The organism is Rheinheimera sp. B2H12, assembly GCF_059620065.1.
On record NZ_CM184363.1, the window covers coordinates 4,725,535 to 4,956,220 of the forward strand.

The following is a 230,686-nucleotide window of genomic DNA, read 5'->3' on the forward strand; positions in this document are numbered from 1 at the left end:
GATCGCCGGTCCGCTGACCGGTTTACTGGTCCAGCCGATCGTCGGTTATTTCAGTGACCGCACCTGGAATAAATTAGGCCGCCGTCGGCCCTATTTCTTTTATGGCGCCGTCTTAACCACTATGGCGCTGTTTTTTATGCCAAATTCGCCCAGTCTTTGGATGGCTGCCGGCATGCTGTGGATTTTAGATGCGTCCATTAATATCACCATGGAACCGTTCCGCGCTTTTGTCGGTGACAATCTGAACCAGCAACAACGGCCGCTGGGTTTTTCGATGCAAAGCTTTTTTATTGGCATCGGCGCCGTCGTCGCCTCAGCCCTGCCATACATTCTGAATAACTGGTTTGATGTTGCCAACACTGCAGCTGCCGGCGAAATTCCGCCAGCGGTGAAATATTCGTTTTATGCCGGTGGTGTGGTGCTGTTTGCCAGCGTGCTCTGGACAGTGATGCGCTCCACCGAGTACAGCCCGGCACAACTGGCCGCCTTTGAAGCTGCCGAGCAGCAGCACAGCAGCACTGAACCGCTGAATCAGCGTTTTTACTGGCAAACTGGTACTGTGTTTGCGGTATTGGGCCTGGCAGCGCTGGTGCTGGTTTATCAGTTCAGTCTTGATCAGCAGTTGTATGTGTTAGGGGGGTGTTTACTGGCTTTTGGTCTGTTGCAGTATCTGGCCAGCCAGCTGAAAAAGCAGCACTTGTGCAGCAATACAACGGCCAGCCAAACGAACTCTGGCATGCTGGTGCAGATTGTGGATGATTTGTTCAGTATGCCGCGGCGGATGAAACAGCTGGCGGTGGTGCAATTCTTCTCCTGGTTTGCATTATTCGCGATGTGGATCTACACCACAGCGGCAGTAACCTCAGTGCACTATGGCAGTTCAGATCCAACCAGCGCCGCTTATAACGATGGCGCTGACTGGGTGGGTCTGCTGTTTGCGATTTACAACGGTTTTGCCGCCATCGCTGCCATTCTGATCCCTTGGGTGGTGAAACGCAGCTCGCTACAAATCAGCCACAGCCTGAACCTGATCTGTGGCGCTTTGGGCCTGATGTCGTTTTTGTGGATCAAAGATCCTTCCTTGTTATGGCTGTCGATGATTGGCGTCGGTATCGCCTGGGCATCGATCCTGTCCCTGCCCTATGCCTTGCTGGCAGATTCACTGCCCAGCCACAAAATGGGCGTCTATATGGGCATGTTTAACTTTTTCATCGTGTTACCACAGTTACTTGCGGCGGCTGTGCTTGGCAGCTTACTGAAAGTATTTTTCCACGGTGAAGCTATTTACGCACTGGCATTAGGGGCTGGCAGTCTGCTGCTGGCGGCCTTGTACGTACTGACGATTAAAAGTGATCACCATTGATAAAACTGACCTGTGCTGCTGACAGGTGTTTGAGGACCTTAAGATGAAATCTGTGTTTACCCTGACGCTGCTCAGCAGCGCTTTGCTGCTCACCGCCTGTCAGCCCGCGTCGCAGCAAGCTCAAACAGAGCCAAGCGCTCTGACGGCACCCGGAGCGCCAGGGGCGGCTTCAACCTGGTCTTATGCTGGTAAAACCGGTATTGGCACCTCCTATGAGCAATATTTGCAAGGTCAGTACAGCGATCAGGCTGCGACCGGGACTGTGTCCAAAGTCTGGTTCTCGCTGGCGCAGGGCATTGTGACCGAAACCATGTGGGGCCTGATCCATCAGGCACAATTACGTGAGTTACAGTTTGTGGTCAAAGGGGATGGTTTTGTTGATGAAGAAAAAACGGCCACCAGTAGCAACATCGACTACCTGCACAAAGATGCCGCCGGCCGGCCGCTGTCGCTGGCTTATAAAGTGGTGAATAAGGCCCGCAACGGTCAGTACGAAATTGAAAAACATATCTATACAGATCCGGACAGTCAGTCTCTGGTGATCCGCAGTTATTTCCGGGCGCTGGCAGACAATCTGCAAGTCTATGTCTATCTGGATCCAGCCCTTGGCAATACTGGCAGCAATGACAGTGCCAGTGTCAGCCAGCAACAAATTCACGCCAGCGAAGCGGGTCATCATCTGACACTGCAAAGCCAACCCGCCTTTATCCAGGCCAACGTTGGTTTTGTTGGCAACTCAGATGGCCTGACCGGGCTGAAACAGCAAGGTCAGCTGCAACACTGGTATCAGAGTACTGGCGCTACCGCTGGAAATGTCGCTGCCCTGGCGCAACTGCCAGCAGTCGCCAAGGGACAAACCGCACAGTGGGATCTGGTGCTGGGCTTTGGTCAGAACCAGCAACAAAGCCAACAAAGTGTCAGCAGTACCTATAGCCGTGGGCTGGATACAGTGCTGGCGAATTACCTTGGCACAGGCGATGCCATCGGCTGGCAGGATTATCTGGCGAGCTTGCCACAGTTAAGCAGCATGCAGCAAAACAGTATGGATCAAGGGAAATTACTGTACACCAGCGCTATGGTGCTTAAAGCGCAGGAAGATAAAACCCATGCCGGCGCCTTAATTGCGTCCTTGTCCAATCCATGGGGCGAAGTGAAATCGGCCGAAAACAGCCAAACCGGCTATAAGGCGGTCTGGCCACGGGATTTTTATCAGGTCGCGATGGCGATGCTGGCGCTGGGTGATACCCAAAGCCCAAAAGTGGCGTTTGAATATCTGCAAAAAGTTCAGGTCAGTAGCAGCACACCAGGCTATCAGGGCACCCCAGGCTGGTTTTTACAAAAAACCCATGTCGATGGCACCCTGGAATGGGTGGGTATTCAGTTAGATCAAACGGCGATGCCGATTATGCTGGGCTGGAATTTATGGCAGGCAGGCTTATTGGATCAAGCAGAACTTGATCAATGGTACCAACAGATGCTAAAACCGGCAGCAGACTTTCTGGCCAGGGGCGGCAAGGCCAAGCTGGACTGGAATGAGATTACACTGACGCCACCTTACACCCAGCAAGAGCGCTGGGAAGAACAAGGCGGTTATTCACCTTCTACCATAGCGGCCATCATCAGTGGTTTGGTGACAGCGGCTGATATTGCCAAAGCCTGCGGCGATCACAGCAATGCTGATGTCTATCTGACCAAGGCCGATCAATACTCGGCTGAATTAGAACAGCTGACGTTTACCAAAAATGGCAATCTGCAACAAGCACCAAGCGATGGCCAGTATTATCTGCGGATCAACAGCAATAAAGATGTGGCTGATAAAAGTCTGCTGGAAGATCGCAATGGTCAGGGCCAAATCAATGAAAGCGATGTCATCGATGGCGGCTTCCTGGAACTGGTCAGGTATGGTGTGCGCCGCGCCGATCACCCGGCAGTGCTGGCGACTTTAGGCGAACTGGACGATCAAAGCTTGCCGGATGCACTGCGGGTCAAGTATGAATTTAGTTTTGCCGGCGTCGAAGGCAAACTGCCAGGCTGGCGTCGTTATGGTCTGGATGGTTATGGCGAAGATATCGTGACTGGGCTGGGTTATGCCACAGGCGCTGGCGATAGCAATACCGCCGGTCAGCGTGGCCGGGTCTGGCCAATTTTCTCCGGCGAACGCGGCCATTATCAACTGGCGTTGTTACTGCAGCAAAAAACCGACCCGCAGCAACAGCTAACTGCAGCCCAACTGCAGCCACTGCGACAGAATTATGTGCAAGCAATGGAAAAATTTGCCAATGCCGGCATGATGTTGCCAGAGCAGGTTTGGGATAATGTCGGTGCCAATCAGCATTATCAATATCAGTCGGGTCAGGGCACCAATGGCGCTACACCACTGGCCTGGAGCCATGCTGAATATATCAAGTTACTGCGCTCAATCCAGGATCAGCGGGTCTGGGATCAATATCAGCCAGTGCAACAACGTTTTATGGCAACCCCCTAATATTCGTCATGCTCAGGACCAAGCGCTAACATTATTATCAATCCGGAGGCATCAGATCCGCGACCTTGCAACTGATGCTTCCTTGCCACAACAAGGGTCTGATCTCAGTTACGATCAAATATTGCCAATTTTTCCTCTCTTAACCCCACAATACTCCATTCAACATTACGAATGTAATGGTTATGTGTAGAAAGTGAAACTTCCACAACCTGTCACATTTTGTGTCACCCGATTTTATGTTCGATTCATAGTAAGTTAAATTCAAGCTTAAGACATGTGTTGTCATTGTTTGCTGCGAATTTATGAAAATATCCTTTAAAATTAACATTTTAACATAGATCCCAGCTATGCGTATCACTTCAAGTTCAAGTATTTTAGTTTTCAAATAATTGATATTTTCGTGATATTTGTTTTTTTGCTTCCATTTTTTATTTTAATCAAATTACACTAAAGTCACCAATGAATGACTAAGCATTTTCAATTTACGTCATTTTTATTTACAGAAATAAAAACGAGGCTACCGCAACAGATGAGTGTATCTGTCATAAAAGCGAAAATACGGATGTGTATTGATGAGGATGCCTTAACTAAGGCTATTTATTCTGAAGTCAATCATGGAAAATTTATCAAGCGTAGCAACATAGGCGGATGGCACTCAACATATAAATTACATGAAATTGAAAATGAACACTTTAACCAGCTGTCTGTTCAAATACTAGATTTCTGTAACCACTTACTGCTTACGAATTGTTCTTCAAAGCATTCGAAGAATTTTGTGCTTTCACAGTTTTGGTTTAATTTAAATAAATCGGGTCATTGGAATGCACCTCATAAACATTTGAATGAAAACACATCTGATGATTCTTTAAATTCTTGTGACTGGTCGGGAGTGTATTATTTTAAAAACGGGATCGATGACTGCTCTCAAAGCTATGGTGGCGAATTGATTGTTTTCCACTCTGATAAATTAGGCATGGTTAATCATTTGGTAATAAAACCGGAAAAAGATCTTCTAATTTTGTTTCCTTCATATGTTCTACATATGGTTGCACCTCTTCATAGTAATTTAGATAGAATTTCTTTTGCCTTCAATATATCAGATAGGTCTTAGCATAATGAATAAATTATCGATTGATATAATTCTAAATTATGAAAATAAAAATGTAGTCGAATCTTTCTCTAAAAAATACAAAATAAATTTCAATGACAGTAAAAAAATATTCGAAGACATGCTCCGTTTTTTATATCTCGGCCATTACTGCAACAAAAATGGAATTGAAATAAAATTGTTTATCGACCACTCAATTGCGATCATAGATGAAATGTGGCACTTATTCATTCTCCACACACATGATTATCATTCATTTTGTGAAAAATATTTCGGTTGCTTTATACATCATACACCGACATCGGTTTCAGAAAAAATATACTTTTCTGATTTAACTTCAAAAATGAGTAAAGAGGATGTAATTGCTCTTCTTCAAGAAAAGAAAAGACCTTTTTATTATCTTGTTTACGAATTTTTTGGAGAAGAAGTATTTAAGCGTTGGTTTGTCTATTACAAAAAGTACTCATTTATTTAATTTAACAAAGGAAATGTTATGTCCAATCAAAAAATTGAAGATAAAATTGAAATGGTTGAGGAAGTTATTTTAGGGGTAATCGAACACTCCTTACTCGAACACGTCAGCGGTGGTGCGGAAATGTGTCAATATTCGTGTAGTTTACTTCAGGGGCAGGAAAAGTGTCAGATTGACTTCCCAGTTTTACCACCTAATCTTGAAGCTTAATTAGAGTGGATACGCTTCTCTTATAAAATGGTTGATGGATTGCCATATGCAGTCTATCAACTTTTTATAGTTCCTGTTGTTGGAGATATGTGAGAAATTAAATTTTTTCTAGGCATCAACAGCAGCGCTCTGATTTTATTTGATGGTATGATCTCGAGCGTTTATCGGCTAATGCTGATATTTATATAGGAACTATCAGCTAAATATTCCCATGTGATCTTTCTCTTTAATTATGAATAATATGTTAGATTCAAAAGCACCTACAGATGCATCGTTCCAGAATGCGCCATATTTCAATAACTTTGCTTATCCAGTCACGACAGCCTTCGTTGGCCGTGAATTCTCATTAGAATACAACATTAACTTCTGATAAAGCGGGCTGGAACAGCCCGTCTTTATGTCAGATTGTTTCAGAGAAGACCTTGGTCTTCTCTTTCTTTTTTGAACGACCAGGCTTTTAGACGCCGTTTAATCCATATCAATGCCTGATTTACCAGCGATGTTGCCGCCACAGTTGTTGCTGGGCTGGCGTCAGAAAGCTCCAGCAGATAAACCGGCTTTGTTTATTGCCCTGCGCCATCTCTACCAGCCGCGATTCTGTCACGCCCAGCGCACGCAATTGCTGCTGTATCGCTGGTAAATGCTGTTTTTTCGCCACCAGACAACTAAACCAATACACCTGATGACCAATCGACTGACTTTGTTGGATCATCCGGCGAATAAATTCAGCTTCCCCACCCGGACACCAAAGTTCATGCGATTGTCCGGCAAAATTCAGCGCCGCAGCATCAGCGGCTAAGCCAAGATTTTGCCTTTTACGGGCGCTGCCCAAAGCAGCTTCTGTAGCTGAACTATGAAAAGGCGGATTACATAAAGTGACATCAACATAATCACCGGGCTTGAGCAAGCCATCGAAAATGGCCTGGCTGTCCGGTTGCGCCCTGAGTTCAATTTGCGCTTGCAACTGATGTTGTGTAATCAACTGCCGGGCATGGGCCAGTGCCGTGCTGTCAATATCACTGGCAATAGCCCGCCAGCCAAGCGCCCGCACTGCTAATAGCGGATAAATCAGATTGGCACCACAGCCAATATCCAACACCGTCAGATGGCGGCGTTTCGGCAACTTGCCCTGATGACTCTGTTGCAGCAGGTCTTGTAAATGCAGCAGATAATCCAGCCGCCCCGGCACTGCTGGGCATAAATAACCTTCGGGTAAATCCCAGTGACTGAGCTGATAAAAATGTACTAATAGTGCCTGATTCAGCGCTTTGACCGCTTTAGGATCGGCAAAGTTAATGCTGGTTTCGCCGGCGGGGGTTGTGAGCAAAAATGCCGATAAAGCCGGTACTGACTGACATAAAGCGGCAAAATCATAACGTTGATGCGGATTGGTCGGGTGCAGCGTCGCGGCAGCAACTGGGACTAAAGTTGGTTTCATAGAACAATACCAGCAGAATTAAACGGGATTGGCGCCACAAGACTGGCGAACAATAATTTTCGGTTCGATTTCGGTCTGGGCTATACCTTGCTGGTTAATCAGCCGTAATAAGTTGACCACCAGCATTTCACCGGCCAGCGTGGTATTTTGTTGAATAGTCGTCAGCGCCGGCGACGAGAAGGATGCCACCGGAATATCGTCAAAACCGACCACGGCAACATCTGTCGGTACATGCAGGCCTTGCTGTTGCAGCGCTCGCATCACGCCGATGGCAATTAAATCACTGGCGGCAAAAATAGCATCCGGCTTAAAACCACTGGCCAGCAAGGCCAGCGTGGCACTAAAACCAGCTTGTTCAGTCGAAATAGCAGCGTAATGGGGCACCTGCGCCGGATCTATGCCCTGCTCGGCGAGTGCCTGAATATAGCCTTGATAACGTTCAAAAAATTCCGGACTACCTTCAGAAGCATTACCAATAAACGCATATTTTTTTCGCCCCAGCCGCCACAGATGTTCGCCAGCTAATCGGCCGCCCTGCTGGTTGTTACTGCGGATGGTAAATTCGGGATGTCCTTCAACTTTGGCGCCCCAGCAGACAAAATGAGTTTGTTGTGCCAGTAACTGATGGAGTTTTTCTTCGTAATCCATATAGTCACCGTAACCAAGCAAAATAATACCATCGGCTTTTTTGCTGTCTTCATAATCGGCATGCCAATCGTTGCTGAGTTGCTGGAACGAAATTAATAAATCATGGCCTCGTTTGGTGCAAGCCCTGGTGATGCTGCCCAGCATCGACAGAAAAAACGGATTAATTTGCGACTCATCGACGGTTGGATCTTCAAATAACAACAAGGCCAGGGTTCCACTGCGCTGCTTGCGCAGATTACTGGCATTTTTATCCACTTTATAATTGAGTTGTTTGGCAATGGCAAAAATTCGATCTTTGGTTTCCTGATTCACCGCCGGACTGTCGCGCAAAGCTCTGGATACCGTGGATTGTGACACCCCGGCCTGGTAAGCAATATCAAATGACGTGGCTTTTCCTTTCATGAATAAAGCTCCATCAGCAGAGGGCAGGAACAGATGAGACAATAATACGGACTGAAAGACACTGCAGTTACCTTAGACCAAAGCCAAAAACCGTGCACAACGACAAGTTGTTACACAGCAGCTAAGGTGCCATAACCAGGCACAAAAAGGCAAGCAAAGTACTAAATATGCTGGGAAGGGGTCGTTCGCTGCACTGTAGTTGTGGGCTTAATGCTAGGTGTTGGCTTAACCGCAGCAGTCAGTTTAACGACAGGCTGAGTGGTTGCCAGAGGCCGGACTTCTGGTAAATGTGAACATGAACCCAAAACATGCAACAGCGTAAATGCCAGTACTTGATTTCTGATCACCACAACAGGATGTGGCAAAGATTTAAGCTGTGTCAAAAGAGCCTCCTGGCGGACAAAAAACGTAGATTCAGTGTAGAAGCAAAATCCAGAGCGGAGTGTAACAAATAAAGTGGCATTTTGTGAAATATTGTTATTATGACTGAAGATATTTCTGCTCAATGCTAAAGTAGCAGCATGATTGATCAACAAGAGCCTGAAGTATGCGCCTGTTGCTAATTTTTTTGCTTTTTCCGGTACTGGCTTTGGCCGATTGCCGCGAAACTGCCGTTGCTAATCCGAACTGTATCGATACTGACAAACTCTATATCCGACTCGGCATGGGCTTAGGTCACAGATCAAATCCAGTGGCAGGTGGACGGAATTTACCTTACTGGTTATTACCGGATCTGAGTTATTACAGCAAACACTGGTTTTTCGACAACAGCACTCTCGGTTATAGCTTTGAGTTAACACCAGCCTGGCAGCTGAGTATGGTCACTCGACTGAATGAAGAAAAAGGCTATTTTCAGCGCGCGCATGCCAGTAATCTGTTGAATCGTTTTATGGTCAGCAATGCAGAAATGGTGGGCCCGACGCTGAGAAATAAGCAGTTGCAGCCGCTTAGCATCAATGATGTCAAAACCAGACCTACAGCGCTGGATGCAGGTCTGCAACTGGACTGGTTTTTACCGCAACTGCAACTACGGGCGAATTGGTGGCATGATGTTTCAGGGAATTACCAGGGACAACATGCCAGCCTGACCCTGCAAAAGGGTTGGCAGCAAGGCCAGCTTCACTGGCAATTCAGTTCGGCTTTATACTGGAAAAGTGCCGAGTTGATGCAAACCTATTATGGCGTGGATGAAGTTGGTTATGAAATGTCATATTATCGGCCCAGCGATAGCTGGCAACCCGAATTAAAGCTGATGGTCAGTTATCCATTATCAAAACAGTGGATAGGCCTGGTGTTTTATCGTTATCGCTGGCTGGATAATGCGATGACGGACAGCCCGCTGGTGCAGGAAAACAATATACGTGGCTGGTTTGTTGGCTTAAGTTATCAGTTTTTTTGACATGGAAGTAACCTAGTAGTGATGCCGTATCTGAGTCTGTTGGTCCTGACCTTAACTGCAGCAGCCCCCGTTGCTGCAACTGCATTGCCTGTACAGACTACGCCACAGACGGCTGCTGCAGCTTGTCCGGATCCTTTATGCTGGCAGGTCACACCACAAGTCTGTTTGGTCGACCAACAACAGCAATTGTGCCAGTTGGAGTTGTCATTATCCTGGCAGAGCCAACAACAACTTTCCTTATGTGTTTATCTGGATCAGCAGCAACTTTCCTGCTGGTCTGCGCAGCGGCAAGGTCAGCTGAAATCAGCAGTCGGTCTGACAGGACCTGCCATACTGCAATTACGTGATCCAAAACAGCAAGTGCTGCTCAGCCAGCAATTAAATGTATTAAGCCGTCAACCTGAGCGCCGACGCCGGCTGGTGGCCCCCTGGAGTGTATTCTGATGCAGAGAATTTTAGTGGTGGAAGATGATCAACGGCTGGCATCCCTGATGCAGACCTTTTTGCAGCAAAATGGTTTTCAGGTCCGGCTGGAAGGCAATGGTCTGCAGGCCGAAGCCAGCTGTCGCGAGTTTCAACCCGATATCATGGTGCTCGATTTGATGTTACCCGGCATGGATGGTTTTGCCATCTGCCGTGCGGTGCGGCCATGGTTCAAAGCGCCGATCCTGATGCTCACGGCTAAACAAAGTGATATTGATCAAGTGCTTGGTTTAGAGTTAGGGGCAGATGATTATGTGATTAAGCCGGTGGAGCCCCGAGTGTTATTAGCCAGGATCCATGCCTTACTCAGACGCAGCCAACCAGCCGTCAGTCCGGATGAGTCCTTATTGAACTTCGGCAAGCTGCAGTTAAATCAGGCGTCACGGGAAGCTTATTTTGCCGGCCAACTGGTGGAACTGACCAGTTATGAATTTGATTTACTGTGGATGCTGGCCAGTAATGCCGGTCAGACTGTGCGCCGGGAAGCGATCCATAAACAAATTATTGGCCGGGAGTATGACGGCCTGGACCGGACAGTCGACGTACGGGTGTCCCATCTGCGCAGAAAACTTGGTGATAATGCCGATACCCCTTTTAGGATTAAAACAGTCTGGGGCAAAGGTTACTTGTTCGTCGCTGACGCCTGGCACTGACATGCGGCGGTTGTTCCTGCATTTTTACCTGTTCATGTTGCTGGTGCTGGTGGGTATTGGCAGCAGTGTTGACCGGCTGTGGCAACAAAGTCAGCTGCAGGAAACGCCAGCTTGGGTAACGATGTTAGGACAAAGCCTGGCCTATCAACTGACCCAACCTGAGGTCACCCCACAAGCGGTTGCCAGCCAGCTTGAACTGCCACTGAGCAGTCTGGCGCCAGATGCGATTGGCTGGTCGCCCTCTGAACAGCAAGCACTGGAACGCGGCCAACTGGTGCCTTTATTCAGTGACAGTCAGCTATTTTTTTACCAGTTGCAAGCTGAACCGGAACTACTCTGGCAATTTGGCCCTATTGCGCTGGATGCGCCAGCCCAATATGGTCATTGGTTTACCGCATTATTTTTTGTGTTACTCGCTATTGCTGTGGCTTTATGGTTATGGCCGTTAGCCAGGGATATCCAGCGTTTACAACTGCAGTTACAGCAATTTGGCCAAGGCATGCAACTGCCGGAGCAACCACTGCCCCCCCATTCATTGCTGGCGCCTATCGCCCATAGCGCGCAGCAAATGGCTGAACAAATCCGGCGCCTGATCAGTCTGCAACGGGAGATGACCCACGCCGTGTCTCATGAATTACGCACACCATTGGCCAGACTGAGTTTTGCGCTGGAAATGCAGCCGATGCCCGAAGCTGACAAACAAGCCATGCAACAGGATTTACAGGAGCTTGATCAACTGGTGGATGAAATGCTCGATTACGCCCGTATGGAAACACAAGTGGTGACCCTGCAGTTTGAGCAGGTCAATCTGACTGAATTACTGCAGAATTTACTGGAAAAACTGGCATTGATCCCAGGACCGCAGATCCAGTTGATCGCGCCGGTGGCGGTCAGTTGTTATTGTGACGGCCACTATCTGGAACGGGCTTTACAAAATTTGCTGGTTAATGCCAAAAGATACGGCCGTCAAACTGTGTTGTTGTCATTAAACACTGCACAACAACAGTTGCAGATCCGGGTCGAGGATGATGGTCCTGGTATTCCGCCTGAACAGCGTGAGCATATCATTCAGCCTTTTGTCCGGCTCGATCAGAGCCGCAGTAAAGGCCACGGCGGCTTTGGTTTAGGTCTGGCGATTGTCAGCCGGATTATTGACTGGCATCGCGGCAGTTTGCAGATCAGTGATTCAGCCTTGGGTGGCGCCTGTTTTACCCTGCAACTCAACAAAAGCGCAACCGCAGCTGCGCCAGTGACCCCTGTTATAAACCGAGGTTAGACAAGAAATCGTCATCCACCATATCGGCAGCGGCAGCCGCCTGATCACCTTCTGCTTTGGCCTGATTGGCATTGGCCAGAATATCATCGACATTTTCATGCGCTGCTTTTTCAAAATCATGCAGCTGAATAAACTCAGTTTTATCCATCGCCAGCTCCATGTAGAAAATATTATGCAGCGGCGTGCTAAAGGTCACCCGACGGGCTTGGGGTTGATCCAATTGGGTATTGATCAGGATCTGGACCTGTTTGTTGATCGCCATCATTTTCGGCTGACTTTGGTTAATCGAGGTATGTAAATCCAGCCGCACTCTGTTGGTGAAATCACCCACGATCTGGTTCATCAGTTCACCCATCACGTTACCCACTTCGTCCGAAGTGTGGAACTGTGCCAGTTCTGATTCAGGCATCCCCATACTCATCATATACTTACGGTAAATTTCCAGCGCGGCTTCGGCGGTGAAATTGATAATCACCAAACCTGAGAAACCGCCGTCAAATAACACAAAACAACCCAAGTCCGGTCGCAAACAGGTTTTCTGAATCTTCTGTACCATCGGCGAGTATGCAACCTGAGCATTGCCAGCAGCACCCAGCACCTGGGTCACCGAAGAACAAAGGGTGATTAAAATTTCATCTGTGGTAATGACTGTATTCTTTCTCATGGAGGCTCCTGACTGGCCCGGGCAAATAAGGCTGCTGACTGCTTATAGCCTGGGCATATTGCCCGGTATAAACACACATATAAACGACAATTGCCCGCACCTGCCACGGTTTGACGGCAATGAAAACAAAGATGCGAACGGCTTACAGGAACAGATCAATTGTCGGTATGCATCAAATACTAAGCCAGCCTGTGCCAGCATGCAACTTTGTCGCCAAATTGTCTGCAAAGCCCCCTTTGCGAACAGCGCCTGTTGCGCTATCGTGGCGGTGCGCTTTGGGCTCAGCAAGGAGAAGTTTCAGTGCCGTCTGTGGGTGATCGTAAAGCCAGTCATTCTTATGTTCGCCAGTTACAACAACTGATCGATGATTTATTGGCCAGTGGTAAATTCCAGCAGTCTGTTTATCAGAGTGCAGCGCAATATTTCAGTGCCGACCCACAACAAAAACAACAACTGAACGCACAGGAACAACTCTGGCAGCAATCACAGGCCGATTTATCACACGCCACCGCTAAAACAGAAGCCACGCTCATCGCCAAAGTACAGCAACAACGCGAGCTGTATCAGAAAGCTTGTCAGCAGTACCAACTGCAGTTGCAACAGCGCTATGAACAACTGGAGCTGTTGTGCCACAAAATTTTACGACTCAGTGAAGGGAACAGTCAGGAAGAAACTATCAGCCGGTCCTCCCGCCTGCTGGGCTGTCTGCAGTTAATGGCGCCCAGCAATGGTGACTTTATTGCCACGGTACAGCAAAAATATAAGCCTTTTTATAAAGCGGTATTAAGCTTGCGCTTGCTTGATCATGCCCTGCAGTACCAGTTGATCGCCGACCCTTATCTGCAACAACAAGCCAGTTTGCGCCATAGCGGCGCTGATCCGGAACAATGCCCGTTCCGGCAAAATGTGCAGATCCCGTTATTAATGGCACTGTTACTGCAGGATATTGGGTTGTGTCTGCCTGAAATCCGGCAATTGTTTCAGGGGCCCGCCGGTGAACCGTTACAACAGCGCGAATTCAGTCAACTGGAGCGGCAGCAATATTTGCAACTCAGTCTGGATACCGCTTTACAGTACCTGCAGCATGGCATGTCGCAAGGCCCATATCGTGGTCATAGCAAAACAGAAAGAGCAGACTACCAAGCCGCTTACCAGCAACGGATCCTGTTCAGTTGCCGTTTATTACAAGCCGCGGCGTTACCGGGCGATGGCCTTGGCAACCTGCTGAAAATTCCACAAGTCTATGCCTCGGCCGTGTTGCCAGGTCGCAACAGATTTAACTATCAGGCCTTGCCCAAAGTGGCGTTGATCCTAAAAAATGGCGCCAGACAAGGTCAATACGATGATCAACTGGTCAATGCACTGTTGACCATCACCGGTATCTTTCCGCAAGGTTACGGGATTGTATTTCTGCCCAAGGATGCCGACGGTGTATCACCGGATCGCTACGAATTTGCCATCGTCAATTCATTGTACCCGGCTAAACCTGAAGTACCGGTTTGTCGGGTAGTCAGCCGGAAATTGCAGTTTCGCAGTAACGGCATCAACTGTACGGTCAGCGTGGCGCAAAATCTGTATTTTAAACCCGCACGCCAGCAACTGGCGGTGATGGCGCCAGCCCGACTGAAAGAAATACTGCAGAAATTATCTGCCAGTGCTGACACTGAACCGGCACGCTATCAGTTACCCAGATTCTGGCACCCAGACTTGTATTTTGCCGATCCAAAACATCAGAATTTATGGAATAAAGCAGAGCTGCTGGAGAACTAGCGTCAACAGGAACTGCGGATAGCAGCAGCGCCGCCAAATTATAAAATCGAAAAATAACTGCTGTTAATCAGCGAAAATATGCGATTTTTTGCATTTTCTGTTTCAGCTACACTAGCCGCCTGTTTGTTAGATAAAGTAATCCAGCATGAACCGTCCGTCCCCTTCTTTGCCTCTGATGATGTTATTTGCCGCTGTCATTGCCACGACACCGCTGGCCATAGATATGTATCTGCCGGCCATGCCACAACTGGCGCAAAGCCTGCAAACTGACAGTGTGATGGTACAACAGTCACTGAGCATTTTTCTGGCCTTTTATGGCATTGGTATGCTGCTGTTTGGACCCTTAGCCGATGCTATTGGCCGCCGCCCGCTCGCACTATGGGGTCTGGCCGGCTTTACGCTGGCCAGCCTGCTGCTGAGTCAGACCAGCCAAATCGAATGGTTCCTCGGCTGGCGAGCGTTGCAGGCACTAGCTGGCAGCGCTGCCACTGTGGTGATCCCCGGCATCATTCGGGCTATTTATCAGGAGCAAACGGCTAAAGGCATGTCTTATGTCTCCATGATGATGATGTTAGCCCCGCTGGTGGCACCTGCTATCGGTAGTATGGTGCTGTTGATTACCAGTTGGCACTGGATTTTTGTGGTGCTGGCCTTGTACGCGGTGATCACAGGTTTGCTGGCCTACCGTTATCTGCCGGAAATCAGCCAGCAACATGAACGCAACAGCATCGATTTTTTTGCCTCTTACAAAGTGGTGTTTTCACATCGCAGCGCCAGGCCGATGATCGCGATTTCAATGTTCGCATCTTTTAGTTTTTTCTGTTTTTTAACCGCGGTACCTTTTGTCTATATTGAGTTTTACCACGTCAATGAACAGACTTTCAGTGCGTTATTTGGCTTGAATGTGGTGATGCTGATCCTGGCTAATCTGCTGAACAGCCGGCTGGTGAGCCGCTTTAGCAGTCAGCAGATGCTCAGTGCTGGCTGGTACAGCGCCTGCTTGTTTGCCGCAGGTTTACTGCTGGTCAGTCTGCTGAATTTACCGCTGTGGTGGACAGTGGCGATGATCGCCCCCTTGATGGGAAGTCTGGGTTTAATTGCCACCAATGCTGACGCACTGATCCTGATGGCTTTCCCGCAACACAGTGGCACCGCCACAGCCGTGATTGGCACCTTGCGATTTGGGGTAGGTGCATTGGCTGGGCCATTACTGGCGCTGACCGCCAATGGCACTATCGTACCTTTTGCGGCGCTGATGTGCAGTGGCGTGCTGGCAATTGCCGTCGCACGCCGTTATATCAGTCTGCCACATACTGCCGCCTGATTCAGCGCGGCAGCCACTGTTCCTGCACGTTCAGGCCACGGTGCCACACCAGTTGCCATTGGCCGCCAGTCGGTAACGCCTGACTATCGCGACAAAGCTGGCCTGAAGTTTCCTTCAGCGCCAGCGCTGTGATCTGATCAGACTGATGATGGATCAGACTCAGGCTCAGACCTTGCCGGGCAGGCCAACTGACACAGACTTCATTGCTGCGTTCCTGCACATCTGCGACTGGCACTGTGCCCGCAAGCGATTGAGCCTGGGCACTGACATCTAACTGGCTAACCAACTGCTCAGCGCGCCATAACTCAATCCGGCTGATGTCCTGCAGTGGTATCTCAAAGCGAAACGGCTGAGCCCGCGCAGCCGTGGCCGGCACTGCTGCCGGATGGCCGTACTCTGGCAACCAGGGGTCCACCTGCAGTTGCTGGCCTGCACTATTGAACAGTCTGAACTGCCAGGCAGAAGCCGGATACTGCACCGGCGCCCGACTGACCGGCAATACAGTGCGAATGCTCAGTTGTCCATCGACACCGATACTGCCACTGATGTACAAGGCGCGTTCGGCCATGGCGGCAGCAGACACTGTGTTATCCGCTGCCGGACTGGCAAAGGCGGCCTCCGGTCGGGTCAGCAGAAAATCCTGTGCTTTCTCAAAATGATAATCAGAGACATGCTTGGGTGAACAATAACTCATCACATCACGGTAACTGTTGGGCTGGCGCAGTTCGGTCAAAGCACTGTTAATACCAACACTGCCAATACTATTGCCGTTATAGGGATAACGCAAATCCGCATTCGGCGGCGCGCCACAATCAATATGCTGCAAATTCAGATTGTGCCCAAGCTCATGCGCCATCGTATTCCCATTACTGTCGCTATCCAGCCCGACCGCTTCGTAGCCAGGCCGGAAGCCCAAGCCACCACAGCAACCATCGCCCATGGCGCTTTTGAAATAACCGTAATAATAGACTTTGCCATTTTCGGCCGCGCGCAAATCACTCAGCTCATCCAGCATGGTGTAAGCCGTCGTAGCACCAGCAGCCGATGTCAGCACATAAGGCGCTCTGGTGCGGACATCCACCTCAGCCAGCGGCCAGAACGATTTAATTTGTGCTGCCAGGGTAGTAGGTTCCGGCAGCTCTGCCGTGCTGGTGTTACTGTCTTTGACCTGACTAAAAGGCACCAGCAGCACCGCCAGTTTGTTCTGACTGGCAAAGCTTGGTGTGAGCGTGCGCAAAATATCCCCATTCACCCGCACCTTCAGTTGTAAGCCAGCCTGCAGCAAACTGGCAGGTAATTTCAACTGATAACTGTTGCTCAGGCTTTGGTAATTGACGGCCACCGGCACCTGCGCCGGCGCGGTCGCTGTCAGGGTCTGCGCTGCGCCAACGCCGGACGCTTCCACCGTCACCACCGGCAGTTGTGCTGGCGCTGTTGCGGCAATCAAATGCAGCCGCAACAGGGCATCCCGCCCGGGAACCAGCAAGGGGTTACTTTTCATCACCACCTGGCCAAAATCGACGCCAGCCAGCACTGGCGCTGCACCTGTCGGCGAACTGAGTGGCAATCGCACCAGCTTTTCGCCACCCAAACCATTATCAAACAACAAGCTAAGCTGATAACTGTTTTGCCGGGTAGATAAACCCAGTAATTGCTGGCCGTTCAGACTGCAATCGCTGATTTTTTGCAGCGGCAAGCGGGCTACATCCGTTTGTAAATCCAGATGCACTTCACAAGCCCAAGCGCCGCTGTCCGGGGTATTGCTTAACTGCCAGCGTACACCGATGTTGTCATTTTCCTGATAAGTACTGGCAGTGATTGCAGTATTGCCCAGCGTATCCGGACAATCACTGCGCGGGATATTGCTGGCCTGCACGGTCGCGCCTGCCTTTTTGAGTTGTTCAAGCACTAAGGTCGCACGGGAAAACCCTTTCAGATCAATACAACCCGTTACGCCGACATCAGTGCCTTGGCTCGCCAGGCCAGACGTTAACAGCGGCTCCAATTTGCTGACCAAGGTATCAAATAGGAACAACACCCGTAGCTGAGTGGCGTTTTGTAACATCGAAATATCTGCCACCTCGGAATAGCTGGCAGATAAATACCGCAATTGACTGACATTTTGTAAGCCTGTCAGGCTGCTCACTGCTGTGTTACTGACATCCAGATGGGTCAGTGTCATATTGGTCAGCGCGTTGAGCTCAGCAATATCAGTGTCATACAGATACAGCGCTTTTAATGGCAGCGCTGACAGTGGCGTTAAGTCCGTCAGCGGATTGCTGTTTAATTGCAGTTGGGTCAGCCTGGATAAAGCACTGAGCTCCGTCAGATCGCTGATATTGTTATTGTTGGCTGATAAACTAAGCAAACCACTGGCAAAGCGCAAGCCACGTAATTGGCTCACACCCGTTCCGTTCAATTGCAATGTCGAGAGCCCGGCCAGCCTGCTTTTTAACACCGGCTCGCTGCTATTGAGTCCAAGCGCCTGCCTGACGGCAGTATTGAGCGCCGGATCGGGGAACACGACTTCAGTGTCTTTATTGAAACTAGCCGTGACGGCACAATCTGTCGTCAGGGCGGCAGTCGTAAAAATAGATCCAGTCAGCACACCACCACAGCCACTGACATTGGAGATTTCAAAACCGGCATCGGGCGTGAGCGTAAATGACTGCACCGAGCCAGCGGGGACTTTGCTACTGCCTGGGCTGATCCGGCCACCTGCGCCAGCAGTGACGGTCAGATTAACTGCACTTTTACTGAAAGTCGCAGTGAGGTTACAGGCGGCAGTCACTGCATTGATTTGATAGCTATTACCGCTGAGAGTGCCGTCACAACCCGTCACCTGCGCCACCACATAATCGGTATCTGGGATCAGGCTGAAGCTGGCCGGCTGGCCATGCGCGACCTGCACGCTGGCCGGACTGATGCCCCCCCCCGGGCCTGCGGTTGCGGTCAGGTTATACTGCAGCGGGGTAAAAGTGGCACTGATGGTGCAGGCTGCGGTCACAGCGGCAGTCTGATAACTTTGACCGGTTAAAGTGCCGCCGCAACCACTGACAGTGCCGATGCTAAATCCGGTGGCGGGCGTCAACACAAAACTACGGCTCTGGCCTGAGCTGACGTTGGCGCTGACCGGACTGAAACTGCCAGTTCCTGCCGTCACAGTGGTCGAGACCAAAAATCCGCTTGGCGCAGTTGTCGTGCCACCACTGTCACCCCCTCCGCCACCACAAGCGCAGAGCAGCAATGACAACAGAGCGAGACCAGCAGAATAAGATGTTTTCATTGAATGTACCTGCCTTGCTAACAGCTTTAATCAGGGCGTCGCCGCAAACTTTGCGCCCAGCGATGTCAAATGCGCCGGTGTAAACCAGTTTTTACTTTGCACTATAACCTTAGTGCCAATCACAGCTATGACCTATGCTGGCCGCGCCAGTTCCGCTTGCAACAGCTGTAAGATGTCGGCACTGCGTCTGAGCAAACGTAACTGGCTGAACAATTGTTCGGCTTGCGGATACTGTAGCCGCAGATAACTGAACCACTGTTTAATCCGGTTGGAATAATACAGACCTTTATCACCCGCGATTTCAAACTCAGAATAGCGCATCAGTAATAAAAGCACCTCAGGCCAGGACAGGGCACTGCCACCTTGTTTGATCCGGGCAGCTAAATTGGGTTGCGCCAGTGCGCCCCGACCCAGCATCAGATCAATACTGCCGGATTGCTCCCGACATAATACGGCATCTGCCGGTTGCCAGATCTCGCCATTCGCGACCACAGGGATGTCAATTTCTGCGCGGATGCGGGCAATCCAGGGCCAATACGCAGGCGGCCGATAGCCATCGGTTTTGGTTCTGGCATGGACGGTCAACTCAGTGGCCCCTGCCGCAGCCAGCGCTCTGGCATTATCCAGCGTCAGACTGGTGTCTTCATAACCCAACCGCATTTTGGCGGTCACCGGGAATTGCGCTGGCACAGCTGCCCGCACCGCTTGCACTATGCGATAGAGTTGTTCGGTTTCCCGTAGCAACACAGCGCCGCCTTTGCTTTTATTGACGGCTTTAGCCGGACAGCCAAAATTCAGGTCAATGCCGGGCGAGCCCAGCTCAACAGCCCGGGCCGCATTTTCGGCCAGCCAGTTGGGTTCCTGCCCCAACAACTGGACCCGCACCGGAGTACCGGCCCGGGTTTGTCCACCCTGCAATAATTCCGGGCACAACCGGGTAAAAACCCGTTTTGGTAACAGTTGATCGACCACCCGGACAAACTCCGTGATGCACAGATCAAAACCACCAATCTCTGTTAACATTTCACGCATCAGATGGTCGACCACACCTTCCATCGGAGCCAGAATAATCCGCATTTGTCCTGCCCTCTTCAAACGGCCGCCAGTGTAATGACTCTGCGCTTGAAAAGCCATGACAGCCTCGACTTGAGTTTTCACTGCAGCCACTGCACTATAAGGCCACTTGTCCGGCAAGCAGCCAGAAGATAGTACGATGGAACGATGGTGTTATTTGTTATTGTGGTGCGCCAGCAGCCTGGCTGTCGCCGATCCTATTTGTCCTGAACCACTGCGGGTGCATTTGGATTTGCATGCCCCTTCGGCCTACCTCGGTGCGCAGGGTGAACTGCAGGGCATGGACACCGAACAAGTGAAGTTGATCCTGCAACAGGCGGGTTGCAGCTGGCGTTTTTCCACCACGCCGATGACAGGAGCGCGCATCCTGAAAAGCCTGCAGCAAGGCGATATTGATGTGATGATCCGGGCCACAGTCACTCTCGAACGCCAACAATATGCCTGGTTTTCAATTCCTTACCGGCAAGAACTGGTGGCTTTATTTAGCCGGCGCCAGCAACTGCTGCCTGTCCCTTTCAGTTATGCCGCCGCCCTGCGCCAACGTTTGACCATGATTGGCCCGGCCAGTGGCCAGTATGATGCTGAATTTGAACGCTACCGGCCATTATTTAAAGCGCAAAACCTATATACGCCTTATCCGGATGCCTTTGTCGGCACAGAGTTATTATTTGCCACGCCGGGACGGGGTGACTTGTTACTGGCCGATGCCGATATTTTTTACCATCAACTAGGCACGGCCAGACTGGAACAAATCCAACTGGTGGCTGGCAGCCTGGCCATCACCCCAGCTCATTTGATGTTCAGCCAGAAAACCGTGTCGGCCAGTACAGTGACTGCCATCAACCGTGCTATCCAGATCCTGCGCCGCGACGGCCGGCTGGCCAGCATTGAACAGTCGTACCGGCCACCCCAGTTACAAGCGCTATTGGCTGCTCAGGCTGCTCAATAGCAGGCTGGGACAGACTGGCTGGGACAGACTGGCTGGGACAGACTAGCTGGGACAGACTACTTATTTTTGTGGTTTGGGTTTAAACTAACGGCTATCTGACAAAAGCGGAAAGTCCCATGAGTTCTATCAAAGCGTTAAAGAAAAAAATCAGTAAAAGAGCCAAACAAAAAAAGAATATTCAGGTAAAAAACTCGATTCGACTGAAGCAGGCCAAACTGGCTGATTTGAATACCCCAGCAGACACCACAGTGAGCACTGACATCGCAGCTGACACAGCCGTAGCCAGCACGGCACCAGAGCAGCAGTAACCTGAACCCAGCGCCTAGGCTCAGCCCTTGAGGCCCAGCCCCTGAGGCCCAGCCCCTGAGGCCCAGCCCCTGAGGCCCAGCCCCTGAGCTCAGCGCTGCGTTGTCAGCCTGAGCCGGACCGATACCATCGCATGATCACTGCTGTAACCATCGAGCGCAAAATCGGGTTGGCGCAAATGCTGATCCTGCACTTCAACAGCCATTACTTCAGCCAGTGCGTGCGACTGGGTACAGTCAAATTCTTCTGACAGTAAAATATAATCCAGCACCGAACCGCGGGCACCGTAATAATGACTGGCTGGCCGCTGCTGCGGTGCTGCCAGCCACAACTGCCAGCTATCTTGTAAACGAAAACGTCCTCGCTTCAACTGTTGCGGCTGCTGTAACAACTGCAGCACAGGCGCACTCAGTTCATCATTCAGATCCCCCAGCAGCAACACTGGATAGCCATCCCGTTGCCGTTGTTGCAGGATGGCTTCCAGCAGCAGCGCAGTTTCATGACCACGCTGTACTGTCGCGACCCAAGCTGGCAGATGCTGACCTGTCATGACTGTCGCCGCCGGCAGTTCCACCGCACGGCGCGATTTCAGATGGACGACATAACACTGGCAAGGACCCAGACCAGGCAATTGCACCAAGGCCCGCAGTGGCGACCGGCTGAATTGAAAATCTGCCAGGCCTAGTTCGGCAGCAACTGCGGGAACCTCCACCGCAGCCACCTCTAATAACGGATAACGGCTGGCTAATGCCACCACAGGCCGGCGGAAAAAATGCTGCTCCACCAGCTCAGGTGTTCCCACACTGACCACGTAGTCAAAACCTGCGCTGCGCAGTAACTGGCTGAGCTCCGCCAGACTGAACACTTCCTGCAACGCCAGAATATCGGGTTGGACTTGCTTTAACAGCCGGCGTAGCCAGCTGGTTTTTTGCCGCCACTGTGCTTGACTGTAGATATTGTCAAACTCATAACTGGCAAAAGGCGGAGCGGTAAAATTCTGCAAATTCAACGTACTGAAGGTCAGTACCTTCGTCATCACTGCTCCTTGTGCACAGGCGGCTGGACCCGCCCGGCCAGTTCAGAGCGCAGCAACTGCAATTCTTGCCGGATAGCCGTTAATTCGAGGTGTAACTGTTGCTGTCCGGCCTGCTCTGCCAGCTTGTCCTGCTGCCGCTCCAGCGCCTGCTCTTCTTCACTGAAGGTTTGCATGGTATTGACGATGATGGCAATAAACAGGTTCAGCATGGTGAAAGTCGCCACTAAAATAAAGGGCACAAAAAATAACCAGGCATAGGGGAATTGCTCCATCACCGGTCTGGAAATGCCCATCGACCAGCTTTCCAGCGTCATCACCTGGAATAAGGTATAAAAAGACGCCCCGATCGAGCCAAACCATTCCGGAAAGGCCGCGCTGAACAACTTAGTGGCAATCACGGCAAAAACGTAATAAATCAGCAGCAGCACCATGGCGATGGAGGCTAAGCCCGGTAACGAGCCCAACAGTGCTGACACCACCCGTTTCATCGATGGCACCATCGACAATACCCGTAATACCCGCAATACCCGTAACGAGCGCAACACCGCCAACGGTCCGGAAGCAGGGATCAGCGCAATCGCCACCACGGCAAAATCAAACAAACTCCATGGATCTTTAAAAAATGCCAGCCGGTGCACAAAAATACGTAACAACAATTCCAGCACAAAGATGGCCAACATGATTTTATCCAGCATTAACAGCAAGGGCCCATACTGCGCCATCAAAGTCGCCGATGTTTCCATACCGAGAATCACTGCATTGAGCAGAATCAATGTCAGAATAAAACGATTAAACCAGGATTGGTCAATCAGCCGGTGCAGCGCAGCACGCAGGCCGGTAGGTACAGTCGAAGTCATCATTACAAGCTCCTGTTAAGCAAATTGCCGCGATTGTAACGACAGTCGGATCTATTGCCCAGCGCTGTTTCGTGCTGCGGCTGAATTTGCCAGCCTGCACCCTCTTTATGCTATAACCAGTACTGTATGTTCTTTTGAAAGGGTGACAGCAACCCCATGCGTCTGTTATTACCACTGTTGGTATGCATATTGACTGGCTGGCTGTTTGTGGTTAGCTGGCCACAGCCTCAGTCCATCCACCCGCAACCTGGTGCCGATGCAGTTGCGGCGAGCGACCATTGCCAGTGGCCGCTCGCCTGGCGGCTGGGAGAACTGGACCCGGCGTTTCAGCTATCCCGCCAGGAAGCGCTGTTTTACATTGAACAGGCCAGTCAGCGCTGGCAACAGGCCACCGGCAAAACCTTGTTTGTGCAGGATCAACAGCAGGGTTTTGTCATTGATTTTCGCTTTGATGCCCGTCAGCAGCGGTTGTTGCAACAGCAACTGTTACAACGCAATCTACAAAGATACGATCAGGCCATTACGCCGAGCTTACAGCAATTACCGGCCAGAGCTGCGCTATTACAACAGCAAATTGACGAATTTAACCAACAGCAACAGCAGTTGCAACAGCAGCTCGAACAATGGCAGCCACAACAAGCTGATGCCGCCGCGCGCCGCCAACAGTTGTTGCAACAACAGCAGCAATTGGCACAACAAGCCGACTGGCTGGCACAACAACGACTGCAATTACTGCGGGATCAGGACTATTTAAATGAAACCATCCGGCAACGGAATGAACTGCTGCCCAGCGACCGGCATCAGCAAGCCGACAGCTTTGAAGTAGGCCGTTTTGAAGTAGGCAGCATGGCCAAGCATGGCCAGCAACGTCAGATGACCATCTTTGCTTTTGCTTCACCACAACAGTTAGTCAGCACCCTGGTGCATGAATTCGGCCATGCCATCGGCATCGGCCATACCGCAGATCCAGCGTCAATGATGTATCCCAGCCAACAGCCAGAACAGCAACAGTTAACAGCCACTGATCTGGCGGCATTGGCAGCCGTTTGCGGCAAGTTTTAGTGAGCGGGTCTGCGTACAGACTGCGCAGTGATTAAGGCCAACAGGCGGTCCAGATTGAGTCTGGTATAAGGCATGCTACGCACTGGCTTACCTTGCCGGCTGATACTGATATCCTGCTCAGAAAAATGTAGTGTGGCATTGGCCGTGATGATCTGGTGGCCTTCAACGCGGAAATGACAATGAGCAAGCTGCAGAAATTGGACAATTCGTTGACGCGCTTGATTCATCATGGGTTTTACACCTCTTGTGAATAGAGGCACTGATATCAGATCAGCACCGGGTTCAGAGTTAGCGCGTTTCACCTTCACAACCAACCACCAGAACAGGCACAGCTAACCGGCACCCCCTTTGGCCAGAAATTATGCCTTCTCCCCTTTGGCGATCAGCCAGTCGCAGGCTGTTCCGGTGAAATCGCACTGGGTCAGACCCGTCACAGCCACTGAAGTTCCGCCAATCTGGTCTGACCTTTACTCAGGCTGAACAACGGATGGCAACCAGGTGCCAGCAACGAGCAAGACCGCATTACGCACGTAGACCAGCGGCCGAGGCCATTTGTTGCAGATATTGTCGATGATCCGGGAAGTTCAGCGCACAACGGCGGATAAACTGCTGGAGCATCGCCACATCATGTTTCAGTGCTTCACTGTTACCCGGCTTTAACTGGCCGGCATCCGGGTAAATCCCGTAGCCTGCTAACAAACAATGCCAGGACATCGAGGGGTAATAGTGGTCAATCTGCTGCCGCGCCAGCTCATCACTCAGATTCTGGCCACTGAGCCAGGTTTGCAGGATCTGGTACAAAGATAGCGGAATGCGCTGATTGTTGGCGTTGGCCCGCCAATATTCGGTATCCTGCCGTGAATTCAGCCGGTAATGACCGACAATATAACTGCGGATCGCTTCAAATCGCAGGTTAATACTGGTGTTAAACTCAGCAGCTCTGACATTACTGAATTGCCCCGCCTGATAATGCTCAATAAAAGCCTGCACTGTTTCTTGTACCAGATGTAACGCGGTCGCTTCCAGCGGTTCAATAAAACCCTGCGACAAACCAACAGCCACACAATTTTTCTGCCAGTGACTGGCTAACCGGCCGACCTTCATCTGCAAATGGCGACACTGCACGTCCGCATCCAGCAATCCCAGGCTTTGCCGAAACTCAGTTTCTGCCTGATCAGCACTACAAAATGCTGACGAATAAACATAACCATTGCCATTGCGCTGCGTCAGCGGAATAGTCCAGCGCCAGCCGTGTTGCATGGCAGTGGAAATGGTCTGACAGTCGAGCGCCTGTTGCCCCGGCGTTTGCACCACTACAGCCGCATCATTAAATAAGTTTTCAGCATAGGACAGCAGCGGTACTTGTAATTGTTGCTGGATCAATAAACCACGGAAACCACTGCAATCAATAAACAGATCCGCACTGATACGCTGACCGTCAGCAGTCACCACAGCAGCAATATCACCGGCTGGCGTCAGCTCAGTCGCAGCTATAGTGCCTTGCAAATGTTTGACCCCGAGCTTGCGGGCATGTCCAGCCAGATACTGACCTAACAAAGATGAGTCAAAGTGATAACCATAATTGATTTCAAAAGGAAAACTTTCACCAGCTATCGGTGCCAACTGCTGTCGCGCCAGATAAGTGGCTAAAAAAAATGGATCCGGATGGCCCTCAACTGCAATTCCCTGGCGCCGGACATAGCTGTTATAAAAAAACGCCGGTGCCGTGTAATCATCCGGCTGCGCGGCAAAAGGGTGAAAATACGACTGAAAACCTGGTTTGCTGCTCCAGCCGTTAAAACGGATACCGGTTTTGTAAGTGGCATTACAAGCTGGCATCCAGTCGGCTTCGGCGATACCAAGAAAATCCAGCAAGCCTTTTAATTGCGGCGTTGAGCCTTCGCCAACCCCGATAATACCAATCTCTGGCGATTCAATTAAACTAATGCGGATGGGCTGATCCTGCCAGCTTTTGGCCATCAGATTGGCCGCAATCCAGCCCGCGGTCCCACCACCTACGATCAAAATATGTTTTTGTTGCATCTGCGCCTGCGACTCCTGTAAAAAGCCTGCGACTATGCTGCAGCCTGCAGCATGGCCTATAAACAAAAAAGCCCGCAGTCAATCCGGCGGGCTTTTCATCAAACGAACAAACAGGGCGTTATCAGAAACTGAAATTCACGCCAACATACATCTGACGGCCGAACTCTGAGTATTCACCATTCAGCATCTGATTGCCATAGTGACCGATATTGGCTTCATCCGTCAGGTTGTTGACCTGAGCGACGCCGACCAGACCGTTTTCAAAGTCGTACGAGACCTGCCAGTCCACCACGATATATTCATCCGCCCATTGGAAGGATGTACCGCCTGGCGTAGCACCAGCGTAGACATATTCATCACGGTAACGGGTATTGATATGGGTACTGAATGGACCATATTCCCAGAATAAAGTCGCACTCCAGACGTTTTTCGACAGACCCGGCAAGGGTAACTGCACTGAACCAAAGTTGGCACCGCCATCGACTGAAGTTTCACTTTCAGTGTAAGAATAACTGGCGTTCAGACCTAAGGTAGACAGGATACCCGGCAACTCACTGAATACAGTGGTGTATGCCAGCTCGGCCCCCCGGATATAACCACCTTTATCATTGTTACGCACTGTCTGGTATTGTCCTTCGACGGTGCCGGCTGGTGCCGTCAGGCCAATTTCAGACCAGGCGATATCACCTTCATTAAAGGTGACACTCTCAATCAGTGATTCAATATCTTTCCAGAATAATGCTGCGGTGAAGGCACCATTTTTACCCATATAACGCTCATAGGATAAGTCCAGTTGCGTCGCGCGGAACGGGTCCAGATTCGGGTTACCTTTTGACCAGACGTTATATCTTTTGCTGACACCATCATTGGCAGTGTCAATCCAGGAACCTGCACCACCACGCAGTTGATACACAGGCGGCCGGCCAATCACTTTGGAGGCAGCGAAACGCAGCTGTTCTTCTTCGTTGATGGCAAAGTTCAGGTTCAGTGACGGTAAAACATCTGTATATTCAGGTCCATATTTGATGTTTTTGTAGTCGGTACGCGCGACACCATTGTCATCAACAATAGTGTCCCCTTCACCTTCACGCACTTGCTGAATACCAATTGACTTGGTATCGGTCCGGACATAACGAACCCCAACGTTACCGGTCAGCTTGTGATCAAACAGTTCAGTATCCAGGTTCGCCATCAGATAAGCGGCATTAACTTTTTCTTCGACGCTGCCGCTTTCAATCAAGGTCCAGTTATGATCCCAGGTTTGCTGTGCATCAAACTTACCAGCGCCAAACACGGACTCAGCCACGCCGAGCAGGTCCAGATCAAGATAATTCAGCCCCTTGTTGTTTTTGACTGAAACAAAATTACCCAATTCGCCAGGCATACAAGCATGGCCATATTTGTTAAATTCGCAGTCTTCGTTGGTGACAACTTTACCATCCGGTAAACGATAGCCGTTTTGACCTTCACGGCGACCCCAGCGGAAAGTGCCGCGTTTGTCAGTAAAAGTACGATCGGATAAGCGGACACCTGTTTCCAACGATGATACGACATCACCTTCAAGTTCATATTTGAAATCAACTTTGGCGCTGTCGATTTTGTCAGAATACTGGTGTGGGAACTGTTCCCAAATACCCAAACGCATGGCGTTCAGATCGGTCAAATCAGTATTGATTTTGATGTCAGGGAAACCACCCGCCTGATTCATATAACTGAAGCCTTGGCCTGGTTTTTCGTTCCAGGTTTGCACGACTGTACCGTCTGTTAAAGTGCGGGTACCGTATTGGTAAGCATGCATAGATGCAATGCGGTCTAACCGGGTTTTATTACCTTCACTGCGGGCGATATCGGCATTCAGCGTCCAGCGTTCCTGTTTCCACTGTAAACCCAGGCCGGCACTTTCGGTGTCAGATTCAGTCGACTGATCTTCAGTCCGCATTTCCAGCCAAGGGCCAGTTAAGCCAGTCAGTTCAACAGTACCACCCGTGACATAACCATCCTGCACCGTCGGATTGCTGATCTTGTAAGTGTTGGCATCGCGGTTCATCCCTTCAATATTGATACCATTCTTTTTGTCTTCTGAATCAAAATCAGATTTGAAATAATCAAATTTAGCGCTGAAATTATCATTTGGCTGATACACCAGCGCGCCTAACAAGCCAAGGCGGGTATCACTGCCTTTGGAAAAGCGGGTTTGAAAACCATCAGTGATTTTTTCAGTTTTGCCATCGCCATTGACATCACGGGCGGCGGCGTAAGCCCGGGTCGACACCTGATAAGAACTGTTGGGCTGCTCCAGGTGGGCCGCGCCTAACGCCAGACCCAAAGTGTCATCCATAAATTTGCCCTGATAAGCAAAAGACACCCGCTCACCATTTGGATCCGCATCTACATCTGACGCTGCATCGTTATGCGAGAAGCGGACACTGCCGGAGAAGTTATGCTGGTCTTTTGCTTCCAGTGGATTGGCGGTGCGCATTTCGACGGTACCAGCCACACCACCTTCCACTAACGAAGCTTTAGGTGACTTGTACAAAGCGGCCTGATTAATCAGCTCAGACGGATACTGGTCAAAGGCAATCCAGCGGGTACCGGCAGTATAACCACTGGTACTGGCTTGCTCGCGGCCATTTAACGTCGTTTGGATAAAGTCACCGTTCATCCCGCGGATGTTCAGTTGCGATGATTGACCGCTATCACGCACTGTGGTCACGCCAGGTAAACGACCTAAAGCGTCGGCAATAGAGACATCTGGCAGCGAACCTAAATCGCCGGCATCCACTACTTCACTGACGGTATCATTAAAACGTTTCTCATCCAGTGAGCCTAATAAACTACGGCGGATCCCTTTGATTTCGATGACTTCAATGTCTTCTTTCACTTGTGTGTTGCTGTCGGCAGTTTGCTGATCAGCATAACTGTATGCACTGAAGCCTGCCGTCGCGAGCGCGATGGTCAGTAAATTTAGTTGATAGTGTTTCATTGCCCTTCATCCCCGGTGTGCTGTTTCTGGTTGTATGTTGTTCTCTTCACACCCGATCAGCATGAAGCACGACAACCCGCTATTTCTAAGTCTATTACCCGGCTGACACAACATGAATACGTATTCATATCCATGCATTTGTGCAACTCTGGTGCGAAAGCGAAGTTCTGTGCACAACAACAGCGCAGCAATCTGGCTTGCTATCCACAGATGCTGCACAAAAACGCGCTTTTTGGCCCGAGATATTCTTAGTTCATCGCGTAAATCCAACTAGTTCTCATTGCGCCAAAATGACGCAGCCCAGCGAAAATCAGCATCGCTTCTGTCAAAAGTAGCCGACATTTGGCACTTGTGGTAACGGGAAAGCGATTTTTTAGTGAATAAAAAATGAATTTTTATTCGTATTGCTTGAGGCATTATGAAACGCGATCACAAGATGATTGATTTGACTGGTTTTATGCTGAAAAAAACAACGGCGCTATCAAGCAGTTGCCCGATAGCGCCATTGTTCAATCAGAGAGCGGTTGAGAGCTGCTGACTTGTTACCAGATTTTCACTCGCTCAGCATCTGGCCGGTACATACCATCACCCGGTTTAACGTCATAAGCCTGATAAAACTCCGGCATATTCGACAACACCCCCAGCACTCGATACATGCCTGGAGAATGTGGCCCGGTGATCACTTGCTGCCGCAAGGCTTCATCACGGAACTTGGTCCGCCAGACCTGCGACCAGCCGATAAAGAAGCGCTTTTCACCGGTAAAACCGTCAATCACAGGCGCTGGCTGGCCTTGCAGTGAATTCTGATAAGCACGATAAGCCACGGTTAAACCACCAAGATCAGCAATGTTTTCGCCTAACCCCAGTGCGCCCTGTAACCGCAGATCATCAATCGGATTAAAGGCGCTGTATTGATCGATCATCAACTGAGCCCGGGTTTTAAACTGCTCGGCATCCGCCGGCGTCCACCAATCCCGTAAATTACCATGACCGTCGGAATGGCGGCCCTGATCATCAAAACCATGGGTAATTTCATGCCCAATCACACCACCGATAGCACCGTAGTTGACGGCATCATCGGCATCTACATTAAAAAATGGCGGTTGTAAAATGGCGGCCGGGAACACAATTTCATTCATGGTCGAACTATAATAAGCATTCACAGTTTGAGGGGTCATACCCCACTCCGCCCGATCCACCGGCTTACCTAACCGGCCAATCATCCGCTGGTATTCGCAGGCATTACTGCGCTGCATATTACCAAACAGATCATCTGCACTGATGGTCAGGCAGTTATAATCACGCCAGACGTCCGGATAACCAATTTTGGCATTAAACTTTTTCAGTTTTTCTTGCGCTTGCACCTTAGTTTCAGCGCTCATCCAGACCAGATCATTAATCGACTGTTCAAAAGCGACCCGCAGATTCTTGATCAGTTGATCCATCCGCTCTTTGGCTTCAGGTTTGAAGTATTTTTCCACATACAACTTACCCACCATAAAGCCCAGATTATCGTTGATGGCCGTCACCGCCCGTTCTTCACGCGGTTTTTGTTCCTGCAGACCACTGAGCACCCGACCATAAAAATCAAAGCTGGCTTGTTCAAAGCCACTGCTTAACAGGCTGGCATTGCTGCGGATCAAATGAAACTTCAGGTAAGTTTGCCAATCCGCCAGCGCGACTTCTTGCTGGATCTTGGCGAAAGCGGTGAAGTAACCAGGTTGACGCACCACCAGCTCGGTGGCACCTGCCAGACCGGCATTGCTTAGCAGGGCGGCCCAATCAAAACCAGGGGCCAGCTCAGTCAGCTGTGACACTGTCATTTTATTGTAGGTGGCAGTGCGATCCCGGTTTTGTACCCGGCTCCACTGCGCTGCGGCTAATTTGCTTTCGATAGCAAACACCACTTCGGCCGCTTTGGTGCCATCCGGCCACCCCGCCAATTCCCAGTATTTGGCAATCATCCACTGGTATTGCTTTTTGATTTGCTCAGATTTTTCGTCTGTTTTCAGATAATAATCCCGATCTGGCAAACCGAGGCCTGCCTGGCTGGCACCGGTAATATACTGATCGGAATTTTTCTGATCCTGGCTAACATAGAGTGACACCGGCGTACCATAACGTGACTGTTGTAATTGGCCCCACAATGCAGCCAGTTGCGCCGAATTTTTCAGCGCATCAATAGCCGCCAGATCACTGGCCAGGGGTGCAATGCCTAAGGCTTCAATTTTGGCGGTATCCAGATAAGAGCGGTACAAATCACCGATTTTCTGCGTATCAGAACCAGCTTCAGCCGTTTTGGCAGCTGCCGCTTTAATCAGCGTCAGCACATGTTGATCAGCGCTATCGCGTAATTCATTAAAACTACCCCAGCTAGACTTATCGGCTGGAATTTCAGTTTTTGCCAGCCAGTTGCCGTTCACATAACGGAAGAAATCTTGTTGTGGTTTGACCTGGGTATCCAGATTGGTCAGTTCGATACCGGATTTTAACGTCGCAGTGACGGCCACTTCAGCAACGGGTTTGGCCTGATTTGCTACAGGTTCAGGCGCTTTGCCGCAAGCGACAAGTCCCAGCGCCAGACTGACACTCAGCGCTAAAATTGTTTTATTCATCATCGGCGTAGATCCTCGAAACAGCGATTAGTTTGATTGATGCCGAGTGTAGTGATTCAGGTCTGAAAGTCCAGTAGCGGTACGTTTGAACGCAGAGTTCTGCGATAAAAGGCGATAATGAGCAGAATTCAGGGCATAACTACTGCGAAAGTAAGGCCAGTATCAGCACACTGGCCCATCCCTTCAAACCTGATAAGCGGAAGTCTGTGTCCGTAGCTGTGCAGCCAGTTCGGCCAGTGAGCTGCTGGTGCTGGCGCTGTGTTGGGCACTGCGTACCATGTCGGCAATACTCTGACTGAATTCGCTGATGTTTTTATTGATGTCCTCAGCGACCACGGTTTGTTGCTCAGTGGCAGCAGAGATTTGTACATTCATATCGACAATAGTCCCCACCGAACTGCGAATTTCTGCCAGCACAGCACCAGCCTGGCGAGCATGTTCCACACTGCTGTTGGCATGTTGCTGCGACACTGTCATCACGCTGACAGCTTCTTTGGCAGCACCTTGTAAAGTCTCTATCATTTTACGAATCGATTCAGTCGCTTGCTGTGTATTGGTTGCCAGCGTCCGCACTTCATCCGCCACCACGGCAAAACCTCGCCCGGCTTCGCCAGCTCGGGCCGCTTCAATCGCCGCATTGAGTGCCAGCAGATTGGTTTGGGCGGCGATATTCTGGATCACGGCCAGCACCTGACTGATTTTATCGGTTTCACCGTGCAGTTGCTGGATCACCTGACTGGCGGCATTGATGGAGCCGGATAATTCATCAATAGCAGCAATATTTTGCGTGACTTTGGTATAACCATTTTGAGTTTTGCTATCCGCATCCCCAGCCTGATCCGAAGTTAACTGGGCGCTGGATGCCACTTCCTGAATCGCGGCCGACATCTGATTAATGGCAGTGGCAATTGAATTGACCTGCTGTTCCTGACTGAAACTGGTGGTACTGACCTGCTGGCTGAGATTGTTCATCTGGCCGGACGCATTGGCCAATAGCTGCACTGCTTGTTTAAGCTCTGCAAAAAACTGTTGCACCCGACTGATGGTCTGATTAAAGGAATCGGCAGCCTCGGCAATTTCATCTTTACCAGTCACCTGCACCCGTAACCGTAAATCTGAATTTTGTCCAACCGCATTAATGGTCTGCCGCAATGCAGCCAGAGGTCGCTGTATTGAGCGATAAATCGCCACGGCAATACTAATGAGCAACACAATAAAAATCCCCACCACCAAACCAAACAACCACATCATCTGCTGAAAATTCTGCGCTGCATCTCTGGTAAACACATCGGCTTCGCTCAGTTGCAACTGGATCAGCTTATCCAGCGCCTGACTGAGTGGATCCGCCAATTGGTAAAGCTGCTGATTAAAGCTTTCTGCACTGGCCTGCGTCAGTTGCTGTTGCTGGATGTCCTGCCGGTACAACGCTATCTGTTGCTGCCATTTGCCAATCAATAAATCAGCGGCCTGCATCAGTTGTTGTTCCTCGGCTGTCAAACGGGTGCCCTGATAAGCACGCCAGGCCGTCGCGGCCTGGCTGCTCGCCTGATCAAGCTGGCTACTGGCCTGGGATACATCCAATAAACCGGCACGGTGTTTGTGTAAGGTATCCACAATAGTGACTGCATAAGCATCAGACACTATTTTAATTTGTTGCAGCGGTTTTACTCTGTCCTGGTACAGGCTGTCGACCCCTTGCGATAACTGCTTCATATCGTAAAGCGACACCAGACTCATCAGGATCAGGATTAGTAATGGAATTGCAGCCAAGCCTATTAACCTGTTTTTGACAGTAAATTGATTCAACATTTGATTACCTCTAAAAACCTCTATGCAACAATGCGTTGGCTAAAAGTGCACAACAAACATAAGCCTAGCCCAGTTGGCTGGATTTGCTGCATTCTTTGCTGTTTCTGGCGGGTTGATTGCCTTTTGCTTTTAAATTCTGGATGATAGTGGCAGATTTTTCATTTAGCCCAAGGGATCCGCTATGTCTGAGACACTGCTTGCTTCAATTGCCGGTTTGCCGGAGTTTTTAAGTTTCTTTTTTCTTGCCATCTTGTTGTTAGTGCTGTTTGCCCGCATTTACAGTTGGTTGACACCGCATGATGAAGTGGCGTTGATTAAGGCAAATAATCCGGCAGCAGCCGTTGCTTTTGGCGGCGCTTTGATTGGTTTCGCCCTGCCACTCTCCAGTGCCATCACCCACTCCATTTCGTTGGCAGACTGCGCCATTTGGGGGGCAATTGCGCTGGTGATCCAGAGTCTGACTTTTGTGGTGGTAAGATTGATCGTGCGGCGTTTACCAGAGCGTATTAACAACGGTGAAATTGCCGCCGGTATTTTCTCGGCTTGTTGTTCGGTCGCCGCGGGCCTGATTAACTCAGCCAGCATGACTTTTTAAGGAGCACGGTATGTCTGACAGCCTGAAACAGAAAACTTTTAAACGCAGTAAAAAAGCGGCGCTGATGCTGATGGTACCAACGGCAACCTTGTTATTGGCCGGTTGTGGCAGTGAAGAGCCAGTGCAAACCGCGGTCTACCAGAATGCCGAAGAATGTGCGGCTTTTTATAATCCGCCGGAAGAATGTAAAGCTGAATTTGCCAAAGCTCAGCAGTTACACAGTCAGGTCGCGCCTAAATATCAGGATAAAACCGCCTGTGAGGCTGACTTTGGCGTTGGGAACTGTGAAACGCCGGCCACAGCAGATCCAACGGCGCAGGCACCGCAACAACAAGCCAGCTCCAGCTTTTTTATGCCGATGATGATGGGCTTTTTAGCCGGTCAGATGATGGGGAAAATGGGCGCTGGCGCAGCACAAAAACCGGTGCCAACCCAACCTTTGTATAAATCCAAAGATGATATGGGCACTTTCCGCACCGCCAGCAATACGCCGGTCGCGCGTCAGTCCGGTCCTGCCACTGTGATGCCGTCACAAATGCAACCTAAGCCCGGCATGATGGCACAACGCGGTGGTTTTGGTGCCCAGGCGCAACAGCGCCAGTCGATGAGCAGTGGTGGTTAAGCCGCAATGAAAAAAATCGCGATAGAACAAAGACCGGGCTGGCGTGATTACGCCGAGAGTGTCGGTTTTGATTTTCATACCTTTGACGGTGAACCTTATTGGGACGAAAGTGCCTATTACCAATTCAGCCTGCAGCAAATAGAGCAGGATCTGGAAGCGCCCACCGAAGAATTGCACCAGATGGCGCTGTCGCTGATCCCGGATATTCTGGCTGATGAGCAAAAATTGATTGCGCTGGATGTACCGCGGCAATACTGGGACTGGCTGGCCGAGTCATGGCGCAGTCAGCAGCCGCATTTATATGGCCGACTCGATTTAGCCTATAACGGCACTGGGCCAGCAAAATTGCTGGAACTGAACTATGACACCCCCACTTCATTGTTTGAAACCGGTTTTTTCCAATGGGTCTGGCTGGAAGATCAACAAATGCGCGGCCGGTTGCCAGCGGGCGCCGATCAGTTTAATTCGCTGCAAGATCAACTGGAACAGCGTTTTGCCAGCATGCCGTTACAGCAACCCTGCTACTTTGCCAGTGTCGATGGCAATATCGAAGACAAAGGTACCGTTAATTATCTGCTGGATATTGCCAGTCAGGCTGGTGTCGCGGGTCGGTATCTGGCAATGGAGCAATTAGGGGTCATTGATGGTCAGTTTGTTGATCAGGACAATTATCCCATCCAGGCCTTGTTCAAGCTCTACCCCTGGGAATTTATGCTGCGGGAAGATTTTGGCGCTCATTTGCTGACCAGCCGCACGCAGTGGCTGGAACCGGCCTGGAAGATGCTGCTGTCCAATAAAGGTATTTTACCGCTGTTATGGCAAAAGTTTGCCAACCATCCCAATTTGCTGCCGGCATTTTTTGAAGATGCCAACAACCAGCCACTGAGCGCAGGCTGGGTGCGTAAACCGCTGTATTCGCGCGAAGGCGCCAATATTGAACTGGTCGATCATCAGGGTCAGCGTTTGCAGGTCGATGGACCTTATAACGACACCGCTTTTATCCGCCAGGCTTTTACGCCGTTACCCAAGTTTGATCAAAGTTACACCTTGATTGGTTCCTGGGTGGTTGGTGATAGTGCTGCCGGTATCGGTATTCGGGAAGATAACAGTTTAATTACCAAAGATAGTTCCAGATTTTTGCCACACATCATCCTGGACTAAGTAGCGCTGAAAAAAATTGCTGGACCTGTGACAGTTTTTTTACTGTATGAGGTCCAGCATTGTTGATAAAGTAACCAGATAAAACCCCTGTCAAATCACTTCTCTGCCGTTATATCAGTAAACATTCAAAAAAATATCACACGAATATCATCAAAATAACATCAAATCGGTTTTGACAACGCTGTCATTTGTTCCATGTTAGTGCAACCACCTTTGCGCTGAAACAATGGACTGTTTGTGGTCGGTGGTGGAAAAACAATCAAAAACAATAACCACCAGCAGGACAAAAAAGTGATGAATCAAAGCAAATCCCCATTCCGGGCCAACTCTTGGCTTTTGGCCGCCGGATTACTCAGTATCAGCCAGCTTGCTATGGCTGCACCACCAGCCCCAGCCAAGCCAACACTGGCCTGGCAGGAAACCAACCTGACGCTGACCAATGGCAGCGTCAATGTGCCGCTCAACTGGAATATGTGGTGGGGCACCAACGGTAACCAGTGGCAAATCAGTCAGAATGGCGTGGTAGTGCATACGGCAGCTCTGACCGCCAACGGCCAGAATGCCCAGAGCGGCAGCAAAGCTCTGACGCTGACCACGGCCGGCAGTTACGACTATATCGTCAGCCTGTGTAACGTGGTCGGTACTGAGCGCACTTGTACCAACAGCGATAAACGCACCATCAAAGTCAGCGGCGGCGGCGATCCGGGCACACCAGGCGGTTTTGATCCCTGGACGGATCTTAATTTCGCCGGCTGGCCTAAAGCATTGAATCAACAGAATAAACCTTATCAGAATACCAGCAACAAAATGGTTGGTGCCTATTTTGTCGAATGGGGTATCTATGGTCGTAACTACCATGCTTATGATATCCCAGCGAAAAATCTGACCCACATTTTCTATGGTTTTATTCCGGTCTGCGGCCCAAACGCTTCTTTGCAACGGGATAATCCACAGGGTTACAGCGCCCTGGTTAGTCAGTGCCGCGGCAAACCAGATTACACAGTGGTGGTACATGACAAATTTGCCGCGCTGGAAAAAGGCTATGCCAATGACAAGTGGGATCAACCGGTCCGCGGTTTGTTTGCCGAGATGTACCGGCTGAAAAAAACCAATCCGCATATCAAAATTTTGCCTTCAGTCGGCGGCTGGACCTTGTCTGATCCGTTGTATGCTATCGGCACTAATCCGACCCATAGGGCCACTTTTGTCGCCTCAATGGTCAATTTCATTAAAACCTACGATTTCTTCGACGGTATTGATATCGACTGGGAATTTCCGGGCGGTGGCGGTGCCAATGAGGCTCTGGGTTCTGCCCAGGATGGTGCCGGTTTTGTGCTGCTGATGCGTGACTTGCGACTGGCACTGAATGCGCTCAGCCAGCAAACCGGTCGCACTTACCAGTTGACCGCAGCGATGAGCGGCGGTGTACCAAAACTGAGCCAGGTCGACTGGGAAAGTGCACATCAGTACATGGATTACATCAATCTGATGACCTATGACTACTACGGCGCCTGGAACGGTACCCTGGGTCACATGGCAGGCTTACACCCAAATACCAACTCACCACTGCCAGGCTTCAGTGCCGAAGAAGCCGTTACGCATCTGCTGAACCGCCAGGTGCCGGCTGGCAAAATCACCATCGGTGCTGCCATGTACGGCCGTGGCTGGAAAAACGTCAATAACGTCAGCGGCAACAACCCGTTCAGCGGAACTGGTGGTGAAGGGATCACGGGCAGTTGGGAAAAAGGCATCGAAGACTATAAGAAAATTGAAAGCACTATGATGGGTGGCGTCAATGGCACTGGCAGCAACGGCTTTATCGTCGGCTACGACGAACAAGCTCAGGCCGCTTATGTCTGGAATCCGACCAGTAAAACTCTGGTTAGCTTCGATACCCAGCGCTCAGTGCGCGCTAAAGGCCAGTTTATCCGACAACACAACCTGGGCGGAATCTTTGCCTGGGAGTTGGATGGCGACAACGGGCAGATCCTCAATGCCATGCATGAAGGTCTGGGGCATCCTCAGCAGTAACAGCTGAGGGTTCAACCGGCCGCAGCGCATGCTGCTGCAGAAATCAGCTCCGATAGCTATGTGCTGCCGGGGCTGACTGTGACAGGCGCTGCAATTCTGTAGTCGCGGAATACATTCCGCTCTTCTGGCAGCAACAACGATGAAAACTTTACTCTATTCAGCTTTGCAACTGGCGATAACAGGCACTGCCCTCCCCGCCGTTGCCGCAGCGACTCAGGTCAATCCCTGGCAAGCCAGCCAGGTTTATCAGGGTGGCCAGCTCAGCCATTTTGAACAAAAAATTTACCGGGCCAAATGGTGGACCCAGCACACCAGTCCTACCGCCAGCAACAGCCCCTGGGCGCAGGTCGGTCCTTGTGATAGCAGTTGCACTGGTGGCAATAATGGCGGTACACCGCCACCGGCCACTGGCCCGCAACCCTTGCCGGGCGGTGGCTACAGCATGACGCTGACAGAGTTACAGGCCACGGAACAAAGCCTGACCAACAGCCCGCTGTTCAGCCTGACCCGCGCCAATATCGCGACTCGCGCCAATGCCGAAGTGGAAGCTATTGTACCGGGCCGCAGCGCCAATCCGGAAAACGTCCGCCGGGTCGAACGGCTGCTGCCAGCCAGCCAATGGCAGCAGCATTTTGCCGCCAGTAACCTGGCTTACAGCTATGGCAAATTTCTGCAAGCCGTCGGCAAATTCTCCGGCTTCTGCCGTGACTTTACCGATGGTCGTCAGCCAGATGAGATTTGCCGAAAAGCACTGGCCACCATGTTTGCCCATTTTACTCAGGAAACGGGTGCTCACGACCCTTACTCCAGCTTCGAACAGTGGCGGCAGGGGCTGTATTTTGTCCGTGAAGCCGGTTGCAGCGACAACGACAGCAGTTGCGGTTACAACAGTGAGTGCGCCAGCAGCAACTGGCAGACCGAAATCTGGCCCTGCGGCAAAGATGCCAGTGGTAAATTCCGCAAATATTATGGTCGCGGTGCCAAACAGCTGAGTTATCACTACAACTACGGGCCTTTCAGTCAGGCGATGTACGGTGACGCCAAAGTGCTGCTGAACAATCCCGAACTGGTGGCAGATACCTGGCTGAACCTGGCCTCAGCAGTGTTTTTTATGATGTACCCGGCCTCACCCAAACCCAGTATGTGGTCGGTACTGGATGGCAGTTGGGTGCCCAATAGCGCTGACCAAAGCCGTGGCATCAGTCCGGGTTTTGGTGCCACAACCAACATCATCAATGGCGGGATCGAATGCGGCCATGGTTATGAAAAACCACAGAGCCAGAACCGCATCAGTTATTACCGTGACCATGCCGCCGCGCTTGGCGTGCCGGTGCCAGCCACTGAACAGCTGGGTTGCGCCAATCAGCAATCTTTTAATACCAGCGGCGCGGGAGCCCTGAATATCTACTGGGATCAGGACTGGGGTTATTACCCGGACCGGCCAGAAGGGAAAAGCTTTGCCTGCAAACTGGTTGGCTATCAGACGGCTTACAGCGCCTTACAGAGCGGTGATTATCAGCGCTGCCTGCAGCGTTATTTTAACGTCTCGCTGGTGCCTTAACAGGTTCGGATAAAGCAGAAACAGAAGCAACGATATTTTCGCAACTAAAACCATAACCAGAGAACATACTATGCAACAGATCCATAAAATCTACCTGCTGGGGCTTTGTAGTCTCAGTAGTTTCAGCAGTCTGGCGATAGACTGTAGCAATTTACCAACCTGGGACAGCAGCAAAGCATACAGCAGCAATCAACAGGTGCAATTAAATCAGCAAGCTTACAAAGCTAACTGGTGGAATCAGAACCGTAGCCCGGCGCAATATGCCAACCCCTACCAGGAATGGAGCAAACTGGGCGCCTGTGACGGTGTGCTGCCAAATCAGCCACCCCAGGCCAGTATCACAGCCCCCACCGCCAATGCAGAATTTGCCGCCGGCACTGCAATCGCTTTTGCCGCCAACGCCAGTGACGCCGATGGCAGTGTCAGCAAAGTAGAGTTTTACTTAAATGGCAGCCTGCACAGTAGCGACAGCAGCGCGCCTTACCAGGCGAACTGGACGGCGGTTGCTGGCAACCAGCAGCTGTATATCATTGCTTATGATGATAAAAATGCCACAACCCAAACGCCGGCTGTCAGCTTTAAAGTCAATGCTGTCAGCAACAACCAGCCACCGGTGGTGAATATCAGTGCCCCCGCCAACGGCAGTCAGTACCGGGTCGGTGAAACCGTGTTATTCAGCGCTACCGCCACCGACAGCGATGGCAGCATTGCCAAAGTCCAATTTTTGCTGGATGGCACTTTGCTCAGCGAAAAAACTGCAGCGCCCTTTAGCACCAGCTGGACCGCCAGCGCCGGTGCCCATCAGTTGATCGTCAAAGCCATTGACAATCAAGGGGCCAGCAGCGAAAGCCGCGTCAGCTTCAGTGCCCAGAGTGATCAGACCGGCCACGATGCCTGCCGGCCGGACGGTTTATATCAGACTGCCGGGCTGAACGTGCCTTATTGCACTATTTATGATGCCAATGGCCGGGAAAAAATGGGGGCGGATCATCCGCGTCGCATCATCGGTTATTTCACCAGTTGGCGTCATGGCAAAAATGGCAATCCGGCGTACCTGGTCAATCAAATTCCATGGCAGAAAATCAGCCATATCAATTACGCTTTTGCCCATGTCGATGCCAGCAATAAAGTGTCGATTGGCAACCCGGCCGATGTGGGAAACTCTGCGACCGGCATGGAATGGCCAAATGTAGCAGGGGCGGAGATGGATCCGGCGTTTAGCTACAAAGGTCATTTTAACCTGCTGAATAAATATAAAAAGCAGCACCCGCATGTCAAAACACTGATCTCGATTGGTGGCTGGGCCGAAACCGGTGGTTTCTTTAACGCCAACGGCGATCGGGTGGCCAGTGGTGGTTTTTACAGCATGACCACCAACAGCGACAATAGCGTCAACGTGCAGGGTATCAATACCTTTGCCGATTCAGTGGTCACTTTCCTGCGCACTTATGGCTTTGATGGGGCTGATATCGACTACGAATATCCGGCCAGCATGAAAGATTCCGGCAATCCGGATGATTTTGCGATTTCCAATCCACGCCGTGCCGGTTTAATGGCATCTTATCAGGTGTTGATGAAAACGCTGCGGGAAAAACTGGATGCCGCGTCGGTGGCCGATGGCAAACATTATCTGCTGACCATCGCATCCCCTTCATCCGGCTATCTGCTACGCGGCATGGAAGCCTTCCCGGTCACGCAGTATCTGGATTACGTCAACATTATGAGTTACGACCTGCATGGCGCCTGGAACGATCATGTCGGGCCGAATGCCGCCTTGTTTGATGATGGTCAGGACAGTGAACTGATCGCCTGGAACTATTACAACAGTACGCAATATCAGCGCATTGGTTATCTGAATACCGACTGGGCTTACCATTATTTCCGCGGCGCAATGCAGGCAGGCCGGATCAATATTGGCGTGCCTTATTACAGCCGTGGCTGGCAGAATGTTCAGGGCGGCAGCGCCGGTCTGTGGGGCAAAGCAGCCCAGGCTGATCAGACCAAATGTCCGCCGGGCACCGGTGGCTCACCGCAAAACCGTTGTGGCGCCGGTGCCGTTGGCATCGATAACCTGTGGCATGACCTTGGCAGAAACGGCGAAGAAGTGCCGGCTGGTTCCAACCCGCTGTGGCATACCCGCAACCTGCAGGCCGGTAAACTCGGCAGTTATCTCAATGCCTATGGCTTAGATCCAGTGAATGATCCGCTGGATAAGCTGACCGGGGTGTACCAGTTTAACTACAACAGTACGCTGGTGGCGTCCTGGTTGTGGAACAACACGAAAAAAGTGTTCCTGTCGATTGAAGACGAAGAAAGTATCCAGCAAAAAGCCAACTATATTGCCAGCCGCAATATCGGCGGCGTGATGTTCTGGGAACTGGCCGGTGATTACAGCTACGACAGCAGTAAAGGCGAGTACTTTATGGGCGACGATCTGACCAGTATTTTCTACAACACCTTTAAAGCTGCCGCACCTTATGGTCAGCTGCGGGATCCAAAACCACTGCCTGCCACCAGCTTAGATCTGCAATACCAACTCAGTGGTTTTAAACTGGGCGATGCCAACTATCCGATCAATCCAACCCTGACACTGACCAATAAATCCGGCCAGACCATCCCGGGGGGTGCCAAAATCAGCTTTGATGTACCAACGGCCACTGGCGATAACGTCACCGATCAAAGCGGTTATGGTGCGAAAGTGGTGACAAGCGGCAGTAATACGGGCGGTAACAATATCGGTGGGCTGCAACAAGATTTCCACCGGGTTGAACTGACCATTCCGGGCCACAGCCCGCTGGCTGCCAATGCTTCGGTGGCACTGACGCTGAACTATTTCCTGCCGATCCCGACACCGTCAAACTGGCGCGTCACTGTCGGCGCTCAGAGTTTTGCACTGAAACAGGATTATCCGCAATTGCCGGCCGGAACTATCAGTGGCGGTGATACCGGCGGTCCTGGGGCCTGTACCGGCGTGCCCGGCACAGTACCGGCTTATCCAAACTGGCCACGTGGCAGCCATGCCGCTGCCGGTGACCATATGAGTTATCAGGGCAAAATTTATCGAGCCAAATGGTGGACCACCTCAATACCGGGGTCTGACAGCAGCTGGCAGTTTGTCTGTAATCAGCCTGCCTGATCCGCCATCTTCTCCCGGCAGCAATGCTGCCGGTTCTTTTACACGGAGCTATTGATGAACAAATTACTTTGCTTGCTCACGGCCAGCCTACTGCTGCAGTGCATCAGCCAGCAGGCAACCGCCCATGGTTATGTCGAATATCCCAAAGCCAGACAACAAATTTGTAAAGATGATGGCGGCTACTGGTGGCCAGCGGATGGCTCTGGCATTGCCAATCTGGCCTGCCGGGCTGCCTATCAGCAATCCGGTGGTTATGCCCTGACCCAACATCATGAATATTCAACCAATGTTGCTGACTATCGCAATATGACAGCCGTCAAAGCGGGCATCAAAGACGGCCTGCTCTGTGCGGGTGGCGATCAGCGTAAAGCCGGTATGGACACCATCTCGCCACACTGGCAAAGCACCCAGCTTGATTTGGCAACGACGCCAACACTGCGGTTGAAGTTTCGCGCCACCACGCCGCATAACCCCAGCTTCTGGCAGATTTACCTGTCCAAGCCTGGTTTTGACGCCGGCACAACGGCACTGAGCTGGGATCAACTGACCTTGATCCATCAGCAAAATGATGTGCCGGCACAGGCCGGTTATTATGAACTGGACGTGCCATTACCGACCAACCGCAGTGGTAAAGCTGTGCTCTATACCCGCTGGCAGCGGGTCGATGTGGTTGGTGAGGGCTTTTATAACTGTTCCGACTTAACCTTTGTTAACGGCGACAGTACGCCAGGTCAGTGGTTTGACAAAGGCGCTTATCTGACCGCAGGTCAGCTTGGCAAAGCGGGTGAAACGGCATTGTTACGGGTGTTTGATGCACAAGGCCAGGAACTGCTACAACACAGCCTGCAACTGAAAGCCGACCAGATTGCCAATCAGGCCTGGGCGCTGGAACTGGCGCGACAAGTAAATGGCTTATACAGCCAGCAACTGCAAATTGGCGTGCTTAGCAATGGCAGTATCAATTTACAACCAATTGCCAGCCAGAATAAGTTTTATCTGGCACAAACGGGCTGGTACGTGAATCTGGATTTAAAACCAGCCACTGGTGGCCCCGGTTGTGGTGGGGTGGATCCAGCGAAAATCTTTGCCTGGCCGAATTGGCCACGTAAAGACAGCGCCGGTAACCCCAGCCATGCTCAGACCGGTGATTATTTGTCGGATCAAGGCAAAGTCTATCAGGCGAAATGGTGGACCCAAAGTCGACCAGGCAGCGACAGCAGCTGGCAACTGATCTGCAGTTTAGCGCAATAAGCCAGACTGGCAGGCAGCCAAAGTTGCCTGCCAGTCTGCGCCTGCCACGATCAGCGCTTGCGTCCGCTCACCAGCAATAACAAGGCGCCAACAGCAACGGCACCAATACCCGCCCAGATTGGCACATTAATAGTATGTGTTTCTGCCACAGACAACTCGACACTCCCCAATTTGACAGCAGTGTTGTCTTCGGTATAACTGAAACCACCATAGGCCAGTGCAAAAGTACCAGCAGCCAGCAGCAAAAACGCGATTATTCTCATTAGATTCATCAGAATTTACCTATGCATAACCGCACTGCGATGACTGCGCCGATGACACAGCAAGAATGCGATGTCCAGTGAAACACAATGCCGCCGCCGAAGCCAGCACTCTGGTGAACTGAGGAGGGGGGAGCTGACAGCACATATGCAATAAAGCAGCATATTAATTCACAAATAAAGAATAACCCATCTGTTTCAAGCCATTGCATGAGATTGCGACAGCTCTTAGAGCCATCAACAGTTGCCTTGCAGTCTCTGCCGCAGTTATAGAATTTTTTTTGTTGGATATTTATCCACTTTTACTTTAAAGTACGCGCCATTCGCTATGCCAGACTGCTACGGATATTTCCGGCGCTGTACTGGTGATTTCACGATACTCAATTCATGCTGTTGTCATCGCAAAAGCGTATGACTTAACCAGCTCTCAGCCAATGCCTTGATCAAGTTAATAAGAAGGAACCAAACAGAGCGTGCGTACTACTGAAATTGTTGATGGCTTCCGCCAGTCTGCCCCCTATGTCAACGCCCACCGCGGCAAAACCTTCGTGGTGATGCTGGGTGGCGAAGCGATGATCCAGCCAGGTTTTCGCAGCATTATCAATGATATAGCCTTGCTTAACAGCTTAGGGATTAAAATTGTGCTGGTGTACGGTGCCAGACCACAAATTAATCAGGCGCTGGAACAGCATGGCCTGGCGGCACAGTACCACAACAGGATCCGGGTGACGGACGATGATTCTTTCCGTTTGATCAAACAAGTGGCTGGCGCTTTACAACTGGATATCACAGCACGGCTGTCGATGAGTTTATCCAATACCCCGATGCATAACGCCCAAATCAACGTGGTCAGTGGCAACTTTGTCATCGCCCAGCCGTTGGGTGTGGATGAAGGTATTGATTACCATCACAGTGGCCGGGTGCGCCGGATTGATGTCGCCGGCATCCGCCGCCAGCTCGATCAAAACTGCATTGTACTGATGGGGCCGGTGGCAGCCTCGGTCACCGGCGAAAGCTTTAACCTGACCGCCGAAGAAATTGCCACTCAGGTGGCGATTAAACTGCGGGCCGATAAAATGATCGGTTTCACCGATATTGGTGGCATCGTCGATGAACTCGGGGAAATTATCGCCGAACTGATGCCAAATGATGCCGAAGTGATGATGAATAATATGGAACAGCAACCAGGCGCCTGTACCGCCACCCTGGCATTTTTGCACGCTGCCATCAGCGCCAGCCGCGCTGGCATCCCGCGTTGTCACCTGGTCAGTAACAGCATCAATGGCGCTTTGCTGCAGGAGTTGTTTTCACGCGATGGCATTGGCACCCAAATTGTCACTGAAGCCGCCGAACGACTGCGTGCCGCCACTATTAACGACATTGGCGGTATTCTGGATTTGATCCGGCCGCTGGAGCAACAGGGTTTATTGGTCAGACGCTCGCGTGAACAACTGGAAATGGAAATTGATCAGTTTGTGGTGATTGAACGTGATGGTCTGGTGATTGGTTGTGCCGCGCTTTATCCATTCCCGGAAGACAATGTCGGTGAATTCGCCTGCCTGGCGGTGCATCCGAATTACCGGGATGCCGACCGTGGCACTTTATTGCTGAAAAATATTATTCAGCTGGCGCGGCAACGCAAGTATTACACCTTGTTTGCGCTGACCACTCGTAGTATTCACTGGTTCCTGGAGCATGGTTTTGAGCTGAAAAACGTGGAAGATTTACCGGCAAAAAAACAGCAGCTGTACAACTACCAGCGTCGCTCGAAAATTCTGGCACTGGATTTAACCTAAGCTTTGCCAGACTATAGCCGGTGCTCAATCCACGGATTGTTGCACCTGCTGCACCACTTGTTTTGCCAGCGCCCGCGCTGTTGTCCACTTGCCGCCACTGACGGTTAATAACTGCTGTTGCCAGTGCATGGCATATTCCCGGCTGGCACTGCTGGCATCAGCACTGCCCGCCAGTAATGGCCGCACACCGGCAAATTCGCGCTGGATATCCGTGCTGCTGCGCGGGCTGACAAAATAATGGTTATAAACATCCAGCAGATACTGCCGCTCGGCAGCACTGCATTGCACCGGCTGCTCAATGCTTTGCCGCACCTCAGTGGTGCCCAGCAACGTTTGGCCCTGATACGGCAGGACAAATACAATACGTTGCTCGCCAGGCACCTCCAGCATATGACCGTAGCGGCACAGCGGCGGCAATAACAAATGACTGCCGCGGACTAAATCCAGCCCTTGCTGCACTGGTAAACCGGATTGCTGTAACAGCTGATTGCTCCAGGGGCCGGCGATATTAATCACCCGATCAAACGGCCGCCACTGTGCTTCATCAAGCAATAATACAGCCCCATCCGGCCGGACTGCCGTCACCGGGCTGTGCTGATGAATTTGGACCCCCTGCTTTTCTGCCTGGGTTGCGACCCAAAGCCCTAACTGCTGATCATCCATCTGACCATCAAAAAACAGATAAGCACCAAGCAAACCAGCGGGCTGTAAATCCGGACTGCAACGCAGCGCCTGTGCAGCCGTCAACCAGCGATGCCGGCCAATACCTTGCCGGCCTGACAGCAAGTCATACAGCCACAAGCCAATTTTTAATTGCCAGCGCGGCCGGCGACCCGCCTGATACATTGGATATAAAATCGGTAAACGCCGGGTCAACTGCGGCGCTTTTTTTAACCACCAACGCCTTTCCTGCAAAGCCTCATGCACCAGCCGGAATTCAGCTTGCTCCAGATAGCGCAAACCACCATGCAACAATTTGCTGGAGGCGGCGCTGGTTGCCTGCATCAACGCATCCCGTTCAAATAACTCCACCTGATGACCTGCCAGCGCCAATTGCCAGGCCGCGGCCAGCCCGTTGATGCCGCCCCCAATCACTGCCAGTCGCATGGGTTTATCCTTTTGCTGTTAACAAACTGGTTAAAATCGCTAAGCTGTGGTCAGAGCAAAGCAAAAATTTTTAGCTTTGTCGACTGAATCTGCAGCAATCGTTCAGCCATGGCACAGATTTATCAACTGCCCCGCTGACAGCAGTAGCAAAAGCAGCTACAGTTGGCAGCTATCAAATCCAACTTCGGATCAACACCGCCCTGACGCGGTATCGCATCTTTTGCAGGACCTGAATGGATGAACCAATCGTTGTTTGGCAGCACCATTGCTACTAAAAATATCAAAGAACTGCTCAGCAGAATTTATGACGTCAGTGCCCGCAAAGATTCGTTATTTGAACGGGCGCACAGCTTTTTCAGTGGTGTTGATCAGGCTGAACTGACGCAATTGCAGCAACAAATCGAGGCGCTGGAACAAAAACTGCTGGCCGCAGGCAAAGCAGCCCAGAGCAAAGTAGAAGCCAGACTGCTCGAGTGCCGGCAACAACAAAAAGACAAACAGCGGCAGTTGGAAGAACTCAGAGTTGATCGGATTCGACAACTGAAACAGCTGGCCCGCATGCTGTTGACGCAAAGCCTTGGCGATACACCACAGGAAAGCCAACTGTTGGCCGCCAGAGCATTGGGGACGATTCAATTGCTCTCACCCAGCAGCGGCAAACAGGTAGCAAGCATCAACCAGCGGCATAAGCATGCTTACAAAGCCATTTTGGCCTTGTTGTTACTCGATCGCCTGCTGGCACTGAAGCTGATTAAAAACCGTTATGTGCTGCAAAAATGGCATGACAGTCAGCAGGCGAAACAAAACCAAACCGCCAGCGATTACGATCCTTTTCTGGAAGAAGTGCAGTTACCGCTGGTGATGGCTTTGTTATTACAGGACATCGGCCTGCAACATCCGGCAGCCCAACTGATCCTCAAAGGCGAAGATGGCAGCCTGGATGAATTCCGTATTCTGCAACCGGCCGAGCGACAGGCGCTGCTGCACATCAGCTATCAACAAAGCCAGGATTATCTGGCGCTGGGGCTGGGTGCTGACAGTTACATAGGTAACTCCAAAGTTGAACGCGCTTTGTTCCAGGAGATGGAGCAAGATCGGCTGAATTTCATCAGTCACTTGCTCAAATCCGCCATTACGCCGGAAGAGGGTATTGGCAACTTGCTGAAGATCCCACAAGTCTATGTATCAGTGGTGCTGCCCTGTAAACAAAACTATAAATACGAGCAACTGCCCAAAGTCAGCGCTATTTTAAAAGCCGGTGTTGGCAAAGGTTGGTATCCGGCAACGATCGTCGATGCTTTGCTGGATATCACCGGCGCTTTTCCGCAAGGCTATGGCGTGACTTACATTCCAAAAGATTCAGATAACAAAGATTTAGACAGATACGAATACGCTATTGTCAACGGCTTGTATCCGGCACAAATCGAGCAGCCGATCTGCCGTACGGCCACCCGCAATCTGACCTATCACAGCTCAGGCGTGAATCTGGTGATCAGCACTGACAATAATCTGTATTTCAGCCCGGCACAGCAAAAGCTGGAAAAAATGAGTGAAGAGCGGCTGCTGGAAATTTTAAGTAAACTGGCTTCTAACTTTACCGAACGCAGCCAGCTGGATTTAATTCCAAAATGCTGGCATCCGGATGAGTTTTTCACTTATTTAAAAAATCAGAATTTATGGAATAAAGCCGATACCTATCGTAACTGAGCGCGGGCGGCTTGCACTTAGCCCAGTCGCCAGACGATGGCAGCGCCGGTCAACACACCGCTGCCAGACAGCAGAAAGTTCAGGATTTTGGCGGCGGTGGCGTTTTAAGCTGCCGTTTAAATTTGACGATTTGATAAATCACCAGCAGGTAACTGAGTAAAAACAGCAAATTAAAACTGCCTGTTGTCGTCGTGGAAAATGCCTGCGCTGAGGGCAATAACACCATTTTCACCATCGGCAATAAAATGCTGGCAAAGATCACCGCCAACACTGATGGACTTTGGACAAACTTCACCAGATAAGCCAAACCCAGACTGGCCAGCGCATATTGTAAATGCCACTGCCCCTGATACAGCGTTTGACTGTCCACTGCCACATACAACAACGTCAGCAGATAACTGCTGGCAAACAGATAAGCCAACACCCGAACAGCTTTTTGCATCTTTGATTCTCCTGCCATAAACTGCGGCAGTATGCCCGAGCACTGGGCTGCCGCCAAACGAAATTGAACAAGCCAAAGGAGACTTCGCTATCGATACCCTACTGCAGCAGGCCGTCGCCGCGCTGTTTTTTTTATTGATAGTGGTGCTTGGCTGCAGCATGATTTTAGCGCCAACCATCATCATGTGGCTCAGTTTGCAACGACTGTGGCCAACGCTGTTTCCAGTCAAAGTCTGGCAAATGACGCTGCTGTCTGTGCTGTTGTCCAGCATCAGCTACTGCTGGCTTGCACCAGATGCAGACTTGCTGGCGCAGTCGGCGCTGGCATTGCAGCTGACTTTTGGCTGGAGTCTGGCTCTGCTGCCGTTACAGGCTGGCTGGCAGTTATGGCAACGTCGCCGACACTGCGGCAGCCGTGGCTGAACGCCTGCGAATGTTCAGCAGAAACTGCTGCCAGACTGTGCTTAACTGCTGTTATCATCTGCACTGACTATTTTGCCGAGATCTTATCATGTCAACAGCATCAGGCGCCCTGGCCTATCAAAAACAGGAACAAGGTTATCGCGATAAAGCGCTGAAAATGTACCCTTGGGTTTGCGGCCGTTGTGCCCGCGAGTTTGTTTATTCCAATTTACGCGAGCTGACGGTACATCACAAAGATCATGACCACAGCAATAACCCGGCGGATGGCAGTAACTGGGAACTGTTGTGTATCTATTGCCATGACAATGAACACAACAGATATTCTGAGCATGTGATCTATGGGGCAACGACAGCGCAACCACAGCAGGTGGCGACCCATAATCCTTTTGCCAATCTGAAAGCCCTGCTGAATAAGGAATAACGGATGAGCGCTGCCCGTGCCCTGCAAATCCCGGCCAGTACCAGACTGCAGTACCGTTTATTAGACGCCCATGACAGCGAGCTGTTATTTGAACTGGATCAGGACGAAGCCGTGATGCAGTTTATTAATGGCGGTCGCAAAACCAGCCGCGCAGAAATTGCACAGCGGCTACTGCCAAGGATGTTGTCGTACCGGGATCCGCTCAAGGGTTATGGTCTGTGGCAAGTGTGCAGCAAAGCGGACAACCAACAGCTGCCCGCCGCCTATCTGGGCTGGATACTGGTCAGGCCAATGGGCTTTTTCAGCGACCAGCCCTGCAGCGATAACCTGGAACTGGGCTGGCGTTTTAAACAGCACGCCTGGGGCCAGGGTTTTGCCACAGAAGCCGCCACTGCTGTAATGGCGGCGCTGGCGCAGCAAGGGACAGTACGCTATTTTTCCGCTCTCGCCGATCCCGATAACAGCGGATCCATTGCAGTGATGAAAAAATTAGGCATGCAGTTTATTCGCCAGCAACAGGTGCAGGATCCGCTTGGCGCACATCTGGCAGTGATTTACCAAACAGCAGTGTGCGAACACCCATTGCAACACGATAATTTTTCTTCTTTAGATACAACAACATAAAATTTAAAACCTTGACACAGCAGACCTGTTTGGCGTGCCTGACAGTGCTATAGTGTCAACTTCTATACCCAAACAACTTGAAGATGCTTTTTTTGCGGGTGATAAAAGTGTTTGAGACAAGGCGGCGGTTGGAAGCTTTGGTCATTCCAAAGCGACAAGCACTAACGCGGTATCAGACGCTTTGAGCCCCGTCCGAAGGCAGCATTTTCGATTCGGTGAAATGCTTTTAGCAGAGCTCAAAACGAGTAGCTTCAGGTTGTTTGGGTATATATATCTCTTTGCAGCCGGAGTCTTTATGCAGCAATTTGCCAGCACTTATCCTATTGGTCAGCCAGGTATGCCCTGGGGTGACGCCGAAAAAGCCCAGTGGCTGGCCCGGCAACAACGCCAGCGCAGTTATCAGCAAGAGGTGGTGCAGCCATTACAACAACTGTGCCAGCAAAAACCTGAGCTGCAAGCCAGCGCCGAGTTAGTGCACTATGGTGAACTGGATTATCGTGCACTTGGGTTTGACTGTTATCCGTTATGGGCTGTGCGCAGTAAAAACTGGCAAGCCGGTCGGGCGACAGTCCTGATCACGGGCGGCGTGCATGGCTATGAAAGCAGTGGTGTACATGGTGCTTTATTATTTATCGCCGAGCAATTTAGCCAGTCCAGCCAGCAGTTTAATCTGCTGGTATTGCCTTGCATCAGCCCTTGGGGTTATGAAACCATCAATCGCTGGAACCCGGCGGCTGTTGACCCAAATCGCTCTTTTAGTGCCCAGAGTCAATCCGCCGAAGCCAGCGCTGTAATGACATTGCTCGAAACTATCGAAGATCCGATAGTGCTGCATGTCGATTTGCATGAAACCACAGATTCAGACAACAGTGAATTTCGCCCGGCCAAGGCCGCCCGCGATGGCACCGTCAATACCAACTGGAACATTCCGGACGGCTTTTATCTGGTCGATGACAGTGAGAAATCACAGCCGGAATTTCAGCGCGCTATTATTCAGGCTGTAAGCGCTGTGACGCATATAGCTGCAGCGGATGCGGATGGCTGTCTGATTGGCGAAAAATTACAACAAGCAGGTGTGATCCATTATCCAAAACGAGCCTTAGGATTATGCGGTGGTGTCACTGCTGCACCTTATGTCACCACCACTGAAGTGTATCCGGACAGCCAGTTCGCCAGCCCGGCACAATGTAATCAGGCTCAGCTTTGTACCATAGTGGCAGCCATCGCCTTTGTGGCATCGAGTGACGCCCAGTACGGTTGAGTAAAAAGTGTGTTTTGTCATCACACTGGCATCTGCCACTGGCAACATAAAGTTTCAGTGAGATACTGGTTTGCCGTCGACATGGCGGCTTGCACAAAATGTTAAAAGTAACATTATGTTTTGATTTAAATTAACCATGCCAACGTGGTCACTGCAAAGATGTTTGAATGAATGGCAACCTGATGAAACTCAAATGCTGTATTTTTATGATGCTGAGTCTGCACTGGCATGTTGCCCACGCCAAGCCTGCTGCGGAGACGGCATTGATCCTGACTGTCGGGCCCAATGCTCCCCTGACTCAGCCGCAGCCAAAGTTGCCAGTTGTGGTGCAGCAACAGCGCAATGACTCGCCGTGGCAGCAAAGGTCAGCAGACAGCTGGAAAACTTTGTTCAGCGACAAAACCGCGACGACCAGCCGCCACCCGGACAGCGTCTCGCGCTGGACTTTACCAACGCTGATTATGGCGTTGCTTGGCTTGTTATGGTTAATCAGCCGCAGTCAGCGTCACGGCTAAAGAGCCGAACACAACATCGCAACAAGGAATGAACACGATGACAGGCCAACTGATCGTCAATCAAGTAATTTCAACCGTGGAAACTCAGGTCTACAGTCCGCTGGACTATCACCAGACTGAAGTCAAAGTACAGGCGCTGGCAGCTGAACATCAATTAAGCCGCTTTCAACTGGCGCGGTTATTTAAAAAACATTCCGGCAAAGATTTAACCGGTTTTATCCAGCGCATGAAGCTGGAAGCCGCGGCCAATATTGTGTCTTATACCCACACGCCGTTGCTGGAACTGGCGATGAACCTGGGTTACACCAGCCAGCAAGCCTTTACCCGCGCCTTCAGTCAGTACTGGGGCATTTCACCTGGAAAAATGCGCTCACAGCGGCAGGATTATGTCCGTTATTTGCATGATGCCCAAGGACAACTCAGAGTCAACTGCCAGATCAGGCGCAACCGTACTGGACTGAAACTCTGGGGCATTCGGTACAAAGGCAACCAGGAAGATGTATTGTTGCATTGGCAACGTTTTGCCAGCAGTCTGGCGCAGTTGTTGCCGGACTATCAGGGACCTTGTTATGGCCTGTTTTATGATGACCCCGCCATCACACCAGCGGGCGAAGTGCGTTATGGCTGCGCCATTGAAATGCCAGCTTACGCTGGGTTACCACCGGAGGGTTGGTACAACACGGACATCCCACCAGGCCGCTTTGTGGTGTTCCAACTGGCAGACAATAGCTATCAGCAAAATCATCATTTGTTATGTCCGGCCGTGATGCACTGGTTTGTCAGCCATGGCGAACAATTTGGTGCAGCCGGCTCTTATGAAATTTTCCCGCATTTGCCATCCACCGATCCGGCCGAGCACTATTCACTGCAATTGTTTATTTCGCTGACGGGCTAACTGCCGCTGTCGGCTGGCTCAGGCCGTTCGTTCGAACTGAACCTGTGGCGTCCAACGCTTGGCGTCCAACGCTTGGCGTCCAACACTTGGCGTCCAACACTTGGCGTCCAACACTGCTATTTTAAGTCTTTGACATCAACTCAGCAGCCACTTTGTTTCACTGGTAAAATCTGCGGCGTTTTTGCCACCAGGCGAACAAAAATCAGCTAGAATGCTGGCCAAAAATCAAGCTGAAATATCGGAGCAGTGGTCAGGGATGAAAGTTGGCATCGGTTACAGTAATACTCAGGATGCGCGGGCCGCTGGCCGGGCTGTGGCAACTGCCGCCATCGCGGATGGTGGTTTAGATCAGCCAAGCCTGGTACTGGCGTTTTGTCATGGTTCTGTGGATCATCAGGCATTTTATCAGGGCCTGCGTGATATCCTCGGCAGCGACATCCAAATCGTCGGTGGCTCTGCCATCGGCGTCATCACCAATCATCATTTAAGTTATCAAGGCGCACCGGCCGCCGCTGCAGTACTGCAATTACAGCACGCTTATTGCCAGTTGGTCAGCACCGATGAAATCTTCAAATTTCCACATAGCAGCGGTCAGCGACTGGCGCGGGCTTTGCAAATCCAGCCGGAGAGCAACCTGCTGTTGTTATTGTATGATTCCATCAAGTTTCCGGCGGCGGGCAACAGACCGGCAGTGTTAAATCCATCGGCACCTTTGCTGCAGGGGCTGACCACGCATTTACCAGCCCAGTTAAAGGTGGCAGGTGCGGGCTTGCTGGGTGATTACCAGTTTAGCCATACCTGGCAATTTACCGGCCAGCAAGTGTCAGCTCAATCGGCTATCGCCTTGTTATTTAGCGGCATTCAGCCTTATATCACCACCATGCACGGCTGTTATCCGATTGATCAGGTCGACCATTGCATCAGCAATATTTATGGCCAGTTTTTATACCAGCTCGATGGTCAACCTGTGATGGAAGTGATTGATGCTTTATATGGCCATCAACAGTGGCGGCAGCAATCCATGCTGAAAGAATTGTCGCTGGGGGTGCATTGCGGCAATAAAACCGAGCCAGTGCAGGAAAAGCATTATAAAAACCGCCTGATCAGCGGTATTTTACCGGATGAGCAAGGCATCATTTTATTTGAACCGGATTTGGCCGAAGGCGATCTAGTCCAGTTTATGCGTCGGGATCCGGCGCTGATCCTGGCGTCGGCCCGCGAAAATACTGCGCGCTTACTGCAAGAGATTAAAGATGATGGCAAAACCGCATTGTTCGCGCTGTATTTTGACTGCGCTGGCCGGGTGGCCACGCTGGATGGCACTGAAACTGAAGAGGCCGCTGAAGTACAGCGGCTATTAAATCAGCAACAAATCCCGTTACTTGGCATCTACTGCGGGGTGGAAATTGCACCTTTTCAGGGCAAAAGCCAGGGGCTGGACTGGAGCGGCGTGCTGGTGATCCTGTGCCGCTGACACTGCCACCGCAGCAAACAGAGTGACATCTGCTTAATACTGGGTAAAACGCACCAGACCATAACCATTGCGGTCGATGCAATAATGCACGTACAACGGCATGCCACTGGTTCTGGCAGCCAGCAGCATGCTATAGGTGCGATTCACAAATTCGCTGTTACCAGCCAGCGGACAACCGGCACTGTCATCACCAGCACCGGCCCGGACATAAAACCATTCTGTCACGCGCGGCGGCATCTGCTCTGTCTGAAAATAAATGGTGGCCGGATCATTAGCACCAATTCTAATCTTACTGATTTTGCTGAATAAATTAGATTCTTGCTGGGCATAAACCTCAGTTACACTGCACAGGCATAACACCAGTAAAAGTTTTTTGAGCATGATATTCCCCTCTTTGTTCTATTATCGCCGCACTGCTATTCAGGCGTGCTTCAGGTCATTTTGTCTAGCGGACTTGCATTTGCGTTGTCGTTGCGAGGCAACCAATTCGACTGTTTTTTAAACGATTAAAGATCAACATTTAACCAACAAAACCTGCAAGTATTCGCCAATCAAGCGCGTAATTTTACGAATCATCACAAAAAATGACAATAATTTATAATTGTTGTGTTTTTGTACTTTTTTTGCTATTTTCGCGCCATTTTCGAAACATGTGGTTGTTGTGTCGAATTTTTAACTTGCAGTGTTCAAGCTGAAATCTGTTGACTGCTGGCAAGTCTGAATATCCTCCGCAATACCTCCAAATGATAAATGGCCATTATTATGCTAAAGAAAATTTTAACTGGGATACTGCTTTTCCAGTCTTCACATCTAATTGCGAATCAAGCGACATCAACGGCAAATGAAGAAAAAATATTATCAAACGGTAGTATTGCTGTACTAAAAATAACTGACTTCAGTAATAACAAATCAATCAATCAATTTAAAACATTTAATCTGACTGGCAACAATCTTACGATTTATTCAGGAAATACACCGACAACAACTGAATCCCAAATAATCATTTCAGCACCTTCTATCCAGCTGAGAAATAGTCATATAAAAATCATTGGCAAGCCTGTTGATATAGTGTTTCAGAGTACAGCAGCTGGCACTCATGATGTTTGTCAAAGCTGTACGATTGAAAATGCTAAAAGAATCACTTTTGTTAATAGCAGTAGCACATTCTGGAATAATGGGCTGATTACAACAGATATCAGCCGCAATATGCAGATCAACAATGTTTATGCACCCGGTGCGCAGGCGGTTGAATTTCTGGCAGGCAATATCACATTGAATGGGGTGGTCAATACTAATTTACAGGCAGAAAGCCATCCGGCAGGCGGTTTTATCATCGCACCAGGCGGAAGTCAGGTTGTCGGCACTGGCGGCGTCAACTTTTATAGTGGTGCCCTGCAATTTGATTACCCCAGTTCAGCCATTAAAGGGGCCACTGCAGTGACCAGCGCTTTACAGCTGAATGGCACTGTGTCAGCTGCCGCCGTCACTGTGGCTGCAGCCGGCGATATCACCATCGCAGAGCGCGCTGTATTGGATACCAACTCCGATTTTATTTCTTCCAGTTCACGCAACAATGCGCCATACATTCCTCAGGAAGGCATTTACTTGCAAAACCTGAAAGCATCACAGTCTGACAACCGCGCTTTGCACATGAATCTGTCAGGCAAATTAATGACCGATTACAACTTGTCAATCAAATCGGTCAGCTCGGTCTCACTGGCTGCCAACGTGATCGCGAAAAAGATGCAAATGATTGCAGCCACCCATGTGTATCAGCGCGGTTATATTCAAGCAACCGATTTGCAGATTGCAGCCGATGTGATCACCAATACCGGTTATATCAGCGCTGCGAATCTTCGTTTTGATGCAGTCAATGATATTGCTAACACTATGGGAGGCCATATCAACGGCTCAACTGTGGCAATGAAATCAACTGCAGGTTCTTTTCTGAATGGCGCCAGAAACAGCGTGATGACGATCCCGACGCATTTAAAAAGCGAACTCATTGCTCCAGTCACGAATATCAATCAAAAGACACAGGGCATCTTCTTTAAACTGCTGAAAAAAGATGCGCAGTCTGCCAGTGTAACAGCCAAGATTTTTGCCGACAAAATCTCCATCTCGGCAGTGAATATCGAGAATATTAATCCCTATTACATAGACAAAGCAGAACAGGAGTCATGGGATAACGGTGTCCGGCTGGAAGTTCAGAAAGCAAACCAGGTGTCATTAACTGCTGAAGACAGCATGGAGCTCGCTGCAACCGGCTATATCCTGAATTCATCCGCCATCCTGGGACAAAGTAATGTTGATGGCAATTTCCATATGAATACCCCTCATTTTTATAACCAGCGTTATAAAACTGATGCCAACTCATTTATTTTAAATACAACAAGCAGGGATGCAAACCAGAAAGTACGCTCTGCAACCTCGGTAGAAACCTCTAAAGTCGGCACTGAAACCGTCTTGATATCATACTCGCCAGCCGGAAGACTATATTCATATGGCAAATTTTATTTTAGCGATGGCATTCAAAATAATACAACAAAAGAAAGCTTCAATAACGATATCTCTTACGTCGAACTATTAAACAGCAGTTATTTCCACAATACAAACCTAGTCAGCACTGGCTATTTAATTTCTACATCCTTTAAAGGGGATGCAACCACAGCCAGGAATTGCTTAATTAAAGAATACTGCAAAGGTGATATGATTACGGTTCACACCACCATTGATACCTTACTTTCTTTCAAGGGTAATGTTTACGGCATCTCAGACACTGCAAAGGAAAGCAACTTATCCATCAATAATATAGATGTTAGTGATAACATTATTAAAGAGTATATATTCAAACACTTTAAAGACAAGGGCATCACACCAAATGATGAAGGTCAACGTCTCGACCTGATCAGCGGCTACTATTACTACAGCACAACTAAATGTGACGACCCAGATGAAAGAAGACCACCAACTCCAGAAACTCCCCCAATGATTGAAGAGAACTACAACGAGCATTGTGAAACTACAATTTCGTCAATAGACCTGAGAGAACTGATTAAGAACAACAACTCGAACTATAACGGCGTGAAGTATTCCGAAGACAAAATAAACGCGGCCGTCATAAAATATATTAATAGTCAACCTCTAAACGTAATCCGTTATGAGGCTTATATCACAAAAACAATTCTGCAAGAAAGTGGGATAACAGCTGATAAGAAAAGCATTACTATTGTTTATTATCATGAATACAGACACTTGGTTGAACAGCATGAAGATCCTGACAAACCTAAGAGCCCAGAACAAATTTATGAACCTGCTATTGACTATGCTCCCACTATAAAAATAACTCTTGAGCTGGACACTTTAATGCAGAATTATGGACAATAAGGCAAAGTCATGAAAAACAACAATCATCCAGAGTTTAATCATATAGAGCTATGGCATCGAATCACCTCTTTTATTGTTTTTTCGGTGATGATGCTCAATTTAATGATCCCATTTTCGATCAGTGCAGCGACCATTGTTGATAAAAGTTTTTTCAGTACAGAACTAGCATCAGGGCAATATTATGAGCCTGCTTATACTGGTGATTTTTTATATAAAAAATCCAGCCTGATTAATACCACGGCCAAAACAATACCTTATTCTATTGCCGATTTTTTCAAAGAACTGGCTAATGTTAAAAGTCCGGCCTTACCGGCAAAAGTATTAGTACCGGTTCAGGTAGGTGATATCACGATTTTTGTGCCGATCAATAAATTAGGCAAGCTCGCCGGTGATGCCGAGGTGCAGGCCAGGCTGATCCGTTCACAGATTTATAATGTGTTTTCCAGAAACACAATTCAGGCAGGTTTCACTGAAGCGCAACAAATCGCTGCACTCTATGCCAACTCTGCACTGCTAGCCGCCCAGGGCGGGGTAACTTTTGGCAAGGAGATCAGTGAAAGCCAGGCTAACAACTTTGGCAAAGATTTTATCTGGCCGGTCGAAATGGCGCTAAACGGGCAATCCGTGTTAGTGCCGCAACTTTATTTATCTGATGCCACAGTGAAGGACTTCACCTTAAAAGGACATCTGGTTGAATTTCATGGCACGACGGCAGAATTCCACCATATTAACATTGGTGCCGGTTCTCTGGTGGATGTCAGAAACAACTATTTAAAAGCCAGTGGTAACTTCAATCTTGGCGAAAATGCGCGCATTGTCGGCGAAAATGACGTCAATTTGATAGTTCACGGTACTTTACAAAACCTGTCCGGCACTATCACTGCAAGCAAGAATATTAATATTCTGGCAGGCCAGCTCAGTAGTAAAAGAGTGGTCCACCGTTTTGATACCGGCCAGTATCAGGGCACCCGATTAGGCGAAGTTGCTGGCTATCTGGCGAACGGTCACATCCAGATCCGCACTTATGGCGATATGCAATTTGAAAGCTCAGTGCTGAATGCCGGTGGCAGTATCCAGCTCAGAGCAGATGGCAACATCCGTATCGCTGCCCAGCAGGAAAGCATTGTGGGTGGTCGTGCAGTGGGTGGCTATCGTACCACCGACTCAGCTTTTGCATATCTTGGTTCCAGCCTGACGGCAAAAGACAGCGTGTTTTTAATGGCCAGCGGCGCTATTGAAATCAACGCATCCACCATCCATGCCGACAGCGGTGTCATTCAGCTACTGGCGCAGCAAGGTGTGTATATCGGTAACGAAATGAACCAGTTTCAGCAATCTCGCCAGGGCAAACTGGGCAAGGTAACTGAACAGGAACAGCAACTGCAGACCATGGCGGTCCGCTCTGCGCTGAATGCCGGTAAAGGCGTCTTGATTGCCACTGAGCTTGGCGATATTACCCTGAAAGCCACCTCCATCAAGGCAGGTCAGGGCACCGAAGTCAGTGCCCGCAATGGCAAACTGAATCTGTTGCTGGCAAAAGAACAGGACGAATACTTCTATAACAAGGTGAAAAAAGGCACCTGGAAGATCAAAACCGAGACCAAACAGGATCAAACCGACACTGCCGTCTATAACGCTATTGTTGGCGGGGTGAAGGTGCATGCCAGCCGTGGTGTCACGCTGGAACTGGCACAAAAAGAAGGGCAGTCAATCAGCCAGGTGATGTCAGATATGGCAGCCACCACAGATTTAGCCTGGATGAATACGCTATATAACGATCCCCAGTTTGCCGGCAATATCGATCTGGCATATCAGACCCTGCAAGACCTGCATCTACACAAGAAAACCAGCAACTTAAGCCCGGCAGCTATGGCGGTGATTGCCATTGCAGTGGCTGTCGCTATGGGGCCACACGGCGCTAACTTGCTAGGTAACCAGGGGGCAATTGCCAAGTTTGCAATTGGTAGCAAAGCGACGGCGGCTGGCACTGCTCTTGCTGGCAGCATGCAAGCAGGCGCTCTGACACTGGCAACTCAAGCAGCTAACGGCCTTGCCAGCGGTAAAGGCCTGGGTGGCACACTGGAATCTATGGTGCAGGAAGACAGTATTCGCTCACTGGCCATTTCAATGGTCACAGCGGGAGCATTATCACAAGTCACTGATTTTGGCTCAGATTTATTCGGTAATGCGGCCAGTGATGCTGCATTTCTCAGCACTGACACCCTGATTTCTCTCGGTAATCAAGCCGCACAGACACTTGTAAATGCCACAGTCTCTGCAGGTATTTCATCAATGATCAATGGAACTGGTTTCCAAGAATTTCAGGACAGTCTGGTTAAATCAATCAAGACCAATGCTATCAATCAACTCGGTCAGCACATGGCTGAAGAGATTGGCGTAGCTGTCGATGACAAAAAAATTAATACCGCTTTGCAACTCGTCTCTCATGCTGCATTAGGTTGTACTATCGGGATTGCCTCTGCTAGCGTCAACAAAACTAATAGCTCTGGGATCGCGTGTTCCTCTGGCGCCGCTGGGGCTGTGATTGGCGAAGTCATCAGCGATAAATTTAAAGAAAAAGGAAATTATCAAGCTGAACGGCAGAAACTAGAGGCTGAACTCAAGAGATTGGGGGTAGATCCCAAAAACTATGAAAATATGAGTGCTGAGGCTGCTAGAAAACTGCAACAATCTGTTGAAGTACAAACAATGATGCAAGAGCTCAACCTTATTAAAGCTAAAGGGGTAGATCTGGCGAAATTAGGGGCTGCGCTCGCGCTTTTTGCAGTAAAAGGTGATGTCAACATCGCGGCAGATACCGCCGAGAATGCAGCAGCAAACAATGCATTTTGGTTTGCTGTACAAGCTGGCTATATGATTTACAAGGCTATTGAACTTCACAATACCATTACTGAAGTTTCTGAAAAGTTAAAGGAATTCGCCAAAGCTGATGAAAAGCGCCGCCAAGAAATCATTATAGACATAGCCATAACGTTTTCAATTGACCTTCTGGTTGGCAAAACAGCAAGTGAATTACTTGGCACTTTAATTAAACAAGCTAAAAAATCCGGCATCATTCCGGATCAAGTTTTAGCTGAAATGATTGCCTTCGAAAAACTGCATCTGGAAAACAAATCAAGTCAATATAAAACTGGCAGCGGCTCACCAGATGCCATAAAAGTTCACTCCGACCCTGAAATCGCCAACGTTAAAAAAGCCGTTGATAGGATGCTTGGCGATAAAACAAAAACAGCTAAACCGACAAAAAGTGGCTTTATCAATGGCAAGCAAGTACAACAGTTTTCTGTTGATATTCAGCTATCTGCAGCAGATCAGAAAATATTGGATGATAAATTATTAAATTGGGATCAGTTGAGTAAACAAGAAAAAGGCGCATTTACCGAGCAGTTTACTCAGCGCATTTTGAGTCAGGATCCACGCTTAAAAGAAATTGACGGCAAATATGGTAGTAATAATGGTGCGGATCATTTATATCTGACCCAAAACTCGGATGGCACTTTAACCACTGTACTGGCAACATTAGACAGTAAACAGCTCACAAGCGGTGGTGGGCTCAGACTTGGCAAAGGCGCAGGTGGTAATACACAATTCAGCACAGATTGGTTTAAAGCTATTGCTGCGCATCTTGGTAACGCAGGAAAATATGACGCCCAAAATGCAATTAAGCAACATATAGATGCAAGGACTATGCATCTGGCAGTGTCTTATATTGACCCTGCCACCAAAAAGCTGTTTATTTTACCTGTTGATTTTCCTTTAGATAAGGCTGGAAACTAACCATGACAGCAAACTGGGCAAAGTTAAAACAACAAAGTTTAATTGGTATCAGTAATATACTGACTTATGACGTTTCAAGTACGCTACAACTACTACGCTCAGGTCAAGGGTCCAGACCTGATTGCGCTATGACGATGGAAGGTACATATATCTATAAAGCGTTGCAGGCGATGTTTTTGCAGCAAGACCCGGCGTTATTTCGCCAATACACTTATACGTCAGCACTGTTTCGGATCATGAAAGCGCAGCAACGACCAGCAGCGTTTGATGGTATGTGTGCGCTGTTTGCTGCCGTGGTCTGTGATGATGCGGAACTCTATCACTGGCATAGCCAGCATGTGCTGCCGAGCTTCAGCACCATACCAAAACAAAAATGGATCGACCGCAACAGAGTCGGGAGCCGGGAGTTTCAGACATTTCAGTTACAGTTAGCGATGCAGCAAAAATTCGAGCTGCTGGCAGAGCGGGCGGAATATATTCTGGCGCATCCGCCTGGTAAAAACATGCTCAAATATCAGGTCGATAACCAGTTTTTCCTGGGGCTGGCACGCGGCGATGTCGCCCTGATGACGGAAGCGCTGACGCTGTTATGCAGCCCGAAATTCGCGGCCCGGCGTTTTCATGCGGATGGCATCATTTGCAATTATCTATTGTCTCCTTTTGGCCTGATGTACGGCAAAATGGCATGGCGGGCGGGTTATCAGCTCGACATCGACTCGCCGCTGTATCCGACTGAATTGGTTGCTGTAGCACCATTGCCGCAGTACCAGCGCAGTTATGATGTGCTGGAAACACTTGATATTTACCAGCCATTCGCCTATGACCAGCATTTTACCCCGCTGCCGCCGGGCCAGTTCAATCTGGATATTTGTCAACAATCGCGTCCGATGGAAAAATTGCCATAACATGGTTAGGTTATCCGTTATTTTTGCAACAGGAGAGCAATAATGTCTGCCCAATCAGCTTTAGCCATGAATATTTATTCAGCACAGGCTCAGGCGAGAACTGACACTTTTATGCAGTTGGTGCAGCAGCAGCAACTGACATTATTACCGGGCCGGTTTGGTGGTGAGTTTAACAATGACCAAATCGCAGTGGGCTGGCACCGTGGCCAGTTTGTGCTCTGGTTTGGTCTGCAAGAACGTTTAGCAGGGCAGGAATTACAGCTGGATGCCTGGGGCTTAGGCCCCTTCGCCCAGGGATCTAAGCCCTGGCTGGAGCTGGTGGTGCAGAGTATGCGGTTGTCGCATGGTCTGCCGCCTGAGTTACTGGAGTTGCTCGCCACCCATTTAACCGCCGCAACACTCCAGGTTTCAGCCGTCTATCTGGATTTGCAGCAACAATGTATTGCCTTTAAGGCCATCAGGTTGGACTCTGCCACTGAGTTCACTCCAATCGCAACCCCCTTACCCCTGGCTGCGACGGTCGAATTACAAATGAATCAGTTCTGCCAAAAAGCCAAGGTATGGGATGATTTATTCTCGAATGTCGTCACCGGGCAAGGTTTAACCTTATTACCAGGTCGCTATGGCGGTGAATACAACAATGATCAGGTTGCAGTTGGCAAACTTCATGGCGATTTTGTGGTGTTTTTTGGTATCAAACTGGATCATGGTGCCGGTTTACAGCTGGACACACTGGCATTAGGTCCTTTTATGCAAGGATCTGCCGATTGGTTAACCATGATTCATCACATCATGCAACGCACGCCAGGCATAGATACTGCATTGTCAGTGGAGTTTAACCAGCATTTGCAGGCAAACACTATCGCGGTCCATGTGTTGTTTATCGACACCGCAACGTCTAGCTTAAAATCCCTGTATCTGGACATGGATGAGTAGCCTTATTGTTGGCAACAATTCGACAGTGTCAGCCAAGGTAACAACACCAAAATGGCTGCCAAAGGCAATAAAAGTGCCCTGCCTGAACGCACTGACCGAACTTTAGCTGTTAACGGCCACAAGCGCCCATTGTGCTGAACTTTAACTGAGAACCATGAGGCTACGATGCTTGATGAAACGCAACTGCGTAAATTTGTCCGCTACAAAAAAATTGCCCGTAATGCATTGACTAAATATCAGCGGGTCTATGACGACCATCTGATTCAGTTAACGCATTTTATTGAGCATGGGACCAATCGGCCTGACATGAGCATCTGCGACGAATTAGCATACTGGGAATTAGTTGATTTACGCATTCCAGAAACTTACTGGGAAACCGCGGCCGAAGTGAGCATGAGCCAACAACACCAGATGGATTATCCGCATCTGATGCGCTCCTTAGCCTACGGTTATATCGAAACGGCAAGAGCACATTATGGCATGCATCACTTTTTAGCTCGTTTTGGCCGTGAGCGAACCGGTGGTCTTGATCCATCCGACCTGTTTCGGTTATGTCTGGCTGAGCTGGCTGGCCTGGAAAAGGAAAGCCGGCAGCTGTTTCATGCTTTTGCCAGTGCATACCGGCGTCGGTCAATTATCCGCTCTAAAAGCCATGTCGGTGATTTCGTGGTGCTGCTTTATGCCCGCTATCTGGGAATGGCGCTAGCGCCGCAAGTCGATAACTTTGCCTATCAGGCGCTGCTTGAGGCATGGGATAGCACGGACCTTGCCAAAGTCAGCGCGCTGGTGCTGTTTATTTGTGATGAACAAGTTCGGCAAATGCTGGCTCCGCCCAGCAAGTTTTATTGTGAATTTGATAATGGTGATTATTGCCTGCTGCCTTTAACGGCGTTACTGGTGTTAAAACTGCGGCAAAACCGTGGTTTAACCAACCCGGAACTGACGCACCCGGCTTTTGGGCTACTCAATACCATGTTAGCACCTGCCCCACTGACGCTGCACTACGACGAGCTGTTACTGGCGGTGCTGCAGAAAATGCAAAGCCAGGGTTTTGCTATCGACGCCAGTTATGCCCTGACGCGCTGAAGAAGCCACATCACAGCCCGGCCGATGCCGGGCTGTGTTTTGGCGACAGTCCGCCGAAAGGAATATCTGACGTTTTTAATTAAGCAGTCAGACAGTTCACTTGAATTTGAATCACAGTTCTACGGGTATCTGGCTTATTATTGAAATTTTTTTGCGCATAGAATAAAACCAGTAATAAATGGTATATCAACACCCGACCCCTGAGAGACAGACAATGGCAAGTGCCATGAATAATGATATAAAGTACTGGGTAAAAAATTCTTCCACCCGAGCCCTGCTAACATATCACTTTAGAGAATGTAACTATTGTGATATACAACACTACAAAGGTTCAGTGTTTCGCGGAGTGTTTTCGGCAGCTGCAGATGATATAGAACAAAATATCACCAACGCGATAAACTCAGCATCTGAAGAATATAAATTGTGTTACAGCATTGATAGAATAAAATCCGAGCTCACCCATGCTTTTGCACAAAATGATGATTTTTGGTGGATGTTAGGTGGAGATCCCCTTAGCGAGGATTTTAATGAATACAACTCTGAAGACGCATTTTATGAATCTTATTATATTTCTGCGGTGTCTGTTTGGATAGAACGATATCTACCCGAGCATGTGTACGATAGAATTGAGAGCACCGCGGATGAATATCATCCAGAGATGTTAAAGTTGCTGATAAAAAAATATATCTGGCAGCCATTATTTCCGCATGAGCCGGCGCCCTATCAGGAGCCGGCCAGCGGTTTGTTACCCAGCTTGCAGCAGTTATTACCAACTGATGGCCGATCATTGGCATTGAATGACTGTCATGGCTGGATCCAGCGTTTGGCACCTTAGTGCTTGGCTATCATTTGCTGGCATAGAGCCAGTATTCGGCTTACAAAGCTGACTTGCGTTGATTGAAGCACAGGTCAACACCACTGCAGCCCGGCCGAAAGTAACACTTGACGTCTTAAATGGAGCAGTCAACAGTTCACTGGAGTTTTAATTAACCTTCGACTGATGTCTGTTTTATCATTAAAAACTTTTTATTTATATGAAAAATAAAAAATGCTACATAAATATTATGTAGCTGTCTAAAAAAGAGTAAATGTTATGCGCAGCGACATATTAACCTGGCGGATGGAATCGCCGATCCCGTATTTATTAACGTATCATTTTATGGCTTGCGATCATTGCGAACCAGACGATTACCCAGGCGAGCAATTTCGAGGGGTTTTTTCGGCAGCGGTGGATGACATGATAGAAACTATCATAACGGCTGCTTCGTCCTCAAATAACGAACACAAACAAAAATTTAGTATCGATAAAATAAAATCAGATCTACGGTATGCTTTTGCACAAGATGATGATTTTTGGTGGTTGATGGTTGATGAATGCCCCACCGATCACGATGAGTTTTTTCTTTTCTCGTATCACATATCAGCCATTACGGTATGGGTGGAACGTTATTTACCTGAACACTTATTCCCTTTGTTGGAGCATACCCCGGATGAATATCATCCAGAGATGTTAAAGTTGCTGATAAAAAAATATATCTGGCAGCCATTATTTCCGCATGAGCCGGCGCCCTATCAGGAGCCGGCCAGTGGTTTGTTACCCAGCTTGCAGCAGTTATTACCAACTGATGGCCGATCATTGGCATTGAATGACTGTCATGGCTGGATCCAGCGTTTGGCGCCTTAGACCTGACTATCACTTGCTAACATAAAGCCAGTATTCGGCTTACAAAGCTGACCTGCGTTGATTGAAGCACAGGTCAACACCACCGCAGCCCGGCCGATGCCGGGCTTTTTGGAACCATCACTCACATGCAGTATCATCATTCTTGGCGCCACCCCTTCTCTCAGCTATTTGCCAGCTGCAGCCTGGCCCTGTGTTGCAGTAGCTGTGCTGTCAGTTACCAGCCCGACGGACTCACCGGCGGCTATCGCGACAGCCTGGAAGCGCCCGGTCAGTATGCGGTGTCTTATCATGGCAATGGCAGTATCCGGCTGGCGCAAGCCGTTGATTTTGCTATCTTGCGCGCAGCCCTGATCGCAAAACAACAACAGCAAGCCCATTTTCAGCTGACCGTCACCCAAGTAAAAGTGGTACAGAGCCCTTCCGGCACTATGGGGGCTACCATTCAAACCCCAACTGTCCGCCTGCTGATGAAAATTCCGCCTGCAATCGGCGGCGCGGCCCAGCCAGTCGCGCCAAAAGTACCCTGCCTGAGCGCACTGACCGAACTTTATCTGTTAACGGCCACCCGCGCCCCAGTGGTACAACTGAGCACCACAGACTGTATCCAGCGGATCCAGAGCCAGTATCAACTCAGTGATGCCCAATTAAATCCACAGTAACAACAGCAACCTGAAATGAAAACCAGCCGCAATGGAGGCAACACTTTGATAAAATTTAATACCTTACTATTTAGCCTGCTTGGATTGATATTGAGCTCCCCCAGCTATGCTGAAAAAGGCTGGATCCACTCAGTGAAAGTGGACAAAATTGTGGTGGTCGTCAATGGCGGTATTAATGTCAAAGTAAAACCTGGCTTAACCGGATGTACTTCACTAAGTGGTTATGGTCCACACTATGCTTCAGTGTATCCGGATCACCCGGGCAAGGATCAAATCCTGTCGGTGTTGCTGGCCGCCAGAATGGCTGATCAGCCGGTGGGCATTTATCTGAATGACGACAGCTGCCGGATTACTGAAGTAGTGCTGGGCGGTTATTAACCGTCCATACCGCAGTTGCTCAGCAGAGGGGATAATGCTCCCCCTGCTATTTTCCTCAAAACAACCACAGATAAGCCAGCGTCAGCTCTGCTTGCAACTGCTGCTGCACCAGAGCACTGCCGTTGAGCTCGTCGGCCAGTTGATGCAGGGCGACAGACAACAGCCAGCGTTGTTGCGGCTGCGATTGAACCTGCAACTGGGCAAAAATGCCAAACTGCAACAGCCCGGCCTGCCCTTGATAAGCGCTGCGATCAGGCCGCACTTCGGCCGCACTGACGCCAAAATAATCATCGATATAATGCTTATTCGCCCAGCTGGCCTGTACACCGGTGTTCCAGCCGAATGTCTGTGAGGGTGTCTGGCTGTAACTGAGCTGCAGCCTGAGCAGCGCCCCTTGATTTTGCTGCGCCAAACCCCGTTCATATTCCAGCCGGGCATTCCAGTGCGGCCACAAAGTGCTGATATAAGGCTTGAGGATGGCTGTGCCACCCGGCTCAAGCAGCCCATCCAGCATGGCGGGCCGGTCTTGCAATAAACCAAACTTCTCAGCGCCGCGCAGGCCATCACGATAGCCCACTGCCATACCCACCGTCAGTGGTTGCCAGTTTGCTTCAGCCCCAAAACCCTCGACAGTTCCGGCATACAACCGGCCGCCATCCGCCAACGGATATACAGCCGCAATGGCGGGTAATAAGTACAACTCTTGTTCGGCACTGCCTTGATAAAGCGGTGCCGTTTGCGTGGCAATGCCTGCACTCAATTGCCAGTTCGAGCCGGCAGCAACTGGCGCCGCGCTCAATAGCGCCGCCAGCCAGATGACCGATCTGATAAGTTTTATACGCATAGTTCCGTTCCCTGTCAGGCTGCTGTAATTACAAAACAGCCTACCAAAGCGGCCCTGGTGGTACCGGAGCTTGCGATAAAGCGGCGCTGACTGGCTTAAATGGTGAAAAACAGCAGTTAACAGGCAGAGTCAAGGTTTGTTCTGAGCTAACGCTTTGATTTTCTCTGCATAAAACGCAATTTTATCGAGCGCACTGCTGGCTGCCGCCAGTTCCAGCGCACGGCGATAATGGCCGCTGGCCAGCACAGGTTGTTGCTGCGCCAGTGCCGCTGCGGCCAGATTGTCCTGGGCTCTGAGCGAGGCTGGATATAACAGCGCTTGTTGCAAAAACACCGCATAGGCTTCAGCCTTTTTGTGCGTTTGCGCCTTGCTGCTGAGGCCAGCCTGACTGGCAGCCTGCAATAAACGTTGCCCCAACCCATGCAACTGGAGTTCCGGGATCTGAATGACATAACCATCCAGTTGCGAACGGCGGGCAAAATGCTGTTGCAGTTCAGCCAAGCTGCCCGGAGCTTTGGGCGCCCAGTCGGCCCACCACAAGCGTAAACCCTGATGATAAGCCGGGCCTGGCACGGACAAATGATCCTCTTCCGGCAAGTGCCAGAAACGGCTCTGCAAACTGGCTGGTGCATGCTGCTGCAACAATAGCTCAAACTGCTGCCAGGCAGCCTGATACTCAGGTTCATTGCCAAGCGTGGCGGTATAAAGCGCCACGCTGGCAGGTAAGCTCGCTAACTGTGCTGCGGCCTGCTGTAACAGCAGATTGTCGGCGTAATGCAGATAAGGGCTGGCCGTCAGATAAGCCCGGAACAGGCTCGGGCGCGTCAACATGCAATAAGTTGCCAATAAGCCGCCAAAAGAATGCCCCAGCAACACCGGACCAGGGGCTGTGCGATAACGCTGATTGATCAGCGGTTGCAGTTCAAGCTGAATAAAATCGAGAAAAGCATCGGCCTGGCCTGTGGTTGGCCACTGCGGTTGTGGCACCGGGGTAAAATCTTTATTGCGGTCAATATTGGCGATACTAACCAGGATCACTTCCGGCGCTTTCCCCCAGTGACTGAGTGCATCCAGAATGCCCGGCAACAATGTTAAATTAGGCGCTTCGCCATCCAGTAAATACAACACCGGAAAGCGCAAGTCCTGCCGGCCAGCCGCCTGTGCCGCAAAATAAGTGGCCGGTAACCGTACCTGGATTTCGCGTTGCTGTTGCAATAGCTTTGACTGTATTAACAGCCGTTGTTCATTGTATGGCGGGCTGGGTTCTACTACAGTGACTACCGCGAAACTGGTGGCGCTGCACAACAACAAGCCACATAACAGCGCTCGCCAGCCGTTGCTGCCCGATCGCCCATCCCTGGACTTCTTTTGCATTATGCACATCCTTTGTCTGGCCCGGCTCAGGGCTCTTTATCTAAAGCTCAGGGCTGCTTGTCTGACCCAGCTCAAGGCTGTTTGTCTAAAGCTCAGGGCTGTTGCTGACTCACCTGGCGGTCCGGCTGCGCCAGCCAGTCGGCCAGCGGCAGCTCAGTGTTGGCCAACGCCCGTTGCCATAACCAGCTTAATGCCAGCCTTTGGCCAAGCGGTCGCTCCAGCTGTTGCGGTGCACTCAGTTGGCCCGTCGCCAGTTCAGTGAATTCAAAACGGAAATGGTACATGGGTTCCTGTCCCAGCCGCAAATCGGTCAGCAGCCAACGCTGTGGCTGCGGACTGGCTTCCAGCTTCATAAAGCCGTCGGTAAACCAGAGCATCCGCGCTACCAGGGGTTCATGCTGCCATTGCGCTAAGGCCGCCGCTGACAACGGATAACTGCGCCACACCAACTGCGGCGAGCTATCCAATAACGAATAATAAGCTTCATGATACTGCAGAGGCTCAGCGCCGCTGCTGGCTGTTTCCAGCCACAAAATTCGCCATAACAAGGTATTAAAAGGCGTAGCGCTGACCAATAAACGGCCTGAGCTGGTCTGCGCCGCTGCTGGCAACTGACCGGCGGCAAATTGTTGTTGTACCATGGTTTTGACCTGTAGCTGTGCCAGCAGACCGGCCGCCAGATAGGCAGTACTGAGCAATAAGCCCAGCCCATTCCAGCGCAGTTGTTGCCGGCTAAGCGTCAGTACTAGTCCGATTAACAGTGGCAAGGTGTACAGCGGATCAATGACAAAAACGCTACCAACCGCATAAGCTTTGGCGACAAAGGGCAGCGCCAGTTGAGTGCCATACTGCGTCAGCGCATCAAGCAGTGGATGGGTGATCAGCGTCAGCCAAATTGCCAGCAGCGTTGGCCACCACAACGACTGACACCAGGGCGCAAAACGCGGTGTCAGCCTTGCGGCAGAGGCTGGCAGCAGCACCAGCCAGAGCCAGGCCAGCAGCGGACTCAATAAGGTCAGATAAAACAAACTGTGACTTTCGGCGCGGTGCCGGGTCATTTCACTAATGGCTTCCGGTTGGCGGACTAACACATCCAAATCCGGCAAAGTACCAACCACAGCGCCCAGTAAGGCTGAGCGCCAGACCGGCTGACGCTGGCGCAGCACTGCCACACTGACCGCAGCGCCAAGCGCCAGTTGCGATAACGAATCCATACCAGTAATCACCTCACGGAAAAGTGCTTACTATACGACAGCAACTGGCAACTGGATGCAGTTTTTTAATCGTTGAGCAAGGGTCAGCCGGTCAGACTTTTTTCACCAATAAATCAGCCAGATGCTGTGACAGCGCCACCATGGTCATGGTTGGATTCCAGGAGCCGCCCTGCGGCCATAACCCACCGCCGGTGACATACACATTCTGACTGCCGCGTAATAAATACTGGGTATCGACTGGCGCATCTGCCGTTTCACCCAAATGCAGAGTGGACGACTCATGCACCAGCGCATTCACCCGCCGCGCCTGGCTAGCAGGACGCTCCGTTTTCCACTCACCATGGTCCGGATCACCATGCCAATATTGCAATTGCGCCGCACCTTTGGGTGATAGGACTTGTTCCAGCACGGCAAAAGTAGCGTCGTCCATCGCCTGCCAGGTGCTGAAATCGGCCGCGTTTTGCGTCACCTGTAATAAGGAGTTGCTGGTCAGGTCATGATCCTGCGGGTTATGTAAAAAGAAATTCTGCGGATTGCGAAAATCCAGTTCACCAAGCACAGCACAGATAAACACCACATAACCTTCCGAGCTTTGCAATTGCGCCATCGAAGCGGTGGAGACCACATCCGGCATATAACGCAGCGCAATACCGGCATTTTGTTGCGGATATTTATCCCACATCGCCGATAACTGAATATGAAACTGCTGCTGAAAATCCTCGCCAATACCGGCGACATAACAAGCCGCCATTTCCAAATCGGTTTGACCGGATAACCCCAAATCTGCCTTCGGCACCCGGGCGGTAATGGCGCTGATAAAATGCGCCGAAAAACGCCGGCCCACGTTACTGGCCTGCGGAAAAGAATTGCGGATCAAGGTTGCTGGCGGCAAGGTGCCCATCGCCAGCACCAATTTGGCCTGGCCTAATGGCAATACACCACGACTGGTTGCCAGTGCAGTGGCCGTGCCTTCCTGCTGATAAATTTGTTCCACCACACACTGGCTGACAATCTGGAGCGGCGCACCTTGCCCGGCTATCGCTTTTTGCTGTTGTCGCACCACCAGTTCCAGCAAAGGTCCAGGCGTAGAAAACTTTTGAAAATCAATCGCATCGACCGCCACCCCATCACAAGCCAAAGGTGCCGCTTCGGTGCGGTAAATACCTTTTACCTGCCCTGGTGCCTGCAGTAATAAATTCTGTACCTTCTGCTGCAACTCACCATACACTGGCCGCTGCGCCGACAAACGGCATAACTCAGCCTGACTGCGACTTTGATCAATCTGATCGACCGGGATCACCTGCAACAATTTTTCTGCTGAAGCAAAATAACGTTGCGCCGCTTCAATGGTACTGGCTGGCCAGCCGGCCATTTCTTCGGTGGTAGGTCTTGGACACCAGGCGCTCCACAAGGTGGAACGGCCCCCGACAAAAGGCACCATGCCATGTTGCCAGGTGACAGGTCCGCCAGCACCACTGGCAGTTTTTTCCGTCAGTGACCAGGGAAAGGTTTCGGATAACCCGCCTAAGGTGTTGACGAAGGGCAAAGGTAAATTCTGGAAATGTTCTGGTAAGAAAAAAGGGCCACGTTCAATCAATAAGATCCGACAAAACGGATCATTGGCCAGCGCCCGCTCTGCCACGGCATAAGCACAAAAGCCGGTGCCAATAATCACTAAATCAAACTGCTGGTTTTCTCTGGCCTCTTTCCACTGCGCGGCACTGAGAAAAAACACATGATCCATCACTTTTTGCCCATCTGGCGACTGTGGGCCTGGGGTTGGAAATCCATGCTGAAAATTACTGCTACTGGCGGCTGTGCCCATGATACTTGCTCCTTGTGCTGCGATCCTGCTGGGCCTGTCCGGCAGCATTGCCTATCACAGCCCAGCCCTCACAGCTGACAGTAGCAAAAATTTATTTTTTTACAATTATCAACATAATCAATAAGTTAAATATTTAATTGATTCCCTGACTAAAAAAATCTGCTAAATCAATTACTCAGCTAGTTTTCGTCGAGATACTGATCAGTCACTTCAGGCCTGGTCCGAACAATATCAGCAAAATATCATTTGGCCGCCTGATGCATGGACTCACCATCCCTCAATTGACGAGTCTCAACAGGGTATCATTGATGAAGCGGCTGGATATTACAAAAAACCTTTTACCGTTACATTTTGCTATCATATGCTTTTGTTACAGTTCGTGACCAAGGTTGTCGTTATTGGCAACGATAACCTCAACTACAACGTTATTTTCTTGATCTAATAGGAAACACTATGCGTTATTTATCCCTGTTGTTATTGGTTTGTTCGTTTCATGCTGCAGCTTTGGTTGACTGCACCGGCAAAATAACAATGCTTGGCTTGCATCTTGATAATGGCATACTGATTGTTGGCTTTGAGAATGGCCCTTCAGCGGCGCAATTATGTTCCATTCAAGCAGGGGTCAGTTATAACAATGTTGCGACCGAAGTATGTACTGCGTTATACAGCTCACTGCTTGCCGCAAAAGCAGCAGGTAAAAAAGTAACCATTCGTTACATGGATCACACATCCTGCACTAGCCCTGATTTGAACTGGAAAGCTGCCGGCAAACTCAGTTGGTCTTCCCAGATGCAAGACTAATTGCTGCATGGTTGAGAGTATCATCAGGGAATTTTTTATTTCCGGCCAGCCTTGTTACATCAACCACCAGGCCAGTGCCAATAATCCCAGCATCACCGTTACAGCAAATCCCAGGGTACGGGCCTGGCACTGGCGCAGATCCTGCCACTGGGTCTGCAAGCCGGTCAGCAGCATTGCCAGCATCAGGCAAGTCTGGGAGCACAAGCCAGCCAGACTGCGCAGGCTTTCCGACAGCGGCCACTGTAGCTGCAACAACAGCAGCGCCACAAAACCGAGGATAAACCAGGGTAATGGCGCCCGGCCCTTGCCTTGTTGCTGTTGGTTTAACAACAAAAGATAAGGCACCAGTAAACAAACCCGCGCCAGCTTAATCGCCACCGCCAGCGCCGCCAGACTGCCGAGCTGACCGGCGGCGGCCACTGCCTGCGATACTTCCGGTGCCGTGCTGCCAATCAGCCAGGCTAACTGCTGCGGATTGACCCAGCCGGTCTGAGCCAGCACACTGTAACCCGTTAACGCCAGCAGCCCCAGCAACATCACCAGTGCCAGACTCTGGCTCAATTCAGCCGATGTCGGTTGCAAATCGGGGTGCCGCGATGGCGCCGCCCCTTGCTGAATGGACTGGGTGGCGAAGATAGCGGAGGTGCCACAAAAGCTAAAACCGGCTGTCAACAGCAGCACTTGCGGCTGCCGTATACCAAACACAAACACGCCAAGCCAGTAAGCGCCCGCAAACAGCACAGTGATCAACAGCAGCAGCCGGCCAAACAGCCAGGGGTCGGTTTGCAGCAATAACGCCGGATCCACCTGCAATGCAAAGAGCATAATCCCGAGTCGCAGCGCTTGTTGTTGCAACCCGGACGGTGGCTGCCAGCGGGCGATAGACCGCCAGACAAGGCTGTGTTGTTGGCGCAGGTTACTGACCGTTGCCAGCAGTAACCCCAGTGCCAGCGCCGCCAGCACCGGGTTGACAACCTGATGCCAGCTGGGCTGCCACTGATACAGTCCATGCAAGCACACTAAAATTAAACAGAGCCATCTCATGGTTTTTCTCCTGACTGTCGGCTACTGCTAGCTATTTTAGTGAAAATCTAATATAAAAATAATGGATTTATTTTATGTAATAAATAGGATGAATGAATGAATTACCCGAGCCCACGGCACTGGCTGCTGCTGGATGCGATTTGCCGTTGCCATAGCCTGAGTCTGGCGGCGGATCAACTGGCACTGAGTCAACCGGCCGCCAGCCAGGCGCTAAAAGAGTTAGAACAGCGACTGGGCACCCCGTTGTTTTTACGGCAAAACCGGCAGTTAGTCCCCACGCAACACACGCTGGATTTATTACCTAAACTGCGGCAATTGCTGGATTTACAACAAGCGCTGGTGCAACCGCTGACCGATCAGGGCCAGCTGCGGCTGGTCGCCAGTGAAACTATTGGTTGTTATTTGTTGCCGCCGCTGCTGGCCAGTTTCCGCCAGCGTTTTGCCCAGGTAGAGATCCAGTTGCAAATCTGCAATAGCAGTGAAGTGCAGCAGCAACTGCGCCAGCAACAGGCACAGCTGGGGTTTATTGAAGGGCCGGTGTTAAGTCAGGAGTTTCAGTTGCAATACTGGCAACAGGACGAACTGGTGCTGGTGGCAGCACCACAACATCCACTGCCGGATCACAGCGCAGCGACCTTGCAACAACAATGCTGGATAGTACGGGAGCGCGGCTCGGGCACCCGGGCTGTGCTGGAGCACGAATTGGCGCGTTGTGGCTGGCTACCGGCCAAAATGCTGGAATTACAACGACCGGAAGCGATAAAACAAGCGGTGCGGCACGGGCTTGGCATCGGCTGCCTGCCAAGGCTGGCAGTGCAGGAAGAACTGAATCAGGGAGTACTGCAACAATTGCCGAGCCCGTTACAACTGCAACGCCAACTCTGTTTATTACAGCATCCGCACCAGCAGTTACCACTGGTGCAGCAATTTGTTGCGTTTATCCAACCACACAACACAGCGTTACAGCCGTAATGCTGGCCGTCGCACTGAGCTAAGCTGCCAGCAGCAGGTCAGCACAAGTGAGGGGATGGCCTGACACCGGGTGTTGGGCGCGACCCAACTTGATGGTTTTGCAGCGACCAGCATTCCAACCTACTGTATTCGATTTGCTATCAACTGTTTAGTTGCTAGGATCTGGTCCTGCGCCGCAATTGATTTCAGGACATTCAGGCTGATAGCCATTGGAAACCGGGGAGGCGCCTGAAAAGTGATTGTAACTGAAGTCGCGTAACATCCCTGTGGATTCAAACTGAACCGTAAAAACGGCATATTGCACAATGCCCTGACTGGCGGCATAGTCAGCCAGCCCAACGGCCATCCCGACAGAGATGGGACCAGAGCCGCTGCTACCATCGCCACCGCCACCCCAATCCCAGCGTGACTCTAGGGCCATGGGCACTTCAATTTTTCTTTTCTTGCCTGCTGTTGTTGTTTCATAGATCAGCGACGGATCAATATTGTCCAGTTTGGCTTGCAGATCGACAAATTTGGTGTACTGGGTCATATAGTCACGCAACTCTGTCACAGGAACTTTTAATAATTCGGCCAGCAATTTTTGCCGCAAATGATAGGCGGCTTCTAAAGCGGTTTGTTGCTCTGGTGTCAAATCGGCATAAGATAATCCAGCCCCCAAAGTACTGCTATAAGCTGGATCCTGATATAAAGGACTAAGCCCCGGTATATGCTTGCCAGCAATGAGTTGATTCATGGTCTGGGCAAAATGCAGATAACTGGCCGTATCCTGAAAGCCAAAGTATTTAGCATAAGCCTGATATTTGTGAACAGCCTTGTTCATGCTGTCGGAGAGCGCAGTATCAGGACTGGCTGCAGTTTCTTTAGCTGTGCCTGCGGTCTGGCTGTTGATTGCTGCGGTGGCATACAGTGAAAACGCCGTGGCCAACACAAGTAAGCTTTTGGTACACTTCATCAAAATACTCCATTATTTATTTACAAAAGCTCCCACTTAAGAAACCAAAGTTAATACATCTGAATAATTTAGCCAACAAAAGCAAGCTATTATCAAATCAACATTCAATATTTATCATAAAATTGTAGCCAACCATTGCTGGCAGATCATGGCTGCTTTGGTAGCAGCTCGCTGCACAGGCAATAAGCCGCCAGCAGCCTGTTATGGCAGAAATGCTGACAGCATCGTCTGCTTCGGTTAGATTAACCCCAGCAAAGATGCAGCTTATTTCAGGATAGTTTTATGTACAGCCAACAGATCCAGCCCCGCTTTAATGACACAGACGCGCTGGGTCATATCAATAACACAGTACTCGCCGTTTGGTTTGAGGGCGCGCGCGATCCGTTGTTTCGTTTGTTTACGCCAGATTTAAATCCGGCTGACTGGCGTCTGATCCTGGCCAAATTCAGTGTCGAATTTCATGCCGAATTGTTTTATGGCCAGCCGGTCGAAGTTCGAACCTGGGTCAGCCGGGTCGGCAACAGCTCTTTTGACGTCAGCCAGCAAGCCTGGCAACAGGGCAAACTCTGCGCCAGTGGTGTAGCCGTGCTGGTGCATTATGATTTTGCCGGCAACACCAGTCTGCCGCTAAGCGCCGACCAACAAAGCCTCTTACTGGCACTCTAAGGCAGAAAGCCATTGCAATTGGATAGACGTATGACCATTAATTTTCGCAATAAAATCAAAGCTGATCGCCCAATTAGCAGCCGTAACACCAATCAGGAATCAATGTTACAGTTGCAATATGCCTTTGAAAGCGATCGCGGCCGTATTATTAATTCGGCCGCCATCCGGCGCTTACAGCAAAAAACCCAGGTCTTCCCGCTGGAGCGCAACGCGGCAGTGCGCAGCCGACTGACGCATTCACTGGAAGTGCAGCAAGTTGGCCGTTTTATTGTGCAAAGTATTTTCCGCCAGTTGCAGGATGACGCCAGCAAATATGGTCTGGAAGAGGCTGCCCATGCGGTGGAGTCGCTGGTGGAGATGGCCTGCCTGATGCACGATATCGGCAATCCGCCCTTTGGCCATTCCGGCGAAGCGGCCATCAACCGCTGGTTTCGCCAGCATGCGATGAGTTACCGGCCTGCCGCCAGCCTGACCGATGACAGCGCGGCCGAACTCTGGCGGCAACTGGGCACCGAGCTGCAGCAATTTGAAGGCAATGCCCAGGGTATTCGCATTATCGCCGCCTTACAAAGTATGAACCTGACCTATACCCAGTCGGCCTGCATTATGAAATACACCAGACCGGCCAGTCTGACCAAGGCTGAAGTGCCGGCTGAGTTTAGTTACCTGATGAAAAAACCTGGTTTTTATCATACCGAACAAGACTTTATCCGCCAGCAAAATACCGCGTTGCAGATCAAACCGCAGCACCGTCATCCGCTGAGTTACATTATGGAAGCGGCCGATGATATTTCCTACTGCCTGGCCGATATCGAAGATGCGGTGGAAAAAGATATCCTCAGCCTGGAGCAGGTGGCAGAGCTGCTGAAACAGCAATTCAGCGCCTGTTATCCTGAGCTGGCTGTCGACCAGTTGCCGCCGCTGACTGGCTTAGGCGGCAAACAACAAAGCTTTCACCAAATGGTGGATGAAGTGCTGAGCCGTGCCGATCGCAAAGACAGCAACAGAGTCTATGAGTTTTTTATTGGCCTGCGGGTCAAAATGATCCATCCGCTGGTGCAGCATGCTGCCAGCCAGTTTGTCCGGCATATCGACGCCATTTACCATGGCAGCTTGAACCGGGCTTTACTGGAGGACAACAGCCCTTGCCATGCCATCACCAAAACCTTTAAGGCGGTGGCATTGCAGCATGTGTTTAACCACAAAGAAGTCGAACTGCTGGAGATGCAAGGCTTTAAAATTATTTCCGGCCTATTAGATACCTTTGCCCCCCTGTTGCAGCTGTCATCTGCCCATTTTGCTGAGTTACTCTCAGGCTCAGCCCGCGATCTGCCGCTGGAACAACGGTTACTGAAACGTCTGCCGAAAAAATATCTGCAATGTTACAAAAAAGCACTGCAGCAACAGCCTTATCAGGGTGCAGTAGCTGAGGTGTATGAAGTTTATTTGCGCTGCCGGCTGCTGCAGGATCACCTCAGCGGCATGACCGACCATTTTGCCGCTGATGAATATCAGGCGCTGGTGTTGTGCCAGTAGCTGACAGGCGATTGGCAACTGAGGTGCGGTAACAGACAGAAGCTCAGGCTGGCTACCGCCACACTGGACTCCCCTATTCCACTACAGGCCAGCAGCCATGAGCTTTCTTACCACCTCCGATCAGCAACAACTGTATTTTAAAGACTGGGGCCAGGGCCCTTTAGTGGTGTTTATCCATGGCTGGCCATTATCGGCCGACAGCTGGGATGACATAGCAGCCGCAGTTGCCGCCGCAGGCTATCGCACTATTGCCTATGACCGGCGCGGTTTTGGCCGTTCTTCCCAGCCCTGGCAGGGTTATGACTACAACAGACTGGCCGATGATTTGGCAGAGGTGTTGGCGTATGCCGGTGCCGAAGATGCCACCCTGGTCGGTTTTTCCATGGGGGGTGGTGAAGTTGCGCGCTATCTATCGCGTCACCAGGCCAAACATGTGATTAAAGCGGTGTTGATTGCAGCAATCTTACCGTTCCGGCTGCTGACCCAGGATAATCCGTCCGGCACCCCGGCGGAACATTTTGCCAAAACCGCCCAGGCGATCCGGCTCGACCGACCGCATTTTCTGCAGCGGTTTTTTAAAGACTTTTTTGGCATGAGTCTGCTGTCACAGCCGGTCAGCAATGAATTACTGGAATGGATGCGCAGCATCGCATTGCAGGCCAGCAGCCGCAGCACCCTCAGTTGTCTGGATGCTTTTTCTGCTACCGACTTCAGACCGGATCTGGCTGCTTTTACCATGCCGACGTTAATCATCCATGGCACTGACGATCAAACAGTGCCGATTGAAGCTTCGGCTTATCTGACGGCCACAGCTATCCCGCAGGCCATTCTGCTGGAATACCAGGGCGCGCCGCACGGCTTGTTTGCGACCCACCGCGAACGTGTAGTGCAAGACTTATTGCATTTCCTGGCGCATGTCCCGACACCACCACACCAGTAATCCAATCCAGTCAGTGCTGCTGAGTTTGCAAAAAATTTATACCAGTGCCAGCGCAGCAGCACAGTTCTTTACAGCAGTTTTACAGCCCCGCCGATTAGCATAGGTTCCGTGTTTAGCCACGGAGCCAACTGATGGAACCCGACAGTACCAGCCTGAAACCTATTGCTATTTGTCAGCATGACGCCAGCCAGGGGCCGGCCTATTTACAACAATATCTGGATCGCTGGCAATTGCCCTATCGGATTTTTGCCATCGATCAGGGCGAGGCGCCGCCACAGCGCAGCAGCGACTACAGCGGCATTGTGGTGCTCGGCTCCAACGCCAGTGTGAATGATCGACTGCAATGGATCCGGCAGGAAGAACAACTGCTCAGTGATGCATTACAGCAAAAAATTCCAATCCTCGGCACCTGTTTTGGCGGCCAATTGCTGGCTAAAGTGCTGGGGGCTGCTGTCAGACCTAATGCGGTGCCGCAAATTGGCTGGGATCCGGTGCGAGTCACTGCCTATCAGGAGGCGCGCCACTGGTTGGGGCAACAGCAGGAATTACTGATGTTTCACTGGCATTTTGAAACCTTCCAAATTCCAGCTGGCTGCAAACGCTTGTTATACGGTCGTTTTTGTCTGAACAAAGCCTTTAGCTACGGACCGAATCTGGCGCTGCAATCTCATCTGGAAGTCACCGCGGACAGTGTCAAAGCCTGGTGCCGGCAAGACAGCGCAGTGCTGCAACGGTTACCACAGCTGGCGTCAGTGCAGACTGAGCAGCAAATCCTGGCGCAATTGCCGGCCAGAGTGGCGTTATTACACCATCATGCCAATTACACCTATCAGCGCTGGCTGGCCGGATTGCCTGGGATCCAGCACAGCTGGCAATGGCAACAACATAGTTTTTTAGCTTGAACTTGGTCCTTCCCAAGATAACGAAGGCAGCGCTGTTTCGATAAAAGTTTCGATAAAAAATACCAGCAGCGCTGCCACCAGCAAATTGATTAACAAGTTTTTCGAAAGCAAACACAAGCTTCGAAATATCACGAATTTATCATTTTTTTCCTATCAGCCTGTTTTGGTTCTGTGGATCTGTCCGCTTACTCTGACATGACCGGCCCACAGAGGCCGGAATATTCAGCAATGTGCTGTAAGACTATTCTTCCGATGCAACAAGGAACAACATGATGAAAATCCGCTCTCTTGGCCTGGCGCTTGCGCTTGGTTTTGTCTTACCTGTCAGTCAGGCCGCAATACCCTTTGTCGATCAACAGCTGCAATTTCGCCAGCCGGATGGTAATACCCTGACCATCTATTTATCCGGTAACAACTATTTTGCCGAACAGCGGCTGGCAGATGGCAAACTGGTGGTGTATGACAACCAACTCAAAGGTTACGCTTATGCGGTGGTCAGTAGCGACGGCACTGTACTGCAATCCACTGGCCGGCTAGCCGTAGCGCCGGCTGGCAATAAACTGACCAGAGCAGGTTCACTGCAAAGCCTGCAGCCACAACAAGGTCTGTCTGCCAGCGCGAAAGCTGCGCTGGTGGCACAAGCGCAGCAACAATTGCTTGGCGACACAGAGCCCCATTCAGATGACACCCATGGCCTGACAGATGCATCCGCCAGAGCTGGTGTTGCTGCCGCAACGCTGGCACTGCCACCGGCGGTGCGGGGTCTGACGGTGATTATTCAGTTTCCGGATCAAGCCGGCACTATCAGCAAAAGCCAGGTAGAAAGTTTCCTCAATGATCTGACCTACACTGGCTTTGGCAATGCGCAATCAGTACGGGGTTATTTCCGCCAGGTGTCCGGCAATAAACTGGATTACCAGAATACCGTCACCCGTTATTACACCGCGAAGAAAAACAAAAGTTATTATGCCGATAACAGCCAATCAGCCTCTGTCCGGTCGCAGGAATTGATCAGCGAAGCGCTGAACTGGCTGGAATATACCGAAGGTTTTGATTTTTCTACTCTGACCACCGACAGCAGCAAGCAAATTCTTGGCCTGAACTTTTTTTATGCCGGGGAAGCAGACAGCGCCTGGTCGAAAGGGTTATGGCCGCATATGGGCGGTTTATCGCCGCGCTTTTGTGCCGACGGCGTCTGTACCTCCAAGTACCAGATCACCAATATGGGCAGCAGTATGGCGATCGGTACTTTTATCCATGAAAGCGGCCATTTACTGCTCGGCTGGCCAGACTTATATGATTATGACGGCAGTTCCGAAGGCTCAGTGGCGTCTTTCTGTCTGATGGGTTATGGCGCCATTGGTTCGCAGAATAAATTTAAACCAACCCCACCGGTTGGTGTATTTCGCCATCTGGCGGGCTGGGACAGCGTCACTGAACTGAACCCGGCGCTGAACGGTCAGGCACCCACCGGCCAGCTCAGCCACACCTCAGGTGCCCGTCAGCTGTATCGCTGGGGCAATCCGGCCAATAATAAAGAAGCATTTTATATTGAAGCCATCCACCAGAGTGGTCAGAACCAGCATCAGCCAGATCAGGGTCTGGCCATTTGGCACGTCGACCCGAGCGGCAATAATTCCAACGAATGGAAACCTTATATTCAAATGGAACATGCCGATGGCAAACGGGATCCGGAAAATAAACGCAACCGTAGCGATGCTACCGATCTGTATGACGGCAATAGCACGGCTGAATTTAATAAAAACCTGCCCAATGCACTGACCAGCAAAGGCACCAATGCCTTATGGTGGAACGGCACAGATTCCGGGCTGAATATCAGCCAAATCAGCAGCCCGGCCAGCACTATCAGCTTTCAGGTCGCGGCCGCCAGTAGCGGCGACACTTACAGCGGAACCCTGACCGCAGGTGGCCAGGCCATAGTACCTAACAACAGTTATTTCCAATACAACGGCGGCACGTTACGGCTGACGCTGAGTGCAGCCACTGGCACCAACTTTGACTTGTTTCTGCAGCGCTGGAACGGTACTAGCTGGGTTAATGTGGCGCAATCGACCGCCGCCAACTCCAGCGAGAGCTTAAGTTATGCTGCCAGCAATGGGTACTACCGCGCGATCGTCAAGTCAGTGACAGGTGCCGGCAGTTATCAGCTGAATATCCGCAAGTAAGCTAAGCCCCAGAAAAAAAGCCAGTCAGGGTGAACTGACTGGCTTTTGGTCGGTCGTGATGCCTGATGATAAGCTGAGGCTATCAGAAGCGGTAACGGGCACCAATTTCAAAGGACCGTTCCGGACCGACATAAATGCCTTCCCGCAAGCCAGTGATATAACGTTTGTCGGCCAGGTTTTTCACGCCACCAAACACTGCAACATCAGTGCTGAACTCATACTGGGCTAATAAATCGATCACAGTATAAGCTGGCATTAACCCGCCCCAGATGCCGCTGGCAGCATTGGTTGGCATGGCCACCAGATTGGTTTGATCGCCAAACTGCTCGCCGCGGTGATGCAGATTCAGCGATAACTGTAACTGCTCTAAATCGTAATTCAGCCCCAGGTTAGCCACCACTTTAGGTGCATAAGGCAGGCGATTGCCAATGATCGGTGTTTTTGGATTTGGTTCTTTTTCGGTGAGGAATTTTGAATACGGCACCCAGGTCAGATTGGCGTCCAGCGCCCATTGCTCAGCCAATTGGTAAGAGCCGCTGAACTCCATGCCATAATGGCGGGTTTCGCCAGCATTGGAACTGGACAGAGTTGGGTTACTGTTGCCGGTGATAACCTGATTATCAAAGTCCATTAAAAAGGCCGCCACTTCATAGCTCAGACCTGGCTGACTGCCGCGCACACCAGCTTCATAGTTGACTGACGTTTCACCTTCCAGTTGCTGATCGGTTAAACCATTCAGTGCCACACTGTTGGCCGCAGGTGAAAACGCCCGGTACAGACCTCCGTAGAGCTGGGCAGCGTCCGTCAGTTCATAGGTTAAACCAACGCCTGGCAGTAATTCAGTATTGCTGGTGTTGGCTTCACTATTGTTTTGCGTCAGATTCAGCCGGGTTTGTTCATAGGATTCAACCCGCAGACCTGGCGTCAGCGCCAGCTTGTCACTGAACTGAATACGGCTTTGCAGATAACCGGCCACACTGTCGGCGGAGTCTTGTAAATGCGCGGCCAGCGTCCCTGTCCGATCGGCGGCGCGGGTGGCCGTGAGCCGTTGATCATCGGACTCTTCGGTCATATACCGCAAGCCAACTTCAGTGCTGGCAGCCAATCCGGCCAACTGATGTTCAGTGCTTAATCTGGTTTCCACCCCTAAACGTTCGAAAGCACGGTTGTTACCGGTCAGAGCATTGGTATAGACCCAACGTCCGGCCTTGTTCGATTCGGCGCTGTTGACGCTATAACGCCAGTAATCCCGCGACACATCGCTCCAGTACAGCAGCGTTTGTAAGCTGGTGTTGTTATTGATTTGCACTTCATGATTTAAATCAAAAGCAGTGCGGTCGATCAACAGATAATCATCGGGCGCCGGGTTATGCCCGGCACCAGCCTGATATTCACCGAGCAGCAAACCACGGTAAGAAATATTGGCATCGTTGCTGTGACGGGAAATTTTCACCCCGACTTTTTGCTTATCGGCAAACTCAACACCGGCTTTGGCCATCAGATCACTCATCTGATAGCCTTTATCCATAAAACCATCGCTGTTGGCATAAGTCGCCACAATACCGGCAAAAGCATCACCGCTGGCCGTGCGATTGCCGGCTTCAACCGTCATTTCACGGCTGTTAAAAGAACCGACCCGACCTGATAATTCAACACCATTGTCTGGTGTTTTGGTCTGATAGTTCACCACACCGCCAATGGTCGACGGGCCATAACGCAGTGAGGCCGAGCCTTTGAGAACTTCAACAGCAGCAACCCGCTGGATCCGTGGATTAAAATAACGTTCATTGCCAATAAACAAGCCTGGCGCCACCGGCACCCCATCTTCCAGTAGTAAAGATTTAGATTCACTGGCTGACAAACCACGAATACCGAAGTTCGCAACAACCGCAGACTCTTCTTCGGTTTTAATATTAATCCCCGGCAGACGACGTAACACGTCTTCGGTCGAAACCGGCTGCACCCGTTGGATCTGGACTAAGTCCACCAGCGTGACACTACCGGTTTCCTGAAACTGATGGGCTTTCTGGCTATCGGTAATAGTGATCACTTCCAGTGCTGGCATCACGGTTTTAGCAGGTTTTTTTTCAGTTGCAGCATCCGCCAGCGTGGGCGTGGCAACAGCCATTAACGCCACAGTCGCAGCAATGTGGGACAAACGAAAACGTGCGGTCATTGGTAAAACTCCTGAAATAGATTTACTTATCTTAACACTAATGGTTTGCATTTGTAGATTGAGGCTTTTACGTTTATTCCTGATAAAAGATCAGGTTTAAGCTGAATGAGCAGTTTTATGGCAGGTTTTTCCTGTTTAAGGAAATCCTAAAGTACCCAGAATGCCGCCAACTTCGGATGGCTGCGGGCTGGTCATTGCAGGTGTTTGCTCGTGCAGAGGCTGCGGCTTGAGTCGCTCAGGTTTTTGCCATCACAACGCTCGTTGCCTTACTCCGGCAACCTAAGCTGTAGCCACTGACGCAACGCTGTTAACATCTGATCAAGCTGCTCAACCGGCCAGGCAGCGCAGTTAAACTGGGCAACACTGCGACCATCCGCAGTCAGCGCAGCCAGCAGCGGCAAGTCGGCCGTTGCGGTGAATTGCAACGCCTGATAATGCCGGGCAGACATCAGATGGTGATCCAGTGCCAGCATTAATACACCTGCGAGCAGCGGATCCAGCTGACCTGCCAATAGTCGTTGTTGTAGCGCCTGACCAAGCGGTTGACTGACAGCGCCGAGATACAAAAATGGCGTCAGATTTGGATAAAGTCGTAGCTGTTGTTGTAGTCTGGCTGGCAATGTCTCTGGCTGCTCAGGTGCTAACGGCACCACTGCAGCGGTAATTTCCAGCGTATGCGGATGGATCAGCTCTCGTACCTCTGACAGCTGGCCGGCTGTGGGGATAGCAGCTGTGGTCGTCCGGTCGCAACCAACATTCGCATCGCCAGCAGTCACATTGCACCAGTGCGCCGGTTCAACCGGCAGCAACCAGGCGGATGGTCCTGTTTGCCATGAGTTGGGAGCCTGCTCAATCTGGTGTAAATCGGCAAAATACTGCTGTAGTGCAGCCCAACAGGCGGCTTCAGAATCAAAATGGGTCAGTGGCAATTGCAACAGTTGGCCGCTTTGTGCGGCCAACCAACGGCCAAAATCATCCAGCAATGACGCCGACGCCGGGCCAAGCCACTGCAATAGTGCCGGCAATCGCCGTTGCCAGCGCTGCTGTGCCAGTTGCAATGGACAGCTAAGTTGCAGAGTCGCTGCGGCGCTAAAATCGGTCAGTTCAAATAAACTCAGCCAACAAAGCGGAATTGCCGCTTCAGCGCTCAAAACAGCGAGGGGCGGGACTGTGACGTCAGCCTGGCGGACGGCCAGATAAATCTGCTTGGTCATGACTACATCTTCCATGAAGGTCAAAGGATCCTAGCCCTGCGAGCCGGCAGCAGCCAACAACTCGCCACAAAGCTGGCAATCTTGTCAGTTGAGGTGTTGCCAGGCGGTGTCCGCAGCCGAGCCAGCACAGGGCATTCTGTATTCAGGTCCAGCAAAGCCATATCAACAGCATAGCCAGTAAATTGCAAAATATCATATTTTTTAATGACATGCAGCAATTGCGGGCGATGCAGTCAGCAACAGCAACGCCAAGGGCCGCCACATACCCACTGCTTAAGCCCTGTCAGCTTAAGGGCACGAAAATTTCATTGCTTTTGGTAGCGGCATGGTCAAAAATCAAGCATAGCTGTCCCTAAAGAGGCAAAGGAATGAGAACTCTGCTGTGTGGCTTTTTATTACTGTGTTTTATGCTCAGGGCTGAGCCGGTGCGGATTGTCAGTAGTGAGTTTGTGCCCCATAACGGTGAGCATTTACCACAACAGGGTTATGCCATTGAACTGGTCAGACAAATTTTCGCCAGCCAGCAACAACAAATCCAGATTGAATTTCTACCCTGGCCACGGGCGCTGAAACAGGTGCAACAAGGTCAGGCCGCCGCCATCGTGACTTTATGGTACGACAGTGACAGAGCCAGTTATCTGCATTACCCCACCCCACTTTATGCCAACTATATTCGTTTTTACCAGCGTAATGACAAACCTATCCAATTTCAGCAGCTTGCAGAGCTTGCCAAACAACAGCTGCGGCTTGGCATGGTACGGGGCTACAGTTACCACCCCTCGGTACGGGCCTTACCGTTCGAATTCGTGGAAGTGAACTCAGATTTAGAATCACTGAAGATGCTGGCGCTGGGCCGGGTTGATTTGGTGATTGCCGAACAAATGGTGGCGGATTATCTGCTCCGGCATGAGTTACACAGCTACCAGCAGCAGATCAGCAGCACTGGTCCCCTGCTGGAAACAAAACCCATGTATCTGGCGTTTGCCAAACATCATCCGGCCGCCGCCGCTCTCCAGCTGAAATTTGAGCAGGGATTGCAGCAACTGAAAACAGAACAGCGCTTGCAATCCCTGATCCCTCAATACTGATACTTCAATCTGATGCCAGCCAAACCGCTGACACTGGCTTGGCTAATCCACCCGATCCAGCTCCATCACTTTGTGCCAGACCTTGGCAAACTCAGCAACAAAACGGGATTGTCCATCAGCCGCCGCATACACTTCAGCCACAGCCCTGAGTTCAGCATGCGAGCCAAACATCAGATCAACCGGACTGGCGGTCCATTTCAAGCGCTGGGTTTTCCGATCCAAACCGTCATATTGACCGGCTTTATCCGCTGAAGGCTGCCACTTGGTCGCCATATCCAGCAAATTGACAAAAAAATCGTTACTGAGTACCCCTGGCCTGGCCGTGAAGACGCCATGGCGGACACCACCACTGTTGGCATCCAGCACCCGTAAGCCGCCAACCAGCACTGTCATTTCCGGTACTGTTAACTTCAGCTGCGCAGCTTTTTCAATCAGCGCTTCGGCTGGCGACAGACGACTTTGCGCGCTGAAATAATTACGGAAACCATCGGCTTGTGGTTCCAGCACCGCAAATGAAGCCACATCGGTCTGCGCGGCACTGGCATCCATCCGGCCAGGTCGGAATGGCAGCGTTAACGGCACGCCAGCCTGCCTGGCGGCTTGTTCAATGGCGGCATAACCGCCCAGCACTATCAGGTCGGCCAGGGAGACTTTTTTGCCGCCACTCAAACTCTGGTTAAACGCCTGCTGCACTTTTTTCAGTTGGCTCAGCACTTTGGCTAACTCAGCCGGATCGTTGGCTGACCAGTCTTTTTGTGGTGCCAACGCCAACCGGCCGCCATTGGCGCCACCCCGCATATCGGTGCCGCGATAACTGACAGCCGCTGCCCAGGCCGTTCTGACCAATTGCGGCACGGTCAGGCCACTTTGCAGCAAACGCTGTTTTAACGCACTGATATCCGCTTCGGTCAGGAGCGGGTGATCCAGTGCCGGGATCGGATCCTGCCAAATCAAACTTTCCGCCGGCACTTCTTTGCCCAGATAACGGCCTTTAGGTCCCATGTCGCGGTGCGTCAGCTTAAACCAGGCTTTGGCAAAAGCTAGTTGGAATGCGGTTGGATCATTTTTAAACCGCAACGAAATTTCCCGATAAGCTGGATCTTCTTTTAAGGCCAAATCGGTGGTGAACATAATAGGGGCATGGCGTTTGGTTTTATCGTGGGCATCCGGCACCAGTTTGGCGCCCTGGCCATTGGCCGGGATCCACTGGGTGGCACCAGCCGGGCTTTTGGTTTTTACCCAGTCAAAGCCAAACAGATTATCCAGGTATTGGCTGGTCCAGGCGGTCGGATTCACCGACCATGCACCTTCCAGCCCACTAGTGACGGTATCTTCAGAATGACCTTTACCGCATTTATTGTGCCAGCCAAAACCTTGTTGTTCAGTGCTGGCTGCTGCCGGCTCTTTGCCGACACAGTCCTCGGGTTTGTGCGCGCCATGGGCTTTGCCGAAGGTATGACCGCCAGCGATCAGCGCCACCGTTTCTTCGTCATTCATCGCCATCCGGCCAAAGGTATCGCGGATATCCTTGGCGGCCAGTAATGGATCCGGCACCCCATTTGGCCCTTCCGGATTGACATAAATCAGTCCCATCTGCACAGCGGCCAACGGCTTGGCCAATTGACGGTCGCCACTGTAGCGTTTGTCATCCAGCCATTTCTTCTCGCTGCCCCAGTTCACTTTTTCCGCTTCCCAGTCATCCAGCCGGCCACCGGCAAAACCAAAGGTCTGAAAGCCCATTGACTCCAGAGCGACATTCCCCGTCAGCACCATCAAGTCAGCCCAGGAAATTTTACTGCCGTATTTTTGTTTCACCGGCCATAACAAACGGCGGGCTTTGTCGAGGTTGACGTTATCCGGCCAACTGTTAAGCGGTTCAAATCTTTGTTGTCCGCCACCGGCACCGCCACGGCCATCAAAAATCCGGTACACCCCGGCCGAATGCCAGGCCATCCGGATCATAAATGGCCCATAATGGCCATAGTCTGGCGGCCACCAGTCCTGCGGAGTGGTCAGCAGGGTTTTGATATCCGCTTTGACGGCAGCCAGATCCAGGCTATTGAACTGACTGGCATAATCGAAGTCAGCGCCATAAGGGCTGGACGACGGCTGATGCTGCCGCAAAGGGGATAAATCCAGTTGCTCTGGCCACCAGTAACTGTTGTCGGTAACATCTTTTGCCTGCAGTAGTCCTGAGTGGCAACTGACCAGCACGGCCAGTGTCAGCGCGGACAATGTGGAGATTGTTGTTTGCATGGTGCTATACCTGTCCATTATGGCTGCACTGCCTCAAATCAGCCGGATGAAAATTGCGTTGATGCTGTTCACCATTGCAGAGCGGCCAGACACATCAAGCCGCTACTGCAATGGGCAGCATGGTTAAGTAAAGCGGGTTTATCACCAGTCATTGCGATTTAAATTGATAAAGTTAATCTATTATTCTGATGAAAAATAACCTGATCGGCAGCATACTGCCGTCATCATCTTGTCATCAGAGAATTTATTTGTTATCAATTCAGCCGGTTATCACTGATGAATTGTTACATAATGAAAAAAGTACTGATGTACGTCGCCAACAGATTTTGGCTGATTTTGTGTTGTTATCTGCTGAGTTTGATCTTAGGCGCCCTGACCTTCTCTTGGCTGGAAAGTAAAAGCATCGCTGATGGTTTCTGGTGGGCTTGTGTCACTTCGCTGACCATAGGCTATGGCGATTTAACCCCTGTCACCCCGGTCGGGCGCATTGTGGGCATTTTGTTTGGCCATTTCTGGATCTTCGTGGTGATCCCGATGATAGTCGCCAATATCATTATGCATCTGGTGGAAGATAAACATTTATTCACCGATGAAGAACAGCGGGAGTTACTGCAACGGCTGCGTCGGGTCGAACAGTTGCTGGAGCAAAATGCGACATCAAGCGTCCAAAAGTCAACTGCAGACTAATTTAGTTATCGCTGTGATTTGACAGCAGGCCAGATCTTTTTCATGCTGATAAAATCTGTGTTCTGAGGGGCAACTGTGATGCTGCGGTTGATTGCGATAGTGTTGCCAATGCTGCTGAGCTTTGCCACTGTGGCCGAGCCATCGCAGTTGCAGGTCCGGCTACTGACTTCAGAGAAAAAGCCGTTTAACTATCAACAGGAACAACAAGTTATCGGCATTTCGGTTGATTTGTTGCAACTGATGTATGCAGGCTTGTTACCGGCCAGTCCAGAACTGATGCCATGGCCAAGAGCTTATAGCACAGCGCTGCAACGGAAAAATACCCTGCTATTTACCATGGGTAAAACCTCAGAGCGGCTGGCGCAAGGTTTTCATTTTATTGGACCAGTATCCCGTCGGGTGCATTATTTATACGCCATCAGCGACAAATTCCCCGTCATCCGCAGTCTGGCGGATATTAAAAAACAACGGCTGGTTGTTGCAGGGTTAAGAGCAGGCTGGCTGAGTGAACAACTGAAAGCGGCAGGCATCCCGATTGAAACTGTTGGTAATTATCAGCAAGGTATTGAAATGCTGCAGAGAAACCATGCGCAATTGTGGTTATCAACCGATTTGGAACAACAAGTGTTGCAGGCGCATTACCCGCAAGCAGCACGCTTAGTGCCGGTCTGGCGATTGTTGTGTTCAGATAATTATATTGGCGTATCCCCAGGTTCAGATCCGCACCTGGTTCTTTGGCTGCAGCAACAATTTCAACAAGTGATGGCATCAAAGGCCGCCAGCACTGTGCTGCAAAAATGGCAACAGCAGTTGCAATTACCACTGCGACTAAGTCCGGAATTTGGCTTTTATCTGGCAGATTCACACTTACAGCAGTGCCAACTGTCAGCAGAAGCCGGCTGAGTCACGACTCCGGCGCAGATAGTTGATGCCGAAAACAGCAACACTCAGTACAATGCCTGAGCGATTAATCAGATATTTTCCGGTGACAACAACTGGATCTATTCATTTATAACCAGCCCTCAGGCTGGTCATCTAAGCAGCAGGAAGAAAAAAATGGCAGCATTTGGTAGTGTATTTATGCCTGAAATGGCAATGGCCCGTTTTGATGGAAGCGCCTGGCAACAGCCGGCCATAGTGCCCTCTGACAGTATTAGCCTGCATCCTGGCGCCCATGTGCTGCATTATGCCAGTACCTGTTTTGAAGGTTTAAAGGCGTTTCGCCATGAGGATGGCACTATTGCGCTGTTCCGGATGGATAAAAATATCGCCAGGATGCTGCAAAGTTCACAGTTGTTATCTTTACCGGCTTTCGAACCGGCGTTATTAAGCCAGATGATCCTCGATATAGTGCGTCATTTTGCCGCTGACGTGCCGACACCACCGGGTTCCATGTATATCCGGCCCACCCATATCGGCACTGAACCTGCCATTGGTAAAGCGGCCACCCCAACCCTGACCTCATTGCTCTATGTGTTGTTATCACCCGTTGGTGATTATTTCGCTGGTGGCAGCCGGGTGCTGCGTTTGCTGCTGGAAGACAATGCCCGTTGCGCACCGCATATGGGCATGATCAAAAGTGGTGGCAACTACGCCAGTGCGTTACAACCGACCATGCAAGCAAAAGCGAAGTATCAGGCTGATCAGGTGCTGTTCTGCCCGCATGGCGATGTGCAGGAAACCGGCGCCGCCAACTTCCTGCTGATCGATGGCAATGAGATTATCACTAAAGCGCTGGACGCTTCTTTCCTGCACGGCGTGACACGGGATTCTATCCTGACGTTAGCCCGCGATCTGGGCATGACCGTCTCAGAACGGGATCTGACTGTGACTGAATTGCTGGAACGGGCTGCCAAACCAGGCACTGAAGCCGCCTTGTCCGGCACCGCCGCTGTACTGGCACCTGTTGGCACCCTGATCCATGCAGGCCAGGAGTTTAAAGTAGGCTCAGGCGAACCAGGCCCAACCACCGCCCGTTTACGCCAGGCGCTGAATGATATTCAGTGGGGTAAAGCCGAAGATAAACATGGCTGGCTGACCAAAATTTAACGGCTCATTTCATGTGATCAAGGGAGGCGGGGCTGAGTTCTGACCCAATGAGTCCCAATTCCCTTTGTTATGCTTTTTTAGCCGTTGCCGGACAATCGCCGCCGTAAAAAATCAAATAATAACCTGACCCTAGCCGGCACCGGACCGCGCTGTGGCCGATATAATGACAGTGGCCAGGGGGTGGGTTCAAACTCTGCTAACAGTCTGACCAGCTCGCCGCTTGCCAGATAGGGTGCCGCCAGAAAATCAGCCACCTGGCCGATGCCAAGCCCGGCCTTAATTGCCGTTAACTCTAATTCTGCATCGTTCACCAACAACTGCACCTTTGTTGGCAAATAACTGTCAGCATCGCGAAAAAACCAGACCCAGGGCCGGCCAGTGCCAGCATCCAGCAGACTGACTTGCGGATAATCACAGAGCTCGGCCAGCGTCGCCGGACTGCCATGCGTCGCCAGATAAGCCGGACTCGCCACCAGATACAACGCCACTTCCGACAGCTGCACTGCGACAAAACTTTGATCGCGCAGTAAACCGGCGCGGATGCCTAAATCAATTTGTTCATCCACCACATCACTGTGCTGATCTGATAACCGCAGATCCAACCGGATCTGCGGCTGCAGGGCAGCAAACTCCAGTAACAACGGCGTCAGCACAGGCCGGAATGCGGCTGGCGCTGCCAGCCGAACCAAGCCCGCCAACTCCTGGGAGGCCTGGCGTGGACTCAGCAGCTGGTCCAGTTGCTGTAACTGCAACAGCCCGTCCTGATACAGTTGTTCCCCAAAGCGGGTTAACCTCACCTGACGGGTATTGCGATGAAACAACAACTCGCCGGTCAATTGCTCCAACTGCTGGATGGCACGGGTCACCGCTTGCGGCGAGATAGCCAGCTTCACTGCACAGGCCTGAAACTGCCCCAACTCGGCGGCAGCGCAAAAAATCCGCAACAATTCCAGTTTGTTCAGCGCCATCACAATTATTCCTTATTTTGGAATTCTGAAGTCTTAATTATTCCATTTTAAAACAAATGAGGCCACCCTACACTGCAGTTGTGGCACAAACTTAGAACACTCTGGAGATTATTTATGCAGACCCAAACAACAAATTTTGCCGGCATCAACGATAAAGTCGTATTAATCACCGGCGCCAGCAGTGGCCTGGGTGAAAGCAGCGCCCGCTTACTGGCCAGTCGTGGCGCCAAGCTGGTGTTAGTGGCACGCCGGGCTGAGCGGTTAGAGCAGTTGGTCAACGAAATTCGTGCCGCCGGTGGCGACGCGGTCTACCAGGTGGCAGATGTCAGTCGCGCTGCCGATTTAGTGGCCGCTGTGCAACTGGCTGTCAGTCAATATGGCCGGCTTGATGTGATGATCAATAACGCCGGTCTGATGGCCATTGCGCCGATGAGCGAATGTCGCACTGACGAATGGGACCGGATGATTGATATTAATATCAAAGGGGTGTTGTATGGCATCGCCGCTGCACTGCCGGTGTTTGAAGCTCAGCAAAGCGGTCATTTTATTAATATTTCCTCAGTCGCTGGCATCAAAGTATTCAGCCCAGGTGGTACTGTGTACAGCGGTACCAAATTCGCCGTACGCGCCATCAGTGAAGGGTTACGGCATGAAGTGGGAGGTCATATCCGTACCACCACTATTTTACCAGGCGCGGTTGAGTCAGAACTGAAACACGGCAGCGGTCATAGCGCCAGCGCTGAATTTGTGCAGGCGTTTTATCAGCAAAACCAGATCCCAGCGGATTCCGTGGCCCGCGCCGTGGCCTACGCCATTGAACAACCGGCCAATGTTGATATCAACGAAATTGTGTTACGGCCAACAGTGCAGGAGTTTTAAGTCTCAGATCCGGCGCCGGCAAGGGGCGCACTGCATCTTACTGCAGATCGATAGCGCCCCTTGTTGACAATACAGACCGGTTTCAACCCGCAACCCCTTGTTTCAGGTCAATCTTTTTATGCTAAGCTGTGCTTTTCAGTGACTGGAACTGCTATGAAAATCGCTTTAATCATTTTTGCTATCGTATGTATCGCTTATTACTTTTATCAAAATGCCAACAATCAACAAACTGCTGGTCTGAATCAGGAAAAGGGTCTGGCCTTTTTAGCAGAAAATGGCAAAAAAGAGGGGGTCACCACCACAGCTTCGGGCTTGCAGTATCAGGTGTTGCAAGCAGGTGACGGCGAGCACCACCCCAGCGCCACTGATACAGTGCGGGTGCATTATCATGGCACTTTAACCGACGGCACTGTGTTCGACTCTTCAGTGGAACGCGGCGAAACTATTAGTTTTCCATTAAATCGGGTGATCCCGGGCTGGACCGAAGGGGTGCAATTGATGAAAACCGGTGACAAATTCCGCTTTTTTATCCCGGCCAACTTAGGTTATGGCGCTCGCAAAGCTGGCAAAATCCCGCCAGGTTCAGTGCTGATTTTTGATGTTGAGTTGTTTGAGATCCAATAAGCTGCCAATTAAAAATCACCAGCCTGCCTGCATTAGTTTAATTCTCAAGCCATCGCAGCATAGCAACCCCTGTGCTGCTGTCCCTAAAATAATTTGTATTTTCGTTGCGCCTATTCTAATTTGAGCTGAAGCCTCTCAGATCAAACAGGGATATCAGTGATGTCAACTTCCGTTTATGCTTTGTTGTTCCTATCAGCCTGCAGCAGCTTTGTCGCCTGCGCCGAAACCTTAAACTGTGGTAATGATTTTGTGCAGCTCGGTGAGAATAAAGCAGCAGTCGTGCTGAAATGTGGTGAACCGCAATATAAAGACAGTTTCTGCCAGCCTGATCGCAAAGCTGTGGCCGCTGCTTGTGAAACCATCGATCTCTGGACCTACCAGCCAGGCTCGGGCCAGTTTGTGACCACACTGAAGTTTGCCAGCGGCAAAGTCGTGGCCATTGAATACGGTGAGCGTATTCCTTAGCACCGCAGTGCTGACCTCGCCATCAGCCCAAAATGTAACCCTTAGGTATCAAAAATAGTTGACAATGATACCTAAAGGTTTCATATTGATACCTGAAGGTATCAGCTTAAGGGGAACATTATGTCAAACTGGACTATTCAGGATCAAGAAAACTCAGTCAAAGCGGCGGCCACCGGCGCTTGTTTTGTCAGTTGGCTCAGCGGTATTTGGTTGCTGGAGCAAATCAGTTTGTGCTGGCCTGAGCTAAAAGGCGTGAATACTGCTTTGTCGATAGCACTGCTGGTGACGGTCGGCTGGTTTCTGCGCAAAATAGCGCAACAGCCCGGATTTCTCAGTTATGGCTGGCGCATTCGCGAAATTTGTGGCGATTTTCAGGATGAATATTTGCGGGCCAGTTTTCAGCGAGCCACCAGCCGCGCTTTTTATCTGATGACCGTCATTGCCTTCATCGGGCTGGTCACGCCGGATGTGGTGGCGAATTTTGCTGAGCCCACGCTGGTTTCAAATCAACTCTTTCCGCTGTTAATCCTGTTTAGCGGCAACCTGAGTTTTTATTTGCAACTGCGTGGCGTGCTGGATGATTCGGTAGACGAAACCAGCACAGGAGCAGCCGGCTAATGACCGAAGCAAGCTTATATAACCGTATTGCTGAACTGCGCGCGGCCAGAAATCTGTCACAACAACAACTGGCCGATGCGATTGGCGTGTCACGTAAAACCATCAGCACAGTGGAAACCAGCAGATTTACTCCTTCAGTGCAAATAGCATTGCAACTGGCCCGCTATTTTGCAGTGCCAGTGGAGCAAATTTTTAGTCTGGAACCTTTTTATACCATGCCAGCAGTGCAATAGCCGTCAATGGCATTGAACCGGCGAAGAGTGATAATTGGTTGTTCCAACCTACTGATTTATAAAGACTCACTGTAGATCGGACTGCCCGGCATTACCGGGGCAGTCCGACTGTTTTATTCAGAGCTACCGACAACTACAGCTTATTTGGCCGTTGCTTCTTTGCCATGTTTTGGCGAACGCGGGCCATATAACAAACCATTTTTCGCCGCTGGTGATAACAAGCGCTCAGATGCAATACCTGCGATCTCGAAGCCCGTGTCCATCGCGGTTTCCATAATTTGCGTCACCGCGGCTTCCACCAACATGCCAACAATACCACCGCCGCTATTGTTATTTTGTTCACTACTGGCGGCTCTGGCACTGCCTTGCCATAAAATCTCGTTGGTTTTACTGTCGGTCAGTTTCGCTTTCACCTCGACCACAGTATCACTGGTCAGTACATTATATGAAGTGCCATATTCCTGCACCTCGATATACATCACAGCATCAGCACCAAAGATCTGATTGAGCTTTGTTGAAGAAACTGTGTGGATGTCTTCAGCCACTGTCAGGCCATTGTTTTTGAAAGTTTCATCCACCAGCGCCACCGGAAACACATAATAACCGGCTTCCGCCAATGGCACAGTGACATTGGCTAATACGCCGTAAGGTGCAATCACTTCAGTGGTATGGTTGATCGGTGGCAGCACCAAAATTGATGCTGGATTACTCTTTTTAAACGCGGTGTAATCCATCGGCGCCTGGGTGCTGGCACAACCTGACACAATCATCGTCAATGCTGCCGCCGCAAATAATTGCATCTTGCTCATGATTTACCTGCTTTCGCATTCTTCAGTAAAAAGTCGATATATTGTGCAGATTCCGGATACAGCTGCTTCTCTTTTAATAAATAAGCAATACCGGTATCCTTTTGACCGCTTTCAATATACAAATAGCCTAAATGCGCATACAAACCAGGGCCGATCTGCAGTTTTTTTGCCGTACTCTGCGCAATAGTTTGTTCCAGCGCACCAATTTCTTCGGTCACGGCAGAATCTTCATTTTTAAAATGGGCGTACACATTAGTCTGGTAACTGCCGTAGTGATATAACGGCTTGGTCGACTGGCAACCACTCAGTGTTGCGACCAGCACAGCCAGCACAGTAAAAAATTTTAAATTCATCAGCAGAGGTCTCACTGCGGTTGCCATTGGTTATTTTGGATGCCCAATACCAGATTATTCACCGCTTCACGCATGGCTAAATCCAGTACTTTGCCGTTCAGAGTGGCGTCATAACTGGCAGAACCACCAAAGCCAACCACTTCGCGATTGGACAAACTGAATTCACCGGCGCCCATCACTGAGTAAACGACGGCTGAGGTTTCGACATCGACAATGTTTAACGCCACTTTGGCATAAGCCACTTGTTCTTTGCCTTTACCCAGCAGACCAAATAATTGTTTATCACCCGTCTGTTTGCGACCGAACTCAGTCACATCGCCAGTCACCACATACTTTGCCCCAATCACATTCTGTTTGGCGCCGGCAAACTGCGCTTCTTGCGATAACTCGGCCATATTGGCGCGATCCATCACAATAAACCGATTGGTTTGTTGTAAGTGAGTCAATAAAATTGTTTTGGCTTGTGAACCAAGCTGATCGATTTCGGCATTAAAAATGCCATTTTGAAAGTTAGAGCGATTCTGGAACTTACCGACCACCAGTTTACTTTTCTGGCCTTGATAAGCCTGGTAGCTCGCTGCAACTTTGGGTGCTTCAATAGTGCGGGATGACTCAGTGGCGGTACAACCAGCTAACACCAGCAGCGGCAGTAAAACAGCAAAAGCAGAGAATTTACTTTTCATTTATATGTCCTTTTAGAGCAAAATGGGAGGAATAATAACAGACTAGCTACATTGAAGCAGCGGCAAGTTATACCCAGCCTGAACAAACAGCAGTTTTTGCCAGCAATGTTCGCTCGCCAAGTCACCGGGTTTGCCCATGTTCTGCCCATCAGGCTAGATAAGAGGTGACAGCAGCCGGCAGCCGCAGCGAGCAATCTACCGGCAGAATATCAACTTAAGCAGTTGAATTTAAATAGTTTAATAAAAATACCAACCAGCGCCTGGTGGGAGTAACGCCTGCCTAGAGCACCGACCGCAACGCGGCCTGTACTTCACTCTGACTGCTGCGTGGCGACAACCGAATAATGCGGTAACTGTCACCGCGGAAACTGCGATCAACTTCGACCAGCAGCAGAGTATCGGCACCGTCTGGTAAAAAGGATAATTCCACTTCTTTAATGCCCGATAACCACTGCCGTGGCCGGAATTCAAACTCCTGGTAACAACCACTTTTGCTGCGTTTACCCGAGGCTTGCAGATAACCTTTTTCCACATCCACCTTTTGCAGCTGATACCCCAGCGCCAGCATGGCTTCAATACAGTTGAGCTGCAGCGGACTGGCGTCGATGCGCAATACATCCTGATCCGATGGATCCAGCGCCATATCGATGTCAGCTTCGGTCGACAACCATACTTTGCCCACAGTGTGATGCGGTAAATGCGTCACCGGCAACTCGTCGGTTACACACAATTCAAACGGCAACTGATGCTGTGCACCTGCCGCAACCAGCATCGGATCGGCCAGGTGAAAGCGCTGCAGCGCTAAATTCTGATAATGATCGCCGTTGTCGGAACTAACTTTGACTCTGGTCATCAATGCCAAATCAAAGCCATTGATCTGCTGCGCCACAGCTCCGCCCTGAATTTGGATCTGCCCTTGCAGGCGACCGCCAGGGACACATTGATTGCTGTGTAACTGGGTATCGATTTTACAGGCGCCGATACCGGCTGAAGCGAGTAATTGTTTAAACATGCAATGATCCTGTGTGCTGAAAAGGGTTTTCAGCCCCTATTTATCCGCTGACCGCAGTTTTAGCAAGCAGCAGGCCGCTTTTAATTGTTAACAAATATGACCGCAGACCGCAGAACAACATGCACTGCAGCGCAAGGACAAACCCGGTACATGAGAAATCCTCAAGCAGAATTGCAGATTATTCATTTTTCTTCCTGCCAACGTCGGCGTATAAAGCTTGCTAAGCACTGAGCTTCAGACGTATAGACTTCCATAACTCAATAACTTCAACGGCACCTGGCAGCAACAGCAGTCGCCAGGGCTGCCGGGCAACATCGACCAGTGAAGACAGAGCACGCCAGCAAGGCTGCTTTTGTCTCAGAGCAATGCAGCAGGGATCACTATGAGCACAGATTTCACATTTTCAATTAAAAGTATTTGTTTTGATGAGCATTATTCACCATCAGACAAAACGCGGCTGACCACCAACTTTGCCAATCTGGCGCGCGGCGACAGTCGTCAGCAGAATCTGCGCAACACCTTGAAAATGATTAATGACAGGTTTAACGCGCTGGCGCATTGGGACAATCCGGCGGCAGACCGTTATCAGGTGGAACTGGAAATTATCTCAGTTGATATTCAACTGGAGCACAATGCCAGCACTTTTCCATCCATTGAAGTGTTAAAAACCAATATCATTGACCGGCAAACCAATAGCCGGATTGAAGGCGTGGTTGGCAATAACTTTTCTTCCTACGTGCGGGATTATGATTTCAGCGTGTTGCTGTTGGAACACAATAAAAATCAGCCGCAATTTAGCATTCCGGATAATTTTGGTGAACTGCATGGCCGGTTATTCCAACATTTTGTCCATTCAGCCGCCTACAAAAACAACTTCAAAAAACCGCCGGTGATCTGCCTCAGTGTGTCCGACAACAAAATTTATCAGCGTTCTGCCAATCAGCATCCGGTGCTGGGGGTTGAATATTTGCCGAATGAGTCGTCTTTAACTGAACAGTATTTCCAAAAAATGGGCTTACAGGTGCGTTATTTTATGCCTGACAGTTGTGTCGCCCCTTTGGCTTTTTATTTCTTTGGCGATTTGCTGAATGATTATAGTAACTTGGAGCTGATCAGCACCATCAGCACTATGGAAACCTTTCAAAAAATCTACCGGCCGGAAATTTATAACGCCCACGCTGCCGCAGGTTTGCGTTACCAGCCGAATTTAAAGAGTCAGCAACACTCCCTGACCAAGATTGTCTATGACCGGGAAGAGCGCAGCAAACTGGCCATTATGCAGGGCAAGTTTGCCGAAGAGCATTTTATTAAACCTTACCAGGCCTTTTTGACGCAGTGGTCGGCGCAATATGCGTCAGCACGTGCAAGCAGCAACAACAATTCAGCGCGGTATTAATGATGAAAAAACTATTACCTACTTCCACTGCCGGCAGTTTACCCAAACCATTGTGGCTGGCCCAGCCTGAAACCCTGTGGTCACCATGGAAACTGCAAGGCGAAGAACTGATTGATGGCAAATGTGATGCACTGCGCATCGCCTTGCAAGAACAACAACAGGCGGGCATTGATATCGTCAGTGATGGTGAACAAACCCGGCAACATTTTGTCACCACCTTTATCGAACACCTGAACGGTGTCGATTTTGCAAACCGCCAGACGGTGCGCATCCGTGATCGCTACGACGCCAGTGTCCCGACAGTGGTAGGACCGGTGTCCAGAACTAAGCCGGTGTTTGTCGAAGATGCCAAATTTTTACGCAGTCAGACCGATAAACCAATCAAATGGGCGCTGCCAGGCCCAATGACGATGATTGATACCTTGTACGATGCCCATTATAACAGCCGGGAAAAACTGGCCTGGGAATTTGCCATCATCCTGAATCAGGAAGCCCGCGAGTTAGAAGCCGCCGGCGTCGATATTATCCAGTTTGATGAGCCAGCCTTTAATGTGTTTTTTGATGAAGTGAACGATTGGGGCATTGCCGCCTTAGAACGCGCCATTGAAGGACTGAAATGTGAAACCGCAGTGCATATCTGTTATGGCTACGGCATCAGCGCCAATACCGAGTGGAAAAAAACCTTGGGTTCCGAGTGGCGGCAATATGAAGCCGTGTTCCCGAAACTACAAAAATCCGCCATTGATATTATTTCGTTAGAATGCCACAACTCGCATGTCCCGCTGGAATTGCTGGAACTGATCCGCGGTAAAAAAGTGATGGTGGGCGCTATTGATGTGGCCAGCAATGTTATTGAAACCCCGGAACAAGTGGCAGCAACCCTGCGTAAAGCACTGCAATTTGTCGATGCCGATAAACTCTATCCCTGCACCAACTGCGGCATGGCACCGTTATCGCGTCAGGTGGCCAGAGGCAAACTGCAGGCGCTGAATGCCGGTGCCGAAATCATCCGGCAAGAACTGCTGGCTGCGGCCAGATAGCGCACCTGGACTGGCCCGGCGCTGGCGCAGGTGCTGGTGCAAACCAACCGGTGCGAGCAATAAACTTTGCTGTGAGGTATGTTGGACTGCCGCGACGCGGCGAGTCCAATTACCAAACCGACAGGTTTTGCGGATCACATTCAATTAGCCTTTTGGCAGCACCACAGTGTCAATCACATGGATCACACCATTGCTGGTTTCGATATCGGTGCTAATCACCTCGGCGCCATCGACAAAAACTTTGCCATCTTTGACTGCAATGTTCAGTGCCTGACCTTGCACTGTGGTGGCAGAAGATAGTTTCACCACATCAGCGGCCATCACTTTGCCCGGTACCACATGATAAGTCAGCACTTTTGCCAGGGCGGCTTTGTCAGCCAGCAACCCTTTCAGCGTGTCGGCCGGCACTTTGGCAAAAGCGGCGTCATTGGGCGCAAATACAGTAAAAGGCCCAGTGCCTTTTAACGTATCAACTAATTCAGCTGCTTTGACCGCTGTGACCAGCGTCGTAAAATCACCAGCCGCCACTGCAGTGTCGACAATATCCGTTTTGGCGCTGCCAGCATGCACAGCACCAGCGACCAATAAAGTTGCAGAAAACACCGCAGATTTGATTAAGACAGAGAGCTTCATCGTCATTTCCTTACGCTTGAGGTTGAACAAAAAATCCTCAGTCTTAACGCAGCCAGTGACGATAAAGATCAAAACTATATTTTTGTAATGGGGCTGAACTAAATAGGGTTTTATTCGTAAGGTGGCGCAGCAATGTGGGGTTAGCCAACAAACACAGCCGGGCTGGCATGCCACAGCAACAGGGCGCGCCCAGCACAAACCTGGCCTGCACCAGACAGGCGCAACACAATGTTACAAGCAACAGGGCGCGTGACGTTATTTAATGTGTTGAGCCAGATGGCATTTTTTGTCAAAAAAATATCTAAAATTTATCACCGGTTATTTATCAAAAACTGACATGCAACCATTGCCGCAGATAGCGAACTTCACTTATGTTGTTGGAGTGTGCTCACTATCTGTTACACCTTGCTGCAACCGATAACAAGCCGCTGGCGGTTATGAGACTGCGGCACATATTCGGCAAATAGCTGTACCGTGCCAATACACTAGATTTCAAACAGAAAACTAACAGCGTTAAGCTTATTCATAGGACTGTGATATGAAAAAAACACAACCATCATTTAACAATCACTTGCCAACACTGGATCTGCTGAGTCTGCAGTTGGCTGCATCTGTTGCTGGCGGAAATACTGGTGCGTTAATAGACGCGACTAAAGGAACTACGCCTATTTATGCAACCAGCACAGCTGAATCTCCGGCAATTCCAGGTGGTAATGGTACTCGTCCGCCAGTGGGTGATTAACGTAGTCCTTTAGCTTGGAAGGCCCAGCCTATTACTGATTGAACAGAGACTTATAAAATGGATTTATCGGTGTTAAACGATTTTCTGGCTGCAATCAACACTAAAAGCTCATTAATAGCGGTGAACAACTCAGTGTCCCTGTTATGTAGCCTGCTGTTGACCTTTGTGCTATTGACCGATAAAAAATTTAGTTCATCATCGATCGGGATCTTAGTGCTTTGCTTAGGCAAGGGATTGGAAAGTATTGCAATACCAAACTTGGGACAAATAGCATCAACCGAAGCACTGCTGAATTATTTTGTCTGGTATGGTGGCTGGATGGGATTGCATATAGTTTGTCTGATGTTGTTATGGAAGTTTCACCGCTTTTATCAACTCCGGCTGTCCGACGTGTCGTTACTTCTTGTTTGTTATTATGTGGCGTCAAGCTTACTGCAAGTGATTGATTTTGTAGATCGTGCAACTTTTGACACCGGATTTTTTGCCACTTTTTATCAGTTAGGCAACTTGTTGCTAGACACTTTAGTAGCCCCAGCAGTTGGTTTAATATTGTTCCGCGAATATTACCAACGCCGCCGCCAACTAATGTTGCAGGAGCGCTAAGCAATATGCTGATTGCCATAACCTTAATGATGTTTGCCGTTGTCCTGTATCTGGCGCGCCAGCTACTGAAGCTGCGTGGTGAACCACAAATTTATGCGGAAGTGGCGCAAGAACTGCACCTGCGAGCCCATGAGTTACTGGTGCGCAAAGACAAGCTGGAAACCAACCAGCAGATGGTCGATTTAAACTTTGAAAAAGATAAGTGGAAAAACGACCTGGCGCAATATATGGACGAATTTGAGCACGAAGCGCTGCAACGCCGCCGTGCCCACCTGAGCAATAAACCTAAATAGCCAACAACGGCTTGGCAACATAGACTTCAGGGTCACATTAGTCCTGACCCCGTGCGTTGTTACCGCCTCGGCAAAACGCAAATTCCCCACCAGCAGATCGCAGACAATTAAGTGGGCAGCCAGAGTTAAATAAGTGGCTGTCCATGATTGCACCCTCAAATGAAACAAACCATGGTTTTTGGCTGATTTTTAAGGAGATAACCATGTTTAAACTGATACAGGCTGCGCTGCTGTTGCTCGCTCTGCTCTCGACCCAGACGCCTGCCGCCACCACTGTGCGTTATCAGCATACGGATATTTTGGGCTCTGTGGTCGCAGAAACTGACGCCGCCGCCAATATCATCAGCCGCAGCCATTATGAACCCTTCGGCAAACGCTCAGCAGGAGATAAAGCCGGCATCAGCTACACCGGACACCTGCAAGATGAAGATTTAAATCTTATTTATATGCAGCAGCGGTATTATGACCCAGTGATTGGGCGTTTCTACTCGAATGATCCGGTTGGGTTTACCGCATCGAATCCGATGATGTTTAACCGGTATGCTTATGCGAATAATAATCCGTATAAATACACGGATCCTAACGGTCGGAATCCGGCACTATTAATCAGACCATTACCGATTGCCCCACCTGTTGGCGGCAATGTACAACCCCATATTCCGGGACATCCTGGTGTACCTTCCAGTTCAGGTGGTTCTCCTAGTGCTCCAAATGTGCCATTAATTACAACATCGCCAATAACATCAGCTTTAGTAGCAATTGCACAATCGGTAATTTCGGGGTCAGATAGCTCTAAAGAGCAAAAAGGCCAAGGTCAACCAGAAGTAGGTGAATGCCCTTCATGTGGTGGTAAAACGACTGATCGCGAAGGAAAAATTGCTCAAGATCATGGTATGACATCTAAGGAAGTTAAAAACTCTATTCATGGCTTAAAAAATGATGCAAATATGCCAAATAATTCCAATGTCGAAGTGTGCAAAGATTGTGGAGAAGTTTTTCCACAAGGTTCGGATGGAACTCTTGGAGACTCTATTGGGAACATTAAAGAGGAACAACAATGATAGAATTTACTGTGCATATTAGGATAATATCAGAGATGTTATCATTGGAAGATATTGTTTCATATGCAGGCCAATCATCCTCAGGATACTCTATCAACAGTTTAGATAGAAATGGCAAACCTAGGCCATTCACATTATGGGTGTATACAATAGAGAACGTTGGGCCAAATCTCGAAGAGCTGATTGACCTTGGATTAAATGTTATTGATACAGCGTTTAAATCTGGACTGGAACAATCGAAGTGTAAAATAAATATAAACTGCTCTTGTATTTCCGATAATGGACAAGGTGGGATAGATTTAGATTATTTAACACTTGAGAAATTAGTTGCGAGGAAACTATCGATAGGTTTTATGCTGTGATTCAGAGCGAAGAAGACTCAGCCTCAGTTAGTTATCGCTTCTAAAAAATATAAAAGGACACCCATAAATTGTTACAGCAATTGGGTTTTACAAATGACAATTAGGAAAAATTATGCGCTTTACTGTCGTTTACCAACCTGGATTTGCTAGCTGGTTACCAAATAAAACCACCAGCGAACGGTTAAATAGCGAGTTGATAAAAATTCAGAAAGAAGGAACTCAGGTTATCTCCGTTACGCCCGTGTTCAACTTCTTGGGTATGATAATTACCTATGTGTTATTACTCGAAACGGACGTAACCCAATAATTGAACAAGTAGCCCCCCAACGCATAAACGTTTGAGGGCAGGTCAAAAGCATTAAAATCTACCTGCCAATCAATACCTCACCCAAGGTTTTTCCTCAGCGCTTGGGGTGTTAACAAGCGTCAAGTGGTCGCGGTAGGCTAGAGATTACACAGTATGGTTTTGCCCAGTATGCTGCCAGTCTGCCGCAAGAATGGCTATTGGCAGAGCCTGATTATTTGGCTCAGATCACCGCCACTTTGGCATTATTCAGCACAGACGAATTTTGGGAGGCTCTGATATGAAAACTTTGTATCAGTACGCAATAGTCAGGTTTTTACCTCATGCGCAGACGGGCGAATTCGCCAACGTCGGCATTGTGCTATGCGCCCCCGAGCATGCTGTATTTGAATTCCGGCTGGCACCCGCCCGCTTTGCCCGCGTCACGGATTTTTTTGAAGATGTGGACGGCAAGTTATACAAAACCACCATTAACACAGTGCAAACCGAGTTAAACCGCGTCAAAGACTACGCCGCCACTGTGTTACCCAGAGAGTTGGTCGCCGTGATGCAGGAATTAGTACGGCCACGGGAAACATTGGTCCATTCTTTTGTATTAGCTCAGACCTTCGCACTATGCTGGTGGATAAAAAACCTGCGGCCATTGCCGACCAGTTATTTGAACAACTGGTCCACCGTACTTTTTTAACAGAAGCCTATCAGGAACAACTGATGGTGCGCGCCATCCGGGCGCAGCTGAAAACAGAAAAGCTGACTCATTTTAAACAGCAGCCGTTAGTCGGTCGTTTTGAAGAAATCACCTTGCCGCTGATCGCTAAAACCAACTACACCTTTGTGATCCGCCCGCTGGCCTTCCAGCAACAAAACGCCACCAAAATGATGGACCATGCCCAAACCTGGCTCGGCCGATTCGACCGTTTGGCGAGAAACGACGTACTGAAAACACAAAATATCCTGCTACCACTGCAAGGCCCAACCAGCACCAATCCTAAACTGACCGGCGCATTTATTGAAGTCAGCCGCGAATTCGAACAGTTAGGTTTTAATACCATCCCATATCATGACACCAAAGCTATTAGCAACTTTGCCAAACAGGCTTTAGTAGCGGATGGGTTTGAGCTTCGGCATTAAAGCGGATAGATGACTTAGTTCCGAAAAAGAACTTGCCGTTTCTGAATGGCTGTTTTAAGTTGGTGGATAACAAGTTACCACTGTAACGAAGTTGCCGGAAAAGGACGTTTGGCAGTTTAGTTTTCTTTGGCCCTCTGGCCATTAAATATCCCGCTAAACATTTTCTGCATTTCTTTTGGCGACTTCATATTTATCTGGGACAAAACGTAAGACCTGACCCCGTGCGTTGTGCACGAACTATAAAAGTGAGAACTATGATACTTAAAAGATTTATTGCAACCAACGTGCATGGTTATCTTAACTTTGATATTGAATTCAAAGATGACTTGAACTTTCTTTATGGGCATAACGGGTGCGGAAAGACAACAGCATTAAATATGATCGATGGAATTTTAACGCCGAACATCAGAAAAATACAATCAGTACCTTTTGATAGTGCAACCATCGAGTTCAAAATTCATCAGTCGGATACCACATACTCTATCAGGGTTGTTAAAACTAACAATGTTATAAAAATAACTGCCAACATACCATCAAAAAATTTTGAGAGTGATAAAACAATAGAAGTCATCAACATAAAAAACATAGAGCGACATATCACAGATGTGGAATTAAAATTTTTTGAAGACATTAAAAAAATACAGAAACCTATATTCGTGACGCTAGACAGAAAATCAAACTTTGACAAAAAAAACTCAGACAAATCTTCTATGCCATGGATTAGAAGAATCCATATTCGAGATGATGAAGAAGAATACTATGATGAAGATGATGACTCAATCCTTGGGCAGGTAAAGAAACTAATTTCAAGCCATCAATTATTTGTCGATAAGAGAACGATATTCGAAAATGAAAAAATAAAGCAAAAAATATTAGTTGACGCATTCTCTGTAACAGATATAAATCCAAGCTTCAGCATAGAAAACCTCCCAAAAATTGAAGAAATAGAAGAAAAGAAAAAAATAATTTATAGCTCGATTGGTGATTTAAATTTAGATGAGAAAACAACAACTGCAATCAAAGAAGAAACAGTAAAATTTTTCGAAAATCTGTCACAGAAGATAAAAAAGATAAATGAAAACAAAGGAACAAAAAAAGACAATGAACATGGGCAGATGGAAGCGTTAACTTTTGTCTTTATAAATAGTGCTCAAATAAGCAGAATAAATAGAATCGTTGAATTCATTAAAGAACTAAACGAAAGCAAGAAACGACTAAATGAAAAGTCAGTCTTATTCGAGGAAATTATCAATTCATTCTTCAGCCAGACTGGAAAGAAAATATCTATAGCAAAGGGAAAACTGAAAATAGAAGTCAAGGGAACACCGATTGAGGTTGGCTCCTTGTCATCCGGAGAAACACAAATAATCACTATGTTTGCCCACTTGATATTCGATAAAAAAGTTAACAGCAAAGGTTGTTTTATTATCGATGAACCAGAGCTCTCTTTGCATCTCGCATGGCAGGAAATGTTTGTTAGTCAAATACAAAAAGCGAGCCCATCCTTGCAGCTTATATTTGCCACTCATTCACCAGCAATTATAAATGGAAAAGATTTATTCTGCGTGCCAATTACAAAAATAGTGATTTAAAACATGATTCCAAAATATAAAGATACGTACGCTTCAAGTGTAGGCGTTTTATTTAGAACATTGCAAAATATAGAAATCTATGTAGAGGATGATGGTAGCGAAGAGTTTTATTTGACACTACTCAATAGATTAGCACCAGACACAGGTAAAATAGTTAAAATAATAGCGTTAAACGGATACGAGAATACAATTCGCGCTGCAAACGACTTTGATTACAGCTATCCAAGAATTTTCATTGTTGATGGCGATTTCAAATGGTTTGACGGTGAGATTAAAGATCCTAGCAGAGTTTGGAGGCATAGTTTTTATTGCATTGAAAACATCCTTTTCTGCAAAGATGCAGCAACAACAATAGTAAAGGAAACAATAGGAAACATTTCACATGAAAATGCGCTTAAGATTTTAAACTGGGATGAAATAAACAAATCTGATGTGGTAAAAATATTCGATCTTTTTGTTGTTTTTTCTCTTGCAAATAAAATGGCACCTGAAATAGCCACTGTTAGCAGGAAAATTTCATCATTCATTACTCAGAATAAAAATGAAGCAGTACTTGACAATGCAAAAATAGAAAAAACAATAAATGAAATACTCACCTCATTAAAGGAAAAAAATCCAGATGTAGATTTAAATAAACTACTAAAGGAACAGAGAGATAAGTTAGAACCATACGGTGACCGGATCATATCTGGAAAAGATTTTTTACTCCCACTACTTGACATTAAATTAAAGAGCGCTTGCAAACCAGTAATGACTAAAGACTCAAGAAACTATAGACTTGCAAAGCATTGTAACTTGGAGAAAATAGCTGGTATTTCACAATTTATAACAGATCAAGTCTCAAGCTGGAAAGACAACCAACCTATTCAAAACAGATAGACAATAACTAGACCGAATAACGATTAATTATTTTAATAATCAACTCCATTTCATACGGAATTTCAATTTTAATAATCCCCTATTTGAAATTCCGTTTCACTCGTCACCTCACCCAGCCATCAAAAACGTCCGATAAGCTCTATTCCCCGTCACCAGCTGATAAGGATACCCCAAAGCCTCCAAATGCCCTTCAATCTCAGCCGGATCGGCAATTTCAAAACCCGCTAAAACATCGCCAGTAGCCGCCCCATGATTACGATAATGAAATAAAGTGATATTCCACTTTTCGCCCAGCGTATTAAGGAAATTCATCAAAGCACCCGGATATTCCGGGAAATTAAACTGGTACACCTGCTCTTGCACTAAACGTGGTGGCATACCGCCAATCATATAACGCACATGTAACTTGGCGAGTTCATCATCAGACAGATCCTGATAGTCATAACCCGCTGCCGATAACGCCTGATTGACCTGTTGCAGCTCTTCCGCGCCGCTTCTGAGTTTAATGCCGACAAAAATATGCGCCTTGTTATCCGAAGCATAACGATAGTTAAACTCAGTAATAGCACGGCCGCCAAGGGTTTCGCAGAAGCGGCGGAAACTGCCTTTTTCTTCCGGAATAGTGACCGCAAACACCGCTTCTTTTTTCTCACCGAGTTCGCAGCGCTCAGACACATAACGCAAGGTATCAAAATTCAGATTGGCACCGGACAGCACGGCAGCAAAATTCTGGCTATGGTCAGCCAAAGCGGCGTATTTTTTAAGTCCCGCCAACGCCAAAGCTCCGGCTGGTTCTGCCACCGCACGCAGGTCTTCAAAAATATCTTTAATGGCGGCGCAGATTTCATCGCTGGACACTGTCACCACATCGTCGCAATACAGCTGCGCCAGTTTAAAGTTTTCACTGCCGATGCGTTTCACCGCCACACCGTCGGCAAATAAGCCTACGCGGGGTAAAGTCACAGGCGCGCCGTTCAGCATTGCTACTTCTAAACAATTGGCGTCATCCGGTTCAACGCCAATTACCCGCACATTCGGCAGTACAGCTTTGATATAGACCGCCATGCCCGCCAGCAAACCACCGCCGCCAACCGGAATAAATACCGCATCTAGCTTGTTGTGCTGAGTCAGTAATTCTTTCGCCACAGTGCCTTGGCCTGCAATCACATCCGCATCGTCGAACGGCGGAATGTAGACCGCGCCTTGGGTGGCCGCCAGTTCAATGGCAAAACGGTTGGCTTCGTCAAAGGCGGTACCGTGCAACATCACATGGCCACCGCGCGCCCGCACCGCCGCCACTTTAATTTCCGGCGTGGTGATCGGCATCACAATAGTGGCATGTAAGCCAAGTTTACTGGCCGACAGCGCTACACCCTGGGCGTGGTTGCCAGCCGAAGCACACACGACCTGCGCCGTTGGATTTTGTGCCGCCACTTTATGCAGTTTATGAAAAGCGCCGCGCAGCTTAAAGGAATACACCGGCTGGTGATCTTCACGTTTAAGCAGCACATGATGCCCCAGCCGCTGCGCTAATTTCGGCATGGCCTGCAGCGGTGTTTCCACCGCCGCCTGATACACTGGCGATAGCAATATTTCGCGTAAATACTGCTGTTGCAGCACTTGCGCTTCGGCCGCGGTCAGCAAGCTTGGCGGATAGGCCGGGTTGCGGCCACTGCCCACAACGTCCGTTACCTCAGCTTCGGCCAGCGGCGCCTCAGTCTCAGCCAGCGGCGCTAGCGTTTTGAATGCCGCCTGACTCATAATTCTTCCAGTTTTGATAAATCCCGCACCGCGCCTTTATCGGCACTGCTTGCCAGCATGGCATAAGCTTTCAGCGCCGGGCTTACTACACGGACGCGATCAACAGGTTTCCACGCCAGTTTGCCTTTGGCCTCCATCGCTTCGCGCCGTTTTTGTAATTCAGCATCGCTGATGCGAATTTGAATCAAGCGGTTTGGAATATCGATATCAATACCATCGCCGTCTTGCACCAGCGCGATAGCACCACCGCTGGCCGCTTCCGGTGACACATGGCCAATCGACAAACCCGAAGTACCACCGGAGAAACGGCCATCGGTGATTAAGGCACAAGCTTTACCCAGCCCCATCGACTTTAAGTAACTGGTTGGATACAACATTTCTTGCATACCCGGACCACCTTTTGGCCCTTCGTAGCGAATAATCACCACATCGCCAGCCACCACATTGCCTGCCAAAATGGCTGCGACCGATTCATCCTGGCTTTCAAAAATGCGGGCGACACCGTTAAATACCAGGTTGTCTTTATCAACACCGGCAGTTTTCACAATACAACCATTCGGCGCTAAGTTGCCGTACAGCACCGCTAAACCACCGTCTTGCGAGTAGGCGTTTTCCAAACTTCGGATACAACCTTCAGCGCGGTCATCGTCCAGCGTCGGATAACGGCAACTTTGGGAAAAGGCCTGGGTGGTGCGAATACCGGCCGGGCCAGCGCGGTAGAAGTCTTTTACCGCCTGATCCTGGGTGGTCATAATGTCATAACGCGCTAACACATCACCCAAGGAGCTCCCAGCCACATGCGGTGTATTTGGGTTCAGTAAACCGGCACGGTTTAATTCGGCCAGAATGGCAATCACCCCCCCTGCTCTATGCACATCTTCCATATGGTATTTTTGCGTCGAAGGCGCCACTTTGGATAAATGCGGCACCATGCGCGACAGACGGTCGATATCGTTCATGCCAAAATCAACTTCAGCTTCAATAGCTGCGGCCAGTAAATGCAGCACGGTATTGGTGGAGCCGCCCATGGCGATATCCAGCATCATGGCGTTTTCAAAAGCCGTTTTATTGGCAATCGAACGTGGCAAAGCGCTGGCATCATCCTGTTTATACCAGCGGTTGCACAGCTCCATAATACGTTCGCCAGCACTGATAAACAGCGCTTTGCGGTCGCTATGGGTGGCCAGCATAGAACCATTGCCCGGCTGACCTAAGCCTAAAGCTTCCACTAAACAATTCATTGAGTTGGCGGTAAACATACCAGAGCAGGAGCCGCAGGTCGGACAGGCGCTTTTTTCAATTTTTTCGCTGTCTTCGTCGCTGACATTGGGGTTGGCAGCCGACACCATGGCATCAACTAAGTCGAGCTTGATAATTTGATCCGACAGCTTGGTTTTACCGGCTTCCATCGGCCCGCCTGAGACAAAAATGGCCGGAATATTGAGGCGCAGCGCCGCCATTAACATGCCTGGGGTGATTTTGTCGCAATTGGAAATACAGACCATGGCGTCGGCGCAGTGGCCGTTCACCATATATTCCACCGAGTCGGCAATAATTTCGCGCGAAGGCAAGCTATACAACATGCCGCCGTGCCCCATGGCAATGCCGTCGTCGATGGCGATGGTATTAAATTCTTTGGCAATACCGCCCGCCGCTTCAATGGCTTCGGCCACTAACTTACCAAGATCGCGTAAATGCACATGGCCCGGGACAAATTGGGTAAAAGAGTTCACCACAGCAATAATGGGCTTGCCGAAATCGGTATCTTTGACGCCGGTGGCGCGCCATAACGCGCGGGCGCCCGCCATATTGCGGCCTTCGGTGGTGGTGGCTGAACGTAATTTAGGCATGCGGTTTACTCCTGCATTTCTTGAATTGAATGCTGACGTGGTGTTCAAGGCGACGTCAGCGCAAAGTTATTGAGTTCAGGGCCACTTGGTTGTGATGATCGCCAGCCCATCGTGGGGCTGGTCGTTATTGTTTTTGCTCAAGCAATTAAAGCTGCAGTCACAGCCGCAGTGGCATGCAACTCCAGCTGTTGTACATCGTATAACTTATTCAGTTGCGCCGTCAGCAGGCTGATCGGTTTGTCAGTCAGAATAGTCAGGGTCACCAGCAGACCGCTCATATCGGCCAGCGGTTTCATTTCCATGCCCGCCAGCTGAAAACCACGGTAGCGGGTCACTTGCAATAAACGTTCAACGGCGACGACTTCCAGGCCGGTCTGGATAGTTAAAGTATGTTGGGTGCGCATCTCGTTGGTCCTCATGGCTATTCTTCCCATTGTGGCAAATCAGTCATCATGTCGTGGTTGGCAGCACCTGGCGGTACTAAGGGCCAGACGTTGTCGGTTTCATCAATCCGCACGTGCAATAAATAAGGCCCAGGCCAGCTAAACATCGCTTCCAGCGCATCGGCCACTTCGTCCTTGCGGCTGATGCTATGACCCGGAATGGCAAAAGCGGCGGCCAGCGAGACAAAATCCGGGTTATCGGATAAATCGGTTTCACTGTAACGACCGGCGAAAAACAGCTGCTGCCATTGTTTCACCATGCCAAGGCGCTGGTTGTCGATCACCACAATTTTCACCGGCAACCGGAATCTTTTGATGGTGGCCAGCTCCTGTACATTCATCATAAAAGAACCATCGCCGCTGACCACAATCGAGGTATCCTGCGGCCTGGAAATTTGCGCGCCAATGGCGGCCGGTAAGCCAAAACCCATGGTGCCAAGGCCACCGCTGCTTAAGTGATTGCGCGGCGTGGAAAACCGCATATGCTGCGCCACCCACATTTGATGCTGGCCCACATCACAGCTCACCACCGAATTATCCGGCATCCGCTCGCTTAGTTGCTTTAACAGTAAAGGCGCATAAATGCGTTCACCCGGATGGTCATAACGCCAGCCAAATTGTTGTTTTAATTGCAAACAATGTTGCTGCCAGGCCTGACACTGCACCGATGTGACCAATTGCGGCAATAACTGGCGTAAATCGCCCAGCATGGCGCAGTCGGCACGGCGCAGTTTATTCAGCTCTGCCGGATCGATATCGAGGTGGATCACCTTGGCTTCAGGGGCAAATTTCTGCAGATTGCCGGTGACCCGGTCATCAAAACGGGCGCCTAAACAGATGAGTAAATCAGTTTGTTGCACTGCTAAATTCGCCGCCTGGGTACCATGCATACCAAGCATACTTAAATAATACGGATTGCTTTGCTCGACCGACCCCATGGCTTTTAAGGTGGTGACACTAGGAATACCGGTTTGTTGCAAAAAGTCGTTCAGCTCGGTTAAAGCACCGGCCATATGCACGCCACCGCCAATATAGGCGATCGGCTTGCTGGCCTGGCTCAGTAAGGTGCGCGCCAGTTGTAATTGTGGCTCCGGCATGGCTGCCAGATGCGGGTTCACTGCCGTTAACGGGCGAGGCGCAACGTAGTCGGCCTGGGCTAATTGCACGTCTTTCGGAATATCCACCAGCACCGGGCCTGGCCGGCCACTTTGTGCCAATACAAAAGCCTGGCGCAGCGTGTCGGCTAAGTCCGCCACATTTTTCACTAAAAAACTGTGCTTAGTCACCGTCAGCGACAAGCCGAGCACATCCACTTCCTGAAAAGCATCAGTGCCAGCCACAGCTTGTGAGACTTGACCGGTGATCGCGACCACTGGCACTGAGTCCAGCAGTGCATCAGCCAAGGAGGTGATTAAATTGGTGGCGCCAGGGCCTGAGGTTGCCATACAGACACCGGTACGGCCGGAAGCTCGGGCATAACCGATGGCGGAGAAAGCGCCGCCTTGCTCATGCCGACAGAGGTAATGTTTGACCGGGCTTTGATAGAGTGCGTCGTAAATCGGCATGATAGCGCCGCCAGGATAGCCAAAAATGCTATCTACCTTGTGCTCTGTCAGCAGTTTGATCACTAATTCCGCGCCCGTCATACCCTTATCCTCTGTGTTGCATCTGCTCTGCATAGTTGCTGCGCTCTGAAGCGTCAGCGCTGGTCCAGCGTGCCCGGTAGCGCCATTTGCGCTCACCGGCCCCGCTGCTTCGCATTTTCCGGGGCCTTAAAACGACAAAACCCCCGGACCTTGCGGTGCGGGGGTTTTGCTGGAATCTGGTTTTTTCGTCTATCTAAAACCCAAATGGCAGCCCCCGCGGCGACTAATAATCACCACGACGAGGACCACAATAATGTTCAGGTTGCTGGTTAAACGCATTTTAGTAAGCAATAACTCTGTTGGTTATATGAAAAATAATGCTGTGCATCACAGCTGCCCAGCGGTGCTGGTGCGAATGACCAATAGAAATAGCCGTCTGGCGCGCTGAAGTCAACTGTTTTTTGCACTCAAGTTAAAAATAGCCAGCTATACGGCTATTGCTGTCAGATGCATCAGGCTGGAGTGGCCAATCTGGCAACGAAAAAAAGCGGGCCCTGCCGCAAAATTCAGTGCTGATCGCAGAGGTTGGCAAGCTGGCTGCCGATTGGTTAGACTGCAATCAGCTGCTTAGTGATGAAAAAATAACCCGGCATGGATCAACTCGAACTTTTTGATTTACCGAATCCTTGTATTGGCATTTGCCAAAGCAATAACCGCGGCTATTGCATCGGTTGTTTGCGCTCAAGGGATGAACGCTTTAACTGGCATCAAAAGCCTGCGGCGGAACGGGCGCGGATCTTAAAGTTGCTGGAACAGCGCCGCGCCCGGCGTGCACAGGCCAAACTTAGCGCAAGTGGAAACACCGATCAGCAGCAGGATCCCACCGCCGATTTATTTGCCGATTAAGGCAAATACTGCAATCGGAACACTTCATGCTGCCGGTGCAACAACGGGTCCTGTAATTTACAGGCAACCGGATTCGTATTGCCTGTAGCAGTGCAGAGTGGCGGGGTTAATGCTTGTTTGAGTTGCCCGATGAGCTGATCTGACCAGGCGGCGGCAGCAAACTGGCTTTGGCGTAAGTGGATCAGTCTGGATATGACCACTGGAGCTGCCCAGGACGTTTGTTCATCACATAAAGCCCCATAGCCAAGGCCGGAAGCTGCGGGGATGCGATAGGCCGAAGCCTGAGTCTGGCACGGCAGACTAGCCGCATCGTAAGCAAAGTTAATCAGCACATCTAAGACCGCTAACGAATTTTGCTGATCGGCAGGTAAAGCCGGCGACATCGCAGTGGGAACCCCCTGAGCACTGAGGCCAGACGACGTCAGCCCGGTATTGTAAAATCCGGCACGGATCCGGTGCGGCAAGACCGCTTGATCCAATGGGAAACGGTTCGGATCGTTATTAACCACCCCGGCCTGCACTGCCAATAATTTCGGGCTGTTAAATAACATTTGATAAAACGGCTGGTAGGCCTGCAGTAGAGCGGCATACTGCGATGCTGGCGGCGGAATGGCACAGCGTTGCGCAGCAATTCTGATGCCTTCCCGCTCGTAACCTGCCGACATATTCAGCCATTCGACGTCCTGCCCCAGGATCAACGTCTGATAAAATTGTTCACTGAGCGCACTAATTTTAGCGGTCAGTGCCGGAATATCAGCGCGACAGAATTCATCCTGAAACAAAGTCGCGAACTCAGGCAATTTCACCACCACCAGCTCAGCTTGCGGATTATGTTCAGCCAGATAACTGAGCGCCACGCTGCCATGTCCGGCGTAGGGCTGGGTAAAACCTCTGGCCAGCCGCTGAACTTCGGTTTGCAAAGGTGATAACCATTGCGCTGGCATAAAACCATGTTCAGATCCAGACTGATGAAATTGGCGCAGTTGCTGGTAGAGATCAGGGATAAAATCTGGCACTTTCACAGCGGCATCATGCGGCTCCAACTGGCCCAAACGGGTGTAATGCCAGTAACTTTTAATCCGATGCCGGTAAGTCTGGGTGGCCAGAAAATCCATCCCATCGGTATCCAACAGCAGAATTGTCTGATCAGTTTTCAGATACTGAGGTTCAAACCGGCCTTCACTAAAACGCATAGTGCGGGTGGCACAACCGCTTTCAGGGCAAGTTAGCCCCTGTAACCACTGTTGCTGCAAAGGCAGCCAACTGACCAGTCGGCTCTTGAGTTGCTCGACACCGGACACGGGTGGCGGTGGTGGAGGTGGCGGCGCTGGCGAATTAACTGCAGAACCACCGCCACAGCCAAAGCCGCATAACAACAACCCCAACAGACAACTAATGCTGACAACCTTCATAGCTACCTTCCATCCACGACAACCATAACATTGACAACAGAATCTGGTTGCAGTTAAGGCAAATACTGCAATCGAAACACTTCATGTTGCCGGTGCAATAACGGGTCCTGCAATTTACAGGCAACCGGACTAGCATTGCCTGCAGCAGTACAGAGTGGCGGGGTTAATGCCTGTTTGAGTTGGGTAATCAACTGATCAGACCAGGCGGCGGCAGCAAACTGACTCTGCCGCAAGTGGATCAGCCTAGATACGACCACCGGAGCTGCCCAGGACGGATGATCTTGGCAAAAAGCACTGTAACCAAATCCCAGCGAAGAAGCTCTGTGATAGGAATAGGGTTTTGCTGCACAAGGCAGTTGACTGTCGTCATACGAGAAGTTCACCAGCACATCCAGCACTGACCATGAATTTTGCAGAAAATCAGCGAGTACCGGCGCAGCAACAGCAGGCACGCCTTGTGGGTTTAAGCCTGATGGTTGTAGTCCGGTATTAAAAGCGGCGGCTCTGATCCGATGCGGCAAGGCTGCTTGATCTAATGGAAAACGAACCGGATTGTTATTCAGCACACCAGCTTGCACCGACAGTAATTTTGGACTGTTAAACAACATCTGATAAAACGGCTGATAAGCATTTAACAAATCTGCATACAAAGTGGCAGCAGGCGGCTGAGGACAGCTTTGCGCTCTTTTCTGGATCATATCCAGGTCATAACCAGCCGACATATTCAGAAATTCAACATCCTGCCCCAGGATCAGCGTCTGATAAAATTGTTCACTGAGCGCGCTGATTTTATTCGTCAATGCGGGGATATTCGCCGAGCAAAACTCGTCCCGAAACAACAGGGCAAAATCAGGCAGATTCACCGCCACCAATTCAGCCTGCGGATTGTGCTCCGCCAGATAACTTAATACGATGCCGCCATGACCAAAATAAGGCTGGCTAACGCCTTTAGCCAGTCGACTGATTTCGGTATTGAACTCAGTTAACCATGCAGCCGGTACAAAGCCATCGGCAGATCCAGCCTGATGAAACTGACGCAAACGCTGATATAGTTCAGGGACAAAGGTAGGCACTGTGATGGCGGTATCTCTGGCTTCCAACTGCCCCTGACTATTGTAATGCCAGTAGCTTTTTAAACGATGCCGGTATGACAGCATACTGACAAAATCCATCCCCCACTCATCCAGCACCAAAATGGTCTGATCGGTTTTCAGATACTGAGGTTCAAACCGGCCTTCACTAAAACTCACAGTGCGGGTTGGACAACCGGTGTCAGGGCAAGTTAGCCCCTGTAACCACTGTTGCTGCAAAGGCAGCCAACTGGCCAGTCGGCTTTTGAGTTGTTCCACCCCTGACACGGGTGGTGGCGGCGGCGGTGGTGGTGGTGGTGACTGAGTTGCCGAACCTCCACCACAGGCAGTCAATAGCATGCAGGTGCTATACAACAAGAAAAATTGCCAAATCTTCAATTGAATCCCTCCTTGACCATCAATTCCGTGCTAGCGTGCCTTAAACGGCTACGAAAAACTATCCACAACAAGTAAATATAACAATTTTGTACATTTATTATTCTTTTGTAAATCGTTGGAATGCTACTGCAGTTTTAGCAAGTTGCTGCGCCTGTTCAAATCCGTATTGCTGTTCCAGCGCATCGGATAAGGTCAAACCATAAATTTTACTGACTGCTCTTCCCAGTTCAGGCTTGAAACCTAATTCAGCGACTATCAAATCTAAATTATCCTCGGTTGGCGTCTGACTCAGATACTTCAGTCGGATCCTGAGTAAGTCGGCTAAGTCCTGGTCCTGCGCTTTACGAAATGACTGGCCTTGTTGTGCCTGCACTTCCAACACTGTCGTGAGCTGCTGAATGGTTTGTTCCAGTGGTTTAATATCGCCAAGCCGGGCCGTTTCTTCCAATAACTTGATGGCGTAGAGCCGACTGAGTGCCTGCTCAGCGCCAAATTGTTGCTCAGCAAAATTCAGATCTGTCAGTATGTTGCCAGCCAGTACCAGTTGCGCAGGTTGCCGGCTTAATTCAGCCAGCGTCTGGCGCTGGATCTGCTGACCACTGATATGGTCGCTGATCTGATGTAACCTGCGGGCATGACCCAATAATTGTTCCGCCGCACTTGCTGACACCGCAGGCACAGGTAATTGTTGATCTAACTGTTGTAACAATTGTTGACTTAGTTGCTGCTGCCGTTGCTGTAATTGCTCAGTGCCAACTGCGACTGGGGCTGTCACAGTCGGTGCTGCTATTGAACCCGAGAAACTGACATAATAAAACCCAGCTGCTGCGCAGAGCAGCACCAGAAAAATTCTGAACATCTTCATGCTGATATCCCTATTAAACAGGCACCGGCTTCATTCCCGGTGCCTTCTTCGCCACAAATTACGCTGTTATTGACGAATGGTAACCCGACCTAAGTCTGCCGCCCGTTGGTTTTGCCAGACTAAATCACCGACCAGCACGCCTTCGGCCACAATGATATGGTTCAGATCAGAATCGCCATGAGTTTCAAAATTCACAACATCTGTTTCGATACTGACCCGTTCAATCGCATCAATGGCCACTACATCGCCGTTGGCGGCAATAAACTGATCAGTCATGGTGACATCTTTCGCCGCGACCACCCGACCATCGTTTAATACCATGCCATGATGCTGCGTCACCGCCAGTTGTTTGCCATTGCTTAACACAAAGCGATATAACGGAGCTTCTTCCGGACCTTTGGTAATGAGATTGATGCCACGATAATCCTGATGCAATGTCTGACGTGTCGCATCCGACTGCAACGCCAGTAACTGATGTTGCTTGGTAATATCAGCGGCAGCAACATCCAGTACAACTCCGTTTAAACGCGCACTGATCAAGGTTTCAGGGTCAAAACAGCCACACTTACAAACAGCACCAATCTCCGGATAATCACCAAAAGTATCCACCACCGGGAAATAGCCATTCTGCAGCGCCCAGTCATAAGCGCGTTGTGTCAGCAAATTTAAACTAAAAGCATGATCAAGCCTGGCTTTACATTGCTGTGGACTCAATGGTCTGTTGGCGCAACGTGACAGATCTTTATTTGCAGTTTCAATAAACTGCGCCACATCCATAATGTTAGTTGGCGTCACTACACCACCACCATCACCCGGACCTTCAGGCTGCTCCGGATAAGGTTCAAGTTCGACCCGACTCACAGTCGGCGCATCAGTGGCGGGTTCTGCAGCCATTAAAGGCAGACCGGCAAGCACCAGCGTAGCGCTGAAAAACAAAGCTAAATTTTTGATTTTCATAAAAATTTCCTTATTGATAAGATGCAGTTAGCGTGACATTGGTGAAAGCGGTATAGCCATAAACCAGGATTTGCCAATCACCACTTTGTGGCGATTGGATCAAACATTGTTCCTGATTGGTATCCGGATTTTCAGAAGCGCAGCTATGTAATATCGGATCAGGACGATCATTGTGCATCAGATACAAATCGACATCGCCACTGCCGCCTGAGGTTTTCACCGTCAGTCGGCCTTTGCCAGCAGGCACATTCAGACTGTAATAATGATCGCTGTTGCGTGCACCGCTCAGCGTGACCTGTAGGGCTGGTGGTGGTTCGGCAGTTCCTCCTTCAGTGTAAACTAAGCGGTTGGGTGAACCAGCACCAGCGTTGCCGACTACATTTGGCGTGGCGGTATTGATCAGGGTCTGAGCCAGTTGTGCTGGTGTCTGCGCTGGATTCGCCTGCAGATATAAAGCGGCAGCGCCTGCAACATGTGGTGCCGCCATCGAGGTACCGCTGATGGTATTGCTACCACCATTATTCCAGGCCGATTTGATATCACTGCCTGGGGCAAAAATTTTCAGACAGTTACCATAACTGGAAAAGCTCGAACGCTGATCGGTATTGGTGGTTGACCCTACTGTAAAAGCTTTGGCAGCCCGGGCTGGTGACGAGCCACAAGCATTGTTATTGCTGTTACCAGCAGCCACCACAAATAAAATCCCGCGGTCAACGGCCGCATTCACCGCATCATCCAGCGCCTGCGAAGCGCCACCGCCCAGACTCATATTCGCCACTTTAGGCTGGCCATTGGCCTGAGCCGCCACCCAGTTCACCCCGGCAATAACGCCAGCAGTTGTACCAGAGCCGTTACAGCCAAGCACCCTGACCCCAACCACATTCGCTTGCTTGGCGACACCATATTCAGTGCCGGCAATAGTACCTGCCACGTGCGTGCCATGACCATTACAGTCCTGTGCCACATTGTCATTATCAATGAAGTCATAACCGTTACTGGCACGGCCGCCAAAGTCACTGTGGTTGATCATCACCCCAGTATCAATGACAAATGCGGTGACGGCCTGACCAGTCTGCGCCGGATTAAATTGTTGATTTAATGGCAATTGGCGCTGGTCAATGCGATCGAGCCCCCACGGCGGATTGACTTGTGCACTCACTAACTGTGGTGCCAGCTGAATTTTGCGGTTGGGTTCAATGTAAGCAACGGCGGCATGCTGCCGTAACTCTTTTAATTGCTGCGCGTTTGCAATCACCAAAGCACCGCTGATACTGTGACTATACTGCTGCTGCACTGTGACACCGGTCTGATTGACCAGCAAATCGACCTGCTGCTGGGTCCATTGCTGCTGTTGCTGCAATGACTGCAAACCCGGCGTATTTTTATGAAAAACCACAATGTACTGATTGGCAATATTCGTTTGCTCAACCAGTGGGTGACCGGCACTCCTGAGTTGTTGTTGCGCCAGCACCTGACCAGAACCCAACGCGCACAATACCGCGAGGCCTACAGGGGTTAAATAATTCATACATGTTCCTTGTGAAAGACCCGTCCTGATACTTCACGACAAATCCCCAACCGACGGGAGGTCAGAGTCAGAAGCAGCTCAAAACTAGTAGGAAGATGTAAGAAAACAAGACTAATTGGCAGGTATCAACAATTCATCAACTGCAACAAAGCTGGTCACGACTTTGTGTAATTTTTATACAGCCACTGTCACGGCTTTGTCATGCTGTGCTGGAGAGGACGCTGTCAAAGTGTGCCAAGGGCGTGACAGGAAAACAGCGTCGGCACTGACTTTTCCTGCCACCATCTTTTACCCTATTGACTGCGTGACTGTTGCCATATCCGTAACTGCCAGGGGCCGATGCTGGTGCTGGCAGCATCATCCTCACGCCAGATGTTTTGCCAGTGCTCATTGTGCTGCAACCCAGCCGGGATTGGCTGCGGCTGATCAGATAGATTCAGCAACAACAACGTCTGTGCACCGGCCAGACTGCGGTTGATTTGCAGCAGTGGGCTGTCCGCCAGCTGTTCGGCCTGATAACTGCCGGCAACACTGAATTCTGGCCGCGTTTTTTTCAGTTGGATCAGTAACTGATACAGCCGCCATAACGACTGAGGTTGAGCTTGTTGTTCAGCTACTGTGACACCAGCACTCAGTTGGCTGGCGAGAAATGCCGGCCACCAATCGGTGCTTTGCTGCGGTGGAAACAAGGTTCCAGACTGCACCCAAGCCTGCGGCGCTTTGGTAAAACCGGCTTGTGCTGACGGGTCCCACAGCATCGGGGCCCGGCGCTGGATATGTTCGGCATCGGAAGCCTGACTTAAACCAATTTCTTCGCCGTAATACAGGTAACTGGTACCGGGTGAGCTGAGCAGCATAGCAGCAGCCAGCTTAGCTTTGGCCTGATTGCCCGCCACTTGATAACCAATTCTGGGTTGATCATGGTTGGTCAGGAAGGGACTGAAATAGCCAAGCGGCACTTTGGTCGCCAGCCGCTTTAGATAATTTTGCTGCAACAGCTGTTGAGCACCTGTGGCCATGGCTTGTTGCATAGTGCCAAACTCGGCTTTGACGCCAGCATCACCTTGTAATAACGCCAACACCTGATAGCCAAATTCAAAGTCAAAACCGGCATCTAAGCCTTTACCGTCAACATAATAACTGGCGGCAATGGGTAAATCGGCCCAGGCTTCGCCCACCAGTAACGCATTGGGTTGCACCGAACGGACATAACTGCTGAAATCCTGCCAATAAGCCTGGGTTTGGGCGGTATCGGCCTGCTGCCGGGGACCATTTTCAATGGCATAACGCACCGCATCGAGTCGGAAGCCGGCCACCCCTTTGTCGAGCCAGAATTTGGCCATTTTTTTCATTTCAGCCACCACAGCACTCTGGGTCAGATCCAGATCCGGCTGCGACGGGCCAAAAGCGCTGTAATAATATTGTTTGCGCACTGGATGATAATGCCAGACCGCTTTTGGATCGGTTTTAGTGCTATCCCAGGCTGGCCCCCAGCCATCGGTCGGCAGCTCAGTGCGCCAGATAAAATAGTCGCGATAAGGCGCTTCGCCTTTGGCCGAGCGCTGAAACCAGTCATGTTGATCTGAAATATGATTGATGACTAAATCGAGGATCACCTTGATATTTTTACTGCTGGCAGCCTGGATCAGCTGTTCAAACTGCGCCATGCTGCCGTAATCCGCTTCCACCTGATAAAACTCAGTAAAATCATAACCATGATAACTAGGTGCTTCAAATATCGGCGTGAGCCAGATGGCGTCAACCCCTAACTCAGCCAGATAAGGCAACCGGCTTTGGATGCCGGCAAAATCACCATGACCATTGGCATCACTATCGGCAAAACTACGTGGCCAAATCTGGTAGATCACCGCATCCTGCCACCAGTTGGCAGTGAGTGGCTTGAGGCCATCCGTTGCAACTGGCTTGCCGGCAGCAGTTGCTGTGCTCTGGGTTGACGACGGCGTCGCTGGCGCTGCGGGATTGCTATCAGGCTGGCAAGCCAGCAGTGTGCCAGCCGCCAGTGCCAGCAGCAGGCGGGAAAGTATCGGTTTCATCGCTTATCCTGTTGATTTATTGTCTTTCTTGCGCCCGGCAACAGTGTTAAACGCTCGCTATTGCCAGACACAGCTAAGCTTCAGCTTAGTCGAAATCAGCTCTCGCAGGACAGTCGCTGCATACGTTTGCAGCCGATAACCGGCATTTTTACCTTCACCGCAACTTACTGACCACTCAGTCTTTTGCCAAAAGACACGGCATAAGCGGCTGAACGCATCTGCAGCACCGGATCGGCACTTGGACTGATGCCAGTTGCCAGCACATTAGGGTCAAAATTCAGGTTGTTGCAGGCGGTGCCGCCACTTTGGTTGATCCTAAGCTCACCACCGCTGATGATCTGGCGCTCGGCCGGCCAGGCTTGTGATGGATCCAATAACTGATCCGCCGCTGTCGCCAGCACCAGTTGCAACCGGAATCGCACCGGACCTTGCTTTAACCGTTGCTGCAAACGCTGTTCAAGGAACTCGGTCGGTGCGGCGTTGATTTCGGCACTGGTTAATCCCTGCTGGCCATCGACAGGTTCAAACTGCCAGCGCACAGCCTGTTGTTGACCGTCCTTATTGGTCAAGATAAAACTATGCAGGCCAAAATAGCTGGTAGTCGCATAACTTGCTGGAGGAGCAGTTTTGCTAAGGTAACTGGCTTGCGCCTGAGTATCCGGATGTGCCTGCCGGTAAGCGGCAATTTTCGCACTGTTCGGCTTGCCTGTGGCCGCATCCGGTATCGATGCCTGCAACAAGCCTAAAAAGCTATCCGGATCTTTGGCGCCAAACACCGGCGTCGACAACAGCGCAAAATGCTGCAGTTCGCCATTGGCCAGCTGAATTTGCGCCGCCATACCACGTGGACTACGACTATTTTCGGCCGCTTTCGGATTGCCACCGGCCATCGAAAAACGACCGTGCAACGGATACACAGCGCCACTGAATAAAGCAGAGTTGCTGTAACGGGCCAGCGCCGGATCGCCCTGAAACTCGCCGCTGAAACAAAATCCTTTGGCATGCCCTTTTCGCACACCTTTGTGTTCACCAAAAATCTTGCCAAAGGTCTCAATAAAAGCGGTCGGGGTCGCCGTTTCAGCTAGCGAGCTGACAGGCCACAACAGCGTGCTGAGTAAACTCAGGCAGAACAGGGGTTTGTTTAGCATCATAGTTCCTTATTACCAAAAAGACAGCGCTCCCCCTCATCCGGCAAGATTCGGCAGAGCGCACAAGGGAGTGGGCAGTAGACCGGCAACGGGCACCAGGACTTACCACCATTGCGACCAAAGCCCCGGCAATTACGTTAGGGCGTTTGCTGCAGGTCCGTCATTGCTCAGACGGCAACTGATTTTGCTGGTAGTGATACGCGTAATACACGACCGGGATCACCAGCAAGGTCAGCAGCGTCGAGACCAGGATGCCGAAGATCAGCGCCACCGCCAGACCGCCAAAAATCGGATCATCCAGAATAAAAAATGCCCCCAGCATGGCCGCCAGCCCGGTCAGAATAATTGGCCGCGCCCGCACTGCCGAGGCATGGATCACCGCTTGCTGCAAAGCCACTCCTTGCGCCACCTGCTGCTGTATAGAATCGACCAGCAAAATTGAGTTACGCACTATGATGCCCGCCAGCGCAATCATGCCGATCATAGACGTTGCAGTGAACTGGGTATCCAACAGCCAATGGCCCGGCATAATGCCAATGATGGTCAGCGGAATAGGCGCCATAATAATCAGCGGCACGCCATAAGATTTAAACTGCGCCACCACCAGTAAGTAAATCATGATCAGGCCCACGCCATAAGCGATGCCCATATCGCGGAAGGTTTCAAAGGTAATTTGCCACTCGCCGTCCCACTTAATGCTGATGCTGTCGGTGTGTTCTGGAGCGCTGAGCAGCGCCTGCGGCATGGCCGCTGTGGCTGTGGCCAGTGCCGCTTTGATCTGCAGCATGCCATAAAGCGGACTATCCAACCCGCCCGCCAAATCAGCAGTGACAAAAACTACTGGCCTTAAGTCTTTGCGATAAATGGTATTTTCCCGCGTTGTCACCAGCCGTTGGGTTACTTCTGCTAAAGCCACAGTACCGCCCTGGACTGTGGGTACCGGCAATTGCAGCAACTGTTGCCAGTCGGCAATGGCCCCTTGTTGCAGTTTCAGTACCACAGGCGTCAGGCTGTAACTTTGCTCATTGCGCAAATAACCGGCGTTGGCGCCCTCTACCGCCAGTTGAATCGTCTGGCTGACAGTGGCCACCGATACCCCAAGCTGAGCCGCTTTGGCCTGGTCCACCACCAGTTGCCACAACGGCTGCGGCGCTTCCACTGTGCTGTCGATATCGACAATATTGTCAACCAAAGCAAAGCTTTGCATTAAGTCTTTGGCAGCAGTTAATTGCGCAGGATACGCAGGTCCGTACACTTCCGCCACCAGCGGCGCCATCACCGGCGGACCGGGCGGTACCTCCACCAGCTTAATGCTGGCGCCAGTTTGTGCTGCCAGTGCTGCCAGCGCTGGTCGCACTCGCAGTGCAATGGCGTGGCTTTGTTCGGCTCTGTCTAACCGACCGGCTAAATTCACCTGCACATCGCCCTGCCACGGAGACTGCCGTAAATAATATTGCCGCACTAAGCCATTAAAGTTAATAGGTGCCGCCGTACCGGCATAAGTTTGCAGATGGGTAACTTCCGGCAATTGCAGCAATGCCTGACTGACTTGCTGCAGCACGGCCTCGGTTTGTTCCAGCGTGCTGCCTTCAGCTAAATCAACCACCACCTGAAATTCAGATTTATTATCAAACGGCAGCATTTTCAGCACCACCTGCTGGCTGGTGACCAGCAGCACCGACACACTGATGGCCGCCAATAAGCCAACCAAGAGTTTGATCCGGTTCAGCCGACCCTGCCGGGCGGCCAGAAATGGACACATCAGGCGGCGAAACAGCGACTCCAGTTTAGCGGAGACCTCTTGATGGCCTGCAGCTACAGACGCACTATGGTTGGCGAACACCTTTAAAAACAACCAGGGGGTAAAAATAAAAGCCACCAGCAAAGAAATCAGCATGCCCATACTGGCGTTGATGGGGATCGGGCTCATATAAGGTCCCATCAGCCCGCTGACAAAGGCCATCGGTAATAGCGCAGCTATCACGGTGAAGGTCGCTAAAATGGTTGGCGCGCCCACTTCTTCGACCGCCAACGGGATCAACTCGCTCAGTTGTTGTTTGCCTTGCAACCAATGCCGGTGCAGGTTTTCTACCACCACTATGGCATCGTCCACCAAAATACCAATGGAAAAAATCAGCGCAAACAACGACACCCGGTTCAGGGTAAAACCATAAGCCCAGGACGCAAATAAGGTCAGCGCCAGCGTGATAATCACAGCCATCCCCACCACAAAAGCTTCGCGCCAGCCAAGGGCAAAACCAACCAGCAACACCACAGATAAAGTGGCAAACAGCAGTTTATGGATCAGGGTATCGGCTTTATCTTTGGCGGTATCACCGTAGTTACGACTGACGGTCACTTCAATGTCCTGCCCCAGATAATGCTGCTTGAGGTAGGCCACTTTTGCTAACATGGCTTGCGTGACGTCAACCGCATTAAAACCGGCTTGTTTGGCCACGGCTATGGTCACCGCCGGGCTTTGCAGCAACTGCCCGGTCGCTGGCTGTAATTGCACATGTTGCACATAACTGACAGGCTCAGCACTGCCGAGCTCAATCTCGGCAACATCAGACAGATACACCGGCAACATGGCGCTGCCAGTGGCGGCGGAGCCAGCGTGCACTGCCACCACCAACTGCCCCAACTGCGCCGGCGTGGTTAAAAAATTACCGGCCTGCAGCTGAATTTGCTGATTGGGTGCCAGCAAAGCCTGGCTTTGACTGAGCCAGTTATTTTGCTGTAAGGCTTGTTGCAGCAGCGGTAAACTCAGTTGATACGCCTGTAACCGCGCCGGATCCAGCCGCACCGAGACCTGCTGTTGTGGTCCGCCAATGCTGTAGATATCGCGGCTGCCGGCGACTTGTTGCAACTGTTCACTCAGGCCTTTGGCGGCACTGTGCAGATCTGCCGCTGTGATCGCCGGATTTTTACTCCATAACGTCAAGGCAAACACCGGCACGTCATCAATGCCTTTGGGTTTGATCAGCACAGCACCAATCTTGCTGTCCGCCGGTTGCCAGTCGGCTTTGGCGTAAAAAGCATTGTACAGCCGGACCAAAGCCTCAGTGCGTGGTTCACCCACTTTAAACTGCACCGTCAGCACAGCCCGACCCGGTTCCGACACTGAGTACACATGCTCCACACCAGCAATCTCAGCAATAATTTTTTCTGCCGGCAGCGCGACCTGCCGCTCCACCATGGCAGCGGAAGCGCCCTGATAAGCAATAAAAACGTTGGCAAAAGTCACTTCAATTTGTGGCTCTTCTTCCCGTGGCGTCACCAGCACCGCAAATAAGCCAAGCAGAAAACCAACCAGCGCCAGCAAAGGCGTGATTTGATTTTGTTTAAAATAGCCGGCAAGGCCGCCGGAAATACCAAGTTTGTGCACTGTGCTCATGTTAGCCTCCGCTGGCAGCAGCAGTCAGTGCCGCCAATTGGGCCGCGGCATCAGTGGCAATTTGCTGGCCTGAAGTTAAACCTGATAACACCTGATAACAAGCCGGACTTGTGGCAGTGGCTGGGATCCGCTGCAGCCGGACCGGTTGTAACATGGCTGCGGTGCCTGTAGCAGATTTCAAATAAACACTACTCACCTCACCCCGCCACAGCACCGCAGTCAGCGGGATCCTAAGCTGACTGGTTGTCCCCTGTTGCAGCCGCAACCGTAACCAGTTACCCGGCAACATGGCGTATTGACTGTAATCTGCTGCTGGCAGCTGTAAACGCAGTAGAAAACTATGACTCTGACTGTTGGCTTGCGGTGCTATCGTCAGTTTTGGCGCTGGCAGTGTGATGACGCTGCCATCGGTCAGCTCCAGTTCGGCCGCCGGGCTTTGCCGCACCGCCTGATACTGGCTTTGTGGCAGTTGCGCCACCAAACGCAGCTGTTCCAGACTTAACCCCCGCAGCAGTGGTTTGCCGGGCACGGCCAGTTCACCCAGTTCAACAAATCGTTGCTGTAAAATACCGCTATAAGGTGCCCGCACCACGGTTTGTTCCAGTTGCTCTTTGGCTTCTGCAGCTGCTGCTGTTGCTTGATCCAACCGTGCTTTGGCCGAATTAAAATTAGCCTGCGCCAGATCTAACGCCGCTTTAGCGACTAAACCTTTGCTATGAATATCCCGCACTCTGACCAGCTCTTGTTGCTGTTCGTCAAAGCGGCTTTGGGTTTCCCGCACTGCCGCTTGCGCCTGACGCAGCCGCGCCTGTTGTTCGGTGTCGGTAAAACGGACAATCACCGCACCTTGCGGCACTAAATCATTGACATCAAATGGCAACTCCACAATCCGCCCCGAAGTTTGCGCCGACACAGTGCCTTGCGCCACCGCTTCCACCTGGGCACTCAGTTCCAGCCATTGTGGTACTGTGACGGTTTGCAGCGTCAGCCAGTCCGGTCGCGAACTGGCTGGTTGTGCCAGCGCCTGGCTAGACCAGCACAGGCTACTGAGCGCCAATAACAGCGCCATTGCTGAACCCTGCAGTAGGGTAACGTGGCGAAAATTCAACCTTGTGACTGAGCGCATCTTGGCATCCTCTTGCATTGTGGTGATAGCTTGGCAGGGTGATTGTCTGAATTTTCGCTCCAGACAGCTTAGCAGGCCCGCCATGCCCGACATCAACATTAGATAAATTTAATATAAGTATATATTAGAAAATTCTAAATATAAAAGCCGCAGACTGCATTATGGATGCTTGCACTGAGAATCCTCCCGTCAGACTGTCAATCCTGGTTGCCAACCACCCGACCAAGGCGACTGTATTAGCGATGGCGAAATTAACAGAGAGACAGACAGTTGCAAGCTATTTAACCCTGACGAATCGTCAGATTTAGCCGTGAAATGCCAATACCGGTTACTGGCAGCACCTTTTGTGGCGTTGCAGCCGACTTTTGCTTTGATCCGTGACACAACGGATACAAAAGGTCTTGCCATTCACCACGCATGGCCATGACACTTTGCCAGCCTGTCGTCTGGACGGCATAATAGCGCCTCGTTTGATTTGCTGGCGCACAGCAACAGCACAACACAATATGGAGTTCGGGTGGAATTACTGAATATTGACTGTTTTGGCAGAAAGTTACGGCTGGAAGGCTCAATGGCGGGTTGGCAACAATTGTTCTGGAATGGTCAGTTGGTGTCGCAACTGGCGGCCAGCGCAGAGCCGAATGCGCTGCGCAGCCATGTCTTTCAGTTACAGTTGCAAAGTGCAGCGGCTGAACCAACAGCACAACCCAGCTCAGAGCCAGACAGCCAAATTGTGCAGATCAGGCTCGACAGTCAGCTGAGCTGGCAGCCATTTTTGATTCAATATCAGTTATTTGCCAATGATGCTTTAGTAAGCGCTGGCGAACGTAACCACAAAGATATTGAACAACAACAGCCGGTGGTCGCACCGGTGAAACAGCAGAAAATCAGCCTGGTCGGACTGGCATCGCTCGGTTTTAAACTGCTGAAAAGTGCCAAGGTGATTAAAGTGGTGCTGGCCGGGGCAAGTGTGGCGGCTTATTCCTGGTTATTTTCTTTCCAGTTTGCTTTGGCACTGCTGGCTTGTCTGGTGTTCCACGAATATGGCCATATCCGCGCCATGCAGTATTTTGGCATGAAAACCAAAGGCATTTATTTGATCCCCTTCCTGGGCGGACTGGCGCTGTCGGATGAAAAAATCAACACCCGCTGGCAGGATGTGGTGATCTCAATTATGGGCCCCACTTTTGGCCTGCTGCTGTCCCTGGCTTGTTTGCTGGCGTACTGGTTCACCGGCAATGTGTTTTTCGCCGGGCTGGCCACTTTTAATGCCTTGCTGAATTTATTTAACTTATTGCCGATTTTACCGCTGGATGGCGGCCATATTCTGAAAAGTATCAGCTTTTCGATGAATAGTGTTGCAGGTTTAGTCGCATGTGTGATCGGTGCAGCTATTGGGGTTTGGGTCAGTTACAGCTTTGGCCTGGCACTGCTGGGCTTTTTATTACTGATTGGTAGTGTCGAAATTGTGTTTGAGTGGCGCAGCCGTCACCAAAGCCATTTATTACCGCTTGATCGTTATGGCCAGCTGTTTTCAACCTGCTGGTATCTGCTGACCGTGGCGAGCCTGATCGGTATAATTTGGTTTTTCGCCCAAAGTGGTGACGATATGTTGGGCTTACCGCTAAAGATTTTACAAAGTTAAACGAATAGCTTCGACAGCAACCATTCACATCGATAAAAACACGCTTATCATAAAAACCCGGTCACCACACCGGGGTTATTGCATGCTGATCCCAGTTTCAGCCCTGAGGATCAGCCTATGTCAACCTTAAAGCCTTTGTTTTATCCTGCCCTGCTTAGTCTGGGTTTCATGTTACCGCTGACCAGTGGTGCAGCCGTCACCCCACTCAACACCACAGCCATGCAGCAACAAATGCAACAACTGGTCGGCCAAAAAGCCAAAGCAGATCAGCCCGGTTTTACCGTGATTGTGCGCAAAGGCCAGCAAGTGCTGTTGCGTGGCGGTTATGGCCTGGCCAATCTGGAACTGGCGGTACCGCTGCAACCTGACAGCAGCCTGCGACTGGCATCGCTGACCAAACAATTTACCGCGCTGGCCGTGCTGCAATTGGTGCAGGCTGGCAAAATCACGCTGCAACATAAAGTGGGCCAGGTGTTACCGGACTACCCGGCGGTCGGACGCGACATCAGTATTCATCAGTTGCTAAGCCACAGCAGCGGGATCCCGAATTTAAGCCGGCTGCCGGAATTTCGTGACAACAAAGCCAAAGACGCCAGTTTGCCACAACTGCTGGCACTGTTTTCGCGCCAGCCGTTGCAGTTTCAGCCTGGCAGCAGATTCAGTTACTCCAACTCGAACTATGTGCTCCTGACCGCCATTATCGAACAGGTCAGCCAGCAGTCTTATGCCGATTATTTGCAACAGCATATTTTTCAACCGCTTGGTATGAAAAATACCGGTTATGACAGCGCCAGCGCCCTCATCTCCCGGCGCGCCAGCGGCTATGAACAAAGCGCAACAGGTTTTCGCAATGCCGATGTCATCAGCATGACACGCCCCCAGGGCGCCGGCGGGCTGCGCAGTACGGTCGATGATTTAAATCTGTGGGATCAGGCGCTGTACAGCAATCGTTTGCTGGAACAAAGTTTGTTACAGCAATCTTTTATCAAACACCCGGCCAGCAATGGTCAACCGCAGCCTTATGGTTATGGCTGGATGATGGCCGATCTGGCCGGACAGGTGACCCAGGAGCATAGTGGTGGCATTGAAGGTTTTTCCAGTTATGCGATTCGCATTCCGTCGCAACAGATTTATGTCGCCGTGCTGGCGAACAGTGGCAGTTTTGACAGTTATACCCTGGCGGTGAAACTGGCGGCTATTGCCATCGGCAAGCCGCTGGAACCGGATCCGATCCAACTGCCCGCCGCCACGTTAACCGCAATTACCGGCAATTACCGCTTTGACGATGGCACTGAACGGCGTATCACCCTGGAGCAGGGTCAATTAGTTTGTCAGACCAAACAGGGCGCCCGCCAGTTGCTGACGCCATCCAGTGACGGCAAGCTTTACCTCAGCGATGATATCAGTTACTTAAAGCTTGGCGCTGTCCGCCAGGGCAAAGCAGAACTGACGCTGGTGATCCGTGGTTTTGGTGAATTTCCGGCTCAGGCTATTGCTGAGTAACCGGAAGCTGACGCTGGCCTTTGGACTGGCCATCCACACTTCTCAAGAGCTGCGGATGGTGATGACCAGAGAGCCAGCGCCAACATCATCCAGTTGTGCCAGGTTCAGTGTCTCCGCAGTAAAATCAAACAATTTATTGCACTTTATCGTATTTAACTCGCAAAATGCTGATTATTTGTCCATTTACATTAAGTTTAGATAGGCGTGTGCTGCATATTTGATGCATCTGATTTACAAAAATAATACACAGAGCACAGCATGCCTAACATCCTTAAAAGCGCCCAAATTGTTACTTTCAGTTTTTTTGCCGCCGCAAGTTTGACAACTTCAGCTGCGAATTTATTTGAAACTCCTTCCGAGTTCAATTTAGAGCGTATGGCTCCGGCACCTGATATCGATATGCTTTCAGCAGAGTTAGCCGGCGACAACATTTCGTTGGCAACCGGCACGCCAACCTTTGCCGTTACAGACATTCACATCCCTGTGACCACTGGACTTTCAGTCACACTGTCGCGCTATTACAACAGACTCAGTGGGCGTAACATTCGCCAGTATCAAGAATTTGGTGATTGGGGATTAGATATCCCCAGAATTGAATCTACCTATGTCCAGGGTGACGCCCGATCCACCTATAATTTCTCCCCCTCAACCGCATGTACAAAAGCGTTAACGCCTGATTCTATTGTTGGCGCGTTAGGGCAAAATATTGAACAGTTTGAGTACTTTAATGGGGTAGATTTAATTATTCCAGCGAAAGGAGGGAGTAAGCTTTCTACTTCTACTGCGGGTGGTCATTATATGACTGATGACCATATGCGGGTCACCTGCAAGGTCGATAGCCTGAGCCAGGAATATTTTTATGTCGAAACCCCTGATGGCTATAAATATGAATTCAGGCAGCGCATTATTCAGAGTGGATTTGCTCTGGTTAAAAAAAATAAAGCCGCCACCCGTAATAAAATTATCTATGCGGTCACCTCTGTCAGAGATACCGCAGGCAATGTTCTCAGTTATAACTACCATGGTCAAAACTTGACATCTATTGCTTTCACCCCTGTATCTGGCACCAGCCAGACTATCCTGGAATTAACTTATAACACCGCTAATCGTATTACATCCGCGTCTGCTGCCGGTAAAACCTGGACCTACAGCTATACCGACAATTATTTAAAACAAGTCAGCTTGCCTGATGCCACCTACTGGCAATATGATTTTCCTTACTTTTCTAATTATGCCGTGAATATTTTTCCTGCCAGCAGAGATTCCAGCACTGCAAATAGACAATGCAATTTTATCACAGGCCTTAATTCGACTTATTTAACTGTCAAACATCCAACTGGGGCAACAGTAAAGCTTAATATCGGCCTTATTGTGCATGGCAGTTCAGACGTACCGGCCAGGTACAACATTTATTCAACAACGGCTCAGGATTGGATATACAATGTCAACGCCTGTAATGCCCATATTGCTGTCTCTTCAAAAGAAATATCCGGACCTGGGTTGTCTAATTACATTTGGCATTACAACTACTCAAACAATCTGCCTCATTGGAGCTCTGCTGAGTCAACCTATGATCTGACAACCGCGCGTTTTAATACCAACGCGCTGGTAGACAATGAAAAAGTCACTCAGTGCAGTTCAATAACAGAATGTGCCGCGGTTCCGGGCGATCTTGATTTTGAACGCTTTGACTTAAGAGTATTAACGCTGACTGCACCAGATGATACCTTCACTAAATATTACATCAGTAAACGTTACGACTATACCGAAAATCAGATAGTCGCGACTGAGCACTTCTCGGCTGCAGGTGACTTGCTTAGCCGGCAAATCAACTCTGTAGTGAGGGGAACACTGCGCGGTGATAATGGCATCAATTTCGGCCTTTCGATCGCAAACATTGATGCATCTTCGTACCCGGTTCGCAAGATCAAGACGCGTATCGTGCAGGAGGGGGATACTTATACCACCCTTTACTCTGACTTCAATGCTTACGACGTCCCCCAGCAATCCCATCAGTTGAATGATTTCAACAGCAAGGTGCTGTATCTTAAAACTGACTTTTTGCATGACACCACGCACTGGGTGCTCAATCTTCCGACGCACAGCTATCGTGCTGATTCAACCGCTTTTGGCACAGCCTATCAATCTACCAGCTATAACAGCCTGTTTAAGCCTTATCAAAAGTCGATTTTAGGCGCTGTGGTTGCGACCTATGCCTATAACGCCCAAGGGGAAGTCTCTAAAATTACCTATAACGGCTCTGGTCGCTTTGAGAGTTTTGACAGCTATTACCGGGGACGCCCGCAAAAAATTACCTTGCCTTGTGCGCTGACAAACGGTTGTGACACAGTCAACGATAGCACCCCCAATACGGTGATCGCCGCCCAAATTGTCAACAACGACGGTACAGTGCAGAGCCTGACGGATTTCAATGGCCATCAAACCAGTTATAGCTACAACGCCGTGGGTTGGTTAACAAAAGTCGATTACACCGACCCGGCCTGGTCAGACCAAACAATCGCTTACGCCCTGGTTAACACGGCCAATGATGGGATCAGTGGCAGCAACATCCCGGTCGGGAGTTGGCGTCAAATCATCACGCAAGGCAATTATCAAAAGCGGACCTATTTTGACGGCTTGCTACGCCCTATCTTCACCCGCGAAATGGATGTCAACAACAGTGCGACTGAGCGTTATCAAACCTTTCACTATGATGACAAGAACCGTCAGACATTCGCCTCCTTCCCAAGTGGTGGTGCTCTTAATCCACTGGGCATAGCAACTCGCTACGATGTGCTGGGTCGCATGCTGAGTAAAACCCGGACCAGTGATCATTCAGAACATAGATACCAGTATTTGGCCGGTAATCGGATTGAGATAACGGATCCAAATGGTTATGCCACGACCACAACCTATCTGGCATACGGGAGTCCGCAGCAGCAATACCCTGTGCTGATGAAGGCTGCAGATACAGATGATACGACTATCAACTATAACTTTTACGATCAAATCACCAGTATCACCCAAGGCCATATCACGGAATATCGGTTGTACAACGCTGCTCAACTATTATGTAAAACAATCCGCCCCGAAACGGGCATCACAGCCATGGGTTATAACACGCAACGGCAGTTGATTTGGCGTGCAGAAGGAACAACGGGCAGTACCACATCCTGCGATGAAACTGCAGTCAATGCCAGCCATAAAGTGTCGTTCAGCTACGATAATCAGAATCAACTAAGAACCGAAGACTTCCCTGACGCGGCCCCTGACCGGACTTATAGCTATGACTCAAATGGGAATCTGCTGAGTCTTTCGGCTGGCAATGTAAACTGGAGTTACCTGTACAACAGCCGGAACTTACTGGAACAAGAAACATTAACACTGGACAGTAAAACTTTTGTGCTGGATTGGGCCTATAACAGCCTGGGCGCAGTTTCTGCATTGATTTACCCTACCGGCACCACGCTAACCTACGCGCCGAATGCGCTGGGTCAACCAACGCAGGCCGGAACTTACGCCACGGCTGTCAGTTATTTCCCCAACGGCGAAGTGAAACAATGGACCTACGGCAACGGTATCGTCAGGACTGTGCAGCAGGACAGTAGCGGCCGGACGGATATGCTGACGGATGCTTTGGCTGCAGTCAACACAATCAAACTCGACCCGGCCTATGATAACAACGACAATCTCACGCAATTATTAAACTTGGTCGATACCAACTACAGTGTGACCGCACTGACTTACGATGCGGCGAACCGTTTACAAACAGCCAATGGTCAATGGGGCAGCGGCCGCTTTACCTATGACGGTTTAGGCAATCTGACCAGCAGAACCTATCACAGCACAACCCTTGGCCTTGCGTACAATCACCTGAACCGGCTGAATAATCTCACCGGTGCCGCGACCCATAGCTATGCCTATGATGACAGAGGAAATATCACCCACAACGGGCAATATGCATTGAGCTATAACAGAGCTCAGCAAATCACCTCTGCAAAATCAATCAATTACGTTTATGACGGTTACAATCGGCGCGTGAAAAAAACCAATACCACAGGCCCGGCTTATACGGTCTATAGCAAAAGTGGACAACTCCTTTACCGTGAGCTGCCTGATACCAAAACGGTCCAGAGTATCTATCTGGGAACACAGCTCATTGCAGAAATAGATATCTGTCATGCTGCCAGTTGTGGTTCGCCCATCACACAACCTGCCACCGTCTCCTGCAGTGCCGGTTATCTGTTACACAGTAGCGGCACCTTCTGTTATAAAACAGAAACAACCTCAGCATCCGTTAGTTACACTTATGGCTGCCCCAGTGGGTTTACCTTATCCGGCAGCAGCTGTAGCAAAAACGAAACCGTCGCTGCCAATGCCACCACCACCTACAGCTGCGCCAGCGGTTTTACCTTATCTGGCAGCAACTGTGTCAAAAACGAAACCGTCGCTGCCAGTGCAACCATTACTTACAGTTGCGCCAGCGGCTTTACCTTATCCGGCACCAACTGCGTCAAAAACGAAACCCTCGCCGCCAGTGTCACCATCAGCTACAGCTGCCCCAGCGGTGGCACCGCCAATACCAGTACTGGCCAATGCACCCGCTTTTATACCGTCACTGCAAAATACCAACCCACTGGCGCTGGCATTAGCTGTTATGGCGGTTTTCCCGGTATGGTCAGTGATTGGGATTGTACCCAGGTCTACACCGCCGCCCAAAGCCAGTCTTATTCATGCAGTGCCGGCTGGAACCTCACTGGCACCACCTGCAGCCGCACCCTGACCCAGGCGGCCACCAGCACCACCACTTATGCTTGCACTGCAGGCTGGAATCTCAGTGGCACCACCTGCAGCCGCACCCTGACCCAGGCTGCCGCCAGCACTACCGCTTATGCTTGCGCTGCAGGCTGGAACCTCAGTGGCACCACTTGCAACCGCACCCTGACCCAGGCTGCCGCCAACACGCCCGTCTATTCCTGCGCTGCAGGCTGGAACCTCAGTGCCACCACTTGCTCGCGTCAGCTCACTGCTGCGCTGATTTATTCCTGCCCCGCTGGCTGGCAGTTAACAGGCTCCAATTGCATCAAATGAAACAAACCATGGTTTTTGGCTGATTTTTAAGGAGATAGCCATGTTTAAACTGATACAGGCTGCGCTGCTGTTGCTCGCTCTGCTCTCGACCCAGACGCCTGCCGCCACCACTGTGCGTTATCAGCATACGGATATTTTGGGCTCTGTGGTCGCAGAAACTGACGCCGCCGCCAATATCATCAGCCGCAGCCATTATGAACCCTTCGGCAAACGCTCAGCAGGAGATAAAGCCGGCATCAGCTACACCGGACACCTGCAAGATGAAGATTTAAATCTTATTTATATGCAGGCACGATACTATGATCCAGTCATAGGTCGTTTTTACAGCAATGATCCGGTGGATACACTGAGTCACCTAAATAGTCCAAATGGCACTCACGGTTTTAATCGCTATGCATATGCCAATAATAATCCGTATAAATATACAGATCCGACAGGTATGACGTCATGGCCTGTTGATAAGAACCAAAATGGACAAGTTGTAGTCACCAGTCAGTTTGGACCAAGGAACACAGGCATAAGTGGAGCATCCTCTAACCATTCTGGAACTGATTTCAGAGCAGGAAAAGGTGCAGACATTAAAGCTACGGAAAGCGGAACCGTCGCCAAAATTAGTTCAAGTGAAAAAGCAGGAAATTCTGTTTTAATATCAAATGATGATGGCAGTATGAGTGGGCATGCACATACTTCAGCTGCTGAAGGATTAAAAGAAGGAGATAAAGTTTCAGAAGGCAGTGTTGTCGGGAAATCTGATGGTTCTGGTGCTGGCAACGCACCTCACCAACATTATACATACAGGCCGGGAACCCCAAGCAATCCAGCTACAACATCTACACCCAAAGTTGATCCAATGAAAACGCAATTTAAAGATATGCCGCAGAAGGAAGTCTGCATTAAGGGGAGTGGATCATGCTAACCACATACGTTCGTTTCCGTAACACAATAATGTTTTTTACTTCCCTGCTTTTTATGGGGGGATGTAATGCAACCGATTCAAGTGAGCATCTGTTACTTGATGAGAAAGTGGATAATTTCATTACTCATTTGCTCGCCAGAGATGAGGAGTACATAGTGAATAATTATCTTGATTCTTCACCAACCTTTTCTAACAACGGACGCTTGACCAAAGATGTAGCCAGCTTTCTTTATGAATCGGATTCCAGCATAGGAAAAAAATCTATACAGGATGTTACATCCAAGAGGGAATTTTCGAAAAAAATAATTTGGCAAAATAATCAGATATTTACCGTGATAGTTACGAACAAAGATAACTTTAACAATCTGAGTAATTTGACATTTTTAGAGAATGAATGGATGAAAAAATATTTTGCTTGTGAGTTCGTAGTAAAAGATGCATCTATTTTGTTATATCAGAATGTTTGCTTTGCTGAGACAGGAGGACCGTTCCCTCAGGACAACGATTTTTAAGCGTCTTAAAAATGTATTGCTAAAAATTTAACCCAAAGCCCACCTCGACCACTATAAATCTCCGCTGTTCGAGGCAGGGCTTTGTTACCAATTCCTTATGCCGCCTGAGCCGGGCTCGAGTATGTAAAATATTCTGTGTAAGTGGCTGTTAATCATAGGGATACACGATCAGACTATGCCCTACTTGTCATAGCCCTGACCCAGGCTGCCACCAGCACGCCCGTCTATTCCTGCGCTGCAGGCTGGAACCTCAGTGGCACCACTTGCAACCGCACCCTGACCCAGGCTGCCGCCAACACGCCCGTCTATTCCTGCGCTGCAGGCTGGAACCTCAGTGCCACCACTTGCTCGCGTCAGCTCACTGCTGCGCTGATTTATTCCTGCCCCGCTGGCTGGCAGTTAACAGGCTCCAATTGCATCAAATGAAACAAACCATGGTTTTTGGCTGATTTGTAAGGAGATAGCCATGTTTAAACTGATACAGGCTGCGCTGCTGTTGCTCGCTCTGCTCTCGACCCAGACGCCTGCTGCCACAACTGTGCGTTATCAGCATACGGATATTTTGGGCTCTGTGGTCGCAGAAACTGACACCGCCGCCAATATCATCAGCCGCAGCCATTATGAACCCTTCGGCAAACGCTCAGCAGGAGATAAAGCCGGCATCAGCTACACCGGACACCTGCAAGATGAAGATTTAAATCTTATTTATATGCAGCAGCGGTATTATGACCCGGTGATTGGTCGGTTTTACTCGAATGATCCGGTTGGGTTTAGTGCTGATAAGCCGATGATGTTTAACCGGTATGCATATGCGAATAATAATCCTTATAAATACACGGATCCGGATGGCCGTCATCCTGTGATTATTGGAATAGGTATAGGGCTAGTTTTTGATGCTGCGATAGAAGCAATCAGCGGAGAAGATAATTCTGATGCCACAACAGCTGGCAATGCTGCAATAGGTGGTGCTGTTGCAGCGACAGGACCTTTCGAGGATAAACCTAGAGGAGGTGCGGCTGGAGGTGGACCCGCAGGCAAGAAGACTTCTGTAGCCAGTAAAATCAACCATTCATTAGCGAAAAGCGGCAAAATATCAACTAGGCAAAGGCATGTTGTAACAAAAGTTCTCAGAAAAGTGCCTTATGTTGGAACCGCAATTGCTGCTGGTCAACTGGTTAGTGCTGTTAATGATAGAGCAAATTCTGAAAATAAGGATGAAAATAAAAAACCTGAAACGCCAGAGCCTAAAGAACAGCCTGATGAGAAGAAAAAATGATGAATAAAACTGACAATATTTTTGAAAGCTATCTTACGGAGAGCGGTCTCAATTCTTCGTTCTTAGACCAGTCATCACTTGATGTTCGCCTTTATCATGATCTTGGTTTTTATGGTGATGTAGCTGAGGGATATATAGATCTATTGAATGAAAAGTATAGTGTAGACATATCTGATTTTAAATTTGATGAGTATTTTCCGTCAGAATTTGAAGGAAATAGTAATACACAAAGAGTTATTTTTTGGATTTTTCCTTTTTTGAAAGGTATCGGTAAAAATAAACAGGCTTATAAACCATTCACGTTTAGAATGATAAAACATGCTATAGATACAAAACGTCTTAGATAGTTTTATATCTATTTCATGCAATTTAATATTTAGTCTCTGACAGGACACTTGTAAGCGAGTGTCCTCTTTCTATTCGCAAACCGTGCAAAACAACCAGCAGCCTGGTCAGTGTTTTCCAATAGAAGTGATCAGTGCTCGCCAGCAGGGCTGTCATTTTTCTGCAGCGCCTACATGGTCTCACCTTGTTTAGACCATGCAGTCAAGCCTGCGACTACAAACTCAGCTGCTGGCGCAATTCGGCACTTTGCCGGCGCGAAACTTCGATTTCGGTGCCACAGCGCAGTCGTAACAGCAAACCGCCGCTGATGGCGGGTTCCACTGCCACCACGAAACTCAGATTTACCAGTTGCTGCCGGTTAGCGCGAAAAAACAAACCAGCAGCCAACCGTTGTTCAATGCTGGCCAGCGTGCGGTAGACCAAAGGCGCCGCTGTCGCCAGCTGCACTTTGCTGTAATTACCGACGGCTTCGAACCAACGGACTTCACTGATTTTCAGAAAATAACAACGCTCGCCATCTTTAATAAAAAAATTGCTGTCGGCCTGTAACTGAGGTGCGGCGGACTGTTCAGCATCCTCAGCATGGGTCGCTGCAGCTGCGCTGTTTGACGAAATTGACAATTTTGCCAGCGCCTGCGCCAGCCGCTCAGCGGTGACAGGTTTTAACAGATAATCGACCGTTGGATAATTAAACGCCTGCAACGCATGTTCAGCATAAGCCGTGGTAAAAATAATCTTCGGGATAAACACCAGTTGCGCCAGCAGGTCAAAGGCAGTAGCGCCAGCCAGATCAATATCCAGCAGCAGCAAATCTGGTTGAGTTGTTTCGATCATGTGCAGCGCAGTCGGCACATCCGCAGCTTCACCCACCAGCTGCAATTGCGGCCAATGCAGCAATAATTCAGTCAGCTCCAGCCGGGCTAAGCGGGAATCTTCAATAATCAGCACTTTGGTCATACTGGTTGCTGCCTCGGTGCAGTGATGTTGTGACAGAGTGGCGGCCCGCTGAAACTTACCGTCGCAACGACGGTATCCGCCTGCTGTTGCAGGCTCAGACTGGCGTGATCGGCAAATAACAACGCCAGTCGTTGCCGCAAATTGACAAGGCCAGTGCCGCTGCTGCGGTGTGCAGACTCAGCTGGCAAGCGGCCACTGTTTTGCACTATCAGTTGCCAGTGGTCGGCGACCGGGTCAACAGTCACCACCAGCGCAATCACGCCACCGGCTGCGCTTTGGCTGACGCCATGTTTGATAGCATTCTCCAATAACAGCTGCAAGGTCAATTTCGGCACCAACAGCGATAAAGCCGACGGATCAATCTGCCTGGTCACGGTCAGCCGCTGTTCAAACTGGATCTGCATCAGCGCAATATAATTTTCTGCCACCGCCAATTCAGTCCGCAGTGGCACCAGCACCTGCTGATCGGCGCTAATCTGATACCGCAGCATATCGGCAAAATGTGCCAGCATCCGACGCGCTGCAACCGGATCTTCCAGGATCAGCGCCCGGATGTTGTTAATACAGTTAAACATAAAATGCGGGTTTAACTGCGCCAGCAAAGTTTGTAACTGGCTTTGCTGTAATTGCAGCTCTGAAGCCAGTTGGAGCTGCTGCGCCTGCTGCAATTGCTGTTGCCGGCTTAACATCAGATACAAGGCGCTCCAGGCCAGATATAACGGCAACAAGAGCACGGCCCTGGCACCAAGCGGCTGCGCATCCACCATGCCCTGAACGAGCGGCCACAGGCTGGCCAGCACCTTTAACAACGCATGATGCAGCACATCCAGCAGCAAGGCCAATACCAAAGCACTGCCAAACCAGCAAGCTAAAGTGCCGGCAGTGCCAAGCAGAAACTGGCGCAAGCGCTGCCAGAAACTGCGCAGCACTAAAGAACCGGCCAGCGCCAACATGCCAAGCAAGAACGCCGGCAACGCTGTCTGCAAACTTAAGGCTTCATCTGCGGTCAGCACCAGCAACTGCAGAATGGCAAAAAAACTCCAGCCAAGACTCTGATACCACCAGAAACCTTGGCTGGCGTTGCGGCCCTGAGGTGCGGTCAGCGCTCTCATGCCACCAGCGCAGCCACTTCGGCTGGGGTTAAAGCCCGGTATTCGCCGGGTGTCAGTGCAGCGCTATCCAGCGCAAAACTGCCAATTTGTTCCCGATGCAATTGCTCAACTTTATTACCAATGGCGGCAAACATCCGTTTGACCTGATGGTAACGGCCTTCATGAATGGTCAACAGGCACTCAGTCGGGCTGACAATCACCAGTTGCGCCGGTTTAGTCAGCAATTTTTCACCACGCAGCATCACCCCTTCGGCAAATAAGGCGATAGCTGACGCTTCGACCGGATCGGCCAGCCAGGCGCGATAGGTTTTGGCGCATTCATGTTTTGGCGAGCTGATTTTATGTGACCACTGGCCATCATCGGTGATTAACAACAAACCGGTGGTATCCAGATCAAGCCGGCCAACGGTATGGAGTTTGTCCATTAACGGCTCGTCCATCAGCATAAACACCGTATTGTGATCCGGATCTTCGGTGGAACAGACATAACCGGCTGGCTTGTGCATAACAAAATAACGCAGGCCTATCAATTGCAGCTCCTCTTCTTCCAGCCAGATTTTATCGGTCGCACTGACCTGGCTGGCCGGTTGTTTACACAGCTGCTGGTTAACCTGGACCAGCCCCTGCCGGATCAGCTTGCCAGCCTGACTGCGGGTTAAACCAGTACAATCACAAATAAATTTATCTAAACGCATGCGGGGGACCTATCAGAAAACACCAGAGCACAGCATCAGCGCTGCAAAGTACCAGTGTAAAGCTGACGCCAGCCGGCGGCAACCTCAGCGCTGGCAACAACTACAAATTCCACCGCCGCATCGGCTGGCAAGTCAGCGAATAACTGCAACAGCGCAGGCCCGCTGTCACCTGCTTTTTACCGTCCGTCAGCGTGCAGTTAACTATTTTGGTTGCATTGCAGCGGTCATTTCCTCTACATTGCTTGGCAAACTATTCCTATAAACAAACATAACCTTACTTCGGGACAATCATGACCAATACAACAACAGCCCGCGGCAGCTGGGGCTCCCGCATCGGCTTTATTCTGGCAGCTGCCGGTTCTGCAGTTGGCCTTGGTGCCATCTGGAAATTTCCTTATGTTGCAGGCGCTAACGGCGGCGGTGTGTTTTTGCTGGTGTACCTGGCCTGTATTTTTTCGGTCGGTGTCGTGATGATGCTGGCCGAAATGATGATTGGCCGTAGCGCGAAAAAATCTGCCACCTCAGCCTATCGCCAGCTTGGCAAAAGTCAGTGGCACTGGGCGGGCTGGATTTCGGTGCTCTGCGTTTATCTGATCCTTGGCTTTTATTGTGTGGTCGGTGGCTGGACCATTGCTTATATTGTCGAGGCCATCAAAGGCGATATTCTGACCACAGATGCCAAAGTGCTGAGCGATACTTTTACCCACTTTATTGCTGATCCAACCTCATCGCTGATCTATACCGCTGGTTTTATGCTAATTACGGCCGCTATCGTCATCGCCGGGGTACAGGCTGGTATTGAACGGATCTGTAAAATCCTGATGCCGGTATTGTTTGGCCTGATGTTATTCCTGGTCTATCGTAGTCTGAGTTTACCGGGTGCGATGGAAGGTGTGATGTATTTTATCACCCCGGACTGGAGCAAACTGTCGATTAAAATGGTGCTGGATGCACTGGGTTTAGCAGTGTTCTCATTATCTGTTGGTGCCGGTCTGATGATTGCTTACGGCTCTTATTTAAGTGCGGAAACCAAAGTGGTGAATGCCGGTTTATGGATTGCCAGCTTAGCGACCATGGCCAGTGTGTTAGCGGGCTTAATGATTTTACCAGCGGTGTTTGCTTTTCATGTCGACCCTGCTGCTGGCCCAGGCCTGACCTTTATTACCATGCCAGCGCTCTTTGCGCAGATGGCAGGTGGCCAAATTCTGGCGCTGGTGTTTTTCTCTTTGCTGTTATTCGCTGCTGTCACTTCGTCCATTTCCATTCTGGAACCGGCAGTGGCCTTCCTGATTGACGAATACGGCATGGCACGTAAAACAGCCACTCTGGTTGTCAGTATCAGTAACTATCTGATTTTATGTGTACCAGCCGCTTTATCTTTTGGCGCTATGGCTGAAGATATGAAAATTTTCGGCAAAACGCCGTTTGATCTGATGGACTTTATTGCTTCGAATCTGCTGATGCCACTAGGCGGTATGCTGGCGGCAGTCTTTGTTGGCTGGCGCATCTGGCCAGAAATCAAAACCATTCTGGAGCAGGAAATGCACAAGCATGTGCTGAGCTGGTACCGTCTGATGGCGGCTATTGTGGCGCCATTGCTGATTGCTATTGTGGCTTATATGACAATTAAAGGCTAAATTAGCTGGCTGGTTCCGGCCAATAAAAAAGCAGCTCAGGCTGCTTTTTTATTAGGTTTACTCACAGCAACTAGGGCTGCTTTTTTAACGGGGGAGCCACCGGAGTTTTCGCTGTATTGTGTTCAGATCCCAACAAAGCCGTGCTGCTGTCATGCTGCTGCCGACCCAGCCGGCGCACTTTCTCTGCCTGATGTTTAGCGCCAGGCGAAAAAGCGCTCGGTAATACTTCAATACCCAGTTTTCTGCCAAGTTTGACGATCAACGGAATAGTGATAGGCGCAAAGGGCAGAATAGCAAAAATACCGAGTCCGGTGGCACGCAGCACATCCGCCAGTTGAGCGTTTGCTCTGGCCAGTTCAGCTTTACTGACGTCACCTGTGACATAATGCTGGTAGATCCGCAACATCTGTCGGGTTTCGTCTTTTTCCTGCGCCAGCGCAGTTTTCAGCCGGATCATGCTAAAACGGATCCGGATCTTACTTTTGCGTCTTTGCAGCCGCAGCACCCTGAGTGGGGCTTTATGCAGATGACGTAACAGTTTCATGCCGATCCCCGTACCCTGTAATCAAAGCTCCTGTCGAGCCGCGCCAGTTGCCAACCTTGCCAACCTTGACAACCGAATTCCCCCAGCCTTGCAGGCTGGCTATTATCCGCCGCTTAGCGCCGAAACAACAGCGCTATTTGCTACTGCTTTGGTCGAATGAGTGACCAAGCCAGTCCGGCTAAGGTTCACCGCAGCGCGGCATAATGCTGTTGCAGCCAGGGTAAGGCCAGCGTTTCCGGCTGCAAAGTTTCACCTGCGTCAATCCTCAGCATAGCTGCTAATTCTGTACCTTGCAGTTGGCTGAGTAAGGCATGCCAGTGCTCGCCAGCGCCACAGTAAGTGTCATAATAGCTGCTATCACCCAACACTACGACAGCCCAGCTTTTGCCGGTCAGCAACGGAAATTGCTGGTTCACCTGACTATAAAACGGCACTAAATCGTCCGGGATATCGCCCTGACCCGTGGTTGAAGTCATCACCAGCCAATGATCGGCCTGATACGCCAACACTTCGCTCAGTTTGGCCGGATAAAACAACTGGGCCTGATGCCCAAACCGCTGTAACTCAGTGACAGAGAGTTGCGCCAGTCGTTTGGTTGCACCGTAAACAGTGCCTGCCATCACCGCTATTTTTGCCATCCCACTTCCTCCAATACTGCCAAGCTTTATCCCACCCACCTTAACAGAAGTTGAAGGCTGGCGACTAGCGTGGGCCACCAGCTTGGGCTAGTCAGGGCTCATTTTCGGCCAATCGTTAAAAATCCGGGTTTGCTGGCCGGTAAAAATTCGCATTCTGCCAAAGAAATCATTAGCATAGCTGCGCCTTTCCAGGCAAATTCTCAGGGCGGGGTGTAATTCCCCACCGGCGGTAACTGGAGCCAGGCAGCAACTTATTGCTGCCGGTTGCAGCAGCCCGCGAGCGCCTGCCGGCAAACTGCTGGCAGGGTCAGCAGATCCGGTGTGATGCCGGAGCCGACGGTGATAGTCCGGATGCAAGAGAATGATCAGAACCTGCCCGTCAGGTTCCGCTTTGTGCTGCGCCTTCATCGGTGGCAGCTCTCTTTATGCCCTGATTCAGGTAGTTATTGTCAATGAAAGGACCTTACCATGAGTCAGTTATTAGCAAGTCAGTTTGGTGACAGTCAGCAGCGGGTGCTGCAGGCTATTGCCGATATCCGCGCCGGTCGTGGCGTGTTGGTGGTAGATGATGAAGATCGGGAAAATGAAGCCGATTTTATCTTCGCCGCCGAAAATCTTACCACAGCCCAAATGGCACTGATGATCCGCGAAGGCAGTGGCATTGTCTGTCTGTGTCTGACCGCCGATCAAACCGAGCAGTTGCAATTGCCACCTATGGTGCAGCACAACAACAGCAAAAACGGCACTGCCTTTACGGTCAGTATTGAAGCCGCCACTGGCGTCAGCACCGGTGTTTCTGCGCAAGACCGGGTCACCACCATCCGCACCGCTATTGCCGCAGATGCCAAACCCGCTAATTTGGCAAGGCCAGGCCATGTGTTTCCGTTAAAAGCCAATCCGGGTGGCGTGTTAAGCCGGCGTGGTCATACCGAAGCTGCGGTCGATTTAGCCCGCCTGGCCGGATTACAACCCGCTGGCGTGTTATGTGAGCTCACCAATCCGGATGGCACTATGGCCAGACTACCGGAGGCCATCCGCTTCGCCCGGCAACATCAGATGATAGTGCTGACGATTGAAGATCTAGTCGCATTCCGCTTAGCGCAGCCGGCGTAAAAATATTCAACACAGTTAACTGAATAATAAGCGAAAACAAGCGCCGTTTTCGGTGGGGACCGTCAATAAGTCCCCACCATGATTCAGCATGATTTGTCGTGCCAGCGCCAGACCTATGCCGGAACCCTGCCGTTTGGTAGTAAAAAATGGCACAAAAATCAACGCTGCCGCTTCAGCACTAATGCCGGGACCATTGTCTCTGATATCCAGCCGCACTTGATCGTCCTGCAACGCAGACAGCGTCAGCCAAATCTGCGCCGGTTGCCGCACTGCCGGTTGCTGTTGCAACGCCTCGATGGCATTTTTCAGCACATTAATCAGCACCTGTTCAATCTGGCCGGCATCCAGCAACACGGTTCTGTCTTGTGCTATCAGGCTTTGACACTGGATCTGTTGCTGCGCCAGCTCAACGCTGAACAGTTGCAGTACTTGTTGCAACAAGCGACTCAGTCGCACCGGCTGTAACTGCGGCAGCGGCAAGGCGGCCACCTGGCGGAAATCCTGAATAAAGACGCCTAAATGACTGGTTCTGGTACTCAGAGTGGTCAACGCCAGTTGCAAATCGGTTTTATCCTCGGCACTGTCAAAACACAGGCCTGCCGGCATTAAACTGACACAACTTTGCGCCAGCGAACTGAGCGGCGTAATCGAATTCGCTACCTCATGGGTCAACACCCGGGTTAAGCGGCTGTAAGCCTGTTGTTCGCGCAGATTTAATAACTGCTGCACCGACTGCAAAGTGACAATCTTCATCGGCGCTCCGGCAATCACCACACAACTGACCAGTACCGACAAGGTATCCGGCTGCTCTCCACGTTGCCATGGGCAACTGCCGCGGGCGGTGCCAGTTTGCACCTGCTGAATAAAAGCGCTCAGTGTCGGTTGTAACTGCGCCAAAGACTGTGGTTTTAATCCCAGCAAACGGGCAGTGGCCGGACTTTGCTCACTGATCTGGCCATCCTCAGTACAAATCAGCAACGCCAAATCAATCTGCCACAACACCTGCCGCAAAAACTGCAGTTGGCTTTCACTGCTGAGTCTGGCCTGCTGCATCCGTGACCTGGCTTGCTCAAAATGCTGTTGCAGCGGATGTTCCGCCGCTAATCCCAACGAATTATCACCATTGGCCAGCGCACGGAATAATTGCTCCGGTAGTTGCTGTTGCTGCAACAACATTTGCCGCATCAACCACAACACAGCGACCAACAGGAGCAACAACAACAGCAACGTCGCGCTAAAACCAGCCGTACTGACCGACACTAGCACGGCGCCGAGCGCTGCGCATAACAGGCCGTAGACGATAATTCGATTGGCATTCATAAGCCATATTTCTCCAGCCGGCGATACAAAGCACCGCGAGTTAAACCCAGCGCTTTGGCGGCATGACTGACATTGCCCTGAAAATGCCGCAGCGCGGCTTGAATGGTTTGCAGCTCCACCTGCTCCAGATCAAACACCGGGCTGGCACCGCTGACAGTTCTCAGCGGCGCTGCACTGTCCTGTTGATCCGGCCAACTCACTGCTGCAGGCGCTTGCAGGGACGGACATAACAAGGCCAATTCAGGTTCCGGCCCTTCGGCTAGAATCACCGCCCGCTCCACCGCATGGGCTAACTCGCGGACATTACCAGGCCAGGTGTAGCTTTGCAGTTGCTGTAACAACGACGGGCTGAGTCGCAACTCACGCTGATATTTCTCGCCATACAAGGTCAGATAATGTTGCAGTAACAGTGGAATATCCTCAGGCCGCTCGCGCAGCGGTGGCAGCCGGATTTCAATGGTGTTAATCCGATACAGTAAATCCTGCCGGAAACGGCCTTCCGCCACCGCTTGTGGCAGCTGTTCATTGGTGGCACAAATCAGCCGGATATCGGTCGCGATGGCTTTATTACCACCGACCGGGGTGATCGACCGGTTTTGCAATACCGCCAGTAATTTCACCTGCTGTTCCAGTGGCATATTGCCAATTTCGTCCAGCAACAGACTGCCGCCGTGCGCCAGCTCAAATTTGCCAATCCGATCAGCTTTGGCATCGGTAAAAGCGCCTTTTTTATGACCAAACAACTCACTTTCCAGCAAAGTGCCGGACAAGGCGCCCATATCCAGACTGATCAAAGGTTGCTGCGCTCTTAAACTGCGTTGGTGAATGGCGTGAGCAGTCAGCTCTTTGCCGGTGCCACTTTCACCACTGAGCAGAATATTGGCATCGGTTTGCGCAGCTTTATCAATGATATCAAACACCTGCTGCATAGCTTTACTCTGACCAAGTAAAGGTGACACGGCTGCAGACTGGCTGCTGAGCGCCTGACTGAGCCCTTGCGTTTGCCGGCTGAGCTGATTCAGCCGCTGTTTGTCGCGGGCATGCGCCAGTGCCGTCGCCACTGTGGTCAGCAATTGATCATTCTGCCAGGGTTTACTGACAAAATCGGTGGCACCACATTTAATCGCTTCCACCGCCAACTGCACATCGCTGTAAGCCGTCATCAGGATCACCGCAATGGCCGGATCCTGAGCGTGGATTTTTTTCAGCCAGTAAAAACCCTCCTGACCACTGCTCAAATCACGATGAAAGTTCATATCCAGTAGCACCACATCTATTGGCTGCTGTTGCAAAGTGGCTTCAATGGCAAAGGGATCGGTCAGCGTCAGTACTTGCTGATAATGCTGTTTTAGCACCAGCCTGGCAGCTAATAACACGTCCGGGTGATCATCGACAATCAGCAACGTCGCTTGTTGTTTCAACCTGTTGTTCTCCCTGGTAATTATGCAGCAGCACCAGCCTAACCGAAAAAGCCGCAAACTGTCCAGAAATGGACATGTCGACACTGCGCCACTGTACCATTTGCGGACAGTCAACCGTGATGCACGCCGACCAAATAGACATAAATCATTGAAATAAAACAACATACAAATTTGGCCTGACAATTGAATTCATCACAGTAGTTAGATCACCAAGGCCCTGCGCGGCAAACCGCCCGGCCAATGACGGAGCATAACAACATGGATAAAAAAATCAGTCAGCCCGGCTGGCAACAACAACTACGCAAATTTGCACTGCCGCTGGTAGCCGTGCTTGGTGGTCTGGCGCTGTACAATTTCAGTCAGGCCAGCCCCAGCGGCCAGAGTCAGCATGTCAATAAAGCCGGCCTGGAAATCAGTACTGTCCGCCAGGGCATGTTCCAGCTGACACTGCCAGTACGGGGCCAGATTGTGCCTAAAACCACCATTTATCTGGACAGCATCGCCGGTGGTCAGATTGAACAACGGCTGGCCGAGCAAGGCGATTATGTCGAACAAGGCCAACCCTTGCTGCGGCTGAGCAATACCAGTTTGCAACTGGAAGTGATGAGCCGGGAAGCCCAGGTGACAGAGCAACTGAATTTTTTGCGTAATACCCAGATGACAATGGAAACCAACCGGCTGAATCTGCGGCGTGACTTGTTGGATACAGAGCTGCAAATCAGTCACTTAAAACGCAAATTACAACAAACTGAATTGTTGCTGGCAAAAAAACTGGTCGCCAGCGATACCCTGACGCAACTGCAACAGGATCTGCAATATTTTGTGGATCGCCGCCAACTGACGCTGGAGCAACAAGCGCAGGAAAACAGCATCCGGGCACAGCAACTGACACAACTGGAAGACAGCGCCAAAATGCTGCAAACCAATCTGCAACTGGCGCGCAGCAATCTGGACAATTTACTGGTGCGGGCGCCGGTCAGTGGTTATCTCAGCGAATTAAATGCCGAAGTCGGAGAGTCGAAAGAGCGTGGTGCCAGGCTTGGTCAAATTGATCTGCCGGACGAATTTAAGCTGGTGATGCAACTGGACGAATTTTATCTCAATCAGGTCAGCCGCGACATGCCGGTGCGGATCAGGCTGGAGCAACAAGCCATCGAGGCCCGCATCAGCAAAATCGATAGCCGCGTCAATCAAGCCCAGTTTCAAATTGAAGTGGCCTTACCCAAAGATATCACTGGCATTCGCCGTGGCCAGAGTCTGGATGCCGAGCTGCTGCTCGGCGGTGAACAACGCCAGGCCCTGCTGCTGAAACGCGGCGCCTTTATCGGCAGCAGCGGTGGCAACTGGGTCTATGTACTGGATCCCACCAGCCAGCAAGCTGTGCGCCGCGACATCAGACTGGGTCAGCGTAATCAACATGATGTGGAAGTGCTGGACGGCCTGCTGGCTGGCGATCAGGTGATTACTTCTGCTTACAGCAACTTCGACAAAGCGACAAATCTTAATTTAAAATAAATAAAATCAAGGAATTATCATGATCAAACTTTCACAAATTCAACGCGTGTTCCGCACGCATGACATTGAAACTACCGCCTTACAACAGATCGATCTCAACATTCATGCCGGAGAGTTCGTCGCCATTATGGGACCGTCCGGTTGCGGTAAATCAACCTTGCTGGCCATTCTGGGTATGTTGGATTCTGCCAGCAGTGGCAGTTACTGCTTTGATGGTCAGGACATCAGCCACTTCAGCGAACAACAACTGGCTAACCTGCGCAAAGCCAGTGTTGGTTTTGTCTTTCAGAGTTTTAACCTGATTGATGAGTTAACGGTGTTTGAAAATGTCGAATTGCCGTTGCAGTACCTGAACATCGGCGCAGCTGAACGTAAAAGTCGGGTGCTGGCGATGTTGCAACGGGTTGGCATCGATCATCGCGCCAATCACTTGCCACAACAATTGTCCGGCGGCCAGCAACAACGGGTCGCAGTGGCGCGGGCGCTGGTGATTAACCCCAAGCTCATTTTGGCCGATGAACCGACCGGTAACCTCGACTCGAAAAATGGTGAAGAAGTAATGACGATGCTGCGTGAGCTGAACCAGGCTGGCACCACAGTGGTGATTGTCACCCACTCGGAAAAAGAAGGCAGTTATGCTGACCGGCTCGTCCGGATGCTGGATGGCCGCATTATGCTGGACCGCGCCGCCAACCAGCAACACAGCGAGGTGGCTTAACATGCTGAGTAATTATGTACACACCGCGCTGCGGGCTTTTGCCAGACACCGGCTGCATTTTGTGCTGAATCTGGCGGGCCTCACTCTTGGCCTGACCGCTGCGCTGCTGATTGCGTTATACGCCAGCTTTGAATCCTCTTATGATCACTATCAGCCCAACGCCGAGCGCGTCTGGCGGGTCGAACAATATTATCCTTCGATGGCGGCCGGTATTCCGCTGACCAATAAAAACGCCATCAACCGGCTGCGGCAGCAGCCCGGCATTGAAGATGCGCTGACCATAGAGCCGCTGACACCTGGCACTGAATTCAGGGTCGGTGAACAAAGATTCCGCTTAGATGGCGTGATGGGCGTGGGTGCCAATCTGACTGATTTTATCCAATTAGAGCTACTGAGCGGCAATTTAAGCCAGGTGCTGAGCACGCCCAAGCAACTGGCAGTGAGCGCCAGTTATGCCAACATGTTGTTCGGCGAGCTGAATGTGGTTGGCCGCCCCCTGCAACAAGGCGATAGTCAATGGACCATAGGCGCTGTGTTTGCCGATTTACCCCAAAACAGCCATTTTGCGTTTAATGCCTTGCATCAGCTCAGCCCTTTTGAGGAAAATTATCAGCATAATACCGGTTATCAATATCTGCGCCTGACCGCTGGCACCGATGTGCCAGCCCTGGTCCGCAGCCTGCAACAACACTATATTCAACTGGCGTATCCGGGCGAACCCGCTGACATCATGCAACTGTCGCTGCAGCCACTGACGGCCATTCATTTAAATGGCGGCCTGCGCTATGAAATGAAAGCCACCGGCTCGCGCAGTTCAGTACAGATTTGTCTTGGTTTAAGTGTGCTGCTGGTGCTGTTAGCGGCCTTTAATTTTATCAATATGAGTATTGCCCAGTCGGCACGGCGCGCCAAAGAAGTGGGTGTGCGCAAAGCGTTGGGCGCCAGCCGGGCCCAAATTATTCTGCAGTTTTTAACTGAATCAGTGCTTATTACCCTGCTAGCCGCAGTGCTGGCTTGTGCCCTGACCGAACTGAGTCTGCCCTGGTTTAATCAATTGGTGGAACGGCAGTTAACCCTGGACTATTGGTCAGCCTTTGGCCTGGCCTTGCTGCTGGTCGTATTATTGGTGGGCGTCAGCGCTGGCGCTTATCCGGCATTTTTTATGGCGGCCTTTAGCGCCAAACGGGTGCTGAGCGGTGATTTACAACGCGGTCAGACCGCCATTCTGGTGCGAAAAACTTTATTAACCTTGCAATCGGCGTTGTCGGTGGCGCTGATTATTGCCGCCCTGCTGCTGCAACAACAACTGCAGTTTTTACAACAGCTGCCGGTTGGTTACCAGCGCGAAGGCAAAATCCAGGTGACAGAAATTCCAAGCAAGCATTTGTTATATCAGCAAAATCCACAACTTTTAAACCGGATCAAGGCCATCACCGGGGTGAAGCAAGTCGGGGTGGTCGATATTTCCATCACCAACTCTTTTAACTCCTCACTGCCGCTGTCATCCGACAATGGCGTGATGCGTGATCAGACAGTGCCTTTTATTGGCGTTGGCATGCAACCAGTGCAGATTATGGGTCTTGACCTGATCGCCGGCCGTGATTTTAGCGACCACACCGCCAGCGACTGGTATCAACGACTGGACGACAAACACCGGCAAGCGGCCGCCATTATCAGTGAGTCGCTGGTGAAACAGGCCGGTTTTACTTCACCTGAGCAAGCCATTGGCAAAACACTACTCAGTCAGCATGGCGATAACTTTCATTTCCGCCTGACCATTGTCGGCGTGGTGAAGGATATTAAAGTCGGCTCTGGCCGTGGCGCGCAACCGGCACCAGTGCTGGTCTGCGGTTACACCAACAACAATAACAGCCGGTTGCTGCTGGATATTGATATGCAACAGCTGCCAGCCATTCGCGGGCAACTGAATCAAATCCTGGCGCAAAGCCTGAATATCCACAATCCTGATATTGAGATCCTGGCCGACAATTATCAGGCTATTTATCAAAATGATGCCCGCACAGCACAGTTGGTTAGCATATTCAGTGGTCTGGCGATGCTGCTGGCTGCCTTTGGCACCTTTGGTCTGGCCTCGTTTTCAGCGTTAAGACGGCAAAAAGAAGTGTCAATCCGTAAAGTGCTGGGCGCGTCCAGGCTCAGTCTGGTCAATTTGCTGGCACGCGAATTCCTGCTGTTGGTGGCGCTCAGTTTAGCGCTGGCATTTCCGCTAACCTGGTGGTTGGTACAAGACTGGCTGCAAAACTTTAATGATCGCATCAGCCAGAGCGGCTGGGTTTATCTGCTGGCAGCCCTGATAGTTGCGGCAATCACCTGGTTAACAGTCGCAGCCATCGCCTTTAAAGCCGCCAGCAGCAGACCGGCCGAAGTGTTGCGCTGCGAGTGATGGCTCGCACTCTGTCACAAAGATTTTTAGGTTGTTTGGCTCTCTCGCCAAACAACCTGCCAGCAAACTTGAGCAGGCTTCTGATAGCGGATACTATGAGCTCCTGTGTCGGTTGTTACACTCCTTGATGGATTTATTCAGATGACTTATCAAGCTCCTGCCGAACTGATGGCTGTGATGCAGCAAATTCAGTTTGAAGTCGCATTAAATGCCGACGATCCGCGTTATGTCGATACCCAACAAGCGCGCGGTAGTGAACAGACCTATCAGCGGCTGGCAAAAAAATTTGGTTTTAATCCGGCAAATCAGGTTTTTATGCCTGCCAGCAGCGTGCATCTGCTGCTGTTTGGCCATGTTGGCAGCGGTAAGACCACAGAGTTACGGCAATACACGCAAAAATTTAGCCAGAGCGGCCACTATTATGTGATTGAAGTCGATGTGATGAGCAAACTGGACCGCAATAATCTGCAGTTCAGTGAAACCTTACTGGTGATGGCGGAACGACTGGCAGAGCAACTGGCCATTGATTGCTTCGAAGTAAGCGCCGAAGCCCTGGAACCAGTACTGAGCTGGTTTAGGAATATTGAACAAAGTGGGCAACATCAGCAGGAATTATCGGCCACGATCAGTGGCGAAATCAGCGCGGGTGGCGGCCTTCCAGGGCTGTTCAGGCTGCTGAGTAAAATTACCACCACCGCCAAAACCGGTTCTAGCCGAAAAACCGCCTGGCGGGAAGAAGTACGTAACAGATTCAGTGCACTGGCCGAAGCCTTTAATCAACTGCTGCAAGCGGCAGAGCAAGCACTAACTGCAGCAAGCGGCCAGGCCAAACGTGTGTTGTTTGTGCTGGATGGCACCGATAAACTGAAGAGCGAAGATACCGCCCGTTTTTTTGTGCAAGATGCCGAACAACTGCTAGCACTGAATGCACTGGTGATTTACACCGCGCCATTGCATCTGAAATATCAGGGTTATCTGGTCGGCCGGCTGCAAGATATTGTGTTGCCGATGATCAAGCTACAGGACAACACAGGTGCACCTTATCCACCAGGGCAAGCAGCAATGCATGGTTTGCTATTGCGCCGGGCAGACAAAGCCTTATTCCGCGATGACAGCGTAATCGACCGGTTGGTGCAACACAGTGGCGGCCATCCGCGGGAGTTATTAAGGCTGTTACAGCTTTGCTGTGAATATGCCGATGAACGCATTGGCTTGCCAGAGCTGGCCAAAGCCGAACAACAGCTGGCCGCCGATTTTCGTCGCTTTCTGACCAAAGCTGATTATGAGTTGCTCGTGCAGATTGACCATGAAAGCAGCCATCAGGGCACCAGCGAACAAATTCAGGATCTGCTCTACAAACTTGCCTTGATGGAATACAACGATGGCAGTTGGCGCCGCAGTCATCCGGCTGTCCGGCTGCTGGAGGGCTATCAGCAGGCAGAACAACGGTTGTTTCCTGAAATTAAGGTGATGTCACCTTCAAGGAAAAATAACTGATGAGCGTTGGGCACAACCCCCAACAATTGTCGCTGAGCGCCGCCAGCCAATTAACGGCGGCGCAGTTTGAAACCTATCAGCGCTTAAGCAAAAGGCTGTTGCATGGACCGCAATTTCAGTTGCTGCTGGTCGATTGTCAGGACGAACAGCTACAACAACAACTGCAACCATTGTTACAAGTACTTTGCCAGCAGGCAGGCCTGACGGCGACTATCCTTACCTGTCGCGAACTATCGGACGTTTTTGCCCTGCAGCAGCAGTTACAACAGTTGGCGGCACAACATGCTGTGATCCAACTGGCAGGTGCCGCTTACTGGTTCAGCACTGCCAGTCGCTGGGCTGATTTAAACTTACTCAGAGAAAACATTGCCGCTCATGCGCCATGTCGGCTGCTGTTCTGGCTGGATGAGCCTAGTATTGCCACCATGATTAGCGAGGCACCGGATTGGTGGGCCTGGCGTAGCGGTGTTTATCATTTTGCGTCAGAGGCTGTGACTGAAATCGTTCGACCTGAGCCAACCAAAGATTTACTGCAATTATCAGCACAACACCACGATCAGACTGTCAGAAGAATTGCGGTATTAAACCAATGGCTACAAACTGGTGCCGCTAATGATGCTGAATTAGCCATTCCGCTTTGGGTCGAGTTAGCGGAGTTATATAAAAAACTTGGCGAATGGGATAAAGCCTTAGCTATTTACCAGCATCAGTGCCTGCCGAAACTGCAACAACTAGTCGATTTACTTGGTGTAATTATTATCAAAGGTAAAATCGCTGATATATGGATACTTCAAGGCAAACTGGCGGCTGCCCACACCTTACTGCAAGATGAGGTACTGCCTGCGTTGCGACCATTCGGTGATAAAACTTTAATTGCCATCAACCAAGGCCGACTGGCAGATATTTTGGTACAGCGTGGGGACTTAAGCCTGGCCTTGCAGATTAGACAACAGCAAGAATTACCGCATTTTGAGCAAGCCGGTGATCTGCGAAGTGTAGCCATGACACAAGGCAAAATTGCAGACATTTTAGTTCGACAACATCAGTTAGAGCCCGCCTTAACTCTCCTGTCTGAACAGGTTTTACCGCTTTTTCAAAAATTGAACGACAGGCATAGTATCTCTATTGTTCAAAGCAGAATTGCCGATATTTATTTCCAGCGGGGTCAGACTGAACAAGCGTTGCAGTTGCTGCAACAACTGGTTTTACCCATACATCAGAAGCTTGGTGATCAACATGCTATTGCGGTCTGCCAAAGTAAAATTGCCGATATGCTGGCGTACCGCGGTGAATATCAAGCGGCCTTGCAGTTGTTGCAGACCGCGGTGTTGCCTGTGCTGCAACAACTGCATAATCCACAACAAATAGAATTAGTGCAACAACGGATCACTGCGCTGCAAGCCCGTCTGGTAGCCAGTCCTGACCAAAAAGGAGGCTGAATAACAGCTCAGCCCACCCGCACTACAAAATTGCCATTCCGTAGATTTTCGCGCTGATAGGCCGGGCCTTCGATGCCGTCGTACTGCACGCTGGCACCTGCGGCCACGGCAATGGCGTGACCGGCGCCGGTATCCCACAGCATGGTCGGGCCAAACCGTGGGTAAATATGCGCAGCGCCTTCGGCCACTAAGCAGAACTTTAACGAACTGCCGACGGCAACTAATTCATGCTGTGGAAATTGCGCCAGATAAGGTTCTACTTCAGGCTGATAATGGCTTTTACTGCCGACCAGCCGCACGGTTTCACCGGCTTGCGGCGCCAGCGCCTGAATGGCCCGTTCACCGCGCTCATCTGCCACAAAAGCGCCTAAGCCAAGGCCGCCGCTATAGGTTTTGCCCAGCACTGGCGCATGGATCACGCCGAGCACAGGTTCACCCGCCTCAATCAAGGCGATATTGACGGTAAACTCGCCATTGCGTTTGATAAACTCTTTAGTGCCATCGAGCGGATCGACCAGCCAGTAGCGCTGCCAGTGCTGACGCACTGTCCACGGAATATCGGCAGCTTCTTCGGATAACACCGGAATATCCGGTGTCAGTGCAGTCAGCTCGCGCATAATCAACTGATGCGCGGCTAAATCGGCTGCGGTCAACGGGCTATCGTCCGCTTTGTGTTCCACCTGCAGTTGCTGTGGCTGCTGATAAATCGCCAGAATTTCAGCACCCGCCGCGATACTGATTTGGCGAATGGCAGGCAATAACTGCGAAAGTTCGTTCATAGGATAATGCCGCGTTGTTGTAATAACTGCAGTAATTGTTGCACACTTTCATCCAGCGACAACAGCCCGGTATCGAGCACGATATCGGCCTGCTGCGGCGCTTCATAGGGATCAGAAATACCGGTAAAGTTTGCAATTTCACCACGACGGGCTTTTTGATACAGTCCTTTTACATCACGTTGCTCACACACCTCAAGACTGGTCGCGACATAAACTTCAATAAAACAGCCGGCTGGCAATGCCTGCCGAATCGCCTCACGCTGGCTACGCAGCGGCGAAATAAAAGCACTGAGCACAATTAAACCGGCGTCCACCATCAGACCGGCGACAGCGCCAACGCGGCGTAAATTTTCGGTGCGGTCTGCTGCGGAAAAGCCTAAATCAGCACATAAGCCATGCCGCACATTGTCGCCATCGAGCAAATAGGTATGGGCACCCCGCGCCACCAGTGCTTGTTCTAACGCACCTGCTACTGTGGATTTGCCAGCGCCACTTAAGCCGGTAAACCACAAGACCACCGCTTGTTGCTGCTTTTGCGCTTGCCGCTCGGCGCGGCTAATCTGATGTTGTTGCCAGACGATATTGCTCATAGCTTTCCAAAATCTTGTTGTGAAGCGAAGCGGAGCACAGAACTCCGCTTCAGTGGTTGCTGCGGTTACAGCTTACTGATATCGAGCGCCTGCCAGTGTGGATAATGCTGGCGAATAAAGGCATTCAGCGCCAGTTCCTGCGCACTGAATTTGCTGTGCGCCTGGACTGCACTCAGCGCGCTATCGACCAATCCAGCCCCCACGGTGATATTGCTCAGCCGGTCGATAAAGATAAAACCACCGGTATCCCGATTTTGCTGGTAGGCATCAAACACCACAGCTTCGGTGAGTTCCAGTTCCACCAAGGCGATGCTGTTTAACCCCAACGACTGTGCCGAAAACTCAGCCAGCGTATTGACATCAATGGCATGGCGGATTGCCGTCACTTTACCTGGCACTTTTTTCGTCGCCAGCTTGATGTTATAAGTCTTGCCGAGCGTCAGCTCGTCCTCGTGCATCCACACCACTTTGGCCAGCAACCGGTTCGATAAACTGGCTTGATGCTGCTGCGGCACTATCACATCACCGCGGCTGATATCAATTTCATCGGTCAGGGTCAAGGTCACCGCTTGCCCGGCGAAGGCAGAAGGTAATTCGCCATCAAAGGTCACTATTGATTTAATCACCGAGCTTTTGCCAGAAGGCAGCGCTGTGATGGTATCGCCGACGGTAAAAGTACCGGCGGCAATAGTGCCAGCAAAACCGCGGAAATCTAAGTTCGGTCTATTCACGTACTGCACCGGCAAGCGCGCATCACCCTGCAGGTTAAAACCATTGACTGGCACTTGCTCCAGTTTCTCCAGCAAAGTTGGACCTACATACCAAGGGCTTTGCTCTGAACGGTTGACGACGTTGTCGCCGTTCAGCGCCGACAAAGGCACAAAATCAATCACCGGCTGCGCGCCTGATTGTGCCGACAACTGCTGCGCAAACGCCAGATATTCCTGCTGAATTTCCGCAAAACGCGCCGCGGAAAAACCGACCAGATCCATTTTGTTAATGGCCACCACAAACTGCTTAATCCCCAGCAAAGCACAGATAAAGCTGTGGCGACGGGTCTGAGTTTGCACGCCGTAACGGGCATCCACCAGAATAATGGCCAGATCGCAGTTGGACGCGCCGGTCGCCATATTGCGGGTGTACTGCTCATGGCCTGGCGTGTCAGCAATAATAAACTTGCGCTTAGCCGTCGAGAAATAACGGTATGCGACGTCTATGGTAATACCTTGCTCGCGTTCAGCCTGCAGACCATCCACCAGCAAAGCCAGATCGACCGCTTCGCCGGTGGTGCCATGGGTTTTACTGTCTTTATGCAGCGCCGCCAATTGGTCTTCATAAATTTGCGCGCTGTCGTGCAGCAAACGGCCAATCAAGGTGCTTTTGCCGTCATCGACCGAACCACAGGTTAAAAACTTCAGCAAAGATTTGTGCTGCTGTTGTTTGAGGTACTCTTCGATCCCCAGTTGTTCAAGTTCAATTGCCACTGACATCAGAAATAGCCCTCACGTTTTTTCTTTTCCATTGATCCACTGGAATCGCTATCAATCACCCGGCCTTGCCGTTCACTGGAGCGCGATAACAACATTTCTTCAATAATGCCGGTTAAGCTGGTGGCGGTAGATTCCACCGCACCGGTCAGCGGGTAACAACCCAAGGTCCGGAACCTGACCAGTTTCTGCTGCGGCACTTCACCTGGCGCTAACGGCATGCGGTCGTCATCCACCATAATCAGCGTGCCATTACGCTCGACCACTGGCCGCTCGGCGGCAAAATACAGCGGCACAATATCGATATTTTCCTGATAGATATATTGCCAGATATCCAGTTCAGTCCAGTTTGACAGCGGGAACACCCGGATACTTTCGCCTTTATTGACCTGACCGTTGTAAGTGTGCCACAGCTCAGGGCGCTGATTTTTTGGATCCCAGCGATGGTATTGATCACGAAACGAATAAATCCGCTCTTTGGCGCGGGATTTTTCTTCATCCCGCCGGGCACCGCCAAAAGCGGCATCAAAACCGTATTGGTTCAGCGCTTGTTTCAGACCTTCAGTTTTCATCACGTCGGTATGCTTGGCACTGCCAAAGGTGAATGGGTTCATCCCCATCGCCATGCCTTCCGGATTTTTGTGCACCAGTAACTCAAAGTCGTATTCTTTGGCTAAGCGGTCACGAAATTCAATCATTTCGCGAAATTTCCAGTCGGTGTCGACGTGCAACAACGGAAATGGAATTTTGCCGGGATAAAATGCTTTACGGGCCAGATGCAACAGCACCGACGAGTCTTTGCCAATTGAATATAACATCACCGGATGATCAAATTCGGCCGCCACTTCACGGAAGATCTGGATGCTTTCGGCTTCCAGCTGCTGTAAGTGGGTTAAGGTTTGCGCTGTCAACTTATGCACCTGAGTCCCCTCAATTCAAAATCTATCAATAAGTAATCTGTCGCAGCATCCGGCATTCAGGCCAGCTGGGTCAAGGGCTGGGCAAACACCGCGGCCCCTTGCTGCTTGCCAAACCAGGCCAGCTTGCTCTGTAAACTCACCACTTCACCAATCACCAATAACGCCGGCGACTGTATCTGGTGCTGTTCAACCAGCGTCGCCAGTTCAGCCAGAGTGCCGGTGATCACCCGTTGTTCCGGGCGGGTACCATTTTCTAAAATAGCTACAGGCGTCGTCGCGGCGCGACCGGCTTGTAATAACTGCTGCTGAATATGGCTGGATTTCATCAATCCCATATAAATCACCAGCGTCTGGCGTGGCCGGCTCAGACTGTGCCAGTCCGGTTCCTGACCATCTTTCTGACAATGGCCGGTGACAAACTGCACGGCTTGGGCATGATCACGATGGGTCAGCGGAATACCGGCATAAGCGGCACAACCAGCCGCTGCGGTAATGCCGGGCACCACCTGAAACGGGATCTGGTGCGGCAGCAATACTTCAATTTCTTCAGCGCCGCGACCAAAGATAAAAGGGTCACCGCCTTTTAACCGGCATACTTTTTTGCCTGCGAGCGCCAGATTAATCAGCAACTGATTGGTATGCTCTTGCGCCACCGAATGTGCGCCGGCTTTTTTGCCAACACAAATCAGCTCGGCATCACGCCGCACCAACTGCATAATAGGTTCTGACACCAGATAGTCGTACACCACCACATCGGCTTGTTGCATCAGTTGCAAGGCTTTGAGCGTCAACAGTTCCGGATCGCCCGGCCCTGCCCCCACCACATAAACTTCACCAAGGCTGGGTTGATGCTGCTCGAGTGCAGCCGTCAGTTCAACTTCAGCGGCACTGAATTGTTGTTTCTGCACCAGGCTGACCACAGCAGAATTAAACACTTTTTCCCAAAATTGCCGGCGCTGGGCAAACCCCTGAATTTTTTGCTGCACTTTGCCACGAAACTTGCCCACCAGCTCAGCCAGCGGCCCTAAGTGCTGTGGCAATAAAGTTTCCAGTTTTTCCCGCAGCCGTCTGACCAGCACAGGCGCAGTACCACCACTGGAAATGGCAACTAAAATCGGTGAACGGTCGATAATGGAAGGGAAAATAAATTCACATTTGGCCTGGTCATCCACGGTATTGACCCAGATTTGCCGGGCAGTGGCGGCTTGATGCACGGCAGCATTGACGTCGTCGTCATCGGTCGCCGCCAGCACCAGCCAATGACCTGCCAATTGTGCCGGCGCAAAATCACCCTGGATTAGCCGCGCTTGTTGTTGTTGCTGCCACTGGTAAAATTCGGCTTCAAACTGATGCGATACCACAGTTAAGACGGCACCGGCACTGAGTAAAGTGCGGGCTTTACGCAGCGCCACATGGCCGCCACCGACCAGCAACACGGCTTTGCCACTAAGATTGGTGAAAATGGGTAAATACTGCACTGTTTGCTCCCGGACTCGCATCGCCTCTGTGCCACAACTCTGTTGAGCTACAGCAGAATGGCAGCGGCATTGGACAGAGTGGTCTCCTTATTGCCGCTGTTTTCTCATACAGGCCGAATATTAGACGTCTAAACGTCCTGAATCCAAGAAGGGATTGCACTCAGATATAACTAAATGGAATTAGCATAGCGCGGATGGTCGAAAAAGCTCGACCGGCCGTTGCAAGCGCAACAACCGGTCTATGGTGATCACTCTTGCAAACCGGCCTGACAAACCGCAGCGGTAAATACCACATCGGTGGAACTATTGAGGGCGGTTTCGCAGGAATCCTGTACCACGCCGATAATAAAGCCGATGGCGACCACTTGCATCGCGACATCGCTGGAGATGCCAAATAAACCACAGGCCAATGGGATCAATAACAAGGAACCACCAGCCACGCCAGAAGCACCACAGGCGGAAATCGATGCCACAATACTGAGTAAAATGGCGGTGGCAAAATCAACTTCAATGCCGAGCGTATGCACAGCCGCCAGCGTAAGCACCGTAATGGTAATAGCGGCACCAGCCATATTGATGGTCGCCCCGAGCGGAATAGAAACCGAATAGGTGTCTTCATCCAGTTTAAGTTTTTCCGCCAGCATCATATTGACCGGAATATTGGCTGCCGAACTGCGGGTAAAAAAGGCTGGGATACCACTTTCCCGTAAACAGGTCAGCACCAGCGGATAAGGATTTTTCCGAGTGGTGACAAACACCAGCAGCGGGTTTACCACCAGCGCAATCAACAACATAGAGCCAACTAACACGGCCAGTAACTGACCGAAACTGGCAAGGCCGGCAAAACCTGTGGTAGCGACTGTTTCGGCGACTAAACCAAAAATACCAATAGGTGCCAGCCGGATAATAAAAGTCACCAGCATCGAAATACCGTGCGAGACATCGGCAAATACTTGTTTGGTGGTTTTACTGGCATGATGTAAACCCAATCCCAGACCAATAGCCCAGGCCAGTACGCCAATAAAATTGCCGGTCAGCAAGGCATTAATCGGATTATCCACCACCTGCATTAACACAGTTTTCAGCACCTGACTGATCCCTTCCGGCGGTGTCACCGCATCTGCCGTGCCCGCCAGTACCAAGGTGGTTGGAAATAAGAAACTGGCTGCTACCGCTGTCAGCGCCGCTAAAAAAGTGCCGGTCAGATACAACACCAGCACAGGTTTCATCTTGCTGGCACCACCAATTTTGCGGTTGGCAATCGAAGAAGCCACTAAAATAAACACCAGAATAGGCGCAATCGCTTTTAATGCTTTGACAAACAAAGCCCCCAGCATCGCCACCGCCTGACCGGCTTCTGCCGACCAACTGGCCAGCGCAATACCACAAAAAATACCCAGCAATATTTGCGGGACCAAACCAAACCGAAAACCGGCAGAAGGAGTTGAAGTCATCAGCGCACTGTTCCTGTGATTAAATTTTGTCGCCGATTGTGCCGACAAAGTCAGAGGCTGGCAACTATTCAAGCGATGGAACCAGGATTTGCCGGGTGACAATGCCAGTTGGCAATGTAAATTTCATGCTGATGGAAGACGACAATCCTTATGTCTGGTTCGATTTTGCTTTCAAAGCAGAGCAAGCCAGCAACGATGATGATGATGCGGTCGATGATGACCGCAAACTGATTGCCTCAGCGCCTTAAGCTATAGCTATGAACCGGCTGATAAAACGCGTTATCAGGCTAAATTGAACATGCTGACACAACTGGCAGCCAAATGACTGCCGTGTGGCCTGGAACCATTTAGTTGGTTTGGTCTGCGAATCTGGCCTGTACGGCCTGTACCAGTTGATCTGGTGCTGTCACTGGATCTGGCATTAACCAGTCTGGTGTCAGCAATTCTGTGCTAAAACCACCCGCTGGCCGTGCAGCCCAGAACCTCGGTACGATAATCTTCAGTTGGCTATGCGGCAAAGTAGCGAACTGAATACCGCCGGTGGTGCGGGCTCGGGCATACGAACCTTCGCCAGCCAGCGTGGCAAAACCAAAGTCCTGCAGCACATTACAAAACAGCACCGCCGACGAATAAGTCCGCCGACCAGTCAGCACCACCACTTTGCCGCTAAAACGCAGGGGATTACTCAGCGCAGGTTGATACCAGGTATCAAACTCGTTGTCGAGCACCAGACCGGCCGGTTCAGTGGCGCTGGCGCGACTGGCGATAACTTTTTTCTTGTTCGACGACCCCACCCGATAGGGCCGGTCCGCCAGATAAGGCATCACATGGTCAAGCCAGGCGGTATCATTGCCACCCCGATTCTCCCGCACATCAATAATCAGCTTGCTGGCACCCGCTTGTTTCATTTTGGCGAAGGCTTGCTGGGTAAAAGTGCCAATTTGCTGTTCATCAGGCCAGTTAAAGGTGCTTAGTTGCAGGTAACCTGTGTTGGCATCCAACAACCGGAAGCTAAAATTTTCGGCAAATTTTTCACTGGTTTTACCAAGTACTGCAGCTTTGGTACTGGCGGGTAGCTTGATGCTGGTCAACTGACCATGTTGCCGCAGTTGTAAGCTGAATTCGGCAGGCGTGCCAAACACTGTCGCGTAATACAACTGAAACGCTGGCCCCAACAAGTTGGCGCGGTTCAGCGGATTATCACCATGCCGCAGCGCCAGCAATTGCCGGCTGAGCTCGGACGCCTGCATCCCATTAATACGTTCAATGCTGGCACCACGCCATGGCGTGTCCGCCCCACCCGCCAGCGCCAGCACCACCAATTCGCCATCAGGCTTGACATGCACTTCCAGTGGAAACACCCCACCGCTTGTTGCAATCAATTGCGTCATATCACTGTCTGCTGCCGGCAAATTCACTGACCAGTGGCCATCATTAAATAGCGGATTCAGACTAGCGGTCAATTGCCAGAATTGGTTGGCGCTCATTGGCTGCGTCAGACTGGCGGCCATCTCAGCAAAAACCTGCGCCAATTGTGCAGGATCAGCAGAATGCGCGATATCCGGATGGGTGGCGGCGATAAAATCTTGCAGACTTTGTAAATCGGCTTGCAGTTGCGCCGGGTTCAAGCTGGTGGCCGCTGGTTGCTCTTGTGGCGAGGGCAGCCGCGGGCTGGCGATACTGGCGCTAAATGGTTGTGCAACAGCACTTATGAACAGGATAAAAGCAGATAAATTTTTAGTCAGCATTGAAGTTTTCCAGGCGATGAAAGGGTTAATTCACGGCTTGGTCGCAACAGATGTGAAAAAAGTTTTGTGTTATTGCAAATAATTTATCGGTAGGCTTGTATGGCAGCAGCGACCGGCCATAGCTGGCCGTCAGTTGCCATTAAATGCCATCGCCCGCCACATGCAGGCCACATTCGCGGCCAAGGCCATTAAAACGGGTTTCTTCTTCCGTCATCCCCAGTTCCAGCGGCCGGCTGGAGTGGGTATCACCCACGGAAACATAACCCTGCTCCCACAACGGATGGTACGGCAGGTTGTGATCTTTTAAATAATAGTGAATGTCTTTATTGCTCCATTCAACGATAGGACAAAACTTCACCACATCCCGTTGCACGCTGACAATAGGCGTGTCAGCGCGGGTCGAACTCTGACTACGGCGCAAGCCGCTAAACCAGCTTTGCACTGCCAGTTCCTGCTGCGCCCTGACCATAGGCTCAACTTTATTCAGTTGATTATATTGTTTTAACCCCTCAGACGTGGTCCAGAGCTTCCCAAAGCGAGCTTCCTGCCAGGCCGGACTGAGCGCACTGCGATACACGTGCAGATTGAGCTGTAGCTTGTCGGTCAGCTCATCGATAAAACGGTAAGTTTCCGGGAACAAATAACCGGTGTCCGTCAGCACCACCGGCAGATCCGGCTTGACGCTGGTGCACAGATGCAACATCACCGCAGCCTGAATGCCAAAGCTGGAACTCAGCATATGCTTGCCCGGTAATTCGTGCAGGGCAAACTCGATGCGCTGCGCTGCGCTGAGCGGCGTCAGTAGTTGATTTAGTTCGCTCAGCAAGCTGTGCTGGGTAGCGGCATCTAGGGTTAATAACTGCAGGTATTTACTCATCATTTACTCTTTAGCACCAGCAGCGCATACGGTAATAACAGCATGCGCAAAGTTGCAGCAAGTTGTGGTTTCAAGTTCAGGCATGGAAATCGGTTTTACTGACTTTCACTTCTGCCACCACACCCATACGAATGACAAAATCACCAAAACATTCGCCGGCGCTGCGCTCCGTGGCCCAGCGGCCAATCAGCGTGTCCAGTGCCGCCAGAATGTCTGCTTCGGCCACGTTATCCAGATACAGTTTTGGAATGCGGGTACCGGCAGTATTACCGCCTAAATACAAATTATACTTGCCAGGGCCACGACCGACTAAACCGGCTTCGGCCAGCATGGCGCGACCACAGCCGTTCGGGCAACCTACCACCCGCAGGATAATATGATCATCGGCCACACCATGTTTGGCCAGAATACCTTCAACATGGGTGACTAAAGTTGGCAGATAACGCTCCGCTTCCGCCATCGCCAGTGGGCAAGTCGGCAGCGACACACAGGCCATCGAATTTTTGCGCTGTTCTGTGACGCTGTCTTCAATCAGACCATGGCTGCGGGCAATAGCTTCAATCTGCGCTTTATCTTCCGCCGCCACCCCGGCAATAATCAGGTTCTGATTGGCGGTCATCCGAAAATCACCTTTGTGGATACGGGCAATTTCCGACACGCCGGTTTTCAGCGGTTTACCCGGGTAATCCAGCAAGCGGCCGTTTTCGATAAACAGCGTTAAATGATGTTTGCCATCAATGCCTTCAACCCAACCAAAGCGGTCGCCACGATGGGTAAATTGATAAGGCCGGCTCGGCTGGAACTGCACGCCAACGCGTTTTTCCACTTCCTGCTTAAAAGCGTCCACGCCGATGCGGTCAATGGTGTATTTGGTTTTGGCATTTTTGCGGTTGACCCGGTCACCATAATCACGTTGCACCGTGACGACATGCTCCGCCACTTTCAGCACATGCTCAAGGCCAATAAAGCCAAAGTCTTCAGCGCGACGGGGATAGGTGCCTTTGTCACCATGCGTCATGGCCAGACCTCCACCGACCAGCACGTTAAAACCGACCAACTGGCCGTTTTCGGCTATGGCGACAAAGTTTAAGTCGTTGGCATGCACGTCAATGTCGTTATGCGGCGGGATCACCACTGTGGTTTTAAACTTACGCGGTAAATAAGTATCGCCCAGCACTGGTTCAATTTCGGTGGTTTCGACTTTTTCTTCATCTAACCAGATTTCGGCATAAGCACGGGTTTTTGGCAACAGATGCTCAGAAATTTTCACTGCCCATGCATAGGCTTGCTGGTGCAGTACTGATTCCACCGGGTTGGAAGTACAGAGCACATTGCGGTTGACGTCACCGGCGGTGGCAATCGAATCAATGCCAATGCTGTGCAGCATCTGATGCATGGGTTTGATATTGGGTTTAAACACACCGTGGAACTGAAAAGTCTGCCGGGTGGTTAACCTGATACTGCCATACAGGGTTTTTTCGCTGGCAAATTTATCAATAGCCAGCCACTGCTCAGGTTTGATAATGCCACCCGGCATCCGCGCTCTGAGCATCACATTATGCAGCGGTTCCAGTTTTTGCTCGGCGCGTTCGGCGCGGATATCGCGGTCATCTTGCTGATACATGCCGTGAAAACGCACCAACAGGAAGTTATCACCGACAAAACCACCGGTAATTTCGTTTTTCAAATCTGTAGTTATAGTCCCGCGTAAATGCTGGCTTTCGGCCTTTAAGCGCTCGTTATCAGACAAGGCGCCCTGCACTTGCAGCTCAGGGTTAATTGGATATTGGCTCATTAATAGACATCCTTCTGATAACGTTTAGTTTCACGCAGTTGTTCCAGGTAATCAGCGGCAGCGTCTTCGCTCAAACCACCATAAGTTTGGGCGATTTGTAGTAACGCCTGGTGCACATCTTTAGCCATTTTGCTGCCGTCACCACAGACATACAAATGAGCGCCCTGTGCTAACCAACTCCAGACTTCCGCCCCTTTGGCCAGCAACTTATGCTGCACATAGACTTTTTCGCTCTGATCGCGGCTAAAGGCCACATCCAGTTTGCTCAGCACACCGCGTTTTAAATAATCCTGTAATTCCACCTGATATAAAAAATCCTGGGTGAAATGTGGATTACCAAAGAATAACCAGTTTTGCCCGGTGGCACCGGCGTTATCCCGCTCCTGCAGGAAAGCACGGAATGGCGCAATACCAGTCCCAGGACCAATCATAATCACTGCGGTGTCATGCGCTGGCAGGCGGAAATTATCATTATGCTCGACAAACACCCGCAGTTTGCCGCCTTCGGCCAGTCGATCGGCCAGGAAACCGGAAGCGCCGCCCAGATGTGGCTGGCCAAAAGCGTCATACCGCACCACGCCGACGGTTAAATGCACTTCTTCGCCGACTTCAGCCTGACTGGAGGCAATCGAATATAACCTCGGTTGTTGCCGGCGCAGGCTATCAACCAGTTGTTGTGCTGACAACGCAGCCGGGTATTGCAAAATCACATCCTGCGTCTGATGCGCAGCTAAAAATTCCCGCAGCGCCGCTTTATCAGCAGCCAATTGTTGTAACTCTGGCTGACTGGTGGCTTGCGCATATTTTTCGACAAAAGAAGGATAAGACTGCGTCAATTCCAGCTTATCCGTCAGCGCCGTTGCAATATCTAAGCTGCTGCCATCTAAGGTCACCGCAGTGTCAGGCGCAATACCAGTTGCCTGCAAAATGGCACTGACCATAGCCGGATCATTGCTGAAATAAACGCCAAGCGCATCACCTGGCTGATAGGTCAGGCCAGAATCGGCCAGCGAAACCTCCAGATGCCGGACATCTTTGCTGGAATGGCGGCCGGTAATTTTCTGATTCACCGCTAATTCGGCCAGCAGCGGTTGTTGCTTGCTGTATAAACTGTGGGACGATTCGCTCACACCTGGCCAGGCAATCACTTGCGCCGTCGGCGCGCTATTGGCCGCCGTCAATAAGGGGGCGAACTGTGCTAAAGCTTGTTGCTGCCAGCTACTGGCCTCGGCGGCATAGTCGACATCCAGCAGTGCGACAGGCTGTAAGCGTTGCGCCCCTAATGTCGCCAGCTTGTTGTCAAAATCCAGCGCCGTCTGACAGAACAAGTCATAAGAGCTATCACCTAACCCCAATACGGCGTAATGCAACTGCGGTAATGCTGGCGCTTTTTTGCCAAACAGGAATTTATGAAAACTGACCGCCGCCTCTGGTGGCTCGCCTTCGCCATAAGTGGATGTGACGATAATCAGGTATTTTTCTTTTGTAAGCGCATTGGTTTTATAACTGGCAATATCCTGCAGTGCCACGGCCAGGCCCTGACTTTCAGCGGCCGCTTTGATGTTACTGGCCACGCCTTTGGCATTACCGGTTTGCGAAGCATATAAAATCGTTAAAGTTGCCGCTTCCGCGACCTGAGCCGGCGCGACCGGTCCTGTGCCTTGTCCGGCCAACTGTGCCGCCGCGGCCAGATAACCACTGACCCAGGCCTGCTGGATTGGATTCAGCTGGCTGACCAGCGCCTGTAAATCTTTAACTTGCTGCGCACTCAGCGGACTTGCCTGTGCGGTCAGTGAAGCCAGAAGCATAACAACACCTATGTCGAATCAATTGCAGGCATTTTAGCCGTCTATACGGATAATTCTGAAAGAATCGATCTTTCCTTTTTATTCGTTTTCGTTATAAAGAGCTAATTAGCCGACATAGCTGCAGTTGTAGTCACCAGTCAAAATGGCTAATAATTGGCTGAATTCACCAGTTTCATCTGGATGAGTGGCAACGCTTATTAAAATTACGTTCATAATCAATGTGTTAATTTTGGCATCAAGCTTGCCTTTCCAGGCAATGCCCCCCATAAGGAATTCCGGATGAAAATATTACTCAGCACCGCCTTGTTTGCTGTTGTCGCCATGCCTGTACTGGCAGACAACACACAATGTTCTTTGCAATTTAAAGATGATTTAGTGATAGCGCCCACTGCAGTGCAAATGCAACGTGGCAATCAAACCTTATGGAAAATTAATAACTCAGGTCAGCTGTGGCTGGATGACCGCCAGCTCAGCACCGACGCTCAGACCCAACAAGCGTTAGTACAATATCAGGCCGGTCTGCGCCAGCAAAGCCGCGCCACTGTGGTGTTGGTGGCCGATGCGCTGCAACTGGCCAATGACAGTGCCAGCGAAGTCATCAGCGGACTTGGCGTCAATAGCCAGCCACTGCAGGCATCGGTCAATCAGGCGATTGCGGGTTTGAAAACGCATATCGATCAACTGGTGGTGACCAAAGGCGATGAAATTCATTTGTATGGCAGTCAAATCAATCAACCAGATGGCAAACTTGAACGCGAGATTGAACAAGCAGTGCAGCAGTCAATGGCGCAACTTAGTGGTGCCGTGATGATGAGCATGGGCTCAGCCATGATGCAAGGCAATGGTAATTTTGAGCAACGGATGGCCGAATTTGGCAAAAAGATGGCTAACTTCGGTCAACAAATTGAACAGCAGATGCAGGCAAAAGGCAAAGGGCTGGAACAACGGGGGCAGGCCATTTGCCAGCAACTACGCCAACTGGATGGACTGGAACAACAAATCCAACAGGCGGTGCCGGCAATGCAACCTTATGATTTAATTGATACCAGCCAACCCGGCAAACAGCTGACGTTTAAACTGGCAACTGACCAGCACTGAAGGTCCCACCGAATGGTCTCACCTGACGGTACCAACGAAGGGTCCAACCTGCCGGTGACACCGAATGGTCGGACCGAATAGCCAGCCAGGTGGAAACAGGTTAAGCTTGCCAGCTGCATTTGCCGCAGCCGCTGCGGTCTCACAGGAGCAAAACATGCCAATTGAACGAGTGTTACCTGGTCAGCGTTATTCTGAAGCCGTGATTGCCGGTGGTTTTATTTTCTGTGCCGGCATGGTGCCTCATCAGACCGATAGCGATATTGTCGCCCAGACCCGCGATGTGCTGGCGCAACTCGATCAGCTGTTAGCCAGCTGCGGCACTGATAAAACCGCCATTGTCGATGCGGTGATTTACTTAGCAGATATGGCCGACTACAACGGCATGAATATGGCTTGGGATCAGTGGGTGGCGTCAGGTCAGGCGCCAGCAAGGGCCACTGTAGAAGCCCGGCTGGCAGATCCGGCCTGGAAAATTGAAATTAAAGTCACAGCTTATCGCGGTTGAGTCTTTGCTGCTGCGCTGGCGGCCACTGCAGCTTTGGCCGTACTGACCTCAGTGGGCGCTGCTGCTGACTGCGTCAGCGCCTGAAACTTCTCACTCTGGCCAAAAATTTGTGCAAATTGCGCTGCAGTCATCTGCTGTTTGTCAGTCACTGCTGCAGTTGCCGCCGCCGGATTGGTGGCATCACAATCTTTGGCATATAAAGTGCGGGCTATCGCCCACTCCGCTTTAATCATGGCGCCCATCAGCGCGGTATGACCCCGTTTATCGCGCAGGCAAGCATCAGCCCCAGCTGTTAATAACAATTGCACTGCTTCAGCCTGACCGGAATATGCCGCGACCATTAGCGCCGTGTAACTTTGTGGATTGGTAGCATTGACCGGGTAACCTGCCGCAACAAAATACTGTAACACACTGATTTCACCGGTTCTGGCGGCGGCAAAAAAATACTGCTGCAATTGCGCCGCCTGCGCTGCAGTGGCGGCTGTAGTCGCGGTTCCCTCAGTCTGCGGCGCCGCTTGCACACTCAAAGTCAACCATACCAAAGCACTCAACAGCACTCGATTGCACATCTTCATCACGTTCTCCGCCTAAAATGCCTGCGAAACTCACTCTTTTTTTGCAGGAAAGAGCCACCGAGTTTCGCAGGACTTGCAACTTCACCAGACTAAAACAACCGTCCTGCCGGTCGCGCCTTGCATATCTTCAGGTTAGAGTTTGCTGGCCAGTTGCTGCACCAGCGTCAACTCACCCTGCACCGCTTGGGTCAGCGCCTTGCCATAATCGGCGTCGGCTTTATAAAAATGCGACAACATGATGTGTTTGGTGTTGCTATCCCGCACTGCGGACAAGTCAGCCGCCAGGTTACGCACCAGATTTTGCTGCGCTTGTTTACTCAGACCGCGGTAAAAAGCACCGGCCTGACTGAAGTTGTCGGTTTTAGCAATCATCTGCTGCTGCACTGTGCCGCTTAACACAGTGTTGGCGGCTCTGGCTGCTGGCAAACTGGCTTTCGGCTCCAGCCGGCTCGGTTCGTAATTGACATTCGAAGTCCGGTTGCCGTAGTTCATCGACCCATCCTGATTGTGACTCACCACCTCGACTAAAGGCCGGTTAATGGGTAACTGCTGATGGTTGGCCCCCAACCGGTATAACTGGGTGTCGCTGTAAGAAAAAATCCGGCCTTGTAATAAACGGTCTTCCGAAGGTTCAATGCCAGGCACCAGATTGGCTGGCGCAAAAGCCGCCTGCTCAGTTTCCTGGAAGAAATTGGCTGGCATCCGGTTCAGCGTCATAGTACCGACTTTCACTTCCGGTACCCCAGGCCAGATTTTGGTGGCATCCAGCGGATTGAAGCTAAAATCATCCAATTGCTCCGGCGTCAGGATCTGAATATGCAAATCCCACTTTGGATAATTACCGGCATTGATTTCTTGATATAAATCCCGCGTCAGGTGATTAAAATCCATCGCCTGGACTTTACTGACCTGAGCTTGATCCAGGCTACGAATGCCCTGCTGACTGCGCCAGTTAAACTTCACATAACGCACTTCACCTTTAGCGTTGATGAATTTGTATGCATGCACGCCAAAACCGTCCATTTCACGGTAACTGGCCGGAGTCCCCAGATCGGAATAAACCTGCGTCAGCATATGGGTCGACGCCGGGTCATTCGACATAAAATCAAACACCCGGTTTGGGTCCTGCAGATTGTCTACTGGTGATGGTTTTAACGAATGCACCATATCGGGAAACTTGATGGCATCGCGGATAAAAAACACCGGCAGATTGTTACCCACTAAATCCCAGTTGCCCTGATCGGTATAAAATTTGGTGGCAAAACCACGCGGATCCCGCAGAGTTTCCGGGCTGTGATTGCCATGGATCACGGTGGAGAACCGGACAAAGACAGGCGTCTTTTTGCCAGCTTCAGCAAATAAACTGGCTTGCGTGAGCTCAGGGATCGCCTTGGTCAGCACAAATTCACCATGGGCACCGGTACCACGGGCATGCACCACCCGCTCCGGAATACGTTCACGGGCAAAACGTTGTAATTTCTGAATCAAATGCACATCTTGCAATAACACGCTGCCATTCGCTCCTGCGGTCAGCGAATTCTGATTGTCACCAACAGCTGCACCATTATCTTTGGTCAGGGTCTGGGCGGATAACGAAAAGCTGGCCATTACAGCTATCGCGATTAAAGTGGGTTGTTTCATAATTTGTCCTCTGTCTGGGTCAGCTCTTTCCTGCCAGCGCAGATTAAGACAAATCAAACATCCTTTAAAATGATTAAACCAATACGCCACAATCCATTTAAACGATTAAAATAAAACCTTTGTTTCCATCCCGGTGAAAACTTGCAGAATATTTGATTTAAAAATGATTAAAAATTTACTTTTAAAGCGACCTGTTTACCGCTTTGCCAGTTCCCGTTAGTTTCGAAGGGTCCAGTTCGGACTTTAACCAGGGAGCCAACCATGAAGATCGCTTTGAAACTACTGATGATTTCGACTTTATTGCTGACAACACAGGCTTATGCAGATCATGTGTCTTGTCTGATTAGTGGTACACCGACCCAACAACACCTCACCCCTGATTTCTGCTCCAGCACGGTTAATGTGTCGCAGCCAGGCGTGTTATTTCAGTTTGTTGGCAGTAAGCCAGTGGCTGAAGTGCAATGGAGTTATAATTCAGAGCCGGGCCAACAGTGGAATTGCGGTACTGCCACCCAGTGTTATGTCGATTTTCGCCGCTATCAGCAAGGTAGCATGCATGAAGTGACAGCTTGCGTGACGCGGGTGCTCTACCGGGATAATACCTGGGAAAATGTCAATCATTGTGCCACCGGCATGTTTTCCGGTTATGGCGGACCAGGTGATTTTTAACCTGAATTAAGATACCAACCGCCACGCGCTGGATAACTCACACTGAGCTCCAGCGCTGCACGGCTAGTACTTCATATTTTACAAGCACCACCGGCACAATCATCTTCGTCCGGTAACGCAGCAGCGGCAGCAGCGGCCTGATCAGCCAGTTCCTGTTGCCTGGCATTGTTTTCGATGGCGCTATCAAAGTCCAGATGGTCTAAATCAAAGTCAAATTCACTCATATTTTCAGCTCCGGTTGGCCATCAGCGACAGATGGCATGGGTTGAGGCCAGCATTAGCCTTGGTGATCGTCGGTAGGGTGTTGGGCCGCAACTAATTGCTGCACCTGCAGTTCCAGCGCTTCTAATTTTTCGCGGGTGCGTAACAACACCTGGCGCTGCACATCAAATTCTTCTCTGGAGACAAAATCCAGTTGGCTCAGTTTGGCCTGTAATACCGCTTTTACTTTCGCTTCCACATCATCAGCTACTTCACGGAATTTTGGCGGGATAGCCGAACCAATCTGGCGAGCCATTTCTTCAATTTTTTTCGGATCTAACATGATGCTTCCTCAGGTTGCCGCAAAGTAAAAACACATTCTACGAGCCTTGATGGCGACAGGCGACCATTATTTCAAGCCAATGCGATGGAATTCGCGCTCCAAGTCCGCGCGAGCGGGCCTCGACCCGGTTACATCCGAGCTAGCCGGAGATCTGACTCGACCCGGCCTCATCCCGGTTGCATCCGAGCTTGCCGGAGATCTGACTCGACTCAGAGCGCAGTTGCTGGGTTGTGGGCATGTTGGCCGTGACTACGATCGTGACCACGAGGCTCTGGTGCACCGATACCGTAGGTCTGACTCGACCCGGAGCGCAGCTGCGGGGCAGTCGGACATTTTTGGTCGTGACCACGACGGGGTTTTCTTCAGCTTGCAGCTGGCTGTTTTTTAAAAGCTTTCGCCAAAAACATTGCGATGCCAGGAGCTTTGTTTCTGGAGATATATTGACAGCCAAGTATTTATGCAACATATTGCGCAATGTGTTGCATACAAGGATAATTTCAATGAAAGAACTGAGTTTGTATAAAAGTTATGGCTACAGTTTTATGCCGAAGCTGGCTTTTGATTTCGTCTCCATGATCGAAAAACAAGCAGGTGTTGTCTATCAAAGTATGGGACTCATCATTCCTGTCATTACATCGTCCACTCTTGTACTGATAGCAACCCAGCAAAAAGCCTCTCTACTGGAAATTGCCCGTCGTTTGGACATTCCACACCAATTAGCGGCACAGCGTGTGAAAACGCTCTTAAAACTGCAGGTGATCAGTGCCGATAAAGATAATTCTGATAAACGGCGCACCAACTACCAACTCACCGCACTGGGTCAACAACAACACCAATTGCTCCTCACGTATTTACAGCATGCCGACAAAGTTTTTGCAGCACTTACAATAGAGCTTGGCGTCGATTTGATGGCGGTGTTAACAGCTGCCAACAAGTCATTTGTCGAGCGTCCGTTAACGAGTCGAATTCACCAAGGGGAGCTTCATCATGACTAAATTTTTAGTCGTACTGGCCTTGCTTTTCACTTGGCATGTCAACGCCGATAACACACAGATTATCGATGACGTCGCCAATATTGTTGAGGCACAATTTGTATCTCCAACTATAGCTGCGACAGTCGCTACTGAGTTAAGGCAAGCTGAATTCAAGTCAAAGATGGCGGCTATCAAGGATCCAAAGGAATTCGCCACCAAATTAACGAAAGCGCTCAAAGCCATGTCCGGCGATAACCATATTGGTATCGTGTATTCCCCCACCGACGTGCAAAGGTATCGTATTCGGCAACAAGCAAATACAAACCCGACAGCACAAAAGCAGCAAGCGAGCAATCATGCACAGGAACTGGCAGCTGCTGCAGCCGTGAATTTTGGTATCCAACAAGTAAGACTCCTTGATGGCGATGTTGGTTACCTAGAAATGAGTTATTTTGACGGTTTTGTCGATGAAAGTGCCCCCATGTTTGCAACGGCCATGAATATGCTGGCAGGAGCCAAAATTATTATTTTGGATCTACGCCGAAATGGTGGCGGTAATAGCAGAATTCTGCCGTTGTTTTTAAGTTATTTTTTAGGTCCTGAACCAGTACACTTTGCAACTAAAACAGAACGATGGAATAACTCAACTGAGCTGTTGTTTACCATGTCAAAGGTACAAGGTCAGCGCCACCTCAACAAACCTATTTACATTTTAACCAGTGGCACCACTTTCAGTCTGGCAGAGCATCTGACTTACCATTTACGCGCATTTAATCGTGCCATTGTGGTAGGTGAAAGAACTTATGGCGGGGGCAGAGCTTTTGATCCAATTGTGGTTAATGATGACTTCTATCTCAGAATGCCCAGGGTCGATGTGGTTAATGCACTGACAAAACAGATTTACAAAGAGGGAGAAGGCATTACCCCTGATGTAGAAACAACCTCACAGGCAGCTTTTCATCAGGCCTATTTGTTGGCCTTAAACACCTTGGAAAATCAACAGAAAAATGCCACACAACAACAATACTACCAGTGGGTAAAGCGGATTGTGACAGCTCAAGCCTACCCGGAACAACTGCAATTCCCTTTACCGCAGTTGGTAAAACACCATCGTTTTGCCGATTTTGAATTTGAAATCCGACAGCACGAGCTATGGCTGTCATTTAGAAAGTTACCCTGGGTGAAGTTAATCAATTTAGGTCATGGTTATTTTTATGACGATCGCTCGATCCAACGGCAATTTTCCTTTTTAAAGGAGGAGCATGGCTTTCAACTCAATGTCTACCCTGTGGGAGAACCTGCTATCTCGATAAAAGAAGTCTTTGATTGAGCAATCATATCAATGTCAGCATGTGGCAACCCAGCTGCGCGGCAGTCGGACATTTTGGTCGTGACCACGATCGTGACCACGACGGTGTGGTGCGCCGATACCGTAGGTCTTACTCGACCCGGAGCCCAGCTGCGCGGCGGTCGGACATGTTGGTCGTGACCATGATCGTGACCACGACGGTGTGGTGCGTCAATACCGTAGGTCTGACTCGACCCGGAGCGCAGCTGCGGGGCAGTCGGACATTTTTGGTCGTGACCACGACGGTTTTTTTATCTAGCTTGCCGCTGGCTGATTTTAAAAAGCTTTCGCCTTTGGCGAGTTTCTTTCTTTTGCTTCGCCAAAAGAAAGAAACCAAAGAAAAGGCGACCCCGGATCGTTCGAAAGCCCGCAATAAAATCAATGATTTGAGGCGCTGGCGCAACTCGGCCGCCGCTAGCGTCGGCGACCTCAGACACTCGCCAGCTTAAAACCTCAAACCACTGATTTTAAAGCGGCTCACTCAACGGGGCCAAAACCTTCTTTACCGTTCCCTGAACCACAACTAATGTTTATATCTTGTTGAAGTCAGACAAAAAAGCGGATAGCTTAAAACATCAATTGTCATAAAAAACGACAGCAACTTGCGGGTTCTAAGCCGTTGAAAAATACTTTAGGCGCCAGGAGAGCGATGTGGAATTTCCCGAAGAAGAATGGGTTCTCGTGGAAGGAGAATCTGAAGGGCACCCATTCTTCATTAGTGTGAACGATGGTTTAAAGTACTTTGTCAGTAAATCAGAATATGATTATTGCTTAATCACAACAATTAGACTGGAAGATATGCAAGGCCACCGATTACCAACTGATGATGAAGCTGAAGTTCTGAATCGAATGGAAGATATATTAATTGAAGAGCTTTCCAAAGTTTCAATTCCGCTTGAAGTCGGCAGAGAAACATACTTTGGAGAGCGAGAAATTCTAATTTATTTTACTAGGCTAAAAAATTCTAAAGATACCGTTGATTCGATTTCCCGTAAATTGAATGAATTACGCAGCACACGCTTAGAACTACACCACGACCCGGTATGGAAAAATGCAGCCAGGTATCATGGTTCATAATCAAATGCCTAACAAGATCATGTTGCCGGACTGGTTTTCCGCTACGCTCCAAACCAGCTGCAAATGCGGGCGTTATGTACGGTATTTGCTCAAAGTAAGCTTTAGCCCCGTAAGCGAGCCGCTTTAAAATCAGTGGTTTGAGGTTTTAAAACGCCGAGTGTTTGAGCGGGCTGACGCTAGCAGTCCGCGAGTTGCGGCGTTGCCTCAAACTGCTGATTTTATTGCGGGCTTTCGAGCGATCCGGGGTCGCCTTTTCTTTGGTTTCTTTCTTTTGGCGAAGCAAAAGAAAGAAACTCGCCACAGGCGAAAGCTTTTTAAAACTAACCTGCTGCAAGCAACAAACCCACGTTGTCACGGAAAAAACCAGCCAGCTGCAAGTTAAATAAAACCCCGTATTCACGGCAAAAGCCAAGCCTGCGGCCAGCAAACCAACACGGTTACGTAATAAAAGCCAGCCAGTTTCTGGTAAACTAACAGCCTTCGTACAGCACTGCCTCTGACACCCTCAGCGCAGTGCCTCGGTTCTACCAGCAGCAGGTCAGTGATGAAACTTAATCCGCAACAAGATGCCGCCGTCAAATATATCTCCGGTCCCTGTCTGGTGCTGGCCGGTGCCGGTTCGGGCAAGACCCGGGTTATCACCAATAAAATTGCCTATCTGATTGAGCAATGTGAGATGTCTGCCCGCCATATTGCCGCCGTCACATTTACCAATAAAGCCGCCCGTGAAATGAAAGAGCGGATCAGCCAGCAACTGGATCGCAGTAAATTACGCGGTTTGACGGTCTCGACGTTCCACACCCTTGGGCTTGAAATCATCAAAAAAGAGCATAAAGCCATTGGTTATAAAGCCAATTTCACCTTGTTTGATGACCAGGACAGCATGGCGCTGCTGAAAGAACTGACCGAAGCCGATTTGCAGGGCGATAAAGATTTACTGCGGGCCTTACAAAGCAAAATCTCTAATTGGAAAAATGATTTACTGCTGCCCCCACAAGCGCTGGCGCAGGCGATGGATGCGCAGAGCATCAGTTTTGCCAACTATTATGCTCAGTACGCCCAGCAACTGTGGGCCTATAATGCGCTGGATTTTGACGACCTGATTATGGTGCCTACTTTGCTGTTTGCCGCCAACAGTGAAGTGCGGCAACGCTGGCAACAAAAAATCCAGTATCTGCTGGTCGATGAATATCAGGATACCAATACCAGTCAGTATGAACTGGTAAAATGGCTGGTTGGCGAGCGGCAACGTTTTACTGTGGTCGGTGATGACGACCAGTCGATTTATTCCTGGCGTGGCGCTAAACCACAAAATCTAGTGCTGCTGGGCAAAGACTTTCCGAGCTTAAAAGTGATTAAACTGGAGCAAAACTACCGTTCCTGCGAACGGATCTTAAAGGCCGCCAATATCCTGATCGCCAATAATCCGCATGAGTACGACAAAGCGCTATTCAGTACCTTGGGCTATGGCGTGCCGCTGAAAGTGCTGCCAACCAAACACGAAGAAGATGAAGCAGAAAAAGTGGTGGCTGAAATCATCTCGCATCGTTTTATCAACCGCAGCAATTACAAAGATTACGCCATTTTGTATCGCGGCAATCATCAGGCGCGGGTGTTTGAAAAAGCGCTGATGACCAACCGCATCCCTTATAAAATTTCCGGCGGCACCTCGTTTTTCTCCAGGCCGGAAATTAAAGATGTGATGGCCTATTTACGCTTGCTGGTAAATCAGGATGACGACAATGCGCTGCTGCGCATCATCAACACGCCAAAACGTGAAATCGGCGCCGCCACCTTAGAGCGGATTGGCAGCCTGGCCAATTCGCTGCAGATCAGCTTGTTTGATGCCTGTTGCGCGCCGGAATTATCCGATGAACTCTCCGCCCGCAGCCTAGCGGCAGTGCGTGAGTTTTCCCGCTGGATGGTGGAGCTGGCCGACAATGCGCTGCGGGCTGAACCGGCAGAAGCGGTACGGGATCTGATCCGGCAAAGCCGCTACGAAGCTTATTTATTCGAAAGTTGTGCCAGCCCCAAAGCAGCCGAAATGGCGCTGAAAAACGTCAATGAGTTGTATCGCTGGATCAGCGAAATGCTCAAAGGCGACGCCGATCACGAAGCCATGACGCTGGCCGAAGTCGTCACTAAGCTGACTTTGCGCGATATGATGGAACGCAACGAAAAAGACGATGATGCCGATCAGGTGCAGTTATTAACCCTGCACGCTTCAAAAGGTCTGGAATTTCCTTATGTTTTTATGGTCGGGATGGAAGAAGGCATTCTGCCGCATCAAACCTGTATCGACGAGGACAATGTCGAAGAAGAACGCCGTTTAGCTTATGTCGGTATTACCAGGGCACAACGGGAACTGATTTTTACCTATGCCCGCGAGCGACGCCAGTATGGCGAAGTGGTCAAACCCGAACCAAGCCGGTTTTTACAGGAGTTACCGAGCGATGATCTGGAATGGGCGCAGGCTGCGCCGGTGAAAACGGAAGCTCAGCGCCAGCAAACCGGACTGGCGCACCTGGAAAGATTACGCCAGTTGCTGAAGAAAGACTGAGGATGGATTGGGTTGCAGCAAACTGTTAATTAATCGCCCTTGCATAAAGCAGCCCAATTCCAGTAACAGTTGCCGTACTTCGCCATCATCAACACCATCGGCAATCAGCCGGAATTTGTAACTGTGCGACAGCTGTTGCAGCAATTCCAACACTTGCCGTTTCTGGCTGTTGCGCACCAGACTGCGGCAGAAAGCCGCATCCAGCTTAACAAAATCAAAGGGATACTGAATCAGCAGACCTAATGGCATCGCTTCGGCACCAAAGTTTTCCAACGCCAGCCGCACGCCAAGCCGTTTTAACTGCCCAAGATAATGCAGATTGCTGCTGTTAAGCTTCAGCAGCTCAAATTCAGCAAAACCCAGCGCTAACCGATGGAGCACCGGTTGGTAGGGCTGTAACAGCTTTTGTAATTTGTCAAAATGCAGCGGATTCTGTAAATGCTGGCAGCAAAGCTGCACAGTCACCAGCGCCGGTTGTGGCGCCGTCAGTAGTTGATCCAACAACTGTTGTAATAACTGTAACTCAATGCCGGTCAGTACCCCAGCCTGGGCTGCCTGGCAATTAAAATCTTTCTGCACGCCTAGCTGTGGATGCACCCAAAACACTTTGGCTTCATAAGCCAGGACCTGCGCCTTGTCAGCACAGACGATAGGCTCAAACTCCAGATTAAATTGTTTTTCCGTTAATGCCTGGCGTAACGCCTGTTCCAAATCCAGATCCTGCAACAGACGCATTCGCATGGTATCGGTAAAAATCACAAAGCGGTTACGACCCATAGCTTTGGCCTGGTACATGGCGGCATCCGCATCACGCAACAGATCATCCGCCTGCTGGTATTCAGCTTTGTAACAGGCGATGCCAATACTGGCACCGGAATACAGTTGTTGCCCCTGGAACAGCATCGGTTCTTTCACTGCGGCGATGATCCGGTCTGCCACATCCTCAGCATCAGCATCATCCTGTAACTGGGTCAGCAGCACCACAAATTCATCACCGCCCAGCCGGGCCACTAAGTCATGCTCCCGCACCGTCCGCAGTAAGCGCTGACTTACCTCAATCAGAAAACAATCGCCGGCATGGTGACCCAAAGTGTCATTGATCAATTTAAAGCGGTCGAGATCGATAAACAGCAGCGCAAAACGTAGTTTGCTTTCGCGGTTGCGCAAAGCAAATTGCTGGCGTAACTGCAACATAAACATCTGGCGGTTGGCCAGTCCGGTTAAAGTGTCGTGATTGGCTTCATGGAACAGCTTTTCTTCAATTTTTTTCCGCTCTTCGACCTGTAAGCGCAAGAATAAATTGGTCTGGCGCAATTCGCGGGTGCGTTCGAAAATTTTCCGTTCCAGCTCTTCCTGGTGTTGTTTTTGTTGTTCGGTATTGAGCTTGCGCTGAATGGCCACCGCTATATGCTGCGAAACAAATTTCAGAATATTCAGCTCAGTATCACTGTATAAATAACTGTTGTCATAGGACTGCACGGCAATCACGCCTAGCGCCTGTTGTTCGATTAACAACGGAGCCCCCAGCCAACTGACCGGCAAAGGTGCCGGTTGTGGCTCCTGCACCAGGCGTAATACTTCACCCTGCTGCACCAGCAACTCAGATAATTCGCGGTTAATCAGCCGGGCTTCACCCACCCGTAACACATATTCGGTGAAGCCTTTGCGCAACGGCCTTTCCTGTGCCGGTGGTGAGTACTGGTCCAGATAAAAAGGGAAGCTGAGTTTTTTCCCGTCTTCATCCAGCAAAGCGATATAGCAATTATCAGCCTGCATTAAACCCGCCAGGATTTGCTGCACCTGGCGGTAAAATCCCGCCATATCACTGTTATTGGCTGTTAATTCAGAAATTTTATATAAAGCTGCCTGCAATTTTTCGGCATTGGTCCTTTCGCGGATTTCCCGCTGCAACGACTGATTAATATTCTGCAGTTGCCGAGTTCTTTCCCGGACTGTCACTTCCAGTAATTCCCGGCTGGTCACCCGGTCAATCGCAGTCAGGGTATGACCAGCAATGGCAGACAGCAGGTCGACATCACGCTGGCGGTAATGATAGGAATTGTCATACAGTTGTACGGCCATCACCCCAATCAACTGCTGGCCACGACATAACGGAACGCCCAACCAATGATGGCTGGGAGTGCCTTGCGACTTGATCTCACCGGCTTGCAGCAATTGCTGGAATAACTGTTCATCACAAAGTAAATATTTTTTCTGTCTGGCGACATAACCTGTCAGACCATTGGCAAACACTTCGGTATCAATACCGCTGGCATCCAATTGATCTTTTTCATCAGAGAAGTATTCCAGCCTGAAATGACCGGACATCGCATCCAGCAACACCAGATAAAAGTTATCAGCCGGCAGATATTGATTCAGCAGACTGTGGATCGCCGGATAAAATTCCGACATTTCAGTCAGGGTGCTGGCAAGCTCTGATAAATTCAGCAAGGCACGCTGCACGGCACAAGCATCACGGTAACGCCCAAGCAATAGCTTCAGCCGCCGAAGCTGCGCAACTGTCGAAACCGGTTTATGACGGGTTTGAGTTTGTTCCTTCAACTGGCGCTCTTTTTATAGTTATGGGCCCGGTGTTGGACCTTGGATGAAAGCGCCTCTATTATGCACAAAGATTAAGCAGAAAAAAGCCTTTCTTGCAGCCATTGTTGGTGATTTTTAGACAATTTTGTTCTTAAGTGTTGACAAAAAAAACTAACAGACTGGTAACAAAGGGCAGAACAGCTGGTAAACCCCACCATCATACAGATCCAGACACTGGCAGAGACAAAAAAGCCCGCAAGCAGCGGGCTTTTGGCAAGCTTCAGACTCAGACGCCTTCAGTCATAAACTTAATAGCATCAACAATTTCGTCATCAGAACAATCAGCACAAGTACCACGCGGGGGCATAGACCGGATCCCTTCGATGGCGTGTTTCTTCAGGACATCTAAACCCTGAGCCAGACGTGGTTTCCAGGCAGCATCCCCTTTTTTCGGTGCATCTAATGCACCAGTGCCGTGACAAGCAAAACAAGCGGCCTGATAGACCTGTTCACCGGTACGTGGCCCCGTAGGTTTGGCAACCACTGGCTCAGCGCCAGCTAAATAGACCTGGCCGACAGGCGCGATGCGTTGTTTCAGTGCATCCGCAGCAGTATCATCAGTGCTCGCCTGAGCGGCCAGGGCTGAACAGAATAACGCCAGTACAAATGTGATTTTTTTCATTGATCGGGATCCCCGGTGATTAAGCCGCACAAATTCTGGGGTATTATAGCCCTGCCTGTACAAAGAGTGAAAGCCCCTCTGCATACTGTATCATCCGCGGACCATTACTGCTGTAGATCAGGCAACGGGCGGGCTACTTTTAATCGGCCTGTTCACTGAAAAAAAGCGCTCCTGAACAAATTTATTTTAGCTTTTTCACTTTGCAAAAGCTGGCTTTGTGGTAGTCTATTCAGCCATTCATCACCGCCCATGCGAGTCTTTACTGCGGGCAGATGACGTGGGAAAAAAACTTTCCACAACAGGAAGTACAAAATAATAACCAGGGTCTTTGCAGTTTACCCCTCGTTTTTTAAATTGATTATCAATGACTTAGCCGTAACCACATGCCTCATCACCCAAGGTAGGCACACTGTTGTCTGGCATTTTTTTCACAAACATATCCACACTTTATCCACAATTTGCAGCTTTAATCCTTGCTGGCTGAAATTCGGCTATTGTGGCATTCTTAATGAAAAATCACTGGAGCCACGCTCATGGTCCAAATTCCTGCTGATCCACTGATCCTGGTGGATGGTTCGTCTTATTTATTTCGTGCTTATCATTCGCCACCGCATCTGACCAATTCTAAAGGTGAAGCCACAGGTGCCATTTATGGCGTGGTGAACATGTTGAAAAGCTTGTTGCGGCAGTACAATCCAAGCCAAATGGCTGTGGTGTTTGATGCCAAAGGCCCGACCTTTCGCAACACCATGTATGCAGAGTACAAAGCCCATCGTCCGCCGATGCCGGATGACCTGCGCAGTCAGATTGAACCGCTGCATCAAATTATTCATGCGCTTGGCTTGCCACTGCTGTGCATCAGCGGTGTTGAAGCCGACGACGTGATTGGCACGCTGGCCACACAGGCCAGTGCCATTGGCCGTCACGTATTGATTTCCACCGGCGATAAAGATATGGCACAACTGGTGGATGGTCATGTCACGCTGATTAATACCATGACAGATACCTTGCTGGACCCGGCCGGTGTCAAAGAAAAATTTGGCGTTGGCCCTGAACTGATTATCGACTTTCTGGCGCTGATGGGTGACAAAGCCGACAATATTCCGGGTTTACCTGGCGTGGGCGAAAAAACGGCGCAGGCGCTGTTGCAGGGCTTGGGTTCAATCGACACTTTATATCAGCAACTGGATGACATTGCTGCGCTGGGTTTTCGTGGCAGTAAAACTATCGCCGACAAAATGCGCGAATTTGAGTCGCAATTACGTTTGTCTTATCAGTTGGCCACCATCAAAACCGATGTGGCGTTGCCGCTGCAACTGAATGAACTGCATCTGCAAAGCCCGGATTACGCTAAACTGGCTGAGTTATATCAGCAATGCGAATTTAAACGCTGGCTGGCTGAAGTGAAATCAGCAGAAACGATTAATACCGTCCGCCCTGCCGTGGGTGCCAGCAGCAACAGTGACGCTGACGACAGCACGCCGCAGACGCAGCCTGCCCAGATTGCGACTGATCGCAGTCGATATCAGACGGTGCTGACCGAGCAACAACTGGCAGAATTGCTGGCGCTGTTACAACAAACCGAGCTGGTGGCTGTGGATACTGAAACCACCAGTCTGGACTATATGCAGGCAGAGCTCGTTGGTATTTCGGTCGCGACGGCACCAGGCCAGGCCTGGTATATCCCGGTTGGCCATGATTATGTTGGCGCACCGCAGCAATTGGATCGGGACTGGGTGCTGGCCCAGTTGAAACCCTGGTTGGAAGACGACAGCAAGGCCAAAGTCGGCCAGAACCTGAAATATGATATGAGTGTACTGGCCAGCTACCAGATCCGACTGGCGGGTGTACGCTTTGATACCATGCTGGAATCTTATGTGCTGAACAGCGTCGGCTCCCGCCATGATATGGACAGCCTGGCACTGAAGTATCTCGGTCGCAGCACCATCAGCTTTGAAGACATCGCGGGCAAAGGGGTAAAACAGCTGACGTTTAACCAGATTGAGTTAGACAAGGCGGCCGAATATGCGGCGGAAGACGCCGATATCACCTTGCAACTGCATCTGGCGTTATGGCCACAAATTGCGGCAATTCCGGGCTTGCGGGCCGTATTTGAGCAGATAGAAATGCCATTGCTACCGGTGTTATCCGAGATGGAGCGTGGTGGGGTGAAAATTGATGCGGCCTTGTTACAGCAACAAAGCATTTATCTGGCAGAACGGATCAGCCAGTTAGAACAACAGGCACATGCACTGGCTGGCAAAGCGTTTAATTTGTCTTCACCAAAACAGCTGCAGGAAATTTTGTTTACTGAACAAGGTTTACCCGTGCTGAAAAAGACGCCAACCGGGATACCGTCAACGGCGGAAGAAGTGCTGGCTGAACTGGCAGAAAATTATGAATTGCCCAGGGTCATCCTGCAGCACCGCACTATTGCTAAACTGAAGTCCACTTATACCGATAAGTTGCCACTGAGCGTCAACAGTAACACGGGCCGGGTCCATACCTCTTATCATCAGGCGGTTGCGGCCACAGGCCGACTCAGTTCGACCGAGCCGAACTTGCAGAATATTCCGATCCGCACTGAAGAAGGCCGCCGTATCCGGCAAGCTTTTATAGCCGACGCCCGAATGCAGATTATGGCGGTGGATTACTCCCAGATTGAGCTGCGGATCATGGCGCATTTGTCCAAAGATCAGGCGTTATTGGATGCTTTTGCACAGGGACTGGACATTCACAAAGCCACAGCTGCTGAAGTTTTTGGTGTCAGTCTGGCAGAGGTCACGGCAGAACAACGCCGGCGCGCCAAAGCGGTGAATTTCGGGCTTATTTATGGCATGTCGGCTTTTGGTCTGGCCAAGCAGCTGGATATCAGCCGGGGTGAAGCTCAGCATTATGTCGATACCTACTTCGCCCGCTTCCCAGGCGTGCTGAACTATATGGAAAGCACCCGGCAGCAGGCTCATACCCAAGGTTATGTCGAAACCCTGTTTGGTCGCCGCTTATATTTGCCGGAAATTAACAGCAAAAATATGGCGCGGAAAAAAGGTGCTGAGCGCGCAGCTATTAATGCGCCGATGCAAGGCACTGCAGCGGATATTATCAAAAAAGCCATGCTGGCAGTGGCAGCATGGCTACCGCAACAAGAAGCGGGCACTATCCGGATGATCATGCAGGTACACGATGAACTGGTGTTTGAAGTCGCGACAGACAAGCTGGTCAGTTACCGACAACAAATTATTGATTTAATGCAGCAGGCGGCTGTGCTGGCAGTGCCATTACTGGTTGAAGCCGGCACCGGTGCCAACTGGGATCAGGCACATTAACTTTTCAGCAAAGAAGTTACTGCGACCACGGAACTTTTTGTCAGGGCAGCCGTCTTATCTGGCGTGACATGCCCAAATCCTGGTATCCCTTTACAGCCTCTGCCAAACAGAGGCTTTTTTTTATCTGTACGGACGGTACGGACGTGCGGTCGGAACCGAGCAAGGCCGATAGCTGTAAGGGTTGGTCAAGATGCTGAAGCTCATCGCAGGGCATCGCAGATTCGTTGCTTTGCCGCGTCCCTATCTGCTGCAGTCTCAATCCGCCCCAACACTGCTTGCGCCCTTGCCAAACGTCATCTAGTTACCATTGTTGTCAAATTCAACCGCAAAATCGACTTATTGTAGTTTTATTACGAAAATCGCTTGCTTTTTGAACTAAGCTCAGTAGAATTAAATTTGTAGGGTACAGAGGTAAGATGTTCTATCTTTCGACATATTACGGTGGTTTCATCGTTATATGTATAGAAAGTAGGCTTTTTTAGCCGCCCCACTGCTTGCAGTGGGGCGTTTTTTTTATCTAAATCCTGTAAATTTACTAGATTTTTTAGAGCAAATACTTCAAACATTGAAAAAGTTGTGTATAATGGCGACGTCTTGCTAGCAAGACACCCTGTTGATTTGAAATTATTGATAGCTTCTCCCCGTTTGCTATGCCGGCCTCTCTCTGAGATGCCGGTTTTCTTTTTTTGGGGGATTGCGAATTATTGGCTGTATCAGAGTGGATGACAACAGCAGTCTTGAGCTGATAAAACCGGCACGAGAGATAAACTGCTCAAAGGGGACAGTGGAAACAACGGCTTTGTTTCCACTGTGATGTGAGAGGACTAACGACTCTTATTCAGCACCCGACTCTTCAGCGGCGCTTTCATCACGACTGTACCAGCTGTCCAGCACCTGCTCCAATTCGGTCAGACCTTGTTTGCTCAAAGAACTGAAGGTATGAACAGTCACATCCCCCATAAAAGCCAAAGAGGCTTCCCGCACTTCTAACAAGGTTTTTTTCCGTGGTCCCGGGCTCAGCTTGTCAGCTTTGGTCAGCAGTAATAACACCGATAAATTACTTTGCACCGCCCAGTGGATCAGCTGTTGATCCAAATCTTTCAGTGGATGACGGATATCCATCAGCACCACCAGACCTTTCAGGCTCTGACGTTTCATCAGGTACTCACCTAATGATTTCTGCCATTTTTCTTTCACCGCCAGCGGCACTTTGGCAAAACCATAGCCAGGCAAATCGATCAGTCTTTTTTCATCGGCCAGCCGGAAAGTATTGATCAATTGGGTCCGACCAGGCGTTTTACTGGTTCTGGCTAAACTGTTTTGCCGGGTCAGGGTGTTTAAAGCACTGGATTTACCCGCATTAGACCGCCCGGCAAACGCCACTTCAATGCCGGTATCAGGCGGCAAAGCGTTGATATCTGGGGCACTGGTTAAAAAACTGGTCTGCTGATAATTAAATTTTGCTTTGTACACAACTCACTCCGGCGTCAAATTTGGCTATAGTGTAGCGGATCTAGTTGATCTGAAGAAGCATTAGCCGCATGAATGGGATTTTATCTGGCTTAGATTCGTGTAAAATAGACATAAATACTAGGGTTATTATCTTTTGTACCTCATCACCGTGGGGGCAAGCTGAACAGAGACGGATAAACATGAGAAAATTAGCACTACCAGTCATGCTGTTATTAGGGTTGGTCGGCCAGGCCGCAGCAACAGAAGGCAATATTGAAGCGGGTAAAGCAAAGTCTGTAACCTGTGCTGCCTGTCATGGTCCTGATGGCAATAGTCCAACCGATATGTACCCTAAAATTGCGGGCCAGCATGCTGGTTATATTTTTAAGCAATTAAAAGAATTTAAACTCGGCGCCAGTACAGGTGGTAAAGAGGGCAGAAATAACGCCGTGATGGCAGGTATGGTGGCAGCATTATCTGAACAGGATATGCACGACTTGGCAGCTTATTACGCCAGTCAAACGATGAAAGCAGGCACTACTCCGGAAGATGTGGTAGAAGCTGGCCAGAAATTATTCCGTGGCGGTGATATGCAACGGGGCATTGCAGCATGTATCGCCTGTCATGGTCCACGTGGTGTCGGTCATAGCCTGGCGAATTTCCCGAAAATTTCTTTCCAGCACGCCGCTTATATCAAAACTCAACTGGAATCTTTCCGCAACGGCAGCCGCGCCAACGATATGAACGGCATGATGCGGGATGTGGCGAAGAAATTAACTGACGAAGATATCGAAATTTTATCGAAATATCTGGGTGGTCTGCACTAAGTAGTGCATGCAGCATTCAAATGCGCACAGCTAAAAAACCGGCAAAATTTGCCGGTTTTTTTATCACTTTGATTCTGTGCCAACCACGGCGAAACAAACACAGCAGCTCAACCCTAGCTGTGACTACGCGCGCTGTGACTCTTCCATACTGATCATAAAAAAGCTGCAGTAGCAAACTGAAACGATTCAGTTACATTCAGGCGATTTTCCAAGATGAACTCGTGTGAGATATATCTCACAAATAGCGTAAGAAAATGGCCTGTAATATCCGTACAAAAATCACGCAAAACAAATAATGACTCACTAAGTGACTGATTTAAATAGATGGTTGAAAATGGTTCATTTTTTCGGCAATTTTTTTTCTCCAACGGTATTGCCATTCAATTTAAATAGAGTAAATTAAACCCCGTTACAGTTAGTAACATGTTTACAAAATGGAAGTTGTGCACGGACAGCATCAGTGCTTAGGTACATTCAATGTGACGTCATCAATGATGTCAGCGTTTTTAACGCACCAGGGATGAAGAAAAAAGTATTAGGACGATCGCGAATAATGATCACTACATGGAAGTGACCTAACAATATAGGGAAACTATCCAGACAGGGTGTCTTACGTAAGTCAGGATGAACTAAAAATATTCGCACCTGTCGGTGCAACCTTGAACGGCAGTAAGCTTCGCTTGCTGCCGTTTTGTTTTATCTGCTGTGTACTCGCCTGCACTGTCACCGGCGCGGCAATAACAACCCGGAATGCATCAAGTCAGACTTGCTAGATGCATGGCCCAGGCTGTACAAGATGAGGACAGATGGGCGTTCTAAACAGCAGTTTTCAGTGAACTGCGGAAATACATAGGCAGCAGCCACAAAACTGGTTAAAATACGCGCCCTTTTCTACAGGTAGACATTATGACTCGCAAAAAAAAATCACGTACTTCCGGCCAAATCGGTATTCGGCATAAACCCACTGCAGAAGCCCGCCAGGATCGTGACCGTCCTGTAGAAAGTAAGAAAAAAGGTGCTGGTTTAAAATCTGGTAGCCGTAATTCAGTACAAGCTGAAGTAAAAACCGGCGCTGGTAATCAGAATAAAGATCCGCGTCATGGCAGTAAAAAACCAATAGCGCTGGTCGTCACTCCGGCAGAGCAGAAATTACTGACCCCGACCACTCAGCCAAAAGCATTATTAGCGAAAGCCAAACCAGTTGAAATTCCGCCACAAGTGGAACTGGAACAAATTGAGCAGGATGAAAAACTGCAGGCCTTGCTGGAAAAAGTTGAGCAAGGTGACATTCTGACCGGGAAAGATGCCAAGTACTTCAACGCCAAAACAGCCCGTCATGCCGAATTACTGACCCTACTGGGTCTGGATGATGACGAAGACGAGGATAACGCTGACCTGGACGAAGCAGAAGATTTGGATCCACTGAGTAAACTGGAACAAGTCGACTGGCGTAAAGATCTGCTGGGTGAATAACTTCGGGTGATAACAGCAATGTGGACAGCTTTGATCGCGCTGGCAGTATTGATTGTCGCTGCGCTGGCGTTTTATCTCGGAACTTTACTATTCCGACTGAAACAACAGCAGCAACTGCAACAACAAGCTTTACAGGCGCAACAACAAAAACAGGCCGAACATCAGCAATATCTGCTCGACAGTATCCTGCTGATTGGCAAAGCCACGTTGGAACAACAGTGTGAGCCATCGGAAGCCGCCTTACGGATTTGGGTGTTGCTGGAAAACCTGCAAGCGGATTTAGCCACAGCCGAACGCTGGCCATCTTTGTTTGCGATGTACGATTGTGTCAAAGCGATGCCGACCCATGAGGCGCGTAAACAAACCGATAAAAAGGAAATACGCCGGTTGGACCATATTCGCCAGCAGCGTGAAATCGAATTAAAAAGCGGTATTGAACAGGATATTCGCGGTTTGCTGACACAGTTACAACAACGCCACTAAAAGATATGCTAACCAGACCGCCTGCCCTCCGGCGGTCTGCGTTGCTCAAACAGCCCATTTACTGTTTGTAAATCACCCCGGCTTTCATCACAAAACTGACTTTGCCCATCACTTGAATGTCTTGCAGCGGATTGCCTGGCACCGCAATGATGTCGGCAATTTTACCGGCTTTTAAGCTACCCAGGCTATCGGCAATCCCCAACAAGCGGGCACTTTCAATAGTGGCACTGTGCAGCGCGGTCATTGCAGGCATGCCAGCTTCGGTCATAAAAACAAATTCTTGCCAGTTATCCCCATGCATACCAACCCCGGCATCAGTGCCAAAAGCGATTTTGACGCCGGCTTTATAAGCACGGGCAAAGGTTTGTTGAATTAATGGCCCAATGGCTGCCGCTTTTACCCGCACCATTTCCGGAAAATAGCCCGGCACTTTAGCCTTTTCCGCGACATAACGACCAGCGCTGATGGTTGGCACAAAATAAGTGCCGTGTTGTTTCATCAGTGCCATCGTTTTGTCATCCATAAAGGTGCCGTGTTCAATCGAGGTTACCCCGGCTTTAATCGCCCGCTCCATCCCCTCTTTGCCGTGGGCATGCACTGCCACCGTAAAACCATAATCCTTCGCCGTTTCAACAATAGCGGCTAATTCATCATCTTTGAATTGCGGATTCATGCCACTTTTAGCCACGCTGAGTACACCGCCGGTGGCGGTAATTTTGATCAAATCGGCGCCTTCTTTATAGCGTTGCCGTACCGCTTTGCGGGCTTCTTCGGCCCCATTGATCACCCCTTCAGCCGCCCCGGGATCTCCCATCCGCTGATAGGCCACCCCATTGGTCGGATCGGCATGACCACCCGTGGTGGCAATAGATTTACCGGCAGTAAAAATACGAGGTCCATTGACATGACCGGCCGTAATGGCTTTTCGCAGCGCCACGCTGACCAGATGACTATCCCCCAGCTCCCGCACTGTGGTAAAACCGGACATTAAGGTTTTATTGGCATAAGTTGCACCGCGCAATGCAATATCAGCTTCATTTAAGGTAAAACCTTCGCTGTAACTGGTCGGGCTGCTTTGGTAAGAGAAATGGGTATGCATATCCATCAGACCTGGTAGCACCGTATGCTGACTCAAATCAACCAGTTGATCACCGGCCGCCGGCTGGCGAAAGCCAGCTTCGATGGCAGTAATTTTATCACCGTCCACCACCAGCGTTTGTTTGGTTAACACTTGTGTACCCTCTGCGGTAATCACAGTACCGGCATGGATCAGCGTGGCCGCCGGGGCCAATATCGGCAGTAAGGCGCTGCCAAGGACTAAGGTCGTCAGTTTTTTCATCATCATTCCTGGAATTATTGACAGCGACATTGGCTGCGCTTTCATTGTGTTGGATCAAAACCTAATTAATCACAGAGCTTATACTGCCACCAGCAAAGTAGAGGCGAATGCGATATGAACACGATGATATGGGACGAAGCACTGCTGCAAAAGTATAATGTCAAAGGCCCCCGCTACACCTCTTATCCGACGGCATTGTTGCTGCGAAGCGGTTTTCAGCCAGCAGCAGCCCTGCAAGCTTTACAGCAAACCGGGCCGGACCTCAGTCTTTATCTGCATGTGCCTTTTTGCCGGCAGCTGTGTTATTACTGTGGCTGTAATAAAGTCATTAGTCGTGACCAAAGCAAAGCTGACCGCTACCTGGATGCGCTGGAACAGGAAATGGCGTTTTATCAGGCTGCCACTGCCAGCAAACAGGTCGTTCAGCTGCATTTAGGCGGCGGCACCCCGACTTATCTGGATGAAACCCAACTGCGGCATTTAATCAAATTATTGCGCCGTTATTTCCGTGTTAGCCCGCAAGCCAGCCTCAGTATCGAAATCGATCCACGCAGTTGTGACCTGGAAAAACTGACTTTATTACGTGAGCTTGGTTTTAGCCGGGTCAGTTTTGGCGTGCAGGATTTTGATCCGCTGGTGCAGCAAAGCATTAACCGGCGACAAAGTTATCAAATGGTCGCTGAACTGGTCACGGCTAGCCGTCAGCTCGGGTTTCGTTCAGTCAACCTGGATTTAGTCTATGGCCTGCCACATCAACAGCCAGCTAGTTTTGCCGACACCTTGCAGCAAGTGTTGAGTCTGGATCCGGATCGGATTTCGTTATTTAGTTATGCCCATTTACCGGAGCGGTTTGCGGCGCAGCGCAAAATTCCGCCGCAGACATTGCCGGACGGTCAAACAAAACTGGCACTGCTGGCGTTGGCGGTGGACACGTTACAACAAGCGGGTTATCAGGCGATTGGCATGGACCATTTTGCCAAACCTGAGGATCCGCTGGCCGTGGCACAACAACAAGGCCAGCTCAGACGAAATTTTCAGGGTTATACCGCAGATAATAGCGATGCCTTGCTCGGGTTGGGTGTTTCAGCCATCAGTCAGGTTGGCAATCAAATCTGGCAACAACAAAAAGATTTAAACCTGTATTACCGAGCGTTGGCGGAGCAAGGTCATAGCCTGGATAAAGGCATGCAACTGAGTCTGGACGATCAAATCCGGGCCGACCTGATTGCGGCCCTGATGTGTAATTTCCAACTCGACAGCCGGGCTTTTGCTGACAAGTGGCAACTGAATTTTGCCGACTACTTTGCGCACAGCCTGCAACAATTGCAATCTTGCCAAACCGATCAACTGGCACAATGGCAAGGTGAGGTATTACAGGTGACTGCCCGCGGCCGACCTTGGGTGCGGGTGATTTGCGCCTGTTTCGACGCTTATTTACTTGATCAATCGCAGAATTATTCCAAGGTGATTTGAGGCTTTTGCCATAGCAACAGCCTCAAATCAGCGCTGTTGCTTCATCTTCCGGCTCGGCCATGGCCACAATGGCCTGATAGCGGCCACTTGGCAGCACATAATACTGTCCTGTTGGCAGCGTTTTTAGCTCCGCTTGCGCCGCCAGCCGATAATAACAAGCGCGGCTGAACTTGGCGGTCAGCCCCCTTGGTAATTGCAAATAAGGCAATAACATCCCCGTCACAGGTTCTGGCTGCAATTGCAGTGGATATTCAGATCCGATTAAGTAAAGCTGATCTAAATTATCGCGCACTTGCAGTTGCGGCCCTTCAGCGCTGTCCTGCCATTGCCAGTCGACCAGTAAAAATGGCGCATCATCGACCTGGATCCGCACCGATTCAGCCGGCGTGGTCAGCAAATATGCCCCCTGCTGACAATGCAACACTGAGCTGAATAACTTCACCAGTTCAAGCCGCTGGATCGGACTGCTTTGATACAACCATTGACCATCGCGGGTGATCTGCAGTGGGATATCACCACAAAACGGTGGTTGCCAATGGGCGGGTGGCCATGGCTCAGACTCTGTGCTGCGATTGAGAAGCTGTTGTTGCAGTTGCTGCAAATCCATGGAACCATTCTCAGGCTGACCAAACATTGCAGCAGTTTAGCAGATCGATAGGATAGCGGAACCATCAGCTAAACCGCGAGCTAGTTCAGCATCGCAGCGGCGGCTGACATGTCGCTGCCTGACTTTTTACCATAGGAGAATTCACGTGTTAGAACAATCCATCAGTTACCTGACGAAAAATCAGGACTTCATCATAGCTTTCGGTCTGAAACTGCTGGTTGCTATTGTTATTTTTTATGTTGGTCGCTGGGTCGCGCTCGGCGTGTCACAACTGGTCAGCAAAGCCTTGTTATTACGCAAAGTAGACCGGGCTGTTGTTTCTTTTATTGCCAGTATTATTTATGCAGCGGTGCTGATCGCCTTTGCGCTGATTGCTTTATCGCATCTGGGGATCCAAACCGCGTCTTTTATTGCCATTCTGGGTGCTGCTGGTTTAGCTGTGGCCTTGGCCTTACAAGGCTCGTTATCTAATTTTGCCTCGGGCGTACTGATCATTGTCTTCCGCCCATTTAAAGCCGGTGATTTTGTTGAAGTGGCTGGGATTAGCGGTGTGATCGAACGGATAGATATTTTCCAGACCATTTTTAAAACTGCCGACAACAAAAAAATCATCGTGCCGAACTCGCAAATCACCGGCGGCGCTATTACCAACTATTCGGCGGAAAAACGGCGACGGGTCGATTTGGTGATCGGCATCAGTTATGACTCTGATCTACGTAAAGCCAAGGCACTGCTGGAGCAAATTCTGCAAAACGACAGCCGGATTTTACAGGAGCCGGCGCCAGTGGTGGCGGTCAATGCCCTGGCTGATTCGTCGGTTAATATGGTGGTACGACCTTGGGTTGAATCAGCAGATTACTGGCCTGTGTACTGGGATACCTTAGAAAACATCAAACTGACATTCGATCGGGAAGGTATTGAAATTCCTTTTCCGCAAATGTCATTGCATATGAGAAAAGAGGACAAAGCATGAGCACACATCGACCAAACAACAACTTCCTGGCGCTGAGCCTGCTAACGCTGGCTCTGAGCGCTAACGCGATGGCAGAAACAACCCCGGAAAAAAGCTGGACCACTGCCGCTGAACTGGGCGCAATTACCACTTCTGGCAATACCAAAGGCACTTCTGTCACTGGTAAAATTGACAGCAAACAGGAGCTTGCACACTGGAGCAACGAATATGTATTGTCCGCTTATTTTAAAGAAGATGAGCAAACTGACAGTAACGGCGTAAAACGCAGCGAAAAATCAGCAGAACGCTATTTTGTGTCCGGCAAAGGTGGCTACAAACTTGATCAAGACAATGCCACGCTGTTTGTGTTTGGTTCTTATACCGATGATGCTTTTGGTGCTTACACCAAATACAGTTTAGTTTCGCTGGGTTATGGCGACCGGCTGTATCAGGACGACAATAAAACCCTGGATGCTGAAATCGGTCCTGGTTATTTCTCTGGCCGCACTTCAGATGATCGAACCGAAAATGGCGTGATGCTACGTTCAGCGGCCAACTTTAACTGGGCCTTTTCTGACACGGCAGCCTTTAAGCAAACCCTCAGCGTCGAAGTAGGCAGTGACAACACCAGAACCGCCGCTGAATCTTCCGTCAGCGCCAAACTCAATGGCAAAATGCAGATGAAAGCCGCGTTTTTAGTACAAAACGACAGCGATGTGCCGGTTGGTAAGAAAAAAACCGACACTCAAACCTCGCTGACTTTAGTGTACGCCTTCTAAGTCAAGCCAGGCTGCGCTGCTGGCTGCTAAGGGGGCAGCCGAAGCGCGCCTGCTGTTGGCTTTGGCCGACATCGACCACTATTGCCAAGCCAACCCGGCTATTTTTTGGCCATTACCGTGCTTTCGACTAAGCTTAAAGCCATTTCTTGGACCTTTTTTGTTGCTCTGCTGGCTGGTTGCTGACAGCGGACAACAGCTGTTTCTGATGGAGCCACAGGCATGCCTGAGAGGAAGCTGTTATCAGACCAAGTGACAGCAACAAAGCCACAGCACTCACTACAACAACTATTGTTGATGCTGGGGTTTGGTGTATTGGCTGCACTGTGGTTGTTAGAAACCGACTTGCAGTTGTTGCAGCACTGGTTGAACGCTGAACCCGCCGCGCAATTGCATTTGCTCAATGGCTGGATTTTACTGGCCATCGCCATGCTGATGCTGTTTGGTTTTTACCGCCAGCAACAGAGTTACCAACAACAAGTGCGTAAGACGCAGCGCCAATTTAGCAGCACCTTTGATCAGGCGGCTGTCGGTATCGCCCATGTTGCACTCAGTGGCCACTTTTTACGGCTGAATCAGCGTTTTGCTGACATGCTGCAATACGACATGGATCAACTGATCCAAAGTAGCTTCCACGATATTACCCATCCGGATGATTTAGCCGACGATTTACGCCATGTTGAACAGTTAATCAAAGGCCAGATCAGCCATTATGGTTTGGAAAAACGCTATCGACGACAAGATGGCAGTTATTTCTGGGCCCATTTGTCCGTGTCGTTACACCAGGATGAAGATGCCGCTGACCGTTATTTTATTTCAGTGATTGAAGATATTGACAGCAAAAAACAAGCCCTGCTGGCGTTGCAGGCCAGTGCTGCCCAAATCCAGTTGCTGCTTGATGCATCAGATGAAGGCATTTTAGGCTTATCCGTCGAGGATGAACTAACCTTTGTCAATCAGACTGCGGTCAACCTGCTGGGTTATCAGTTACCAGCTCAGTTGCTAGGGTTGCCACTGCTGACCATTATTGCCAAACAAAAAGCCGCGCTGGCCATCTGGCGCGATATTACCCGTTTGCATCAACAACCCACCACCTTGCGCGGTGAAGCAGAATTACTGGTCGATTGCCATGGCGAGTTACTGCCGTGCGCTTACCGCGTGATCCCGGTCCCAGCGGCCGAAGACGGCACAGTGTTGGTGCTATGCTTCCAGAATATCCGGCAGCGCCGACAACAACAGCTCAGGCAGCAAGCGCAAAACCACTTATTGCAACGACTGGCTGACAATGTGCCAGTGCAGACCTTGCTGACCGATTTAGTGCTGTTTGTTGAACAACAATTACCCCAACTCAAATGCTCCATTTTACTGGCTGACTTACCCCAGCAAAGGCTGACTGTGGCCGCAGGCCCTAGCCTGCCGGCAGAATATAATGCCAAAGTGGATGGCCTGCCTATCCGTTATGGCATCGGCAGTTGTGGCACTGCTGCGGCCACAGGACAGCCGGTAATTGTCACCGATGTGCGCAGCGATTTGTTGTGGCAACAAGTGGTCCACTTGATTGAACCCTATGAATGGCTGCAAGCCTGCTGGTCAACGCCCTTTTTCAGTAGCAGTAAAAAACTGCTGGGTACTTTTGGCATTTATGTGCCGGAACAACGAGGCCCCAGACCAGAAGAGCAAGAGTTAATCCAGTTTACCGCCAGTCTGGCGGCATTTCTGATTGAACGTAGCGAAGCCAAAACCCAGATGGATTTATTATCCAAAGCGGTACATCAAAGTCCAATTGCGGTATTGCTCTGTGATGCCGAGGGCACAGTGACTTATGTCAACCAAAAGTTTGAAACATTGATCGGGCTGACGACCACAGCGGTGATCGGTATTTTTTTGCCAGATATTTATCCACCGGAGCTGCGGGATGATGTGTTGGCGCAGTTACAACGGGTACAACATGGCACTGAGCTGGCCAGCGGACAATATAAAATTGTTTGCGGTAATGGTTTGTTTTATTGGCAGTCTTATTGCCTCAGACGCATTGTCGACGAACAACAACACCTCAGCCATTTTTTACTGGAAATTGAGGACATCACCCAACAGAAAGAAACTGAACAACAACTTATTTTCAGCGAATTACGTTTTCGGACTTTGCTGGACAAAACTCCGGAAATCGCGGTGCAAGGCTATGAGGCTGACGGCACCACTTTTTATTGGAACAGGGCCAGTGAACTGCTGTATGGCTACAGCAAAACTGAAGCTATAGGCCGTAATTTACTGGAGCTGATTATTCCCGTTGCAATGCGTCAGGGCGTCCAGCAAGCCATCCGCCAGATGGTTCAGAGTGGCGAAGCCGAACCGGCAGAAGAGTTGTTATTACAGCGCAAGGACGGCAGCAAAGTAGCAGTGTATTCCGGCCATGCCGTGGTGAAATTACCTGGTAAACCGGCGCAAATATTTTGTATGGATTTAGATCTGACCGAACGGAAAAAACAACAAGCCCGCCTGCGGCTGGCTGCCGAAGTGTTTAACTGCAGCCGTGAAGGCATCATGATCACAGACACCAACAGGATCATCATTTCGGTCAATCCGGCGTTACAACAGTTATTTGGTTACACGGAAGCCGAAATGCTCGGCCAAACCCCCGCCATGCTCAGATCAGGCCAGCACAGCAGCGACTTCTACCAGCAATTATGGCAGATGCTGGCACAGCAGCATTACTGGCAAGGGGAAGTGCTCAATCGTCGTAAAGACGGCGAAGTGATCCCCTTACAACTGAGCATCAGTTCCGTGTTTGATGAGCAGCAAAATGTCAGCCATTATGCGGCTATCTTCACAGATTTGTCGCAAATACGCGCAACTGAAGCGGAAATGGCTTTTCTGGCAGAACATGATGAACTGACCCATTTACCCAACCGTCAGTTGTTCCTGCAACTGCTGGAACAAACCTTGAAAGTGGCCAGACGTGAACAGCAAAGTTGTGCCGTGCTGGTGCTGGATTTGGACCACTTTAAAGACGTCAACGACAGTTACGGCCATCAACTCGGCGATGAACTGCTGTTGCAGGTTGCACGGCGGTTAAAAAGTCAGTGCCGCGATATGGACGTGCTGGCCAGACTAGGCGGCGATGAATTTGCCTTGTTGCTGACCGATTTATCTAGCCTGGAAGACCCCGCCAGAGTTGCGCTGAAACTGCTGGCAGCGCTTAATCAGCCCTGGCTGCTGACGGATCAGTTTGAAGTCCAGCTCGGTGTCAGTATTGGTATTAGTATTTTTCCACAGCATGCACAGACCACCGCCGAATTATTGCAAGGCGCGGATGCCGCCTTGTACAAAGCCAAAGCGGCTGGCCGCAATACTTATACCTTTTTCTCGGATGAATTTACCCAGTCAGCCCGCGATAAACTCACGCTGGAAGCCAGCTTACGCAAAGCGCTACGTCTGGGTGCTTTAACTGTGTTTTATCAGCCGCAACTGGATATCAAAACTGGCCGCATTATTGGTGCCGAAGCGCTGGTGCGCTGGTTTGATGCCGAGCTTGGTACTATTTCACCGGCCCGTTTTATTCCGGTGGCTGAAGCCTGCGGTTTAATCAATGACATCGGCCAGTTTGTGCTGGAGGAAACCTGCCGGCAAGGCCAACGCTGGCTACAACAGGATTTGCCGAAAATCACACTGGCAGTCAATGTCTCACCAGTCCAGTTTAAACGTTTTGATATGAAAAAACTGGTGCTGGAAACGCTGGCGAAAACTGGTTTTCCAGCCCATGCGCTGGAACTGGAACTGACCGAAAGTGCACTGATGGACAACGAAGAAATTGTGATCACCTCACTGAATCAGCTACGTGACCTTGGCATCCGGCTGGCGATTGATGATTTTGGCACTGGCTATTCCTCGCTGGCATATTTAAAACGCTTTCCACTGGATGTACTGAAAATTGATAAGCAATTTATCGATGATATTCCGCATAGCAAAGATGATATGGAAATCGCGACCACGATCATTGGCATCGCCCACACCCTCGGGTTCAAGGTTTTGGCTGAAGGGGTAGAAACGGCAGAACAACTGGCATTCCTGACCAACAATGGTTGTGATTTTTATCAGGGTTACTGGTATAGCCCGCCGTTGCCAGCAGATCAATTTGAATTGTTATTACGGCAACAACTGGCAGAGCTACACCCGAAGCAAGCAGCCTTTTCACAGAGCGGTCCTGGCTGAACCTGCGCTATTGCGGTGCCCGCAGGCATATTCAGCCATTGTGGCTCCATTGACACTGATCGGATGACCTGAGTAGAAGTCAGCGCCGATGTCGTGCATGACTTTACATAATTTGTAACAGAATCATATAATCATCAACAATTCATTAAATCGACAACAGTGCCCTCTGAAGGAGCGTTCGTTTGAGTCGCAATAAAATTTTCCAAATCCCGCAGCCAGCGAAAAAACCGCGCTTGCGCTTGTTTTGTTTCCCGTTTGCCGGCGGTTCTGCCAGTATTTTTCAATCCTGGCCAGCCTATTTCAACGATGAAATCGAACTGGTGCTGGTACAGGCGCCAGGCCGGGGCGCCCGGCTGATTGAGCCTGCCCACGATAACATGAATGACCTTGCCGACGAGCTGATGCAACATAGCAGTTTTATCACCAGTGTACCTTATATGGTGTTCGGGCACAGTCTGGGCAGTCGGGTCGCGTATGAGCTTTGCAGCCGGCTTGCCAAAGCCCAACTGCCATTACCACGTTATTTTATTGGTTCTGGCAGCCGCGCCCCACATCTGGCAAGCTTGAAAAGCCCGACCTATGATCTGCCAGATGCCGCATTTATGCAGAAACTGTCCGAGCTGAATGGCACACCAAAAGAAATTTTGCATAATCATGAATTGATGCAGTTGTTACTGCCGTTATTGCGGGCAGATTTTAAAATCGCCGATACCTACCAAGCCCAGGCAGTGCGACATCCTTTTCCAATCCGGGTATTCCATGGGGAACAGGATGTCGAGATCACGGCCAGTCAGTTACAAGCCTGGACCGAGTTATCCGCAGTGGAATGCTCATTTAGTTATTTTCCGGGAGATCACTTTTTTCTGCTTGAGCACAGCCAACAGGTTGTCCCGCAAGTAGTGGCTATCACCCGACAGGTACTGGCCAGTCTGCCTGTCAGTGACAGCGTTGCGATGGTGTAACTGACCAGAGTCGCCGAACCGATGAAACAGCTGGCAGCGCGGGCAACTTCAGGTGTTGCTTGCCTGCGCTGCCACTCGTATTGTCAGGGCAGGTGCGATCACTTCTCCTGAAAACGCACCAATTCCAGCTCATAGCCCCCTGTCGCCAGCGGTCGGCGGATCAACAACTCATTGATACCATCCAAATCGCTATCCAGCACAGTGAGTAACTGCGGATCTGCGGGCAATCGCCGATCCGGTTGTTTCAGCGTGGTCGTTAACCAGCCATCTGCAGTACCTAGCCGTAGCTGCAGTTGATTCTTTTGGTTCACGTACAACAAATCTGCATAGCTGTCTGGGGTAAAGTGACCAGCGTCGACCAGGACGCCATAACTGATATTGTGAATATCAACCGTAAATTCGGTCTGATATCTGACGACTGGTTTTTTGGCAAAAGTCCCCGCCTGTTGTTGTGGGTAAATCATGATCTCCATCTCAACCCCACCGCCCAGCATGACCGACATCACGCTCCCTGCACCCAACTCCCCCCCCAGTACATAGGCATCTTGCAACTTATCACCATTAAAATCGGCAAAACCAATGTCGACTAATTCCGCCGGATAAGCAATAAATCCCTGTGTGCTGGCAAAGCCATACTGCTGCTGCTCGCCACGCTGACCATAGAACACCCGGATACCATGCTGAGTATCGGCCTGGTCCTTGCCAGATTGCTTTTGCCGCACTAACACATCTGGCAAACCATCATTGTTCAGATCCTCAAACCGATGGAACTGATAACGCGTTTGCTGGTTGGCCTGGGTTAACCTTTTTTCAGAGGAAGTCAGCGGGACAGGTAAAGTCAGCGCCCTGGCAGTGCTGTGATAATGACCATCCGCTTGTTGCTGAAAATAGACAATCCCGTGTGAACCTGCCAGCACTATGTCTGCACGCTGATCACCGTTGACGTCAAAATGGCGGATATCAGTCGGTAAATCAAATTGCAACTGACGCTGGTCAAACTCTTGCGGCGTGATCTGAAAAGGTAACGAATAATGCAGCGCTGAAGCGATAAACTGGCCGTTCGGCTGCTGTATTGCAAGGCAATGCTGGGACAGTCCCGGCAGCAGAAAATCGGATAAACCGTCTGCATTCCAGTCAAATACCAACGGCAGTAACTTGAAGCTATTTTCATCAATATATTGATATATATGCTGACAAGGCAACAGTAATTGCGGCTGACCCGCGTTGAGACGGTACAAGCCATCTTTACCCAGTAACACCACATCCTGCTGCGGCGACTGGCCAGCTGCGAATGCCAGGCTGGCGACCGCAAATCCCTGATACACGCCGGCCGGTAAAGCATAACTGGCGGTCACCTGCAGGCTGCGGCTATTGAGCAGGCTTAACTGTGGACCCGCCGGGGCCGCAGCTAAACCGGTCAACACCAACTGCGGTTCGGCGGCCTTTAACACCGCAACATCACCAGCAATGGCCTGCTGCAGACGGATACTGTCAGCATTTGCCAGCCCAGGACTGCCGGCAAGACAGAGACTCAGCCACAGCGGATAACTGCAGAAGTTACGTAATAAAACAGCCATTTCGCGATATCTCCTTAATTTTCTTGCAGTAAATCTTTGATTGAAACTTTCAGTTGCGCCCGGCACAACCAAATACCAGCCACAGCAATACCAAGGACCGACGTCAGTACTTCTGCTCCCAGCTCCAGCCATGCCGGCTGATAGGGCGCACCTAAATATTGCTGATACAACACATTGGTCAGATAGACAGTGCTGAACAGCGTCGCCAGCACAGGGATTAACGCTGTCAGCAGCCATTCATAGCCAATCAGTTGCAGACAATGTCGTTTGCTCAGACCAAAACTCAGCATGAGTCCATTACGCTGACGATCATCCAATTCATAGCCTTTGATGGCTGCCGCCATCAGCAACGACGACACCAGCGCAATAAAGGTACTGAAGATCAGCACAACTGCCATAGCGCTGTAACTGAACTGTTCCAGTTTCGTTTTAAGCGTCTGAAACGGCACCATCCGCAGCGATGGATGCTGCTGCCAGAGTATGGTAACAGCCGGCCAACTGTCATCCGGCACGTCCAGACTCCCCATAAACTGCTGGAGCGGGACTAACTGTGCTGGCGCCTGGCCATGCAACACAAACCAAAACGTTAAGGAACCATGGCCTGGGGCAAATTGATGAATACTGGCAATCTTGAAGCGGCTTTGTTGCTGACCGGTTTGAAAGGTCAGCACATCACCCAGCTCTAACGCCAGATCTTCCGCGACTTCATCTTCGACCGAAATCGCTGGCATATCCGGCGGTTCAGGCAGCCATTTTCCTGCGATCAACTTATTATTGACCGGCACTGCAGCAGACCAGTGTAACCGGACCCCTTGCTGCAGCTCCCGCAGTGTCTGATTCGGCGGCAACCCGAGCGTGCTGAGCTGGCGTTGATTGATCTGCAGCAACTGGGCATCGGCAAAAGGTTGCATCGTTTTCACACTAGCCTGCTGCTGCTCGGCCCACAGTTGCAGTGCCTGTACCTGCGCGGCGTTGGCCCGATCGACCACCAAATCACCATCTTGCGAATTCGCCACCTGCTCCAGTAAATCGATCACATCATTACTCAGTTGTAACGACACGGTCAGCAGGGTCAGGCTCATGCCGATGCCAATGATTTGTGCCGATTTCACCGCAATGCGCTGGCGCATCATATAAAAGGCTACCGCCAGAATACTGCTGCTGCGCTGGCTGAATTTTTCTCCGCACCATAACGTCAGCCAGGTCATCAGTAGCAATAACAGCAGACAAGCGGCCAATCCGGTCACTAACAAGCCCGTCAGCCGCCAGTTATCTGAATAAAATCCCACCAGCGCCAGCATAGTTAACAGCGGAAAGGTTACTCGCAGCAGTATCGAAGAAGCCGGCACCGGTAACTGCCGCAACAGATCGCGGATCCTGACCTGATGCAACGCAATCAGCACGGGCAGCTGCGTCAGCACAAACAACACAAAGCACAACAGACAGACTTCAGCCAGACTTTGCCATTGCCATAAAGACTGGATGTCCGGCAATACCACCTGCAAGGCCCGAGTGGCAAATTGCTCAGTCAGGATTGCCAGCAATACAGCAGTCGCCAGACTGAACAAGGCCGGGAACAGCAACAACCAGCAACTGGCCAACCGGCATTGCCACTGCGTCATACCATTCGCCAGACAGACAGCAAGATAATATTGTTGTTGTTGGGCCAGCCTTTTCCCGATCAGATCCAGCGTAATAGCGCCTAACAGGAACAACAGCACCGCGCTCAGACCAGAAAACTTTTGTACTCTGTTCCACAACGCTGCCAGCGGATGATTGCCTTGCTGTTGTGATAACAGCTGCCATTGCACAAAGGGTTGACTCCATTGCTGCAAGGTAAGTTGCTGCGCCTCGGTGTTGCGCATCAGATAACGGTATTTTTGTTGCTCAGGCAGTTGCAGCAGTGACAGATCAGCCTGATTCAGCATAGCGCGGCTGGTCACGGAGTGCCCTTCCAGTAACAAATCCGGTTCTTCCAGTAACACAGCACTGAGCAGAAAACCTTGGGATCCTATGGTCAGAGTGTCACCGATTTGCAGCGCTAACGCGGCCATGACTCGGGGATCTAACCAGATTTCACCCGTTGCCGGTCCGTGCCGCACAGATTGCCCGCTCAGCCCGGTTTGTCGACTGATCTTCAGCTCCCCCTGCAGCGGATACGCCTGATCCACCGCTTTGATTTGGGTCAGTTGCCACTTATCGGCGACCGTCAGATTGAGTTCAAATTGCCGGATCAGCGTCAGGGCGCTGCTATGGGACTGCAACTGTTGCAATTGTGGCCTGGACAGCGGCGCAGTACTGATCAAGACACTGTCCCCGCCCAGTAACTGACGCAGATTCTGCTGTAAAAATTGCTGCACAGAACTACCTGTCAGACTAATCAGGCACAGATAATAAGCCAGTGAAAATAAGGTCAGCAATAACAGCAGATTGTCGCGCCTTTTGGTCTGCAACCAGAAGAATTGCCAGGCACTGGAAAAGGCGATCAATGGCTTAACTCCAGAGTGCCGTGCTGCAGCCGAAATTGCACATCGGCCCGGGCAGCCAGTTCGGTATTATGCGTGACCAACAGCAGGCTGGAACCGGCTTGTTGGCTGCAGGCAAACATCAAATCAGCCACCTGAGTCGCCGTCTGTACATCCAGGTTACCTGTCGGTTCATCGGCAAAAACGATCCTGGGTTCAGTGACAAAAGCCCGGGCGATCGCAACCCTTTGTTGTTCACCACCACTGAGCAAACTGACCGGCTGCTGCGCCCGCTGCGCCAAGCCGACTTTGTTAAGCCAGTCAGCCGCTTTGGACAGTGCCTGTTTATCGCCACGCAACCGCAATGGCAAGGCAACATTATGCAGCGTATTAAATTCAGGCAGCAGATGAAACTGCTGGAAGACAAAACCACAGCGCCGGCGGAACTGCTCGGGATCCAGCACAGTACCGGCCGTCTGGCAACGAAAAGTGACGGTGCCAACGGCCGGACTTTCCAATCCTGCCAAAATAGACAGCAGCGTCGACTTGCCGCTGCCGGAAGCTCCCACAATCGCATAACTGCTCTGCGGCACTATTTTTAATGAAACCTGTTGAAACAAATTAATATTTTGCTGGTCCCTTAATTTAAAATAATGACCAACCTGCTGCAGCTCTATTGATAATCCCATAGCTTTTCTTCTATCAGTCCTGATAAAAAACGGCCCCGATGCCGGGGCCGCTCGGGTCATTCAAAGCGTAACGCTTCGGACGGTTCTTTTTTCAGCGTCGCTCGGGTTGGCAATACCACTGCTGTCAGCACTGCAGCCAGCAAGACCAGGATCGCAGCGGCATACACCAGCAAATACACCGTCAGCGGCATCGCCAGGATTTTTCCTGCCAGTGCAAATATCGCCGCCGTCAACAACACACCAGTGCCGATACCGATCAACAGCTGCATCATACTTTGCGCTACAAACAACCGGACTATCTGACTGTTCATGGCTCCGATGGCACGCCTGATGCCAATTTCATGCGTCCGCCGGGTCACAGCAAAAGCGGTCAGACTGTAAATGCCGGTTACGGCCAGAAACAGCGAGAACAAACCGCTGTAAATGATGGTATCGCGGAAACCTGCCGCCATCTTCTCCACCGCATTGATCTCACCTTCATCTTCCTCAATCGTCAGAATATCAATCCCGGTATTGATACTGGACAAGCTGCGGAAAAATGCATTCTCTGCCGCAAATGGCTCTGAAATATAACGGAAAAATAAAGTCGCACTCAGCTGCGGCAACTGATAACCGGACAGGTAAACTTCATCATCCATTTCTTTTGGCCGGAACGCGCTGGCAGCCACATCCGTCACCACCCCGACGATAGTAAACTGCTCGGTATTGCCGTTGATATCGGCAGAAAATTGTTTACCTAAGGCAGATTGCTGTGGCCAGAACCGCTGGGCAAAAGAAGCGCTGACATGAGCCACCCGCTGATTTGTCACCACATCCCGATTATCAACGTAACGACCTTCTTTTAACGCTGGCCCGCGAAAAGCAAAATCACCAATCACGGCCGTGACGGCAGCTTTCGGTTTATCCGCATCTGTCGGGTATTCCACACCACTGATCGTCAGTGGCAATTTGCCGTAATCAAACTGGACAAAAGCGTCGGAAATTTCCGGCTGGGTCAGCAAACGCTGATTCAGCGTTTCATAAAACAGCGTGTAATCTGCCGGTTCTTTGTAATCATGCTCCGGCAGTGACATCATGGCAAAGTAGGTTTTCGAGACATTGATGCCTAAATCCACATCAATAATTTTGTTCACTTTTAATGCAATCACAGAACCTAACAACGAAATAATAGTGATCAGCATGATTTGCAGTGTGACCAGCACCCGCGAAGCCCGGCCGGCAGCTTTGCCCTGAGCCCCCCGGGTGCCGTCTCTTAAGGCTGAATTGACTTCCTGATCGGCGGCGCGCCGTGCCGGTGTGTAACAGGCAATATAAAGTACAAACAGAATAAAAGCCGCAGCCGCACCTAAGGTGGCCAGATCCAGTTCCCAGATATACCAGAAGGCCAATTCCCCCTGCATCAACGAGTGCATCGACACATGAAACACTTGTAATACCCAGGCCGTGATCACCAGCGACAGCAAGCCACCGGCCATAGTGATCAAAAGACCTTCCCACATCAGTTGCATAATCAAACGTTTACGTGTAGCTCCCAAGGCAATCCGGATCGCTGACTCTTTGCCGCGCTGAATGGCTCTGGCATACAGCAGGTTGCTGATATTGATACAGGCCAGCAGCAGGATAAAGCCAGCAATGCCATTGAGGGTCCACAAAAAAATCCGCAACGAATTGCTGATGTCATAGTCATGGAAACTGGAAACCTGAGCCCGGCTTAACGTTAAGCCCGGAAACTGGGCACTGCGCTGGGCAAAAGCGTCGCGGACTTCACGAAACATGTTTTGCTCCGCGTCCGCAGCAGCAACACCGGCTTTCAGACGTAACATAACTTCCACATCTTCAGTGTCACTGATCACCGGGTTCAGTACATGGTGTTCAATCGGCAGCCATAAATCATGCGCAACCGGAAAATGAAATTCTGCTGGCATCACCCCCACAATCTCAGTCGCGACACCATTAATAAAAATCCGTTGGCCCAGCACATCATCGCGGCCACCCAGCAGATTTTTCCATAAGCCATACCCTATCACTGCCACCGCAGCTTGTCCCGGCTGGCTGTCCGATGGTTGCAGATAGCGGCCTTGCAGCGGTTGTACTCCACTGGCTTGCAACAACGAACCTTCAGCTCTGACACCTGCCACCACGCGGTTATTTTCACCCAGCGACACATGCAGTGTTTTATTTTGCCAGACCGATAACTGCTCTACCCCGGTCAGGCGTTGCCTCACCTGGGCCAGTTCCCAAGCCGGAAAATTTTTACTTTTGCCATTGGCTTCACTCACCCAGTGGATCCCGGCACGATATAAACCTTCGCCGCCCGGCAATGGCAGGGTCTTGTACATCAGGCCGTAGACAAACTGGAAAGTAAATAAACTGATGGTTAAACCACCGCTCAGGATCAACACCATCACGACGGTAAATTTGGGCGTTTTTTTCAGCAAACGCCAGGCATGGATGATATCTGACCAGGAAAACATCTCAGGCAACCTCTGTCTTGGCGGTCATCGCCGCGATCACATGGGGTTGCCGGATTTGTTGATCAGACAAAATTTTACCGTCGAACATTTTAATTTGCCGGCTGGCATATTCTGCCGAACGCGGATCATGGGTCACCATACAGATGGTGACACCTTCACGGTGTAACTCGTCGAGCAACTTCATCACAATCGCCGTATTTTCTGAGTCAAGGTTCCCTGTCGGTTCATCCGCCAGAATAAACGAAGGGTCATTGATCAGCGCGCGGGCAATGGCCACCCGCTGTTGTTGTCCACCGGATAATTGTGATGGGAAATGATTGATCCGGTGTCCCATATCGACTTTATCCAGCACCTGCCTGGCTTTTGCTTTCAGTTCTTTTTTCGAATAGGTTTTCTGATAAGTCAGCGGTAACATCACATTTTCTTCCACGGTTAAATCACTGATCAGATTAAAAGACTGGAATACAAAACCTATTTCACGATTACGGATCAAAGCCCGATCATCCTGCCGCAGATCGCTGACATTCATGCCATTGAGCAGATAACTACCGCTGCTGGCTGCATCCAGTAAACCTAATAAAGACAACAAGGTGGATTTCCCGCAACCGGAAGGCCCGGTGATACAGACATATTCACCTTTGTGGACCAGCAACGAAATATCCTGTAGCGCTTTGGTCTGGACATCTTCCGTTTGAAAAACCTTACTTAAACCATTGATTTTAATTAAAATGTTATTTTCCATCTGATGAACCTTTTTATTGTCTTTATTGTACTTAACTATGCAGAACCGACACCGTGCCACCACAGTGCTTAATTCAGCAGGATTTTTTCATGATGTTCGAAACTGGTACTGTCTGAGACGATGATACGGTCGCCTGGTTTTAGCCCATCCAGGATTTGCACCTGCGTTGCCGTCACCTGACCAAACCGGACCGGAACCCGGTGAGCCGCCGAACTGTCTTTATTCAGCAGATAAACCCCCATCGTACTGTCACGCTGGGCATAGGCCGGACGGGCGACAAACACCGTACTGTCGATACTGTCAATTCTGATCGAACCTTCCACATTCATATCGGGCCGGGCTTCTGCCGGTAAATTACCTTGCAGTTCCACATCCACCTGGACCATACCGCTGACCACAGTCGGTGCGACCCGCAGCACTTTGCCTTTAATCACATTGTGACGAGTATTAATCTCGGCTTCCTGACCACGGGTGATATTCAGCACCTGTAATTCCTGCACTTTCAGCTCTGCCAGTAACTGGGCAGTATCTGCGACCCGAGCAACTTCATCACCAATGATCAACAACTTACCCAGCTCCAGATTGATATGCTGGACCACGCCACTGCTGCTGGATTTCACTTCCAGCGCAGCGATTTGACGCTGCACCCGTTCAATGTCTTTTTTCAGTTGTTCTTTGCGTGCCTGATGCACTTTTTTCTGGTGTTCAATATTTTCCCGCATCTTCGCCAAGCGTTGTTTTTCGATATCGCTGCGGGTGCGCTGATCTTCCACTTCGAACATAGTCCGCTGATAATCCAGCTCCGAAATGGCTGAACGATTTTGTTCACGCAAACGGGTTTCGGCGGCCAGCTTTAATTCCGACCCTTTTAACAACAGTCTGGCAGACAAGTGCACCGCGTCCTGATCCAGCACCTGCGATTCAGATTGTTTCAGTTCCGATTCAGTTTCAGCCTCAACCAGTTGCAACTCCCAGCGCAGTTTGTCGATATCCTGCGCCAGTTCCGGATTGGTTAACCGCACCAGCACACTGCCTTTTTCTACCACATCACCGGGTTTCACAAAAACCGCTTCGACCCGGCCCTGCACTTCTGACACCACTGAGTAAGTCACTTTGGTCACCAGGATGCCGTTGCTTCTGACACTGACATCAAATTTGCCCTGCTCAACTGCTGCAGTCCGTATATCCCGTTTATCCGCAACATAAGTTGCCCCACCGATGCTATAACCCACCAGCCCAAATACCAGTAACAGCACCAGGATAATCACCAGGTACCAATACTTTTTCAGATAGTTTATGCGATTGTTTTTAACTAAAACCGTATCCACAATAATTCCTTATTTTTTACTTTTTAAATCATTACTTCATATAAAAATGAATTAAGTGAAATGCAATGACTTCATAGTAACCAAAAAACAATTAAAAAAAATGCAATTAACATCGTGTTACAATATTCAACTTAACAACACATTCAGCCGACAATATCTGCGCCGGCTGTCGTATTTAATCGTTCAAACTGTTGCTGCAGCTGAAAAGCACGTAAACGCCGGCTCAGCGCGACCATGCCAGCAACCAGCATCGCCAGCGCCCCCACCGCCAGAAAGACCAGTTGGATCGGCGTTAAGGCCGTCACTTCAATGCCAAATTCCAGCAAAGCGTTTTTCTCACTGAGCAGCAGCGGTTGCAGCACACCACTGGATAAAAATGGCGCAGTGGCAGCAGCCACCAACATCGCCAGCCCGCGACTGAACGCATTGGTGGCGAATACTTTGCCTTGATGATCGCTGGGGATCAGCGCCAGCCACATCGCCTGTGACGCCACGATAATCAGCGGCAGTCCGGCGGAAAACAGCAGGGCTAACAGTCCGATCAACCAGATATTTTCTGACAGACCACACAAAAACATCGCCATGCCACAACCCGCCAGTGCCCAGGTAATCACCGTCGAATGCGGATAACGCTGACACACAGAACCCGCCAGCACTGCGCCGACAAAACCGCCAAGGCCGGCAATAGCCACGACCCAGCCCACCACATCATTACTGTTTTCAATCAGTAACATTGGCCGGAATAACACATGCACTATGCCTTGCAGAAAAGTGACACAACAGGCGGCAATCAGGATGACACGCAAGGCGCCATGGCGGCGGACATAATCAAAACCAAATGACAATTGCTGCCAGATATTGTCGGCTTTTAGTTTGATGCCGCCGGATGCAACCTCAGGACGATAGGAAAACTTACTGCGACATAAAGTGTAAGCAGAAAACAGATAACAAACGATATTGCTCAGAATGACATTTTCAATTCCAAAAGTATCAAGAATAATCACGCTGATTAAAGGAACAACAATGGCGGTACTATTAATCCCCAATTGGATCAGTGCACTGGCCTTTTCATAAAAAGGTTTGGTTACTAACAACCCTATTGAAGCAGTATATGATAATTGATGCACCACACCGAAGATGGCAATTAATGGTGAGACAGCAATAATCCAGTATTGATCCAGCCGATCGGCTTGCGCCAGGACATACAGATAAACCGATGTGGCAAACAATCCAGCCTCACAGATCAGCATTAATTTCCGCCGCGAGTACTTATCCACCAGGATACCTGCCACCGGCATCAGTAACATGGCTGGTAATAATTGTGCAATCATCACCAGCCCAAACAGCGTGACTGATCCTGTTTTATTAAATAACCAAATCCCTAAGGCAAACTGGGTCATTTGTGACCCGAATGCTGACAAGGTCTGACCTTGCCAGACCCGGAAAAAATCACTGAAATGTTTCAGTTTGGTCGGATGTTGCTGACTCATCATTCACCTACCATAAATTGGGTTAATTGTTGACTAACGGCATCGACCACAGCCTGCAAATGAGGCGGATGTAACAAGCTGAAATGATCGGCAAGAGCGACTTCGGTCAGCACAACCTGGCTGGCCAGGCTAGTTGCCTGCGTCATCTGCTGGCGGCACATCCCATCATTCGCTGCCGCTCCGACATAGTGCAAATAAGGCAACAGCGGCAATGCTGCAGCGAACTGACCGACATAATCACGGCTTGCTACCATATTGGCAGCAATCAGTTCACGTAACTGCTGGCTGGGTTCAGCAAAGATGGCGGCTAGCTCGGTAACCCGAAACGCCTGATCAAACTGCTGCCGGAACTGGTCATCCGCCGCCAGTTGCTGGCTGACAATGGCATATTGCGCCGCGACATCGCCTTGCTGCTGTAACTGCTGCCAAAGCCCGGTCGCCGGTACCAGACTGGAATCCAGTGCGCCAACATAACCAACGGCTTGGCCGGCAGCCCGCAGCTGTCGGGCCATTTCGATCGCCAACAGGCCTCCCATCGACCAACCGAGCAAATGAAATCTGCCGTTGATCTGAGATTGTAATTGCGCCAGATAATATTCAGCCCGTTGCGGCAGTGACCATACGGTGGCATGGCCAGACTCTGCGACAGGCTGAGCCAGACCCAGCACGCGCCAGCCAGCAGGCAGTTGTTCCACCAGTTGCCGGTACGCTGCCAGTTCGCCTTCGATCGGGTGCAGTAACACCAGCGTCTGTTGAGCCGTTGCCGCCGCACGTAATTCAATCACCGTAGAACCGGTAGCACTGGCCCCTACTGCTGCGACAAGCGCAGCCGCCTGCTGCCGCACTGTGGGCAGCTCAAATAAGCGACGCACTTTCCAGTCACAAGCAAAATGTTTGCGGATCCGGCCAATCAGTAATACAGCCAGCACTGAATTGCCACCCTGGCTGAAAAAACTGCGGTTGACACAAATCTGTGAAGGCTGTTGTTGCAGTATTTGCGCCCAGAGTTCACACAGTCGCTGCTCAGTCGGGCTGGCTGCCGCGACCACAGCCTGGCTGCCGCTGGCCACAGTCACGGCTAAAGCCCGGTAATTAACTTTGCCATTCGCACTAAGCGGTAAAGCCTCAAGCTGGATAATCAGCTCCGGTATCAAATATTCAGGTAACACTGCTGCCAGCTGTGCCCGCAATGCTTCGCCTGTCCAGTCCGGCTGGTGACAAGTCACCCAGGCGATCAGAGCTTCACGTTCCGGATGTTTTTTCACCGCAGCCTGCGCGACCGGCGCCAACTGACACAATGCAGCTTCTACCGCACTCACTTCAACCCTGAACCCGCGCAATTTGATCTGCGTATCCAGTCGGCCAAGGAAGCTCAGTTCGCCATTGACCCAGCGCACCAGATCACCGGTACGATAACAACGCTGGTATTCAGGTTCAGAGCTAAATGGGTTTGGCACAAATTTTTCTGCCGTCAGCGCCGGTTGCTGCAGATACCCATCCGCCACACAAACGCCGCTCAGCCATAGCTCACCCACCACGCCTGGCGGCTGCAACTGCCCCTGCTGGTTGACCACATAAGCTTTGGTATTACTCATGGGCCTCCCAATCGGCAACACAGCTGCGGTTGCTGTGACCAGCCGCTGCGGGTCATCTGTCAGCGGCAACCAGGTACTGCCAACCACGGTCTCACTTGGCCCATAATGATTAATGATCCGGCACAACGGGAATCTGGCAGCCAGTTGTCTGGCATCCGCGGTTTTGAACGGCTCACCACCAATCACAAAACTGTGGCGGGCGCTGCTGCGGAATGTAGCGGGCAACAAGGCCAGCAATGCCTGTACATGCGAAGGCGTCATCCGCAGCAACACTGGCAAATCGGCCTGCTGCAATAGCAATTCTGCGGTATGTTCAATCACATCTGTGGCAGGCAACAAACGCACACAACCGCCAGCCAGCAACGGCAACCACAGTGCCGGCACTGAGATATCAAAGCTGTGAGAGGTAATTAACCAGGAACCCGTTAACGCTGCAGGCCGGTAATAATGTTGCAGCGCAAAAGCACAATAATCCATCAGCCCCCGATGCGGCACTTGTACACCTTTGGGTGTGCCGGTCGACCCTGAGGTATAGATCAGATACGCCGGCTCTGATCCAGTCAGGGTGACATACTGCAACGGCCCGGTACTGTCACTTTGCTGCAGGGCGGTATCTGCCCAATCCAGCCTGATCTGCATCAGGCCGAAGTCCTGCGCGCCATCACACACCAACACCGATGCCTGACTGTCCTGCAGAATTTGTCGGATCCGTCCCGGCGGCAAACCGGTGTCAATCAGCAGGTAACAATGACCGGCACACAACGCGGCCAGCATCGCGGCCACTAAACCGCGCTGCCGCTGGCAATAAATGGCGATGACTTGCCGGCTGGGTTGGGCCGGGAATTGCTGCTGGATCCAGGCCGCACGACGCGCCAGTCCGGCATAGCTGTCAGTGCCGTCAGGATCCTGTACTGCGGTCAGTTCAGGCTGGCGCAACAGGGTCTGGCGGAACAGTTCTGTCACCGGTTGTTGCCGTTCCAGTACTTCTGCCGTCTGGTTCCAGTGTTCCAGACTGGCAACTTCGCCAGCATTGAGCAATGGTAAAGCCAACAAGGCTTTGCCCGGTTGTTGCAGCATCTGGCTGAGTAATTGTTCAAAGTGACCCGCCAGCTGTTGAATGGTCGTTTCCGCGAAAATATCCGTATTGTAATTCCAGCTCAGCCACAACTGACCAGCCGCTTCACTGACGCTGAGGGTGAGGTCAAATTTGGCGCTCTGCTGACCTGCCAGCACTGGCCTTAACTGCAAACCAGCTAAATCAAGCTCAGTTTGTTCGTTATTCTGCATCACCAGACAGATCTGAAACAGCGGGCTGTAACTGAGACTCCGTTCCACTTGTTGCACATCCACCAGTTTTTCAAACGACACCTGCTGGTGGGCATAGGCATCCAGACAAACGCCACGACTTTGCCGCAGTAAACTGACAAAATTAATTTCAGGCTCCACCTGCAGCCGCAGTACCAGCGAATTGACGAAAAAACCGATCAAATCTGCCACTTCCGCCTGTTCCCTGTTGGCGACCGTGGTGCCAATCACAATATCTGATTCATGGCTGTATCTGGACAACAACGCAGAAAATGCCGCGTGTAAGCCCATAAACAGCGTGGCACCTTCTTGTTGGCATAAGGTTTTCAACTGGCTGGTCACAGTGGCACTGATGGCCGCATACACACTGGCCCCGGCAAAACTGCGGCTCGCTGGCCGCGGTTTATCCAGCGGTAAGCTGTGTACTGCCGGTAAATCCGCCAGTTGCTGACGCCAATAAGCCAACTGAGTCTCCAGTACTTCGCCTTGTAAATAATTGCGTTGCCAGCGTGCATAATCGCCATATTGCAGCGCTAACTCTGGCAACGCTGCCGTTGTCCCGGCCATGCCTGCCTGATACAACTGGGTTAATTCACGGACCAGTATATTCATCGACCAGCCATCGGACGCAATATGATGCATATCTGCCAGTAACACATACCGTGCCGCTGCGCAGCGTATCAACATCACTCTTAGCATCACATCATGAGTTAATTCAAATGGTTGACTTCTAGCTTCGGTCAGCAGCGCCTCGACAGCCGCCGCTTGTGCTGCAGCATCCAGACCCTGCACATCTTCCAGTTGGATCTGCAACTGCGCATCAGACTGTACCTGCTGATAGGGCTCACCATCGGCATCTTTATGGTAGGTAGTGCGCAGTACGGCATGCCGCTGCACTATTTGCTGTAACGCAGTTTGCAGCACCTCTACATTCAGTTCACCGGCCAGCTCCAGCGCCACCGGCATGTGGTAGTGGCTGCTGCCATCTTCGATTTGATCCAGTAACCACAGCCGTTGCTGCGCAAAAGATAACGGCATCGGGCCATCCTGCCGCCGCGGGACCAGCGCCGTGCTTTGCTCAGTCTGTGGCAGCAAGGCCAGCAAGGCAGCTTGTGACATCAGCTCACTGTGCTCAAACAACTGCCGCAGCGTCACTGTGAAGCCGAGTTGCTGCCGGATTTGCGTCACCAGTCGTGTTGCCAGCAAAGAATGGCCGCCAAGCTGGAAGAAATTCGCTTGCCGCCCAACCTGATCAACCCCGAGCAGTTGTTGCCAGATAGCCGCCAGCCGTTGCTCGGTGTCGGTCGCTGGCGCTTCATAGAGCGCTTGTTGCTGAGCGAAATCAACGGCCGGTAAGGCAGTACGGTCAACTTTACCGTTGGCATTCAGCGCAAAAGCCGCCACTGGCATCAGCACTGCAGGCACCAGGTGCGCAGGCAAACTCTGTTGCAGCCGGGCACGCAGCTGTTCCGGGCTCAGCTCAGTCTCAGCCCGGTAATAACCAACCAGTTGCAGATCCGTCTGCTGATGCCGCCAGCCTGTCACGACCGCCTCAGCCGCACCGGCTGTCAGCATCGCGGTTTCAACCTCCCCCGGCTCAATCCGGTAACCGCGGATCTTTAACTGGAAGTCATTCCGTCCCAGGTAATCCAGCTCACCATCAGGCCGGTACCGCACTAAATCGCCGGTCCGGTACCAGCGTTCACCGGGCTGGAGCGGACTGGCAATAAAACGTTCTGCCGTCAGCTCAGGCCGGTTCAGATAACCCAGCGCCACCCCGGCCCCCCCGACATACAACTCACCCGCCACACCGACAGGCACCCGTTGCAGGGCGCTGTTCAGCACATAACAATGACGGTTTGTCAGCGGTTTACCAATTGACAGGCTCTGTTGTGTCGTCAACTGCGGTAACTGACTGGTGGTACTGATCACCGTGTTTTCCGTCGGGCCATAAGCATTCACCACCTGCAACGCCGGATGCTGCTGTTGCATCCAGGCCACAGACTGCGGATTAACAATATCACCGCCCACCAGCAGATAGCGCAGCGCCGGCAAAGGCTCAGTCAGCTGTTGCACCATGACATCAAATAATCCTGATGAGAACAACGCCGTGTTCACCTGCTCTTGTCGCATACAATCCAGCAAAGCGGACACATCGGCTGAGGTCTGATGAATCACCAGACGTCCGCCATGCAACAAAGCGCTCCACCATTCAAACACTGAAATATCAAAACTGATAGAACCATTGCACAACATCACTGTGGCCGCGCTCAACCCGGCATATTCACCTGGGAATAGCAGGGACAGCACATTTTGGTGGCTCACCAGCACGCCTTTTGGCTGGCCGGTAGAGCCGGAAGTGTAAATAACATAGGCCAGATGACCACTGCCTGGCACCGCCTCTGGGGCTGTGATGGGGAACTGCTGACAATTCAGCTCAGCCACCACCACCAGTTGACTGGCGCAGTGTTGCAGCGCTGCCTGGCCAGCCGCATCACACAACACCAGCGCTAAAGCGGCATCCTGACAGATATAAGCCAGCCGCTCTACCGGATAGGCCGGGTCCAGCGGCACATAGGCAGCCCCTGCTTTCAGCACCGCCAGCACCGACACCAGCAACCCCACGCCGCGTTGCTGGCAAACCCCAACCCGGCTGGCGGGGGTGAACTGGTGTTGCTGCAATAAATAATGCGCCAGTTGATTGGCCTGCTGATCCAGTTGCCGGTACGTCAGGCTAACGCCGTCACAACTGACTGCCACCGCCTCCGGCGTTCGTGCTGCCTGCAAAGCAAACTGCTGATCAATAGCGATATCGGCCGGGTAAGCCGCCATTGTCTGGTTCCAGCTATCAAGCTGCGCAATCTCGTCAGCACTGAGCATAGGTAAGGCATGGACAGCCTGCTGTGGCGCCTGTAAGGCCGCAGCCAGCAGCCGGTTAAAATGCAGCGCCAGCCTGCTGATGCTGTCCGCGGTAAACAGGTCGCTGTTATAGTTCCAGTGCAGTTGCAAGCAGCCATCCGCTTCACTGACATTCAGCGTTAAATCATATTTGGCAACCTGTCCGTCCTCCTGCAACGGCAACAGGTTCAACCCCGGCAGGTCCAGCGTGGTGGCGTCGTTATTCTGCAATACCAGCATGATTTGAAACAGCGGGCTGTGGCTCAGATTGCGTTCAACCTGCAGCACTTCGACCAGTTTTTCAAACGGCACCTGCTGATGAGCATAGGCATCCAGACAGCAAGCCCGGCTTTGTCGGATCAACTGCTGTAGTCCGGCCTCCGGCGACACTGTACTGCGTAGCACCAGAGTATTGACAAAAAAGCCGATCAACCCCGCCACTTCGGCCTGCTCACGGTTGGCCACCGGGCTGCCGAGCACTATGTCAGTTTGATTGCTGTACCGCGCCAGCAAGGCGCTGAACGCCGCATGCAAACCCATAAACAAGGTGGCCCCTTCCTGCTGACATAACTGCTTCAGTTGCCGGGTTAACCCTGTCTCCAGCCGACTGTCCACCGCTGCGCCGGCAAAGCTCTGCTGTTTTGGCCGGACTTTATCCAATGGCAGACTGTGTACTGCCGGTAAGTCCGCCAGTTGCTGACGCCAGTAAGCCAACTGAGTCTCCAGCACTTCGCCTTGTAAATAATCGCGTTGCCAGCGTGCATAGTCACCATACTGCAATGCCAACGGCAGCAGAGCCGCAGCACTGCTTTGCAGGCGGGCACGGTACAAATCGGCCAGTTCACTGAGTAAAATACCAATCGACCAGCCATCTGATGCGATATGGTGCATCGTCAATTGCAAAATCAACTGTTGCTGGCTGCGCCGGAATAATGAGGCCCGTAACATCGGATCTGCCCGCAAATTAAATGGCTGACTGCGATCCTGGCTTAACAGAGCCAGCACCGCAGCGTCTGTCAGCTGTTGTACATCCTGACATTGCGCCAGTTGCGACTGCGCCGGTAACACTTGTTGCCACACTTCACCGGCGGCATCTTCGACAAACACAGTGCGCAGCACTTCGTGCCTTGCCACAATCTGCGCCAGACTGAACTGTAATGCAGCTTCATCCAGCCTGCCTTCCAGCAATACCGCGACATGAATGTGATAATGAGCGCTGCCCCCTTCAAGCTGATCAATCAGCCATAATCGTTGCTGAGCAAAAGACAACGGTAACAGACCGCTTCTGTCCGTTGCGATCAACGGCGGCTGAGCCGGTGGCCGGACCGCTGACTGCGCGTCCAGGTAACTGGCCACTGCATGCAGTTGTGGAGTGTTAAATAACACACTTAATGGCAGTTCAACCCCTAACCGTTGGCGGATTTGACTGGTCAGCCGGGTTGCCAGCAACGAGTGCCCGCCGGACTGGAAGAAATGGTCGAACACACCGACAGGTTCAATGTTCAGCAGTTGTTGCCAGATGTCGCATAACACTTGTTCTGTGGCGGTGCGTGCAGCCACATAATGCTGGGCCTGCCCGGCAGCAGGGGCCGGCAATGCCCGTTTATCAATTTTACCATTGGCATTTTTCGGCAGATGGTCCAGCCGGAGAATACTGGCTGGCCGCATATAATCTGGTAATACATCAGTACAATGTTGCTGGCAGCGCTGAATAAGCGTCTGATCATCGACCGCACTGCGGCTGCTGACATAAGCCGCCAGCATGGCATGCTGACCAGAGCCTGCCAGGACCACCACAGCCTCATCAATCTCTGCCAGTTCGGTCAGTACACAGGCAATCTCCGCTGGTTCAATCCGGAAACCCCTTAATTTGACCTGCTCATCAACCCGTGACAAATAACACAACTGACCTGCGGCATCCAGCCGCACCAGATCACCGGTTTTATATAACAGCCCGCTATGCACGGCCGGCACTGACACATAAGCCTGCGCTGTTAAGGCTGGCTGACCATGATAACCCAGCGTGATACCGGCGCCACCGACATAGAGTTCACCTGGCATCCCGGCCGGGACCAGTTGCCGGTGTTCGTCCAGAATAAACAGCAAACCGCCATCCAGGCCACGGCCTATCGGATAATCCTGTCGCAGCGCTGTGATCGGATAAATGCTAGTGTAGGTAGTGTTTTCCGTCGGCCCATAACAGTGCAATAAGTGCTCGGGCGCACCATACTGCAGAATCCGATTCACGGCGGTAGCGTCGACTTTTTCGCCGCCAAAGGCCAGCAGTCGCAAGGAAGAAAAGGCATCCGGCACTTCCGCCGCAACCTGGTTCAGCACTGCTGTGGTGACAAAAGCTGTGGTCACCCCATACTGCAGATAACAGGCTTTTAACCGGGCCGGATTGATATAGATTTCTTTATCAATCAGAACCACACGGCTGCCATGGGTCAGCGGTAGCCAGACTTCAAACGACGTGGCATCAAAGGCAAAGTTAGCAGCGTGCGCCACACAATCCTGCTGGCCTAACGGATAATATGCCGGTTGATTCACCAAATGCAGCACATTGTTATGGCTGACCAGGACTCCTTTGGGTTTTCCGGTCGAGCCTGAAGTGTAATGGATGATCGCCGCAGCCTGCCCGCCAGCCGGGAGTGGTAATGCCGCCGGATCCAACTGCTGCCAGTATTGCTCAGCGTCGGCATCACAGCAAAGTTGAGGCACTGTCGTCAGTTCGCGGACTTTTGCCTGCATCGCAGTGCTGGTCAATACACAAACCGCACCAGAGTCGGCGATTATGTAGCTGCAACGCTGATCCGGCGATTGCAGATCCAGCGGCACATAACAAAGTCCAGCTCTTAACACGGCCACTGCCGCGACAATCTGTTCCAGTTGGCGCGGCATATAAATGGCGACCCGATCACCAGGCTGATAGTGTTGCTGCAGATAAAGCGCCAGTCGCGCCGACTGCTCGGCCAGTTGCTGGTAACTGAGCTGACGTCCGGTCTGAGCATCAAGCAACGCTACCGCTGCGGGTTGCAGGCTGGCCTGTGTCAGCAATGGCTGGATCAGATGACCCGTCACGGCAGTGGTAACTGGCGGCTGTTGCTGCAGCAGACGTTGTTGCTGCCGGGGCTCCAGCAGCGGATAGGCCGCCACAGGTTGCCGGATATCCTGCACCAGAGCGGTCAGCAAGACCACAAAACTTTCCGCCATAGCGCTGATACTGCTTTTGGCAAATAACGCAGTGCGGAAGTTCCAGTGACAATGCAGTTGCGAACCCACTTCCTGGCAGACCACATTTAACTCAAACTTACTGCTGATGTCGGCAGTTGCCACCGCCTCCAACCGCAGTTCAGGCAACTCCAGCGCCACATTTTCATTGTTTTGTAAGGCAAACATCACCTGGAACAACGGGCTATAGCTGGTACTGCGCTCCGGTTGCAATTGCTCAACCAGCGTTTCAAAAGGAATATCCTGCTGCGAAAAACTCTGCAACAGCATTTGTTTGTTGCGACTTAACAAGTCGGCAAATGATTCCTGCCACTGTAATTCAGTCCGCAATACCAGAGTATTTACAAAAAAACCGATCAGCGGCTCTAATGACGGATGCTGACGACCAGCGACTGGGGTACCCAGCACGATGTCACGCTCGCGGCTCCAGCGGCCCATCAACAGAGCAAAGGCAGTTTGCAATAACATAAACAGTGTTACACCTTGCTGTAACGCCAGGCTGTGTAACTGCGCCGTCAGTTCAGCCGGCAACTGCTGGCTGACGACAGCACCGGCATAATCCGGCACTGTGCTGCGGCTATGATCCAGCGGCAGATTATGTACTGCCGGTAAATCCTGTAATTGCTGCAGCCAAAACTGCAGTTGCTGCTGATACTGACCATTTTGCAGTAACTGCCGTTGCCAGCAGGCATAATCCAGGTACTGGCAGGGCAACGCAGCTAAAGGCGGCAGCGCCGTTGCGCCAAGCGCAGCCTGATAAAAATGCATGAACTCCCGCGTCAGTACGGCGGCAGACCAGCCGTCTGAGGCAATATGATGCATCGTCAGTAACAGCAGGTGACGCGCGGTTTGTTGTGGCAATAGCTGCACAACCTGCACCCGCAACATCAGTTCGCTGCTGAGCTGGAAAGGTCGGGCCGCTTCGGCTGCCACCCATTGCTGGATCTGCTGCTGTTCCAACTCTGGGTCCGCTTGCAATAACTGTTCAAACCGGATCGGCACTGACTGCACCGGTAACACCCGTTGCACTGCCTGCTCCTGATCCATCAGATAAACAGTTCGCAACACCGCATGCCGCTGCAGGATCTGATCAAACGCCAGCTGCAGTGCTGGCAATTGCAGCGGGCCATGGCAGATCAGCGCATTGCTGATGTTGTACTGGCTGTGATCTGTGGTCATCTGCGCAATAAACCATAACCGTTGTTGCGCAAACGACAGCGGATAAGTGGCTAGCTCGCGGGAAACCTGTGGGATCGGCTGATAAGCGGCAGTCTGTACTGTCGCGCTGTCGCGGCTTAAAAATCCCAGCAAGCTGTCTTTATGCTGCCTGATCAGAGCGGCCACAGCTGGCGTCAATGCTTCTTTCGACGATTTAGTTTTTAATTTTCCGTCTTCAACATATAAAGAAATTTTCTGTTCGTTTAACTGACGAACCACATCTGTAATACTCATTTCTTACCACTCCACCGCTAGTAATTGGGCGTCCTCTTGTCCTTGCGAAAGTTGTGCATTGTTATGTTGCGCAACCAATTCTGTATCAATCAGGGCAGCCAGAACGGCCAGTTCCGGGTTTTCAAAAATCACCCGCAACGGCAACTCCAGGCCGAATTGCTGGTGAATGGCGTTGTTAAGCCGGGTCACTAACAAGGAATGCCCCCCCAGCCGGAAAAAATGCGCCTGGCGGCCAATGCTGTCCGGCAGCGCCAGTAATTGCTGCCAGAGCAGCGCCAGTTGTTGCTCTACAGCCGTCTGCGGCGGCACAAAAGCCAGATCACCGAAAGTCGGCGCCGGTAATGCACGCACATCCAGTTTGCCGTTGGCGGTTAATGGAAATTGTTGCAGGCAGATGATGACAGCAGGCACCATGTATTCAGGCAGGCTCTGCAGCAGTTGTGACCGGATGCCGGACTCCAGCACCGCGGCCGGCAGCTCACTTTGTACGTAAGCCACCAGGTGCTGTTGTTGCTGATGTTCAAACAGCGTCAGATAGACATTGCTGACATCGGTCAGATCGGCAATTTTGCTGCTGATTTCTCCCAGCTCAATGCGATAACCCCTTAACTTAATCTGTTGATCGACCCGGGCGATAAACACCAGCTCGCCTTGCGCTGTCAGCCGTACCAGATCACCAGTGCGGTACAGACGTCCGGCAACCGCCGCAAATGGCAACCTCAGAAACGCCTGAGCTGTGAGCTCAGGTTTATGCAGATAACCGGCTGTGACGCAGGCGCCGCCCAGATACAACTCACCCACAGCGCCAGCGGGCAACGGATTTTGCTGACGGTCCAGCACAAAAGCCTGACAATTTGGCATTAAAAAACCTATATTCGGCTGAGCACTGTCAGTGACAGCGGCAAAACTGACGTTGACCGTGGTTTCCGTCGGGCCGTAGGCGTTCAGCACCTGCACTTGCCGGCTCTGCGCATACTGCCGCAACCGCTGCCAGTTCAGGGCGTTCACATTTTCACCAGCAACCACCAGGTTCACCGCCAGATCGGACGCCGCCTCTAACGCTGGTAACAATGTCAGCGCCAGACTGAGGGTGGCTTTGACCGTATCGGCCCGGTACTGCCGCAGGCAAGCCAGCAAGGCCGCCGGATCCCGCACCTGTTCGTCACTGGCCAGCACCAGACTGCGGCCCTGAGTCAGCAGGGCGTAACCCGTCATTGCGGCATCAAACGCCAAAGAGGAGGTTTGTAACCAGATTTCCGGTTGCGCCAGTGCCGCCAACTGACTTTGGAAACTGGTCAGAAAATGTTGTAAATTGGCCTGTGTCACCACAGTGCCTTTTGGCCAGCCTGTGGTGCCGGAGGTATACAGCACATAACTGCTTTGCTGCCGATCCGGCCAGTGGTAGGCCGGTAGCAGGGTCAGCGCTGACGCTGTGTCTGAGGGCTCGGCATCTAGGCAATAACAGCGACCCTGATAATCTGGCAACTGCGCCGCATAGTGCTGCAGTGTCAGCAGTAAGGCACAGCCGCTGTCCTGCAGAATGTAACGGATCCGATCAGGTGGCGACACCGGATCGAGCGGCACATAGACTGCCCCCAGATACTGTAATGCCAGAAAAGCGGTGACCGCCGCGACTGAACGTGGCAGACAGACGGCCACCGGCTGGGCCGGTACCACGCCATGCTGGTGCAACAGCGCTGCCAGTTGCTGACTTTGCGCCAGTAACTGGCGGAAACTAAGCTGTTGATCAACCCCCAGCACTGCCGGTCTATCCGGCTGTAACTGTGCCTGTCGCGCCAGTTGCTGCCATAACAACGGCTGCTGCTCGGGCCAGTCAGCGCCGGACAATGGCGCCGGCTCAGCCAGGGTCAGTTGTAACTGCTGCAACGGTGCCGACAAAACCGTCTGACTCAGGCTGTGTAACAACAACGCAAAGCTGTCACTGAGCCTCTGAATACTGTCACGACTGAATAAAGAAGTCGCCGCATTCCAGTACAGCACCAGTGCGCCTTCTTCATCCAGCAGCGAGACATTTAAATCATATTTGATGGCGCTATAACCACTGTGGATCCCGCTGATCTGTAACCCCGGCAAACTGAACTCAACGGTTTCGGTATTTTGTTCAGCAAACAGGATCTGCACCAGCGGGGCATAACTTAAACTGCGCTCCGGCTGTAACAGTTCCACCAGCCGGTCAAAGGACAAATCCTGATGCTCGTAAGCCTGCAGGATGTTGTGCCGGACCTGGGCCAGATAAGCCATGATGGGCTGCTGCTCATCCAGTTGGGTCCGGATCGGCAGAATATTAATAAAATAACCGACCAGCGGTTCCAGTTCGCTGCGTCGGCGACCGGCCACCGGACAACCAACCACAATATCCTGCTGATAGCTCCAACGACTGAGCAATAAGCTGAACATCGCCACAAACAGCATATAGCGGGTTAATTGCTGCGACTGTGCCAGTTGCTGTAAGGTTGCCGCCAGCTCAGCCGGCAACTGTTGCCGGATGATCTGGCCCTGATGCGACTGCTGGGACGGCCGGGTAAAATCCAGTGGCAGGCTGTGTAATTGCGGCACCCCCTGCAATTGGGTCTGCCAGTACGCCAGTTGTTGTTGCCACAGGCCGTCTTGCTGTTGCTGCCAGGCGGCAAAATCAGCATATTGCACAACCAAAGCCGGTAAATCTGGTAATTGCCCTTGCAACAACGCCTGATAGGCCTGCATCAGCTCCTGTGTCAGCACCCCGATCGACCAGCCATCACAGGCAATATGATGGATCACCAGCAGCAGCACATGTTCGGTCGGACTTTGCTTGATCAGGTGGATACGAATTGGTATTTCATTTTTTAAATCAAAACGATATGCAGATAACTCACTCAGCATCTGTTGCAATTGCGCCGCGCTGAGCGGGCCAGATTGCAGCAGTTGCAACGGCAGTTGCGCCGCCGGCAGCAGTTGTTGTCTGGCGATCCCCTGTGCATCGTTAAAGTAACAGGTTCGCAGAATTTCCTGCCTTTGCAGCAGATAGTCGACAGCTTGCTGTAACAGCGCAAGTCTGAGCTCACCCTGCATCCGCACAGCCAGCGGCATATTGTAATGCGGGCTGCCGCCATTGAGCTGATCAACAAACCACAAGGTTTGCTGGGCAAAAGATAACGGCAGCGGCTGACTGCGATCGGCGAGCTGGATCTGGGTCAGCGGCTGTGCTGTTTGTTGTTTGAGCCATGCTGCCAGTTGCTGCAGCCTGCTGTGACTGAAGATCAGCCGCAACGGCATCTCCACCTGCCATTCTTGCTGGACCGCGGACGCCAGCCGGGTGGCCAGTAAAGAGTGACCACCGACCCGGAAAAAATCCGCCGTCATACTGAGCGCAGCGACCTCCAGGTGTAACAACTGAGCCCATATCTGCTGCAACCGTTGCTCAGTTGCATCCGCGGGCGCGACATACTCAGCCTGCCACGCTGTCCAGTCCGGTGCTGGTAAGGCCTTTTTGTCGATTTTGCCATTGGTCGTCAGCGGCAGTTGCGCCAGCACCTGGATCGAGCGCGGCAGCATATAGTCCGGCAATTGCAGCCGCAGCTGATCCAGCCAGGCCTGCTGTCGCTGCAACGGTGCCACCGCCGTCTGTGCTGCATCCTGTAACGTCACCCAGGCCAGCAAACTTGGCTGGCCGGCCGGATCCGGCTGCACTGCAACGGCGACATTGCGGATGTCGGGTAAGTGCAGCAACTGAGTTTCAACCTCAGTCAGTTCAACCCGGAAGCCACGGATTTTCACCTGCGAGTCCAACCGACCGAGAAAATGTAACTGCTGATCAGCACCAAAACGGGCTTTATCACCTGTGCGGTAGACCCGTAATTGCGGGCCAGCAGGCCAAGGTTGCACCAGACAAAAACGACTGGCAGTCTCGGCTGCTTTATTCAGATAACCAGCCGCCAGCGCTGGACCGGCAATACACAGCTCGCCAGCGGCACCGGGCGGTAACACTTCACCTTCTGCCGACAACAGCAGTAGCTGACTGTTGGCCAGGCCCTGACCGACGGGTGGCCACTGCCCGGCCATGCCCTGCCACTGATCAACCCGCATGGCACTGGCGATCACAGTGCCTTCGGTCGGGCCATAGGTATTCCACAACACCGGGCCATCCACCCCAAACAGTTGTTGCCAGCGCGCCAGATGGGATGCCGTCATGGCTTCACCACCGGTGATCACCAGTTGCAAACTGGCTTTTAGTTGCTGCGCCAGCCCGGCATCCAGTTCTTCCGTCAGATAATGCCAGTAAGACGTTGGCAGACTGATCAGTTGGATCTGTTCGGACTGCAGCAGCTGTAAATACTGCCGGGCCGTTAAGGCCAGCCCCTGCGGATTCAGCACCAGACAATGACCGGCCGCCAGGGTCAGCACCAGTTCTTCGACAAAAGCATCAAAACTGAAGGCATTCCCCGCCAGCAACCGCCAGTCAGACTGCTCGGCCAGTTGATACAGCTGTACGGCAGCAGCACGATAGCTGGCCAGTTGCGACTGTCCGATCAGCACGCCTTTGGGTATGCCGGTTGAACCTGAGGTATACATCAGATACGCCAGTGAGCCTGCGGCAGGGGCCGGCAGATTTTCACCAGGATACCGGCGCCAGTCCGAAGTTGCCGCATCCAGCACACAGCGGGTCGGACCGACCTGCTGCAAACGGCTGTGGAAGGCAGTTTCAGTCAGTAGCAAGTTCAGGCTGCTGTCTGCAATGATGGCCGCTAACCTTTCATCCGGCATGGCCGGTTCCAGCGGCACGTAAGCGGCGCCTAACTTCCATAATGCCAGGATACTGCTGATCAGGTTCAGTTGGCGCGTCAGGAAAATACCAACCCGCTGCCCGGCTGTGACGCCCTGAGACTGTAGAAAACGCGCCAGCCGATTGGCTTCGGCATTGAGGGCAGCAAAGCTGTAGCTGGCCTGACCGATCTGCAAGGCCGCGCTGTCCGGTTGCTGGCTGGCATAGTGTTCAAACAGGGTCAGCAATTCCGGCGCTTGCTGCAGCTCAGGTTGCCAGCGTGGGTTCAGTTGTTGTAACAGCAACTGCTGTGCCGGACTGCACATCGACAAGCGACTGATCGGCAGCTCTGGCTGCGCGACAATCGACTGCAGTAATTGCAGGTAACTTTGCGCCATCTGCTGCACCGATGCCGCGGCAAATAACCGACTGGCATAGTCCCAGCGCATTTGTAAACCAGCCTGACTTTCCGCGGTACTGAGTGACAAATCAAATTTGGCCAGTGATTGCTGATCCGGCAACAATTGTAACCGGGTTTGGGCAAATGTCTGGCTGGCCTGTTCCAGCGTATCCAGACTGAACATGATCTGAAACAGCGGGTTAAAATTCTGGCGCTGGGGCTGTAATTTTTCCACCAGTCGTTCAAATGGCATCTGCTGATGGGCAAACGCATCCAGAATAACTTGTTTATGCTGTTGCAATAACTGCGTGAACGCTAAAGCCGGTTCAACCTGATGCCGCAACACCAGCGTGTTGACAAAATAGCCGATTAAACCACCGACCTGCGCTTGTTCCCGGTTGGCCGACGTGGTGCCAAGCACTTGTTCCTGATTGCCACTCCAGCGTTGTAACAAAACACAAAACGCCGTTTCCAGCAGCATAAACAGGGTTACCTGTTGCTGTCTGGCCAACTGCTGTAATTGCTGTAATAACGCCGGTGGTGCCAGTAACGTCAGTTGCTGACCGGTAAAATCCGTCACTTCCGGTCTTGGATAATCCAGTGGCAACTGATGCACCAGCGGTAAATCCTGCAACTGGGTCAGCCAGTAAGACTGCAACCTTTGCCACGCGGCGCCCTGCAACTGTTGTTGTTGCCAGTTGGCATAATCCAGATATTGCAGCGGTAATGGCTGCAGCTGGATCGACTCACCCGTCACTGCCGCCTGATAAAACTGACCAAGTTCCTGCATTAAAATGCGCAGTGACCAACCGTCCGCCGCAATATGATGCAGATTGAGCAATAACACATGCTGAGTGGCCGCCAACCGGACCAGCCTGGCCTTTAGCATCAAATCTGTAGCCAGATCAAAGGGTTCATTTGCATGTTGCTGGGAGAGTTCAGCCAGCGCAGCGGCAGGTGCCGGCCAGGCCGAACCGTCCGTTTCCGCCAGCTCAAAAATGAAGTGGGTCTGGACCAGTTGCCAGGGTTGCTCTGCCTCATCGGTCCGGTACACAGTCCGCAGGATCTGTTGACGTTCAATCAATTGACAACAGGCCTGCTGCAGCGCCTGTGGCTGCAGCGGCCCTTCGATGGCCAGCGCCATCGGCATATGATAATGCCTGCTCTGGCCTTCAATCCGGTCAATCAGCCACAAACTTTGTTGCGCAGAA

180 protein-coding genes and 1 riboswitch (2 of these 181 running past the window's edge) are annotated in these 230,686 nt (G+C 50.7%); of the genes, 99 read left to right on the forward strand and 81 right to left on the reverse strand.

From position 1 onward, the window contains the following. The 5 genes from AC53GJ_RS20155 to AC53GJ_RS20175 all read left to right on the forward strand — a co-directional run. Window positions 1–1,363, forward strand: partial view of an MFS transporter gene (locus AC53GJ_RS20155; RefSeq protein ID WP_496730188.1) — the 3' portion only. Its footprint begins 155 nt before the window's first position; only the last 1,363 of its 1,518 coding nucleotides appear in the window; its start codon lies beyond the left edge, outside the window; the stop codon is at window positions 1,361–1,363. A gap of 43 nt (window positions 1,364–1,406) precedes the next feature. Further along, window positions 1,407–3,848, forward strand: coding sequence for a glucan 1,4-alpha-glucosidase (locus AC53GJ_RS20160; protein WP_496730189.1), 2,442 nt, complete (start codon window positions 1,407–1,409; stop codon window positions 3,846–3,848). A 463-nt stretch (window positions 3,849–4,311) separates the two neighbouring features. Beyond that, window positions 4,312–4,959, forward strand: coding sequence for a putative 2OG-Fe(II) oxygenase (locus tag AC53GJ_RS20165; protein WP_496730190.1), 648 nt, complete (start codon window positions 4,312–4,314; stop codon window positions 4,957–4,959). 4 nt (window positions 4,960–4,963) lie between these two features. Further along, a complete protein-coding gene (locus AC53GJ_RS20170; RefSeq protein ID WP_496730191.1) occupies window positions 4,964–5,431 on the forward strand; it encodes a UCP032817 domain-containing protein in 468 nt (155 codons plus the stop codon). A gap of 18 nt (window positions 5,432–5,449) precedes the next feature. Continuing rightward, window positions 5,450–5,638, forward strand: a complete 189-nt coding sequence (locus AC53GJ_RS20175; RefSeq protein ID WP_496730192.1) for a hypothetical protein — start codon at window positions 5,450–5,452, stop codon at window positions 5,636–5,638. Window positions 5,639–6,128: 490 nt separating this feature from the next. On the opposite strand, the gene rlmF is transcribed toward AC53GJ_RS20175, so the two are convergent. Next, window positions 6,129–7,076 carry a 23S rRNA (adenine(1618)-N(6))-methyltransferase RlmF gene (rlmF, locus tag AC53GJ_RS20180; RefSeq protein ID WP_496730193.1) on the reverse strand — a complete coding sequence of 316 codons (948 nt, stop codon included), beginning with the start codon at window positions 7,074–7,076 and terminating at the stop codon, window positions 6,129–6,131. A gap of 18 nt (window positions 7,077–7,094) precedes the next feature. Next, on the reverse strand, window positions 7,095–8,126 hold the full coding sequence (locus tag AC53GJ_RS20185) for a LacI family DNA-binding transcriptional regulator (RefSeq protein ID WP_496730194.1): 1,032 nt from the start codon (window positions 8,124–8,126) through the stop codon (window positions 7,095–7,097). A 547-nt stretch (window positions 8,127–8,673) separates the two neighbouring features. Here AC53GJ_RS20185 and AC53GJ_RS20190 point away from each other — a divergent pair. From AC53GJ_RS20190 to AC53GJ_RS20205, 4 genes are read left to right on the forward strand one after another with little or no spacing between them, the layout of a single operon-like run. Further along, on the forward strand, window positions 8,674–9,525 hold the full coding sequence (locus tag AC53GJ_RS20190) for a MipA/OmpV family protein (RefSeq protein ID WP_496730195.1): 852 nt from the start codon (window positions 8,674–8,676) through the stop codon (window positions 9,523–9,525). Between the two features lie 21 nt (window positions 9,526–9,546). Next, window positions 9,547–9,969: a DUF3019 domain-containing protein gene (locus AC53GJ_RS20195; RefSeq protein WP_496732829.1), complete on the forward strand. Its 423-nt coding sequence runs from the start codon at window positions 9,547–9,549 to the stop codon at window positions 9,967–9,969. Then, window positions 9,969–10,661 (forward strand): response regulator, encoded by a 693-nt coding sequence (locus AC53GJ_RS20200; RefSeq protein WP_496730196.1) that lies wholly within the window; start codon window positions 9,969–9,971, stop codon window positions 10,659–10,661. The genes AC53GJ_RS20195 and AC53GJ_RS20200 overlap by 1 nt, the downstream gene beginning before the upstream one ends. 1 nt (window position 10,662) lies before the next feature. Beyond that, window positions 10,663–11,937, forward strand: a complete 1,275-nt coding sequence (locus tag AC53GJ_RS20205; protein ID WP_496730197.1) for an ATP-binding protein — start codon at window positions 10,663–10,665, stop codon at window positions 11,935–11,937. Here AC53GJ_RS20205 and AC53GJ_RS20210 read toward each other — a convergent pair. Beyond that, window positions 11,921–12,601, reverse strand: coding sequence for a DUF3334 family protein (locus tag AC53GJ_RS20210; protein WP_496730198.1), 681 nt, complete (start codon window positions 12,599–12,601; stop codon window positions 11,921–11,923). The genes AC53GJ_RS20205 and AC53GJ_RS20210 overlap by 17 nt on opposite strands. A gap of 300 nt (window positions 12,602–12,901) precedes the next feature. On the opposite strand from AC53GJ_RS20210, the gene AC53GJ_RS20215 reads away from it, so the two are divergent. Both AC53GJ_RS20215 and AC53GJ_RS20220 read left to right on the forward strand, forming a co-directional pair. Continuing rightward, on the forward strand, window positions 12,902–14,371 hold the full coding sequence (locus tag AC53GJ_RS20215; protein ID WP_496730199.1) for a hypothetical protein: 1,470 nt from the start codon (window positions 12,902–12,904) through the stop codon (window positions 14,369–14,371). A gap of 145 nt (window positions 14,372–14,516) precedes the next feature. Beyond that, window positions 14,517–15,695, forward strand: a complete 1,179-nt coding sequence (locus AC53GJ_RS20220) for a Bcr/CflA family efflux MFS transporter (protein ID WP_496730200.1) — start codon at window positions 14,517–14,519, stop codon at window positions 15,693–15,695. A gap of 1 nt (window position 15,696) precedes the next feature. On the opposite strand, the gene AC53GJ_RS20225 is transcribed toward AC53GJ_RS20220, so the two are convergent. Continuing rightward, complete coding sequence (locus tag AC53GJ_RS20225; protein WP_496730201.1) at window positions 15,697–18,981, reverse strand: InlB B-repeat-containing protein; 3,285 nt, start codon at window positions 18,979–18,981, stop codon at window positions 15,697–15,699. Window positions 18,982–19,113: 132 nt separating this feature from the next. After that, on the reverse strand, window positions 19,114–20,058 hold the full coding sequence (locus AC53GJ_RS20230; protein WP_496730202.1) for a tRNA-dihydrouridine synthase: 945 nt from the start codon (window positions 20,056–20,058) through the stop codon (window positions 19,114–19,116). A 136-nt stretch (window positions 20,059–20,194) separates the two neighbouring features. Between AC53GJ_RS20230 and AC53GJ_RS20235 the strand changes: the two genes are divergently transcribed. Both AC53GJ_RS20235 and AC53GJ_RS20240 read left to right on the forward strand, forming a co-directional pair. After that, complete coding sequence (locus AC53GJ_RS20235) at window positions 20,195–21,004, forward strand: substrate-binding periplasmic protein (RefSeq protein ID WP_496730203.1); 810 nt, start codon at window positions 20,195–20,197, stop codon at window positions 21,002–21,004. Between the two features lie 116 nt (window positions 21,005–21,120). Continuing rightward, window positions 21,121–21,312 carry a hypothetical protein gene (locus AC53GJ_RS20240; protein WP_496730204.1) on the forward strand — a complete coding sequence of 64 codons (192 nt, stop codon included), beginning with the start codon at window positions 21,121–21,123 and terminating at the stop codon, window positions 21,310–21,312. Window positions 21,313–21,401: 89 nt separating this feature from the next. Here AC53GJ_RS20240 and AC53GJ_RS20245 read toward each other — a convergent pair whose 3' ends face one another. Further along, window positions 21,402–22,346 carry an endonuclease/exonuclease/phosphatase family protein gene (locus AC53GJ_RS20245; RefSeq protein ID WP_496730205.1) on the reverse strand — a complete coding sequence of 315 codons (945 nt, stop codon included), beginning with the start codon at window positions 22,344–22,346 and terminating at the stop codon, window positions 21,402–21,404. Continuing rightward, on the reverse strand, window positions 22,346–23,206 hold the full coding sequence (locus AC53GJ_RS20250) for an ion transporter (protein WP_496730206.1): 861 nt from the start codon (window positions 23,204–23,206) through the stop codon (window positions 22,346–22,348). Before AC53GJ_RS20250 ends, AC53GJ_RS20245 begins: the two co-directional genes overlap by 1 nt. A gap of 153 nt (window positions 23,207–23,359) precedes the next feature. Here AC53GJ_RS20250 and AC53GJ_RS20255 point away from each other — a divergent pair, with 153 nt between their 5' ends. Next, window positions 23,360–24,265 carry a matrixin family metalloprotease gene (locus AC53GJ_RS20255; RefSeq protein WP_496730207.1) on the forward strand — a complete coding sequence of 302 codons (906 nt, stop codon included), beginning with the start codon at window positions 23,360–23,362 and terminating at the stop codon, window positions 24,263–24,265. On the opposite strand, the gene AC53GJ_RS20260 is transcribed toward AC53GJ_RS20255, so the two are convergent. The 5 genes from AC53GJ_RS20260 to AC53GJ_RS20280 form a co-directional block, all read right to left on the reverse strand. Continuing rightward, complete coding sequence (locus tag AC53GJ_RS20260) at window positions 24,262–24,495, reverse strand: hypothetical protein (protein WP_496730208.1); 234 nt, start codon at window positions 24,493–24,495, stop codon at window positions 24,262–24,264. The two genes, AC53GJ_RS20255 and AC53GJ_RS20260, sit on opposite strands and share 4 nt — an antisense overlap. 292 nt (window positions 24,496–24,787) lie before the next feature. Next, window positions 24,788–26,308: a tryptophan halogenase family protein gene (locus tag AC53GJ_RS20265; RefSeq protein WP_496730209.1), complete on the reverse strand. Its 1,521-nt coding sequence runs from the start codon at window positions 26,306–26,308 to the stop codon at window positions 24,788–24,790. Window positions 26,309–26,429: 121 nt separating this feature from the next. Further along, a complete protein-coding gene (locus tag AC53GJ_RS20270) occupies window positions 26,430–29,291 on the reverse strand; it encodes a TonB-dependent receptor (RefSeq protein ID WP_496730210.1) in 2,862 nt (953 codons plus the stop codon). Between the two features lie 542 nt (window positions 29,292–29,833). Beyond that, window positions 29,834–31,909, reverse strand: a complete 2,076-nt coding sequence (locus tag AC53GJ_RS20275; RefSeq protein WP_496730211.1) for a M13 family metallopeptidase — start codon at window positions 31,907–31,909, stop codon at window positions 29,834–29,836. 180 nt (window positions 31,910–32,089) lie between these two features. Next, on the reverse strand, window positions 32,090–33,676 hold the full coding sequence (locus tag AC53GJ_RS20280; protein ID WP_496730212.1) for a methyl-accepting chemotaxis protein: 1,587 nt from the start codon (window positions 33,674–33,676) through the stop codon (window positions 32,090–32,092). Window positions 33,677–33,896: 220 nt separating this feature from the next. Between AC53GJ_RS20280 and AC53GJ_RS20285 the strand changes: the two genes are divergently transcribed. From AC53GJ_RS20285 to AC53GJ_RS20315, 7 genes are all read left to right on the forward strand, one after another. After that, entirely contained in the window at window positions 33,897–34,310 is a 414-nt protein-coding gene (locus AC53GJ_RS20285) for a DUF350 domain-containing protein (protein WP_496730213.1), read from the forward strand. A 10-nt stretch (window positions 34,311–34,320) separates the two neighbouring features. Then, window positions 34,321–34,932 (forward strand): DUF1190 domain-containing protein, encoded by a 612-nt coding sequence (locus AC53GJ_RS20290; protein ID WP_496730214.1) that lies wholly within the window; start codon window positions 34,321–34,323, stop codon window positions 34,930–34,932. 6 nt (window positions 34,933–34,938) lie between these two features. After that, on the forward strand, window positions 34,939–36,093 hold the full coding sequence (locus tag AC53GJ_RS20295) for a glutathionylspermidine synthase family protein (RefSeq protein WP_496730215.1): 1,155 nt from the start codon (window positions 34,939–34,941) through the stop codon (window positions 36,091–36,093). A 294-nt stretch (window positions 36,094–36,387) separates the two neighbouring features. Continuing rightward, window positions 36,388–38,124, forward strand: a complete 1,737-nt coding sequence (locus AC53GJ_RS20300) for a glycosyl hydrolase family 18 protein (protein WP_496730216.1) — start codon at window positions 36,388–36,390, stop codon at window positions 38,122–38,124. Window positions 38,125–38,263: 139 nt separating this feature from the next. Then, the gene (locus AC53GJ_RS20305) at window positions 38,264–39,685 is read left to right on the forward strand and encodes a glycoside hydrolase family 19 protein (RefSeq protein WP_496730217.1); all 1,422 of its coding nucleotides are present in this window, start codon (window positions 38,264–38,266) and stop codon (window positions 39,683–39,685) included. Window positions 39,686–39,755: 70 nt separating this feature from the next. After that, window positions 39,756–42,821 (forward strand): glycosyl hydrolase family 18 protein, encoded by a 3,066-nt coding sequence (locus tag AC53GJ_RS20310; RefSeq protein ID WP_496730218.1) that lies wholly within the window; start codon window positions 39,756–39,758, stop codon window positions 42,819–42,821. Between the two features lie 54 nt (window positions 42,822–42,875). Then, a complete protein-coding gene (locus AC53GJ_RS20315; protein WP_496730219.1) occupies window positions 42,876–44,072 on the forward strand; it encodes a lytic polysaccharide monooxygenase in 1,197 nt (398 codons plus the stop codon). Window positions 44,073–44,122: 50 nt separating this feature from the next. Here the strand turns inward: AC53GJ_RS20315 and AC53GJ_RS20320 are convergent, their stop codons facing one another. Beyond that, window positions 44,123–44,344 (reverse strand): hypothetical protein, encoded by a 222-nt coding sequence (locus tag AC53GJ_RS20320; RefSeq protein WP_496730220.1) that lies wholly within the window; start codon window positions 44,342–44,344, stop codon window positions 44,123–44,125. A gap of 461 nt (window positions 44,345–44,805) precedes the next feature. Here AC53GJ_RS20320 and argA point away from each other — a divergent pair, with 461 nt between their 5' ends. Further along, the gene (argA, locus tag AC53GJ_RS20325) at window positions 44,806–46,128 is read left to right on the forward strand and encodes an amino-acid N-acetyltransferase (RefSeq protein ID WP_496730221.1); all 1,323 of its coding nucleotides are present in this window, start codon (window positions 44,806–44,808) and stop codon (window positions 46,126–46,128) included. A gap of 24 nt (window positions 46,129–46,152) precedes the next feature. Here argA and AC53GJ_RS20330 read toward each other — a convergent pair whose 3' ends face one another. Beyond that, window positions 46,153–47,235, reverse strand: a complete 1,083-nt coding sequence (locus tag AC53GJ_RS20330) for a glycerol-3-phosphate dehydrogenase/oxidase (protein WP_496730222.1) — start codon at window positions 47,233–47,235, stop codon at window positions 46,153–46,155. Between the two features lie 237 nt (window positions 47,236–47,472). On the opposite strand from AC53GJ_RS20330, the gene AC53GJ_RS20335 reads away from it, so the two are divergent. Then, window positions 47,473–48,942, forward strand: a complete 1,470-nt coding sequence (locus tag AC53GJ_RS20335; RefSeq protein WP_496730223.1) for a hypothetical protein — start codon at window positions 47,473–47,475, stop codon at window positions 48,940–48,942. Window positions 48,943–49,021: 79 nt separating this feature from the next. Here the strand turns inward: AC53GJ_RS20335 and AC53GJ_RS20340 are convergent, their stop codons facing one another. Continuing rightward, on the reverse strand, window positions 49,022–49,384 hold the full coding sequence (locus AC53GJ_RS20340; protein ID WP_496730224.1) for a hypothetical protein: 363 nt from the start codon (window positions 49,382–49,384) through the stop codon (window positions 49,022–49,024). Between the two features lie 158 nt (window positions 49,385–49,542). Here AC53GJ_RS20340 and AC53GJ_RS20345 point away from each other — a divergent pair, with 158 nt between their 5' ends. The 7 genes from AC53GJ_RS20345 to AC53GJ_RS20375 all read left to right on the forward strand — a co-directional run bounded on the left by AC53GJ_RS20345 (window position 49,543) and on the right by AC53GJ_RS20375 (window position 54,996). Next, a complete protein-coding gene (locus tag AC53GJ_RS20345) occupies window positions 49,543–49,806 on the forward strand; it encodes a hypothetical protein (protein WP_496730225.1) in 264 nt (87 codons plus the stop codon). An 88-nt stretch (window positions 49,807–49,894) separates the two neighbouring features. Further along, window positions 49,895–50,227: a YajD family HNH nuclease gene (locus AC53GJ_RS20350; protein ID WP_496730226.1), complete on the forward strand. Its 333-nt coding sequence runs from the start codon at window positions 49,895–49,897 to the stop codon at window positions 50,225–50,227. A gap of 3 nt (window positions 50,228–50,230) precedes the next feature. Continuing rightward, window positions 50,231–50,851: a GNAT family N-acetyltransferase gene (locus AC53GJ_RS20355; protein WP_496730227.1), complete on the forward strand. Its 621-nt coding sequence runs from the start codon at window positions 50,231–50,233 to the stop codon at window positions 50,849–50,851. Window positions 50,852–51,146: 295 nt separating this feature from the next. Beyond that, the gene (locus AC53GJ_RS20360; protein WP_496730228.1) at window positions 51,147–52,112 is read left to right on the forward strand and encodes a M14 family metallopeptidase; all 966 of its coding nucleotides are present in this window, start codon (window positions 51,147–51,149) and stop codon (window positions 52,110–52,112) included. A gap of 182 nt (window positions 52,113–52,294) precedes the next feature. Further along, window positions 52,295–52,627 carry a hypothetical protein gene (locus tag AC53GJ_RS20365; RefSeq protein WP_496730229.1) on the forward strand — a complete coding sequence of 111 codons (333 nt, stop codon included), beginning with the start codon at window positions 52,295–52,297 and terminating at the stop codon, window positions 52,625–52,627. A gap of 37 nt (window positions 52,628–52,664) precedes the next feature. Beyond that, complete coding sequence (locus AC53GJ_RS20370) at window positions 52,665–53,522, forward strand: AraC family transcriptional regulator (RefSeq protein ID WP_496730230.1); 858 nt, start codon at window positions 52,665–52,667, stop codon at window positions 53,520–53,522. Window positions 53,523–53,778: 256 nt separating this feature from the next. Beyond that, window positions 53,779–54,996 (forward strand): FIST signal transduction protein, encoded by a 1,218-nt coding sequence (locus AC53GJ_RS20375; RefSeq protein ID WP_496730231.1) that lies wholly within the window; start codon window positions 53,779–53,781, stop codon window positions 54,994–54,996. Between the two features lie 33 nt (window positions 54,997–55,029). Here the strand turns inward: AC53GJ_RS20375 and AC53GJ_RS20380 are convergent, their stop codons facing one another. Then, a complete protein-coding gene (locus AC53GJ_RS20380) occupies window positions 55,030–55,377 on the reverse strand; it encodes a hypothetical protein (RefSeq protein ID WP_496730232.1) in 348 nt (115 codons plus the stop codon). 369 nt (window positions 55,378–55,746) lie between these two features. Between AC53GJ_RS20380 and AC53GJ_RS20385 the strand changes: the two genes are divergently transcribed. The 9 genes from AC53GJ_RS20385 (at window position 55,747) to AC53GJ_RS20425 (ending at window position 67,829) form a co-directional block, all read left to right on the forward strand. Further along, complete coding sequence (locus tag AC53GJ_RS20385; RefSeq protein ID WP_496730233.1) at window positions 55,747–58,383, forward strand: hypothetical protein; 2,637 nt, start codon at window positions 55,747–55,749, stop codon at window positions 58,381–58,383. 1,032 nt (window positions 58,384–59,415) lie between these two features. Continuing rightward, entirely contained in the window at window positions 59,416–62,181 is a 2,766-nt protein-coding gene (locus AC53GJ_RS20390; RefSeq protein WP_496730234.1) for a DUF637 domain-containing protein, read from the forward strand. A 2-nt stretch (window positions 62,182–62,183) separates the two neighbouring features. Continuing rightward, window positions 62,184–63,086 (forward strand): hypothetical protein, encoded by a 903-nt coding sequence (locus AC53GJ_RS20395; RefSeq protein WP_496730235.1) that lies wholly within the window; start codon window positions 62,184–62,186, stop codon window positions 63,084–63,086. A 42-nt stretch (window positions 63,087–63,128) separates the two neighbouring features. Further along, window positions 63,129–64,022, forward strand: a complete 894-nt coding sequence (locus AC53GJ_RS20400) for a hypothetical protein (RefSeq protein ID WP_496730236.1) — start codon at window positions 63,129–63,131, stop codon at window positions 64,020–64,022. A gap of 165 nt (window positions 64,023–64,187) precedes the next feature. Further along, complete coding sequence (locus AC53GJ_RS20405) at window positions 64,188–65,108, forward strand: hypothetical protein (RefSeq protein ID WP_496730237.1); 921 nt, start codon at window positions 64,188–64,190, stop codon at window positions 65,106–65,108. Between the two features lie 226 nt (window positions 65,109–65,334). Next, window positions 65,335–65,943 (forward strand): hypothetical protein, encoded by a 609-nt coding sequence (locus tag AC53GJ_RS20410; RefSeq protein WP_496730238.1) that lies wholly within the window; start codon window positions 65,335–65,337, stop codon window positions 65,941–65,943. Window positions 65,944–66,201: 258 nt separating this feature from the next. Beyond that, window positions 66,202–66,792 carry a hypothetical protein gene (locus AC53GJ_RS20415; RefSeq protein ID WP_496730239.1) on the forward strand — a complete coding sequence of 197 codons (591 nt, stop codon included), beginning with the start codon at window positions 66,202–66,204 and terminating at the stop codon, window positions 66,790–66,792. 125 nt (window positions 66,793–66,917) lie between these two features. Then, the gene (locus AC53GJ_RS20420; RefSeq protein WP_496730240.1) at window positions 66,918–67,451 is read left to right on the forward strand and encodes a hypothetical protein; all 534 of its coding nucleotides are present in this window, start codon (window positions 66,918–66,920) and stop codon (window positions 67,449–67,451) included. A 90-nt stretch (window positions 67,452–67,541) separates the two neighbouring features. After that, window positions 67,542–67,829, forward strand: a complete 288-nt coding sequence (locus tag AC53GJ_RS20425) for a hypothetical protein (protein WP_496730241.1) — start codon at window positions 67,542–67,544, stop codon at window positions 67,827–67,829. Between the two features lie 55 nt (window positions 67,830–67,884). On the opposite strand, the gene AC53GJ_RS20430 is transcribed toward AC53GJ_RS20425, so the two are convergent. The 4 genes from AC53GJ_RS20430 to AC53GJ_RS20445 all read right to left on the reverse strand — a co-directional run bounded on the left by AC53GJ_RS20430 (window position 67,885) and on the right by AC53GJ_RS20445 (window position 73,086). After that, on the reverse strand, window positions 67,885–68,673 hold the full coding sequence (locus AC53GJ_RS20430) for a MipA/OmpV family protein (protein WP_496730242.1): 789 nt from the start codon (window positions 68,671–68,673) through the stop codon (window positions 67,885–67,887). A gap of 129 nt (window positions 68,674–68,802) precedes the next feature. Beyond that, window positions 68,803–70,047, reverse strand: coding sequence for an alpha/beta hydrolase (locus AC53GJ_RS20435; RefSeq protein WP_496730243.1), 1,245 nt, complete (start codon window positions 70,045–70,047; stop codon window positions 68,803–68,805). Between the two features lie 92 nt (window positions 70,048–70,139). Further along, complete coding sequence (locus tag AC53GJ_RS20440) at window positions 70,140–71,261, reverse strand: metal-dependent hydrolase (RefSeq protein ID WP_496730244.1); 1,122 nt, start codon at window positions 71,259–71,261, stop codon at window positions 70,140–70,142. A 91-nt stretch (window positions 71,262–71,352) separates the two neighbouring features. Continuing rightward, complete coding sequence (locus tag AC53GJ_RS20445) at window positions 71,353–73,086, reverse strand: GMC oxidoreductase (RefSeq protein ID WP_496730245.1); 1,734 nt, start codon at window positions 73,084–73,086, stop codon at window positions 71,353–71,355. Window positions 73,087–73,617: 531 nt separating this feature from the next. Here AC53GJ_RS20445 and AC53GJ_RS20450 point away from each other — a divergent pair. Then, a complete protein-coding gene (locus AC53GJ_RS20450; protein WP_496730246.1) occupies window positions 73,618–73,887 on the forward strand; it encodes a hypothetical protein in 270 nt (89 codons plus the stop codon). A gap of 54 nt (window positions 73,888–73,941) precedes the next feature. On the opposite strand, the gene AC53GJ_RS20455 is transcribed toward AC53GJ_RS20450, so the two are convergent. Next, window positions 73,942–74,931 carry a putative sulfate exporter family transporter gene (locus AC53GJ_RS20455; protein WP_496730247.1) on the reverse strand — a complete coding sequence of 330 codons (990 nt, stop codon included), beginning with the start codon at window positions 74,929–74,931 and terminating at the stop codon, window positions 73,942–73,944. A gap of 96 nt (window positions 74,932–75,027) precedes the next feature. Between AC53GJ_RS20455 and AC53GJ_RS20460 the strand changes: the two genes are divergently transcribed. Beyond that, entirely contained in the window at window positions 75,028–75,903 is an 876-nt protein-coding gene (locus AC53GJ_RS20460; RefSeq protein ID WP_496730248.1) for a LysR substrate-binding domain-containing protein, read from the forward strand. Window positions 75,904–76,051: 148 nt separating this feature from the next. On the opposite strand, the gene AC53GJ_RS20465 is transcribed toward AC53GJ_RS20460, so the two are convergent. Further along, entirely contained in the window at window positions 76,052–76,858 is an 807-nt protein-coding gene (locus AC53GJ_RS20465) for a hypothetical protein (RefSeq protein WP_496730249.1), read from the reverse strand. Between the two features lie 282 nt (window positions 76,859–77,140). Between AC53GJ_RS20465 and AC53GJ_RS20470 the strand changes: the two genes are divergently transcribed. The 5 genes from AC53GJ_RS20470 (at window position 77,141) to AC53GJ_RS20490 (ending at window position 83,088) form a co-directional block, all read left to right on the forward strand. Continuing rightward, entirely contained in the window at window positions 77,141–77,524 is a 384-nt protein-coding gene (locus tag AC53GJ_RS20470; protein WP_496730250.1) for an acyl-CoA thioesterase, read from the forward strand. A gap of 30 nt (window positions 77,525–77,554) precedes the next feature. After that, the gene (gene dgt, locus AC53GJ_RS20475) at window positions 77,555–79,060 is read left to right on the forward strand and encodes a dGTPase (RefSeq protein WP_496730251.1); all 1,506 of its coding nucleotides are present in this window, start codon (window positions 77,555–77,557) and stop codon (window positions 79,058–79,060) included. Between the two features lie 97 nt (window positions 79,061–79,157). Next, window positions 79,158–80,000 (forward strand): alpha/beta fold hydrolase, encoded by an 843-nt coding sequence (locus AC53GJ_RS20480; RefSeq protein WP_496730252.1) that lies wholly within the window; start codon window positions 79,158–79,160, stop codon window positions 79,998–80,000. 131 nt (window positions 80,001–80,131) lie between these two features. Beyond that, window positions 80,132–80,902, forward strand: coding sequence for a type 1 glutamine amidotransferase (locus AC53GJ_RS20485; protein ID WP_496730253.1), 771 nt, complete (start codon window positions 80,132–80,134; stop codon window positions 80,900–80,902). Window positions 80,903–81,171: 269 nt separating this feature from the next. Beyond that, on the forward strand, window positions 81,172–83,088 hold the full coding sequence (locus AC53GJ_RS20490) for a M6 family metalloprotease domain-containing protein (protein ID WP_496730254.1): 1,917 nt from the start codon (window positions 81,172–81,174) through the stop codon (window positions 83,086–83,088). A gap of 82 nt (window positions 83,089–83,170) precedes the next feature. On the opposite strand, the gene AC53GJ_RS20495 is transcribed toward AC53GJ_RS20490, so the two are convergent. Both AC53GJ_RS20495 and AC53GJ_RS20500 read right to left on the reverse strand, forming a co-directional pair. Further along, window positions 83,171–85,264, reverse strand: coding sequence for a TonB-dependent receptor family protein (locus AC53GJ_RS20495; protein ID WP_496730255.1), 2,094 nt, complete (start codon window positions 85,262–85,264; stop codon window positions 83,171–83,173). Window positions 85,265–85,530: 266 nt separating this feature from the next. Further along, window positions 85,531–86,478, reverse strand: coding sequence for a hypothetical protein (locus AC53GJ_RS20500; protein WP_496730256.1), 948 nt, complete (start codon window positions 86,476–86,478; stop codon window positions 85,531–85,533). A 368-nt stretch (window positions 86,479–86,846) separates the two neighbouring features. Here AC53GJ_RS20500 and AC53GJ_RS20505 point away from each other — a divergent pair, with 368 nt between their 5' ends. Beyond that, the gene (locus AC53GJ_RS20505) at window positions 86,847–87,566 is read left to right on the forward strand and encodes a substrate-binding periplasmic protein (RefSeq protein ID WP_496730257.1); all 720 of its coding nucleotides are present in this window, start codon (window positions 86,847–86,849) and stop codon (window positions 87,564–87,566) included. Window positions 87,567–87,608: 42 nt separating this feature from the next. On the opposite strand, the gene katG is transcribed toward AC53GJ_RS20505, so the two are convergent. After that, window positions 87,609–89,822, reverse strand: coding sequence for a catalase/peroxidase HPI (katG, locus tag AC53GJ_RS20510; RefSeq protein ID WP_496730258.1), 2,214 nt, complete (start codon window positions 89,820–89,822; stop codon window positions 87,609–87,611). Window positions 89,823–90,098: 276 nt separating this feature from the next. Between katG and AC53GJ_RS20515 the strand changes: the two genes are divergently transcribed. From AC53GJ_RS20515 to AC53GJ_RS20525, 3 genes are all read left to right on the forward strand, one after another. Next, window positions 90,099–90,509 carry a potassium channel family protein gene (locus AC53GJ_RS20515; protein WP_496730259.1) on the forward strand — a complete coding sequence of 137 codons (411 nt, stop codon included), beginning with the start codon at window positions 90,099–90,101 and terminating at the stop codon, window positions 90,507–90,509. A 78-nt stretch (window positions 90,510–90,587) separates the two neighbouring features. Further along, window positions 90,588–91,412, forward strand: a complete 825-nt coding sequence (locus tag AC53GJ_RS20520; RefSeq protein WP_496730260.1) for a substrate-binding periplasmic protein — start codon at window positions 90,588–90,590, stop codon at window positions 91,410–91,412. Window positions 91,413–91,565: 153 nt separating this feature from the next. Then, window positions 91,566–92,558, forward strand: coding sequence for a branched-chain amino acid aminotransferase (locus tag AC53GJ_RS20525; protein ID WP_496730261.1), 993 nt, complete (start codon window positions 91,566–91,568; stop codon window positions 92,556–92,558). 77 nt (window positions 92,559–92,635) lie between these two features. Here AC53GJ_RS20525 and AC53GJ_RS20530 read toward each other — a convergent pair whose 3' ends face one another. After that, window positions 92,636–93,526 (reverse strand): LysR family transcriptional regulator, encoded by an 891-nt coding sequence (locus tag AC53GJ_RS20530; RefSeq protein WP_496730262.1) that lies wholly within the window; start codon window positions 93,524–93,526, stop codon window positions 92,636–92,638. A gap of 114 nt (window positions 93,527–93,640) precedes the next feature. On the opposite strand from AC53GJ_RS20530, the gene AC53GJ_RS20535 reads away from it, so the two are divergent. The 5 genes from AC53GJ_RS20535 (at window position 93,641) to AC53GJ_RS20555 (ending at window position 96,345) form a co-directional block, all read left to right on the forward strand. Continuing rightward, window positions 93,641–94,405 carry an SDR family oxidoreductase gene (locus tag AC53GJ_RS20535; RefSeq protein ID WP_496730263.1) on the forward strand — a complete coding sequence of 255 codons (765 nt, stop codon included), beginning with the start codon at window positions 93,641–93,643 and terminating at the stop codon, window positions 94,403–94,405. 153 nt (window positions 94,406–94,558) lie between these two features. Beyond that, window positions 94,559–95,029 carry a BamJ family beta-barrel-assembly machinery protein gene (gene bamJ / locus AC53GJ_RS20540; protein WP_496730264.1) on the forward strand — a complete coding sequence of 157 codons (471 nt, stop codon included), beginning with the start codon at window positions 94,559–94,561 and terminating at the stop codon, window positions 95,027–95,029. Window positions 95,030–95,188: 159 nt separating this feature from the next. After that, on the forward strand, window positions 95,189–95,494 hold the full coding sequence (locus AC53GJ_RS20545; RefSeq protein ID WP_496730265.1) for a DUF2845 domain-containing protein: 306 nt from the start codon (window positions 95,189–95,191) through the stop codon (window positions 95,492–95,494). Window positions 95,495–95,614: 120 nt separating this feature from the next. After that, window positions 95,615–96,112, forward strand: a complete 498-nt coding sequence (locus AC53GJ_RS20550) for a hypothetical protein (protein ID WP_496730266.1) — start codon at window positions 95,615–95,617, stop codon at window positions 96,110–96,112. Beyond that, complete coding sequence (locus AC53GJ_RS20555; protein ID WP_496730267.1) at window positions 96,112–96,345, forward strand: helix-turn-helix transcriptional regulator; 234 nt, start codon at window positions 96,112–96,114, stop codon at window positions 96,343–96,345. Before AC53GJ_RS20550 ends, AC53GJ_RS20555 begins: the two co-directional genes overlap by 1 nt. A 140-nt stretch (window positions 96,346–96,485) precedes the next feature. Here AC53GJ_RS20555 and AC53GJ_RS20560 read toward each other — a convergent pair whose 3' ends face one another. The 4 genes from AC53GJ_RS20560 to AC53GJ_RS20575 form a co-directional block, all read right to left on the reverse strand. Further along, window positions 96,486–97,154 carry a DUF799 domain-containing protein gene (locus AC53GJ_RS20560; protein ID WP_496730268.1) on the reverse strand — a complete coding sequence of 223 codons (669 nt, stop codon included), beginning with the start codon at window positions 97,152–97,154 and terminating at the stop codon, window positions 96,486–96,488. Further along, window positions 97,151–97,507, reverse strand: a complete 357-nt coding sequence (locus AC53GJ_RS20565; protein WP_496730269.1) for a DUF4810 domain-containing protein — start codon at window positions 97,505–97,507, stop codon at window positions 97,151–97,153. The genes AC53GJ_RS20560 and AC53GJ_RS20565 overlap by 4 nt, the downstream gene beginning before the upstream one ends. Window positions 97,508–97,518: 11 nt before the next feature. Beyond that, window positions 97,519–98,190 carry a CsgG/HfaB family protein gene (locus tag AC53GJ_RS20570; protein ID WP_496730270.1) on the reverse strand — a complete coding sequence of 224 codons (672 nt, stop codon included), beginning with the start codon at window positions 98,188–98,190 and terminating at the stop codon, window positions 97,519–97,521. Between the two features lie 280 nt (window positions 98,191–98,470). Next, the gene (locus AC53GJ_RS20575; protein ID WP_496730271.1) at window positions 98,471–99,202 is read right to left on the reverse strand and encodes a sporulation protein; all 732 of its coding nucleotides are present in this window, start codon (window positions 99,200–99,202) and stop codon (window positions 98,471–98,473) included. Window positions 99,203–99,584: 382 nt separating this feature from the next. Here AC53GJ_RS20575 and AC53GJ_RS20580 point away from each other — a divergent pair, with 382 nt between their 5' ends. Both AC53GJ_RS20580 and AC53GJ_RS20585 read left to right on the forward strand, forming a co-directional pair. Next, the gene (locus tag AC53GJ_RS20580; protein ID WP_496730272.1) at window positions 99,585–100,598 is read left to right on the forward strand and encodes a DUF1852 domain-containing protein; all 1,014 of its coding nucleotides are present in this window, start codon (window positions 99,585–99,587) and stop codon (window positions 100,596–100,598) included. After that, window positions 100,598–101,638, forward strand: a complete 1,041-nt coding sequence (locus AC53GJ_RS20585) for a methionine synthase (protein WP_496730273.1) — start codon at window positions 100,598–100,600, stop codon at window positions 101,636–101,638. Before AC53GJ_RS20580 ends, AC53GJ_RS20585 begins: the two co-directional genes overlap by 1 nt. Before the next feature lie 144 nt (window positions 101,639–101,782). On the opposite strand, the gene AC53GJ_RS20590 is transcribed toward AC53GJ_RS20585, so the two are convergent. Next, window positions 101,783–102,271 carry a fasciclin domain-containing protein gene (locus tag AC53GJ_RS20590; protein WP_496730274.1) on the reverse strand — a complete coding sequence of 163 codons (489 nt, stop codon included), beginning with the start codon at window positions 102,269–102,271 and terminating at the stop codon, window positions 101,783–101,785. Between the two features lie 538 nt (window positions 102,272–102,809). Here AC53GJ_RS20590 and AC53GJ_RS20595 point away from each other — a divergent pair. The 9 genes from AC53GJ_RS20595 (at window position 102,810) to AC53GJ_RS20635 (ending at window position 109,238) form a co-directional block, all read left to right on the forward strand. After that, the gene (locus tag AC53GJ_RS20595) at window positions 102,810–103,013 is read left to right on the forward strand and encodes a hypothetical protein (protein WP_496730275.1); all 204 of its coding nucleotides are present in this window, start codon (window positions 102,810–102,812) and stop codon (window positions 103,011–103,013) included. Window positions 103,014–103,169: 156 nt separating this feature from the next. Next, window positions 103,170–103,616, forward strand: a complete 447-nt coding sequence (locus AC53GJ_RS20600) for a hypothetical protein (protein WP_496730276.1) — start codon at window positions 103,170–103,172, stop codon at window positions 103,614–103,616. A gap of 5 nt (window positions 103,617–103,621) precedes the next feature. Further along, window positions 103,622–103,909, forward strand: a complete 288-nt coding sequence (locus AC53GJ_RS20605; protein WP_496730277.1) for a hypothetical protein — start codon at window positions 103,622–103,624, stop codon at window positions 103,907–103,909. A gap of 203 nt (window positions 103,910–104,112) precedes the next feature. Beyond that, window positions 104,113–104,970, forward strand: a complete 858-nt coding sequence (locus AC53GJ_RS20610; RefSeq protein WP_496730278.1) for an RHS repeat domain-containing protein — start codon at window positions 104,113–104,115, stop codon at window positions 104,968–104,970. Continuing rightward, entirely contained in the window at window positions 104,967–105,332 is a 366-nt protein-coding gene (locus tag AC53GJ_RS20615) for a hypothetical protein (protein ID WP_496730279.1), read from the forward strand. Before AC53GJ_RS20610 ends, AC53GJ_RS20615 begins: the two co-directional genes overlap by 4 nt. Window positions 105,333–105,916: 584 nt before the next feature. Then, on the forward strand, window positions 105,917–106,324 hold the full coding sequence (locus AC53GJ_RS20620) for a DUF3037 domain-containing protein (protein ID WP_496730280.1): 408 nt from the start codon (window positions 105,917–105,919) through the stop codon (window positions 106,322–106,324). Next, window positions 106,258–106,767, forward strand: coding sequence for a hypothetical protein (locus AC53GJ_RS20625; RefSeq protein WP_496730281.1), 510 nt, complete (start codon window positions 106,258–106,260; stop codon window positions 106,765–106,767). The genes AC53GJ_RS20620 and AC53GJ_RS20625 overlap by 67 nt, the downstream gene beginning before the upstream one ends. A gap of 254 nt (window positions 106,768–107,021) precedes the next feature. Continuing rightward, entirely contained in the window at window positions 107,022–108,359 is a 1,338-nt protein-coding gene (locus AC53GJ_RS20630; RefSeq protein ID WP_496730282.1) for an AAA family ATPase, read from the forward strand. Window positions 108,360–108,362: 3 nt separating this feature from the next. After that, window positions 108,363–109,238 carry a DUF4435 domain-containing protein gene (locus AC53GJ_RS20635; RefSeq protein WP_496730283.1) on the forward strand — a complete coding sequence of 292 codons (876 nt, stop codon included), beginning with the start codon at window positions 108,363–108,365 and terminating at the stop codon, window positions 109,236–109,238. 108 nt (window positions 109,239–109,346) lie between these two features. Here AC53GJ_RS20635 and ilvA read toward each other — a convergent pair whose 3' ends face one another. From ilvA to ilvG, 4 genes are all read right to left on the reverse strand, one after another. Further along, entirely contained in the window at window positions 109,347–110,855 is a 1,509-nt protein-coding gene (gene ilvA, locus AC53GJ_RS20640; protein WP_496732830.1) for a threonine ammonia-lyase, biosynthetic, read from the reverse strand. A gap of 140 nt (window positions 110,856–110,995) precedes the next feature. Then, complete coding sequence (ilvD, locus tag AC53GJ_RS20645) at window positions 110,996–112,849, reverse strand: dihydroxy-acid dehydratase (RefSeq protein WP_496730284.1); 1,854 nt, start codon at window positions 112,847–112,849, stop codon at window positions 110,996–110,998. A 137-nt stretch (window positions 112,850–112,986) separates the two neighbouring features. Next, window positions 112,987–113,253: an acetolactate synthase 2 small subunit gene (gene ilvM, locus AC53GJ_RS20650; protein ID WP_496730285.1), complete on the reverse strand. Its 267-nt coding sequence runs from the start codon at window positions 113,251–113,253 to the stop codon at window positions 112,987–112,989. Window positions 113,254–113,270: 17 nt separating this feature from the next. Beyond that, window positions 113,271–114,938, reverse strand: coding sequence for an acetolactate synthase 2 catalytic subunit (ilvG, locus tag AC53GJ_RS20655; RefSeq protein WP_496730286.1), 1,668 nt, complete (start codon window positions 114,936–114,938; stop codon window positions 113,271–113,273). A gap of 591 nt (window positions 114,939–115,529) precedes the next feature. Here ilvG and AC53GJ_RS20660 point away from each other — a divergent pair. After that, a complete protein-coding gene (locus AC53GJ_RS20660) occupies window positions 115,530–115,784 on the forward strand; it encodes a DUF1289 domain-containing protein (RefSeq protein WP_496730287.1) in 255 nt (84 codons plus the stop codon). Here AC53GJ_RS20660 and AC53GJ_RS20665 read toward each other — a convergent pair. The 9 genes from AC53GJ_RS20665 to AC53GJ_RS20705 all read right to left on the reverse strand — a co-directional run bounded on the left by AC53GJ_RS20665 (window position 115,781) and on the right by AC53GJ_RS20705 (window position 129,740). Beyond that, a complete protein-coding gene (locus tag AC53GJ_RS20665) occupies window positions 115,781–117,196 on the reverse strand; it encodes a hypothetical protein (RefSeq protein ID WP_496730288.1) in 1,416 nt (471 codons plus the stop codon). The genes AC53GJ_RS20660 and AC53GJ_RS20665 overlap by 4 nt on opposite strands. Window positions 117,197–117,249: 53 nt before the next feature. After that, on the reverse strand, window positions 117,250–118,665 hold the full coding sequence (locus AC53GJ_RS20670) for a hypothetical protein (protein ID WP_496730289.1): 1,416 nt from the start codon (window positions 118,663–118,665) through the stop codon (window positions 117,250–117,252). A 97-nt stretch (window positions 118,666–118,762) separates the two neighbouring features. Then, window positions 118,763–119,530, reverse strand: coding sequence for a hypothetical protein (locus tag AC53GJ_RS20675; RefSeq protein WP_496730290.1), 768 nt, complete (start codon window positions 119,528–119,530; stop codon window positions 118,763–118,765). A gap of 66 nt (window positions 119,531–119,596) precedes the next feature. Continuing rightward, the gene (locus AC53GJ_RS20680; RefSeq protein ID WP_496730291.1) at window positions 119,597–120,487 is read right to left on the reverse strand and encodes a Hint domain-containing protein; all 891 of its coding nucleotides are present in this window, start codon (window positions 120,485–120,487) and stop codon (window positions 119,597–119,599) included. Window positions 120,488–120,497: 10 nt separating this feature from the next. Next, on the reverse strand, window positions 120,498–122,015 hold the full coding sequence (locus AC53GJ_RS20685; RefSeq protein WP_496730292.1) for a S8 family serine peptidase: 1,518 nt from the start codon (window positions 122,013–122,015) through the stop codon (window positions 120,498–120,500). 293 nt (window positions 122,016–122,308) lie between these two features. Beyond that, window positions 122,309–124,069 (reverse strand): alpha-amylase family glycosyl hydrolase, encoded by a 1,761-nt coding sequence (locus AC53GJ_RS20690; protein ID WP_496730293.1) that lies wholly within the window; start codon window positions 124,067–124,069, stop codon window positions 122,309–122,311. 164 nt (window positions 124,070–124,233) lie between these two features. Continuing rightward, a complete protein-coding gene (locus AC53GJ_RS20695) occupies window positions 124,234–125,220 on the reverse strand; it encodes a catalase family peroxidase (protein ID WP_496730294.1) in 987 nt (328 codons plus the stop codon). 157 nt (window positions 125,221–125,377) lie between these two features. Next, entirely contained in the window at window positions 125,378–128,614 is a 3,237-nt protein-coding gene (locus tag AC53GJ_RS20700) for an efflux RND transporter permease subunit (RefSeq protein WP_496730295.1), read from the reverse strand. A gap of 1 nt (window position 128,615) precedes the next feature. After that, window positions 128,616–129,740 (reverse strand): efflux RND transporter periplasmic adaptor subunit, encoded by a 1,125-nt coding sequence (locus tag AC53GJ_RS20705; RefSeq protein ID WP_496730296.1) that lies wholly within the window; start codon window positions 129,738–129,740, stop codon window positions 128,616–128,618. 517 nt (window positions 129,741–130,257) lie between these two features. On the opposite strand from AC53GJ_RS20705, the gene AC53GJ_RS20710 reads away from it, so the two are divergent. After that, entirely contained in the window at window positions 130,258–131,385 is a 1,128-nt protein-coding gene (locus AC53GJ_RS20710; protein ID WP_496730297.1) for a site-2 protease family protein, read from the forward strand. Window positions 131,386–131,502: 117 nt separating this feature from the next. Further along, window positions 131,503–132,888, forward strand: a complete 1,386-nt coding sequence (locus tag AC53GJ_RS20715; RefSeq protein ID WP_496730298.1) for a serine hydrolase — start codon at window positions 131,503–131,505, stop codon at window positions 132,886–132,888. 194 nt (window positions 132,889–133,082) lie between these two features. Here AC53GJ_RS20715 and AC53GJ_RS20720 read toward each other — a convergent pair whose 3' ends face one another. After that, entirely contained in the window at window positions 133,083–133,361 is a 279-nt protein-coding gene (locus AC53GJ_RS20720) for a hypothetical protein (protein WP_496730299.1), read from the reverse strand. 325 nt (window positions 133,362–133,686) lie between these two features. Here AC53GJ_RS20720 and AC53GJ_RS20725 point away from each other — a divergent pair, with 325 nt between their 5' ends. The 5 genes from AC53GJ_RS20725 to AC53GJ_RS20745 all read left to right on the forward strand — a co-directional run bounded on the left by AC53GJ_RS20725 (window position 133,687) and on the right by AC53GJ_RS20745 (window position 141,030). Next, on the forward strand, window positions 133,687–137,979 hold the full coding sequence (locus AC53GJ_RS20725) for a hypothetical protein (RefSeq protein WP_496730300.1): 4,293 nt from the start codon (window positions 133,687–133,689) through the stop codon (window positions 137,977–137,979). Window positions 137,980–138,019: 40 nt separating this feature from the next. Continuing rightward, the gene (locus tag AC53GJ_RS20730; RefSeq protein ID WP_496730301.1) at window positions 138,020–138,895 is read left to right on the forward strand and encodes an RHS repeat domain-containing protein; all 876 of its coding nucleotides are present in this window, start codon (window positions 138,020–138,022) and stop codon (window positions 138,893–138,895) included. Next, window positions 138,889–139,407, forward strand: a complete 519-nt coding sequence (locus AC53GJ_RS20735; RefSeq protein ID WP_496730302.1) for a hypothetical protein — start codon at window positions 138,889–138,891, stop codon at window positions 139,405–139,407. Before AC53GJ_RS20730 ends, AC53GJ_RS20735 begins: the two co-directional genes overlap by 7 nt. Before the next feature lie 466 nt (window positions 139,408–139,873). Then, window positions 139,874–140,683, forward strand: coding sequence for an RHS repeat domain-containing protein (locus tag AC53GJ_RS20740; protein WP_496730303.1), 810 nt, complete (start codon window positions 139,874–139,876; stop codon window positions 140,681–140,683). After that, window positions 140,680–141,030, forward strand: coding sequence for a hypothetical protein (locus tag AC53GJ_RS20745; protein WP_496730304.1), 351 nt, complete (start codon window positions 140,680–140,682; stop codon window positions 141,028–141,030). Before AC53GJ_RS20740 ends, AC53GJ_RS20745 begins: the two co-directional genes overlap by 4 nt. Window positions 141,031–141,241: 211 nt before the next feature. Here the strand turns inward: AC53GJ_RS20745 and AC53GJ_RS20750 are convergent, their stop codons facing one another. The 3 genes from AC53GJ_RS20750 to rsuA are packed head-to-tail and all read right to left on the reverse strand — an operon-like array spanning window position 141,242 to window position 143,792. Further along, entirely contained in the window at window positions 141,242–141,985 is a 744-nt protein-coding gene (locus AC53GJ_RS20750; RefSeq protein ID WP_496730305.1) for a LytR/AlgR family response regulator transcription factor, read from the reverse strand. Further along, entirely contained in the window at window positions 141,982–143,097 is a 1,116-nt protein-coding gene (locus AC53GJ_RS20755; RefSeq protein ID WP_496730306.1) for a sensor histidine kinase, read from the reverse strand. Before AC53GJ_RS20755 ends, AC53GJ_RS20750 begins: the two co-directional genes overlap by 4 nt. Next, window positions 143,094–143,792: a 16S rRNA pseudouridine(516) synthase RsuA gene (gene rsuA, locus AC53GJ_RS20760; protein ID WP_496730307.1), complete on the reverse strand. Its 699-nt coding sequence runs from the start codon at window positions 143,790–143,792 to the stop codon at window positions 143,094–143,096. The genes AC53GJ_RS20755 and rsuA overlap by 4 nt, the downstream gene beginning before the upstream one ends. 290 nt (window positions 143,793–144,082) lie before the next feature. On the opposite strand from rsuA, the gene AC53GJ_RS20765 reads away from it, so the two are divergent. Further along, window positions 144,083–145,429 carry a sodium-dependent transporter gene (locus AC53GJ_RS20765; RefSeq protein WP_496730308.1) on the forward strand — a complete coding sequence of 449 codons (1,347 nt, stop codon included), beginning with the start codon at window positions 144,083–144,085 and terminating at the stop codon, window positions 145,427–145,429. A 70-nt stretch (window positions 145,430–145,499) separates the two neighbouring features. Here AC53GJ_RS20765 and AC53GJ_RS20770 read toward each other — a convergent pair whose 3' ends face one another. Together AC53GJ_RS20770 and AC53GJ_RS20775 are read right to left on the reverse strand one after the other, a co-directional pair. Next, the gene (locus AC53GJ_RS20770) at window positions 145,500–145,973 is read right to left on the reverse strand and encodes a hypothetical protein (protein WP_496730309.1); all 474 of its coding nucleotides are present in this window, start codon (window positions 145,971–145,973) and stop codon (window positions 145,500–145,502) included. A gap of 185 nt (window positions 145,974–146,158) precedes the next feature. After that, window positions 146,159–146,611, reverse strand: coding sequence for a flavodoxin domain-containing protein (locus tag AC53GJ_RS20775; RefSeq protein ID WP_496730310.1), 453 nt, complete (start codon window positions 146,609–146,611; stop codon window positions 146,159–146,161). Between the two features lie 192 nt (window positions 146,612–146,803). Beyond that, a riboswitch (FMN riboswitch) is annotated at window positions 146,804–146,978 on the forward strand. Window positions 146,979–147,079: 101 nt separating this feature from the next. On the opposite strand from AC53GJ_RS20775, the gene ribB reads away from it, so the two are divergent. Next, window positions 147,080–147,724, forward strand: coding sequence for a 3,4-dihydroxy-2-butanone-4-phosphate synthase (ribB, locus tag AC53GJ_RS20780; RefSeq protein WP_496730311.1), 645 nt, complete (start codon window positions 147,080–147,082; stop codon window positions 147,722–147,724). 15 nt (window positions 147,725–147,739) lie between these two features. Here ribB and AC53GJ_RS20785 read toward each other — a convergent pair whose 3' ends face one another. Both AC53GJ_RS20785 and AC53GJ_RS20790 read right to left on the reverse strand, forming a co-directional pair. Beyond that, window positions 147,740–149,044, reverse strand: a complete 1,305-nt coding sequence (locus AC53GJ_RS20785; protein WP_496730312.1) for a sensor histidine kinase — start codon at window positions 149,042–149,044, stop codon at window positions 147,740–147,742. Continuing rightward, the gene (locus tag AC53GJ_RS20790) at window positions 149,041–150,465 is read right to left on the reverse strand and encodes a sigma-54-dependent transcriptional regulator (protein ID WP_496730313.1); all 1,425 of its coding nucleotides are present in this window, start codon (window positions 150,463–150,465) and stop codon (window positions 149,041–149,043) included. The genes AC53GJ_RS20785 and AC53GJ_RS20790 overlap by 4 nt, the downstream gene beginning before the upstream one ends. A 258-nt stretch (window positions 150,466–150,723) precedes the next feature. Here AC53GJ_RS20790 and AC53GJ_RS20795 point away from each other — a divergent pair, with 258 nt between their 5' ends. From AC53GJ_RS20795 to AC53GJ_RS20815, 5 genes are all read left to right on the forward strand, one after another. Then, complete coding sequence (locus AC53GJ_RS20795) at window positions 150,724–151,980, forward strand: efflux RND transporter periplasmic adaptor subunit (RefSeq protein ID WP_496730314.1); 1,257 nt, start codon at window positions 150,724–150,726, stop codon at window positions 151,978–151,980. A gap of 19 nt (window positions 151,981–151,999) precedes the next feature. Beyond that, complete coding sequence (locus AC53GJ_RS20800; RefSeq protein WP_496730315.1) at window positions 152,000–152,698, forward strand: ABC transporter ATP-binding protein; 699 nt, start codon at window positions 152,000–152,002, stop codon at window positions 152,696–152,698. Window position 152,699: 1 nt separating this feature from the next. Next, complete coding sequence (locus AC53GJ_RS20805) at window positions 152,700–155,102, forward strand: ABC transporter permease (RefSeq protein WP_496730316.1); 2,403 nt, start codon at window positions 152,700–152,702, stop codon at window positions 155,100–155,102. Window positions 155,103–155,243: 141 nt separating this feature from the next. Beyond that, window positions 155,244–156,599 carry a hypothetical protein gene (locus tag AC53GJ_RS20810; RefSeq protein WP_496730317.1) on the forward strand — a complete coding sequence of 452 codons (1,356 nt, stop codon included), beginning with the start codon at window positions 155,244–155,246 and terminating at the stop codon, window positions 156,597–156,599. Next, window positions 156,599–158,038, forward strand: a complete 1,440-nt coding sequence (locus tag AC53GJ_RS20815; RefSeq protein ID WP_496730318.1) for a tetratricopeptide repeat protein — start codon at window positions 156,599–156,601, stop codon at window positions 158,036–158,038. The genes AC53GJ_RS20810 and AC53GJ_RS20815 overlap by 1 nt, the downstream gene beginning before the upstream one ends. An 8-nt stretch (window positions 158,039–158,046) precedes the next feature. On the opposite strand, the gene cysQ is transcribed toward AC53GJ_RS20815, so the two are convergent. The 6 genes from cysQ to sstT all read right to left on the reverse strand — a co-directional run bounded on the left by cysQ (window position 158,047) and on the right by sstT (window position 164,746). Next, complete coding sequence (gene cysQ / locus AC53GJ_RS20820) at window positions 158,047–158,817, reverse strand: 3'(2'),5'-bisphosphate nucleotidase CysQ (protein WP_496730319.1); 771 nt, start codon at window positions 158,815–158,817, stop codon at window positions 158,047–158,049. Continuing rightward, complete coding sequence (cysC, locus tag AC53GJ_RS20825) at window positions 158,814–159,407, reverse strand: adenylyl-sulfate kinase (protein ID WP_496730320.1); 594 nt, start codon at window positions 159,405–159,407, stop codon at window positions 158,814–158,816. The genes cysQ and cysC overlap by 4 nt, the downstream gene beginning before the upstream one ends. 65 nt (window positions 159,408–159,472) lie before the next feature. Next, complete coding sequence (gene cysN / locus AC53GJ_RS20830; RefSeq protein WP_496730321.1) at window positions 159,473–160,897, reverse strand: sulfate adenylyltransferase subunit CysN; 1,425 nt, start codon at window positions 160,895–160,897, stop codon at window positions 159,473–159,475. Beyond that, entirely contained in the window at window positions 160,897–161,805 is a 909-nt protein-coding gene (gene cysD, locus AC53GJ_RS20835) for a sulfate adenylyltransferase subunit CysD (protein WP_496732831.1), read from the reverse strand. The genes cysN and cysD overlap by 1 nt, the downstream gene beginning before the upstream one ends. 65 nt (window positions 161,806–161,870) lie before the next feature. Then, entirely contained in the window at window positions 161,871–163,292 is a 1,422-nt protein-coding gene (gene cysG, locus AC53GJ_RS20840) for a siroheme synthase CysG (RefSeq protein WP_496730322.1), read from the reverse strand. Window positions 163,293–163,540: 248 nt separating this feature from the next. Then, the gene (gene sstT, locus AC53GJ_RS20845) at window positions 163,541–164,746 is read right to left on the reverse strand and encodes a serine/threonine transporter SstT (protein ID WP_496730323.1); all 1,206 of its coding nucleotides are present in this window, start codon (window positions 164,744–164,746) and stop codon (window positions 163,541–163,543) included. Window positions 164,747–164,841: 95 nt separating this feature from the next. On the opposite strand from sstT, the gene AC53GJ_RS20850 reads away from it, so the two are divergent. Continuing rightward, on the forward strand, window positions 164,842–164,994 hold the full coding sequence (locus AC53GJ_RS20850) for a hypothetical protein (protein ID WP_496730324.1): 153 nt from the start codon (window positions 164,842–164,844) through the stop codon (window positions 164,992–164,994). Window positions 164,995–165,093: 99 nt separating this feature from the next. Here the strand turns inward: AC53GJ_RS20850 and AC53GJ_RS20855 are convergent, their stop codons facing one another. From AC53GJ_RS20855 to AC53GJ_RS20875, 5 genes are all read right to left on the reverse strand, one after another. After that, a complete protein-coding gene (locus AC53GJ_RS20855) occupies window positions 165,094–166,494 on the reverse strand; it encodes a S41 family peptidase (RefSeq protein WP_496730325.1) in 1,401 nt (466 codons plus the stop codon). 139 nt (window positions 166,495–166,633) lie between these two features. Further along, window positions 166,634–167,374, reverse strand: coding sequence for a phosphoadenylyl-sulfate reductase (locus AC53GJ_RS20860; protein WP_496730326.1), 741 nt, complete (start codon window positions 167,372–167,374; stop codon window positions 166,634–166,636). 73 nt (window positions 167,375–167,447) lie between these two features. Beyond that, on the reverse strand, window positions 167,448–169,166 hold the full coding sequence (gene cysI, locus AC53GJ_RS20865) for an assimilatory sulfite reductase (NADPH) hemoprotein subunit (RefSeq protein ID WP_496730327.1): 1,719 nt from the start codon (window positions 169,164–169,166) through the stop codon (window positions 167,448–167,450). After that, window positions 169,166–170,974: an assimilatory sulfite reductase (NADPH) flavoprotein subunit gene (locus AC53GJ_RS20870; RefSeq protein ID WP_496730328.1), complete on the reverse strand. Its 1,809-nt coding sequence runs from the start codon at window positions 170,972–170,974 to the stop codon at window positions 169,166–169,168. The genes cysI and AC53GJ_RS20870 overlap by 1 nt, the downstream gene beginning before the upstream one ends. Window positions 170,975–171,079: 105 nt before the next feature. Next, on the reverse strand, window positions 171,080–171,241 hold the full coding sequence (locus tag AC53GJ_RS20875; protein ID WP_496730329.1) for a hypothetical protein: 162 nt from the start codon (window positions 171,239–171,241) through the stop codon (window positions 171,080–171,082). A gap of 12 nt (window positions 171,242–171,253) precedes the next feature. Here AC53GJ_RS20875 and AC53GJ_RS20880 point away from each other — a divergent pair, with 12 nt between their 5' ends. Both AC53GJ_RS20880 and AC53GJ_RS20885 read left to right on the forward strand, forming a co-directional pair. Further along, a complete protein-coding gene (locus AC53GJ_RS20880; protein ID WP_496730330.1) occupies window positions 171,254–172,072 on the forward strand; it encodes a DUF2884 family protein in 819 nt (272 codons plus the stop codon). Between the two features lie 154 nt (window positions 172,073–172,226). After that, complete coding sequence (locus tag AC53GJ_RS20885) at window positions 172,227–172,577, forward strand: RidA family protein (protein WP_496730331.1); 351 nt, start codon at window positions 172,227–172,229, stop codon at window positions 172,575–172,577. On the opposite strand, the gene AC53GJ_RS20890 is transcribed toward AC53GJ_RS20885, so the two are convergent. Together AC53GJ_RS20890 and AC53GJ_RS20895 are read right to left on the reverse strand one after the other, a co-directional pair. Further along, on the reverse strand, window positions 172,565–173,152 hold the full coding sequence (locus AC53GJ_RS20890) for an ankyrin repeat domain-containing protein (protein WP_496730332.1): 588 nt from the start codon (window positions 173,150–173,152) through the stop codon (window positions 172,565–172,567). The genes AC53GJ_RS20885 and AC53GJ_RS20890 overlap by 13 nt on opposite strands. A 132-nt stretch (window positions 173,153–173,284) precedes the next feature. Then, window positions 173,285–174,793, reverse strand: coding sequence for a catalase (locus tag AC53GJ_RS20895; protein ID WP_496730333.1), 1,509 nt, complete (start codon window positions 174,791–174,793; stop codon window positions 173,285–173,287). Window positions 174,794–175,054: 261 nt separating this feature from the next. On the opposite strand from AC53GJ_RS20895, the gene AC53GJ_RS20900 reads away from it, so the two are divergent. Beyond that, a complete protein-coding gene (locus AC53GJ_RS20900; RefSeq protein ID WP_496730334.1) occupies window positions 175,055–175,462 on the forward strand; it encodes a hypothetical protein in 408 nt (135 codons plus the stop codon). A gap of 71 nt (window positions 175,463–175,533) precedes the next feature. Here AC53GJ_RS20900 and AC53GJ_RS20905 read toward each other — a convergent pair whose 3' ends face one another. Both AC53GJ_RS20905 and ubiK read right to left on the reverse strand, forming a co-directional pair. Continuing rightward, complete coding sequence (locus tag AC53GJ_RS20905; RefSeq protein ID WP_496730335.1) at window positions 175,534–175,686, reverse strand: hypothetical protein; 153 nt, start codon at window positions 175,684–175,686, stop codon at window positions 175,534–175,536. A 53-nt stretch (window positions 175,687–175,739) separates the two neighbouring features. After that, entirely contained in the window at window positions 175,740–176,006 is a 267-nt protein-coding gene (ubiK, locus tag AC53GJ_RS20910; RefSeq protein WP_496730336.1) for a ubiquinone biosynthesis accessory factor UbiK, read from the reverse strand. Between the two features lie 500 nt (window positions 176,007–176,506). Between ubiK and AC53GJ_RS20915 the strand changes: the two genes are divergently transcribed. The 5 genes from AC53GJ_RS20915 (at window position 176,507) to rep (ending at window position 181,965) form a co-directional block, all read left to right on the forward strand. After that, complete coding sequence (locus tag AC53GJ_RS20915; protein ID WP_496730337.1) at window positions 176,507–177,001, forward strand: hypothetical protein; 495 nt, start codon at window positions 176,507–176,509, stop codon at window positions 176,999–177,001. Beyond that, on the forward strand, window positions 176,994–178,310 hold the full coding sequence (locus AC53GJ_RS20920; RefSeq protein WP_496730338.1) for a S41 family peptidase: 1,317 nt from the start codon (window positions 176,994–176,996) through the stop codon (window positions 178,308–178,310). The genes AC53GJ_RS20915 and AC53GJ_RS20920 overlap by 8 nt, the downstream gene beginning before the upstream one ends. Window positions 178,311–178,456: 146 nt before the next feature. Then, window positions 178,457–178,777, forward strand: coding sequence for a hypothetical protein (locus tag AC53GJ_RS20925; RefSeq protein ID WP_496730339.1), 321 nt, complete (start codon window positions 178,457–178,459; stop codon window positions 178,775–178,777). Between the two features lie 202 nt (window positions 178,778–178,979). Next, window positions 178,980–179,405, forward strand: coding sequence for a DUF695 domain-containing protein (locus tag AC53GJ_RS20930; RefSeq protein WP_496730340.1), 426 nt, complete (start codon window positions 178,980–178,982; stop codon window positions 179,403–179,405). Between the two features lie 544 nt (window positions 179,406–179,949). Next, window positions 179,950–181,965, forward strand: a complete 2,016-nt coding sequence (gene rep, locus AC53GJ_RS20935) for a DNA helicase Rep (protein ID WP_496730341.1) — start codon at window positions 179,950–179,952, stop codon at window positions 181,963–181,965. On the opposite strand, the gene AC53GJ_RS20940 is transcribed toward rep, so the two are convergent. Both AC53GJ_RS20940 and AC53GJ_RS20945 read right to left on the reverse strand, forming a co-directional pair. Further along, a complete protein-coding gene (locus tag AC53GJ_RS20940; RefSeq protein WP_496730342.1) occupies window positions 181,939–184,527 on the reverse strand; it encodes a sensor domain-containing diguanylate cyclase in 2,589 nt (862 codons plus the stop codon). The genes rep and AC53GJ_RS20940 overlap by 27 nt on opposite strands. Window positions 184,528–184,792: 265 nt before the next feature. Continuing rightward, window positions 184,793–185,188, reverse strand: a complete 396-nt coding sequence (locus AC53GJ_RS20945; RefSeq protein ID WP_496730343.1) for a c-type cytochrome — start codon at window positions 185,186–185,188, stop codon at window positions 184,793–184,795. A gap of 533 nt (window positions 185,189–185,721) precedes the next feature. On the opposite strand from AC53GJ_RS20945, the gene polA reads away from it, so the two are divergent. Then, window positions 185,722–188,514: a DNA polymerase I gene (gene polA, locus AC53GJ_RS20950; protein WP_496730344.1), complete on the forward strand. Its 2,793-nt coding sequence runs from the start codon at window positions 185,722–185,724 to the stop codon at window positions 188,512–188,514. An 834-nt stretch (window positions 188,515–189,348) separates the two neighbouring features. Here polA and yihA read toward each other — a convergent pair. Continuing rightward, on the reverse strand, window positions 189,349–189,987 hold the full coding sequence (gene yihA, locus AC53GJ_RS20955) for a ribosome biogenesis GTP-binding protein YihA/YsxC (protein WP_496730346.1): 639 nt from the start codon (window positions 189,985–189,987) through the stop codon (window positions 189,349–189,351). 179 nt (window positions 189,988–190,166) lie between these two features. Between yihA and AC53GJ_RS20960 the strand changes: the two genes are divergently transcribed. The 3 genes from AC53GJ_RS20960 (at window position 190,167) to AC53GJ_RS20970 (ending at window position 192,749) form a co-directional block, all read left to right on the forward strand. Beyond that, window positions 190,167–190,793: a c-type cytochrome gene (locus tag AC53GJ_RS20960; protein WP_496730347.1), complete on the forward strand. Its 627-nt coding sequence runs from the start codon at window positions 190,167–190,169 to the stop codon at window positions 190,791–190,793. 906 nt (window positions 190,794–191,699) lie between these two features. Then, entirely contained in the window at window positions 191,700–192,266 is a 567-nt protein-coding gene (gene yihI / locus AC53GJ_RS20965; RefSeq protein WP_496730348.1) for a Der GTPase-activating protein YihI, read from the forward strand. Between the two features lie 18 nt (window positions 192,267–192,284). Continuing rightward, window positions 192,285–192,749 carry a DUF2489 domain-containing protein gene (locus AC53GJ_RS20970; RefSeq protein WP_496730349.1) on the forward strand — a complete coding sequence of 155 codons (465 nt, stop codon included), beginning with the start codon at window positions 192,285–192,287 and terminating at the stop codon, window positions 192,747–192,749. A gap of 58 nt (window positions 192,750–192,807) precedes the next feature. Here AC53GJ_RS20970 and AC53GJ_RS20975 read toward each other — a convergent pair whose 3' ends face one another. Further along, a complete protein-coding gene (locus AC53GJ_RS20975; RefSeq protein WP_496730350.1) occupies window positions 192,808–194,118 on the reverse strand; it encodes a metal-dependent hydrolase family protein in 1,311 nt (436 codons plus the stop codon). An 84-nt stretch (window positions 194,119–194,202) separates the two neighbouring features. Here AC53GJ_RS20975 and hemN point away from each other — a divergent pair, with 84 nt between their 5' ends. Continuing rightward, a complete protein-coding gene (gene hemN / locus AC53GJ_RS20980) occupies window positions 194,203–195,561 on the forward strand; it encodes an oxygen-independent coproporphyrinogen III oxidase (protein WP_496730351.1) in 1,359 nt (452 codons plus the stop codon). A 22-nt stretch (window positions 195,562–195,583) separates the two neighbouring features. Here the strand turns inward: hemN and AC53GJ_RS20985 are convergent, their stop codons facing one another. After that, complete coding sequence (locus AC53GJ_RS20985; protein ID WP_496730353.1) at window positions 195,584–196,168, reverse strand: DUF1285 domain-containing protein; 585 nt, start codon at window positions 196,166–196,168, stop codon at window positions 195,584–195,586. A 145-nt stretch (window positions 196,169–196,313) separates the two neighbouring features. On the opposite strand from AC53GJ_RS20985, the gene AC53GJ_RS20990 reads away from it, so the two are divergent. The 4 genes from AC53GJ_RS20990 to AC53GJ_RS21005 all read left to right on the forward strand — a co-directional run bounded on the left by AC53GJ_RS20990 (window position 196,314) and on the right by AC53GJ_RS21005 (window position 203,067). Then, window positions 196,314–197,141, forward strand: coding sequence for a mechanosensitive ion channel family protein (locus AC53GJ_RS20990; RefSeq protein ID WP_496730354.1), 828 nt, complete (start codon window positions 196,314–196,316; stop codon window positions 197,139–197,141). Continuing rightward, the gene (locus AC53GJ_RS20995) at window positions 197,138–197,899 is read left to right on the forward strand and encodes a DUF481 domain-containing protein (protein WP_496730356.1); all 762 of its coding nucleotides are present in this window, start codon (window positions 197,138–197,140) and stop codon (window positions 197,897–197,899) included. Before AC53GJ_RS20990 ends, AC53GJ_RS20995 begins: the two co-directional genes overlap by 4 nt. Window positions 197,900–198,118: 219 nt before the next feature. Beyond that, window positions 198,119–202,105, forward strand: a complete 3,987-nt coding sequence (locus tag AC53GJ_RS21000) for a bifunctional diguanylate cyclase/phosphodiesterase (protein WP_496730357.1) — start codon at window positions 198,119–198,121, stop codon at window positions 202,103–202,105. 182 nt (window positions 202,106–202,287) lie between these two features. Beyond that, window positions 202,288–203,067: a thioesterase II family protein gene (locus AC53GJ_RS21005; protein WP_496730358.1), complete on the forward strand. Its 780-nt coding sequence runs from the start codon at window positions 202,288–202,290 to the stop codon at window positions 203,065–203,067. A gap of 98 nt (window positions 203,068–203,165) precedes the next feature. Here the strand turns inward: AC53GJ_RS21005 and AC53GJ_RS21010 are convergent, their stop codons facing one another. The 9 genes from AC53GJ_RS21010 to AC53GJ_RS21050 all read right to left on the reverse strand — a co-directional run. Further along, window positions 203,166–204,644, reverse strand: a complete 1,479-nt coding sequence (locus AC53GJ_RS21010) for an FG-GAP repeat domain-containing protein (RefSeq protein ID WP_496730359.1) — start codon at window positions 204,642–204,644, stop codon at window positions 203,166–203,168. 14 nt (window positions 204,645–204,658) lie between these two features. After that, a complete protein-coding gene (locus tag AC53GJ_RS21015; RefSeq protein ID WP_496730360.1) occupies window positions 204,659–207,133 on the reverse strand; it encodes an ABC transporter permease in 2,475 nt (824 codons plus the stop codon). After that, entirely contained in the window at window positions 207,130–207,798 is a 669-nt protein-coding gene (locus AC53GJ_RS21020) for an ABC transporter ATP-binding protein (RefSeq protein ID WP_496730361.1), read from the reverse strand. The genes AC53GJ_RS21015 and AC53GJ_RS21020 overlap by 4 nt, the downstream gene beginning before the upstream one ends. Before the next feature lie 56 nt (window positions 207,799–207,854). Then, window positions 207,855–210,272 (reverse strand): ABC transporter permease, encoded by a 2,418-nt coding sequence (locus AC53GJ_RS21025; protein ID WP_496730362.1) that lies wholly within the window; start codon window positions 210,270–210,272, stop codon window positions 207,855–207,857. A gap of 1 nt (window position 210,273) precedes the next feature. Next, entirely contained in the window at window positions 210,274–211,014 is a 741-nt protein-coding gene (locus AC53GJ_RS21030) for an ABC transporter ATP-binding protein (RefSeq protein ID WP_496730363.1), read from the reverse strand. 68 nt (window positions 211,015–211,082) lie between these two features. After that, entirely contained in the window at window positions 211,083–212,342 is a 1,260-nt protein-coding gene (locus AC53GJ_RS21035; protein WP_496730364.1) for an efflux RND transporter periplasmic adaptor subunit, read from the reverse strand. 143 nt (window positions 212,343–212,485) lie between these two features. Continuing rightward, window positions 212,486–213,835, reverse strand: a complete 1,350-nt coding sequence (locus tag AC53GJ_RS21040; protein WP_496730365.1) for an MFS transporter — start codon at window positions 213,833–213,835, stop codon at window positions 212,486–212,488. After that, the gene (locus AC53GJ_RS21045) at window positions 213,832–224,313 is read right to left on the reverse strand and encodes an amino acid adenylation domain-containing protein (protein ID WP_496730366.1); all 10,482 of its coding nucleotides are present in this window, start codon (window positions 224,311–224,313) and stop codon (window positions 213,832–213,834) included. The genes AC53GJ_RS21040 and AC53GJ_RS21045 overlap by 4 nt, the downstream gene beginning before the upstream one ends. Before the next feature lie 3 nt (window positions 224,314–224,316). After that, window positions 224,317–230,686 carry the 3' portion of an amino acid adenylation domain-containing protein gene (locus tag AC53GJ_RS21050; RefSeq protein ID WP_496730367.1) on the reverse strand. 200 nt of this gene lie beyond the right edge of the window, so only the last 6,370 of its 6,570 coding nucleotides appear in the window; its start codon lies beyond the right edge, outside the window — the gene reads right to left on this strand; its stop codon occupies window positions 224,317–224,319.

What these genes read in the sequence shown, in the direction of transcription:
- AC53GJ_RS20185 (WP_496730194.1), bottom strand. Translation starts at nt 8,126, where the DNA reads ATGAAAGGAAAAGCCACGTCATTTGATATTGCTTACCAGGCCGGGGTG.
- AC53GJ_RS20285 (WP_496730213.1), top strand. Translation starts at nt 33,897, where the DNA reads ATGTCTGAGACACTGCTTGCTTCAATTGCCGGTTTGCCGGAGTTTTTA.
- AC53GJ_RS20460 (WP_496730248.1), top strand. Translation starts at nt 75,028, where the DNA reads ATGAATTACCCGAGCCCACGGCACTGGCTGCTGCTGGATGCGATTTGC.
- AC53GJ_RS20355 (WP_496730227.1), top strand. Translation starts at nt 50,231, where the DNA reads ATGAGCGCTGCCCGTGCCCTGCAAATCCCGGCCAGTACCAGACTGCAG.
- AC53GJ_RS21025 (WP_496730362.1), bottom strand. Translation starts at nt 210,272, where the DNA reads ATGTTTTCCTGGTCAGATATCATCCATGCCTGGCGTTTGCTGAAAAAA.
- rlmF (WP_496730193.1), bottom strand. Translation starts at nt 7,076, where the DNA reads ATGAAACCAACTTTAGTCCCAGTTGCTGCCGCGACGCTGCACCCGACC.
- AC53GJ_RS20775 (WP_496730310.1), bottom strand. Translation starts at nt 146,611, where the DNA reads ATGGCAAAAATAGCGGTGATGGCAGGCACTGTTTACGGTGCAACCAAA.
- AC53GJ_RS20925 (WP_496730339.1), top strand. Translation starts at nt 178,457, where the DNA reads ATGTTGGTCGTGACCATGATCGTGACCACGACGGTGTGGTGCGTCAAT.
- AC53GJ_RS20465 (WP_496730249.1), bottom strand. Translation starts at nt 76,858, where the DNA reads ATGAAGTGTACCAAAAGCTTACTTGTGTTGGCCACGGCGTTTTCACTG.
- AC53GJ_RS20430 (WP_496730242.1), bottom strand. Translation starts at nt 68,673, where the DNA reads ATGCGTATAAAACTTATCAGATCGGTCATCTGGCTGGCGGCGCTATTG.
- AC53GJ_RS20975 (WP_496730350.1), bottom strand. Translation starts at nt 194,118, where the DNA reads ATGTCGCTGTCAATAATTCCAGGAATGATGATGAAAAAACTGACGACC.
- AC53GJ_RS20755 (WP_496730306.1), bottom strand. Translation starts at nt 143,097, where the DNA reads ATGAGAGCGCTGACCGCACCTCAGGGCCGCAACGCCAGCCAAGGTTTC.
- AC53GJ_RS20675 (WP_496730290.1), bottom strand. Translation starts at nt 119,530, where the DNA reads ATGAAGATGTTCAGAATTTTTCTGGTGCTGCTCTGCGCAGCAGCTGGG.
- AC53GJ_RS20395 (WP_496730235.1), top strand. Translation starts at nt 62,184, where the DNA reads ATGACAGCAAACTGGGCAAAGTTAAAACAACAAAGTTTAATTGGTATC.
- AC53GJ_RS20700 (WP_496730295.1), bottom strand. Translation starts at nt 128,614, where the DNA reads ATGAGCACAGTGCACAAACTTGGTATTTCCGGCGGCCTTGCCGGCTAT.
- AC53GJ_RS20530 (WP_496730262.1), bottom strand. Translation starts at nt 93,526, where the DNA reads ATGGCGCTGAACAAACTGGAATTGTTGCGGATTTTTTGCGCTGCCGCC.
- AC53GJ_RS20265 (WP_496730209.1), bottom strand. Translation starts at nt 26,308, where the DNA reads ATGCAACAAAAACATATTTTGATCGTAGGTGGTGGGACCGCGGGCTGG.
- AC53GJ_RS20545 (WP_496730265.1), top strand. Translation starts at nt 95,189, where the DNA reads ATGTCAACTTCCGTTTATGCTTTGTTGTTCCTATCAGCCTGCAGCAGC.
- AC53GJ_RS20490 (WP_496730254.1), top strand. Translation starts at nt 81,172, where the DNA reads ATGATGAAAATCCGCTCTCTTGGCCTGGCGCTTGCGCTTGGTTTTGTC.
- AC53GJ_RS20875 (WP_496730329.1), bottom strand. Translation starts at nt 171,241, where the DNA reads ATGGGGGGCATTGCCTGGAAAGGCAAGCTTGATGCCAAAATTAACACA.
- AC53GJ_RS20450 (WP_496730246.1), top strand. Translation starts at nt 73,618, where the DNA reads ATGCTTGGCTTGCATCTTGATAATGGCATACTGATTGTTGGCTTTGAG.
- AC53GJ_RS20750 (WP_496730305.1), bottom strand. Translation starts at nt 141,985, where the DNA reads ATGACCAAAGTGCTGATTATTGAAGATTCCCGCTTAGCCCGGCTGGAG.
- AC53GJ_RS20520 (WP_496730260.1), top strand. Translation starts at nt 90,588, where the DNA reads ATGCTGCGGTTGATTGCGATAGTGTTGCCAATGCTGCTGAGCTTTGCC.
- AC53GJ_RS20630 (WP_496730282.1), top strand. Translation starts at nt 107,022, where the DNA reads ATGATACTTAAAAGATTTATTGCAACCAACGTGCATGGTTATCTTAAC.
- AC53GJ_RS20720 (WP_496730299.1), bottom strand. Translation starts at nt 133,361, where the DNA reads ATGTCTGTAACGGCAAAGGTTGGCGTGCCGGTTGCCAACGAAATGTTG.
- AC53GJ_RS20385 (WP_496730233.1), top strand. Translation starts at nt 55,747, where the DNA reads ATGGCCATTATTATGCTAAAGAAAATTTTAACTGGGATACTGCTTTTC.
- AC53GJ_RS20870 (WP_496730328.1), bottom strand. Translation starts at nt 170,974, where the DNA reads ATGCTTCTGGCTTCACTGACCGCACAGGCAAGTCCGCTGAGTGCGCAG.
- AC53GJ_RS20480 (WP_496730252.1), top strand. Translation starts at nt 79,158, where the DNA reads ATGAGCTTTCTTACCACCTCCGATCAGCAACAACTGTATTTTAAAGAC.
- AC53GJ_RS20370 (WP_496730230.1), top strand. Translation starts at nt 52,665, where the DNA reads ATGACAGGCCAACTGATCGTCAATCAAGTAATTTCAACCGTGGAAACT.
- AC53GJ_RS20860 (WP_496730326.1), bottom strand. Translation starts at nt 167,374, where the DNA reads ATGATGAGTAAATACCTGCAGTTATTAACCCTAGATGCCGCTACCCAG.
- yihI (WP_496730348.1), top strand. Translation starts at nt 191,700, where the DNA reads ATGACTCGCAAAAAAAAATCACGTACTTCCGGCCAAATCGGTATTCGG.
- polA (WP_496730344.1), top strand. Translation starts at nt 185,722, where the DNA reads ATGGTCCAAATTCCTGCTGATCCACTGATCCTGGTGGATGGTTCGTCT.
- AC53GJ_RS20665 (WP_496730288.1), bottom strand. Translation starts at nt 117,196, where the DNA reads ATGAAGGTTGTCAGCATTAGTTGTCTGTTGGGGTTGTTGTTATGCGGC.
- AC53GJ_RS20240 (WP_496730204.1), top strand. Translation starts at nt 21,121, where the DNA reads ATGAGTTCTATCAAAGCGTTAAAGAAAAAAATCAGTAAAAGAGCCAAA.
- AC53GJ_RS21040 (WP_496730365.1), bottom strand. Translation starts at nt 213,835, where the DNA reads ATGATGAGTCAGCAACATCCGACCAAACTGAAACATTTCAGTGATTTT.
- AC53GJ_RS20225 (WP_496730201.1), bottom strand. Translation starts at nt 18,981, where the DNA reads ATGAAAACATCTTATTCTGCTGGTCTCGCTCTGTTGTCATTGCTGCTC.
- ilvM (WP_496730285.1), bottom strand. Translation starts at nt 113,253, where the DNA reads ATGCGCACCCAACATACTTTAACTATCCAGACCGGCCTGGAAGTCGTC.
- AC53GJ_RS20400 (WP_496730236.1), top strand. Translation starts at nt 63,129, where the DNA reads ATGTCTGCCCAATCAGCTTTAGCCATGAATATTTATTCAGCACAGGCT.
- AC53GJ_RS20765 (WP_496730308.1), top strand. Translation starts at nt 144,083, where the DNA reads ATGACCAATACAACAACAGCCCGCGGCAGCTGGGGCTCCCGCATCGGC.
- AC53GJ_RS20660 (WP_496730287.1), top strand. Translation starts at nt 115,530, where the DNA reads ATGGATCAACTCGAACTTTTTGATTTACCGAATCCTTGTATTGGCATT.
- AC53GJ_RS20330 (WP_496730222.1), bottom strand. Translation starts at nt 47,235, where the DNA reads ATGCGACTGGCAGTGATTGGGGGCGGCATCAACGGGCTGGCCGCGGCC.
- AC53GJ_RS20245 (WP_496730205.1), bottom strand. Translation starts at nt 22,346, where the DNA reads ATGACGAAGGTACTGACCTTCAGTACGTTGAATTTGCAGAATTTTACC.
- AC53GJ_RS20685 (WP_496730292.1), bottom strand. Translation starts at nt 122,015, where the DNA reads ATGAATTATTTAACCCCTGTAGGCCTCGCGGTATTGTGCGCGTTGGGT.
- AC53GJ_RS20745 (WP_496730304.1), top strand. Translation starts at nt 140,680, where the DNA reads ATGATGAATAAAACTGACAATATTTTTGAAAGCTATCTTACGGAGAGC.
- AC53GJ_RS20350 (WP_496730226.1), top strand. Translation starts at nt 49,895, where the DNA reads ATGTCAACAGCATCAGGCGCCCTGGCCTATCAAAAACAGGAACAAGGT.
- AC53GJ_RS20880 (WP_496730330.1), top strand. Translation starts at nt 171,254, where the DNA reads ATGAAAATATTACTCAGCACCGCCTTGTTTGCTGTTGTCGCCATGCCT.
- AC53GJ_RS20610 (WP_496730278.1), top strand. Translation starts at nt 104,113, where the DNA reads ATGTTTAAACTGATACAGGCTGCGCTGCTGTTGCTCGCTCTGCTCTCG.
- katG (WP_496730258.1), bottom strand. Translation starts at nt 89,822, where the DNA reads ATGCAAACAACAATCTCCACATTGTCCGCGCTGACACTGGCCGTGCTG.
- AC53GJ_RS20590 (WP_496730274.1), bottom strand. Translation starts at nt 102,271, where the DNA reads ATGAAGCTCTCTGTCTTAATCAAATCTGCGGTGTTTTCTGCAACTTTA.
- AC53GJ_RS20290 (WP_496730214.1), top strand. Translation starts at nt 34,321, where the DNA reads ATGTCTGACAGCCTGAAACAGAAAACTTTTAAACGCAGTAAAAAAGCG.
- AC53GJ_RS20560 (WP_496730268.1), bottom strand. Translation starts at nt 97,154, where the DNA reads ATGAGCAAGATGCAATTATTTGCGGCGGCAGCATTGACGATGATTGTG.
- AC53GJ_RS21000 (WP_496730357.1), top strand. Translation starts at nt 198,119, where the DNA reads ATGCCTGAGAGGAAGCTGTTATCAGACCAAGTGACAGCAACAAAGCCA.
- AC53GJ_RS20900 (WP_496730334.1), top strand. Translation starts at nt 175,055, where the DNA reads ATGAAGATCGCTTTGAAACTACTGATGATTTCGACTTTATTGCTGACA.
- rsuA (WP_496730307.1), bottom strand. Translation starts at nt 143,792, where the DNA reads ATGCGTTTAGATAAATTTATTTGTGATTGTACTGGTTTAACCCGCAGT.
- AC53GJ_RS20220 (WP_496730200.1), top strand. Translation starts at nt 14,517, where the DNA reads ATGAACCGTCCGTCCCCTTCTTTGCCTCTGATGATGTTATTTGCCGCT.
- AC53GJ_RS20340 (WP_496730224.1), bottom strand. Translation starts at nt 49,384, where the DNA reads ATGCAAAAAGCTGTTCGGGTGTTGGCTTATCTGTTTGCCAGCAGTTAT.
- AC53GJ_RS20360 (WP_496730228.1), top strand. Translation starts at nt 51,147, where the DNA reads ATGCAGCAATTTGCCAGCACTTATCCTATTGGTCAGCCAGGTATGCCC.
- ilvG (WP_496730286.1), bottom strand. Translation starts at nt 114,938, where the DNA reads ATGACGGGCGCGGAATTAGTGATCAAACTGCTGACAGAGCACAAGGTA.
- AC53GJ_RS20375 (WP_496730231.1), top strand. Translation starts at nt 53,779, where the DNA reads ATGAAAGTTGGCATCGGTTACAGTAATACTCAGGATGCGCGGGCCGCT.
- AC53GJ_RS20515 (WP_496730259.1), top strand. Translation starts at nt 90,099, where the DNA reads ATGAATTGTTACATAATGAAAAAAGTACTGATGTACGTCGCCAACAGA.
- AC53GJ_RS20270 (WP_496730210.1), bottom strand. Translation starts at nt 29,291, where the DNA reads ATGAAACACTATCAACTAAATTTACTGACCATCGCGCTCGCGACGGCA.
- dgt (WP_496730251.1), top strand. Translation starts at nt 77,555, where the DNA reads ATGACCATTAATTTTCGCAATAAAATCAAAGCTGATCGCCCAATTAGC.
- AC53GJ_RS20705 (WP_496730296.1), bottom strand. Translation starts at nt 129,740, where the DNA reads ATGCGCTCAGTCACAAGGTTGAATTTTCGCCACGTTACCCTACTGCAG.
- AC53GJ_RS20310 (WP_496730218.1), top strand. Translation starts at nt 39,756, where the DNA reads ATGCAACAGATCCATAAAATCTACCTGCTGGGGCTTTGTAGTCTCAGT.
- AC53GJ_RS20335 (WP_496730223.1), top strand. Translation starts at nt 47,473, where the DNA reads ATGAACCAATCGTTGTTTGGCAGCACCATTGCTACTAAAAATATCAAA.
- AC53GJ_RS20295 (WP_496730215.1), top strand. Translation starts at nt 34,939, where the DNA reads ATGAAAAAAATCGCGATAGAACAAAGACCGGGCTGGCGTGATTACGCC.
- AC53GJ_RS20300 (WP_496730216.1), top strand. Translation starts at nt 36,388, where the DNA reads ATGAATCAAAGCAAATCCCCATTCCGGGCCAACTCTTGGCTTTTGGCC.
- AC53GJ_RS20275 (WP_496730211.1), bottom strand. Translation starts at nt 31,909, where the DNA reads ATGATGAATAAAACAATTTTAGCGCTGAGTGTCAGTCTGGCGCTGGGA.
- AC53GJ_RS20210 (WP_496730198.1), bottom strand. Translation starts at nt 12,601, where the DNA reads ATGAGAAAGAATACAGTCATTACCACAGATGAAATTTTAATCACCCTT.
- AC53GJ_RS20435 (WP_496730243.1), bottom strand. Translation starts at nt 70,047, where the DNA reads ATGCAAAAGAAGTCCAGGGATGGGCGATCGGGCAGCAACGGCTGGCGA.
- AC53GJ_RS20345 (WP_496730225.1), top strand. Translation starts at nt 49,543, where the DNA reads ATGATTTTAGCGCCAACCATCATCATGTGGCTCAGTTTGCAACGACTG.
- AC53GJ_RS20895 (WP_496730333.1), bottom strand. Translation starts at nt 174,793, where the DNA reads ATGAAACAACCCACTTTAATCGCGATAGCTGTAATGGCCAGCTTTTCG.
- AC53GJ_RS20405 (WP_496730237.1), top strand. Translation starts at nt 64,188, where the DNA reads ATGCTTGATGAAACGCAACTGCGTAAATTTGTCCGCTACAAAAAAATT.
- AC53GJ_RS21010 (WP_496730359.1), bottom strand. Translation starts at nt 204,644, where the DNA reads ATGGCTGTTTTATTACGTAACTTCTGCAGTTATCCGCTGTGGCTGAGT.
- AC53GJ_RS20995 (WP_496730356.1), top strand. Translation starts at nt 197,138, where the DNA reads ATGAGCACACATCGACCAAACAACAACTTCCTGGCGCTGAGCCTGCTA.
- AC53GJ_RS20580 (WP_496730272.1), top strand. Translation starts at nt 99,585, where the DNA reads ATGAGCACAGATTTCACATTTTCAATTAAAAGTATTTGTTTTGATGAG.
- AC53GJ_RS20605 (WP_496730277.1), top strand. Translation starts at nt 103,622, where the DNA reads ATGCTGATTGCCATAACCTTAATGATGTTTGCCGTTGTCCTGTATCTG.
- AC53GJ_RS20740 (WP_496730303.1), top strand. Translation starts at nt 139,874, where the DNA reads ATGTTTAAACTGATACAGGCTGCGCTGCTGTTGCTCGCTCTGCTCTCG.
- AC53GJ_RS20415 (WP_496730239.1), top strand. Translation starts at nt 66,202, where the DNA reads ATGCGCAGCGACATATTAACCTGGCGGATGGAATCGCCGATCCCGTAT.
- AC53GJ_RS20815 (WP_496730318.1), top strand. Translation starts at nt 156,599, where the DNA reads ATGAGCGTTGGGCACAACCCCCAACAATTGTCGCTGAGCGCCGCCAGC.
- AC53GJ_RS20810 (WP_496730317.1), top strand. Translation starts at nt 155,244, where the DNA reads ATGACTTATCAAGCTCCTGCCGAACTGATGGCTGTGATGCAGCAAATT.
- AC53GJ_RS20695 (WP_496730294.1), bottom strand. Translation starts at nt 125,220, where the DNA reads ATGATGCTAAACAAACCCCTGTTCTGCCTGAGTTTACTCAGCACGCTG.
- AC53GJ_RS20715 (WP_496730298.1), top strand. Translation starts at nt 131,503, where the DNA reads ATGTCAACCTTAAAGCCTTTGTTTTATCCTGCCCTGCTTAGTCTGGGT.
- AC53GJ_RS21030 (WP_496730363.1), bottom strand. Translation starts at nt 211,014, where the DNA reads ATGGAAAATAACATTTTAATTAAAATCAATGGTTTAAGTAAGGTTTTT.
- AC53GJ_RS20165 (WP_496730190.1), top strand. Translation starts at nt 4,312, where the DNA reads ATGACTAAGCATTTTCAATTTACGTCATTTTTATTTACAGAAATAAAA.
- AC53GJ_RS20770 (WP_496730309.1), bottom strand. Translation starts at nt 145,973, where the DNA reads ATGAAACTGTTACGTCATCTGCATAAAGCCCCACTCAGGGTGCTGCGG.
- AC53GJ_RS20500 (WP_496730256.1), bottom strand. Translation starts at nt 86,478, where the DNA reads ATGACCAAGCAGATTTATCTGGCCGTCCGCCAGGCTGACGTCACAGTC.
- AC53GJ_RS20725 (WP_496730300.1), top strand. Translation starts at nt 133,687, where the DNA reads ATGACTGATGACCATATGCGGGTCACCTGCAAGGTCGATAGCCTGAGC.
- AC53GJ_RS20255 (WP_496730207.1), top strand. Translation starts at nt 23,360, where the DNA reads ATGCGTCTGTTATTACCACTGTTGGTATGCATATTGACTGGCTGGCTG.
- AC53GJ_RS20575 (WP_496730271.1), bottom strand. Translation starts at nt 99,202, where the DNA reads ATGTTTAAACAATTACTCGCTTCAGCCGGTATCGGCGCCTGTAAAATC.
- rep (WP_496730341.1), top strand. Translation starts at nt 179,950, where the DNA reads ATGAAACTTAATCCGCAACAAGATGCCGCCGTCAAATATATCTCCGGT.
- ilvD (WP_496730284.1), bottom strand. Translation starts at nt 112,849, where the DNA reads ATGCCTAAATTACGTTCAGCCACCACCACCGAAGGCCGCAATATGGCG.
- AC53GJ_RS20890 (WP_496730332.1), bottom strand. Translation starts at nt 173,152, where the DNA reads ATGAAGATGTGCAATCGAGTGCTGTTGAGTGCTTTGGTATGGTTGACT.
- AC53GJ_RS20205 (WP_496730197.1), top strand. Translation starts at nt 10,663, where the DNA reads ATGCGGCGGTTGTTCCTGCATTTTTACCTGTTCATGTTGCTGGTGCTG.
- AC53GJ_RS20795 (WP_496730314.1), top strand. Translation starts at nt 150,724, where the DNA reads ATGGATAAAAAAATCAGTCAGCCCGGCTGGCAACAACAACTACGCAAA.
- AC53GJ_RS20595 (WP_496730275.1), top strand. Translation starts at nt 102,810, where the DNA reads ATGAAAAAAACACAACCATCATTTAACAATCACTTGCCAACACTGGAT.
- AC53GJ_RS20690 (WP_496730293.1), bottom strand. Translation starts at nt 124,069, where the DNA reads ATGAAACCGATACTTTCCCGCCTGCTGCTGGCACTGGCGGCTGGCACA.
- AC53GJ_RS20800 (WP_496730315.1), top strand. Translation starts at nt 152,000, where the DNA reads ATGATCAAACTTTCACAAATTCAACGCGTGTTCCGCACGCATGACATT.
- AC53GJ_RS20470 (WP_496730250.1), top strand. Translation starts at nt 77,141, where the DNA reads ATGTACAGCCAACAGATCCAGCCCCGCTTTAATGACACAGACGCGCTG.
- AC53GJ_RS20905 (WP_496730335.1), bottom strand. Translation starts at nt 175,686, where the DNA reads ATGAGTGAATTTGACTTTGATTTAGACCATCTGGACTTTGATAGCGCC.
- AC53GJ_RS20970 (WP_496730349.1), top strand. Translation starts at nt 192,285, where the DNA reads ATGTGGACAGCTTTGATCGCGCTGGCAGTATTGATTGTCGCTGCGCTG.
- AC53GJ_RS20160 (WP_496730189.1), top strand. Translation starts at nt 1,407, where the DNA reads ATGAAATCTGTGTTTACCCTGACGCTGCTCAGCAGCGCTTTGCTGCTC.
- AC53GJ_RS20585 (WP_496730273.1), top strand. Translation starts at nt 100,598, where the DNA reads ATGATGAAAAAACTATTACCTACTTCCACTGCCGGCAGTTTACCCAAA.
- AC53GJ_RS20805 (WP_496730316.1), top strand. Translation starts at nt 152,700, where the DNA reads ATGCTGAGTAATTATGTACACACCGCGCTGCGGGCTTTTGCCAGACAC.
- AC53GJ_RS20485 (WP_496730253.1), top strand. Translation starts at nt 80,132, where the DNA reads ATGGAACCCGACAGTACCAGCCTGAAACCTATTGCTATTTGTCAGCAT.
- AC53GJ_RS20885 (WP_496730331.1), top strand. Translation starts at nt 172,227, where the DNA reads ATGCCAATTGAACGAGTGTTACCTGGTCAGCGTTATTCTGAAGCCGTG.
- sstT (WP_496730323.1), bottom strand. Translation starts at nt 164,746, where the DNA reads ATGACTTCAACTCCTTCTGCCGGTTTTCGGTTTGGTTTGGTCCCGCAA.
- cysC (WP_496730320.1), bottom strand. Translation starts at nt 159,407, where the DNA reads ATGAGCAATATCGTCTGGCAACAACATCAGATTAGCCGCGCCGAGCGG.
- ubiK (WP_496730336.1), bottom strand. Translation starts at nt 176,006, where the DNA reads ATGTTAGATCCGAAAAAAATTGAAGAAATGGCTCGCCAGATTGGTTCG.
- cysI (WP_496730327.1), bottom strand. Translation starts at nt 169,166, where the DNA reads ATGAGCCAATATCCAATTAACCCTGAGCTGCAAGTGCAGGGCGCCTTG.
- AC53GJ_RS20440 (WP_496730244.1), bottom strand. Translation starts at nt 71,261, where the DNA reads ATGGATTCGTTATCGCAACTGGCGCTTGGCGCTGCGGTCAGTGTGGCA.
- hemN (WP_496730351.1), top strand. Translation starts at nt 194,203, where the DNA reads ATGAACACGATGATATGGGACGAAGCACTGCTGCAAAAGTATAATGTC.
- AC53GJ_RS20505 (WP_496730257.1), top strand. Translation starts at nt 86,847, where the DNA reads ATGAGAACTCTGCTGTGTGGCTTTTTATTACTGTGTTTTATGCTCAGG.
- AC53GJ_RS21020 (WP_496730361.1), bottom strand. Translation starts at nt 207,798, where the DNA reads ATGGGATTATCAATAGAGCTGCAGCAGGTTGGTCATTATTTTAAATTA.
- AC53GJ_RS21045 (WP_496730366.1), bottom strand. Translation starts at nt 224,313, where the DNA reads ATGAGTATTACAGATGTGGTTCGTCAGTTAAACGAACAGAAAATTTCT.
- cysN (WP_496730321.1), bottom strand. Translation starts at nt 160,897, where the DNA reads ATGTCAGTGGCAATTGAACTTGAACAACTGGGGATCGAAGAGTACCTC.
- AC53GJ_RS20855 (WP_496730325.1), bottom strand. Translation starts at nt 166,494, where the DNA reads ATGCTGACTAAAAATTTATCTGCTTTTATCCTGTTCATAAGTGCTGTT.
- AC53GJ_RS20305 (WP_496730217.1), top strand. Translation starts at nt 38,264, where the DNA reads ATGAAAACTTTACTCTATTCAGCTTTGCAACTGGCGATAACAGGCACT.
- AC53GJ_RS20170 (WP_496730191.1), top strand. Translation starts at nt 4,964, where the DNA reads ATGAATAAATTATCGATTGATATAATTCTAAATTATGAAAATAAAAAT.
- AC53GJ_RS20635 (WP_496730283.1), top strand. Translation starts at nt 108,363, where the DNA reads ATGATTCCAAAATATAAAGATACGTACGCTTCAAGTGTAGGCGTTTTA.
- AC53GJ_RS20570 (WP_496730270.1), bottom strand. Translation starts at nt 98,190, where the DNA reads ATGAAAAGTAAATTCTCTGCTTTTGCTGTTTTACTGCCGCTGCTGGTG.
- AC53GJ_RS20735 (WP_496730302.1), top strand. Translation starts at nt 138,889, where the DNA reads ATGCTAACCACATACGTTCGTTTCCGTAACACAATAATGTTTTTTACT.
- cysQ (WP_496730319.1), bottom strand. Translation starts at nt 158,817, where the DNA reads ATGAACGAACTTTCGCAGTTATTGCCTGCCATTCGCCAAATCAGTATC.
- AC53GJ_RS20445 (WP_496730245.1), bottom strand. Translation starts at nt 73,086, where the DNA reads ATGGGCACAGCCGCCAGTAGCAGTAATTTTCAGCATGGATTTCCAACC.
- AC53GJ_RS20420 (WP_496730240.1), top strand. Translation starts at nt 66,918, where the DNA reads ATGCAGTATCATCATTCTTGGCGCCACCCCTTCTCTCAGCTATTTGCC.
- AC53GJ_RS20615 (WP_496730279.1), top strand. Translation starts at nt 104,967, where the DNA reads ATGATAGAATTTACTGTGCATATTAGGATAATATCAGAGATGTTATCA.
- AC53GJ_RS20315 (WP_496730219.1), top strand. Translation starts at nt 42,876, where the DNA reads ATGAACAAATTACTTTGCTTGCTCACGGCCAGCCTACTGCTGCAGTGC.
- AC53GJ_RS20550 (WP_496730266.1), top strand. Translation starts at nt 95,615, where the DNA reads ATGTCAAACTGGACTATTCAGGATCAAGAAAACTCAGTCAAAGCGGCG.
- AC53GJ_RS20785 (WP_496730312.1), bottom strand. Translation starts at nt 149,044, where the DNA reads ATGAATGCCAATCGAATTATCGTCTACGGCCTGTTATGCGCAGCGCTC.
- AC53GJ_RS20555 (WP_496730267.1), top strand. Translation starts at nt 96,112, where the DNA reads ATGACCGAAGCAAGCTTATATAACCGTATTGCTGAACTGCGCGCGGCC.
- AC53GJ_RS20985 (WP_496730353.1), bottom strand. Translation starts at nt 196,168, where the DNA reads ATGGATTTGCAGCAACTGCAACAACAGCTTCTCAATCGCAGCACAGAG.
- AC53GJ_RS20200 (WP_496730196.1), top strand. Translation starts at nt 9,969, where the DNA reads ATGCAGAGAATTTTAGTGGTGGAAGATGATCAACGGCTGGCATCCCTG.
- AC53GJ_RS20915 (WP_496730337.1), top strand. Translation starts at nt 176,507, where the DNA reads ATGAAAGAACTGAGTTTGTATAAAAGTTATGGCTACAGTTTTATGCCG.
- AC53GJ_RS20230 (WP_496730202.1), bottom strand. Translation starts at nt 20,058, where the DNA reads ATGCGGATTATTCTGGCTCCGATGGAAGGTGTGGTCGACCATCTGATG.
- bamJ (WP_496730264.1), top strand. Translation starts at nt 94,559, where the DNA reads ATGAAAATCGCTTTAATCATTTTTGCTATCGTATGTATCGCTTATTAC.
- AC53GJ_RS20365 (WP_496730229.1), top strand. Translation starts at nt 52,295, where the DNA reads ATGAAACTCAAATGCTGTATTTTTATGATGCTGAGTCTGCACTGGCAT.
- AC53GJ_RS20195 (WP_496732829.1), top strand. Translation starts at nt 9,547, where the DNA reads ATGCCGTATCTGAGTCTGTTGGTCCTGACCTTAACTGCAGCAGCCCCC.
- AC53GJ_RS20390 (WP_496730234.1), top strand. Translation starts at nt 59,416, where the DNA reads ATGCAATTTGAAAGCTCAGTGCTGAATGCCGGTGGCAGTATCCAGCTC.
- AC53GJ_RS20410 (WP_496730238.1), top strand. Translation starts at nt 65,335, where the DNA reads ATGAATAATGATATAAAGTACTGGGTAAAAAATTCTTCCACCCGAGCC.
- AC53GJ_RS20565 (WP_496730269.1), bottom strand. Translation starts at nt 97,507, where the DNA reads ATGAATTTAAAATTTTTTACTGTGCTGGCTGTGCTGGTCGCAACACTG.
- AC53GJ_RS20495 (WP_496730255.1), bottom strand. Translation starts at nt 85,264, where the DNA reads ATGACCGCACGTTTTCGTTTGTCCCACATTGCTGCGACTGTGGCGTTA.
- AC53GJ_RS20730 (WP_496730301.1), top strand. Translation starts at nt 138,020, where the DNA reads ATGTTTAAACTGATACAGGCTGCGCTGCTGTTGCTCGCTCTGCTCTCG.
- AC53GJ_RS20235 (WP_496730203.1), top strand. Translation starts at nt 20,195, where the DNA reads ATGGAACGATGGTGTTATTTGTTATTGTGGTGCGCCAGCAGCCTGGCT.
- AC53GJ_RS20250 (WP_496730206.1), bottom strand. Translation starts at nt 23,206, where the DNA reads ATGATGACTTCGACTGTACCTACCGGCCTGCGTGCTGCGCTGCACCGG.
- AC53GJ_RS20535 (WP_496730263.1), top strand. Translation starts at nt 93,641, where the DNA reads ATGCAGACCCAAACAACAAATTTTGCCGGCATCAACGATAAAGTCGTA.
- AC53GJ_RS20380 (WP_496730232.1), bottom strand. Translation starts at nt 55,377, where the DNA reads ATGCTCAAAAAACTTTTACTGGTGTTATGCCTGTGCAGTGTAACTGAG.
- AC53GJ_RS20320 (WP_496730220.1), bottom strand. Translation starts at nt 44,344, where the DNA reads ATGAATCTAATGAGAATAATCGCGTTTTTGCTGCTGGCTGCTGGTACT.
- AC53GJ_RS20525 (WP_496730261.1), top strand. Translation starts at nt 91,566, where the DNA reads ATGGCAGCATTTGGTAGTGTATTTATGCCTGAAATGGCAATGGCCCGT.
- AC53GJ_RS20455 (WP_496730247.1), bottom strand. Translation starts at nt 74,931, where the DNA reads ATGAGATGGCTCTGTTTAATTTTAGTGTGCTTGCATGGACTGTATCAG.
- AC53GJ_RS20680 (WP_496730291.1), bottom strand. Translation starts at nt 120,487, where the DNA reads ATGAAAATCAAAAATTTAGCTTTGTTTTTCAGCGCTACGCTGGTGCTT.
- AC53GJ_RS20960 (WP_496730347.1), top strand. Translation starts at nt 190,167, where the DNA reads ATGAGAAAATTAGCACTACCAGTCATGCTGTTATTAGGGTTGGTCGGC.
- AC53GJ_RS20945 (WP_496730343.1), bottom strand. Translation starts at nt 185,188, where the DNA reads ATGAAAAAAATCACATTTGTACTGGCGTTATTCTGTTCAGCCCTGGCC.
- ribB (WP_496730311.1), top strand. Translation starts at nt 147,080, where the DNA reads ATGAGTCAGTTATTAGCAAGTCAGTTTGGTGACAGTCAGCAGCGGGTG.
- AC53GJ_RS20260 (WP_496730208.1), bottom strand. Translation starts at nt 24,495, where the DNA reads ATGATGAATCAAGCGCGTCAACGAATTGTCCAATTTCTGCAGCTTGCT.
- AC53GJ_RS20190 (WP_496730195.1), top strand. Translation starts at nt 8,674, where the DNA reads ATGCGCCTGTTGCTAATTTTTTTGCTTTTTCCGGTACTGGCTTTGGCC.
- AC53GJ_RS20175 (WP_496730192.1), top strand. Translation starts at nt 5,450, where the DNA reads ATGTCCAATCAAAAAATTGAAGATAAAATTGAAATGGTTGAGGAAGTT.
- AC53GJ_RS20920 (WP_496730338.1), top strand. Translation starts at nt 176,994, where the DNA reads ATGACTAAATTTTTAGTCGTACTGGCCTTGCTTTTCACTTGGCATGTC.
- AC53GJ_RS20620 (WP_496730280.1), top strand. Translation starts at nt 105,917, where the DNA reads ATGAAAACTTTGTATCAGTACGCAATAGTCAGGTTTTTACCTCATGCG.